The sequence below is a fragment of the Lentzea sp. NPDC003310 genome, assembly GCF_040610935.1.
Taxonomy (GTDB): domain Bacteria; phylum Actinomycetota; class Actinomycetes; order Mycobacteriales; family Pseudonocardiaceae; genus Lentzea.
The window spans coordinates 170,518-359,312 of record NZ_JBEXNC010000011.1; the positions used below are offsets into that span (position 1 = coordinate 170,518).

Genomic DNA, 188,795 nt, shown 5'->3' on the forward strand with positions numbered 1-188,795 from the left:
AGTCCGCGCGCGCTCTGGCCGAGGCCCTGGTGGCCATCGGCGTCGAGCACGGCGTGCGGATCTCGGCGCTGCTGACGGACATGTCGGTGCCGCTGGGCCGTGCGGTCGGCAACGCGGTCGAGGTGGCCGAGTCGGTCGACGTGCTGCGCGGCGGCGGCCCCGCCGACGTGGTCGAGCTGACCGTGGCGCTGGCCCGCGAGATGCTGTCGCTGGCCGGGATCTCGGTCGACCCGGCCGCTGTGCTGGCCTCGGGCGAGGCGTACGAGGTGTGGGCGCGGATGATCCGGGCCCAGGGCGGCGATCCCGATGCCGCCCTGCCCATCGCGTCGCACAAGCACGTGGTGGAGGCACCTTCGTCCGGCGTGCTGTCCACTTTGGACGCCTACGGCGTCGGCGTGGCGGCGTGGCGGCTCGGTGCCGGCCGGGCCCGCAAGGAGGACCCGGTGCAGTTCGGTGCCGGCGTGCTCTGCCTGGCCAAGCCCGGCGATGTCGTCGAGGCCGGGCAACCGTTGCTGGAGCTCCACACCGACACCCCGGACGCGGTCGACGGTGCGCTGCAGGCGCTGGAAGGCGCCTACAGCGTCGCGGACTCCGCGCCGGAGCGGTCGCCGCTGGTGATCGACACCATCAGGGGCTAGCCGACGAGCGAACCCGCCAGGGGCGACCTGTCCTGCTTCCACAGCACGCACAGGACCTCCTGGCGGCCCGGCGCCGAGGCGTCGTTGTACGCCTCCCACTCCTTCTGCGTGGGCACCAGTCCGGTGAACCCGAGCGGCTCCTTGATCTTCGGCTCGATCACCTTGAACTGCTCGGTGCAGTAGTTCTTGGTGAAGTCGGCGAGCCACTGCACGCCGGGGTAGGCCGTGTCCTTCGGCTTGTCCCACAACGGTGTCGCGGCCGAGAAGAGCTGGATGCCGTGCGGGCCGCTGCACGGCACGTCCTGCCGCACCGGCGAGCCCTGGGTGAGGAAGTCCTTGGCGCACTGGGTGCCGGAGAGGTTCCACTCGGGCACGTCACCGCCGCGGCCGAACGTGGCGATGCGGCGTGACGGCAGTGGAGCACCCACGGGCAGTTGCGCGCTCTCGCTCCACTCGGTGGAGTTCTGTTGCGGCGGCTGCTGCTGGCTGTTGCTGCTGGTGTTCGCGCCGGCGTTGTTCGTGGTCTCGTTGGGCTTGAAGGCCTGGTAGCCCGCGAACGCCACGCCCGCGAGCACCGCGGCGCCGAGCACGACCGCGCCGGCGACGACGAGCTTGTTCTTCTTGCCGCCGCCGTTCTCCAGCTGCCTGGTGCCGTGCACCGACGGGACCGCCGTGCCCTGCACGATCGCCGTGAGCATCTGGCGGGCCTGCGGCGCGGTGAGGCGGCGGGCCGGGTCGACGGTCAGGAAGCCGCGGATCACCTCGGCCAGCGCGGGCGAGGCCTGGCGCAGCACCGGCGCCTCGTTCATCACCGCGTGCAGCGTCGACGCCGTGGACGTGCGCTCGAACGGGCTGATGCCCTCGACGGCGTGCGCCATCGTGACGCCGAGCGCCCACAGGTCCGAGGCAGGCGAGGCCTCCCACCCGTGCAGCCGATCCGGCGACATGTACGCGGGCGAACCGACGATGCCGCCGTTGTGCGTGAGGCGCGGGTCGTCCACCGCCTGCGCGATGCCGAAGTCGGTGAGCTTCACCGCCCCGTCCGGCCGGACCATGATGTTGCTGGGCTTGACGTCGCGGTGCACGATGCCGGCCTGGTGCGCGGTCTCCAGCGCCCCCAGCACCTGCAGCGCCACGCCCGCCATCCACGTCGAGTCGCGCGGCCCGTGCTTCTGCACGATGGTGGCGAGGTCGAGCGCGTCGACCAGTTCCATCGCGAGGTAGGTGCGGCCGTCCTCGCGCACGACGTCGTAGACCGTCACCACCGCCGGGTGGTTCAGCCGGCCCGCCGTCCGCGCCTCGCGGAGCATGCGCTCCTCCAGCACGGCGAACTCCTCGGCGGCGATGCCCTGCGGCGGGTGCAGCTCCTTGAGCGCGACCGCGCGGCCCAGCAGCTGGTCCTGGGCACGCCACACGACGCCCATCGCACCTCTGCCGAGCTCCACGAGCAGGGTGTAGCGGTTGGCGACGACTCGCTGTTGCTGCTGCACGGACTATCCCTTCTGGACGCCCCCAGATCCGGCGAGCATAGCGACGGTCGTGTGAGCGCTCCCTCGGTAGTCACGTGCCGCGCGCGTCGTTGGTTCGACCGGAGTACCCGTCTCATTTGGCTTGTAGGGCAGCGAAAACACGGAACGGCCCCGGAGCGACGCTGCTCCGGGGCCGTTCCTCGTGGAGGGCTCAGGCGATCAGGCGCCTTCGGCCGCCAAGTCGTCGTCCACGTCCTTGCCGCCGTTCGCCGGCTTCGGGCCGCCGTTCTTGCGGGTGCGGCGCTGCGGGCGCGGCAGGGCGGTGGGCGGCGGGGGAGGAGTGGGCGAGCCGCCGCCGAGGATGAGCTCGGCGAACGTGGCCATGGCCTCGTCCAGCTGACCGCCGATGCGCAGCTCGGACTCCTGGTTCGACTTGCGGACCAGGGACTGCAGCGCGTCGGTGTCCGGGCGGGCGCCGACGGTCTCGGCGACCTTCGTGAGGTTCGCGTCGACCGTGCCGCCGAGCTCGGAGATCCGGGCGGCGAAGCCGTCCTCGACCTTGTCCAGGCGGTTGGTCATGTTGTCGAGCTGCGAGGTGACGAGCTCCAGGCGGCGGGCCAGGGACTCGAGGCGGTCGGCGGCGTCGACCTGGTCGCGCGACTGCTCGATCGCCGCGTACAGGGCGGTGCGCGCCTCGTCGAGCTTGCCGCCCACGACCTCGCGGGTGTCGGCGACGGACGCGGCGAGCTCGGTGCGGGTCTCGGCGAGCGAGGTCGCGAGCTCGGACCGGGTCTCGGCCAGCGTGCCGGCGAGCGAGTCGCGGGTCTCCGCCACGACGCTGGCCAGTTCGCCGCGGGTCTCCGCCACGGCGCCGGACAGCTCGGTGCGCGTCTCGGCGAGCGAGGCAGCCAGCTGGTCGTGCCTGCCGGTGACGGTGGACGTGAGCTGCTCGCGGCTGTCGGCGATCGCGCCGGCGAGCTCCCCGCGGCTCTCGGCGATGGCCTTGACCAGCTCGGCGCGGGCGGTGACGAGGGCGTCACGCTGCTCGTCGGCGCGGCCGTGCACGCTCGAGAACGACTCGGCGAGGATCTTCTGCAGCGCCTCGCGGGTGCCGTCGAGGTGCTCGTGCACACCCTCGTCGACCTCGTCGAGACGACCGCGCAGCGCGGCCTCGAGGGCCTCGATGCGCTCGCGCAGCGGGTTCGTGACGGCGCCCGGGATCGCGTCGACCTTGCCGTCCTGCTTGTCCAGGTGGCCGTCGAGGTCGTCGATGCGCTTGTGGATGGAGGCGAGCTTGTCCTCCAGGCCGTCCATGCGGCCCGCGACACCCTCGAAGCGACCGGCGACACCGTCGAGACGGCCGTCGAGCTGGGCGAAGGGCTTGGCGAGCTTGTCCACCAGGGAGTCGACCGCGCGACCGATGCCGGCGACGGCGTTGTCCTGGGCCTCCAGCTTGGCGAGGGCCTCGTCGAGGCGCTCAGCGAGAACGCTGACCTCGGTGCGGTCCGGCAGCTCCGACAGGCGCTTGCGGACCGAACCCAGCGACTCCAGAGGCGACATCCGGGCGTGGATCTCGTCCAGCGCGTCGAAGATCTGCTGCTGCTCGCTCTCACGGATCTCCGCGGCGCGCGTCAGCATGTTGCGCATCCGATCGAAGGACATCGTGGAGTTGTTGTTCTCTGTCACGGCTGAGTGCCTTCGTCCAGGGGAGGGGGAGACCACGGGAGCCTATCCGCGTCGCGGGACGTCGCTGTACCACCCCCGTCAGAAAATGGCCGGGTGCGGACGGGCAACTGACCCGATCAGGCTACCCGATTACTCTGAACGCCCAGTGACCGGCTGGGGGCAGGCTGTAGCCGCCGTTGATGTTCCTACCTTGGGGTGACTCAAGCCTTCGGTTGGTTGCAGAAAGTTGCTGATCACGGATCTGCAACGACGGGCAACCGACAAATGATCATATCGGTGGCAAGATCGTTTTCGCTGGCAATCGGGCGGCGTGTCGTGCCCGTTCGGTCGAATGGGGCGGGTCGGGTTGCGGCCGATCCGCGAGGGGTAGCACCTCGCACCCAAAGTCAAGCCCCGATCGCCGAAGCTGGGGCCTTACCGCCTCGCAGCGCGCAGAGGTTCAGACGGCTCGCTTCGCATCGCCACGCCAGGCTGCGTGAGTGGTTGGCCTTCGTCGTCGGCTGTCCGGTTGGCACCGCGCGCCGGGCTCGCGTCGTGGTTGCCGTGCGAGGGCGGCTGCGGCTGGTGCCGTGTGCCTCGGGTCGCTGGCCCCCTGGGGGTTGCGGCGGCTGGAGTAACGTGGGGCAATGTCCACGCCGCTTACCTTGGAGTCCATCCGCAGCGCGCCGAAGGTGCTGCTGCACGACCACCTCGACGGTGGCCTCCGCCCGCAGACGGTGATCGAACTCGCCGATGCCACCGGCTACCAGGGCCTGCCCACCACAGACGCGGGCGTCCTCGGCGGCTGGTTCCGCGACAACGCCAACTCCGGCTCGTTGGTGCGCTACCTCGAAGGCTTCGCGCACACGTGCGGTGTGATGCAGGACGAGCAGTCCCTTGTCCGCGTCGCCGCCGAGGCCGTGGAGGACCTGGCCGCGGACGGGGTCGTCTACGCGGAGATCCGTTACGCGCCCGAGTTGAACACGGAGAAGGGCCTCTCGCTGGAACAGGTCGTCGAGGCCGTCCAGGAGGGTTTCCGGGTCGGTGAGCAGCGGGTTGCCGCCACCGGGCGGAAGATCCGCATCGGAACGTTGCTGTGCGCGATGCGACAGAACGAGGGCTGGCTGCGCATCGCCGAGCTGGCCGTGCGGTACCGCGACCTCGGTGTCGTCGGGTTCGACATCGCCGGGCCCGAGGCCGGGTTCCCTCCCACCAGGGGGCTCGACACGTTCGAGTACCTGCGTCAGCAGAACGCGCACTTCACGATCCACGCCGGTGAGGCGTTCGGGTTGCCGTCCATCTGGGAGGCGATCCAGCACTGCGGTGCCGAACGGCTCGGGCACGGCGTGCGGATCGTCGACGACATCAAGGTCTCCGGGGACGGGACCGTCCAGTTGGGACGGTTGGCCGCGTACGTGCGCGACCGCCGCATCCCGCTGGAGATGTGCCCGACGTCGAACCTGCAGACCGGCGCGGCGCCCACGCTCGCCGAGCACCCCATCGGGCTGCTCGCGAAGCTTCGGTTCCGCGTCACCGTGAACACCGACAACCGCCTGATGAGCGACTGCTCGCTGTCGAGCGAGTTCGCCGCGCTGGCGGAGACGTTCGGGTACGGGTGGGCGGACCTGCAGTGGTTCACGATCAACGCCATGAAGTCGGCGTTCCTCGGGTTCGACGAGCGGCTCGCGATCATCAACGAGCTGGTCAAGCCGGGGTACGCGGCGCTCACCGCGCAGTCGTAGCCCAGGCGGTCTCGTCGATCGTGGTGCGCTGGAGCAGCGGCTCCCACCACGCGCGGTTGGCCGCGTACCAGCGGATGGTGTCCCGGACGCCGGTGTCGAAGCCGGTCTCCGGGCGCCACCCGAGCTCGCGGCCGATCCTGGTGGAGTCGAGCAGGTAGCGGCGGTCGTGGCCGGGGCGGTCCGCCACGACCGACTTGCGGGACGCGGGCAGGCCGAGCTCGTCCAGCACGAGGTCGGCGATCTGGTCGACGCTCGCCTCGACACCGGTGCCCACGTGGTAGGTCTCGCCCACGACGCCTTCCCGGAGCACGGCGTCGATGGCGCGGCAGTGGTCCAGGACGTGGATCCACTCGCGGCGGTTGTCGCTCGACGCGTAGAGCGGGAGTTGTTCGCCGTTCAACGCGCGCGTTGTGAACAGCGGCAGCACGTTCTCGGGGAACTGGCGCGGGCCGTAGTTGTTGGCGCAGTTGGTGATCGTCACCGGCAGGTCGAACGTCTCGAAGTACGAGCGCACGGCGTGGTCGGCGGCGGCCTTCGACGCGTTGTACGGCGTGCGCGGGCGGTAGGGCGACTCCTCGTGGAACGCCTCGGTGGCGTCCAGTGCGAGATCGCCGTACACCTCGCACGTCGACACGTGGTGGAACCGCCGGACGCCCGCTCGGCGGCACGACTCCAGCAACGCCTGCGTGCTCAGGACGTTGGTGCGGAAGAAGCGGGCGGGATCGAGGACGGCCAGCGAGTTGTGCGACTCGGCCGCGAAGTTCACCACCACGTCGACGCCCTCGACGTCGGCGTCGGCGATGTCCGCGTGCACGAACGGCACGTCGGCCGGCAGGTTCGCGCGGGTGCCGCGGTAGGTCAGCGCGTCCAGGGCGATCACCTCGTCCGCCGGGTGTTCGCGCAGCCAGTAGCGGGCGAAGTGCGAGCCGATGAACCCGGCCGCGCCGGTGACGAGCACGCGCATGGTCAGTCCTCCGTTGCGATCTCGGCGACGCCGGGAGGTTCCGCGCCGGGCCAGCCGCGGAACTCGACCTCCAGCTGGAACCGGTGGCCCAGGTAGTGGTGCTCGGACAGGGCGATCGGCCGCTCGGCGCCGTCGAACGCGGTGCGGCGCACCAGCAACACCGGGGTGGCGGCCGTGACGCCGAGCAGCGTGCCGATGTCGCCCGCCGCGACGGCCGCGATGCTCTGCCGCACGACGGCGATCTGGTTACCGTTGCGGCGCAACGTCTCCCACGTGCCGGGCGACTCGGCGTCGGCACGGCTGACCGGTGCGGCGAGCGCGAGCGGCACCCACTCCGTCACGACGTCCAGCGGTGTCTCCCCGGTGCGGCGCAACGACCGCACGCGCAGCATCTCGCCCTCGCCCAACGTCGAGGCGACCCCGGCGGGTGGCGGGCGGTAGCCGTACTCGAGCACCGTGCGCACCAGCGCGACACCGGCCTCGGCGACGGCGGACTGCGCGTGCTGGAACGTGCCTAGTGCCAACGGCTGTGCGAACGACACGACGTACCAGCCGGCACCTTTGCGGGACGCCAGAAGGCCTTCATCGCGCAGTTGTTCCAGAGCACGCCGCACGGTGACGCGGCTGACCTCGTAGCGACGGCCCAGTTCGGCCTCGCTCTCGATCGACCCCGCCGGTCCGTAGTCGCCGAGCGTGATGCGTTCCCGCAGTTCGGCGGCGAGGCGCTGCGACCGAGAACCTGTCATAAACCTGTATCATACAGGCGAGCGCAACCCGCGGAACGAAAAAGAGGACCACCCGCGGTGCGGGTGGCCCTCTCGACAAAGCGGACTCAGTTGCTGTTGAGCCTGTCCTCGAACTTCGCCTGCAGCTCGCGGAACGCGGCCACCTCGGCGTCGTACGGGGCGGACGGCGCGAGACGCGTCGGGTCCGGCGCCACGACGTACGACACGAGCCAGCCCAGCGACTCGGACGAGGCGAGCGCGTCCTTCACGGACTCGTCCTCGGCCCACTCCGCCGCGTCCTCGAACAGTTCGACGGCGAGGTCGAGCTGCTGCGGGTCGAGGGAGTCGGGGCCCTCCTCCATGTCCTCGGCGATGCCGGTGAGCACGTAGACGTTCTCGTCGTCGACGTCCACGTCGAGCTCGCCCGCGGTGGCCTTGACCTTGATGTCGTTCCAGGTCTCGACCTCGGCCAGGTCGTGCTCGTCGTTCTCGGCGACGAAGCGGCTCAGGGCGCGCGGCGAGGTGAAGACCTCGATCTTGCCGCGGCGGCCCAGGAGCACCGGGTCGTCACCGAGGTAGCAGCGCAGCGTGTAGAACTCGCCGGCCGACGTGATGATCTTGATGGGGTCGACGCCGACCTCGGCCCAGAAGCCGGTGGGCTCGTCCTTCTCCTCGTCGGAGTCCTCGTCCGGGGAGTCGACGGCAGCGGCGGCGGTCTCGGCCTCCAGTGCGGCGAGCTCCTCCTGCGCGACGGCGAGCTCCTTCTCGGGGACCTCCGGCGTGTTCACCACGCTGTCGATCGCGTCGAGGACCTCGTCCCACTTCTCGGAGACGACCTCGGACAGCTCGCCCCACAGCTTGCCGCCGTCGCGGCCGCTGAACGGCAGCGTGCCCTGCGGCAGCAGCGAGAAGCCCTCGGCGCTGTCGAGCACCTCGTGGACCTTCTCCAGGTCGCAGACGTCCGCGAGGGCGCGCACGATCGCGATGACGTCGGCGAGCTCGCCGATCGTCCAGGTGTCCGGGTCCTCCGCGACGAGCTCGGGCACGCCGACGAGGTCGAACTGGTGGTTGTCGTCCGGCGAGAGGTCCGCGACGCCCAGCGACGGCACGACCGGCCACGCGGGGTGATCGGTCAGGTCGTGCTCCTCGGCGGTGCGCACGAACGCGGCGAGGTGCGCGGCGTCGGGGAAGACGAACAGGTCATCCTCGTCGCCGAGGAACGCCTCCCACTCCTCGCCCTTCTCGCGCCAGCGAGGTGCCCACAGGGTGACGACGTCACCCTGAGTCAGCCCCAGCTCGATGGGGACGATGTCCTGCGCCATCCTGACCTCCCGGTCACGCCTGCCTGATGCCGTCGACGAGCCTAACGGTGCTGATCACCGAAGCCACGAGGGGTTGTCGAAGAAAGCGTCGTCGTCGGTGTCCTCGACGCGCGCGGGCCGCGGCCTGCGGTCCGGCACCGCCTCCGGAGCTGCGGGTTCAGGCGGCACGACCGGGTTCCACGTGGACCGGAAGGGTGAGTCTCCGGCGATCGATTCGACGTCGATCGCCATGCCGTCGCCCAGCGCGAGCGCCATCTTGTTGAAGCTGACCTGCACGGCCGCGTTCGTGGCGAGCCGCACGGTCTCCGTGACGACCTGCCCGACGGCCTGCGCGCCCTGCTGCAGCAGCGCCGGGTGCAGGTGCAGTGCCCTGATCTCGCCCTTTGGCGACGCCGTGACCATGCACATGCCGTTCGGGTGCTCGGCCGTCGCGGTCAACGCGCCCAGGTCGCGCTGGAGCTGCTCGGCCGCCTGCAGGCGTTCCTCGTTCACCGCCGCCACCCGAAGTCGTCCTCGTCCTGACCGCGTTCGATGCCGACGGCCTCCAGTTCGCGCGGGTCGACGACGCGTTCCAGTGTCTGGTGCAGGCGGGTGTTCGCGGCGCGCTGGGCCTTCTCGGCGATCCGCATGATCTCGGTGGCCAGGCCGTGCGGGCCCATCCGCAACGCCGCCGGGCTCACCGCGATCTGCTGCGGCGGGCCACCGGGCGTGGCGACCACCGTCACCGCACCGTCCGGAGAGGACGCACGTCCCGTGATGGGACCACTGCGCGTGACGTGCTCCGACACGGCCTGCTCGACATCGCGTGCCTTCCGCGCGGCGCGCTGGACGTCGTCGTCCACGTGATCACCCCCTGATGTGGACAGTGTGCCCCAAAGTCGGGTCAGCCGGTCGGCCGGTAGAAGCCGTAGAACGACATCCCGCTGTTCGTGGTCCGGATCGGCTGCACCTGGACCGGGTCACCGGCCTCGACCATCTGGCCGTTGCCGATCACCATCGCCACGTGCCCGTCCCACACCACCAGGTCGCCGGGCAGCAGCTGGTCCGGCGGCACCGAGGCGCCCATCGCCTGCGACGACGCCGGGCGCGGGATGTCGAAGCCCGCGCCGCCGTACGCCCACTGGGTGAGGCCGGAGCAGTCGGTGCCCTGCGGCGGGTTCGCGCCGCCCCAGACGTACGGGGTGCCCAGGGCCGACAGCGCGTTGCGCACGGCCTTGGCCGCGGTCTCGTTCGGGGCCTCGGCGCTGCTGCCGTCGGGCAGGTTCACGCCGACGCCCTCACCGGGCTGCGGCGGGATCGCGACGGGCAGGCGCGGGCCGGATCCACCACCGCCTCCTCCACCGCCGCCACCGCCACCGCCACCGCCACCGCCGCCCCCTCCGCCACCACCGCCGCCGCCGCCCGAACCCGAGCTGCCGGACTGGGTGCCGGGACCGGACTCCTGCGGCAACGTGTCGGTGGCGCCGGCCGCCGAGGTGGTGCCCTCGTCGCCGCCGAGGGGATCGCCGAGCCTGCCCAGCGCGCCGGTGTCCGGCTTCTGCAGGCCGTTCAGCTGCCCGACGAGCTGGGTGAGCTGGTCGCGCACCTTCTGCAGCTCGGCGGAGGTCTTGCCCTGGTAGCCGGACGCCATGCCGGCCAGGTCCGCGAGGGCCGCGAGCACGACGCCCGGCCCGGCCACGAGGGACAGGGCGAGCGCGGCGGCGAGCTTCGGGGTCGCCTTGGCGGTGAACTCGTCGATGAGGCCCTGGATCGCGGTGCGGCCGCCGGTCACGGCGGTCACCCCGGTCGAGGCCGCGGTCTTGATCGCCGAGGCGTTGGCGGACAGCAGGGCCGTGGCCGAGGCGAACGCGGAGACGCGGGCGGTGAAGGCGTTGGCCTTGTCACCGGACCACGTGTTCAGCACGGCGGCGGAGGCCGAGGCGTGCCGCGTGCCGAGGTCGGTCATCGCGGTCTGGGCGCGGCTGAACGCGTCGCCCGCCCTCGTCGCGCCGCCGGTGTCCCCGTCGAGCTTCGCGAGGTCCTCCTTCATGGGCGCGATGAACTGGCTCAGCAGTCCCTCGACGCTCATGCCTGAGCCGCCTTGTTCAGCGACGCCCTGTGCGCGTCCTCCATCGCGGTGTAGGCCTCGCGGGCCTTCCCGACCGCGGTGCCGAGCCCGGCGAGACCCGTCGACGCGGCTTTGAGGGCGTCGAGCTGCGTCTGCGCGGCTGCCTGGAACGCGGCGTTGAGCCCGACCTCGGCGCCGATCTTGCCGAAGCAGTCGCCGGGCAGGCTGGTCGTTCCGTTCAACGTGCCGGTGCCGACCGCGCCGACCTCGCTCGCGAGACCGCTCACGGCCGACGCGTACCCGGTCAAGGCGTCGAGGTCGACCTTCAGGCCTTGTTCCGCCATCTGAACGCTCTTCCCCCAGTAGTGACCTGTTCGCGTTGATCCTGCCCCGATGAGCGGTACCTCGCCCGACGTTCCGCCAAGATCATGGAGCGGTGGGTGTGATCGAGCACTGGAACCGGATCCTGGCATGGCTGGCGGAGCACGCTCCGGCCACCCGCGCCGTGTTGCGCCCGAGGTATGACGCGCTGCCGGATCTTCGGGTTCCGATCGATCTCCAGCTCTGGTGGAGCGTCTACGGCGGCACGGAGGAGAACCTCTTCGCCGAGATCCTGCCGCCCTTCTACACGCCGCTCGACGCCGACCGCGCGTTCGTGCTCAGGGACACCCTGGCGGGCGGGCCCGGCGACTCCTCCGAGGCGGGTGCGCCGACGAGCGGGTTCCACCCCGGCTGGCTCCCGATCGCGTTCGACGGCACCGGCGACGTGCTCGCGGTCGACCTGCGGCCCGGCGTGCTGCGCGGCTGCGTGGTCGAGTGGGACCAGGAGCGCAACGAGATGGTCAAGCCGGAGTGGACGTCGATCGTGGAGATGTTCGACCAGGTGGCGACGGCCCTGGAGACCCGCAGCACGGTCGGCCACTGCTTCCCGGAGGTCAACACCGCGGGCGAGCTGGGCTGGCGCACCAGCTAGCGCACGCCGGCGAGCTCGCGCTGCGGCACGGCCGCGGCGGTCACGCGGGTGTAGACCTTCACCGCGGCGAGCGCGCCGAGCCAGCCCAGCGCCGTGCCGGTCGTGTTGGTGATCAGGTCGTCCACGTCGAAGATCCGGTTGGCCCACAGCAGCTGCGAGCCCTCGATCAGCAGCGACACGCCGTAACCGATCAGCGCGGCCTGGCCGGCGGTGCGCCTGCCCCAGAACATCAGCATCACGCCGAGCGGCACGAACAGCAGCACGTTCAGCGTCATCTGGTCGAACGCGATCTGGCCGTCGCGGAACGTGTCGGCGATCCACTGGAACGGGACCAGCTGCACGGACTGGCGCGGTGCGACGGTCTGCAGCGGCAGGAACGTCGCGGAGAACAGCATGCTCGCGTAGACGGTGATCGTCGCGCTGCGGAAGCTGAGCTGACGGAAAAGCAGCTGCGGGAGCAGGAAGACGATCGAGAGGAAAACGCCCCATTGGATGCTCGCGAGCTGTGCATTCGTCATGAATCAAAGCTATGGAAATGGCCCTCCGCGCACATCGCGCTGAGGGCCATTCCGACCTCGTACTTCCGGCCGAGCGCTACTCCGCCGCGTAATCCCGGGGGCTGATGCCGCGTAGTACCGGACCGCACGCCAGGGCCGCCACCAGCGCGACCAGGACGCCGACCGCCACGGGAGCGGCCACCCACGGCGTGAGCGGCAAATCCTCACCGCCCATCATTCCGCGTGCCAGCGTGAGCAATCCGAGTCCCACGACAATTCCCGCCGCGCACGCCGCAATTGTGACGGCGAACACGGGAAGCACCACTTCTCGGCGCAATGCGTGAGCCAGCACGCGAACCGGTGTCCCCGCCGCGATCAGCGCGCCGAAAGTGCGCCTGCGGTCGATCACCGACCCCGCCGCCGCGACCGCCGCGCCGATGCCGCCGAGCACCGCCGCGATGGACAGGCCGATGACCGTGGCCCGCCGCAGGTCCTCCGTCAGGGTGTCGCCGCGCAGGCCGCGCGCCTCGTCCGACAGCGGCGCGCCCGGCAGCGTGCGGATCATCGCGGTGTGCACGGCCTCGCGGTTCTCCGGTGTCGTCGGCACACCGACCAGCGACACCTTGCCCTGCACGGCGGGCAGGAGCTCCGGGTCGATCACCGCGTCGACCCGGCCGGTCGGCGTGAACGGGCGCGTCTCGTACCGCGCCGGCAGCTGCGCCCGGATCTCGCCGTCGGTCGAACTGGCTCGGAAGTGGTCCCAGCGAGGCTTTTCCGGCGCGTACACCGCCGGGCCGTCCGCGCAGGTCAGCTCCATCACCTTCGCCACGTCCGCGCACCTGCCGACGACCACGTTGTAGCCGTAGTGGTCGGGGTCGCCGTTGCCGAGGCCGCCGTCGAGCATCGTGACGATCGGAGCCGAGGTCACCAGCCGCAACGGGGTGACGTCGACCCCCACCTGCTCCGCGACGATGGCGTCGGTCTTCCACGTCGTGTCGCGGCCCGGCACCGTGGACTCGAGGCCCGGCAACATGGTCAGCGCCATCGAGCCGGTGAAGACCGCGATCACCACGCCCGCCGAGCCGCGGAACGCCGCCACCGGGTCGCCGGAGAGCCTGCGGCCCGCGAGCAACGTCGACGGCCTGCGCCAGCGGCCCACGAAGAACCGGCCGACCCACGCGGTGACGACGGGACCGGCCAGCACCAACGCGAGCGCCACGCCGCCGAGGCCCAGCAGCACCACGGTGAACCGGTCACCGCCGCCGCCGTTCTGCGCGACCGTGATGCCGAGGAAGAACACGCCGATGGCGCCGGCGATCATCAGCAGCCGCCACGGCCGCACCCGGCGCTTCTCCTCCGCCGCAAGGGGTTGCCGCACGACGCGGCGCAGTCCGACGATCGCCGCCGCGACGACGAGCACCGGCGCCAGCACGGCCACGGCGGTCACGGTCAGGGGGTCGGGCACGAAGTCGCCGGGGTACCAGGTGCCGCCCTCCCACGGGATCTTCGCCGTGAGGTGGCTGAACGGCTGCGCCAGCAGCACGCCGAGCACGCTGCCGACCACCGCGCCGACCGCCGTCTCGATCGCGGTCATCACGACGACCTGCCGGGGTGACGCGCCCGCGAGCCGCAACGCCGCGAGCCGACGTTCCCGCTTCGCCGCCGTCAGCCGGGCCGCCGACGCGACCAGCACGAGGCACGGCACCACCAGCACCACCAGTCCGACGCGGGTGAGCAGGTAGAGCAGGCCCTTGTAGTCGTCCTCGTACGACGCGTAGGTGTTCGCGAGGCCCGACGTCGGGTCGCCGTTCGCCACGGCGTTCTGGCCGACGATCGCGACCAGTTCGTCCTCGTACTTCAACGCCTCCGGCCCGAGCTCGGCGATCACCTGGCCGGGGAACCGGTTGCCGAGGTTCTCCGCGGGCGCCTCGCGCACCAGGTCCGCGAGGGCGGGGGACAGCAGCACCTCGCCCGCCTCCGGGTAGCGCGCGATGCCCTTGGCCACCGGCACGGCACCGGGCTCGTTGCGGGCGACGTCCCACCGTTCGATGACCAGGCCCCGGTACGAGTCCCTGGTCATCGCGACGGAGATCGTGCCCTTGCCGTCGGCGTTGGTGTGCACGTCGCGCCACGCCGTGCGGTCGGCGCGCGCCTGCAGTCCGTTCGGAGCGGCGAGCAGCCACAGGACCAGTGACACCGCGATCATCACGCCGAGCGCGACCAGCGCGGTGGCGATCTGGCTGCGGCGGTCCCGGCGCAGCACCGCGAGGGCGATCCTCACGCGGACACCGCCCTGGTCGACTCGGCCGCGGCGATCTTCCCGTCCTGGATCTCGACGACGCGCAGCGCCCGGTCCGCGATCGCCTTGTCGTGCGTGACGATGACGACGGCTGCCCCGGTCTCCTCGGCGGCCTGCAGCAGCGCGGTCATCATCTCCTGGCCGGTGCGGGTGTCGAGGGCGCCGGTCGGTTCGTCGGCGAAGATCACCCGCGGCTTGTGGGCGAGCGCCCGCGCGATCGCCACGCGCTGCGCCTGCCCGCCGGAGAGCTGGCTCGGCAGCCGCTTCTCGAGGCCCTGCAGACCGAGCCGCGCGAGCCACAGCCTGGCCGCGCCGAGCGACTCGTCCCGCGCGCCGCCCGCGAGCAGCATCGGCAGCGCCGCGTTCTCCTCGGCGGTGAGCTCGGCGACGAGCATCCCCGACTGGAAGACGAACCCGAACGCCGTGCGCCGCAACGCGCTGCGCCCGGTCTCGTTCAGCTCGCCGATCGCGCGCCCGTCGAGGAACACCTCGCCGCCGTCGGCGCGCAGGATGCCGGACAGCACGTGCAGCAGCGTCGTCTTGCCGGAGCCGGACGGGCCGACGACCGCCAGCACGTCCCCGGCGGAGATGTCGATGTCCACCCCGGCGAGCGCGTGCACGTCGCCGTAGGTCTTGACCAGGCCACGAGCGGCCAGAACGGAATTCATGTTCTCAAGGTGCCGTGCGCGCGGCCGCGAAACCTCAGCCTTGACGACACACCGGATCAGCCGGATGACCGAGGCCGGAGAGGTCTGGTGGTCCTACCGTTGTCCCCCGTGGACAGTCATCGGGGCCAATGGCCGATCGCCGCCCTGCTCGCCCTGCTGATGCTGGGCGAGCTCGTCATCATGGGCGACCTCGGGACCGGTGGAGCGCTGGTGTGGCTGCTGACGGTCCCGGTGTGCGTCGTGGCCGTCACGTCGTTCAAGTCGCGGGCCTTCACCATCCCGGTCGCGGTCCTGTCGATCTTCCTGGTGTCGCTCGTCATGGGCGTCTTCAACGTGTACGTGCCCACGATCCTGAGCCCGCTGACCATCGCCGAGACCGGCGCGTGCCTGGTCATCACGGCCGTGGTCGTGCGGGAGGAACCCCGCCGCTCCGCCACCTGGTCGGTCGGCGCGCTGATGGCCGTGAGCTTCTTCGCCGCGATCGTCCGCGGCAACTGGCTCTCCGGCAGCAACTACAACGAGATGCTCGGCTCGCTCGTGCTCGGCTTCGCCGCCGTCGGCACCGGCCTGTACTTCCGCGCCCGCGACGCCGAGAGCGGTCGTCTCATCGCCGCCGCCGTCACCGACGCGCAGAAGGAGGAGCGGATCGCACTGGCCCGCGAGCTCCACGACGTCGTCGCCCACCACGTGACGGGCATGCTCGTGCAGGCCCAGGCGGCCCTGGAGGTCTCCGAGGACGACCCGCAGGCCGCCCACCGCCTGCTGCCCGGCATGGTCCGTTCGGGCACGGAGGCCCTCGGCGCCATGCGGCGGCTGGTCGGCACGCTGCGCCAGGGCGAGACCGAGGCGGCCACCACCGACCTCGCCGCCGACGTCATCGCGGCCGTCGAACGCACCCGCGAACTGGGCTTCGAGACCCGGCTGCGCATCGACCTGCCCGACGTGGTCGCCCCCGAGCTCGGCCGGTCGGTGCTGCGCCTGGTCCAGGAGTCGCTCACCAACGTGCACAAACACGCCGTCCGGCCCACCATGATCGACGTGGAGATCGCCAGGACGTCCGGCAGGGCGTTGCGCGTGGTCGTGGCCGACGACGGGCAGCAGCAGCACGAGCTGAACCAGGGTGGCTACGGTCTCGTGGGCATGCGTGAGAGGGTCGACCTGCTGGGCGGCCTGTTCTCCGCGGGTCCGCGCGAGAACGGCTGGCAGGTGCTCGCCGAGCTACCCCTGGAAGGGAACAAGTGATCTCGGTTCTCATCGCCGACGACCAGGAGATGGTCCGCGTCGGGTTTCGGATGATCCTGGAGAAGCAGCCGGACATCACGGTCGTCGCGGACGTCCCCGACGGCGTCTCGGCGGTCACGGCCGCCCGCGAGCACAACCCCGACGTGGCGCTGCTCGACATCCGCATGCCCGGACTCGACGGGCTGGAGGTCACCAAGAAGCTCTCGCCCACCACGAAGGTCGTCGTGGTGACGACGTTCGACCTGGACGAGTACGTGCACACCGCGCTGGAGAACGGCGCGTCCGGGTTCCTCACCAAGGACGCCGGCCCGGCGCTGCTGGTCGAGGCCGTGCGGGCCGCCGCCGCGGGCAACGCGCTGATCTCGCCCCAGGTGACCGTGCGGATGCTGGAGCACTTCGCGCGGCCGGCCGAGCGGCCCGACCTGTCGTTGCTGACGGCACGCGAGCAGGACGTGGTGCGCGAGGTCGCGCGCGGCCTGTCGAACCAGGAGATCGCGTCGTCGCTGTTCCTGTCGCTGTCGACGGTGAAGACGCACCTGGCGTCGGTGCAGACGAAGCTGAACGTGAAGAACCGCGTCGGGATCGCGTCGTGGGCGTGGCGGGCCGGGCTGGTGAACTCGTGAGCTCGGAGTTCCCGCACGCCATCGGCAAGGTGGCCACCCGTGAGCTCGCGGCCCACGGGTACACGACGTTCGACTCGCTGACGGAGGTGTCGGCGAAGGAACTGCTGAAGATCCACGGCGTCGGCCCGAAGGCCATCAGGATCCTGGGGGAGGAGTTGGCGGCGCAGGGCAAGGCCTACGCCGCCGACTAGCGGCGCAGGTCCTGCGCCGACCGACTACGACCCCTAGACACCCATCGGGTGCCAGACCGTCTTCGTCTCCAGGAACGCGCGCAGGCGGGACATGTCCGGCGTGGCCGTGAAGTCCTCGCTCGCCTTGTTGCGCAGCACGCGCTTCACCGTGCCTGCAGCCGACCGTTCCAGGTCCGCGCGGATCGACTCCGGCGCACCCGTCAGGTCCAGCGCGTTCACGTCACCGTGCGAGGCGAGCCACGGCGCGATCTCCGCCGTGCGGCCGGTGATGATGTTGACGACGCCACCGGGGACGTCGCTCGTCGCGAGCACCTCGGACAGCGTGATCGCCGGCAGCGGGCGGTCCTGCGAGGTGATGACCACGCAGGTGTTGCCCGACGCGATCACCGGGGCGATCACCGAGATCAGGCCCAGCAGCGACGACTGCTGCGGCGCCAGCACCGCGACCACGCCCGTCGGTTCCGGCGTGGAGAACGAGAAGTACGGGCCCGCCACCGGGTTCGAGGACCCCAGCACGGCCGCGATCTTGTCCGTCCAGCCCGCGTACCAGACCCAGCGGTCGATCGCGGCGTCCACCAGCGACTGCGCCTTCTTCACCGGCACGCCCTCGGACGACGCCACCTCGGCGATGAACTGCTCGCGGCGGCCCTCCAGCACCTCGGCCACCCGGTACAGCACCTGGCCGCGGTTGTAGGCCGTCGTGCCCGACCAGCCGCCGAAAGCCTTGCGGGCGGCCGAGACCGCGTCGCGCGCGTCCTTGCGGGAACCCTGGGCGGCGTTCGCGAGGAACGTGCCCTTCGAGTCCGTCACGGGATAGCTGCGGCCCGACTCCGAGCGCGGGAACTTGCCGCCGATGTAGAGCTTGTAGGTCTTCGCGACCGTGAGTCGATCAGACATCGAGGTAGGCCTCCAGACCGGTGCGGCCGCCCTCACGGCCGAAGCCCGACTCCTGGTACCCGCCGAACGGCGCGGTCGGGTCGAAGCGGTTGAACGTGTTGGACCACACCACGCCGGCGCGCATCCGTTGTGCCATCCAGAGGATGCGCGAGCCCTTCTCGGTCCAGACGCCGGCGGACAGGCCGTACGGCGTGTTGTTCGCCTTGGCCACGGCCTCCTCCGGCGTGCGGAACGTCAGCACCGACAGCACCGGGCCGAAGATCTCCTCACGGGCGATCCGCATCGCCTGCGAGACACCGGAGAACACCGTCGGGGCGAAGTAGAAACCCTTGTCCGGCAACGGGCACGAGGACGTCCAGCGGGTCGCGCCCTCGGCCTCGCCCGACTCGGTCAGCTCCTTGATCTTCGCGAGCTGCTCGCGGGAGTTGATCGCGCCGACGTCGGTGTTCTTGTCCAGCGGGTCGCCGACGCGCAACGTCGAGACGCGCGCGTGCAGCTTCTCGATCAGCTCCTCGGCGATCGACTCCTGCACGAGCAGGCGGGAGCCGGCGCAGCAGACGTGGCCCTGGTTGAAGAAGATGCCGTTGACGATGCCCTCGACGGCCTGGTCGAGCGGCGCGTCGTCGAACACGATGTTCGCGGCCTTGCCGCCCAGCTCCAGCGTCAGCTTCTTGGACGTGCCCGCGAGCTGGCCCTGGATGACCTTGCCGACGTCGGTCGAGCCGGTGAACGCGACCTTGTTCACGTCCGCGTGCCCGACGAGCGCGGCGCCGACGTCACCGGCGCCCGGGATGATGTTCACGACGCCCGGCGGCAGGTCGCACTGCTGGATGATGTCCGCCAGCACCAGCGCCGTCAGCGGCGTCGTCTCGGCAGGCTTGAGCACTACGGTGTTGCCGCACGCCAGCGCCGGCGCGATCTTCCACGCGGCCATCAGCAGCGGGAAGTTCCACGGGATGACCTGACCCGCGACGCCGAGCGGCTTCGGGTCCGGCCCGTAGCCCGCGTAGCCGAGCTTGTCCGCCCAGCCCGCGTGGTAGAAGAAGTGCGAGGCCGCCGTCGGGATGTCGACGTCGCGCGACTCCTTGATCGGCTTGCCGTTGTCGAGCGACTCCAGCACCGCGAGCTCACGGCCGCGCTCCTGGATCTGCCGCGCGATCCGGTAGATGTACTTGGCCCGCTCGGAGCCGGGCATCTTCGACCACACGCGGTCGTAGGCCTTGCGCGCGGCCTTGACGGCGGTGTCCACATCGGACTCCGATGCCGTCGACACCTCCGCGAGCACCTCCTCGGTGCCGGGGTTGATCGTCTTGAGCGGCTCGCCGGTGCCCTCGACGAACTTGCCGTCGACGAACATCTTGTAGCTGGGCTTGAGGTTCGCGATGTCCCGCGACTCGGGCGCGGGGGCGTATTCCCACATGTCTTCAGTCCACCGTCACGTAGTCCGGGCCGCTGTAGTGGCCGTCCAACTGGGTCCGACGCTGCATGAGCAGGTCGTTGAGCAACGTCGACGCGCCGAACCGGAACAGGTTCGGGTCGAGCCACTCGGGCCCGGCCACCTCGTGCACGGCCACCAGGTACTTGATCGCGTCCTTGGTCGTGCGGATGCCACCGGCGGGCTTCACCCCGCGCAGCTCACCCGTCTGCTGCTTCCAGTCCCGCACGGCCTGGAGCATCACGTGCGTCACCGGCAGCGTCGCGGCGGGCTGCACCTTGCCGGTCGACGTCTTGATGAAGTCACCACCGGCCAGCAGCGCGAGCCACGACGCGCGGCGCACGTTGTCGTACGTCACCAGCTCGCCGGTCTCGAGGATCACCTTGAGGTGCGCGTCGCCGCAGGCCTCCTTGACCTTGACGATCTCCTCGAACACCAGCCCGTAGCGGCCGGAGAGGAACGCACCGCGGTCGATCACCATGTCGACCTCGGACGCGCCCTGCTCGACGGCGAACCGCGTGTCGGCCAGCTTGATGTCGATCGTGCTGCGGCCGCTGGGGAACGCGGTCGCGACGGACGCGACGTTGATGCCCGTGCCCACCAGGTCGTCGGCCGCCGTCTTCACCATGTCCGGGTAGACGCAGACCGCCGCGACCTTCGGCACGTCGGGCCGTTCGGGGTCGGGGCGCTTCGCCTTCGCGGCGAGGCTGCGCACCTTGCCGGGAGTGTCCGCGCCCTCGAGCGTGGTGAGGTCCACCATGCTGATCGCCAGGTCGATGGCGTGCAGCTTGGCGGCCTTCTTGATGCTCCGCGTGCCGAGGCCCGCGGCTCGTTGCTCGACGCCGACCTGGTCGACGCCGGGGAGCCCGTGCAGGAAACGCCGCAGCGACGATTCGTCGCGCACGGCGTCAGCCAGGGCCGACGGCAGTGTCGTTGGAGCAGCCATGCCTGGGAGTCTAAGCGGAATGGGACGCCCGTCCTAAGTGAGGCGATTCGCGCAGGTCAACCCGGTTGAGCGGCACCGTCCGCTCGTCGATTTCCGGCGCGTCCCGGGCCGCGCTGCCGGTCCGCTTGAGCTTCTGCCACGGCAGCACGGCGCCGGCCAGCGCGGTGATCACGGACTGGATCACGACGAGGTACATGAGCTGCCGGTAGACGATCGGCTGCAACGCCACGGCCCACAGCGGCCGCAGCCGTTCGCCGTCGAGCCGGAACGCGATCACGGCCGGGACCAGCTGCAGCACCAGGAACCCGAGCCACGCGCCCACGCCCGCCACCGGGTCGGTCCACAGGCTCAGCAGCGCGAACACGTCGATCGCGGGCGCGAGCACCGGCAGCGCCACCTGGTAGAGGAAGAGGTACGGCAGCGCGCGGCGGCCGAGCTTGCCGCCCATGCCGCGTTCGAAGACCGCGCCGCGGTGCTTCCACATCGCCTGCAACGTGCCGTAGCACCAGCGGTAGCGCTGCCGCCACAGCTGACCGAGGCTCGCCGGCGCCTCCGTCCACGCCCGCGCGTGCTCGGTGTAGACCACGGACCACCCGGCGCGTTCCAGTGCCATCGTCAGGTCGGTGTCCTCGGCCAGCGTGTCCTCCGGCACCCCGCCCACCTCGCGCAGGGCGCTGACCCGGAACCCGCCGACCGCGCCCGGCACCGTCGGCATGCACTGCATGACGTCGTACATCCGCCGGTCGAGGTTGAAGCCGATCACGTACTCGATGTGCTGCCAGCGGCCGAGCAGGCCGGAGCGGTTGCCCACCTTGGCGTTGCCGGACACCGCCGCCACCTCGTGGTCGGCGAACGGCTGCACGAGGTTCGCGACGGTCTCCGGTTCCAGCACGGTGTCGCCGTCGACCATCACGACGAGGTCGGTGCGGGTGTGCCGCAGACCGGTGTTGAGCGCCGCCGCCTTGCCCGCGTTGCGCTGGCGCACGAGGGAGACGTTGGGCAGGCGCAGGCTCTGCACCACCTCGGACGTGCGGTCGGTCGAGCCGTCGTCGATCACGATCACGTGCACCGGCCAGGTGCTCGACAGGATCGTGCGCACGGTCGCCTCGATGCCCGCTTCCTCGTTGTAGGCGGGCACGAGCACCGTGACCATCTGCTTCGGCAGGCGGGGCGCGTGCTTGCCAGGCTTGCGCCGCGCGTGGATCGCGGTCGTCACGAGCAGCACCGCGGCCCTGGCGAGGGCCAGCACGCTGGAGACCACGACGAGCCAGGTGAGCAGTTCCGTGACGAACCGCGAGAACCGCACGGCCAGCGACACCGCGGTGCCCTGCGCGCGTTCCGCCGCCGTCGCCTCGGCACCGGCCTGCGGCACCGCGAACGCGTCGCGGGCGGTCTTGAACGCGAACCCGCGCTCCTTCAGGCTCGGGATCAGCTTCTCCAGCGCCGCAACGGTCTGCGACCGGTCGCCACCACCATCGTGCATCAGCACCACGGCACCCTTGTCGTCCTTGGGCGTGGCGTTCGCGGCCACGGCGTCCGCGCCCGGCCGCCGCCAGTCCTGGCTGTCGAGGTCGGAGAGCAGCACGAGGTTGCCGGCCGCGGTGATCCGCTCGATGCCGACGAGGTCCTCGTCGTCGACCGCGTCGGGCCGGTTCGAGTACGGCGGCCGCACGAGCCTGCTGGACTTGCCCGTCCCGCTCGCCACCACGAGCCCGGTCTGCCCGAGCTCGACACGGGCGCGGGTGTCGCCGACCTTGCCGAGGTCGACGTGCGTGAACGAGTGCAGCCCGACCTCGTGGCCCTCGGCGTCGACCCGCTCCAGCACGTCCTGGTGCTGCGCGGCGTTCGCGCCGGTGACGAAGAAGGTGGCCTTGACGTCGTTGCGCCGCAGCACGTCGAGGATCTTCGGCGTCCACTCGGGGTCGGGCCCGTCGTCGAACGTCAGCACGACCGTGCGGTCCGGCGTAGCGCGGGAGCTGAGCCCCGACCCGGTGCTCCCGACCAGCGGACCGCCCTGGTGCAGCGACTGCGGCACGGTGCCCGCCGGACCCGCCGTGGGCTCGGCGCCCTGCCCGACCCGTCCGACGACGAACGTGTCCAGCAGCAACGCCCCGAGCAGCACCACCACCCCCAGCGCCAGCAGCACCCAGTGGGCGCGCGGCTGGGGCCTCACGGCTTGCCCTGACCGGGGTTGCTCGGCCGGTTCGACGCACCGGGCGGATCGGTCCGCCGGTTGACGGACTCGGTGGTCGTGGTCGTCGTGGTGTTCGCCACGCTCGACGTGGTGGTCGTGGTCGGCGGCGTGGTCGTGGTTTCGTTGCGTGGCAACGATGTTGCTTCAGGTGACGAAGCCGGCGCCTCGGTCGTGGTGGTGACGGCGGGCTCGGCGGCCTCGGGGATCGGCAGCAGGGTGGTCGGGTTCACCGGGCCGCCGGAGAGTGCGACGACGAGAAGTACCAGGTAGCCGAGCACACCGGCGGCGACAGTGCCGATGGCGATGCGCATCACCTTGCGGCGGCGGCCACTCGGATCAACGAAGACGGGTCTGTCGGAGGGAGTCGTCATGACCTTCGCGGGGGACGGGTCTGCGGACGCCGGAGGTTAACCGGCTGGGCCGTCCGACGGAAGCCCCTCACCACCCAAGCTTCGCGAGCCCGTCCTCCACGCACTCATCGAGGCTCGCGTAGCCCTCGAACTTCCCCTTGGCCGCGAACAGCACCCACTTCGACGCGAGGCCGTACTGGACGATGAACAACTCGCCGGTCGCGCCGATCTCCTCGAACACGTCGGCGTAGGCGTCCGCGTCCTCGATCGGCTCGTCCAGCCACGACCAGTCGCCGGGCAGTTCGGGCAGCCGCTTGCGAACGCGCGTCAGCCCCTGTTCGAGGCGGGCGCAATCGCTGCGGGCCACCCAGTAGTCCTCGGGCTGCGGGGACTTGCTGACGTGCAGGGTCCACTTGTTGCTCGGGCGCGGGCCGTCCATCTTGATCATGAAGACGACGCCGGCCAGCGCGACCCGTTCGACGAACTCTCCCAGCAGCACTAGTCGAGCAGCTCGCGCAGGATGTTCTTCTTGGGCTTCTTCGGCCCCTTGACCTCGACCCCGCCCATGATCGCGAGCCCGGTGATCCGCACGGTCGGCGCACCGGGGATGTGCCGCCGCACGGGCACCTTCTCCTCGAACGCCCCCATGAACCCGAACCCGTCGACCTTGACGTTGATGTCGTCGGGCACCCGGATCTCGACGCCGCCCCAGAACGCGAAGCAGCTGATCGTCACCTCGGGCTCGGCGAAGTTCGCGTGGGTCAGGTCGATCTCGATGCCGCCCATGATCGCGACGGCGTTGTGCACGCGCGGGACGACCCAGCCGCCCTTGCGGTTCACGCCGGACCAGAAGGCCACCGACACGGCACTGCCCGGCTCGCCGCCGATGCGGTCGCTCACGGCCGGTTGGTACTGCGGCACGGCCGGGGTCTGCGGCAGGCCGCTCAGCACCAGGTCCGCGGTGATGGGGACGAGCTCGCCGTACGTCTTCGCGGCGTAGACCGCCACGAGCCGCTCGTCCAGTTCGTGGATGTCGAGGCGCCCCTCGGCGGTCGCCTGGTGCAGCACCTGCGCCACCCGTTCCCGGTCGGCGTCGGAGGCGCGCATGTGACTCTGGTCGGCGGGTACCAGCTCGTCGCTCACCCGATCGAGTCTAGAGGTGTCACCTGCGGTTCGGTGCGAACTTGATGGTGATCGCGAAGGCGACCACCAGGAGCGTGCCGAGCGCCGCCGCGAGTCCCGGGTGGTAGCCCCACACCAGCGGCAGCACGCTGATCACCACGGCCAGCGATCCCGAGATCCCCAGGATGACCAGCGGGGACTCGCACCACTGCTGGGCGGGCTTCTGTTCGATCGTCACCGTTCGCACCTCCGCGTCTCAACTGGTTACGAGACATTTCGGAGTCGCTTTGTCGATTCTTGACGCCCGGATCGTGTGCCCTGGCCCCCTGATCAGGTGGTCTCGGTCAGGTTCCGCGCGCACTCGGTGAGGGTGGCGACCAGAACGCGTTGCTGCTCCGCGCTCAGGCCCGCGCACATCCGCACCTGCACGGCGTGCACGGCCCGGCTGGCCTCCTGGAGCTGGGAGCGGCCCGCGTCGGTCAGTTCGGTGGGGAGCTGGCGGCCGTGCGGTGCCGAGGCGGGACGGCTGACGAGACCGCGTGCTTCGAGGCCCTGCAGCACCACGTTCATCGACTGGCGGGTGACGAACGCGCCGCGCGCCAGGTCCGCGTTGGACAGACCAGGACGTTGGCCCAGCAGTTCGAGGCACGAGTACTGCGGCACCGTGAGGTCCAGCGGTCGCAGGGCGGCGTCCATCGCGCCGCGCAGGGCCGACGCGGCCTGCTTGAGGACGTACCCGACGGCGGTGTCGAGCGGACCGACCTGATCACCCTGGCGCATGTAAGGATTTTGACATAGGCTGCTCGATGTCAGGACTTTGACATACGAAGGAGCAGGCATGACCGTCACCGGACCCGACTTCATCGCGTTGCAGGTGCGCGACCTCGACCGCGCCGCGGCGTTCTACGAGGACCGGCTTGGCCTGCGCAGGGCGCCGGTGAGCCCGCCGGGAGCCGTCGTGTTCGCGACCTCGCCGGTGCCGTTCGCGGTGCGGGAACCGTTGCCCGGCACCGATCTCGACGCGCTCGACCGGCCCGCCGGCGGAGTGGTGCTGTGGTTGCACGCCGAGGACGCGCAGGCTCTGCACGACTCACTGGACGGCGCGGGCGTGCCCATCGTCACGAGTCCGTTCGACAGCCCGTTCGGGCGCACGTTCACCTTCGCCGACCCCGACGGTTACGCCGTGACGGTGCACGACAAGCGTTAGGCGCTCGGCTGGCGCAGCGGGAGACCGGCGGCCCGGTAGATCGCGTCGATCACCGTCATGGTCCGCACCGCGTCGTCCGCGGTGGTCGGGAACGGCTTGCCGTGCAGCACGGCGTCGGTGAACGCGTCGAGCTGGTAGGCGTAGGTCGGGCGCTTGCCGAACCTCTCGGTGGACCTGCTGTCCCTGAGCCGCAACGACAAGCGGTGCGCCACCTGCGGGCCGAGCGGGTTGAACACCTTGAGCGTGCCGTTCTCGCCGATCGCCTTCATCGACAGCTTGAGCACCGTCGACGACCACAGCGACGCGTGCACGGAACCCGTGTGACCCGAGGGGAAGCGCAGCGAGGCGCGCATCGCGCGGTCGATGGAAGGCCCGCGCAGCAACGCTTTCGCCGAGCGCACCTCGGGTTCCTCGCCTCCGAGCAGTCGCGCCATGTGCACGGCGTAGCAGCCGGCGTCCATCGTCGCGCCGCCCGCGAGCGAGTAGTCGTAGCGGATGTCGGAGAACTTCGGGAGCGGGAACGCGACCGTCGCTTCGACGTGCCGCAACGGGCCGAGTACGCCGGAGCCGATGATCTCGGCGACGCGCAGCGCGAGCGGGTGGTAGCGGTAGTGGAACGCCTCCATCACCACGAGCCCGGACGCGTTGGCCGCGGCGGCGACGGCAGCGGCCTCGGCGGCGTTCGCGGTGAACGGCTTCTCGCACAGCACGTGCTTGCCGGCCTCCAGCGCGGCCAGCGTCCACTTGCCGTGCAGACCGTTCGGCAGCGGGTTGTAGACGGCGTCGACCGCCGGGTCCGCCAGCAGGTCCTCGTACGAGCCGTGCACGCGGGCGATCCCGTGCCTGTCGGCGAAGGCCTGGGCCTTGGCAGCGGAACGCGCAGCGACCGCGACCACTTCGGCGACCGTCGAGGAACGGGCCGGCCGGATGACCGCGGTCGGCGCGATGGTGGCCGCGCCGAGCACTCCGATGCGCACGTGGTCTGTCACGCGGCCGACCCTACACCCCTTCGGTAAACGGTGTTTACTCCACTAGAGCGGTCTCGCGCGCCGGGAAGAACGGGATCTTGTCGATCGGCGCGGGGTCCGACCAGGCCCACGACTCCATCTGCGCCCGCGAGCGCCGGCCGAAGAACGCGCGCCACAGCTCGTAGCCCTCGACCTCCAGCGTGATCGGGCCGTCGCCGAGGTCGCCGAACTCGGTCCTCACCGTCACGTCGGTCAGCCGGCGCGGCGCCATCCACACGAGCGTCGGCTGCCACACGGTGTCCGGCAGCCGTTCGCGGCCGAGGGTGGCGCGCAGGTCGGCCTCGTGCGTGATCGCGTCCAGGGCGAGCTGGTACGGCATCCGCGGCATCTCGGCGATCTTGTCGCCGAACGCGTTCCACTGCTCCAGCAGGTCCTCGACGGGCACGTCCGCGCGCTCCGCGACGTGCCGCGCCGTCCACTCGTCCGAGGGCGCGCCCTCCATGCGGCCGCTGACGAGATCGGACGCCTCGCCCGACAGGTGCGCGACCACCTGGTGCACGGTCCACTCAGGACACGCGGGCACCGTCCGGCCGAGCTCCTCGGCGCTCAGGCCCATGGTCAGACCGACGATGCGCTGACGTGCCTCGCGGTAGATCTCTTCGAACACCCCTAGCTCCTCCCAGCGGGTTACGGTGTCGAGCATGGACGTCCTGGTCGTCGATCATCCACTCGCCAAGGCGAGACTCACCACGATGCGTGACGCGCGCACGGACAACGCCGCGTTCCGCGCCGCTCTGCAAGAGCTGACCGTGATGCTGGTCTACGAAGCGATGCGCGAGGCGCCGCTGAAGGAGGACCGCACGCACACACCCGTTGCTCGTACCACCGGCTACAAGCTGGCAAACCCGCCGCTGCTCGTGCCCGTCCTGCGCGCCGGTCTCGGCATGGCCGACCAGGCGCACAAGCTGATCCCGGACGCCCAGATGGGGTTCGTCGGGCTCGCCCGGGACGAGGAGACGCTCCAGCCGACCCCGTACATGGAGTCGCTGCCGGAGAACCTCGCCGGACGCCCGGTGTTCGTGCTCGACCCGATGCTCGCCACCGGCGGCTCGATGGCGTACACGATCAAGCTGCTGACCCAGCGCGGCGCGACCGACGTCACGGCGATCTGCGTGCTCGCGGCGCCCGAGGGGATCAACCACCTGGAGGACTCGAAGCTGCCGTGCCGTCTCGTCACGGCGTCGGTCGACGAGCGGCTCAACGACTCCGGCTTCATCGTGCCCGGTCTGGGCGACGCCGGTGACCGTCTGTACGGGGCGGTTTAGGACATACCTCCGATCGGACGTAGCAGTGGTCTAGACCTCAGGCCTATCGTGCTGTGGACCACATCGCCGCTGCCGCGATTCGAATAGGAGTCACATGTCCAGACGGAGATGGGGTGCTGCCGCTCTCGCGGTCGGCGCCCTGTCCGCGTCGCTGGCTGTAGCGCCCGCGAACGCCGACGTCGAGACCCAAGGGCACCACGGTTTCTCGAAGACCCGCACCGTCGGGTACTTCATCCAGTGGGGCGTGTACGACCGGAACTTCCGGGTCAAGAACCTCGTGGACAGCGGGGCCGCCGCGCGGCTCACGCACCTGAACTACGCCTTCGGTTTCCTCGACGAGTCGGGCAAGTGCGTCAGCGCCGACCCGTGGGCCGACTGGCAGATGCCCCACACCGCGGAGCAGTCCGTGAGCGGCAAGGCCGACGAGCCCGGCCAGGTGCTCGCGGGCAACCTGAACCAGCTCAAGCAGCTCAAGGCCAAGTACCCCAAGCTGAGGATCAACATCTCGCTGGGCGGCTGGACGGGCTCGCGCTGGTTCTCCAATGCCGCGCTGACGCCCGAGTCGCGCGCCGCCCACGTCAAGTCGTGCACCGACATGTGGATCAAGGGCAACCTGCCGGGTCTGCCCGAGGGCGCCGCCAAGGGCGTCTTCGACGGCATCGACCTCGACTGGGAGTGGCCGGGCAGCAACGGCAACATGACGCCGCCCAACGTCGTTCGCCCCGAGGACAAGCAGAACTTCACCAAGCTGCTCGCGGAGTACCGCAGGCAGATGGGGTGGAACCGCGACCTGACCGCGTTCCTGCCGGCCGACCCGAAGCAGGTCGACGCGGGCTTCGAGGTCTCGAAGGTGTTCTGCTACCTCACCTTCGGCACGCTGCAGGGCTACGACTACCACGGTGCGTGGGACGCCCCGGCGAACCAGCAGTCCGCGCTGCGGGTGCCCAAGGGCGACCCGTCGGAGTTCGAGTTCAGCACCGAGGTGACGGTCAACGCGTGGCTCTCGCGCGGTGCCCCGCGCTCGAAGGCCGTGCTCGGCGTGCCGTTCTACGGCCGCGGCTGGGACGGCGTCGCTCCAGGGACGCGCAACGGCCTGTTCGGCACCGGTGTGCCGGCGCCCGCCAAGTACGAGGCCGGCTACGAGGACTTCCACCGCATCAAGGCGAAGCTCTCCGAGCCCGGCAACGCGTACAAGATCTACCGCGACGAGAAGGCCGGCTTCGCGTGGATCTACGACGGCAAGACCTGGTGGACCTACGACGACGCGACCGAGATGAAGCGCAAGGCGCGCTACATCAACGACCGCAGGCTCGGCGGCGCGATGATCTGGTCGCTCGACGGCGACACGCCGCAGGGCGAACTGATCAAGGCGCTCGACGGAGCCCTGAAGTGAGGCCGCACCACTGAGACGAACTGTCCTAACCGGACAGTTCAGCGGGTCCGGGGAGGTTTCGCGGCGGCCGCCTCCCCGGATTCCGTGGTGCTACAGCGTTTTGCCGGTCTCCGCCCGCCAGCCCCTGCCGTGCGCGCGCAACGCCAGTTCGTACGTGGCGGCCGCGTCGACGCCCGGCGGCAGGTTTCCGTTGAGCTCCAGGCTCACCAGTCCGTGCGCGAGGCCCCACATCGACATCGCGATCTGCTCGGGGTCGTGGTCGAGGTACACGCCCTGCTCGACCGCGCGCCGCACCGCGTTGATCACCGGAGCGAACGTCCGCCCGGCCGCCCGGCTCATCTCCTTCGTCGGCTCGACGACCTTCGAGTAGAGCACCGAGTAGAACTGCGGGTCCTCGAGCGCGCTGCGCCGGTACGCCAGGCCGATCCGCAGCAGGTCCTCGACGGGGTCGTCCGTGACGGGCACGGCCGCGAGACTCCGGCCGAACTGCGTGAAGGCCTCGTCGTAGAGCGCCTCGAGCAGCGCTGGTTTTCCGCCGAAGAGGGAATAGACCGCCGTGGTCGAGGTGTTGACGTCGGTGGCGATCTTGCGCAGGCTCACGGCGGCGGGGCCCTCGGTGCTGAGCAACTCGCCCGCTCGTTCGAGCAGACGCCGTCGCAGAGCGTCGTCGTGGGTCTTGGGCCTGGGCATCGCGCAATCCTAACGGCCTCTGGCCTGAGTGGTATCACGTTGATACCGTCTTCGGTCATGGCCATGACCTTGCGGTTGACCGAGGAGGAGAACTCGCGGCTCGCCGAACTGGCGCAGTCCGAGGGCCGCTCCAAGCAGGAGGTCGTGCGGCTGGCGATCGCGGATCGTTACCGGCGCATGCAGCAGGAGGAGAAGCTCGGCGAGGTTCTGGGGCGAGTCCTGCCCAAGTACCGAGGTCTTTTGGATAGGCTCGGTTCTTCCTGAAACTGTCAGACCTCTGTGATCAACTGGGTGCCGTGATCTCCTACCTCGACGCCGGGGACCTCTTAGTGCTGGCCACGGCCGTGACCGGTGGCGATCTCCTCGTCCGGGACATCGGCCTGCTGGACACGGCGGCCTACCGTCCCCGCGCCACCGTCCTCGGCGTGGAGGCGTACGACACGCTGTGGCTGAAGTCCTCCGCACTGCTCGACTCGATCGTCCGGACCCGCCCTCTCGTCGAGGGCAACTGGCGGCTCGCCTGGGTCGCCGCCGTCACGATGTGCGACATCAACGGCTACTGGATCGACGCCGACGAGGACGACGCGCTCGACCTCGTCCGCTCGCTCGGCCGCGACAAGATCGACGTGCCGGAGATGGCCGGTCACCTCGAAGCGTGGGGGATCTCGAAGGATTCCGCTTGACCTAGAGTGCACTCCAGGTCATAGCGTCGAGTCGTGAGTTACTCGATAGCCCAAGCCGCGCAGCGCAGTGGGTTGTCCATCGACACCTTGCGCTACTACGAACGAATCGGGCTCGTCGACCCGCCCGCGCGAGACTCGGGCGGCCGTCGCAGCTACTCGGAGGAGGACCTCGGCTGGCTGGCCTTCGTGACGCGCCTGCGCACGACCGGCATGCCGATTCGCATGATGCGCGAGTTCGCGCAGCTGCGGCACCGCGGCGACCTGACCGCAGGTCGTCGCAAGCAGATCCTCGTCGAACACCGCACCGACGTCCGCGCCCGCATCGCGGAGCTGCAGACCTGTCTCGAGGTGCTCGACTACAAGATCGACCACTACGCGGTGGTAGAGCAGGACTTGGAGGCGACGGCGTGAGCCGTGCACTGGGAGCGTTGGAGGTCGGGCCGCAGGGGCTCGGCTGCATGGGGATGTCGGAGTTCTACGGCGCCGGCGACGAGGCCGAGTCGATCGCGGTGATCCACCGGGCCCTGGAGCTCGGCGTCACGCTGCTCGACACGGCCGACATGTACGGCCCGCACGTCAACGAGGAGCTGGTCGGCCGTGCGCTGGCGGGCCGCTCGGGCTACGTGCTGGCCACGAAGTTCGGCATCGTGCGGGAGGAGGGCGGCGGCCGTTCGATCCGCGGCGACCGCGACTACGTGCGCGCCTCGGTCGAGGGCTCGCTGAAGCGCCTCGGTGTGGACGTGATCGACCTGTACTACCTGCACCGCGTGCCCGCGGACACCCCGATCGAGGAGACCGTCGGGGCGATGTCCGAGCTGGTCACCGAGGGCAAGGTCCGGTACCTGGGCCTGTCCGAGGCAGGTGCCGCGACGTTGCGCCGCGCCCACGCCGTCCACCCGATCACCGCGCTGCAGAGCGAGTGGTCGCTGTGGTCGCGCGACATCGAGGCGGAGATCGTGCCGACCGCCCGTGAGCTGGGCATCGGCATCGTGCCGTACTCGCCCCTCGGCCGTGGCGTGCTCACGGGCCGTTTCGCCTCCTCGGCGGACTTCGGCAAGGGCGACTTCCGGTCCGTGAACCCGCGGTTCTCCGGCTCGAACCTCGACACGAACCTGCAGATGGTCGCCAAGCTCCGCGCCCTGGCCGAGGAACGAGGCGTGACCGCGGGCCAGCTCGCGCTCGCGTGGGTGCAGCACCGCGGCCAGGACGTCGTGCCGATCCCGGGTACCAAGCGGATCAAGTACCTGGAGGAGAACGTCGCGGCGGCGTCGCTGGAGCTGTCCGGGGCCGACCTCGCCGCCATCGAGGCGGCCGTCCCGGCCTCCGAGGTGGCCGGTGACCGGTACCCCGACATGAGCTCCGTCGGCCGTTAGAACACACGTTCGAAAGCATCCCCAGGGTTGTCCACAGGTTGGGGACAACAGGCTGTGGACAACCCTGGGTTCATGTGGACAACTGGGCCGCGACGCTGGCCCCGAGCTCCCAGCACGCCTGCAGGTCGGCCTTCGTCGGCTCGCCCGTGACGACCACGTGCTGCGCCGCCTTCTCCCAGCCCAACCCGGTCGTGGCGGTCTCCACGCTGCGCACCGCGCCGGTCGTGTCGTTGTTGCCGTGCACGTAAAGCCCGAACGGGCGACCTCGCGTGGAATCGAGACACGGGTAGTAGACGGTGTCGAAGAAGTGCTTCAGCGCGCCGCTCATGTAGCCCAGGTTGGCGGGCGTGCCCAACAGGTAGCCGTCGGCCTCCAGGGTGTCCACAGCGGTTGTGGACAACGCGGCGCGGCGGACCACCTCGACGCCCTCGATCTCGGGGATGGTGGCGCCCGCGACGACCGCCTCGAACATCGCCTGGAGGGCGGGCGACGGGGTGTGGTGGACGATCAGCAGCCTGGACACGTCGAGCAACATAACGTCCGTGACCCGCGCCTCCTACGACCTCGTCGCCGCCAGTTACGCCCAGCTCATCCCGGACGCGCACGACGGCCGCCCGCTCGACGCCGCGATCATGCGGGCGTTCGCCGAGTTGGCGGACGGCCCGGTCTGCGACATCGGCTGCGGTACCGGCCGCATCACCGGGCACCTGCACGACCTGGGCCTCGACGCGTTCGGTGTCGACCTCTCCGACGGCATGCTCGACCAGGCGCGGAGGCGGTACCCCCACCTCGCGTTCCGCCAGGGCGACATGACCGCGCTGGACCTGGAGGACGAGAGCCTCGGCGGCGCCGTCGTCTGGTACTCCACGGTCCACATGGCCGCGCACGAGGTGCCGTGGCAGGAGTTCCACCGCGTGCTCAGGCCTGGCGGGCACCTGCTGCACGCCTTCAAACTGGGTAACCGGAAGGGACCGCTCACGCGCGCCTACGGCCACGACGTGGACCTCACGGTGTACTGGCACGACATCGACGAGACCGTGGCCAACGCGACCGCGGCGGGGTTCAACGAAGTGGCCCGCCTGCAACGTCGGAAGGGTGTGGACGAAGGCGGTCCGCAGGCGTTCTTGTTGATGGACAAACGGAACCCCGCAGCCGGAAGCGCGTCCTAAGGGGTGTACACAGGAGGGACCATGAAGACCACCGCCCTAATGCACACCAGTCCTCGTCAGCGCCGCATCACCTGGGGTTTCGGCCTTGCCGTCGGCATCGGCATGATCGGGTTCGGGCCCCTCTTCGCGTCCTTGTGGCCGGGGTTCGACCACAGCCCGTGGGACGTCAACACGATGTTGCTCGGACTCGGTGTGGGGCTCTGCACGATCGCGTACATCTTCGGGCGGATCGCCGTCGCGGCGGTCACCGAGGGGCGCCGCAACGCGGTGTCCCCGCCGACCAGAAGGGCGTACTTCGTGGCCGGCGGGGGTTTCGTCGTCGCCGCGCTGTGCCTCGCGATCGCTCTCGCCGGCTGAGCTAGCTGACGAGCTCCGTCACCCGTTCCCGCAGCTCGGCGAGCCGCGCCCGTCCTGACGCACGGGCGGACTCCAGTCCGTCCGTGACCGGCTCGACGACCTCCAGGTACGCCTTGAGCTTCGGCTCGGTGCCGGACGGGCGCACGATCACCCGCACGCCGTCGGCCGTCCAGCGCAGCACGTCCGCGCCGGGCAGCAGATCCTCCGAGGCGAAGTCGGCCGGCGGGTTCGCCCGCAGCCGCGCCATCGTCGCGCCGATCAGGCTCAGATCGGTGTACCGCAACGAGACCTGGTCGGTCAGGTGCAGGCCGTGGTCCACCGCGAGCTGGTCCAGCGCGTCCAGCAGCGTGCGGCCGGAGGCCTTCAGCCCGGCGGCCAGGTCCGCGGCGACGACGGCGGCCGAGATGCCGTCCTTGTCCGCCACGTGCTCGGGGTCGACGCAGTTGCCGAGCGCCTCCTCGTAGGCGAACACGAGACCGTCACCCGCGCGGGCCAGCCACTTGAAGCCCGTCAGCGTCTCCGCGTACCGGGCACCGTGCGCGGCCGCGATCGACTTCAGCAGCGACGACGACACGATCGTCGTCGCCACCAACGGGTCCGTGGACTCCGTGGTCGACAGCACGAGCGAACCGAGCAGCACGCCCGTCTCGTCACCGCGCAGCATCCGCCACGTGTCTCCGTCGCGCACGCCCAGCGCGCACCGGTCGGCGTCCGGGTCCAGCGCGATGGCCAGGTCCGCGTCCACCGACGCCGCAAGGGAAAGCAGCTCGTCGGACGCTCCCGGCTCCTCCGGGTTCGGGAACACCACGGTCGGGAAGTCCGGGTCCGGCACCGCCTGCGACCGCACCACGTGCACGTCGGTGAAACCCGCGCGCCGCAACGCTTCCACGGCGAACGCGCCACCCACGCCGTGCATCGGCGTCAACGCGATCTTGAGCGTCCGCGAGTTCCCGCGCGGCAGCGACGCCACCTGCTCCAGGTACGCGTCCACCTCGGCGTCCGAGACCGTGGTGAAGGTGGTTGCGCGCGGCACGGACACCGCAGCCGGCACCGCCTCGATCGCCTTCTCGATCTCGCCGTCCGACGGCGGCACGATCTGCGACCCGCCGGTCAGGTAGAGCTTGTACCCGTTGTCCGCGGGCGGGTTGTGCGACGCGGTGATCTGGATCCCCGCCACCGCACCGTGCGCGCGCACCAGGTACGCCAGCACCGGCGTGGGCAACGGCCCCGGCAGCACCCGCACGTCGAAGCCCGCCGCCGCCATCACCTCGGCGGCCGCGGTCGCGAACTCCTCCGAGCCGTGCCGCGCGTCGCGTCCGACGAACACCAGGCCGGGGGAGGCGAGCCACGCCGCGAGCCCGGCCGTCGCGCGGACGACCGTGGCCACGTTCATGCCGTTCGTGCCCGCGCGCACCGGCCCGCGCAGCCCGGCGGTGCCGAACGTGAGCGGACCGGCCATCCGGTCTTGGAGGTCTTCCAAGGCAGCGGGGTCGCCGCCCATGGCCCGCGCCAACACGCCCTGGAGCTCGGTCCGGGTCGCGTCGGACGGGTCGTCGGCGATCCACCGGAACGTCGCGTCCCGCAGTGCCGGCGTCAGGCTCATGCCCTGGCCACCAGCTCGCGCAGCAGCGTGCCCATGCGCTGGGCCGCGGCGGCACCGGCGTCCAGCACCTCCTGGTGGTTCAGCGGCTCACCGGTGATGCCCGCCGCGAGGTTCGTGACCAGCGACAACCCGAACACCTCGACGCCCTCGGCCCGTGCGGCGATGGCCTCGTGCACGGTCGACATGCCGACCAGGTCCGCGCCCATCGTGCGCAGCATCCGGATCTCGGCGGGCGTCTCGAAGTGCGGGCCGGGAAGACCGGCGTACACGCCTTCCTCCAGCGAGGAGTCGATCTCCTGCGCGACCTTGCGCAGCCGCGGCGAGTACAGGTCCGTGAGGTCGACGAACCGGGCGCCGACCAGCGGCGACACCGCGGTCAGGTTCAGGTGGTCGGAGATCAGCACCGGCTGCCCGACGGACATGCCCTGGCGCAGGCCGCCGGCCGCGTTCGTCAGCACGACCGTGGACACGCCCGCGGCGGCGACGGCGCGCACGCCGTGCACGACCTTCTGCACGCCCTTGCCCTCGTAGCCGTGGGTGCGGCCGAGGACGACGAGGACCTTCTTGCCATCGACGTCGACGGAACGGATGGTGCCGCCGTGGCCGAGCGCGGTCGGCGCCTCGAAGCCCGTCAGCTCGCCCACCGGGATCTCGGTGACCGGCTCACCGATCACGTCGGCGGCGGGTCGCCAGCCGGAGCCGAGCACGATGGCGATGTCGTGCTTCGCGTTGCCGGTGCGGCTCTGGATCTCTTCCGCGGCCTTGCCGGCCAGCTCTTCTGGAGTCACCGCGTGATGTTAAACCGGGCCGAACGTCGAGGCGATCGGGTCGAACAGGCGGGCGCGCGCCTCGTCCTCCTGCTCCGTCGGCGCCACCACCTCGACCACCCACAGGTCGTTGCCGTACGGCAGCACGCGCGAGAAGTGCGACCGCCGCAGCGCGTCGCGGCCCTCGCCCTCCACCGTCCGGTAGAAGAACTGGATGCTGTTCTCCGGCAGCGGTCCGGGCAGGTCCGGCGTCGGCACCTGCTCGCCGCCGAAGAACCGGCCGGGCCAGCGCGCCTGCACCCCGGCGACGTACGCCTTGATGTCGCGCTTCGGGTAGTAGTCGGGGAACCGCTGCACCGTGGCCTCGTACGCGCCGCTGCCGGACACGAAGTGCACCACCGCCGAGGCGGGCAGCCGCACGTCACCGGCCCGTTGCTCGGCGTAGACCGACCAGCTCTGCTCGACGTTCAGCGTGAACCTGCCGCCCTGGTCGCCGTTCAGCAGCACGGCCGACGCGGTGCGCGGCTGCAGCGTCGCCGCCGTGGGCAGGGTCGGCAGGGTGGGGGACCCCTGCTCGACCGGCGGCAGCAGCGACGCGCCCGCCGCGAGCCTCGTCAGCGCGAACCCGCCACCCGACCCCGCCGCGAACAGCAGCACGGCCAGCACCAGCACGAACGCCGAGGCGAGCGGCCCGCGCGTGCGCTGCGGGGCGACCGGCTTCGTCACCAGGAACGGCAACGGGCCGGGGTCGTCGGCGAGCGGCGCGTCCGGCTGGATCTTGGGCTTGGGCCGCACGACGATCGGCGGCCGCACCGGCTCGCGGACCTCGAACGCGTCCGTGCCGGGCTCCGGCAGCAGCGCGTAGACCTGCTTGCGCACGTCGACGAGCGACATCCGCTCAGCCGGGTCCTTGCGCATCAACCCGCTGATCACCGGGGCGAGCCGCCCGGCACCCGCGGGCACCGGCACGTCGCCGTGGATCACCGCGTTGATCGTCTGCATGACGTTCTTGCCGACGTACGGCGGCTCGCCGGACATCGCGGCCCACATCGTCGCGCCGAGCGACCACCGGTCCGCCGCCTCGGACACGTCCCCGCCCTGCGCCACCTCGGGCGCGATATAGGCGGGCGTGCCGAGCGTGATGCCGCGCGCCGTCATGGTGGCCTCGGCGACGTTGCGCGCGATGCCGAAGTCGGTGAGCTTGACCCGCCCGTCGTCCGCGACGAGCACGTTGCCGGGCTTCACGTCCCGGTGCGTGATGCCGGCCCGGTGCGCGGACGCCAGCGCCGCCGCGACCGCGTCCAGCACCGCCGCGCCCTGCTTCTCGGTGAGGCAGCCCTGCTCCTGCAGCACCTCGCCGAGGCTGCGCGACGGGATCAGCTCCATCACCACGTACGGGTCGCCGTCGTGCTGGACGACGTCGTAGAGCGTCACGAGGTTCGGGTGGGACAGCGCGGCGACGGCACGGGCCTCGCGCATCGTGCGTTCGCGCAGCTGGGCGGCCTCGACGTCGGGCATGCCGGGCGTGTGCAGGATGCCCTTCACGGCGACCTGCCGGCCGAGCACGTCGTCCTGCGCGGCCCAGACGGTGCCCATCGAGCCCTGGCCGAGCACGTGCAACAGCCGGTATCGATCCGCGATCAGGCGTTCGGGGTCACCGTTCTCCACGCACCGATTGTTCCTGACACACTGACTGCATCGTTAACGGCGGTGAACCTCACATAGCCGTGTCGGTACTGGTCGGTAACACTGCAACGCATGATGGAGTTGGCATTGACCGCCGAATTCCGCCCGAACGAGTTCCCCTCGGCGTCGAGGGAACAGTGGCGTGAGCTGGTCGACGCGGTGCTCCGCAAGACCGGCGCGAGCTTCGACTCCCTGGTCACGAAGACCTACGACGGCATCGAGCTGCAGCCGCTCTACACCCTCGACGACGCGCTGGAGCCGTACGCGCTCGCGCCCGTGAAGCAGGGCTGGGACATCCGCCAGCGCCACGCCGTGCCGGACCCGGTGTCGTTGATGAACGACCTGGAGGGCGGCGTCACCTCGCTGTGGCTCGCCGTGCCGGCGACCTCGCTGGAACGCCTGCTCGACGGCGTCTACCTCGACCTCGCACCGATCGTGCTCGACGGTTCCGTGGACGCCGCGCGGACGATGCTGCGGATCTACGACCAGGCTCCGGTGTTGCCCGCCGACGTGCGCGGCAACCTGGCCCTGACGCCGTCCGGCGAGGCGCTCGACGTCATCCGCCAGGCCCGCGCGGAGTTCCCGGGCCTGCGCACCGTCGTGGTGGACGCGCTGCCGTTCCACGACGCGGGAGGGTCCGACTCGGAGGAGTTGGGCGCGTCCCTGGCGCTCGCCGTGTCGTACCTGCGGGCGCTGACCGGCGCGGGGTTCTCGGCCGCGGACGCCTTCGCGCAGCTGGAGTTCCGCTTCGCCGCGACCGCCGACCAGTTCACGACGATCGCGAAGCTGCGCGCGGCCCGGAGGCTGTGGGCGCGGGTGGCCGAGGTGTCCGGTGTGTCCGACGCCGTGCAGGTGCAGCACGCGGTGACGTCGTCGGCGATGATGACCCGCCGCGACCCGTGGGTGAACATGCTGCGCACCACGGTGGCGTGCCTGGCCGCCGGTCTCGGTGGCGCGGACGCGGTGACGGTGCAGCCGTTCGACGCGGCGATCGGGCTGCCGGACGAGTTCGCCCGGCGGATCGCGCGCAACACGCAGAACCTGCTGCTGGAGGAGTCGCACCTCGGCGAGGTGATCGACCCCGCCGCCGGGTCCTGGTACGTGGAGCAGCTGACCGACCAGCTGGCCGCGGCGGCCTGGACGTGGTTCCGGGAGATCGAACGCGCCGGGGGGATCGGGGAGGCCCGCGCGCTGGTGGCCTCGCGGATCGCCGCGACGTGGGAGGCGCGGTCGGCCCGGCTGGCGGACCGCAGCGACCCGATCACGGGGGTGAGCGAGTTCCCGAACCTCGGCGAGAAGCCCGTCGTGCGGGACCCGGCACCTGCCGTCGAGGGCGAGCTGCCGCGGGTGCGTTATGCACAGGCCTTCGAGGAGCTGCGCGATCTCGCCGACGCCCAGCCCGAACGGCCGCAGGTCTTCCTGGCCACCCTCGGCCCGATCGCCGCCCACACCGCGCGCGCCACCTTCGCCGCCAACCTCTTCAACGCGGGCGGCTTCGCCACTCCGAACGCGGGCGCGACCAGGTCCGCCGAAGAGGTCGCGGAGAAGTTCCAGGAGTCCGGCGCCAGGGTCGCCGTCCTGTGCGGCAGCGACACGAGCTACGCCGACCAGGCCGTGCCCACCGTCGAAGCCCTGCGCAAGGCCGGTGCCGAACGCGTCCTGCTGGCCGGCAAGAAGACCGAAGCCGACGTCGACGGCTTCGTGTTCATGGGCTGCCCGGCGCTCGAGATCCTCACAAACACCTACGACTTCCTGGGAGTGGAGCGATGATCCCCAACTTCGCGGACATCGACCTCGGCCCCCTCCCGCAGGCCAAGTACGAGACCGACCTGCCGTCCTGGGAGACGCCGGAGGGCATCGCGGTCAAGCCCGTCTACGGGCCGCAGGACACCGACGGCCTCGACTTCCTGCGCACCTACCCCGGCGTCGCGCCGTTCCTGCGCGGCCCATACCCGACGATGTACGTCAACCAGCCGTGGACCGTCCGCCAGTACGCGGGCTTCTCCACGGCCGAGGAGTCGAACGCCTTCTACCGCCGCAACCTCGCGGCCGGCCAGAAGGGCCTTTCAGTCGCGTTCGACCTCGCCACGCACCGCGGCTACGACTCCGACCACCCGCGCGTCGCCGGTGACGTCGGCATGGCGGGCGTCGCGATCGACTCCATCTACGACATGCGGACGCTGTTCGACGGCATCCCGCTCGACAAGATGTCCGTGTCGATGACGATGAACGGCGCGGTGCTGCCGGTCCTCGCGCTGTTCGTGGTGGCTGCGGAGGAGCAGGGGGTGAAGCCGGAGCAGCTCATGGGGACGATCCAGAACGACATCCTCAAGGAGTTCATGGTCCGCAACACCTACATCTACCCGCCGCGGCCGTCGATGCGGATCATCTCCGACATCTTCAGCTACACCAGCCGGCACATGCCGAAGTTCAACTCCATCTCGATCTCCGGCTACCACATGCAGGAGGCCGGGGCGACGGCCGACCTGGAGCTCGCCTACACCCTCGCGGACGGTGTCGAGTACATCCGCGCGGGCCGCGAAGCGGGGCTGGACGTCGACAAGTTCGCGCCACGCCTGAGCTTCTTCTGGGCGATCGGCATGAACTACTTCATGGAGATCGCCAAGATGCGGGCCGCGCGCCTGCTCTGGGCCAAGCTGGTCAACGACTTCGAGCCGCAGAGCCCGAAGTCCCTGAGCCTGCGCACGCACTGCCAGACCTCCGGCTGGTCGCTCACCGCGCAGGACGTCTTCAACAACGTCGCGCGCACGTGCGTCGAGGCCATGGCGGCGACGCAGGGCCACACGCAGTCGTTGCACACCAACGCACTCGACGAGGCGCTTGCGCTGCCGACGGACTTCTCCGCGCGCATCGCCCGCAACACCCAGCTGCTCCTCCAGCAGGAGTCCGGCACCACGCGCGTCATCGACCCGTGGGGCGGCAGCGCCTACGTGGAGCGCCTCACGCACGAGCTCGCGGCCAAGGCCTGGGAGCACATCACCGAGGTCGAGAAGGCCGGCGGCATGGCCCGCGCGATCGACGAGGGCATCCCGAAGCTGCGCATCGAGGAGGCGGCGGCACGCACCCAGGCGCGCATCGACTCCGGCCGCCAGCCCGTCATCGGCGTGAACAAGTACCTCGTGGACGCCGACGAGCAGATCGAGGTGCTCAAGGTCGACAACGCGGGCGTGCGCGCCCAGCAGCTGGAGAAGCTGCGCCGGCTCAGGGAGGAGCGCGACCAGTCCGCAGTGGACAGTGCGCTCGCCGCCCTCACGAACGCGGCGAACGGCGAGGGCAACCTGCTGGAGCTCGCGATCGACGCGGCCCGCGCCAAGGCCACCGTCGGCGAGATCTCCGAGTCGCTCGGCAAGGTCTGGGGCCGGCACAGCGCGCAGATCCGCACCATTTCCGGGGTGTACCGGCAGGAGGTCGGCTCAGTGTCCAACGTGGACGCTTGCCGCGAGGTCGTCGAGGCGTTCGCGGAGGAGGAGGGCCGCCGTCCCCGCATCCTGGTCGCGAAGATGGGCCAGGACGGGCACGACCGCGGTCAGAAGGTCATCGCCACGGCGTTCGCGGACCTCGGCTTCGACGTCGACGTCGGCCCGCTGTTCCAGACGCCGGACGAGGTGGCGCGCCAGGCCGTCGAGGCCGACGTCCACATCGTCGGCGTGTCCTCGCTCGCCGCGGGCCACCTCACGCTCGTGCCGTCGCTCAAGGAGGAGCTCACCAAGCTCGGCCGCGAGGACATCATGATCGTCGTCGGTGGCGTGATCCCGCCGCAGGACTTCGACGAGCTGTACGCGGCGGGCGCGTCGGCGATCTTCCCGCCCGGCACCGTGATCGCGGACGCGGCGAAGGACCTGCTGGTGAAGCTCGCGAAGCAGCTCGGCCACGATGCCTAGGGTGATCGACGTCGCCGAGTACGCGAAGGGCGTGCTCGACGGCAACCGCGGCGTGCTCGCGCGGGCGATCACGCTCGTCGAGTCGACCCGCGCCGACCACCGGGCCAAGGCCCAGGAGCTGCTGGTCGAGCTGCTGCCCAAGTCCGGCGACGCGATCCGCGTCGGCATCACCGGCGTGCCCGGCGTCGGCAAGTCGACGTTCATCGACGCGCTCGGCACCATGCTGACCGAGCAGGGCCACCGGGTCGCGGTGCTCGCCGTCGACCCGTCCTCCACCCGCACCGGCGGCAGCATCCTGGGCGACAAGACGCGCATGCAGCGGCTGTCGGTCGACCAGAACGCGTTCATCCGGCCCTCGCCGACCTCGGGCACGCTCGGCGGCGTCGCGCAGGCCACCCGCGAGACGATCGTGCTGGTCGAGGCCGCTGGCTTCGACGTCGTGCTGGTCGAGACGGTCGGCGTCGGGCAGTCCGAGGTGGCCGTCGCCAACATGACGGACTGCTCGCTGTTCCTCACCCTCGCCCGCACCGGCGACCAGTTGCAGGGGATCAAGAAGGGCATCCTGGAGCTCGCGGACGTCATCGCGGTCAACAAGGCCGACGGCGAGCACGAGCTGGACGCCCGCAAGGCCGCGCGCGAACTGGCCGGGGCGCTCAAGCTGCTGCGCCCGCCGGACGCGCTGTGGCACCCGCCCGTGCTCACGTGCTCGGGCCTCACCGGAACCGGTCTCGAGGACCTGTGGTCCCGGGTCCTGGAACACCGCCGCACCCTCGAGGACGCCGGGGAGTTGGCCGAACGCCGCCGGCGCCAGCAGGTCGACTGGACCTGGATGATGGTCCGCGACGAACTGTGGCGGCAGGTCCGCGAGAGCGCCGCCGTGCGGTCGCTCGCCCCCTCCCTCGAGGAGAAGGTCCGGCTCGGAGAGCTCACCGCCACCCTTGCGGCGGAGCAGATTTTGCAGGCGTTCCAATCGGACTCACGGTGAGCGCTTAACTAGTTTGGGTGACCATCGATCGTGGTATTCGAGGTAGAGTTCAGGCCATGTCGAGGTTGCTGCTGGCCTGCGTGTTCTCGCTGATGAGCGTTCTCGGGATCGCCGGAGTGGCGTCCGCGCAAGAGACGGCGAACACGCCTGTGGCGGCCGCGCAGCAGACCACGGTCAACCCGGCTCCAGACGTGAACGCGCCGCAGGAGCCGTCGCCTGAAACGCGCGAGGAGACCAAGCGCAAGCTGTGGATCGGCGGCATCGCCGTGCTGCTGTTCGTGCTGGTCTACTACCGCAACAAGAAGCGGTGGGCGAAGTGGCGCAAGGAGCGCGCGGCCAAGAAGGGCTGACGCGCCGAGCGGTCGTCGAGGTGGGACGAACCGTTCCACCTGGTGGGACGTAATAGTCAAAATCGAACGTGCCTCTCGACCATTTGCGTCATCGTTGATCGGTCAGACCGAAACTCGCTCGCCGCTCGGCGCAGCGCTGCGACCGGCCGTCCGGTTGATCATCATCAGCGCACCGCGTCCGTCAAGTGGTGATGCAGGATGGTGGCAAATGGGTACCGACTTGAAGATCAGCACACGCTCGACCGTCGAGCGGTACTCCGACGCGCTGCTGGACCTGTCGCACTCGATCCACGCCGAGCCTGAACTGGCCTTCGAGGAGCACCGCAGCGTCGAGAAGATCACCTCTTTGCTGGTCGAGGAGGGTTTCGAGGTCGAGCACGCGGTGGCGAACCTCGACACCGCGTTCGTCGCCACGTTCGGCGACGGCGAGCTCGTGCTGGGGCTTTGTGCCGAGTACGACGCCCTGCCCGAGGTCGGGCACGCGTGCGGGCACAACGTCATCGCCGCTGCCTCGGTCGGAACGGGACTCGCTCTGCGTGACGTCGCCGACCGACTGGGTATCACCATCAAGGTGATCGGAACTCCGGCGGAGGAGGTCGGCGGCGGCAAGGTGCTCATGCTGGAACGGGGCGTGTTCGACGACGTCTCGCTCTCGATGATGGTGCACCCGGCGCCGTACGAGTCGTGCGCCGCGAAGTCGCTGGCCATCACCGACCTCGAGGTGCACTACAGCGGCAAGCCGTCCCACGCCGCCGCCGCTCCGCACCTGGGCGTCAACGCCGCGGACGCGGTCACGATCGCGCAGATGTCGATCAGCCTGCTGCGGCAGCACTTCGAGCCCGGCCAGATGGTGAGCGGCATCGTCACCAACGGCGGCACCGTGCCGAACGTAATACCCGCCCGCGCATCGGCGATGTTCGATGTGAGGGCGGAGAACCTGGAATCGTTGCAGCGCCTGGAGAACCGTATTCGGGACTGCTTCTCGGCCGGCGCGCTCGCGACCGGCTGCACCCATGAGGTGGTGCAGGTCTCACCGATCTACGCCGAGTTGACCCCCGACCCGTGGCTCGCGGACGCCTACCGGCGTGCGGCCACCGAGCTGGGCAGACGACCGCTCTCGCGTGAACAGGAACAGCGGGAGAAGATCGGGAGCACCGACATGGGCAACGTCACCAGAGTGTTGCCCGCCATCCACCCGACCATCGCCATCGACTGCGGAGACGCGGTGAACCACCAACAAGAGTTCGCGACCGCCTGTGCCTCGGCGTCGGCCGACCGTGCGCTCCTCGACGGAGCACTTGCCATGGCTTGGACGACGATCGCGACAGCCACCGATTCCCAGCAGCGCGCACGGCTGCTGGCCCGCGGAGGTGCGGCATGACGGTTCTGGACTCCCGGCCTTCGGGCTCCTCAACTGTGAAGACGTCCCCTGAGATGCTTGTCGACCCCACCGGGGTGAGCATGTCTCCTGTGGATGATCTCGGAGAAGGCCGTGGACCGGCCTGGCTCGACGACTGGCTGAAGGCGCACGCCTCCGACGTGGTCGCCTGGCGCCGGCACATCCACGCCAACCCGGAGCTCTCCCGGCGCGAGTACAACACCACCGAGCTCGTCGCGAAGCTGCTGCGCGAGGTCGGCCTCAAGCCGCGCATCCTCCCCGGCGGCACGGGCCTGATCTGCGACATCGGCCAGGGCCCCCGCTGCGTGGCTCTCCGCGCGGACATGGACGCCCTCCCGCTGCACGAGAACACGGGCCTGCCGTTCGGCTCCACTGTGGACGGTGTGTCGCACGCGTGCGGTCACGACGCCCACACCACGGTCCTGCTCGGCACCGCGCTGGCCCTCGCCTCGGCCACGGAGCTGCCGGGCCGCATCCGCCTGGTGTTCCAGCCGGCGGAGGAGGTCATGCCAGGCGGTGCGCTCGACGTGCTCGCCGCGGGCGGCCTCGACGGCGTGGAGCGGATCTTCGGCCTGCACTGCGACCCGCGCCTGCAGGTCGGCCGCATCGGCACCCGCATCGGCGCCATCACGTCGGCCTCCGACCTGCTGGAGCTGCGGCTGTCGTCGCCGGGCGGCCACACCTCGCGCCCGCACCTCACCGCGGACCTGGTGCACGCCCTCGGCACGGTCATCACCGGCCTGCCGACGATGCTGTCGCGCCGCGTCGACCCCCGCTCCGGCACCGTCCTCGTCTGGGGCGCCGTCCACGCGGGCGAGGCGCCGAACGCCGTCCCGCAGGACGGCCTGGTGCGAGGCACGCTGCGCACCGGCGACCGCGACATCTGGGCCGAGCTGGAGCCGCTGGTCAAGGACCTGGTGACGGGCCTGCTGGCCCCCACCGGCGTCGGTTTCGACCTGCACCACCGCCGCGGCGTGCCGCCGGTGGTCAACGAGCGCGAGTCGACCCAGATCCTGCGGGCCGGCATCGAGGCGGCCCTGGGCGACGACGCCCTCGCGGGCACCGAGCAGTCGTCCGGTGGCGAGGACTTCGGGTGGTACCTGGAGCACGTCCCCGGCTCGTTCGCACGCCTCGGCGTGTGGAACGGGGTGGAGAAGCAGCGCGACCTGCACCAGCCGACGTTCGACCTCGACGAGCGCGCGCTCCTCGTCGGTGTCCGGGTCATGGTGCACACGGCGTTGGCTGCTCTGGCCTAGAGCGGAACCCTCTCGGTCAGAGCGGTGTTGTGGCGCGTGCGGAACGAATGCGCACGCGCCACAGTGCTGTCCGGGTCCCGTTTGTCCGCCACGTAGTGCCAGTCCATCCGCACCTCGTCGGCCGTCACTCGCAGCGTCGAGACGCCGTGCGAGTCCAGTTCCACGAACTTCGCGTGCGGGTTCAGCGCCATGATCTGCGCCTCGAGCTGCAGTGACCCGGTGCGCGGAGGCATCTTTAGCAGCTCGTCGAAGTTGTCCGACGTCAGCGACGTGACGATGTACTCGGTGGCGACCGAAGCACCGTCCAGCGACACCTCGCAGGCCCACGAGCTGTGGATGTCGCCGGTCAGGAACACCGTGTTCTTCCGGCCGCCCAACGCCTTCAGCACCCGTTCGCGGTCGGCGGGGAAGCCGTCCCACTGGTCGGGGTTCGACGGCGGCAGGCCCGGCAGCGGCGGGATGCGGAACGGGCTGATCATCACCGAGTTGCCGACGAGCTGCCAGCGCGCGCCGTCGGTGGTGAGGGTGCTGATCAGCCAGTCGCGTTGCGCGGCACCGAGGATCGTCGTGCCGGTGCGGTAGGAGCGCAGGTCGAGCATGGTCAGCGAGGCCAGGTCGCCGAAGTGGAACGTGCGGTCGAGCTTGCCGTCGCGGACCGGCATCCACTCGTAGTAGGCCTGCGTCGCGGCGGCCAGGCGCGTGCCCCACGGGCCGTCGGTCGCGGGGTCGTGCACGGGGGAGCCGATGCTGGACGCGTTGTCCGCGCTCTCGTGGTCGTCCCAGGTCGCGATCATGGCGTGCGCCGCGTGGACCGCCTGCACGTGCCGGTCGGTCTTGTAGAGCGCGTGCCGGCGCCGGTAGTCCTCCAGCGTCACGCACTTGTGCGGCGGATCGGGCACGCGGACCTCGGTCGAGTAACCCTCGTAGACGTAGTCGCCCAGGTGGATCACGGCGTCCAGGTCCTGTTGGGCCAGGAAGCCGTAGCCCGCGAAGTGCCCGGCCGACCAGTTCGCGCAGGACACCACACCGAAGTTCAGCTCGGAACCGCAGCCCGCGGTCTTCGTGCGACCGACCGGCGACACGACGTTGCCGACGCGGAAGCGGTACCAGTAGCGGGAGTTCGGGCGCAGGCCGTGGACCTCCACCTTCACCGTGTGGTCCCGCGCCGCCGACGCGCGGGTCACGCCGCGCTTCACCACGTGCAGGAAGTGCGGGTCCGCGGACACCTCCCAGCGGACCGCCGCCGAGGTCACCACGCGCGTCCACAGCAGGACGCCGTCCGGCAGCGGATCACCGGACGCGACACCGTGCTCGAACACAGCGGAAGCGGCGTGGGCGGTACCGGTCGAAACGGCACCACCCACGGCCGCACCCAACAGAAAAGTCCTTCTACCGACCCCAGTCATGCCTCCAGCATGCCGAAGGTCAGCTCACGGGCTCCGTCAACTGCGGACGCGCTTCCGGGGCCGCGGCCCGCACCGCGTCGGCCGCCTGGTCGTCCGGCTTGGTCTGCGACGCGCGCTCGGCCTCGACCCGCGCGTTGTAGACCTCGACCTCGCGCTTGATCGCGTCGTCGTCCCAGCCGAGCACCGGCGCGATCAACCGCGCCACCGCCTCCGCCGAGTCGACGCCGCGGTGGGCGTACTCGATGGAGATGCGGGTGCGCCTGGTCAGCACGTCCTCCAGGTGCATCGCGCCCTCGTGCGAGGCCGCGTACACCGCCTCGACCTGGAGGTAGTCGGGGGAGGCCGGGATCGGCTTGAGCAGCTCCGGGTTGTCGGCCGCGAGCGACAGCACCTCGTGCACCAGCGAGCCGTAGCGGTCCAGCAGGTGCCGGACGCGGTACGGGTGCAGACCGTGTTTGGCCGCCAACTGGTCGGCCTGGTTGACCAGGGCGTGGTAGCCGTCGGCGCCGACGAGCGGCACCTTGTCCGTGATCGACGGCTGGATGCGGCCCGGCAGGTCGACGTGCGCCGCGTCCACGGCGTCCGCGCCCATCACCCGGTACGTCGTGTACTTGCCGCCCGCGATGGCGACCAGGCCGGGCGCGACCCGTGCCACGGCGTGTTCGCGGGAGAGCTTCGACGTCGAGTCGGACTCGCCCGCGAGCAGCGGCCGCAGGCCCGCGTAGACGCCCTCGATGTCGTCGTGCGTCAACGGCGTCGCGAGCACCGAGTTCACGTGCTCGAGGATGTAGTCGATGTCGTGCTTGGTGGCCGCGGGATGCGCCAGGTCGAGGTTCCAGTCCGTGTCGGTGGTGCCGACGATCCAGTGGTTGCGCCACGGGATGACGAACAGCACGGACTTCTCGGTGCGCAGGATCATCCCGGCCTCGGCGACGATCCGGTCGCGCGGCACCACGATGTGCACGCCCTTCGACGCCCGCACCCGGAACCGCCCGCGCGAGCCGGACAGCCGCTGCAGCTCGTCGGTCCAGACGCCGGTCGCGTTGATCACCGCGTGCGCCCGCACGTCGACCTCGCGGCCGTCCTCGACGTCACGCACCCGCACGCCGGACACCCGGTCCGCCTCGCGCAGGAAGCCGACGACCTGCGTGGACGTGCGCACGACGGCGCCGTAGTGGGCGGCGGTGCGGCCGACCATCATCGTGTGGCGGGCGTCGTCGGCCTGCGCGTCGTAGTAGCGGATGCCGCCGATCAACGCGTCGCGCTTCAACGCGGGCACGAGCCGCTGCGCACCGGCGCGGGTCAGGTGCTTCTGCCCCGGCACCGAGCGGGCGCCGCCCATCGTGTCGTAGAGGAACAGCCCGGCCGCCGTGTACGGGCGCTCCCAGACCCTGTTCGCGAGCGGGTAGAGGAACGCGACCGGCTTGACCAGGTGCGGGGCGATGCGCGTCAGCATCAGCTCGCGCTCGCGCAGTGCCTCGCGGACCAGGCCGAACTCGAGCTGCTCCAGGTAGCGCAGGCCACCGTGGAAGAGCTTGGAGGACCGGCTCGACGTGCCGGACGCGAGGTCGCGCGCCTCGACGAGGGCGACCCGCAGGCCGCGGGTGGCCGCGTCGAGCGCCGCGCCGACGCCGACCACACCACCACCGACCACCACGAGGTCGAACGTCTCGGACCCCAGCCGCTGCCAGGACTCCTCGCGTTCGGCCGGGCCCAGCCTGCCGGTGATCGGCGGAGCGCTGGGGATCTGCGGTGCTGCAGCTGAGTTCTTTCGCGTGGCCACGACAGGCGCCTCCCTGTGACGACTCGCGGATCACGTTACCTGCAGCAACGCGCCTTTGCCGATGGGCGCGCGACCCAGTACCCAACGGCCCGAAAACGGCCCGTTCCCGCACACCTGGCGTGGACAACTGATCAGCGCGGTAATAGCGTCCGAGCACGTTGAAGGCGGGCGGCGCGGCCCTGACCTCGGGTTTGCGCGTCCTGTCTGGCCGCAAACGAGTGGAGGTCGACGGTGAGCGCAGGATCGATCTTCGTCTGGGAGATGCTGGGGACAGCGGTCCTCATCCTCCTGGGCACCGGTGTCGTCGCGAACCAGGTGCTCAAGAACACGCTCGGCAACAGCACGGGCTTCCTGTTCGTCAACGTCGGCTGGGCCTTCGCGGTCTTCGCCGGCGCCAGCATCGCGAACCCCAGCGGGGCGCACCTCAACCCGGCCGTCACCTTCGGCCTCGCCATCGCGGACAAGACCCCGTGGGGCGACGTCCCGGTCTACGTCCTCGGGCAGATGGTCGGCGCGATCGTGGGCGCGATGCTCTGCTGGGCCACCTACAAGATGCAGTTCGACACCCACGACGAACCGCAGAACACGCTCGGCATCTTCTCCACCGGCCCGACCGTGCCGAGCGTGCCGTGGAACCTCGTCTCCGAGATCATCGGCACGTTCGTGCTCGTCCTGTGGATCCTGTTGTCGCCGGGAGCCAAGGAGTCGGTGGACGGTGTGCCGCAGTTCGGGAACTCGGCGCTCGGGTACGCGGGCGTCGCGTTCGTCGTGCTGGTGATCGGCACGTCGCTCGGTGGCCCCACGGGCTACGCCATCAACCCGGCGCGCGACCTCGGTCCGCGCATCGCCTACGCGTTCCTGATGCCGATCCGCAACAAGGGCAACGCGAACTGGGGCTACTCGTGGATCCCGGTCGCCGGCCCGCTCGTGGGTGGCGCGCTCGCCGCGCTGCTCTTCCTGGTTCTCCCGGTCTGAAAGGACTTCTCGCATGACGCAGTACGTGGCCGCGATCGACCAGGGCACGACGTCGACCCGGTGCATGATCTTCGACCACTCCGGACGGGTGGTGTCGGTCGACCAGAAGGAGCACGAACAGATCTTCCCGAAGGCGGGCTGGGTCGAGCACGACCCGAAGGAGGTCTGGCAGAACACCCGCCAGGTCGCCGCGGGCGCCCTCGCGAAGGCCGATCTGTCCACTTCGGACATCGCCGCCGTCGGCATCACCAACCAGCGCGAGACGGCGGTGGTGTGGGACAGGAACACCGGCGAACCCGTCTACAACGCCATCGTCTGGCAGGACACGCGCACCGACAAGATTGTCCAGGAGCTGGGCAACCTCGGCGGCGGACAGGAGCGCTACCGCGCCAAGGTCGGCCTGCCGCTGGCGACCTACTTCTCCGGCCCGAAGGTCCGCTGGATCCTCGACAACGTCGAGGGCGCCCGTGACCGTGCCGAAGCAGGCGACCTGCTGTTCGGCAACATGGACACGTGGGTGCTGTGGAACATGACGGGCGGCACGGACGGCGGCGTGCACGTCACCGACCCGACGAACGCCTCCCGCACCATGCTGATGGACCTCGACACGCTGCAGTGGGACTCCTCGATCGCCTCGGACATGGGCATCCCTATGTCGATGCTGCCGGAGATCCGCTCGTCGTCCGAGGTCTACGGCCAGGTGCGCGAACGCGGCGCGCTGGCGGGCGTGCCGATCGCCGGCATCCTCGGCGACCAGCAGGCGGCGACGTTCGGCCAGGCCTGCCTCTCGCCCGGCGAGGCCAAGAACACCTACGGCACCGGCAACTTCATGCTGCTCAACACCGGCACCGAGAAGGTGATGAGCGAGAACGGCCTGCTCACCACGATCTGCTACAAGATCGGTGAGGCGGCGCCGGTCTACGCCCTGGAGGGCTCGATCGCGGTCACCGGCTCGCTGGTGCAGTGGCTGCGCGACAACCTGGGCATGATCGGGTCGGCGGCGGAGATCGAGGAGCACGCCAGGTCCGTGGAGGACAACGGCGGCGCGTACTTCGTGCCGGCGTTCTCCGGCCTCTTCGCCCCGTACTGGCGATCCGACGCCCGCGGCGCGATCGTCGGCCTCACCCGGTTCGTCAACAAGGGCCACCTCGCCCGGGCGGTGCTGGAGGCGACGGCGTTCCAGACCCGCGAGGTGCTCGACGCGATGAACGCCGACTCGGGCGTCGACCTGACCGCGTTGAAGGTCGACGGCGGCATGGTCGTGAACGAGCTGCTGATGCAGTTCCAGGCGGACATCCTCGGCGTCCCGGTCATCCGGCCGGTTGTCGCGGAGACCACCGCCCTGGGTGCTGCTTATGCGGCCGGGCTCGCGGTCGGGTTCTGGAAGACCGAGGACGACATCCGCGAGAACTGGGCGCAGGACAAGCAGTGGGAGCCGCAGATGGACGACTCCCGCCGCGCATCGGAGTACGCGAACTGGAAGAAGGCGGTCAGCAAGACCTTCGACTGGGTCGAGGACTGAGTTATTGGTCGCTGCTGCGCAGACTCCGGCGAGTTCGCCGGGAAGTCGGTCGTCCGGCCGACTCGCTTCCGCCGAAATGGGCTTCGCCGATTTCGGCGGAAGCGGGTGACCGGACGACCGACGCGAACTCGCGGACCCGTGGGCACTGCCCTGCCACTCGGCTGGGTCAGGCGCTCGGGGCTGCGTGCACGATCACGTTGTCGCGGGTGCCACACGTGATCAGCCGCAGCCCCTTCTCGTCCTTGTCCCGGGCGACGGCCTCCGCGAAGAAGTCGTCCCGGATGATCCGCTCCGACCGCGTCACCGTGAACCGGGCGACCGTTCCGTCCTTCTTGGACACTTCCACCAGGTCGCCCTCGACCAGGTCGTTCAGCCGGAAGAACACGCCTCTGGCCTTGTTGCTCTCGATCCGGCCCACGATGATCCACTGCTGCGGCTGCGTCTGGTACCAGCCCGCCTGCATGCCCTCGTTCGCCGGCGGCATCTGCACGACGCCCAGGTGGTCGAGGCCGAGTGCGACGAGCGACGACCGCACGCCGATCCGCTCCACCCGCAGTTCCATCGGATCGGAGTCGCCGAGAGGTGACACCACCGGCGGCGGAGCGCTTTCGCTCGTCGCCGCCGACGGTTTCGGTGCCGGAGCCTGCGAACAGGCCGCCGTGGCCAGCGCCACGCACAGCACCGTGATCAAGACACGAGTCCCCACGAACCCATTGACGCACATCCGGTGGGTTAGTTGCGCGTCCAACCCAGACGGAGTCGAACCGTGATCATGATTACGGTGCCGTGCCGCCACCCGTCTGTGGTGCGCCCTTCGGCTTGACGACCGGTTTCGGTCCCGGTTTCGGCGGCGGGGTCGTGGTCGGTGGGGTGCCGAGGATCCGGAACGTCTTCACGCTGCGCTCCGGGCGGTTCGCGCACTGGAAGACGACCTCGTAGGTGCCGGGTGTGGTGATCGCCCTGGTGTCGCCGCTGAAGCGGCCGAAGTTGCCGCCGCGGGTGAACCTCAGCGGTTCCGCGAAGCCGGGCGAGGTGAGCGGACCCGCCGGGGTGCAGCCGGTGTTCATGTCGCCGCCCGCGGTGAGCGTGCCGCCCGGTTCGACCTCGGCGGGGAGGAGGTACCAGTTGATCACCAGCGGGAGCACGGTGGACTGCGGCGGTTCCGGTTGCCGGGCGGTGGCGAGCGGTGTGAACGCGGCGGTGGTCAGCAGTGCGATCGCGGTGGTCGCCAGGGTTCTGCTGCGTGGCATGGTGTTACCCCCTCAGATCAGCGTCGCGTAGACGATGAGGTTGTCCCGGTAGCCGCGGGTGGCCTGGTCGAACTCACCTCCGCAGGTGATCAGCCGCAGCTCGGGCTCGGCGGTGTCGCCGTAGACGGCCTCGGTGGGGAAGCTGCTCTTGGCGACCTGCTCGGTCGCGCGCACGCGGAACCGGGCCGTGGTGCCGTCCTTTCTGGACACCTCGACCTCGTCACCAGCGGTGAGTTCCTTGAGGCGGAGGAAGATTCCCGGCTGCCTGTTGCCGTCGACGTGGCCGAGCACGACGGCGGGTCCCGTCTCGCCCGGCGTGCGGGCGAGCGCGTACCAGCCGGCCTGCATCGGCTGCTCGACCGGGGGTACCTCGATCGTCTCGTCCGGGTTCAGGCCCAGCGGGACGAGCGAGGACCTCGCGCCGATCTTCGGGATGCGCACCTCGGTCGGTTCCGACGGCGGCATTCCCCTGTCCACAGTGGAGTGCGTGGTCGGCGCCGGCCCGGTGGGCAGCAGCGTGACGTCGGAAGGTTTGGCACAGCCGGTGATCAGCGGTGCCAGCGCGGCGAACATCCCCCAGAACGAACGCATGCCCCGGACACGTCGGTGTCCGGGGCACGGTTGCCGGGTGTTACCTAATCGAGATCGTCGTGCCGCATGAGCTGGCGGCCGGCTTCGGTGATGGAGCCCGAGAGCGACGGGTAGACCGAGAACGTCGTGGCCAGGTGCTCGACCGTCAGCTGGTTCTGCACGGCCAGCGCGATCGGCAGGATGAGCTCGCTCGCGTTCGGGGCGACGCAGACGCCGCCGATGACCACGCCGGTGGCCGGGCGGCAGAACAGCTTCACGAAGCCGCGGCGCAGACCCTCCATCTTGGCGCGGGGGTTCGTGGCGAGCGGCAGCATGATCGTGCGCGCGGGCACCTCACCCGAGTCGATCGCCTGCTGGCTGATGCCGACGGACGCGATCTCGGGGTTCGTGAAGACGTTCGCGGCGACGGTCTTGAGCTTGATCGGGCTGACGCCCTCGCCCAGCGCGTGCCACATCGCGATGCGCCCCTGCATGGCGGCGACGGACGCGAGCAGCAGCACACCGGTGCAGTCGCCGGCTGCGTAGACGCCGCTGACGTTCGTCCGGCTGACCCGGTCGACCGGGATGTAGCCGCCACGCCCGAGCTCGATGCCGATCTTCTCGAGACCGATGTCGTTCGTGTTCGGCACCGAACCGACCGTCATCAGGGCGTGCGATGCCTCGATCGTGCGACCGTCTTCCAGGTGGATCAGCACGCCGTCGCCGGTGTTCTCGACCCGGTCCGCACGGGCGTGCTTGACGACGGCCGTGCCGCGCTCGGCGAACACGTCCTCGAGCACCACGGCCGCGTCGGCGTCCTCGTGGGGCAGCACGCGGTCCCGGCTGGAGACCATCGTCACCTTCACGCCCATCTCGGTGTAGGCGCTGGCGAACTCGACACCGGTGACGCCGGACCCGATCACCGCGAGGTGTTCGGGCAGCTCGGGGAGGTCGTAGATCTGCCGCCAGGTGAGGATCCGCTTGCCGTCGGGCTCGGCGCCCTGCAACACGCGCGGGGTCGCACCGGTTGCGATGAGCACCACATCGGCGTTGAGGACCTCCTCGGTCCCGTCCGCGGCGGTCGCCACGACCTGGTGCTGGGCGAGCCCGCGCGAGTCGTCGACGAACTTCGCGAGCCCGTTGATGATCCGCACGCCCTCGCGCTGCAGCCGCGCCCGGACGTCCGCGGACTGCGCGAGCGCCAGCCCCTTCACCCGACCGTGTACGACCGGCAGATCGACGGCGGCTTGCTCATTGTGGGTCTGAATGCCCAGCTCACCGGCGTTGCGGAAGGCACTGCGGGCACCCGCGGAGGCGATGAACGTCTTGGACGGCACGCAGTCGTACAACACGCAGGCGCCACCGGCCCCGTCGTTCTCGACGACGGTCACATCAGCGCCGTGCTGTGCAGCGACCAGGGCTGCCTCGTAACCTGCGGGTCCGCCGCCCATGATGACGATGCGGGTCACGATCAGTCCCTTCTGCGTGCTTGTCGGCCGGGACAACCGTACGCGTTGACCGAATCGACCGTGTCGTCAGTACCGAAAGCTGATCGCCACGCCGCTACGCTGTCGGACGTGCCGCTCTATGCCGCGTACGGGTCGAACATGGATCCGAACCAGATGATGGAGCGAGCCCCGTACTCCCCGCTCGCGGGGACCGGCTGGCTCGTCGGTTGGCGTCTGACGTTCGGTGGCGAGGACCTGGGCTGGGAGGGGGCCCTCGCGACGATCGTCGAGGAACCAGACCAGCAGACGTTCTGCGTGCTCTACGACGTGTCACCACGGGACGAGTCGCGGCTCGACCGGTGGGAGGGCGCGCTCGGGCTCTACAAGAAGATCCGGTTGCGCGTGCAGACCCTCGAGGGGTCCGTGGTGGCCTGGCTCTACGTGTTGGACGCGTATGAGGGTGGGTTGCCGTCGGCCCGGTACATCGGGGTGGTCGCCGATGCCGCTGAGGCTGCTGGGGCGCCGGACGACTACGTCAACGACCTGCGGACTCGGCCTTGTCAGGGGATTGGGCCCTGATCCTTGGGGCGGCTTGCGTTTGAGCCTCGCGTTCCAGCGGGGTGGGCGAGTGCCGTGCGTCCTGTCACCTTGCGAGGGTGGTCGGCTTGGGCCGGGACGAGCCGGGTCATTTCATCGCCGCTGCGCGACGATAGCGATTGGGGCTTGACTTCGGGGCCCTTGCGAGACGCTGGTCGGCCGTTAAAAGCCGGGCTGAAAAGCGCCCGGCCGAGCTCGCGAGGGTAGCGTCTCGCACCCAAAGTCAAGCCCCAATTGCCATCGTGCGTGGTTGCCTTGACACCGGACGTCACCATTACCGCTGACCAGGGCGGTAGAGGTTCCTACGCCTCGCCTTCGGCATTGCGTTGGGGCGGAAGGTGGCTCGCCTTCGGCTTCGCCCTGCCCAACCAGGCCCTGCCCGCCCAGTCCGGCCATGACCCGCCCATCCCGGCCGGGAGCGCTCAGGCTCCCGTTGCCTCCGCCAGCAGTTCCACCAGGTGGTGGTGCATGCGGCGGTAGTCCACCGGCGTGATCGTCGACCACGGCGGCTGGCCTTCCGTCGCGCGGCGCATCTGCAGGTAGCGGCCCTTCGGGGTGTCGTAGAAGGCGACCACGCGGTCCGGGCGGACCCTCTTGCCCCACTTGTCGCGTGCTGCCGCGCCGAACTGGCCCCTGTTCGAGGCGTCTCGGACCATTTCGGCCAGGGTGTGGGCGTCGTCGCCGCGGAGTTTGTTCTGGAGGCCCTGTTCCAGTTCCTCGGGGGTGGTGGCCGAGGCTGCTGCGGCGTCGAGGTCTGCCGAGGGCAGGGTGATCGAGTGGCCTTCGCCTGCCGGGGCGGTCGGGAGTGCCGTGAGGGCCTCTCGGGGGAGGCCTCCGGCTTCGGCTGGGCGGAGGACCAGTTGGCCGCCGTCGAGGATGGCGAGGACGCCGGACAGGCCCTTGCCCGCTGCCAGGACTCGGACCGAGCGTTCGTCGAGCCACATGCGGGCGTCGATCTCCTGCTGCGGGCGGTTCAGGACGTGCAGCAGGTCCTCGAGGGTCGGGTCCAGGTTGCGGGGGCCGCCGAGGCCGCGGGCTCCGAGCTGGAGCCAGACGCGGTCCTCGATGGCCCTGCGTTCTTCCCTCGTCTTGCCCGGTGAGGGGACTTTCAGGACGAGCGGCATCGTCTCCAGGCCCAGGTGTTCCCAGAGGACGTCGAACTCCAGCGTGGAGATGACCACCGGGTCTCGCGTGTCGCTCGTTCCGGTGTCCAAGCCGAACAGAGTCATCAGTCGGTCGTGCTCTCCCCGATCACGGGCAGCGAGTAGCTGCCCACGCCGTAGATGTCGTCGCGCTCGCGGAGGTAGTCGGCGGCCTTGTGCTCCAAGTCCTCCTCTTCCTCGCCCTTGCGCGGGCCCATGCCGCCGAACGGGTCGAACGACTGCGGCATCGGCACGGCCCTGCGGTGGACCTGGTCGTTGTTCTGGCCACCGACCGTGCCCAGCGCGCCCATGGCGGAGCCCGCCGCGCCGTTCACGCCTGCCATGTGGCCCGCGTTCATGACCGTGCCCGCGGCGGCCGCGCTGGAGGCGGCGGTCGCGCCGTCCTCCATCTGCTTCACCTCGGTGCCGTTCGCGGACGAGCCCGAACGGCCGTTGGTGCGCTGGCCCGGCAGGCCGACGCCCGCGGCTCCCGTGTTGCCCGGGCCACCCGCGCCGGTGCCGGTGCCGTGACCGGTGAGCGAGTTGTGCGTGCCCCTGGTCGTGGTGCCGTTCGTGGTGCCCGCGTTCGACGTGCTGGTCGTGGTGCCCGGTGCGGACGTGCCGCCGCGCGGCGGGGGTGCGGTCGTGCCCCGCGTGCCGGACGAGGTGCGGCCGCGCGTCGAGGTGCCGGCGGTGCCGGTCGGGCCACCGGCCCAGACCGTGGGCGCGCCGATCTGGACGCCGCCGCCGTGCGCGACGCCGCTGCCGCTGATCTGCAGCTGCGGGGGCTGGCTGAACTGGCCGAGCGTCGAGGTGTTCGCCGTAGTGGACGACGCGTAGGTGGTCATGACCTCACGGGCGCGGCGCTCGGCGGCGTCCTGGGCCGCCTCCTGCTTCTCGTGGTCGGTCTGGCCGCCGAAGAGGTGCGTGATGCCGGTGACGAGCGCGCCCGGCTGCTCCGCGGTCACGGCGACCGGCTTCGGCATGTCCGCGCGGGCCTTCGAGACGTAGCCCGCCTGCAGTTCGGCGGAGTAGCGCATGACGTCGGCGCCGGTGCGCGCGCTGTCCGCCCAGGCCGCGATCGGGTTCAGGCCGGCCTTCGCCATCTCGGCGGCGTTGCCCTGCCACTTCGCGCCCGAGGACGCGATGCCGGAGTGCAGGTCGTCGTTGATCTCGCTCAACGCGGCCGACACGCCCTGCCAGCGCTCCATCGACGCGAAGGACGCCGAGGGGCCGGGACCGGCGTGGATGCGTTCGTACAGCTCCTTGTGGCTGTAGCCCTGCCAGCGGTGATCAGACATGGTCAGCACCCGCTCTTGTTCATCATGCCGGTGTTGTCGCCCTCGACCACGTTGTACTGGCGCTCGATCTGGTTGAGGTTGTCCATCGCGGTCTTGAGCTGCCGCTGGTAGTTCAGCAGCGCCTGCAACGCCGAGTCGCCGTCCGCGATCGAGCGGTCGTTGAACTTCTCGGCGGCCTCGGCGCTGACCGGGTCACCCGCCCACGGGCGCACGCGGAACTCGGTGATCGCCATCTCGATCTGCTTGTCCAGCTTGATCAGGGCGGCCGAGAACGTGCTGCGCAACGCGGGGATCGCCTCCGGCTCCACGCTCAGCTGGTGCGAGGTGGGTGGCGAGGAGTCTGCCCCGCTGCGTCCCCCTGGCGGCATGGTGAGACCTCCGGCGGTTGTGCCTACAAGCGCATCGACACTCTAACCACTGAAGGTAACGCCTGGGAGTGCGATCAGTGACATCCGCCCGTGTGGGTCAGCGCTTCTGGAGCAAACTGGCCATCGCCGCCTCTGCCACCCGCAGGGCGCCGAGGCAAAGATGATCTTGTTGCACCGCAGTGGAATTGCCGCCGTCGCGGAACATCACGTCGAGGAACTGACCGTCCGCCACGTCCACCTCGACGTTGCAGACGTCGTGCACGTCGGGTGTGCGGACAGTGATCGCCGTGAACCCCTCGATCGTGCCGACGGTGTAGTCGACCTGGGCGTTCTCCGAGAGCCACACGTCCGCGCCGGACACCACCACCAGCGCGAGCCGCGCCACGTTCCCGCTGGTCGTGCTGCGGATCGTGCACGCCCGCGCGCTGCCGAAGCTCGGCTCGACGTACGCGCTCGGCGGGTTGTCGAGGCTGAGCGAGACGCGTTGCTCCTCGGTCAGCACCGCGCACGGGTCAACGGTGTCGAGCGGCACCGCGCGCGGCCGGGGCGGGAAGTCGAGCAGGGAGGGCGCCGTCGTGGTCGTCGGCGGCGGGGGCGGCACGGTGGTCAGCGAGCTCTGCTTCGGCGGCGCGGTGCAGCCGGCCAGCACCAGCGCGACGATGAGGATCCCCGTGGTCCGCATGGCCGGTCACCGTAGCTGCTCGGGGAAGGGGTCCGACGCCAGTCGTGACCACAGCAACTGGTCTTCGCGCTGATCACCGACGATCGCCTCCTCGCGAAGACGACCCTCAAGAGTGAACCCGCACTTCTCCGCGACCCGCTGGGAGGCCGTGTTCGACACCGCGTGGCGGTAGGTGACCCGGTGGATCTCCATCGCGCCGTAGACCCAGCCGAGAACCGAGTTGAGCGCCCTGGGCAGCACGCCCTTGCCGCGGTGCCCGGGCTGGCTCCAGCACATCACCTCGGCCGACGCGAGGTGGCGGTCGACGTTGTGGATCACGATCCCGGCCTGCACCTGCGCGGTCACGGCCTCGCAGACCGCCCACGACCAGCGGTAGTCCTTCTCCCAGCCGTCGGACAGCAGCAGGACCAGCGTCTCCGCCGACGGCGCGTCGTCGCCGGTCAGCCGCGGCATGTACCGCCTGGTCTCCGGGTCGGCGAAGTTCTCGGCCAGCACCGGCACGTCGTCGATGCGGTCGTCGCTGCGGAAGGCGCGCAGGTAGTACTCACCCGCGTTGATCTCGACTGGCTCCACGCGCAGGAGGCTAACCCGCGTCCCCGGTGAACCCGTCGTGGCGCTCCGCCAGCTCGTCGAGCTCGGGGCGGTGGGCCGAGGCGGGCAGGCCGTCGGGCGCGGTGGTCAGCTCGACCACCCAGTCCACGTCCTCGGCGTCGTCCTCGCCCGCGAGCATGTCCCGGTGCACGAGGCACGGGCCCCAGCCGTCCTCCAGCAACTCCGCCGCGAGCTCCTCGGCCTCGTCGCGGTCGGGCAGGATCAGCAGGACGGTGGGCGGGACGAGGCCGCGCACCGCGAGTGCGGTCCGCAACGCCGCCACGTCCGGCACGTGCACGCCGTCCAGGCCCGCCGCCGTGGCGGCCTCCGCGTTGGCCGCGGTGTCGTCGCAGAAGACGGCCTCCGCGTACCCGAGCTCGGCGAGCACCCGCCGGAAGATCGCCGGGTCCGGCTTCGCGAGTCCGAGCCGTGCGGAGTTGAAGACCGCGTCGACCTCCGCGTCGAGCCCGAGGGTCGCCAGGTCCTCTTCCAGCCGTGTGGTCGCGTTGGTCAGCAACGCGACGAAGCACTGCCGTCGTGCCGTGCGCACCAACGCCAGCGCCTCGGGGATCACCTCGCCGGTCGAGACGGGGAAGTCCGCCTCCCGCCGCCACTGCTCGTCGGTGATCTCGCCGGTGACGGCGCGGTGCAGCAGCGACGGCTCGAACGCGCGCGCGGCGACCTCGGGCGCGATCGGCGGGAACGAGCGCAGCACGCCGTCGAGGTCCAGCAGCAGCAAGGGTTTCAGCGCCGGCGTCCGTTCCACGTGCCCCACAGGATCGCCACGGCGGGGACGAGCAGGAAGATCAGCGGGTTCTTCACCACGGCGAAGAACAGGATCACGGTCGCGATGCCCACGAGGGGGACGAGCGCGCCCTCCCAGCGGCGCGCGGGGGCCTTGGCGGGCTCGTTGAACATCGGCACCGGCGCGACGAACTGCGGCCGCGGGTCCGGCAGGTCGTGGAACAGCGCCATCACCTCGCCGCGGGTCTTCGCGGTGGTGATCTTCGCGGACCGCTCGCCGTACTCCTCGACGTCGATGCGGCCCGCGCTCATGTGCTCGCCGAGCACCTGCAACGCCTGCTGGCGTTCGGTGTCACCGATGCGGATGTCCCTGCTCGGGTCGCTCACGAACTCAATCGTAGGCGAGCGACCCGGCCGGTCAGTCCTTCAGCTCGCAGATCACGGTGCCCTGGGTGATCGGGTCGCCGGGCGCGGCCGCGAGACCCGTCACCGTGCCGGCCTTGTGCGCCGTCACCGGGTTCTCCATCTTCATGGCCTCCAGCACCACGATCAGGTCGCCCGCCTCGACGGTCTGCCCGTCCTCGACGGCCACCTTCACGATCGTGCCCTGCATCGGCGCGGCCACCGCGTCGCCCGAGACGTTCGCGGAACCGCCACCACCGCGCTTCGCCTTCGGCTTCTTCGAAGCAGCAGCGGCGGGCTTGCCGGACCCGATCGCGAGGTCACCCGGCAGCGAGACCTCCAGGCGGCGTCCGCCGACCTCGACCACCACGGTCTGGCGCGGCGTCTCGTCCTCGGCGGCCTCGCCCGCTCCCGTGAACGGCGCGATCTGGTTGTCGAACTCCGTCTCGATCCACCGCGTGTGGACGGTGAAGCCCTCGGGCTTCTCGGCGGTGAACGCCGCGTCCCGCACGATCACCCGGTGGAACGGCAGCACCGTCGCCATGCCCTCGACGACCATCTCGTCGAGCGCGCGCCGCGAGCGGGCCAGCGCCTCCTCGCGGGTCTCGCCGGTGACGATCAGCTTGGCCAGCAACGAGTCGAACTGCCCGCCGATCACCGAACCGCTCTCGACGCCCGCGTCCACGCGGACACCGGGACCGGACGGCGCGACGAACGACGTGACGGTGCCGGGCGCGGGCAGGAAGCCGCGACCGGCGTCCTCGCCGTTGATCCGGAACTCGATCGAGTGCGCGCGCGGCGTCGGGTCCTCGGTGTACCGGAGCTTCTCGCCGGCGGCGATGCGGAACTGCTCGCGCACCAGGTCGAGGCCCGTCGTCTCCTCCGACACCGGGTGTTCGACCTGCAGGCGCGTGTTGACCTCCAGGAACGAGATCGACCCGTCGAGACCGACGAGGTACTCGACCGTGCCGGCGCCGTGGTAGCCCGCCTCCAGGCAGATCGCCTTGGCGGAGCTGTGGATCGTGGCGCGCTGCTCGTCGGTCAGGAACGGCGCGGGCGCCTCCTCGACCAGCTTCTGGTGGCGGCGCTGCAGCGAGCAGTCGCGGGTGCCGACGACGATCACGTTGCCGTGGGTGTCGGCGAGGACCTGCGCCTCGACGTGGCGCGGCTTGTCCAGGTAGCGCTCGACGAAGCACTCGCCGCGGCCGAACGCCGTGACGGCCTCGCGGACCGCCGAGTCGAACAGCTCGGGGATCTCCTCGAGAGTGCGCGCGACCTTCAGGCCGCGGCCACCACCGCCGAACGCCGCCTTGATCGCGACCGGCAGGCCGTGCTCGGAGGCGAACGCGATGATCTCGTCCGGCCCGTTGACCGGGTCCTTGGTGCCGGGCACCAGCGGGGCGCCCGCGCGCATCGCGATGTGCCGCGCCGTCACCTTGTCGCCGAGGTCGCGGATCGCCTGCGGCGTCGGGCCGATCCACACAAGCCCGGCGTCGAGCACGGCCTGCGCGAAGTCGGCGTTCTCGGACAGGAAGCCGTAGCCGGGGTGCACGGAGTCGGCACCGGACTGCGCGGCGGCGGCCAGCACCTTCTCGAACGACAGGTAGCTCTCACCGGGGGTGTTGCCGCCCAGCGCGAACGCCTCGTCGGCGAGCCGCACGAACGGCGCGTCGCGGTCGGGATCGGCGTAGACGGCGACGCTCGTCAGTCCGGCGTCACGGCAGGCTCGGATGACCCGGACGGCGATCTCACCGCGGTTCGCGATGAGCACCTTGCGCAGCGACACGGCGTCGTACCTCCTGCTGGACCGGTTAATTACGGCTCTGGCTGGTGCCGCAGTCTACGGAAATCGAAGAACTCCGAGAGGGAGAGACGGCTCACTTCACATCCATCGTGAGCCCATCGAGCACAATCTGCGACGTGGGTGGAACCAGGTCCGTGCAGGTGATCGCCGTCGTCGCCGCCGTGGTCTTCGTCGCGGGGCTGGTGTTCGCGTATTTCCAGAGACCCGGCAACATCGATTCAGGTGATTCCGGGACCGACGCCGGAATGCGCTGCGGCACCACCGTCTGCCAGGTCGTCATCGGCAAGTCGGTCGGTCAGGACCTCGTCGAGCTGCTGTCCGGGACCGGGGGCGGGCGCATCCGGGTGACCGGTCCGTCCGGTCCGTTCGTCTTCGAGATGACCATCGCCGAGTCCGGTGCGACCGTGACCGACAAGTCGCTGGAGTGCCGGGAGGCGGCGGTCAGCGTGTGCCTGGTGCGCGGCGAGGGCGGCGGCAAGGTGCTCGGCGAGGTTCTGTTCCGCAAGGACGGCACGTGGTCGCGCGCGCAGGCGGCCTACCTGTCGAGCGCCGGGTACCTCGGGCTGCACGACGTCAACGAGGACGGCACCGCGGACGTCGTCTCGGCCCAGCGCGCGTGCGACGGCCAGTGCAACGACGCGTTCGTCCAGGTGTTCTCGGCGCTGGGCGCGAACGTCGGCTGCACGACGCCGGCACCGGCGCGGGAGCAGCTGCCAGGCTGGCCCACACCGGTGCCGAAGTTGTCGCAGTTGCGTCGCTGTGCCGATTCCTAGGCCTTGACGAGTTCCTTGTCGTCGGCGTCCGCGGGCGCGTCCTCGATCAGGTTCTCGCTGCGCGCCACCAGCACCGGCACGGTGATCTGGCCGGCCACGTTGGTCGCGGTGCGCATCATGTCGAGGATCGGGTCGATCGCGTAGACCACGGCCACACCGGTCGCGATCACCTGCGGCGGCAGGCCGACGACGCTCAGGGTCAGCGTGAGCATCGTGTACCAGCCGGTGGTGCCGGCCGTGGCGAGCGCGCCGAAGACGGCGACCAGCACGATCGCGACGTACTGCCACACCGAGAGCTGGATGCCGAACAGGTTCGCGATGAAGATCGTCGCGACGGCCGGGTAGACCGCGGCGCAGCCGTCCATCTTGGTCGTGGTGCCGAGCGGCACGGCGAAGTTCGCGTACTCGTTCGGCACGCCCAGGTCCGCGGCGGCCTTGCGGGACAACGGGAGCGTGGCGCCCGACGACCGCGAGACGAACGCGAACTGCAGCGCCGTGGCGGCCTTGCGGAAGAACTCGACCGGCGAGGTCTTGCCGACGAACTTCAGCAGCACCGGGTAGACGACGAACAGCACCAGCGCCGAACCGAGGTAGACGGCGAGGATCAACGAGAACAGCGGCTTCACGAACGAGTTGCCGTAGGACGCCACGGCGTTGCCGATGAGGCCGAAGATGCCGATCGGGGCCAGCAGGATGATCCAGCCGACGACCTTCTGCACGATGTCGAAGAACGAGCGGACGAGGTTCGTGAACGGCGCGGCCTTGTCCCCGAGCGCGTAGGCGGCGAAGCCGACCAGCACCGCGATGAACACGACCTGCAGCACCTCGCCCTCGGTGAAGGCGCTGAAGATGTTGGTGGGCACCAGGTTGTCGAGCAGCGCCTGCCACGAGCCGGACGCGCGCTTGGCGAGCTTGTCGATCGCACCGGCGGCCGGTTCGATCTGCAGACCCGCGCCGGGCTTGAGGATCGACGCGACCGCGATGCCGATCAGCACCGCGATGAACGAGGTGATGGCGAACCACAGGAACGTCTTGCCGCCCAGGCGTGCGGCGGTGCGGCCGCCGCCGAGGTTCCGCAGCGACGCGATGCCGACGACGATCGCCGTGAACACCAGCGGGATGACGGTGAGCTGCAGCAGGGCGGTGAAGGTGGAGCCGATCTTGGCGAGGACGGGCGCGAGCCACGTGCCCTTGCCGAGCCAGCCGGCGAGCGCGCCCAGAACGAGCGCGCCTAGAACGGTGAATCCGAAGACCTTGGGCTTGCGGTATGTCTGGACGAACGACATCGGAGCATCTCCTGGGCAGGGATGTGCTGAGTGAGGGGTGGCGGAGGCGTTAGCTCCGACAACCCGCGCTCGTCCTGCGTGCCAGGTCGATGTGCCTGCGACGCGTCAAGTACTCGTTCACCGCTAGCCCCCAACGCCGGCGTTGGGGTCGAGTCTTCCCCGATCGGGTGAACTGTGACCAGCGTCTACCAGAGTGTGGACACGGAAACACCCAGCTGGCCGAGGAGCCTCCGGGTGAGGGGCAGGCTGATGCCGATGACCGACGTGTGGTCGCCCTCGATGCCGTCGATGAACCAGCCGCCGAGCCCGTCGATCGTGAAGCCGCCGGCGACGTGCAACGGCTCACCCGTCGCGATGTAGGCCTCCAACTCCTCCTCCGACGGCGTGCCGAACCGCACGGTCGTCGACTCGGCCGCGGAGGCCCGGTCGACCACGACGCCACCGGAGACCTTCAGCACGGTGTGGCCGGTGATCAGCACCCCGCTCTTGCCGGCCACCCGCTGCCAGCGTTCGCGCGCCACCTCGGGCGTCCCGGGCTTGCCCACCAGTTCGCCCTCGAAGAGCAGCATCGAGTCGCAGCCGACGACCACGCACTCGTCGTCGTGCTCGATCGCCTCGGCCTTGGCCGCCGACAGCGCGACGACGGTCTCCTCCGGCGTCGGGTTGTCGAGCGACGCGACCAGCGCGTCCTCGTCGACGCCGGAGACCCGGACGACGGGCTCGACGCCCGCGGACCGCAGGACGCTAAGACGGGCGGGTGACTGGGAGGCCAGGATCAGACGCACGGGCCGAGTCTGTCACGGGCGGCGCGGCGACCCGGCGGAAGGCGAGCGCCGCCGCGATCCCGCCCGCGAGCACCACGAGCAGCAGGTAGAACGCCGCCCGCACGGCCGAGGTGAAGTCGCCCGTGGCCGCCAGCACGACCTGCAGCACCGCCGCCGTGGCCGCGCTGCCCAGCACGTTCCCGAACTGCCGCGACGTGTTGTAGATGCCCGACCCGGCACCGAGCAGCGACCGGTCGAGCGTGCGCGTGGAGATGTTCGTCAGCGGCGAGAACACGAGACCCATGCCGATGCCGAGCGCGATCATCGACGGCAGCAGCACCCACTGCGACCCGTCGCCCAGCAGGAACGTCATCGCCACGATCCCGGCCGCCATCAGCGCGAACCCGGTGATCGGCAGGTACTTGGCGTCCGCCCGGTTCGACAGCCGTCCCGCGAAGATCGCGACGACCCCGGACATCAGCGACGCCGGTGCCGTGACCAGGCCCGTCATCAGCGGCGACAGCTTCGGCACGGTCTGCAGGAACAGCGCGAGCGGCACGAACACGCCCGTCACGGTGATGCCGATGGCGATGTTCGCGAGGTTGCCGAGCGAGAAGTTGCGGTTGCGGAAGATCCGCAACGGCATCAGCGGCTCGGGGTTGCGCGCGGACGCCTGCCAGAACACGAACAGCGCGAGGAACACGACCCCCGCCGCGATGATCTCGGCGATCGTGAGCGGACCGGCCACCCGGCCCCACCCGTAGTGCTCGCCGTTCTGGATCCCGAACACCAGCAGCCCGAGCCCGACGCAGCACAGCACGACCCCGAGCACGTCGAACTTCGGCGCCCGGTTCGGCCGCAGGTCGGGAACCCAGACGAACAGCAGCGCGAGCGCGACCACGCCGATCGGCAGGTTGACGAAGAAGATCCACTCCCAGCCCAGGTGCGTGACCAGCACCCCGCCGAGCAACGGCCCGGACACCGTGGCCAGGCCCGCCACCGACCCCCACATGCCCAGCGCCGCACCCCGCTTGGCCGGCGGGAACAGGTGCGTGATGAACGCCATCGTCTGCGGCGTCATGGCCGCGGCACCCAGCCCCTGGAACACCCGCGCCGCGATCAGCGCCTCCGCGCTCGTGGACAGACCGCAGGCCAGCGAGGCCCCGAGGAACAGCACCAGCCCGATCCCGTAGAGCCGCTTCGGCCCGTACCGGTCACCCAGCCGCCCGGTCAGCAGCAACGGCACCGCGAACGCGAGCAGGTAGGCGCTCACGACCCAGATGACGTCGTTCAGGGACGCGCCCAGGTCGGTGATCATCGACGGCAGCGCGACGTTGACGATGGTCGTGTCCAGCAGCGTCATGAAGAAGCCGACGCACAGCGCGTACACGGTCCGCCAGTTCGCACGGTCCGATTGAGTAGTACTGCTGATGCGCGATCACCTCTTCGGTCGGCACTCTCGGCAGAGTGAAGCGCTGGGTGCTTGTCCTCACCGAACGCGGTTCCGATCGCGAAGGCAAGCGCAGACGGATCGCGGCACTGCTCGTCGTTCTCGGCGGCCTGATCGGATCATTCGGCGTTGGAAGCGTGCTCGCGAGTGACCCGATCGGCTACGGAGTTCCCATCTGGCCGTTCGCCGACACCGCCGATCGCGCGGAGAACGCACTGCTCTCGCAGGTCGTGCCCGCGGTGCGCGACAACCTGCCGCTCGACCACGCGGGAGTGCAGGTGCTGCGGCGGACGACGGCGTACGGCAGCGCGTTCTGGACGCTGAAGCTGCAGGTCGACGGCGAGACCCGCTGTCGCGAGGTCGCCGTCGGCCTGAACGTGAGCAGCCGAAGGGTCGACTGCTAGCCGGGGAACCCGGAGGCCTTCCAGGCCCCCGGCCCGTGCTGGAGCGGACGGCGCACCCGCCGAGCGTGGTTCGCCCACTCCGAACGCCGCTGGGGCTCCTCCTCGACCGGCGCACCGCCCGAGGCCAGCCCCGCGACGACCGCGGTCAACGCGGCCAACTGGTAGTCGTCCGGGTCGCCCTTGACGACCCGGAGCAGCGGCTTCTCCTCCGGCGCGGTCACAGCGGGATGTTCCCGTGCTTCTTGGGCGGCAGCGTCTCCCGCTTGTCCCTGAGCATCGCCAACGCGCGCGCGACGTACCCACGCGTGTAGGACGGCGGGATCACCGAGTCGACGTACCCGCGCTCAGCCGCGACGTACGGGTTGCACAGCGTGTCCTCGTACTCCTGCTGCAGCTGCGCGCGCAGGGCGTCGACGTCCTCACCGTTCTGGGAGGCCGCCGCGAGCGTCTTGCGGTGCACGATGTTCGCCGCGCCCGACGCGCCCATGACCGCGATCTGCGCCGTGGGCCACGCGAGGTTGATGTCCGCACCCAGGTGCTTCGAGCCCATGACGTCGTACGCGCCGCCGTACGCCTTGCGTGTGATGACGGTGACCAGCGGCACGGTGGCCTCGGCGTAGGCGTAGATCAGCTTGGCGCCGCGCCGGATGATGCCGTTCCACTCCTGGTCGGTGCCGGGGAGGAAGCCGGGCACGTCCACGAACGTCAGCACCGGGATGTTGAACGCGTCGCAGGTGCGCACGAACCGTGCGGCCTTCTCGGAGGCGTTGATGTCGAGGCAGCCCGCGAACTGCGTGGGCTGGTTCGCGACGACGCCGACGCTGTGGCCGTCCACGCGGCCGAATCCGACGAGGATGTTCGGCGCGAACAGCGGCTGGACCTCCAGGAAGTCGCCGTCGTCGAGCACGCGGTTGATGACCTCGTGCATGTCGTACGGCTGGTTCGCGGAGTCCGGGATGAGCGTGTCGAGCTCTTTGTCCTCGTCCGTGATGGAGTCCGAGATCGACCCCTCCGCCAGCGTGCCCTCGAACGTGGGCGAGTCGGAGAGGTTGTTCGACGGCAGGTACGACAGCAGTTCCTTGACGTACGCGATCGCGTCTTCCTCGTCGTTGCCGAGGTAGTGCGCGTTGCCCGACTTGGTGTTGTGGGTGCGGCCGCCGCCGAGCTCCTCGAACGTCACGTCCTCGCCGGTGACCGTCTTGATGACGTCCGGGCCGGTGATGAACATGTGCGAGGTCTGGTCGACCATCACCACGAAGTCGGTCAGCGCGGGGGAGTAGACGTGCCCGCCCGCGTTCGAGCCCATGATCAGCGAGATCTGCGGGATCACGCCGGAGGCCTTGACGTTGCGGGAGAAGATCTCGCCGTAGAGGCCGAGCGAGACGACGCCCTCCTGGATGCGCGCGCCGCCGCCCTCGTTGATGCCGATGATCGGCCGGCCCGTCTTGATGGCCAGGTCCATCACCTTGACGATCTTCTCGCCGTAGACCTCGCCGAGCGACCCGCCGAACACCGTGACGTCCTGGGAGAACACGCACACCGGACGGCCGTCGACGGTGCCGTAGCCCGTCACCACGCCGTCGCCGTACGGGCGGTTCTTCTCCTGGCCGAAGTTGGTGGAGCGGTGCCGCGCCAGCTCGTCCAGCTCGACGAACGAGCCGGGGTCGAGCAGGAGGTCGATGCGCTCGCGGGCTGTCTTCTTGCCCTTCGCGTGCTGCTTTTCGACCGCGCGCTCCGAGCCGGCGTGAACCGCCTCGTCGTTGCGCCGGTAGAGGTCAACGAGCTTGCCCGCGGTGGTGTGGACGTCCGGGACTTCTGCGGGGACGTTCCCGATCGGCTCGGTCGCACTGCTCATGAGCTGGCAGCCTAACGAGACCATTGCTGAACTGCTCCGTGCAGTTGTCCAGGTCACGGCGATCTGTTGGTCGTCTCCGATCGCACGTACTCTCTTCCGCTGCAATAGCCTGGCGCGATGACCACCGCACTCGACGCCGAAGAGCTGCGCTCACGGCTCGTCGCACCCAACGGCCCGTACGCCGCCCTCGACGTCGTGGAGAGCACGGCGTCCACCAACGCGGACCTGGCGTCCTCGAACGCCGCCGACCGCACGGTGCTGATCGCGCTGGAGCAGACTGCGGGCCAGGGCAGGCGCGGCCGCAGCTGGTCCTCGCCGCAGGGCGGCCTCTACGTCAGCGTGCTGTTCCGGCCGGACGTGGCCCCCGCGAAGCTGCCGTGGCTGAACCTGATCGCCGGGCTGGCCCTCGTGAGGGTCGCCCAATCGGCTGGTGTCGAGGCGACGCTGAAGTGGCCGAACGACCTGCTGCTCGGGTCGGAGCCGGGCAAGGGCGCCGGCATCCTGTCCGAGATCACCGCCGACGGCGCGGTCGTCGTGGGCATGGGCCTGAACGTGGCGAAGCTGCCGTCCGACGTCGAGCCCGCGCCCGGTGGCCTCGCGCCGACGTCGTTGGAGGACCAGGGCGCCGCCGAACTGGACCGCGGCGAGCTCGCGTTCCGGCTGCTGGTCGAGCTGGCCGGGCTGGAGGGCGTGTGGCGCAAGAACGGCGGCGACGCCGTGGAGTCCGGCGTGCTGGAGGAGTACGAGGAGCACTCCTCGACGCTCGGGCAGCGCGTCCGGGTCGAACTCTCCGGTGGCGTCGTGCTGGAGGGAACCGCCCAGCGGATCGAGTCCGACGGCACGCTGGTGGTGCGCGGCGAGGACGGCCAGGACAACGGCGTGTCCGCTGGTGACGTGGTGCATCTGCGCCCCGCGTAGCTAGGGTTGATCCATGGCCTACCCCGACGACCTGCTGAGCTCCGGCGAGCACGTCGTGATCCACAAGCGCCCCCACTGGAAGGTGTTGGTCTTCCCGGTGTTCTGGCTGCTGGTGGTGGTCGCGCTCGGCACCTACCTCGCCGGGCTCGTCGGGGACCAGTCGTGGGCCTCGATCGCGTGGATCGTGCTGGCGGCCATCGCGGTGGTGCTGGTCCTGTGGCTGACCGTCGCGCCGCTCGCGAGGTGGCGCACCACGCACTTCACCATCACGACGGAGCGCGTGATGTACCGCGAGGGCGTGTTCAAGCGCACAGGCCTCGACCTACCTTTGTCGCGTGTCAACAGCGTGATGTTCGAGCACTCTTTGCTGGACAGGGTGCTGGGGTGCGGCACCCTGACCATCGAGTCCGTGTCGGACGAACGGCTCGTTGTCGACGACGTGCCGTCCGTGGAGAAGGTGCGCATGATGTTGTACCGCGAGGTCAACGACAACCCTTCTGACGACTTCCACCCGCAGGGCGCCTGATGGGCGCGCGTGAGGTCGGTCTGCCGGACGTCGTCGGGTCCGGCTCGTTGCCCTCGCGGGTGACGATCTGGGAGGTCGGCGCGCGCGACGGCCTGCAGAACGAGTCGGCCGTCGTGCCGGTCGCGGTGAAGCTCGAGTTCCTGGACCGCCTGGCCGACGCCGGGCTGTGCGTCCTGGAGGCCACGTCGTTCGTGCACCCCAAGTGGGTGCCGCAGCTCGCGGACGCGGCCGAGTTGCTGGAGGGCCTGACCCAGCGCCCCGGCGTGACCTACCCCGTGCTCGTGCCGAACGAGCGTGGTCTCGACCGCGCCCTGGAGGCCGGGGTGAAGAACATCGCGATCTTCGCCTCCGCCACCGAGACGTTCGCCTCGCGCAACCTGAACCGCACGCTCGACTCGCAGTTCGAGATGTTCGAACCGACCGTGTCCCGTGCGCTGGCGGCAGGTCTGGACGTGCGCGGGTACGTGTCGATGTGCTTCGGCGACCCGTGGGAGGGTCCCGTCGCGCGCTCCCAGGTCGTCGCCGTCGGCGAGCGGCTGCTGGAGATAGGCTGCTCGCAGCTCTCGCTCGGCGACACGATCGGTGTCGCGACGCCCGGACAGGTCGAGTCGCTGCTCGAGGGCTTCCGCGACGTGTCCAAGCTGGCCGTGCACTTCCACGACACCTACGGCCAGGCGCTGTCGAACACGCTGGCCGCGTTGCGGTGCGGCGTCACGACCGTGGACTCGTCGGCCGGTGGGCTCGGCGGGTGCCCGTACGCCGAGTCGGCGACCGGCAACCTCGCCACCGAGGACCTGGTGTGGATGCTCGACGGTCTGGGCATCGAGACCGGCGTGGACCTCGACAAGCTCGTCGAGACCTCGGTGTGGATGGCCGAGCAGCTGGGCCGGCCCAGCCCGTCGCGCGTCGTGCGGGCGCTGGCGAAGTAGCTACTCGCCCCTCGCGGTGAACATCCCGGTGGCGACGAACCGGTAGACGAGCTCGTCGCCCCGCTTCGCCCTGCCCTCGAACTCCACCAGCCCGAGCTCCGGCCGCTTCTTCGACAGCCGCGCGGACAGCACCTCGGCCTCGAACGCGAGCGTGTCGCCGGGGTACACGGGCGCGAGCCAGGACAGCTCGCGCCCGCCCGGCGACCCCTGCGACGTCGAGTCGGCCAGGACCTCGTCCACCCAGCGGCGCATCCAGAGCGACGCCGTGTACCAGCCGGAGGCGGACAAACCGCCGAAAATCGAGTTCCGGCCGGCCTCCTCGTCGAGGTGGAACGGCTGCGGGTCGAACCTCCGCGCGAAGTTCAGCATGTCCTCCCGGTCGACGGTGAGCTCGCCGAGCGGAATGATGCGGCCTGCGGGCAGATCCTCGAAGGCGATCATCTCGTTGATCCTACGTAACTGAATCCGCTGGGAACCGATCTACGGTCGACGGCGTCCTAGAGCCCGAGCCCAGGGCTATGCGTGTGAGGGGGACTCGGTGGACGACCACCGTGCGCAGGTCGAGGAGCTGCTGGCCGACTACCGGCGCAGCCGCGAGCAGCTTGCTTCGGTTCAGCGCGAGCTGGCCTCGGTGACCGGGCGCGCCTCCAGTCCGGACGGGATGGTCGAGGCGACCGTCGGACCGGGCGGGAAGCTCGTCGGGCTCGAACTCTCGGAGCTGGCCTACCGCAGGCACCGGCCGGAGCAGCTGGCCGACGTGATCCTGCGGACCGTGGCCGCCGCGGCCGCGACCGCCGCCGAGGGCACCTACCAGGCGTTGAGCGCGGTGCTGCCGACCGCAACCGATCCCGCCGCGCTGGTCGCCGGGACCGCCGACCTGATGCCCTCCGAGTACGCGGCCGACGACACCGAGACCGTGGACCTGGGACATCAGCCCGTGCGTCGGCACCTGGACGACGACGAGGACAACGAGCAACGGGAGAGCTGGCTCGACTCCGAGCTCATCGACAGGAGGATCCGATGACCGGGTACTCGGCCGACCTCGAGCGGCTGGACGCCGGGGCGCGCGAGCTCAAGGGGGTCGCCGGGCAGGCGACCGAGATCGCGGGGGCGCTCGACCGGGCGCTGGCCTCGTTCGGCGCCTGCTGGGGCGACGACGCGGTGGGGCGCAGCTTCGCCGCCTCGCACGAGAAGCCCTCCGGTGACGCCACCGGAGCCGTCGCGGGGCTCGCGACGACGTTGGGGGACGTGAGCGACAAGCTCGCCTCGACCGCGGCCACGTACCGCCACGTCGAGGAGAGCAACGCCGCCGGGATGAGAAGGTTGGACGGCTGACATGGGCATCGAGCTCCCCGCCGAACTCGCCGCCGTCGCGGCCAAGGCCGGCGTCACGTGGCCCAAGGCCGACGAGGACGCCATGCGTTCCAGCGCCACCGCGTGGCGCGAGGCCGGCGACAAGATCAAGAGCCTCGGCACGACCTCCGACGGTGTCGCGAACCGCGCCCTGGAGGGCATGTCCGGCGGCACCGGTGACGCCGCGCGCGGCCGGTGGTCCAAGGTCGTGGGCCCGGACGGCGACTTCCACCGCGCGTCCAAGGGCTGCCACGCCGCCGCCGACCGGCTCGACCACGCCGCGCAGCAGGTCGGTGCCGCGAAGGTCGAGATCGTCCGCGAGCTGACCGCGCTCGCCAGGAACAACGACGCCGCCACGGCCTCCGCGAACGCCGGCAACCCCACCGCGCTGCTCGGCCTCGACACGCTGACCAAGGGCGCCGCGGCCAACGTCGCGAACCTGCAGAACACGCTGACCTCCGCGATCCGCCTCGACAGCGGCGTCGACATGAGCCAGGCGACGAACCCCGTCAACACCGCGCCGGGCTCGCACGGCCCCGGCGGTGGTGGCGGTGGCCTGCTGTCGCCCGTCACGGACGTCGTGAGCGGCGTCGTGGCCCCGGTTGCCCAGGCGGCCGCCCCCGTCGTCGCACCCGTGGCCGCCGTGGTCGCCCCGGTGACCGAGGCGGTGGCCCCGGTCGTGGGTGCCGTGACCGCTCCGGTCGCCCCCGTCGTCGGTGCCGTGACGGCTCCCGTCGCCGCCGTGGTCGCCCCGGTGACCGAGGCCGTGGCCCCGGTCGTCGACGCCGCCGCTCCCGTGACCGCTCCGGTCGCCGCCGCGGTGCAGCCCGTGGTCGACGCGGTGCCCGGTGCCAAGGAGGCCATCGGTCCCGTGCTCGGCGACGGTCCCGGACAGGGCCACGGACAGGGCCACGGCGACGGACACGGTCGCGGTGGCGACGGTCCCGGTCGCGGTGACGGACCCGGCCGGGGCGAGGGCAACGGCCCGCTGCCCGGCCTCGTGTCCCACGCGGGCCAGGCCGTCGGCCACGTCGTCGCGCCCGTGGCCGACGCGATCCCGAGCGTCGCGGGCACCCTCGGCCCCATCGCCGACGGCACGACCCAGGCGTCCGGTGCCGCTGTCCTCGACCAGCCGCTGATCCGCGGTGACGCGCACGCCGCGGCCCCGTCCGCTGCTCCGGCGGCACCCGCCGCGGCCCCCGCAGGCCAGGCGATGGGCTCTCCGGCGGGTGGCGCTCCGGCCGCCGGACCGGTGGGCGGTCCGATCGGTGGCGCTGTCGGCGGTGCCGTCGGTGGCGCCGCGGGCGGTGTGCCGGCGGCGGCCTCGCAGGTCGGTGCCGTGACCCAGCAGGCGCCCGGCCAGGCAGGTCAGGCCGGTCAGGCGGCACAGCAGGGCCAGCAGGCCCAGCAGGCCGCCAAGTCCGCGGACGCGAAGGCGTCGGACGCGAAGGCCGCGGAGGCGAAGGCCGGCGAGGTCAGGTCCGGCGACGCCAAGGCGGGACCGCAGGCCGTCGCGGGCAAGTCCGGCGTCCCCGGCACGGGTGGCGCGCTGCCCGCCGCCGGTCAGCTCCCCGGCACCCAGGCCACGACCCAGCTCGGCCAGTCCGGCGGCCAGGCGGGACCCGCGCAGGGTGCGGCCCAGGGCGGTGCGCAGACCTCCGCGCAGGCACAGGCTTCGGCGGCCACCAAGGACACCAAGGACCTGTCGAAGGACGGGCACCCCGGCTGGGAGTTCGGCGACGCCGACACCGAGGCGAACGCCGGCCCGCAGAAGCTCGGCGACACCATCGCGAGCCCGAACGCCCCCGGCGCCGATCTCGACCTGGGCGCACGCCCCGAGATCGCCACCGCGGCACCACTCGCGACGGTCGACACCGGCGGCCAGCCGGCGTCGCACGCCCTCAGCGACCGCCTCGCGGCCGCCACCCCCGTCGTGAGCGAGGTCCTCGGCCACACCTACACGGCCGCCGCGGCCGGCAGCTGGTTCATGGCCGTCTTCCTGAGCGCGGGCAGGGCCCCGCGCCTCGCCCCGAAGCCGGCCCGCCAGCTCCCGCCGCCGCAGCCGCAGGCGGACGAGCAGCCGGTGCCGCGGTTCGCCCCCGGCGACCACCCGCAGCCGCTCGACACCTCGTCCACCCGGCCGTCCGCGCCGAGCGGCGGCCTGGGCAAGGACCACCCGGTCGTGCAGGAGCTGCTGAAGGACCACGACCCGCTCGCGGGCATGCACGAACGCGACTGGGAGAGCCTGTTCCAGCACGAGGACGGCACCCCGCGCTGGCCGGTCGAGCGCGAGGGCGGCTACGAGGACAGCCAGGCGGAGATCCTCGCGGCGGGCGCCGAGATCGACAGGTTCGGCACCCCGGAGGGCCGTGTCCTGAGCATGGTCGGCACGCCGTTCGCCCAGCGCTCGCTGCCCCCGCAGGCCGCGGACGAGGGCTACCGGCGCTACCGGGTCGAGAAGGACCTGCCGGTGCACCGCACGATCAGCGCGCCCTGGTTCGGCCAGCCCGGCGGTGGCAGCCGGTACCGCACCACCCACCCCGTCGCGGACCTCGTCGCGCTCGGCTACCTCACGGAGATCACGGCATGAACGTCGAACAGCTGCCCGAGTGGCTGACCAGGATCGGCGTGCCGGACGACGTCGTCGCGCTCGGCGAGGAGACCGACCAGCGCTGGTGCCTCCTCGCCGACGACGACGGCAAGGGCTACGAGGTGTTCTGGCAGGAGCAGGGCAACCGCTACGACTGGGCCCGGTTCGACGACGAGAGCGTGGCGTGCCACTACCTCTTCGGCCGTCTCGCCTGGGCCCAGGTCGCGCGCGGAAGTCTCACCGTGCCAACAGCTTGAGGGCTTCCTCGTGCAGGTGGCCGTTCGACGTCAGCACGCTGCCGCCGTCGTAGCGCTCCTCACCGTCCAGTGAGGTGAAACGGCCACCCGCCTCGGTCACCAGCACCTGGAACGGGGCGATGTCCCACGGGTTCGCCACGCACTCCGGTGCGAGGTCGATCGCGCCTTCGGCGACCAGGCAGTGCTGGTAGAAGTCGCCGAACGCGCGGCTCTCCCACGTCGCGTCCACCAACCGCAGATAAGCCTCGCGAGAGTGGTACTCGACCCACGACTTGATGTCCGTCGTGGACACGTACGCGTCTTCGAGAGAGCGCACACCGGAAACGGAGATGGCGCGCTCTCCGGAGGCGTCGGACGCGAACGCGCCCCCGCCCGCCGCGGCCCACCAGCGGCGGCCCAGCGCGGGCGACGACACGACGCCCACGACCGGTACGCCGTCCACGACCAGGGCGATCAGCGTCGCCCAGATCGGCACGCCGCGCAGGAAGTTCTTCGTGCCGTCGATCGGGTCGAGCACCCAGACGCGTTGCGCGTCCAGCGTGCCGCCGCGTTCCTCGCCCATGATGACGTCGTCCGGGCGTTCGGCGGAGAGCACCGAGCGGATCGCGTCCTCCACCGCGACGTCGGCATCGGTGACGGGCGTGCGGTCCGGCTTGCGCTCCACGGCGAGGTCGTGGGCGCGGAACCGGGTCGCGGTGATGGCGTCGGCGGCGTCGGCGAGGCGGAGGGCGAGTTCGAGATCAGCATCGTGGCGTGACACGCGGCGATCGTTCCACGAATACGCTGGGGTCCGTGAGCGTGGTGTTGCTGGCCGAGGACGACCCGGCCATCGCGGAACCCCTCTCCCGCGCGTTGACGCGGGAGGGGTATTCGGTTCAGGTCGTCGGCGACGGGCCGAGCGCCTTCGAGGCCGCCATCGCCGGGGGAGTCGACCTCCTGGTGCTGGACCTCGGCCTGCCCGGCATGGACGGCCTGGAGGTGTGCCGCCGGCTGCGGCAGAGCGGCAGGAGCGTGCCCGTGCTGATGCTCACCGCGAGGGCCGACGAGGTCGACTTCGTGGTCGGGCTCGACGCGGGCGCGGACGACTACGTCGCCAAGCCGTTCCGGCTGGCCGAGCTGATGGCGCGCATCCGGGCACTGCTGCGCCGCCGCGCGCCGGGCACGCTGGAGGTCAACGGCGTGCGCGTCGACCTGGCCGCCCGCCGCGTCACGGTCGACGGCGGCGAGATCCAGCTGGCGAACAAGGAGTTCGAGCTCCTCAAGGTGCTGATCCAGCGCGCGGGCCAGGTCGTGAGCCGCGACGAGATCCTGTCCGAGGTCTGGAACGACCCGGACCTCAAGGGCAGCAAGACGCTCGACATGCACATGTCGTGGCTGCGCCGGAAGCTCAGCGACGGCACCCCGAACTCCTCCGAGAAGCGCATCGCGACCGTGCGCGGCCGCGGTTTCCGCTTCAACGCCGACTAGTGCGCCGCCGCATCCTGCGGGCGATCCTGCTCGCCGTCGCCGTCACGGGGTTCGTGCTGGGCCTGCCGCTCGGCTACTCGGCGCTGACCCTCGTCGAGGACACCGCCCGCGGCAGCCTCACCGAGCAGGCCCAGCGGATCGCCACGAGGCTCGACGACCAGCTCGCCAAGCAGCAGGTCATCGACATCGAGGAGGTCCGCGTCGCCATCCCGGCGGAGGGCCGCCTGACGGTCGTCTCGGGAGGCTCCACCAAGGTCACCGGCCCCTCGCCGGGCGACAACCCGCTGACCGTCGAACTGCCGATAGCCCAGGAGGGCTCCGTCCGGCTGGAGATCCCGTCCGGCCCGATGCACACCCAGCAGGCCCAGGTCGCGGGCTTGGTGCTGCTGCTCCTCGCGGTCTCCGTCGGCACCGGCACGATCGTCGCCCTGGTGACGGCGCAAACGCTTGCCAAACCGCTGGGCCACGTGGCCGCCCGCGCGTCCCGGCTCGGCGCCGGCGACTTCCGCGCCGACGAGCAGCGCTACAACATCCAGGAGCTCGACGCGGTCTCCGACGCCCTCGACACCTCCGCGACGGCGCTGGCCCGCTTGGTGCAGCGCGAACGCGAGCTCGTCGGCGACGTCTCCCACCAGCTGCGCAGCCGCCTCACGGCCCTGCAACTGCGGCTGGAGGCGCTGGCCGAGCACCCGGAACCCGACACCGCCGCCGAGGCCCGCGCCGCGTTGGAGCAGGCCGAACGCCTCGCCGCCGTGCTGGACGAACTGCTCGCCGCCGCCCGTGCGGCCCGTGCCGTCGGCGCCGAACCGCTGGAGCTGCGGCCCGCGCTGACCGTGATCGCCGACGAGTGGCGCGAGCAGGTCCGCAGCCAGGGCAGGTCGTTGCGCGTCCGCGTTCCCGAGGGCTTGCTGGCCCGCGCGACTCCGGCTCGTCTGCGTGAGGCCATCGGTGTGCTGCTGGACAACGCACTGCGCCATGGCGAGGGACCGGTCGTGGTCACCGCACGCAGCGAGGAAGGCACCGTCGTCGTAGAGGTCAGCGACGGGGGAGCGGGTGTGCCGGACGAACTGGCCGCGCACATCTTCGAGCGCGGCGTCTCCGGCGGCGGCTCCACGGGTGTGGGGCTCGCGCTCGCCAGGGCGCTGGTGGACGCGGACGGCGGCAGGCTGGAGCTCTCGACCGCGCGTCCGGCGACGTTCGCGGTGTTCCTGCCGAAGCCGAAGGCCCAGGACGTGGTGGGCGTGTCCTGGAAGACGCCGAGCACCCCTCGTTAGGAGTGCCCCAACTCCTTCTCGTCCTCGATCGTCCGGCCGGCGCCGCGGACGTTCTCCTCCGGGAAGACCCAGTTCTTGTAGCCGTACCAGCGGAACGCCATCGCGATGAGCGTGCCGACGATCTGCGCGCTCAGGAAGTCCGAGATCTCCTCGGTGAGCCGCGACACGTGCGGCTCCTGCAGGTGGAACGCGTACCGCGACACCCACAGCGGTGCGGAGTTCAGCACGATGCCGATGCCGTTGACCAGGAAGAACAGCAGTGCCTCGTGGTGCCGCTCGCGGCCGCCGCGGGTGCGGAACGACCACTCCCGGTTCAGGATGTACGACACGATCGTGGCGACCAGGGTCGCGATGATCTTCGCCGTCACCGGGTTGTTCGGCAGGACCACGGTCTTGATCCCGAAGAACAGGACCGTGTCGATCACGAAGCAGGTGCCCCCGACCAGGGCGAACTTGACTAGTTCACGATGCTTCAGCGCGATCGACCGGATCGGCTCCGGAAACCGCGAGATCACTGTTTCGCCTAGGGACACGGGGCGAGTCTACGGAGATCGGGTGAACGCGGCGGTCCGGGCGCGCGCCCGCGTCCGGGAAGACCCAGCGGCGCATCGCCCAGAACTTGAAGCCCGTGGCGAGCAGCATGCCGATGATCGAGCCCGACACGAAGTCCGCGATCTCCTCGGTGAGCACGGAGACGAACGGGGCCTGCAGGCCGAACAGGTGCCGCGACAGCCACAGCGGGACGATGTTGATCGCCACGCCCAGGCCGCTGACCAGGAAGAACAGCGCGGCCTCGTGGTGGCGTTCGCGGCCGCCGCGGGTGTGGAACGACCACTCGCGCGACAGGACGTACGAGGCGATGATCGCCACCAGCACGCCGATGACCTTCGCCGTGACGACCTTGTCGGTCAGGACGGTGAGCTTCAGCGCGTACCAGACGCCGTTGTCGATGAGGAACGTCGTGCCGCCGACCAGCGCGAACCTGATCAGCTCGCGGTGCTTGTGCAACAGGAACTGGACTGGTTCCGGCAACCGGCTCATGGCACGGCGAACGACTGGCAGCACCGCGCCAGCTTACGGATCTAGATAACGGTGCCCGCCTCCGGGTGTTACATACCGCGACACAGAGCGTTCTGACCTGCACGTTCCGTGACGATCGAAGATCAACTTTTGATCAACTCCGCGGCGGTTCGCAGTCCGGCCAGCCCAGGATCGGGCCGAGCAGCCCCGGCACGAGGCCGGTCGGCGGTTCGCACGGCTCCTCGTTGCGCGGCGGCGTGGTCGACGGAGGCGGCGACGGCGGGGTGGTCGACGGCGGGATCTCCGGTGTCGAGGGCTCCGTCGGTCCCGTCGGCTCGGTCGGCCCCGTGGGCTGCGTCGGTCCGGTCGGCTCGGTCGGTCCGGTCGGCTTCGTGGGGTCCGTCGGCCGCGTCGGCTTCGTGGGCTCGGTGGGCTTCGTCGTCGTGGTCGTCGGCGGGACCGTGGTGGTCGTCGTCGGCGGGTTCGGCGGTTCCTCGCCCGGCGGGTGCTCCGGCCAGCCCTTCATCGGCACGGTCACGGACTTGGTCGCGTTGCCGAGCGCGGCCGTCACCGTGACGTCGCCGCCGTGGCGCCCGAACGCCCAGAAGGACATCCGGAACCGGTCGCCCTTGTCCAGGTCGGAGACGCAGCGGATCGACCGCTTGTCCACCTGCCGGCACTGGCGGTACGGCGCGAAGACGACGAGGTCCCTGGTCGAGGTGATGTCGAGCTTGAGAGTGCCCGCGCGCGGACCGGTGTTGCGCACCGAGACATCGGCGCGCGGGTTGTGCCACCACACGTCGTGCCACGTCTTCACGGACAGCTCGAGGTCGTCGTTCACCGGCGGGACGTTGACCTCGACGCTGATGTTCACCGAGACCGACGTGCCCGCGCTGATGACACCGGTGATCGTGCCGGGCACGGCGGAGTCGGTGGCGCGCAGCCGGAAGTGGAACGTCGCCTGCCCGCCCGGCGCGATGCCCTGCGGCGTCACGCAGGTGATCGTGCCGGTGCCGGCGGGGCAGTTCACCGTCTGGTCGGCCGAGCCGTCCGGCTGCAGCAGCCGCGCACCGGCGAAGCCCGCGGGACCGCCGGTCGACACGACGCCCGGCGGCAGGTTCAGCACCATGCTCGCGGGCGGCGCGGTGGTGCCGCCGGTGTTGCGCACGGTGATCGGGAAGTCCTTGGGCTCCTCGCCCGGCGTCAGCGTGTACCCGCTCGGCGTGGTCGGCGTGAGCGACGGCGGCGCGGGGGCGGGCGGTTCCGGAGCCGGGGGTTCCTCGGCCGGGGGAGCGGGCGGTGCCGGCGGTTCCGAGGGAGGCGGCTCCGTCGTCGTGGCCGGCGGCGGCTCGGTCGTGGGCGAGGGAGCGGGCGGGACCGGGGCGGGCGGGACCGGCCGGGGCGGCGGCTGGACCTGCGTCTGGCTGGGCGGGGCCTCGGCCTGCACGACCGGGGTCTGCTGCTCGCCGCCGCTCGCCGCCAGCGCGATCACCACGGCCGCGGCCACGGCGGCCGCCGAACCACCGACCGTGACGAGCTGGCGGGGGATCGCGGCACCGACGGCGCCCGCGCCACCCGCGGCCGCTCCCGCGCCGACGACGGCCGTGGTCGTGCCGACCGCCACCAGGTAGGTCGCGGCGCCGACGCCGAGCACCAGCGGGGCGACGAAGATCCGCAGCGAGCCGTTGACGTCCGCGAGCTCGGCGGCGAGCGCCCGGCACCGGCCGCACTCGTCGAGGTGCGTCTCGACCTGGGTGGCCTCGCGCTTGGACAGGCCGCCGCGGGTCCACGCGCCGAGCCGGTCGACGGTCGCGCGGCAGCGTTCCGCGTCGGTGTCGGCCAGGTGCATCTGCAGGTACTGCTGCTTGAGGCCTTCGCGCGCGCGGTAGGCGAGCGCGGACACGCCGTTGGCCGTCAGCCCGAGCAGCGGGGCGACCTCGGCGGGCGACTGGCCCTCGATCTCGGTGTGCCAGAGCACCATCTGCCAGCGCTCGGGCAGGGCGGCGAACGCGCGGGCCGCCATGGACTTCTCCAGCCCCGCCACGGCCGTGTCGCTGAACGCCACCGGCGGCGCGACGTCGGTCATGTCCTCGGTGAGGTCGACCTTCTTGTCGCGGCGGGTCTTGTCGTACGCGGTGTGGCGCAGGGCCGTGAGCAGGTACGCGCGGAACGCCGAGTCGGGGCCGCGGCCGGCGCGGAGCGTGTCCAGCACCTTCGCGAACGCCTCGGACACGAGGTCGTCGGCCTCGGCCTGCGAGCGCGCCAACTGGCGGGCGAGGTTGTAGGCCGCCGAGACGTGGCGTTCGTACAACTGGCCGTAGGCGTCGATGGTCCCGCCGCGCACGGACTCGATGAGTTCCGCGTCGCTGGGCCCCTGGACGTCTGCAGGAACGATCGCCACAGTCTTTGTTTCCCTCCCACGCGGCGCTCAGTGTGACTTACGGCGGCTGGCGCAGTCATCTGAATCCCCCGCGCGGGTTGCGTCACGAATCGGCGACGGGCGCGTCTCCCACCTGGAATCGGGCGAACTGAAGGGAGACCGGGTGGGTGTCGCACAAGCGGAACGCCTGCTGAAGTCGAGGTGGCGGACCGCCACCATGGCTGCCGGCTGGGCGTTCCCCGCAGACTGGCCGCTCGCCGAGGTCGACGAGGTGTGCGCGGCGATGCTGGAGGACGCCGACCCCGGCGACGCGCTGGTCCGGCTGGGCCGCGCCCGCGCCGAGGCCGGAGCGGGCCTGAGCGAGACGCTGATGGACCTCGCCGCGCTGCACGCCGTGCTGACCGACCAGTCGCACGCCGTGGCGCCGGACGTCGACGCGCTCCCTTCGCAGATGCTGCGCATGACAGCGCTGGGATGGGCGGACGTGGTGACGAAGCAGGCCGGCGACTGCGCGGCCGAAGATCCTCTGACCGGGCTGGCGACGGCCGCGTACCTGCGCACACGGCTGGGTGAGGTGTACCGGGAGACACCGGTCGCCTCTCTCGACTACGCCCTCGTGCTCTTGCGACTCGATGTGCACCGTGCGTCCGGGTGGTCCCGTGTCGTCGCGATGACGCTCGCGTCCGATGCGTTGCGCACGGTTTTCGACGGTGGGGAGACGTTGGCGACCCTCGGCCCGTGCGTGGCCGCGGTGCTCGTACGTCGCGACGAACTCCTTGCCCGAAGAGTCTCGAACCTGCGGGTCCTGGCGGCCGACCGGCTCGCCGACGACCCCCACGTCCGGCCGGTCGGCCCCGCGAAGGTCTGGGTCGAGCAGCTGCCGGACACGCACGCCGAGGCGCGTGCGCTCCTCACCTCGCTCGGGCGCTGAACCCCCTGTCCCGCGCCCAGCGGCCTCCCCGTGTCCCCACCGGGGTCGCTTCCCAACACACTCAGAAGTGTTCTATTGTCCTAGTTCACTAGAACAATCTGGGGAGCGTGCGTGGTCGAGTTCCACGTTGACCGCGGTAGTGGCTATCCCGCGTACCTGCAGCTCGGACAGCAGGTCAGGGAGGCTTTGCGGCTCGGCTGGTTGCAGCCGGGCGATCGCCTGCCGACGGTCCGCGACGTCGTCGCCACGAGCGGCGTGAACGCGAACACCGTGCTCAAGGCCTACCGCGAGCTCGAGCTCGCCGGCCTCGTCGAAGCCCGTCAGGGCTCCGGCACCTTCGTCAAGGCCTCCTTGGGGTCCGCCGCCCCCGAGGACCTGGACCCGTTGCGCGCCAAGCTCGCCGCGTGGGTCGCGGAGGCACGCTCCGCCGGGTTGGAGGACGAGGACGTCAACGCGCTGATGCGCGAGGTGCTGAGTGGGGGAACGCAATGAGCGTTATTGCGGCCGGAGTGTCGAAATGGGCGTTGCGCGACGTCTCCTTCGAGCTGCCGCCGGGCAGCGTCACGGCGATGGTCGGGGCCAACGGCTCTGGCAAGTCGACGCTGCTCAACGTGCTGGCCGGGCACCTGCTCCCGGCGTCGGGTCACTCGTCGATCGCGGGTCGCGTGGCGTACGTGCCGCAGCACAAGCCGATGTACAAGTCGTTCAAGGTCAAGGACGTGCTGGAGTTCGGCCGTCGCATGAACGCCGTCTGGGACGCGCAGCGCGCCGAGCAGTGGCTCAACCGGTTCCGGATCCCGCGCAAGCTCCAGATCGAGGACCTGTCGGGCGGCCAGCGCACGCACGTGACGCTCGCGCTGGCGCTGGGATCACGCCCGGACGTGCTGATGCTGGACGAACCGCTGGCCGAGCTCGACCCGCTCGCCCGCCGCAAGGTGATGAGCGAGCTGCTGACCGAGGTCAGCGACAACGGCATGACGCTGGTCTTCTCCACGCACGTCGTGGCCGAGATCAGCGGCGTGGCCGACCGCCTGCTGCTGCTGGCCGACGGGCGGCTGATCATGGACGGTGACACGGACGAGCTGCTGGAGCAGCACGTCCTCTACACCGGTCCGCACTCGTCGAGCTCGCCCGTGGAAGGGCGCGTGGTGCTGGCGAAGCACGGCCGGTCGCAGTCGTCGTACCTGGTGCGGTCGGGCGGTGCGCGGATCGACGAACCGTGGTCCGCGCGGTACGTGACGCTGGAGGAGCTCGTCGTGGCACACCTGGAGCGTGCGCTGTGAAGCTGGAATCACTCGTCTGGCTGACCTGGCGCCAGCACCGCTGGGCGATCGTCAGCGTCTCGGTCGTCGCCCTGCTCGCCGTCTACGGTCTCGCGACCACGGAGGCGGGCGACGCGGTCAAGAGCATGATGCCGATCGCCGGGTTCTACGCGCTCATGGTGCAGCTCGCGTTCGGCGCGCTGATCGGCATGACCCTGGGCGCGCCGCTGATCGCCCGCGAGCTTGAGGAGCGCACGTACTTCGTGGCCTGGGGCCAGGACGTCACGCCCGCGGAGTGGTTGCGCGGCAAGCTGATCGTCCTCGGCGGCGTGGCCGTCGTGCTGGCCGCGCTGGTCGGCAACGGCGACGGCTTCACCGGGTCTCAGGACACGTGGGCCGGGTTCGAGGCCAACTCTCTCGTGCAGGTCGGGTACGCGTTGTTGGGCCTCTCTCTGGGCACGCTTCTCGGTCTGTTGACCCGCCACGTGCTGACGGCCATCGCCGGGACACTTGTGTTCTTCACGCTCACGCGGATGTTCCTGTCCATGGCGCTGCGCGACCACTACCTCCCGCCGGAGCGCTCGATCGCGCGCTGGGAGGCCACCGCGCAGGTGCCGTACCGGAGTCTGGAGCTCGGGCGCGGCTTCGTCGGCGAGGACCTGGAGCCGGTGGACGTGCTGGCCCGGTGCCAGACGGGCATCAACGAGAACACCTGCATGCGCAACGCGAGGGCGGCCATCGGTACGTACGTCGAGTACCAGCCGGTCGAGCGCATGACGGCGTTCCAGATCATCGAGTTCGTGCTGTGCGCGCTGATCGCGGCGGGCGTGTTCGCGTTGGTGTTCCGCCTCATGCGCAACGGCGGCGGGTGGAAGCCCTCGCGTTCACACCGCCGGCTCGGCTCGCCGGTGCCGGACGACACGTCGGACCCGGGGCAGGAGCCCGACGTGGACGCCGCGCGGCAGGGCGAGGTCGTGATCGTCTCCGAGTCCGGGCCCGAGGTGGTGGTCGACCAGCCCGACTCCTCACCCGACTCCTCACCCGGCGCCGAGCCCGCGGATTCCCCGGCGGAGCCCGCTCCCGGTGAGCAGAGCCCGCCCGCGACCACCGCCTCCCGTACCGAGGGGTAGCGCGCAGCCCGGCCGGACGGCCCCGCTGGGGGTGGGGCCGCTCCGCCGGTGCTGGTGGTGAGCACCGGTGAAGCCGCAGGTAGAATGCCTGAACCGTGGACTCTCGTACCCGTCTCCCCGTCGTCGGAATGATCGGCGGCGGGCAGCTCGCCCGCATGACGCACCAGGCCGCGATCCCCCTCGGGCAGTCGCTGCGCGTGCTCGCAGTCTCCGAGAACGACCCCGCCGCCCTCGTCGCGCGCGACGTCGTGCTCGGCACGCACACCGACCTGGACGCGCTGCGCGCGTTCGCCAAGGGCTGCGAGGTGGTCACGTTTGACCACGAGCACGTGCCGGGCGACCACCTGCGCGCGCTGGTCGCCGAGGGCGTGAAGGTGCACCCCGGCCCGGACGCGCTGCAGTACGCGCAGGACAAGCTGAAGATGCGCGTGCGGCTGGCCGAGCTGGGGCTGCCGGTGCCGCCGTTCGCCGAGGTGCACGACGTCCGCGACGTGCTGAAGTTCGGCGCGGAGAACGGCTGGCCGTGCGTGCTGAAGGCGATCCGCGGCGGCTACGACGGCCGCGGCGTGTGGATGCTGAACACCCCGCAGAGCGCCGAGCGGGTCGTGCCCGAGCTGCTGGAGGCCGGGACGCCGTTGATGGTCGAGCAGTGCGTGCCGATGCGCCGCGAGCTGGCCGCCGTCGTGGCGCGCTCGCCGTTCGGGCAGGGCGCGGCGTGGCCGGTCGTCGAGACCGTGCAGTCCGACGGCATCTGCGTCGAGGTGCTCGCGCCCGCCCCGTCGCTCGACGGCGCGGAGGCCCAGGAGCTGGCCCTGAAGGTCGCCGACGCGCTGGGAGTCGTCGGCGTGCTGGCCGTCGAGCTGTTCGAGACCGCCGACGGCGTGGTCGTGAACGAGCTCGCGATGCGTCCGCACAACTCGGGCCACTGGTCGATCGAGGGCGCCCGCACCTCGCAGTTCGAGCAGCACCTGCGCGCCGTCCTGGACTACCCGCTCGGCCGCACGGACCTGATGGCGCCGGCCGTCGTGATGGCGAACGTCCTCGGCGCCACCGAACCGCCCGCGATGGGCCCCGACGAGCGCGTGCACCACCTGTTCGCCCGGTTCCCGGACGCGCACGTGCACCTCTACGGCAAGGAGGAACGGCCGGGCCGCAAGGTCGGGCACGTGACGTTCCTCGGCAACGACATGTCCGAGGTCCGCCAGCGCGCGCGGCTCGCCGCCGACTGGCTGTCCACGGGCGTTTGGTCAGACGGATTCGACATTCACGGGAGCGCGGAGTGACTCAGGTTGGCGTGATCATGGGCAGCGACTCGGACTGGCCGGTGATGAAGGCGGCCGCCGAAGCCCTCGCCGAGTTCGGTGTCGAGTACGAGGTCAGCGTCGTCTCCGCGCACCGCACCGTGCAACGCATGATCGACTACGCGAACACCGCAGCGTCCCGAGGCCTGCGCGCGATCATCGCCGGCGCCGGCGGCGCCGCCCACCTGCCCGGCATGGTCGCCTCCGCCACCGTGCTCCCGGTGATCGGCGTCCCCGTGCCGCTGAAGTACCTCGACGGCATGGACTCCCTGCTCTCGATCGTGCAGATGCCCGCGGGCATCCCGGTCGCGACCATGGCCATCGGCGGCGCCCGCAACGCCGGCCTGATGGCCGTCCGCATCCTGGCCGCCTCCGACCCGGCCCTGCAGGAACGCATCGCCCGCTTCCAGGCAGAACTCGAGCAGCTCGTACTAGACAAGGACGCGACGCTGCAGAAGTCCCTCTGAGTGCTCAACAGCACAGCAGCGCCCGACGTGAACGGGCGCTAACATCGTGCCGAGTACTCGCTACTGGGAGGTAACAAGGTGAACCCGAGCTTCGGCACCTATCAGCTCGCCGAGGAGCACGAGGCGCTGCGAGAGGCCGTCCGCTCGCTCGCCGAGAAGGAGATCAAGCCGTACGCGGCCGAGGTCGACGAGAACGAGCGCTTCCCGGTAGAGGCCCACAACGCCCTGGTCAAGGCGGGCTTCGCAGCCGTCCACGTGCCCGAGGACTACGACGGCCAGGGCGCGGACTCGGTCGCGACCTGCATCGTCATCGAGGAGGTGGCGCGCGTCTGCGCGTCCTCCTCGCTGATCCCGGCCGTGAACAAGCTCGGCACGATGCCGATCCTCCTCTCGGCCTCCGACGAGCTGAAGCAGCTCGTCATGCCGTCCATCGCCTCGGGCGAGGCCATGGCCTCCTACGCCCTGTCCGAGCGCGAGGCGGGCTCCGACACCGCGTCGATGCGCACCCGCGCCGTCCAGGACGGCTCGAACTGGGTGCTCAACGGCACCAAGTGCTGGATCACCAACGCCGGCGAGTCCACCTGGTACACCGTCATGGCCGTGACGGACCCCCAGGCGGCCAAGAAGTCCGCGGGCATCTCGGCGTTCGTCGTGCACAAGGACGACCCGGGCTTCTCGGTGGGCCCGAAGGAGCGCAAGCTCGGCATCAAGGGCTCGCCGACCCGCGAGATCTACTTCGAGAACTGCACGATCCCGGAGAACCGGATCATCGGCGAACCGGGCGCGGGCCTGAAGACGGCTCTTCGCACGTTGGACCACACGCGTCCGACGATCGGCGCCCAGGCCGTGGGCATCGCGCAGGGTGCCCTCGAAGCCGCGGTCGCGTACGTCAAGGACCGCAAGCAGTTCGGCAAGTCCATTTCGGACTTCCAGGGCGTCCAGTTCATGCTGGCCGACATGGCGATGAAGATCGAGGCGGCCCGCCACATGGTCTACGTCGCCGCCGCGAAGGCGGAGCGCGGGGAGCCGAACATCGGCTTCATCACCGCCGCCGCCAAGTGCTTCGCCTCCGACGTGGCCATGGAGGTGACCACCGACGCGGTGCAGCTGTTCGGTGGCGCCGGGTACACGCGGGACTTCCCGGTCGAGCGGATGATGCGGGACGCGAAGATCACGCAGATCTACGAGGGCACGAACCAGATCCAGCGCGTCGTGATGTCGCGCGCCGTGCTCAACGGCTGACGCTGTCGGTGGGGGGAGCCAGGTCTAGCCCTGGCTCCCCATCCTGGCCTTCTCCTCAACGAGCGTGTCCCATCCGGTGAACGTGGAGTCGAAGAACTCTCTGGTCACCGGATGCAGGACCAGGCAGATGTCCGTGAGGAAGAGGTACACAGTGGTGAACCACGGGTCATCGATTTGTGCGACCTCTTTCATGACGATCAAAGCCTTGCGGACGGTCGCGACCTCATCCGGGAGCAGGCGGTCGAACTCTTCGATCGTCACGGCACCCAGGTGACCGGCGAGCAGAATCAGGTTGCTGCGGGAGGACTCGGAGCTGTCCATGCTCACTTCGACGCCTGATGCAGCTGCTGCGTGCACGATCAATGCCACCCTGGGGCTGTTGCGGATGTACGCGTCGATTGAGTCAGCGTCGATCCGGATCTCCAGGTCTCCCCGCTTCACGTTGTCCGTGTACTCATGCGACAACTGTCGAGTCGAGTTCCTGATCGCGGAGAATTGCTCGTCCGCCATCTCGAACAACGCGCTGAGCCTGAACAGCTGGCGCTTCAGCGATGCTGGGACCTCTTCGATCCGCTTGTAGCTCAGCTTGTGGTCGACCGACGCCCAGGCGTGCTGGAGCGTTGTCCGCACTTGAATCTCGACCGCGACATCCGAGTACAACTCCCACTCCGGCAAGCCGCGTCGGCTTTCGCCCAGGCGGATCACGAGGTGGTTCGAGGCATACCCGAACTGGTCGGGGGCGAGTGCGTCCTGCTTGTTGGCCGAGTGCTCCTCCAGCACGTCGAACTGCGCGCGCAGCAGCTCGACGATCTGGTCCACGTCCTCGACGTAGTACGCGATCACCCGGATGCCGACCAGGTCGGTCATCTCCTTCAACGGATCGGCGTACTTGCCCGCCTTGCGGCCGATCTTCTCGGCGAAGCTCTCCACCGTCTTGGCCCGACGGTCGACCTGGACGACGTCGACCTTCTTCCGGATGATCGTCTCCACGAGGCCGCGCAGGCTGTTCGCGTACTCCACGTACCGCGGACGAACCTTCTCGTACTCGGCCTTCCAGTCGGGCGAGGTCACTGCGGCTCCAGATCTCGGTGGCGGTGCACGCCCTTGATCGGAGCCGACCGACCGGGCATTACAAGCCAAGTCGCGTGGCATTCTCCGGGCTGTGGACCACGACGGTCGCGTCCAGTGCCCCGAGCTTCTCCACGATCAACGGCTCGACGTCGCTCCACGAGAGCCTGCCCAACCCGGCCCCGAGCGGCGGCACCGCCACCGACCGCAACCCGAGCTCCCCGATCACCCGAGCGAGGTCGTCCAACCCCGCCGCCACATCGGACAGCCGGGACCGCGACCGGAAGTGCCCCTTGGTCGGAAAGCTGATGAAGCACCGCTCCAGCGAGACCACGTGCACCCGCCCGAGCCGCACCTCGCCGGCCGCACAGGCAGCCGCGTACGCCTCGAAGTAAGCCGGATAGCGCTGCTTGAACTGCAGCGCCAACCCCTTGCCCATCACCCCGACGCAGTTCACCGCGTTGACGAGCGCCTCGACGTCGGCGTCCAACAGGTCGCCGGAACCCTGCACGATCACAAGCCGCATCATGCAGGGCACCACCGACAAAAACGGGCGACTAAGCAGCCGTACAAGTGCCGAGAGCCTCGCCCACCGCACCTTGCGCGCCCCAGCGCGCACGGCGACTCGGCCGTGAGCGACTTGTCTGCGAGCTGCTGCGAGCAGGCGACCGAACGTAACCAGACAACGAGAACCCGTTGGCACACGAGGTGACTACGCACCGAGAACGGCCACTGTGGACCGTCCGCCCCAGCCTCAGAGCGAAGCGATGACCTCGCCCAGGCGCTCGTACGAACGCCCCGCCCCGTCCGCCATTCCGGTGGCCAGCACGGCGTCACGCGCCTCCTGCGACACCAGCGTCATGGTCGAGGTCATGACGGTCCGCCCGCCCTCCTCGACGAACGTCACGGTCGTCACCGCCGGCGGGTTGTCCTCGAAGTGCTCGGTGTTCACGATCCGCGAGTGCGGCGTGACCTCGGTGTACTCGCCGTACATCTCGAACGCGCCGGAGCCGTCCGGCTGCGCCCAGCCGTAGCGCCACTTGCCGCCCACACGGAGGTCGACCTCGCAGATCGGCATCTCCCAGCCGTCGGGGCCGAGCAGCCAGCGGCGCAGCAGCGCGGGATCCGTGAAAGCCTTCCACACCAACGAAGCGGGCGCGTCGAACGTGCGCGACATCGCGATCTCGGTGTCGGACGGCAGGGTGACGGTGGTGCCGAACTTGACGGTGGTCATGACTCGTTCTCCTTCATCTCGGTCAAGAGCTCGTCCAGGCGTGCGTAGCTCGCATCCCAGAAGCGGCGGTAGTTCTCAGCCCACACAGCAACCTCCTTGAGAGGTGTCGCATCGAGCTGGCAAGGACGCCACTGGGCCTCCCTGCCGCGAGTGATCAGGCCTGCCTTCTCCAGCACGCGCAGGTGTTTGGAGATCGCCGGGCCGCTGATGTCGAACGGCTCGGAGAGCTCCTTCACCGTTGCCGGGCCCTCGGTGAGCCGCGCGAGGATCGCCCGGCGGGTCGGGTCCGCCAGTGCGGCGAAGGTGGCGCTCAGCTGGTCCATCTCGTACCTAACCACTTGGTTATCTAACCTCTGGGTTAAGTAGAGCTCCGGAGGCGCCGCGTGTCAAGCCCCAGGTGCGGATCATGGCCGGACGCGCAGATGGCAGCCTGGCCAGGACCTCCGAAGACAGGGTCCAGACGGTTGCCGCAGTCGAGGAGCGCTGGACCTCGGAACGCATGGTCGGCGCAGGCTCCTGCCACCGTTCAGGCCAGGTCCGCACGCCGGCCTTCGGGTCGTGCGGGCAGCATCGAGGGCGTCGCACCCTCGGCGGCACGCCGTGACGTCGAATCTTCCGCGGACCGGTCGCGGCGAACCCGCTCCGGGCAACCATAACCACGCGACGCTCCGTCCTACGCGCATGAGCATCCGAACCGCCCTCGCCGCACTGCTGCTGGTGACCGCCACCGCGGCCTGCGGCGGTCCGTCCGCGGGCCAGGGGGTGACCCTGCGGGGCAAGGTCTACGTCTCGTCTTCCGTCACCGACCAGGGCAAGCCGCGCGCCGTGGTCGAGGGCACGAGGGTGGAGCTCAGGTTCACCGACGACGGCCGGCTCATCGCCAACGCCGGCTGCAACCAGATGCAGGGCCCGGTGAGCCTCGACGACGGCAGGATCTCCGTCGCGGAACTCGGCGTCACCGCGATGGGCTGCCCCAAGCCCGAACTGCACGAGCAGGACGACTGGCTGGCCGGGGTGATCGAGGCGAAGCCGACCTGGAAGCTCGACGGCACCACCCTCGTCGTCACCGGCGCGAACGCGGAGATCGTCCTCGCGCCGGAACAGCCCGCCACCCTGGAGGGCACCTGGACCGTCGACGGCCTGGTCACCAACGACGCGGTCTCGTCCGTGCCGGAGGGCGCGCGGGCCACCGTCGTCTTCGCGAACGGCACCATCGCCATCGACACCGGCTGCAACATGAACGGCGCCGCGGTGCCGTACCAGCTGGAGGGCAAGACGATGAAGGTGACGCTCGGACCCACCACGCGGAAGTCCTGCGGGCCGGGCGACGAGGTGGAGACGGCGGTCGTGCAGACCTTCGAGGGCGGTGCGACAGGCTTTGCGATCGACCGCTCCACGTTGAGCCTCACCAACGCGTCGGGCACGGGGCTGAAGCTCCGGAAGTGAACCGGGCCGGGCGTCGTCGCCCGGCCCCGTTCGGCCTCACTCGCCGTCGCGTTCTCGGACGGCCTGGACCCGGCGGGCCTGGGTCGTCTCGAAGCGCTCGGCGTCCTCTTCGCCGATCTCCACGACCTCGTAGTCGTCCCTGCCCCACCTGATGCGGTTCATCACGTCGGTGCGGGCCCACTCGAGGCTGGTGGTGAACGTCTCCTCGGTGCGCCCGTCCACCCGTACGACGGCGTGAGGGTTCTCGAGCGTGTCGGGGACGCCGACCAGCGCGTAGTACCTGTACCTGGGGGCCATCTTCGAATGATCACCTGTGCCCAGCGCGCGACCGCCTGCTCGGTGGGCGTCCCGCTCGCGGGCGTCTGCGGTCCGACGAGCCTGGCTCGCTTCGAAGCGGTTCGCGTCCTCCTCGCCGATCTCCACCACCTCGAAGTCGTCGCGCCCCGTTCGGATCCGGTCCATCAGATCGGTGCGCGACCACCGGAGATCCGTCTTGAAGCTCTCCGCGAACTGGCCGCCCACGCGCACCACCGCGAACGGGTCCGCCAGGGTGTCGCGGAGGCCGAGCAACGCGTAGTACCTGTACCTGAGGGGCATAGCTCGATGATCGCCCAATCGAGACCCGCCCACCTGCGAACCTAAGGACTCGCTGTTGGTTTCCTGTCGAACCCGTGAGGTCGTTCAAATCTGCACTAGTTTTGGTTCGAGGTTGAACGACCTACAGCGGAACGACAGGATCGGGGAGCAAACATCATGGTCAAGGACATCGCCGCACTCATCGGCCGGATCGCCGTCGGCATCGTGTTCGTCGCGCACGGCTGGCAGAAGTTCACCGAGTTCGGCATGGCCGGCACCGCCGGGTCGTTCGACAAGATGGGGGTGCCGTTGCCGACGCTGTCCGCGTGGTTCGCCGCGTCGGTGGAGCTCGCCGGTGGCCTCGCGCTGATCGCCGGCGTGGCGCTGCCCGTGGTCGGGGTGCTGCTCGCGGTCGACATGCTCGGCGCGTGGGTGCTCGTGCACCTGCCCAACGGGCTGCTCGGCGAGGGCGGGGCGGAGCTGGTGATCGTGCTCGGTGCCGCTGCCCTCGCGCTCGGCTTCAACGGTGGCGCCTACGCGCTGGACCGCGTGCTGTTCAAGAACAACAAGGTGCTCAACCCAGCTGCCGCGTGACCTTCTCGTTGTCCCGGCGCGCGGCCAGCAGGCCCGCGTCGGGATTGCTCACGTGGACGAGCGAGCCGCCGGCGGCCAGGACGGACAGGAAGCCTTCCAGGACACCGGAAGGCACGTTCCACTCCAGAGTGGACAGAACTCGGTCGTCGGGGGCGAACTCCGCTCCGAGCTCCCGTGCCGCCGCGACCACCTCGTCCACCGTCAGGTCGCCGAGGGCCGGCGTGGCGCCCGGAGTTGGTTGCCACGGCGTGAAGTCGTCGCCGTGGGCGCGCGAGTCGTCCAGGTAGTCGATCGGGGCGCCGGCGCCCCGGCCCCACACGTCCAGTGAGGCGATGGCCACGACCTCCGCGTCCGCGGTGCCGCCGGGGGGCACGACCGCGACCTTGGCCTCCTGGCCCGCGCCGACGACGTGGGCGCCGCACCACCAGGCGCCGAGCAGCAGGCCCGCCGTCTGCCAGTGTGCGGGCAGCAGCACGGCGACCGGGTCACCCGGTTCGACGTCGTGCTCGTCGCGCAGCCAGTTCGCGGTCTTCGCCGCCCAGTTCGCGGTGGTGGCGCGGGACAGCTCCATGCGGGTGCCGGCCGCGTCGTCGAAGTGCGTGATCAGCGGACGGCCCGGGTCGGCCTTCAGCAGGGGCGTGAAGAGGATCTCGGTCACGCTCACGCGGTACTCCTAGTCGACGCAGGGCACATCCTGTTGGGCCGCGACAGCGGGGAAGCCGTCCAGCGAGAGCAGCTTTTCAGGGCCGAACCGCGACGGCTCGGCCGGGGTGGTCGTCGACGGCGCGGGCTTCGGGGTCTCGCCGATCAGCTGGGCGACCCACGCCTTCACGGCCTCGCGGTCCACCGTCACGACGCTCTGCCCGCGCTCGTTGCGGGCGTCGATGTTCGTGACCGGGATCGTGGCGAACTCCACGTTGCCCGACGCGAGGCCCTGCGCCTGCGCCGCCAGCGTCGCGAGGTCGAGTTTCTGGTCCACCACAACGGACTTCGACACCGCGTCGAGCAGGCCGCTCATCTTGCCGGGGTCGGTGAACGTGCCGGCGGACAGCAGCTGCTTCATCGCCTGCGACATGAACACCTGCTGCCGCGCGATGCGACCCAGGTCACCGCCCGGCATGTTCCGCTGCCGCACGAACGACAGCGCGTCGCCGCCCGAGATCGTCTGCGGGCCCGCGCGGAAGTTCGCGCCCGAGTTCGGGTCCGACGTGCCCGCCTTCAGGCACACCTGCACGCCGCCGATCACCTCGGTCAGCAGGTAGAAGCCGTAGAGGTTGATCTCCGCGTAGTGGTCGACCCGCATGCCCGTGAGGTCCTGCACGGCCTGCACCAGCGCCTTGCGCCCGGCCTCGTCCGACCGGCGCTCGCGCTCGGCCTGGTCGCTCACGCCCTCGGCCTGCAGCCGTTCCGCGGTCAGGAACTTCACCGCGCCGTACGCGGAGTTGATCTTGTCTTCGCGGTAGCCGGCGATCGGCAGGTACGTGTCGCGCGGGATCGAGATGGCGCTCGCCTTGCCGCCGTTGCGGGGCACGCGCATCACGATGATCGTGTCCGTGTTCACCGTGTCGGTGCCCTCGGTGCGCAGCTTGCGCAACACGTCCGCGGGCAGCGGCCTGCCCTGTGCGTCCGTCCGGCTGTCGCTGCCCACCAGCAGGATGTCGATCGCGCCGTCCTCGACGGGCGGCGAGTTCGGGATGTCCTCCAGCACCTGGAGGATCTGCGTGGTGTTGGTGTTCTGCTTCACCAGCCGCAGCGCGGTCCAGAAGTAGCCGGAGAACACCAGCGTCGTCACGGCCACCAACGCGACCACCACACGGCCCAGTACCCGTGCGGTTTTCTTGGCGCGTGCGGCAGTGCTCAACGTCTGACCCTTCGTGGACTGATTTGCCTTCTCAGCGTAACTATCGGAAGCCCGTTACACCGGGATTTCAGTTCACGCAGACCAGTCCGCCCGCCGTGATCGGCGGGGTGCTGCTGGTGCTCACGGCCGACGACGTACCGGTGCCGGGAGCGCCCTGGGGGTCGATGTCCTCCGAGTCGTCGGGCGCCTGGTAGTCGCCGCCGACGAAGACCTGGATCTGTCCCTTTCGGACGGACGCCGACTCCTCGACCTGAACGCCCGAGCCGAGTTCCGCGGCCACCTTGCGTGCCGCGCCCTCCTCGCCGGCGGCGTACCGGACGACGGTCGTGTCGCTGTTCTGCGGCGCCGAGTCGACGGGACCGCGCTGGAAACCCTTGGCGGTCAACGAGTTCATCACCTGCGACGCGAGACCCTGGATGCCCGCCGCGTTGTAGACCGCCACGGTGATCGCGGAGTTCGGCGGCGCGGGCAGCGTGGTGGTGGTCGTCGGCACGGCGCTGCTGCTCTTCGAGCCCTTGTCCGAGGCGAGGTCGGTGATGAACTTGCGCACCTGAGCGGGGTTCACCGGCAGGACGTTGCCGTCGCTGTAGGTGTCCGTCGGGTCGCCCACCGGAATCGTCTTGAACTCGAAGTTGCCGCCGACGAGGCCCTGCATCTGCTCGGCGAACGTGGTGACGTCCCAGCCGGAGCTGAGGATCACGGACTTCTGCACGGCCTCGACGAGCCCGTTGAGCTTGGTCGGGTCGGTCAGCGTGCCGGTCGAGAGCACCTTCTTCGCGAGCGCGCCGATGAACACCTGCTGGCGCACGATGCGGTCGAGGTCCCCGCCGGGCAGGTTCTGGCGCTGCCGCACGAACGACAACGCCGAGCGGCCCTCGATCGTCTGCTGGCCCGCCTGGAAGTTCGCGCCGGAGTCGCGGTCCGAGGTCGGCGCCTTTAGGCACACCTCGACGCCGCCGATGGCCTGCGTGACCTCGTAGAAGCTCGCGAGGTTCACCTCGGCGTAGCGGTCGACGCGCACCGCGCCACCGGACATGTTCTCGATGGTCTTGATCAGCGTCTTGCGGCCGGCGGCCATCGACTCGGTGCGGATGCGTGCCTCGTCGGTCACGCCCTGTGCCCGCAGCTCCTGGTCGACCGTGTTGCGCTGCCGCGCGAACGCCGAGTTGAGCTTGTGCTTGCCGAAGCCGTCGGCGATCTCGACGTAGGAGTCGCGGGGGAACGAGATCGCCACCGCGCGCGTGCCGTCCACCGGGATGTGCACGAGGATCATCGTGTCGGTGTTCTGCTCGCCGTCGGGGATGCCGCCGTTCAGCAGGGCCAGCACCTCGTCCGACAGCGGGTTGCCCTGCGCGTCGGTGCGGCTGTCCATGCCGACCAGCAGGATGTCGACCGCGCCGTCGAGCGGCTTGGGGCCCTGGACGGTGACGTCGGCGCCGATGACGTCGGTCTTCACGATGCCTTCGTTCGTCGTGCGCAGCTTGTTCCAGCCATACGACGTGACGAGGAGCACAGCGACCGACACGAGCGTGACGAAGGTCTTCCCGGCCGCGAGGAAAGCGCGGAATGCCGCGGACGGCCGGGTGTGCGCCACCCTGACCGGCAGAGTCCTGCCTTCCACAGCCGTTTCCTCCCCCACCACACCGAGTTTAGACGTTTATAGGTCACACGACGTGACGTTGCTGTGGGTTGCAGCGATGACGAAGGTGACAGACTGCTGTCGGGGTACACCACGGGAGGAAATGGCATGCGCGTACTGGTGACAGGTGGGGCCGGGTTCATCGGCTCGCACTACGTGCGGGAGTTGGTGAGCGGGTCCTACCCGGCGTTCGCCGGTGCCGAAGTGGTGGTGCTCGACAAGCTCACCTACGCGGGCAGCGAGACCAACCTCGCGCCGGTCGCGGGCAAGTTCGAGTTCGTCCAGGGCGACATCTGCGACGCCGAGGTGGTCACCGAGCAGATGCGCGGCGTGGACGTGGTCGTGCACTTCGCGGCCGAGTCCCACGTCGACCGGTCGATCACCGGATCGGCGGATTTCGTGCTCACGAACGTCCTGGGCACCCAGACGCTGCTCCAGGGCGCTCTCGACGCGGGCGTGGGCAAGTTCGTGCACGTCTCGACGGACGAGGTCTACGGCTCGATCGAGCACGGCTCGTGGAGCGAGACGCACATCCTCGAACCGAACTCGCCGTACTCGGCCTCCAAGGCCTCCTCGGACCTCCTGGCGCGCGCGTTCCACCGCACGCACGGACTGCCGGTGAGCATCACCCGGTGTTCGAACAACTACGGCCCGTACCAGTTCCCGGAGAAGGTGATCCCGCTCTTCGTCACCAACCTGATCGACGGGAGGAACGTGCCGCTCTACGGCGACGGCCTGAACGTGCGCGACTGGCTGCACGTGGCCGACCACTGCCGGGGCATCCAGCTCGTCGCCGAGGGCGGCCGGCCGGGCGAGATCTACAACATCGGCGGCGGCACCGAGCTCACCAACCGCGAGCTGACCGAGAAGCTGCTCGCCGCGACGGGCCGCGACTGGTCCGCCGTCGAGCCCGTCCAGGACCGCAAGGGTCACGACCGCCGCTACTCGGTCGACATCTCCAAGATCGCCTCCGAGCTCGGCTACGCGCCGCAGGTCGACTTCACCGCCGGTCTCGCCGACACGGTCGAGTGGTACCGCGAGAACCGCGCCTGGTGGGAGCCGCTCAAGGAGCGCGCCGTGCTGGTGAAGGGCTGACCGGTGATCCTCGTTCCCGGTGGTCGCGGCCAGCTCGGCCACGACCTGGCGGCCCTGTCCGCCGACGTCCGCGCCCTGTCCTCGGCCGACCTCGACGTGACGAAGGTGACGGCGGACGACCTGGCCGGCGCGACCGCGGTGATCAACTGCGCCGCGTACACCGCCGTCGACGCCGCCGAGACCGACGAGGAACGCGCGTACGCGGTCAACGGCATCGGTCCCGGGCTGCTCGCGCAGGCCTGCGCGTCGGCCGGCATCCCGCTGATCCACGTCTCGACGGACTACGTGTTCTCCGGCGAGGGCGTGCGGCCGTACGAGACGACGGACCCGGTCGGCCCGAAGTCCGCGTACGGACGCACGAAGCTCGAGGGCGAACGCCGCGTGCTCGAAGCGGGCGGGTACGTCGTGCGCACCTCGTGGGTGTACGGCGTCAACGGCTCGAACTTCGTGAAGACCATGGCGGCGCTGGAGTCCTCGCGCGAGACCCTGTCCGTTGTGGACGACCAGGCCGGTGCGCCCACGTGGTCGCACGACCTCGCCGCCGGGCTGCTGGAGCTCGCCGCGGTGCTGCCGGAGACCCGGCTGCTGCACGCGACCGGCGGCGGCGAGACGACGTGGTTCCGTTTCGCACAGGCCATTTTCGAGGAGCTCGGCGCCGACCCGTCGCGCGTGCGGCCGTGCACCACGGCGGACTTCCCGCGCCCGGCCCCGCGACCTGCCTACTCGGTGCTGTCGGGGGCGGCGTGGGCAGCGGCGGGACTGCGCCCGTTGCCGCAGTGGCGCAGCGCCCTTTCGGCGGCGTTCGCGGCGGGAGTGGTAGCTCCCCGTGCCGGGGCTGCGCCATTGGAGTGACCGGTCTGGCACGGGCGTTCCGAGTGCGGCACGCTTTTCCGCATGTTCGATTCCGGGCGCACGCCTGCGCGTCCCGTGACCGAGGATTCCGATCGGCAGCGATTCCTGAAGTGCGTTGCCGTCGTCACGGGCTCGCGGCAGGTGTCGATGAGCCAGCTCGACAAGCGTTCGCCGAGGCCGCACTCTCGGTGAAGTCGTTGGGGCGTCAGGTCTTCCTGACGCCCGCCGACGCAGTTCTCAGGCCCTGCTCCGCCGGTACGCCTCGACCGTCTTCTCCGCGCACCTCCGCCAGGTGAACCCTGCCGCGTAGGCCCGTCGTTCGCTCTGGGCCTCCGGGGTCTCCGGCGCCGCCACGGCCTGGGCCAGCCCGTCCGCCAGCGCCTCGACGTCACCGACCGGCACGTGCACCGCGTGCCCGCCGGCGACCTCGCGCAGCGCGGGCACGTCCGAGCACACCACGGGCACGTTGCAGGCCAACGCCTCCAGCACCGGCAGGCCGAAGCCCTCGTCCCGCGACGGCAGCACCAGCGCCGTGGCACCCGCCACGACCGATCGCAGGTGCACGTCCGACAGGTACCCGGTCCGCAGCACCCGACCGTCCACACCGGACCGGCCGGGTCCGACGATCACGAGCGGCGGCAGCGACGGGTCCGACGCGTGCGCCTTGACCAGGTACTCCAGGCCCTTGCGCGGCCCGTCGGCACCCACGAACAGCAGGTACTCCGACGGCAGCCCGAGCCGGCCGCGCAACGTCGGCGACGGCGCGCGCGAGGCGAACCACGCCGGGTCGACGCCCAGTGGCGTCACGACGATCTTGTCCAGCGGCACGGAGAACCGGTCCGCCACGACGTTCGCGACGGCCGCGGTCGGCGTGCAGATCACGTCCGCGCGCTGGGCCGAAAGCCGGACGAGCTCCGGCAGCCTGCGGTCGGACGGCGGCAGGTCGCCGGGCGCGTCCAGGAACGCGAGGTCGTGGATCGTGACGACCTTGCCCGCCCGCACGGTCGGCGGCAGCACGAAGTTCGTCGCGTGCATGACGTCGGAGAACCCGGCCAGCATCTCGACGGGCGGGAACGGCGCGCGCAGCCAGAGCTGGCGCAACGCCCGTGCCGCGACGGGCAGGCCGCGCGCAGTCACGTCGTGCGGCAGCACCGTCCGCAACGCGCGCCAGCCGCGCAGCGTGAACGCCACGGCCCGCACGTCGACGTCGTCCGACATCGACGCCAGTTCCTCGGCCAGCGCCGCCGTGTAGCGGCCGATGCCGGTCCGGTGTCCGAGCAGGGGGGTGCCGTCGAGCAGCACCTTGAGGGGTTTCGGGGATCTCGCCATCTACCTACCGCCACGCGCGATCTTGCGCAGACGCCCCGTCGCCCGCTTGGCCAACTCGGTCGGTCCACCCGCGTCCAGGTACTCGCGCACCAGCAGCAGGTCCCGCTTCACCTTGTCCGTCGTGCTCAGCCCCGGTGTGCGCACCAGGGGGGCCGAGCCCGGCAGACGGTCCGCTGCGGGCCTGGGGTTGCGGCAGAACTCGGCCAGCGGCGCGAGTGCCGTCTCCCAGGTGAACCGCTCACGGACGACGGCGATGCGCTCGCGGCACCCGGCCGCGAACTCCTCGTCGTAGAGCACCTTCTCCAACGCGTCGGCGAGCGCCTCCGGGTCCTCCGGGGGCACGACGACGCCCAAACCCTCCCGCAGCACCAGGTCCGCGAACGAGTCGCCGGACGTGGTGACGATCGGCAGTCCCGCCCACAGGTAGTCGAGCACCCGCGTGCGGAACGCGAACGTGGTCTCCACGTGCTCGTAGTGCGTGGTGACACCGCAGTTCGCGTCGAGCAGCCAGTTCTGCCGCTCGGTGTAGGGCACCCACCCGTCGTTGAAGAACACGGTCTCGCCGGTCAGCCCCAACTGTGCGGACAGCGCCCGCGTCTGGCCGGCGATGTCCATGTCCGGGACCTCGGGGTTCGGGTGCTTCATGCCGAGGAAGTACAGCTTCGCGGACGGCTGCCGCGTGCGCAGGTGGCTCATCGCCTCGATCAGCGACAGCGGGTCGAACCAGCTGTAGACGCCACCGGCCCAGATCACCACCTTGTCCGCGTCCGTCACGCCCGGCACGACGCCCTTGATCGCCGGGCCGGTGCGCTGCGGCGGCTTGCCCGACAGTCCGAAGGGGACGATCCCCAGCAGCGACTGCGTGGTGGGGTCGTTGTCGTACAACGTCGGCGTGAGCCGGCCGAGCGCGGCTAGGTGGCCGAGCCAGAAGTGCCGCTGGCGTTCGGACGCGCACAGGAAGAAGTCGCCGCGTTCGAGCTGGGTGTTGAGCACCTTGGTGACGGCGGCGAGGTCCAGGGCGCGCTTGTCGTCGGCCTTGTCCTTGCCCTGCTCCAGCAGCTCCAGGTGCATCGGGTCGTACATGTCGCAGACCACGATCTTGGTCGACGACTCCTTCTTCAGCTCGCCGACCATCTCCAGCGCGTGGCCCTGCAGCACCACCACGTCCGCCCACGCGACGTGCGGCGGCAGTTCCTTCGGCCGGGCCCGCTCGACGGCGAACGGGGCGTCGGGCGGCGCGCACAGCGGGTTCGTCGTGACGAGGCGGACCTGGTGCTCGCCGGACAGCACGTCCGCCATGTGCCAGGCGCGGATCGCGGGACCGGCCATCCGGTCGGAGATCGCGTCGCCGGTGATCACCAGGATCTTGCGCGGCCTGCCGAACACGTCCTCGAGGCCCAGCACGTCGACGAGGATGTCGTGCGCGGCCAGGTAGCGCGGCAGGGGATAGGCGGGCTCCAACGCCTTGCGCATCAACGGCACCAGGTCGGTGTCCGACATGCGGCGCGCGGCCTGCTCCTTCTCGCGGGACTTGGCGAGGGACGGCATCGCCTCGACGAACTGGTCGATCGCGAGGAACCCGGCGAGCGCCTGGCGCGACATCCCGACCGGCTCGCGGTCGGCCACGGGGTCGGCCGGGCGGCGGGTGATCTCCAACTGCTTCGGGTCGATCTCACCGCGGGCCGTCGCGCGGCGCACGCACAGCGCCAGGGCGGCCGGCAGGACCTTCGCGAGCGTCTCGTCGGAGAAGTTCTTGTACAGCGACATGAGCGCGTTGCGCTCCAGCAGGTACAGCTCGCGGCTGTGGTCGATCGAGCTCATCGACGCGTGGTGCTTGTGGAACGTGAGCGACGCCGGCTCGTAGCGGACCCGCCAGCCGCGCAGGTTGAGCCGCCAGCCGAGGTCGACGTCCTCGTAGAACATGAAGAACCGCTCGTCGAACCCGCCGAGCTGCTTGTAGACCTCGGTGCGCACGAACATCGCGCTGCCGGTGCCGAACAGCACGTCCTTCGGGCCGTCGTGGCTGCCGTCGTCGGCCTGGCCCGCGTGCCGCTTGTAGCCCATGCCGAACCAGGTCAGGCCGCCGTCGACGAAGTCGATCTTCTCGCCGTCCCAGTCGAGGACCTTGCTCGCGACCGACGCGACGGCCGGTTCGCTGTGGAAGACCCTGATCGCGGCCTTGATCCAGTTCCGGTCGGCGCGCGCGTCGTTGTTGAGGAACGCGAGGATGCCGCCCGTGGCGTGCTCGACGCCGAGGTTGCAGCCGCCCGCGAAACCGAGGTTCTCCGGCGAGGTGACGATCTGCGCGCCCGGCAGCTCGGCCTTCAGCCGTGCGGTGTCGTGCGCCTCGTTGTCGACGACGACCACCTGGAGCAGCTCGGCCGGGTAGTCGACCTCGGCCAGCCCGCGCACGCAGGTGATGGTGTCCTCCGCGCCTCGGTAGTTCACGACGACGACGGACACGACGGGCAGCGAGGCTCGATCCACGGGCTAAGCCTGCCTCATCACTCTGCGCGCCCGCAGTGTGGTTGCACAGATCAGGAGCAAAGCGACAGCGACGGGCACCCCGAAGACCCACTCGCCGGACCAGTCGTTGCGGTCGGCGAGCAGCGGGCGCATCAGCGGGTGCCGCAGCACGGTGGCCGGGCCGGGCTGCACCTTCTTGTCCTGCTCACCGCGCACGACGATGCGCAGCTCGGCGCCGTCGGGGCAGGTGACGTGGTGCGCGAACATCGGGTTGTCCGGCCCCGGCACGTCCTCGACGGCGGTGATCACGCACGTCTGGGGCGTGGCGAGGACGTCCATCAACGCGCGGTGGCCGTCGCCGACGAGGACCGCTGTGCCGGGGATCACGACCATGAACGCGGGTAGCACGAGCCACGCCGGTCCGAGCTTGCCGAGGCCCCAGGCGAACGCGAGGGACAGCAGGCAGCACGGCACCAGGACCGCCAGCTCGTACTGCTCGGGCACGACGGCGCCCAGCACGACGGCGGCGGCGACGGCGGCGAGCCCGATCACGATGAGTGGTGCCGGTCGGCTCACGGCTGCTTCCGGAGCAGCCGGGCGACGGGGATCGCGGTAGTCATCGCTACGAGGACGCCCACCACCAGGGGGAGGTTCCAGAGATCGGGAGCGGCGAGGACCGGCCGCAGCGGGGGACCGATCCGGACGTCGCCCTCGGGGGCGCGGAGCCGCTCGCTCCAGTCCTCGGTGATCTCGACGTCGCCGCTGGGACAGCCCAGCACGTACTCGACGACCGGGCGCTTCGCCGACCGGTGTTCCTCGGCCTCCCGCACCACGCAGCGCTCGACGTGGCCGATGCGGTCCATCAGCACGCTGTGCCCGCCGAACGTCAGCACGAACGGCGCGCCGAGCCCCAGCAGGAACGCGGGCAGCGCCGCCTGCTTGCTCCCGGCGAGCCCGCACAGGCCCAGCGCGAACGCGAGGCCGCCCGCGAGGGCGAGCAGCAGGAACCCGACCTGGACCGTCATGCCGAGCGCGGACCCGGCGAGAATCGCTGTCGGACCCGCGACGAGCAGCAGCCGGGTGACCTTCCGCTCGGCCGCGTCGAGCGCGCGTTTGTTCTCGGGCGAGTTCGGGTCGTAGATCAGGCGGGGCTTGCGGCTGCGCGACATCAGCGGCCCGCCCAGTCCCGCCAGACGCGCCCGCGCGGCACGCCGGTGGTGATCCGGAGCCGCTGGACGAGCGTCACCGGGAGCCGCAGCAGCACCTCGCCGAGCACCCGCGCGCGGAGGCCGACGCGGAAGTTCGCGGCCTCCGGGACGTCCTTGCGGAACGGCAGCACGACGGTGATCGCGAGGAACCGGGCGAGCTGGGTCAGCGCCACCGCGAACGGGGCGCACCGCAGCAGCATCAGCAGGCGGTTGCGCTCGTTCCAGCGGTGGAAGAGGGCCGAGCCGGGACGGGTGCTGGCGCCGTGCCGGTGCCGCACGCGCGCCGGTCCCACCGAGATCACCCGGTGGCCCGCCAGCCGCAGCCGCCAGGCCGTGTCGGTGTCCTCGTAGTAGCAGAAGAAGCTCGCCGGGACGCCGCCGACGGCCTTGAGCACGTCGGTCCGCAGCAGTGCCGCGCCACCGCAGAAGCCGAACACCTCGCGGCCGGCGAGCACGACGTCCCTGCCGTGGCCGTCCGCCGTCAGCGCCACGCCGACGGACTGCGTCGAACCGTCGGTGAGCAGGATCGACGAGGTCGCGGCCGCGGCGTCCGGCTCGCCGTTGAGAGCGCTCTCCAACTCGTGCAGCCACGACGGGTCCGGAGCCGCGTCGTCGTTGAGCCACGCGACGTACGGGGTGTCGACCCGGTCGAGGACGGCGGCGAGCCCGCCCGCATAACCCCGGTTGCGCGGCAGTCGCACGACCTCGTGCTCGCCGGGGTGTGCGCTGATCAGCGCGGCCGTGCCGTCGTCGGACGCGTTGTCCACGATGATCGTCCTATGTGGACTCTTCTGGGCGCGGAGGGCGTCCAGGCACGCCGTGATGTGGTCACGGCCGCGCCACGTCACGACCACCACGGTGCTGACTGCCGACACGGCGTGAGACGGTACGCGACGTGCCCGAGCTAGTACTGCTGACCGAGCAACTCAACGCCCCGGTCCCCGGCGGCACCGGCCGCTACACCGCGGAGCTGCTGAGGGTGCTGGGGGAGACCGCGCCGCCCGACTGGTCCGTGACGACCGCGGCGACGGCCCGCGCCGACCGCGTGATCAGGGTGCCGCGCCGTGCGCTGGTGGCGTTGTGGGAACGCGGTCTGCCGCCGAAGCTCGGCCCGCACGTGCACGCCCCGACGCCGCTCGCGCCGTTGCCGGGCGCTGTCGTGACCGTGCACGACGTGGTGCCGTGGACGCACCCGGAGACGCTCACTCCGCGCGGGGTCGCCTGGCACCGCAAGGTGATCGCGCGGGCGGCGCGCGAGGCACGTGCCCTCGTGGTGCCGACTTCCGCTGTGGCGTCTCAACTGGCGGAGTGCGTGCGGGTGTCCGTGCCGGTGCACGTCGTGCCGAACGGCGTGACGCGGCTGGTCGGTCCGCCCGCCGAGGACCTCCCACCGGCGTACGTGCTCGCCGTCGGCACCGTGGAGCCCCGCAAGGGTTTCGGGTTGCTGGTGCGCGCGACCGAACGGCTGCGCGTGCCGCTGGTCGTGGTCGGGCCGCAGGGCTGGGGAGACGTCGACCTGCGCGCGCCGCACGTGACGTTGCTCGGCCGGGTGTCCGACGAGCGCCTGGCCTCGGTGCTCGCCGGCGCCACCGTGCTCGCGGCACCCAGCCTGGCCGAGGGTTTCGGCTTGCCGGTGCTGGAGGCGATGGCCGCGGGCGTGCCCGTCGTGCACTCCGACGACCCGGCCCTGGTGGAGGTCGCGGGCGGCGCGGGAACCGTCGTGCGGCGCGGCGATCTGGCGTCGTTGACGGAAGGTCTGCGTGCTGTGATCGCGGATCCTCATCACACGGTCGAGGCCGGAATCACTCGCGCGAGTGAGTTCACCTGGGAAAAGACGGCGCAGGGTGTCTGGCGCGCCCACGCTGGACAACCGGATTAGTACGTTCCCGCTAAACGCATTCGCAACTGACATTACGCTAGCTGATCGTGCCGACCGCCGAACCCAGCGTGTTGATCGACGCCACCGCGATCCCCGCGGATCGAGGTGGCGTCGGCCGTTACGTGGATTCGCTCGTCGCGGCGCTGGACGCGGACGGCGCCAAGCTCTCCGTCGTCTGCCAGCCGCGCGACCTCGACCTGTTCACCAAGCTGGCGCCCAACGCCCGCGTGATCCGCGCCGCCGACGCCGTCGCCACCAGGACAGCCCGCCTGGCCTGGGAGCAGACGACCCTGCCGCGCCTGATCCGCACCCTCGGCGTGGACGTGGTGCACTCCCCGCACTACACGCTGCCGCTGGCGGGCAAGGCCGCGTCGGTCGTCACGCTGCACGACGCCACGTTCTTCACCGACCCGGTGCTGCACTCGTCGGTCAAGGCCCGCTTCTTCCGCGCCTGGACCAGGGCCTCGCTGAGACGCGCGGACCTCTGCGTGGTCCCGTCCCAGGCCACCGCCGACGAGCTGGTCCGCGTGGCCGCGGCCGACCGCCGCGTCCTGCACATCGCCCAGCACGGCGTGGACACCGAACGCTTCCACCCGCCGTCGCCGGACGAGATCCTCTCCGTGCGCCGCACGTTGTCGCTCGGCGACACCCCGTACGTCGCCTTCCTGGGCGCCCTGGAGCCCCGCAAGAACGTCCCGGCCCTGATCCGCGGCTTCGCCCAGGCGATGGTGGGCCGCTCGGACCCGCCCGCCCTGGTGCTCGCGGGTCAGCCGGGCTGGGACAGCCAGGTCGAACGAGCCCTGGACGCCGTCCCGCACCGCATCCGCGTGATCCGCGCGGGCTACCTCCCGTTCGAGCAGCTGGCAGGCTTCCTCGGCGGCGCCGAGCTGGTGACCTACCCGTCCCTCGGCGAGGGCTTCGGCCTGCCCGTGCTGGAGGCCATGGCCTGCGGCGCGTGCGTGCTCACGACCCGCCGCCTGTCGCTGCCCGAGGTGGGCGGCGAGGCCGTCGCGTACTGCGGCGTCGGCGCCGGCGACATCTCGGCCGCCATCGCCGACCTCCTGGACGACCCGGCCCGCCGGGCGTCGCTCGCGGCGTCCGGCCAGCAGCGTGCCAAGGACTTCTCGTGGTCCGTCAGCGCCGACCGCCACCGCCTGGCCTACGAGCGCGCTCTGATGGTGCGTCGGCGGCGCTGAGCGCGGGCGGCGCTAGGGTGACGCGCGTGAACTACGGCGACGGACTTGGTGTCGTGACGGTCACGTACTCGCCGGGCGAGACGCTGGCTCCCTTTGTGGACACCCTCGAGAAGGCCACCACCCGTCCGGTGCAGGTGATCCTCGCCGACAACGGGTCGACCGACGGCGTGCCGGAGGAAGTCGCCGGGTCGCGTCCGCACGTGACGTTCGTGCCCACCGGCGGGAACCTCGGGTACGGCGGTGGCGCCAACCGCGGCGTTGCGGCTCTGGGACCTGAGGTCGGGTGGGTGCTGATCTCCAACCCCGACATCGAGTTCTCGCCCGGCAGTGTGGACGCGTTGATCGCGGCGGCCGAGCGGTGGCCGCGGGGTGGGATGTTCGGGCCGTTGATCCGGGAGCCTTCCGGGGAGGTCTACCCCTCTGCCCGGTTGTTGCCCTCGTTGGGGCGTGGGGTCGGGCACGCCCTGTTCGGGTCTGTGTGGAAGTCGAATCCCTGGACTCGGGCGTATCGGCAGGAGAAGTCGCCGGTCGAGCGGACTGCCGGGTGGTTGTCCGGGTCCTGTTTCTTGATGCGGCGTGAGGCTTTTGACGCTGTTGGTGGGTTTGACGAGCGGTACTTCATGTACTTCGAGGACGTTGATCTCGGGGAGCGTGTGGGGGCTGCTGGGTGGGTGAACGTTTACGTGCCTGAGGCTGAGGTTGTGCACATTGGGGGGCACTCGACGGCTCGGGCTTCTGAGCGGATGTTGCGGGAGCATCATCGGAGTGCTTATCGGTACATGGCTGATCGGCATGCCGGGGTGTTGTGGGCGCCGTTCCGGGTGGCGTTGAAGGCTGGGCTGGCTTTGCGGGTGAAGCTGCTCACTCGTTGAGTCGCGGCTTTGCTTCGTGGTCGCCTTGCTTGCGGCGGGTTTCTGTTGCGTGCTTCCCCTGGGGGCTCTGCCCCCAGACCCCCGGCAATCTGATCAGGGGGCCCGCGCTGCCTGTGGGTAGATGGCACGCCTGTTGCGTAGAGCGGCTGCCTGTTGCTTAGTTTGGGCGCCTCGGCGGTGGGGTCCCATCACGAGCCGCACCAAGAGCGGGCCACATGCCTGGAGGGGTGTCAAGCGGGCGAAAAGCGTGCCCGCTTGACACCCCTCCAGGCATGCAGCAAGTGCTATGGCGCGACTCGTGATGGGACCCCACCGCCCTTAGGTCTTGGCAAGAGACTGCTCGCCTTCGGCATCGCTGTGGGGCGGGAGTGCCGAACCCTCTCGGAGTGTCAGACCCTCTCGCTAGGTTGGGTCGCGGGGGACTCCAAAACCGAGGGGACCCCTGCGCCAGCGTGCCTACAGGTGCTCCTTGCTCAGCTTGTGCCACAAGCCCGGGAGCGCCGCCTCCGTCTTGTGTGCCAGCTCCACCTCCTGGCCGTACAGCAGGCCGAACGTGAAGCCGTTCTCGTCCCCGCGGCCCAACTCCAGCAGGACCGGTCGTGCCACCACCGAGTCCTGGTGGTCGCCCAGCAGGGTCTGGACGTCCTTCGCCTTCTTGCGCAACGACTTCGCGTGCTTGCCCAGGGCTGGTTCGGCGACCTCGGCCGAGTAGCGGAGGCGTTTGGCCGCCTTGCGGGCCTCATGGAGTGGTTCGTCGTTGTTCTTGGTTGCCAGTGCGGTCTCCACTCGCGTGTCCAGGCGGTGGCGGGCCTTCTCCACCAGGCGTGGCAGGACGTCCTTGGCCTTGCCCTCGGCCAGCGGGGTGAAGGGTGGGGTGGCGAGCAGGGTGTCGATCGTGTTGAGGAGTGCGAAGTAGCGCTCGCTGTCCAGGGCCGCCACGGAGTCCTTGTGCGCCTTGGCTTCCAGTGGGGCGAAGTAGCGGGTCATGCGGGCGGCCACGTCGCCCAGGACCACCTCTGGCGGTAGGGCGTGCAAGGCGTCGGTGAAGCGGGTGCGGAGCACTTCCAGGTCACGTGCTGTGCCGAGGACCGTGGCGAGCCACTTGAGTTCGTCGGTCAGGGCTCGGGTCTGGTCGCGGTCCACGATCTTGCCGTAGGCCTGCAGGGCCGAGCGCATGCGGCGGGTGGCCACTCGCATCTGGTGGACGGCGTCGTGTTCGTCCCTGCGGACTCGCGGGTCCTGGTTCTGGAGCGCGGCGCGTTGTTCGTAGAGGTACGCGAGGACGACGTCGCCTGCCGTCGGCTTCTTGCCGAGGGTGGGGCCGGAGTCGCGTTTGACGCCGATCACCTGGGAGAGCTTGGACTTCGACGACGACGGGACGATGCCCGCGTCGCCCAGGTGGCGTTCGACGGTGTCGAGGAGCTTGTGGTCGCCGCTCTCGCCCAGTTCCACCTCGATCTCGCGCCAGCTCGTGGTCGTGGTGGAGGAGCCCATGGTCTGGGCGGTCACGACGTCGTCGACGACCTCGGCGAGCATCTCGCCGTCGCCGTTCGTCAGTTGCCAGCGGCGGCGGTTCGTGCGGATCTCGGCGACCGGGGTCAGGCCCTGGCCCCTCGTGTGGGCGCGCACCAGGGAGGAGAGGTCCTTCGGCGGCTTCTTCACGGCCTTGCCCAGGGGGACGCGCAGTTCCTGCCTCGAGTCGCCGCCCGCCGGGAGTTTGAGGTGCCAGCCCTCGTCCGAGCCGCCCACGCGCCTGCGCAGCGTCACGCCGGCGCGGGCGAGGCGGTAGTCGTCGGTGTCGAAGTAGGTGGCTTCGAGGTCGAACTCCTCCGGGCCCGTGGCCACGCCGGTGATCCCGGTGAGGTCCGGCAGGCTCGCGTCCGATGGTGCCTCGTACTTGCGTTCGGTCTCAGTAACGGAGGTCGCCATTTCCTATTAATACCTCGTTTTGTCCGGGTTCACCCATGTCGTGACGGTGCGTGAGGGCGGGTGCCACGGCCGGGCGGAACCGCACCTCTATTGCGTGTAATCGCCGGGTACCCGCTTTTGCGCGTCCTCGCTGTCCGGTTCGCTGGCCGCGTGCCCACGGAGAAGGAACGGCTCGACGTGGTCGAGCCGCAGGTCGCCACGTTGATCAGCCACGTCGGTCAGCTCACGGCGGAACTGGAGCGCGTCACGGCCCGGCTCACCGTGCTGGAGCGGCGCCTCTCCGGTGCCGGCGACGGGCCGCTCGCCGACCTCGACGCGGTCGACGGCGACGTCGAGCCTCTGGTCGAGGCGTTGCGCAAGGCGTGGGACGCCGAGCAGGAGATCCTCGCCGACCCGGCTCGGGTCGCGCTGAGGCAGGAGGTCCTCGAGTTCGACGGGCTCAAGGCCCGGCGCGACGACGCCAAGTCCAAACTGGACGGTGGGCGGGTGCCGCGGTTCGAACGGGACGCGCTCTCGCACGAGGTCCGCCAGATGGAGTGGCTGATCAACGCGAACGAGGCCGGTGCGAAGCGGGCGGCCGACCGGCTCGCGGCCGACGAGGACGCGTCGGGCGAGGAGTGGCGCACCGAGGCCGTGCTCGCGGGCGACAAGGCCCGCGGTGAGATCAGGGACGCGGCGGCGCGGCGCATCTCCGCGGCGCTCGGCCAGTACGCGCGGATGCCCGTGTGGTTCCGGGTCGGGCTGGGCGAGATCCCCACGCCGGACCCGTCGTTCTGGCTCGAGTCGGCGATCGCGGTGCTCGCGTACCGGCTGGAGTACGGCGTCACGGACGCGGTCGCGCCGCTCGGGTCGCCGCCGTCCGCGTCGTCCGGCAGCGAGAACTGGGTCCGCCGCACGAACGTCCACGCCGACGTCGCCGACCGCCTGACGACGTTGGCCGCGACCTTCCACCTGCAGTAGCCTGTTCTGCAACCGTCGGGTTGCAGAAGGGGTGGGTGCGGGTGAGTCAGGTCGATGACGTCTTGGCCGCGCTCGCCGACCCCACGCGCCGGCGGATCCTCGACCTGGTCGCCGTGCGGGGAGCCGTCTCGGCCTCCGCGCTCGCCGCCGAGCTGCCGGTCAGCCGGCAGGCGATCGTGAAGCACCTGGCCGTGCTGGAGAAGGCGGAGCTGGTGGCGTCCGAGCGGGCCGGCCGGGAGAACAACTTCTCCGTCCGGTCCGGCGCGCTCGACGCCACCGCCACGTGGATGGCCTCGCTCGCCTCGCAGTGGGACCGGCGGCTGGCGGCGATCAAGAAGATCGCTGAGTCGTGAGCGTGCCGCCGACCACCGTGGCCAGCACCGGGATGTCCGCGATCGCGTCGCTCGTGCGCGGGTCGTCGCCGAGCACGACGAGGTCCGCGAGCTTGCCCGTCGTGAGGCTGCCCAGCACGTGCTCCTTGCGGCACGCGTAGGCGCCGCCGAGCGTGTACGCGTGGATCGCCTCCTCGACGGTGATCGCCTCGTCCGGACCGATCGCGCGGCCGCTGGAGGACTCCCGCCGCACCATGAACTCGATGGCGCGCAACGGGGCTCCGTCCGCGACGGGCCGGTCCGAGCTGCCCGCGACGGTGATGCCGTGGTCGAGGAACGACCGGCCGCGGTACATCCACGGCGTCCGGCGCGCGCCCATGATCCCGCTGTAGTCGTCGCCGTACGCGTGCAGGAACGCCGGCTGGACCACGGGAATCATGTCCAGGGCCGCGAGACGGGCGAGCTGGTCGGGCCGGACGAGGCCGCAGTGCTCGACCCGGTGCCGGGCGTCGGTGCGCGGGCGGATCCGCTGGGCTTCTTGGACCGCGTCCAAGGCGCAGTCGATCGCGCGGTCGCCGATCGCGTGGATCGCGAGCTGCCAGCCGGCGCGGTGGCCGTCGATGATCGCGGCCCGCAGGAACCCCTCGGAGTCGGCGAGCTGACCCGCGTTGTCGGTGCCCTCGTACGGCTCGGACAACGCGGCCGTGCGTGCCATCATGCCGCCGTCGGTCCACAGCTTCATGGCGCCCAACGACAGCATGTCGTCGCCGAACCCCGTGTGCAGGCCGAGATCGATGGCGCGCGGGATGCCGTCGGACGGGTCGGCGGCCACGTCGTGCAGGACGTGCGCGGAGACCATGAGCTGCACGCGGATCGGCAGCCGCGCGCGTTGGTAGGCGGCGGCTTCGAGCGGACTGCTGGCGATGAGGCCCGCGCCGATGCCCGCCTCCGCGCACATCGTCACGCCCTCGGACAGCACCTGCCGCGCGCTCTCGTGCAGCTCGGCGACGATCTCGTCGAGCGAGTAGGGCAGTCGCAACGTGCGGGCGGCCAGCTGCTCGTTCTCGGTGAGCCAGCCGTCGCTGGTGATCTGCGGGAGCTGCCGGAGCACCGCGGAGTTCACGACGCACGCGTGCCCGGACAGGTCGGCGACGTAGACGGGCCTGCCGTCGCTGATGCGGTCGAGGTCGGACGCGGTGAGCGGGCGGTCCATGATCCGGCGGTCGTAGCCGGACGCCTCGATCCAGCCGGTGCCGGGAGCGCCGGCGAGGCGGTCGAGGACCTGGCCGACCGTCGTCAGCCCGGTGACGTCGATCGTCTTGCGGCCGTTCCACGCCAGGTGCGTGTGGGCGTCGATGAAGCCGGGCAACACCACCGCGCCGCCCAGGTCGACGGTCTCGGCGGCGGGCAGGTCCGCGACGTCGTCGTCCAGACCGGCGATGCGGCCCTGCCAGATGCCGATCGTGTGCGCGGCGGGGTGTGCCGGGTCCATCGTGACGGCCCGGCACCCTGTCAGCTTGAGATCGAGTTCCACCCCGTGATTGTCACGCGGTCACGAGCAACGCGAGACCCGGCAAGGACACGCGGATCACGGACCGGGTGATCGGTCCGTGATCCGCATGGTCGATCATTGCCGCATGAATCGCGCGGCGGTGACGTCACTGGTGGTCTTCGTGCTGCTGGTGGTTCTGGGGTGGTACCTCACGAATCTCCAGTCATCGCAGGAGAATTCGCCCAACACGCCCGCGACCACCGGCCCCGCTCCCGCCGGCTCGACGGACCTGGCGGCGTTGAAGATCGCGCCCGAGGGCAAGATGGCGGGCTACAGCCGGGACCGCTTCCCGCACTGGGCCTCGCAGGGGAACTCCTGCGACACCAGGGAGATCGTGCTGCAGAAGCAGGGCGTCGACGTGAAGTCGGACAAGGACTGCAAGGCCGTCTCCGGCACCTGGAACAGCCCGTACGACGGCGTGGTGATCAAGGACGGCGGCGAGGTCGACATCGACCACACCGTTCCGCTGGCCGAGGCCTGGCGCTCCGGCGCCGACAAGTGGACCGACGACGAGCGCAAGGCGTTCGCCAACGACCTCGGCGGCATCCAGTTGCTGGCCGTGACCGCGAAGTCCAACCGCTCCAAGGGCGACCAGGACCCGGCGAAGTGGAAGCCGCCGGTCGCCGCGTACGGCTGCACGTACGCCCAGCACTGGATCGCGGTGAAGATCACCTACAAGCTGACCGTCGACCAGGCGGAGCACGACGCCCTCGCCGCCCTGCTCAAGACCTGCTAGTCGGGCCAGAAACCGGGGCTGCGGCCGGGCGTGAACTCGATCAGCTTGCTCCGGATCTCGCCGGTGAGCAGGTCGAACAGGAACGCGGTTGCGGTCCCGTCGTAGGACTCCCACTCGGTGGATTCCGAGTCGCACCAGGTGATCGTCCACTGGTCCGGGTCGCCTTCGGTGCGCCAGAAGAGCGTGCACTGACCGGCCTTGCCCCACCTGACCCGGCCGGCGAACTCGCGGTACTCGTAGAGGTCGCTGAAGAAGAAGTCGAGCGACTCCTCGTCCTCGACGGGCGAGACCACCTCGACGACGTGGTCGAAGACGCCGGTGCCGAACGTCGACACCAGGTCTTTGAAGTCGGCGGGGAACACGAACCCGACGTGCTCCTCGGCCTCGTCCCACGACAGCTCGGACCGGCTCGCCGGCCGGTGACCGAACAGCGCGACGAGGTCCGCGTTCCGGTTCCGCGACAACGACATCCCTCCAGCGTCGGCCTGTGCCGACGACACGGCCCGACCCCCCGGACGGGCCGCGTCGTCCTCTTCCTCCGAGGTGGGCCGGCCACCGATGTCCGACCCGGCGGGACGGGTCACGACGGCGCTTCCCCCCGGCCCGTCCCCCGACAGGCCACGCCACCGCTGCCCCACCCGCCCGCGACGGGTCACCTACCCCCTGACCTGCCCACCGGCTCGCCCCCGACGAGCCGGCTCCCCCTACCCGACCTGAACGGACTCGAACAGGCCGGACAGCTTCCAGTGCGTCACGTACCCCATCGCCTCCGCGGCGATGAGCACGTCGAGCTTCCCCAGGTTCGTCCTGGCCGGCATCTGGTAGGCCTTCCCGCGCCGCACGTCCAGCACCATCGGCACCGCGCCCGGCAGCGTCTGGTCCACCGTGTGCTGCAGGATCCGCAGCCCGACGTTGGCCGCCTCCCTGGTCAGCGGCACCTCCTTGGTGTGCACGAGCACCGCGTACGTCGTGCCGTCCTTCTTGCGCAGCCCCAGGTGCGGCCGCACCTTCAGCGTCAGCTCGCCGGCGCGGTAGGTGGCGCCCTCCACCGGCACCCCCGTCGCCTTGAACGACGCCAGCCAGGGCAGGAAGCCGTCGGCGATCTCCTCGAACGCCCGCGGTTGCCCCGTGCGGTTGGCGTTCATGACCGCCTTCTTGAGCTCGATCTCGGGCTCGGTCGAGTTGACCGCTCGTCGCATGGCGTCGCGGATCGGGTTGTAGAACCCGCACACCCGCGTATCGGCCGCCAGGTACATCCCCCGCTGTTCCGACACGATGTTGATGCGTCCACGCTGGCCGCTCATGACGTACTCGGTGAACGACAGTGCGGTGACGCTGACGTTGTTGTCCGGCAACGCTTTCTCCCCTCGTACCGCGAGCTTCACCTGACGTTATCGAAGGGGTCTGACAAAAACCGCGCTGCTCCGAACGGTCTAACGACTACCGTGCGTGGAACGGTCACCCGAGTGGGTTACACGAAGAGTTGCGACCTGGATCGCAATCGGTAAACGGACGGTGACGGACCGGCAACCGATCACGTGTATGACCGTTCGTCTGCCGTTCGCCGACGCTCACCGAACGCTCACCGCAAGACCAGCGGAAGTAACACTCCGTAGAAGATCAACTCAGCAGAATGGGTTCGTCAGGAGGAATCACGGCGAGGGAGCACGATGGCGGTCAAGGCGGAGCGTTCACCCGATAGAGCGGGTGACGTGGAGGTTCCGCAGCCGGGACGGGAGCGGTGGCAGATCCACCCGAGCCACTGGCCGCACGCGGTGCAGGTGACGGTCATCCTCGTGCTGATCGCGCTGCTGCTGTGGGCCATCGCCGTGACGCTCGGCCCCGACCAGGCCTTCATCGTCGGCTCCGCGGGCATCGCGGCCAAGCTGATCTGCATGTACCTCGAAACCCGCGTGCGCCACTAACGTCCGTAACGTTCCGCCGCACGGGCTTTCGCCTTCGCCGCCTCGACCTCGCGGTCCTTCGGCGGCGCCGTCGTCACCAGCGAGTCGAGCAGCTCCCGCGTCGCCGCCGCCACGGCCTCGACGGCCTTGTCGAACGCGGCCTGGTTCGCCGCGGACGGTTTCGTCGTCCCGCCCACCTTGCGCACGTACTGCAGCGCCGCTGCCTGCACCTCGTCGGACGTGGCGGGCGGTTCGAAGTTGTGGAGCACGCGGATGTTTCGGCACATGACCCCACTATGACCTGTTCGGCGGCGCAGCGCGGGTGTGGATGCGCTCGCCCTGCTTCCCGAACAGGCTGATGATCTCCGCCGGCTTGCCGTCCGCGCTGCCGAAGCTGTGCGGCTGGCGGCAGTCGAACTCGGCCACCTCGCCGGCGCGCAGCACGACCTCCTTGTCGCCCAGCCGCAGCCGGACGCGCCCGCTCAGCACGTAGAACCACTCGTAGCCCTCGTGCACGCGCGACTCGTGCAGCTCCGGGTCGCTGATGATCATCTTCCACGCCTGCAGCGGCCCGAGCGAGCGGGTCAGCGGGATGCCGACGCGGCCGTGCGCGAGCTGACGCGGCTTCATCGACACGCGCGGATCGCCCACCTCCGGCGCGCCGACCAGGTCGTCCAGCGACACCTGGTAGGTCCGCGACAACGGCAGCAGCAGCTCCAGCGTCGGCTTGCGCTGGTCGGTCTCCAGCCGGGACAGCGTCGACTTCGAGATGCCCGTCAGCTCGGACAACGTCGCCAGCGTCAGATCGTGCTCGGCCCGCAGCGCGGCGAGCCGTTGCCCCACGGTTGTTGCCATAACAGCAACTTACTTTGCCAAAACTGGACTGTCGACCGCACTCTCGGACCATGACGTACGAAGTGGTGATCATTGGTGGGGGAGCGGCCGGACTGAGTGCCGCCCTGATGCTGACCAGGGCGCGCCGCAGCGTGCTCGTGGTCGATGGTGCCGAGCCGCGCAACGCCCCGGCCGCGCACATGCACAACTACCTCTCTCGCGACGGCCTCTCGCCGTTGGAGCTCCTCAAGCACGGACGGGCCGAGGTGGAGGGATACGGCGGTGAGATCGTCACCGCCGAGGTGCGCGGCGTGACCAGGCTCGAGGACGGGTTCGCGGTCGACCTCGGCGACCGGGTGGTGCGCGCCCAGCGCCTGCTGTTCGCCACCGGCCTGGTCGACGAGGTGCCCGACCTCCTGCGCGAACGCTGGGGCCGCGACGTCTTCGGCTGCCCGTACTGCCACGGCTACGAGGTCCGCGACCAGAAGCTCGTGGTGTTCGGCGAGGAGATGAAGGTCGCGCTGGTCCGGCAGTGGTCCGACGACGTCACGCACGTGCCGTCGGTCGACGCGATCGAGGTCGAGGACGACCGGTTGGTCGCGGTGATCTCCGGCTCACGGCGCGTGCCGGCCGATGCGCTCGTGTACTCCGCACCGGTCAAACCGCGTGACGAGTTCCTGCTGGCCCTGGGTGCGGAAACCGCAGAAACGATCGCAGGCCCGTTCGTGCGCACGGACGACAAGGGACGCACGAGCGTTCCCGGCGTCTACGCGGCGGGCAACGTCACGGACCCCACGGCCATCGTGATCGTCGCCGCCGCGCAGGGTGCGCAGGCCGCCGGGATGATCAACGTGGACCTGCTGGGCCTCATGCCCGCGGCAGGCTGATCCGGAACGTCGACCCCTCGCCGAGAACGCTCGTCACCGACACCTCGCCGCCGTGCGCCTCCACCAGGTGCCGCGTGATCGCGAGCCCGAGCCCGCTGCCCCCGGTCCGGCGGCTGCGGGACTTGTCGGCCCGCCAGAACCGGTCGAACACGTGCGGCAGGTCCTCCGGTGCGATGCCCGTGCCGGTGTCCGCGACCTCCAGGACGGCCCTGTCCTGCCACAGGAACAGCTTCACGACGACCTCGCCACCGGGCGGGGTGTAGCGCACGGCGTTCGCGACCAGGTTGCCGAGCGCCTGCCGCAGCCGCACCGGGTCCGCGGTGGTGTGCACGGGCGAGGTCTCGGCGCGCAACAGGATCTCGCGGTTCTGCTGCGCGTTGACGACCTGGTCCACGACGTCGTCGAGCGCGATCGGCTCGGGGTGCAGCCGCAGCGTGCCCGCGTCGGCCTGGGCCAGGTCGTGCAGGTCGTCCACGAGCCGTTGCAGGAGGAGCGACTCCTCCAGCAGCATGCCGACCAGGTGCGGGTCCGGCTCCGCCAGCCCGTCCTGCGTCGCCTCCAGCCAGCCGGTGATGTTGCCCAGCGGTGTGCGCAGCTCGTGCGCGACGTCGCTGACCATCGCCTGGCGCTGGCGTTCGGTCTCGGCGAGCTTCTCCGACATGGCGTTGAACGACTTCGCGAGCTCGCCGATCTCGCCCGCGCCGCCGTCGACCCGTGCCGTGCGGTCGCCCTCCGCCGTGCGCCTGGTCGCGGCGGTTAGGGCGCGGATCGGCCGCACGAGCTGGGTCGCGGTGATCCAGGAGGCGAAGCCGGCGATCGCGAGGATGCCCAACGCCACCAACGTGATCCGGGTGGCACCTGTGGTCGACAGGTCGATCGGCAGGGGCTCGTCGCCGGTCACCTGCGTGAGGAACAGCTGCACCGGCTCGGCGACGTACGGCTTCAGCTGTTCGCGGCGCGCGCTGTCCATGCACGCCACCGCTTCCGGCGACGAGTCGCGCACCATCAGGACGTCCCAGTCGAGCGTCACCCTGCTCGGCGGTTTGTCGGCGATGGACGGATCGCCCGCCTGCCTGGCGATGCACTTGATGAACAGGTTCTGCAGCTGCTCGTAGGCGGCGGTCTCCGTGGCCGTCATGGTGTACAGCCGGTCGCCGACCGTGCAGTCCTCCCACTTCGAGAGGTTGCCGGGCTGGTCGTTGGAGAGCCGCGGCCGCCCGTTGGGCGCGTCGACTATGGTGATGTAGCGGTTGCATTCGCTGAGCTGCGCCGCGTAGGCGTGCAGGAGCCGGTACTCCTCGTCGGTCAGCTTGAACGGCCCGACGGCCCGCGAGTCGATCCTGCCGTTGACGTTCAACGGGTCGACCACGGCTCTCGGGGTGATGGGCAGCGGCGGCGCACTCTCGTTGCCCGTGTCGACGAGCTTCTTGCCGTTGTGATCGGTCAGCGCGATGCGCCGGCCGTACTTGCTCGCGATCTCCTGAGCCTTCGGTGTCGCGTCCGACCAGTTCTTGTGCGTGGCCGCGTACCCCACCAGCTCGTCGACGATCGCGGCGTCCGTCTCGAGCGCCTCGCCCTGCTCCTGCCGGATCGCACCGGTCGTCGCCTGCGACGCGAGCCACGCCGTGACGGCGATCGAGCAGGCCGCGATCACCAGTGAGAACAGGAAGAACCGGACGAGGAGGCTTTTCATGCGAGCTTGTACCCGATGCCGTAGACGGTGAGCAGGCGTTCCGGCCGACGCGAGTCCTGCTCGATCTTGCGGCGCAGCTTCATCATGTGCACGTCGACCGTGCGTGCGGTGATGAACCCGTCCTCCAGCAGCTGTTCGCGCGTGAACACCCGTTGCGGCTGCGCGGCCATCTTGGCCAGCAGGCGGAACTCCGCGGGTGTGAGGCTCACCAGTTCGTCCTTGATGCGCACCTCGTGCCTGATCGGATCCACGGTCAGATCGCCGACCTTGAGCACCGTGGCGTTCGTCTCGCGCGCACGGCCCGTGCGTCGCAGGATCGTCCGGACGCGCGCAACCATCTGCCGTGGCCGGAACGGCTTGGTGATGTAGTCGTCGGCGCCCAGGTCGAAACCGAGCAGCACGTCGTCCTCAGTGGACCGCGCGGTGAGCAGCACGATCGGCACGTCGGACTCGGTCCGGACGGCGCGCATCACGTCGATGCCGTCGACGAGCGGCATCATCACGTCGAGCACCAGCAGGTCGGGGTTGCGGCGCCGGGTCTCGTCGATCGCCGCCCGTCCGTCGTGGACGACGACCACGGAATGCCCGTCGTGCTCCAGGTACCGGCGGACGAGTTCAGCCTGGTGAACGTTGTCCTCGGCGACGAGAATGTGGGCGCACACAGGTGCGAGTATGCAGGCCTTCACGACAGTCAAGCGGGACGTAAACAGGTTCTTCATCAGTTCCGGCGAGCGTTGCCGTCATGAAGGTGCACCTGGCTCTGGCGGCGGTCGCTCTGACCGCGCTCCTGCTGACGACGACCCAGCTGGCAGGGGAGACGTCTCCTGCGGCCGCTCCCACCGCGCCATCGGTCTCGTCGCAGGTCAGCTCCGCCGAGGCCCCGTCCTCGCCTGCGGCCGCGCCGTCGTCCGCCCGCGTCTACGCGTCGAGCTCCGACCTGCCCGACGGCCCGGAGTTCCCGGTCGCGGGCGCCGGCACGTTCCACGTCGTCCCGGGAGAAGGACCGGTCGTCGGCACGGGACCCGTGCGCACCTACGCCGTCGAGGTCGAGGACGGCATCGTCGCGGACGAGCAGGGCTTCGCAGCGTTCGTGGACGCGACCTTGGCGGACCCGAGGGGCTGGACGGCCCGTGGCCAACGTTCGGTGAAACGCGTCTCTGGTGCCGCATCGGTGCGTGTGCGCCTCACGTCCCAGCAGACCGCACGGGCCGTGTGCGGGTTCGAGATCCCGGTCGACGTCTCGTGCCGTGACGGCAACTTCGTCTACCTCAGCGCCGCACGATGGGTGCGTGGCGCCGTCGCGTTCCTGCCGGACCTCAACGCGTACCGGACGTACATGGTGAACCACGAGGTGGGGCACGCGTTCGGGCAAGGCCATCAGCCGTGCTCGGTGGCGGGCGGACCGGCGCCGGTGATGATGCAGCAGACGTTCAGCGTGGCCAACGACGAGATCGTGCGCATCACGAACGGCGTGCCTCAGGGCGCGGTGATCCCGCAGAACGGCAAGGTCTGCACGCCCAACGGCTGGCCGTACCCGTGACCTTCCCTCACTTGTGGTTGATGTCGGGCTCCATAGCCTGACGGCATGGACGTGGACACGAGGCTGCTGAGATATTTCGCCGCCATCGCCGAGGAGGGGAACCTCACGCGCGCAGCGCACCGGCTGTTCGTGTCACAACCATCGCTGACAAAACAACTCAAGCACCTGGAGTCGCAACTGGGCGTGCGGCTGTTCACGAGGTCCAGCACCGGAATGCGGCTCACGGAGGCAGGACATGTTCTCGCCGCCCGCGTACCTCCCGTGCTCGCGGGCTGGGACGCCGCCGTGAGCGAGACCCGCAGCGCCGCTCGGGTGCTGCGCGTCGGGTTCCTCGCCAGTGCGGCGAACGACGCGACGCGGTCGATCGTCGCGGCGTTCGGCAGGATCAGGCCGGGCTGGCGGGTGGACCTGCGGCAGGCGCCGTGGTCGGACCCGACGGCCGGTCTCGCCGGAGCCGAGGTGCCCGTCGCGTTGCTGCGCCTGCCCTTCCCGGGCGAGGAGGCGTTCGGCGTGCGGACGCTGTTCAGCGAATCCCGTTGCGTGGCACTGGCGTCCGACCACCCGCTGGCCAGCCGCACGTCGATCGAGTTCCGCGAGCTGTGGGACGACCCGGTGATCGTCGCGCCCGCGTTGAAGGGCGCCTGGCGGGAGCACTGGCTCGCGTTGTCCGAACGGGACGGTCGCGAAGTGCGCATCGGCGCCGTGACAGAGCAACCGGACGAGTTCTTAGGCGCCATCGCGAGTGGTTGCGGCATTTCGCTCGTGCCTGCCTCCACGGCCCGTTTCCACTCACGGCCAGACGTCGTCTACATACCGGTGAAGGGCGTAAGCCCCAGCGACGTCGCTGTGGCGTGGCTGCCGGACGCCGGTGAGACCGCCGCGGACTTCGTCCGGTGCTGCGTCGACGTCACGCGCTCGCGGCGCACCGGGTGCGGCACTCGCTCGGGCTGAACCCGTGCACACGCTTGAACGCGGCGCTGAACCCGAACGCGTCTGCGTACCCGACCCTGCGCGCCACCGAGGCGACCGTCGCCGACGACTCGGCCAGCAGGTCCGCCGCCACCGCCATCCGCCACTCCGTGAGGTAGGTCAGCGGCGGCACCCCGACGAGCTTCGCGAACCGGCTCGCGAGCGTCGTCCGCGCCACCCCGGCCTCCCTGGCCAGCAACGGGAGCGTCCAGGCCCGTTCGGGGTGGGCGTGCATGGCCCTGAGGACCGGCCCGACCACCGCGTCCGCCTGGGCACCGAGCCACCCGTCCGCGTGCTCGCGGTCGAACCACTCCTTGAGCGCGCACACCATCAACCAGTCCAGCAACCGATCCGCCACGACGCCGGGCCCGTCCGTGCCGATGGTCGCGTAGAACTCGGCGCACCCGTCCTCGCCGGGCGCCACCAGCGCGTCCGGCAACACGGCCGTGAGCCGCCGCGCCACCGCGGTGTTGACCTCGTACGTCCCGCTGACGACCGAGGCACGTCCCTGCGCGGCAACGGACTCCTGCACCACCAGGATGTCCCCGGCCCGCGCCGTCTCCCCGCGCACGCTGATCTCCCCGGCCGCGACCGCGTACAACGTGAGCCCCGGCAACACCCGCGTCCCGTCGATCTCGGTCCGGCGCACCCCGGCACCATCGGCGCGCACCCCGCGCAGCAGTACGTCGAACGGCTCCATGCACCCCACGATACGGCCCGAACGATCGAACATCGTCGATGAACTCTCACCCATGTCCCCGCCCGCCCCGGCCCGGTTGGCTGAGGACATGAGCGAAGAGATCCTGGTCCTGGGCGCCACCGGCAAGACGGGCCGCCGAGTGGTCGAAGCCCTGCGGGCAGCCGGCGCGGTGCCGCGCAAAGCCTCCCGCGCCACCGGCTTCGACTGGACCGACCCCACCACCTGGAAGAAGTTCCTCGACGGCGCGAGCGCGGCCTACCTGATCGCCCCGGAGGACCCGGCCGTCATCGCCCCGTTCACCGAACTGGCCGCGACGTCAGGCCTCCGCCGCATGGTTCTGCTCTCCGGCCGAGGCCTCGACCAGACCCCGCCCGAGGTCTTCCAGGGCATGCACGCTGCGGAGAAGGCGGTCCGCTCGAGCGGCCTCCCGTGGACCGTCCTGCGGGCCAACAACTTCAACCAGAACTTCTCCGAGGAGATCTGGCAGCCGGAGATCGAAGCGGGCCGCCTCTCCCTCCCGGTCGACGACACCCCGGAACCGTTCGTGGACGTCAGCGACATCGCCGAGGTAGCCACCCTCGCCCTCACCACCGACGAGCACGAGGGCCAGACCTACGACCTGACCGGCCCGGAAGGCGTCACGTTCGCAGCAGCGGTGGCCAAGATCGCCCAAGCCACCAACCGCCGAATCGAACTCGTCGAACTCACTCCGGCCCAGTACCGCGATGTGCTGATCGGCGCAAGCGTCCCGGAGGAGGTAGTCGCAGACCTGAACGGCATGTTCGACGGCATGCGAGCAGGCAAGCTGGCCACCCCGACGGACGACATCCCCCGCCTCCTCGGCCGACCGGCGAAGAGCTTCGACGCCTACGTCTCGGAAACCTGGCGCTGACGAGGCAACAACAGGTGCACGGCGAACCCGGAAGCCGTGGCCAGCACCGCCTGGTAGACGACCGACGGCTGGTACCCGCCTCCGATCAGGAACGCGGCGTCCAGCCCGGTCGTCCACCAGCCGGCCAGTTCCCCGAGCCCCAGCACGTGCCACCCGAAGAACCCGGCGCACCAGGCCCCGACCACCCAGGCCGCCGTGCCGCCACGCCGGACGAAGAGGAACGTCGACACCGCGGCCACGGCGTTGAAGGCGAGGGCGATCCCGGTCAACGTCGCGTCGGCACCCCACAGCAGGGTCGCCAGCGTCTGCACCACGAGCACGCCGACAACCAGCCAAGTGCCCAACCGCGTCTTGTCCACGAGCCCGATTATCCCGCAGCGCCATCAGCGTCCTGCCGTGCTTCGATGTCGGGGTGATCCCGAGCGAAGCGGACCTCGCGGACGCGCTGACCGCAGCAGTGCGCGCGGCCGTCACGGACCTGTTCGCGAGCAACCCCGGCCACACGTTCTACTTCGTCACGCTGACCACACCGGGCGAGGCGTTCGGCCCGGCGCTGTCGGCGTGGTCGCACGAGGCACTGGCAGGACGAACGGACGCCGACGACGTCCGCTACTCCTACGCCGACTCGCCGTTCTCGATCGTGGGCGAGGAGCACCTGGCACCGGTCCGCGCCCTGTTCGCCGCCCGGCCGCAGGTGTTCGACCTTGAGGACGACGAGGCCGAGGCGGAGTACGACCTCCGGCTGCGCGCGATGGAGACGGCGCTGCGCAGGCTGTCCGATGAAGGGCTGTTCGGCGTCGGTGAGGCTCGTGCGCGCGTGTTGGTCCTGGTCGAGGTCGTCCCCGGCGACGAGGAGAACGTTCCCTGTGCTCGGCGGCTGAACCCGCCCGGGCCTGCGTTGGACGCGTGGCTGGCTTGTTTCGCCTAGGTCTGGAAACGCATCGGGCCGATCTCCTGGGGAGATCGGCCCATCTGCTTGCTACCTGTGGTGTAGCGCCCCTGGCAGGATTCGAACCTGCGACCTCGGGATTAGAAGTCCCTCGCTCTCTCCACTGAGCTACAGAGGCTGGAGGGGTGCGAAAGTGGCCACGAAGTGTGGCCACCGGTGCCCCCACCGGACACATCGTCCGGAGTCGATCGACCGTTTCCGCCCTACGTCCAAACGGGTGATGAAAAAGGTCTAAACGTGACGCGGATCACGTTCGCGGGGCCGTTGAGGCTCTCTCCACGAGGGAAACTTCGAGTCTCGTCGGCCGTGGCGGTCTGCCGCCGGCCAGTAATTTCAGCGCCAGCTCGCCGGCGCGGCGGCCCTTGTCGGCCAGGGGTTGACGCACAGTAGTCAACGGTGGGTCGCTGTAGGCCGCTTCGGGGACGTCGTCGAAGCCGACGACCGAGAGGTCTCCTGGGACGGTCAGCGTGAGGTCGCGGGCTGCCTGGAGGGCGCCGAAGGCCAGTTGGTCCGACGCGCACAGCAGAGCGCTCGGGCGCGGCGTGCGGGTGAGTAGCCACCGCGCGCCGAGACGTCCGAGTTCGCGATCACTGCCGCGGGCCTCCCACACCGGTACATTGTCCGGTTTCACCCCGGCTTTTTCCAAAGTGTCGAGGTAGCCGCCCAGTCGGTCGCGGCTCACGCGGAACGGCACGGCCGAACGGCGCTCCGGCGAGACCGGTCCGGATACTCCGTCCGGGTGCAGTGCGAACATCAGGACGCCGAACCTGCGGTGTCCCAGGGACAGCAGGTGTTCGGCGGCCGACGCGGTGCCGGCGTAGTCCTCCACCTCGACTCGCGCCGAGTTCGGCAGGACCGGCTGGTCGATCACGACGAGCGGGAGGCCGCGGGCGGCCACGGCGTCCAGGGCCGGGGCCGAGTCGGGGAGTGAGTAGGCGACCATCACGTCTGCCTGTGCGCGCGTCACGATCGATGGACGCGGACCGCCCGTGGAGTCTCCTGGCATCAGGACGAGGCTGTGGTCGTGACCGTCCACGGTCTGTGCGAGGCCATCGAGCACGATGGAGTGCGCGGGATCTGAGAACGCTCCGGACAGGCCCTGCGGCAGCATGAAGCCCACGGCGGCGGACGAGCGGGTCGCGAGCGAGCGGGCCACGGGGTCCGGGCCCGCGTAGCCGAGGGAGCGCGCCGTTTCGAGGATGCGTTCGCGCAGGGACGACGACAGCTGGTCCGGCCGGTTGTACGCGTTCGAGACCGTCGCCCTCGAGACCCCGACGGCGGCGGCGACGGTGTCCAGCGTCGGCCTGCGTCGGCGGTCGGAGTCCACGCACGCATCGTATTCGAGAGATCGCGTCACTACTGCTGGTGCCGCTGAAGCGCTTCAGTCATGCTGGAACGCATGTCCCCACGCCTGGCCACCTTCGTCGTCTTCCTCTTGAACGGCGCTGTCTTCGGCACTTGGGCCTCTCGCGTGCCCGCGCTGGCCGAGCAGGTCGGTGCCGAGGTGGGCAGTCTCGGCCTGGCCCTGCTCGGGGCGAGTGCGGGTCTCGCGTTCACGGCGCCTTGGGCGGCACGGATCTGCGCTGTCCATGGGTCGCGTGGGGTGCTGATAGCGAGCAGTCTTCTTAGTCCGCTGCTTCTGCCCGTGCTCGCGTTGTCGCAGTCGACGCCGCAACTCGGACTGACGCTCATCGCGCTGGGAGCGAGCATCGCCGCGATGGACGTGTCCATGAACATCGCCGCGGTCGTCGTCGTGCGTGACTTGCGGCGGTCGTTGATGCCGCAGTTCCACGCGGGCTTCAGCGTGGGCGGGCTCATCGGGTCGTTGGGCAGCGCCGCCGCGGCGCAGGCTCAGTGGACGCCCATGAGGCACTTCCTGCTGGCGGCCGTCGTGGGCGTACTTGTGACCGCTCTCATCGCGAAGGCGATCCCCGGAGGAGTAGGCGAACGTCACAGGAAAGAGGTCGCCGAACGCGCGAACGTGCTCAAGAGCCCGGTCCTCTGGCTGTTGGCGAGCGTCGCGCTGTGCAGCGCTATCGCGGAGGGGGCGGCGGCGGACTGGTCCGCGCTGTTCATGGTGCGTGAGCGCGGTATGGGTGACGCGGCCGGCGCATACGCCTATGCGGTCTTCTCGGTCACGATGGCGCTCGCACGGTGGTTCGGCGAGCCCTTCCAGCGCCGCCTGGGGCCGCACCGCCTGCTCGCTACGGGCGGAGGACTGGCCGCGACGGGGCTGGCGCTCGCCGTCGTGGTGCCGTTCCCCGCTGCGGGCTACGTCGGGTTCGGGCTGGCCGGGCTGGGGCTCGCGTTCTCGTTCCCCGTGGTCATGGACCTCGCGAGCGAGACCGGCAAACGGGCGGACGGCAGCGGTGGCGAGCGCGAGCTCGGGCTGGTGACGACGATCGCCTACACGGGGTTCCTCGCGGGACCGCCGATCGTGGGCGGGCTCGCGCACGTCAGCTCTCTCGTGCTCTCACTCGGGTTCGTGGCGATCGTCACGGCGCTGATCATTCCGACGACGCTGCTGGCCCGGCGTGCGGCTAGGCAGGCGGCATCCGTTTGAGCGCTTCCACGCTGAGGGGTTCGAGCGCCTTCGTGACCTGGCTCTCGGTGGCGTTGCCGCTCATGCCGACGGCCACCATCAACGACTCGTTGCGCGTCACGGCGATGGTGGCGGTGCAGATCGTGTCCTTGTCCGCGGACGGCTTGGAGCAGTGGAGCCACGTTGCGTGCTTGGACGTCTCGACCTCGCGGCCCGTCTGCTGTGACTTCTTCGAGTCGTCGAACGACCGGTAAGGCACCGCTACCAGCGCATACGTTCCCTCGTTGAGCGTGTAGAGGCACGAGTTCGCCAGTTCGGTGCGCGGCACGGGCTTGAACTTCAGCGTGCCGAGCGGCTTGAGGTCCTTCTCCGTCACCAGGGCGCACGGGTCGACGCCGGCGGTCTTGCGGGGCGTCGCGATGGCGAGCGGCGGGAGCGGGGCGGCGACGGGTTCGCCCTGGATGGAGTACGTGCAGCCGGTCAGGGAGAGCAGCACGAGCAGGAGGAGGGAAGAACGGCTCACACGGCGCAACACTAGAGGGTCGTAGGCTCCGGGGCGTGCCAATCGAACGCTCCACCAGAACGGGTTTGGTGCCCCTCGTCGTCATCGGCTTCGCAGTGGCGGCTCTCGCGGCCGTCGCGCTGAGCTCGTTCGAGAGCAACCCGCCAGTCGGGGTGCAGATCGTGCGAGTGCTGACTGAGACGGGTGCGGTGGTGACCATCGGCTCGTTGTTGTTGGCGGCGTTCCTCGTGCCACCGCAGAAGACCGGCCTTCTCGCAGCGGACGGCTACGCGGCCATGCGCACCGCTGGGTGGTTCGCGCTCGTGTGGCTCGTGGGTGCGCTTCTGTCGGTGCCGTTCACCACAGCCGCCGCGATCGACCGTCCGGTGAGCTCGTTCACCTTCAGCCAGATGGTGGCGACGGCGATGCTGCTGGAGCAGTCGAAGGCATGGCTCCTGACGGCGATCATCGTGGCGTTGCTCGCCCTTGGCTGCCGTCTGGTGCTCTCGTGGGGATGGACGACCGTCCTGCTGTTCGGCGCCATCTTCGCGTTGATCCCAGTCGCGGTCACGGGCCACTCGTCGTCGGGTGGCTCGCACGACATGGCGACCAACAGCCTGTTGTTCCACCTCGTCGCCGCCGTGCTCTGGGTGGGCGGCTTGATCGCGTTGCTCGCGCACGGCAGGCGTGGCGGCGCGCACCTCCCGCTCGCCGCGACCAGGTTCTCGAAGATCGCACTGGTCTGCTGGATCGTGATGGCGGTGTCGGGCGTGGTGAACGCGCTGGTGCGCATCACTCCGGCCGACCTCGTGACGTCCACGTACGGCTGGCTGACGCTAGGCAAGCTCGCGTGCCTGCTGCTGCTCGGCGTGTTCGGCTACTTCCAGCGCGAACGCGGCGTCAAGGGCGTGGTCGACGGCAGGCCGCACGCGCTGCTCAAGCTCGCCGGCCTCGAGGTCCTGCTGATGATGTTCACCATCGGCCTGGCCGTGGCGCTGGCCCGCACACCTCCTCCCGGTGGCAGCACCGAGCTGCCGAGCCGCACCGAGATCGCGATCGGCTACGACCTCGACGGGCCGCCGACGCTGTCCGCCATCCTGTTCGACTGGCGCTTCGACCTGATCTTCGGCACGGCGGCGCTGGCCCTCGCCGTGCTGTACGTGCTGGGTGTGCGCAGGCTGGCGCAGCGCGGCGACAAGTGGCCGGTGGGCCGCACCGTCGCGTGGCTGTGCGGCTGCTTCTCGCTGCTGTTCGCGACGTCGTCGGGCATGGGCCGGTACTCGCCGGCGATGTTCAGCATCCACATGGAAGCGCACATGGTGCTGTCCATGCTGACGCCGATTCTGTTCGTCCTGGGTGGACCGGTCACGCTGGCCTTGCGCGCGTTGCCGGTGAACAAGGAGGTGCCGGGGCCTCGGGAGTGGGTGCTGGCGTTCGTGCACTCACCGGTCGCACGGCTGCTGACGAACCCCTTCGTGGCACTGGGGCTGTTCGTCGGTTCCTTCTACGCCTTGTACTTCTCGGGGCTCTTCGAGTCCGCGCTGCCGTTCCACTGGGCGCACCTCGCGATGAACGCGCACTTCATCCTCGCGGGCTATGTCTTCTACTGGCCCGTGATCGGCGTGGACCCGTCACCGAACAAGCTGCCACCACTCGGGCGGTTGGGGCTCTTGTTCGCGTCGATCCCGTTCCACGCGTTCTTCGGCGTCATCCTGATGAGCTCCACGACCGTCATCGGCGAGCAGTTCTACCGCGGCCTGGCGTTGCCGTGGGTGCAGAACCTGCTGGAGGACCAGCGGCTCGGCGGCGGCATCGCGTGGGCGGCGGGGGAGATCCCGCTGCTCGTGGTCATGGTCGCCCTGCTCACGCAGTGGGCGCGGCAGGACGGCCGGGACGCGAAGCGGTTGGACCGCAAGGCCGACGCCGATGGCGACGCCGACCTCGAGGCCTACAACGCGATGCTGCGGAAGATGGCGGGCAAGGACTAGTTCGTGATCGGCCTGCGGAACCCGCGGACCGCGAAGAACGCGCCGACCGCCGCGATCACGCCGCTCGTGAGCAGCGCGCCGGCCACTCCCGTGACGGGGTGGGCGAGTGCGAGGCTGCGGGCGGCGTCGACCGCGTAGGTCAGCGGGTTGACCTTGGCGATCGCCTGCAGCCAGCCCGGCAGGCCGTTGATCGGCACGAACGCGCTGGACGCGAACATCAGCGGGAACATCGCCAGGAAGCCGACGGTCTGCATGAGCTCCGCCTTGCGGACCCAGGCGGCGATCGCGATGAACACCCAGCTCAGCGCCCATCCGACGACCAGTGCCAGGCCGAGCGCGGCGAGGGTGCCGAGCATGCCGCCGTCGGGGCGGAAGCCGAACACCAGGACGCCGAACCCGATCATCAGCACCAGCTGCGCCGCGGTGCGGACCGCGTCGGAGAGGTTGCGCGCCAACAGGACCGTGCTCGGGCGGATGGGCAGCGAACGGAACCGTGCGAGCACACCGTTCGACATGTCCTGCACGAGCCCGATGCCGGACGCGAGAGAGGACTGCATCGCGGTGTTCACGAGGATCGCGGGCAGCAGGTAGTTGATGTAGCTCATGCCCGGCGGGAAGTTCGCGGTCGACGTGATGCTGCCGAAGATCTGGCTGAACAGCGTCAGCATGATCAACGGCTGCAGGATGCTGAAGAACACGAGTGCGGGCGTGCGCAGCAGTGCGCGCAGAGAACGGCCGGTCAGCACGAGGACTTGCGTCGGGTAGCTGCTGCCGTGCCAGGTCAAGGTTGCCATGATGTCCCCCTAGTTCGCGGCGAGAGTGAGGTAGACGTCGTCCAAAGTGGGCTCCTTGAGGCCGATCTCGTGCGCCTCCAAGCCGTTGTCGTCCAACGCGCGCACGACCGTCGCAAGGTCGCGTGACGCGCTGACGGGCGTCGTGAGCGTGAGGCCTTCCGCGACGGGGTGGAGTCCCACGGAGTTGATGGCCTTCAACGCGGTGTCCACTTCGGACGCCGAGTCGAGCGTGACGGTCACCGTGCGCTGGCCGACCTGGGCCTTCAGCTCGGCGGACGTGCCCGAGGCGACGACCTTGCCGTGGGACAGCACGGTGATCGAGTCGGCCAGGCGGTCGGCCTCGTCCAGGTACTGGGTCGTGAGCAGCACGGTCGTGCCGTCCGCGACGAGCTTCTCGACGATCTCCCACATCGCGAGGCGGCTGGCGGGGTCGAGGCCGGTGGTCGGCTCGTCCAGGAACAGCACCTCGGGGTTGCCGACCAGCGACGCGGCCAGGTCGAGCCGCCGCCGCATGCCACCGGAGTAGGTCTTGGCGTTGCGCTTGGCGGCGTCGGTGAGGTCGAACTGCTCCAGCAGGTCGTCCGCGCGGGCGTGGGCCTGCCTGCTGCTCGCGCCGAGCAGGCGGGCGATGAGCACGAGGTTGTCGTGGCCGCTGAGCTGCTCGTCCACGGCGGCGAACTGGCCGGTCAGGCCGATGCGGCTGCGGACCTCGTGGCTCTGCTTCACGACGTCGAACCCCGCGACCCGCGCGGTGCCGGACGTCGGCGGCAGCATCGTCGTGAGGACGTTGACCAGCGTGGTCTTGCCGGCGCCGTTGTGGCCGAGCAGGCCGAGGACGGAGCCCTTCTTCGCGGTGACGCTCACGCCGTCGAGCGCGTTCACGTCACCGAACCTCTTGCTCACCTCGTGGGCTTCGATCATGAGCTCACTCATTTGCTTCCCCCTTTGAGCGCGCCGTGCAGGAAGAGTTCGACGATGTCGGCCGGTTCGGCGGCGGTCTGGCCGAAACCCGAGCCCATGCGGTTCGTGAAGACGGCGCCGAGCAGCATCCGCGCGGCGAGGTCGTGGTCGACGCGCAGGTCGGCGTCACCGAACAGCTGCGCGACCGCGCCGGTCAGCTGTTGCATGCCGATCGGCGGTCCCTGGTGCTTCTTGTGGTCCTCGCCGTTCGGGTGGTAGCCGGACTCGCGCAGGGTGCCGATCAGGCCCCACATGCGGTCCAGGTATCCGCTGAACGCCGCGACCCCCGTGGTCAGCCGCTCTTCCAGGGGCACGTCCGAGGGGATCTCTTCGAGACGAGAGACCTCCTCGTCGGAGCGCAGCGCGCGTTGGACGCACGCGTCGAGCAGCTCTGCCTTGTCCTTGAAGACGCGGAACACCGTGCCCTCCGCGATTCCCGCCGCGGCGGCGATCTGGCTGGTGGTGACGTTCGCGCCGGCCTTCACGACGAGCGGCAGCGTCGCCTGGACGATCGCCTCGCGGCGGTCCTCCGGGCTCATCGCGGGGGCGCGGCGGCGGCGTGGTTCCTCTGACACGTCCGCCACTGTATGAGTGAGCACTCACTCATGTCAATGAGTGGGCACTCACTCACTCGTGCGCCGCCGGTGCGCCACTACCACGGACCCCCGACGATTCCGCGCTCCGAGACCGTTCAAGATCTCGACCTGTCCACATCCCGCGAGTTGTCCACAGATCCGCCGCCACCCCGTCCCCGCCACCCGCCTCCGGAGCAACCTGGACTCCGAACCCGCGACCTGGAGGCGAATCCGATGTCCTGGAATTCCACCGTTATCACCGTTGTTGGCACCGTCGTCAGCGAGATCACGTACAAGCACGGCGAGGACGGCAAGTCGAACGCGTTCTTCCGCATCAGCTCGACCGAGCGCCGGTACAACACGGCGATCGGCGACTGGGAGGACGGCGAGACCCTGTGGCTCGGCGTCTGGTGCTGGCGCAAGCTGGCCGACAGCGTGAAGACCACGTTGTCCAAGGGCGATCCGGTGATCGTCCAAGGCAAGTTGCGGATCCGCAACTACGAGAAGGACGACGTGAAGCGCCAGGCGTTCAACCTCGACGCGTTGCACATCGGGTTGGACTTGAGCAGGGTGCAGTCACTCGGCTCCGTTCCGGTCGTTGAACCGCGGGCTGCCGAAGATCTCTCCGAGGAGACCGTTCCTTTCTGAGCCGTTCGGGGCAACCAGGTTCCGGACTTCGGGAACTCACCCGATCGGGCAGCACGCGCCGGACAAGATGTACGTACTGAGAACCACGAAGAAGGAGGGAAGCTCGTAGGTCGGGGCCGCCGGGGACCGATCGCCGAGAGTCGTTCACGTTCGAACGGAACGAGCAGGTCACCGAGTCGCGTGGCCCTCGATCCAGGCGTGGGCGGTGGCTTGTCGGCGACCGAGGTCAGGAGTCTCTGGGCACCGCTCTACGATCGCCGCCATGGCCGAGTTCATCTACACCATGAAAAAGGTGCGCAAGGCGCACGGTGACAAGGTCATCCTCGATGACGTCACGATCATGTTCTACCCCGGCGCGAAGATCGGTGTGGTCGGTCCCAACGGCGCCGGCAAGTCGAGCGTGCTCAAGATCATGGCGGGGTTGGACACGCCGAACAACGGCGAGGCGTACCTGTCTCCGGGTTACACCGTGGGCATCTTGCAGCAGGAACCGCCGCTCAACGAGGAGAAGACCGTCCTCGGCAACGTCCAGGAGGGCCTGGGCGAGATCAAGGTGAAGCTGGACCGCTTCAACGAGATCGCCGAGCTGATGGCGACCGACTACTCCGACGAGCTGATGGAGGAGATGGGCAAGCTCCAGGAGGAGCTCGACCACGCCGACGCGTGGGACCTCGACTCCCAGCTGGAGCAGGCGATGGACGCCCTGCGCTGCCCGCCGCCGGACGCCGACGTCACCAAGCTCTCCGGTGGTGAGCGCCGCCGTGTCGCGCTGTGCAAGCTGCTGCTGAGCAAGCCCGACCTGCTGCTGCTCGACGAGCCCACCAACCACCTGGACGCGGAGAGCGTCCTGTGGCTGGAGCAGCACCTCGCGCAGTACACCGGCGCCGTGCTCGCCGTGACCCACGACCGGTACTTCCTCGACAACCTGGCCGAGTGGATCCTCGAGATCGACCGCGGCCGGACCCACCCGTACGAGGGCAACTACTCCACCTACCTGGAGAAGAAGGCCGAGCGTCTCGCGGTCCAGGGCAAGAAGGACCAGAAGCTGCAGAAGCGCCTCAAGGACGAGCTGGAGTGGGTGCGCTCCGGCGCCAAGGCCCGCCAGGCCAAGTCCAAGGCGCGTCTCGACCGCTACGAGGAGATGGCGGCCGAGGCGGAGAAGACCCGCAAGCTCGACTTCGAGGAGATCCAGATCCCGCCGGGCCCGCGTCTGGGCAACGTCGTGGTCGAGGTCGACAAGCTCAAGAAGGGCTTCGGCGACAGGGTCCTGATCGACGACCTGTCGTTCACGTTGCCGCGCAACGGTATCGTCGGCGTCATCGGCCCGAACGGTGTCGGCAAGACGACGCTGTTCAAGACCATCGTCGGCCTGGAGAAGCCGGACGAGGGCGACGTCAAGGTCGGCGAGACCGTCCTGCTGTCCTACGTCGACCAGAACCGCGGCGGCATCGACCCGAAGAAGAACGTGTGGGAGGTCGTGTCCGGCGGACTCGACTACATCCACGTCGGCAACGTCGAGATGCCCTCGCGCGCGTACGTCAGCGCGTTCGGCTTCAAAGGTCCGGACCAGCAGAAGCCCGCGGGCGTGCTGTCGGGTGGTGAGCGCAACCGCCTCAACCTCGCGCTCACGCTCAAGCTCGGCGGCAACCTGATCCTGCTGGACGAGCCGACGAACGACCTGGACGTCGAGACCCTCGGTTCGCTGGAGAACGCCCTCGAGCAGTTCCCCGGCTGCGCCGTGGTCATCTCCCACGACCGGTGGTTCCTCGACCGCGTCGCCACGCACATCCTCGCGTGGGAGGGCACCGACGAGGACCCGTCGAAGTGGTACTGGTTCGAGGGCAACTTCGAGGGCTACGAGAAGAACAAGCTCGAGCGCCTGGGTGCCGACGCCGCGAGGCCGCACCGTGTCACGTACCGCAAGTTGACACGGGACTGAGAGGGCAACGGCGACGTCGTGGCGGCGAGGGGCGAGACGCAGGCGAACGTCGAGGTGAGCACGCTGGTCGTGCCCGCCTGGATGCTGCGTTGGCGCGCACCGGAGCTCGCTCTGGTGCTGGGCGAGCGAGCGGTGGCGCTCGCCTCGACCCGCCGCGACGAGGCCGACCGCCTGAGGGCGGAGTCGCTCGTGGTCTTCGCGGGCAACCGCGTGGGCCGCGAGGTCCGCTTCGCCGACCGGGCGCTCGACGCCCTGAAGGCGGCGGAGGCCGCCAACGAGTACGAGACCGCGTGGCTGTTGCGGGTCGAGCTCGCGGCGTGCGCGCGGTCCGTGGGAGCCCCGCTGACGGGGTTCGCCGCGATCACCCCCGTGCTCGAGGCGCCGGACGTGCCCGCGGAGCTGCGGGCCGCCGCGCTGGTCCAGGCCAGCGAGTGCCTCGTCACGGTCGGCCGCGGCGACGAGCCCACGCGGGCCCTGGCCGAGGCCGACCAGCTCTACGTCGCCGACACGACGCTCGACGAGGACACGCGTCTGCTGCTGCGTGGCCTGATCCGCGCGGTGCAGGCCGCACAGCACCGGCGGTGGGGTGATCTGGCCGCCGCCATCGGTGCCGCGCGGGAAGGGCTCGACCTGCTCGGCAGGTTCTCCGATCCGTGCGCGGACAGCGGCCAGGCCGCCGGCAGGCTCACGCTGGAGCTGGCGCTCTCGCTGATGGACGCGAACCGGCTGCTCGACGCGAGCGACGTCGGCGCACCGCTGCTCGACCGCCCGGTGCGGGCGCCGTCGGCGTCCTCGGTGGGGTGGTTGCGCTTGGCGCTGGCCACGCGCGTGCACCTGCCCGCCGGTCGGGTCGAGCTGGCTCGCGAGATGCTGCGCGAGGCCGTGGCGAGCGCCGAACGCCACCAGCTCGACACGCTGCTGGCCGAGAGCCTGCTCGCGCTGGCGCACGTGCACGAGGTGTCCGGCGAGCTGGCCGAAGCGCTGACGAACCTGCGCTCCGCGCACGCCGCCGAACGCCGCCGTGCCCGTGCGGTCTACGCGGTGCGCGCCCGGCTCGCGGCCGAGTTCTCCGGTGTCCACCGCCAGCCCGCCGACCTGCACCAGCAGCTCGCGAGCGTGCTCCGTCCCGTCGAGGGCATGCAGGTGGTCACCGACGGCGTGCTGTCCGCCGCACTGAAGCAACAACTCCGGCAGTGGCGTCCGGTCCAGGTCCGCAAGGGCGACGGGCTGAACAGCAAGCGCGTCCGGCGCGCTGCCGAGGACATGACCGTGGAAGGGTTGTCCGCGGCCCGACAACACGCCGCCGACCGGTGGCGCATGGTCCAGCCGTTCGGCGAACCCGATGACATGACTCCGGAAGCCGTGGAAACGCCACCCGCACCCCTGCCGTCCTCCTCTTCTTCGACTTCCTCCTCCGACCGCACCGTCCCCGCCTCGGGCCTGATCGCCTCCGCGGGCGCGATGGTCAGCGGCCGCCGCCGAGCGGCCCGCGTGGCCGCCGGCGAGATCGACGACGACCGGCCGACCACCATCGCCGAAATCCCCATCACACCGCCTCTTCCCGATCCCGGGCCGCCGCAGGACGAGCCGAAGCTCTCCGTCGAGCAGGAACGCAAGCGCAAGGTCGAGCAGCAGCTGATGGAGCTGCAACGCGAGGCCCGCCGCCAGATCGAGGAAGAGCGCCAGGCCCGCGCCGAGCAACGCGCCCAAGCCGAACGCGAGGCCCAGGCCGCCGAAGAGGCCGCCCGCCAGGAGGCAGCGCGCCAGGAAGCCGCTCGCCAGGAGGCGGCGCGCCTGGAAGAGGCCGCGCGTCTCGAAGCGGCCCGCCAGGAGGAAGCCCGCCGCGAGGCGGCTCGCCAGGAAGAGGCGCGCCAGGAGGCCGTCCGCCAGGAGCAGGCGCGTCTGGAAGCCGCCCGGCAGGAGGCGGCACGTCTGGAGGCCGCGCGTCAGGAGCAGGCGAGACAGGAAGCGGCCAGACTGGACGCCGCGCGGCAGGAGGAGGCCCGCCGCGAGGCCGCCCGCCAGGAGGCGGTCCGCCGCGACGTGGCCCGGCAGGAGGCGGCGCACCAGGAGGTCGCCCGCCAGGCCCAGGAACGCGAGGAGGCGGCCAGGGAGGCCGCCGCGCGGGCCGAGTCCGGGGCGCAGTCCGAGAGCGTGCTCGACATGCTGAAGGCCCAGGGTCTGCGAGCAGGCGGTCGCCGCCGCCGCGAGGCCGAGCCGGAGGCCAAGACCCCGTCGTGGCGCGTCGAACCGCCGTCGAGCCTCCGCCAGGACAGCGCCGCCGCCGAACCGTCGCGCAACTACTTCGAGGACTCCGGCACCCGCCCCGACCACGCGGTGGACCCGGACGGCCTCGCCCGGCCGGGCCTGTCCGCGGCGTTCTCCCGCGCCCCCGCGACCACGGACTTCGGCCCGCACCTCGACGAACCGGCCTACCCGCTGCACACCCCGGCCGCGGGCTTCCCGGCCGCCGCCGAGGACCCGGACGAGCGCAAGCTCCCCGACCTGGACTTCAGCGGCCTCGACTTCAGCGGCCTCGACTTCAGCACCGCGAAGTCGAAGCCCACCCTCTCCGTGCCCACCCCGCCCGAACCGGCGGAGGAGCCTGAGCAGAACCCGTTGCCGCCCGTCCCGGACCCGGTCCCGGCCACGCCGACCCCGTCCGAGGTCCCGCCGGCCCCGGAACCGGACCTGATGACGACCACGTTCCTGAGTTCGGCGGACGTGGACGACGACCCGGCGGACCTCCCCACGACTCCGGTCCGGGCGCAGCCCGAGCAGTCACAGCCGACGTTCGGCACGCAGACCACCTTCGGCACCCAGACCTTCGGCACGCAACCGACGTTCGGCACCCAGGTCTTCGACTCCGCGGAAGCCCCCGGCCCCAGCCAGGAGACCACGGTCGCGCCCGACCCGGACGCGCCGACGGAGAAGAGCTTCCGCGCGGTCGGCACCCCCGACCCCGCCAAGGCGGCCGACACCTCCGAGGACCGGGCCGGCCGCCCGAGCAGCCGTCGCAGGCCGAGCGAGCTGAGCCTCGCCGACCTGCTGGCCGAAGCGCTCGTCGCCTACGAGACGGGCCGCCGTTCCGACGAGGACCAGGTCGACGCCGCGGACCTGGCGGCCTCGACCACGGACTGGTCGGCGACCGCACCGGACGCCACGAAGGACCAGCCGGCCGACACCGACCCGGCCACGCGCCCGGCAGACGTGCGGGACGGTGCCGCGGAGTCCGCTCCGGGCTTCGGCACGGGCGAGCCGTTCGGCCCGGGCTTCCGGATCGGCGCGGAACCGGCGGAAGTCGAGGCGGGTGCGGGCCTCGGACCGGGGGAGACCTCCGGACTTCGGGCGGGTGCGGACGCGCCGACGGGGGTGGCACCTGGCCTGGGCTTCGGCGCGGGTTCGGTGGGGACGACGTCCGGTGCGGAGAGCACGGCGGGTGGCGATGCGGCCTTCGGGGCCGGTGCGACGTTTGGTGCAGAGAGTTCAGCGGGGGCCGGTGCGGCCTTCGGGTCCGGCACGACGTTCGGTGCGACGGGTGCCGACGCGGTCTTCGGAGCTGGCACGACGTTCGGTGTGGAGAGTGCGGCGGGCACCACCGACGCTGCGTTCGGTGCGGGTGCGGGTGCGGATTCCGGGGCGGGAGCCGTGCCCGGTTCGTCCGCAGCGGCCGCGGCGTTCGGCACGAGTGCCGACTCGGCGGCGGAACCCACTACCGGCGCGGCCTTCGGGGCGGGCGGAGCGTTCGGATCGGACTCCTCGACGGGGATCGGCTCCGGTTCGCCTTTCGGATCGGACTCCGCGACCGGGACAGACTCCGGTTCGCTCTTCGGGGCGGCGGCCGGTTTCCCGGCGGCCCCGGCCGCCTCGAACGAACCCGACTTCCTGCGTGACTCCGAGCAGCGCTTCTCCGGGTCGAAGGACCCGGCGGCGGGGACGGCGTTCAGCTTGGAGTCGTTGTTCCAGACCGGGTCGTCCTCGGGTGCGCGGGGCGGGTCGGACGGCGACGCGAACTCGGCGGAGGCCCTGTTCGGCTCGGGTGCGTCGTACATCATCCAGATGAACCCGCCTGCCGACACCACGCCCACACCGCCGGTGCAGCCGTCCTTCGGGCAGCAGGAGTTCCGGGCGGAACCTGGTGTCGGAGGGACCTACGGGACCGGGTTCGCCGCGCTGCCGACGGAGTCGGCTCAGGAGAAGACCGGGCCGATCGCTCCGGTACCGGGGGCGTCGGACAGCGAGACCACCGGTCCGATTCGTCCCGTCCGGGGTGATGGACCTCCTGGTTGGACCCTGCCCGGGGTGTGAGGGTGGCCAGCGCCACACCTCAAGCCTTGCCCAACCGCGCCGGGTCGCCGCAGTGCTTCCGGGCGCGGGGCCGGGCGGTGGCGGGTGGCGCTGGGCTGCGCCGGGAGGTTTCGCGGTTCGCCGGTGGTCACGCCACCGGTGGGCCCATGATCGGATGAAAGCTGTGGCGCGACCGGGTGTCGGGGCCGGCGGTGTTTGCCGGTGCCGGGTGGCGTGGAAGAAGAGAAAAGCCTTGTCGCCACTGATGAAGTGACTCGATTCAGCCCACGATTCAGTGGTCCGTCAGTGCCCCTCCCGTTGCCGGTGATTCGCGCCACCCCATCTAGGGTGGGGTCGGACCCGGCACACAGAGGTGCCGGATAGCGTGGAGTCGCCTGAAGATGACCTCGACTGGAGCCCCGACCCGTACCGACGACGTCCCCGCGGCCCCCGCCGCGAGTGACGGCAGTCCGACGGCCAGTCCTGAGCAGGTCCGTGACGAGCTGATCGAACGGGCCGCCGCCAATGCCCCCGAACTCGCTGACCTGATCCGCCTCTTCTACCGTCACGTGCCCGCCGAGGAAGTCAACGACGACGACCCGGTGGACCTGGTCGGAGCGGTGCGATCGAACTACCAGCTCGCCGAGAGCCGCGTTCCCGGACGCGCCGCGGTGCGCATCCTCAACCCGACCCGCGGTGCCGACGGGTGGCAGTGTCCCGTCACCGTGGTGCAGGTCGTCACGGACGACATGCCCTACCTCGTCGACTCGGTCGCGTCCGAGCTCACGCGAGGTGGCGTGCAGGTGCAGCGCATCGTGCACCCGATCGTCGTCGTGCGGCGTGATCCCGTCACCGGCGAGCGCACCGAGGTGCTGCCGACCGCCGACCCGGCCGATCCGCCCGCTGACGCGCTGGCCGAGTCGTGGATGAACATCGAGGTCGACCTCATCACCGACCCCGATCGTGCCCGCGAGCTCGAGACGCGGCTGCTGACGGTGCTGACCGACGTCCGCGAGGTCGTCGAGGACACCGACCGCATGGTCACCACGGCCCTGCAGCTGGCCGAGGAGCTCGAGAAGGACTCGTCCGAGGACACCACCGACGGCTCGAAGCTGCTCAAGTGGCTCGCGGACGGGCACTTCACGTTCATGGGCTACCGCCAGTACGAGCTGGTCACCGAGGACGGCGAGCCGGCGCTGCGAGCCGTGCTCGCGAGCGGCCTCGGCGTGCTGCGCCAGGACAGCCTCGCCGCGCGCAGCCTCACCGCCGGGCCGGACAACGGCGCGCAGGCGCTCAGCCCCGACCTGCTGGTGCTCACGCAGGCGAGCGCGCAGAGCAGCGTGCACCGCAGCGTCTACCCCTACTACGTCGGCGTGAAGACGTTCGACGGCGAGGGCAACGTCACCGGCGAGCACCGCTTCCTGGGCATCTTCAGCACCACGGCGCTGCACGAGAACGTCCTCGACATCCCCGTGGTCGAACGCCGCGTGCGCGACGTGATCCACCGCGCGGGCTTCCCGCTGCAGTCGTACTCCGGCCAGCGGATGCTCGAGGTCATCCAGAACTACCCGCGCACCGAGCTGTTCTCGGTCGACGCGGAGACGCTCTACCAGACGACGACGGGTGTCATCGCGCTCGCGGAACGCCGCCGGCTGCGGCTCTTCCTGCGCCGCGACCCGTTCGGCCGGTTCTTCAGCTGCCTCGTCTACCTGCCGCGCGACCGCTACACGACGACGAGCCGCCTCGCGATGCAGGAGGTGCTGCTCGCCCAGCTCGGCGGCCTGAACCTCGAGTACAGCGCGCGCATCGGCGAGTCGGCGCTGGCCCGCGTGCACTTCATGGTGCACACGGACCCGGCGCGGTCGCTGGAGCCGGACGTCCAGGCGATCCAGGCCCAGCTCGCCGAGGCCGTCCGCAGCTGGGACGACCGCATGGTCGAGGCCGTCGTCGGCGACGAGGGCGACCTCGGCGCCGAGTCGGCCACCGAGCAGGGTCAGCGGTTCTCCACGGTCTTCCCGGAGGCCTACAAGGAGGACTTCTCCGCCGCCACGGGCCTCGAGGACTACCGGCGCATCGAGGCGCTCGTCGAGGGCGACCTCGACATGGTGTTCTACGTGCCCGAGGACGCCGAGCCCGGCGAACGGCGCTTCAAGCTCTTCGTCACCGGCGAGGGCATCACGCTCTCGGACGTGCTGCCGATGCTGCAGCGCATGGGCGTCATCGTGGTCGACGAACGGCCGTACGAGATCGCCCGCGAAGACGGCGTGCAGTGCTGGATCTACGACTTCGGCCTGCGCATCGACAAGGCCGCGCTCGCGCAGCTGTCCGAGGCCGACCTCGAGAACGTGCGCGTGCGGTTCCAGGACGCGTTCGCCGCCGTCTGGCGCGGTGAGGCCGAGGTCGACCGGTTCAACTCGCTGGTGCTGCAGGGCGGGCTCACCTGGCAGCAGGCCGCGATGCTGCGCGCGTACGCGAAGTACCTGCGGCAGGCGGGCACGCCGTACTCGCAGGACTACATCGAGGACGCCGTGCTCGGCCACACGTCCGTGGCGATCGCGCTGGTCGCGCTGTTCGAGGCCCGGTTCAACCCGGCGCTGAGCGACGCCACCCGCGCCGCGCACACCGAGACCATGGTCACCGAGATCGGCAAGCTGATCGACGACGTGACGAGCCTCGACGCGGACCGGATCCTGCGCAGCCTGCTGAGCCTGATCAACGCCACGCTGCGGACGAACTACTTCTTCCGCGACGCCGACGGCAACGCCCGGCCGTACCTGTCGGTCAAGCTCGACCCGCAGGCCATCCCGGACCTGCCGCAGCCGCGGCCGAAGTTCGAGATCTTCGTGTACTCGCCGCGGGTCGAGGGCGTGCACCTGCGCTTCGGCAGCGTCGCGCGCGGTGGCCTGCGCTGGTCCGACCGCCGCGAGGACTTCCGCACGGAGATCCTCGGCCTGGTCAAGGCGCAGGCCGTGAAGAACGCGGTCATCGTGCCGGTCGGCGCCAAGGGCGGCTTCGTGGTCAAGCGCCCGATCGCCCCCACCGGCGACCCCGGCATCGACCGCGAGAACTTCATGTCCGAGGGCATCGCCTGCTACAAGATGTTCATCTCGGGCCTGCTCGACCTCACCGACAACCTGATCAACAACGAGGTCGTGCCCGCCCCGCAGGTCGTGCGCTACGACGCCGACGACACGTACCTCGTCGTCGCCGCCGACAAGGGCACCGCGACGTTCTCCGACATCGCCAACGGCGTGAGCCAGAGCTACGGCTTCTGGCTGGGCGACGCGTTCGCCTCCGGTGGCTCGATCGGCTACGACCACAAGGCCATGGGCATCACGGCCAAGGGCGCGTGGGAGAGCGTGAAGCGCTCGTTCCGCGAGCTCGGCGTGGACACGCAGACCGAGGAGTTCACCGTCGTCGGCATCGGCGACATGTCCGGTGACGTGTTCGGCAACGGCATGATGCTGTCCGAGCACATCCGGCTCGTGGCCGCGTTCGACCACCGGCACATCTTCATCGACCCGAACCCGGTCGCGGAGACGTCGTTCGCCGAACGCGTGCGGCTGTTCAACGTCCCGCGCTCGTCGTGGGACGACTACGACCGCTCGCTGATCAGCGAGGGCGGCGGCATCTTCCCGCTCACGGCCAAGTCGATCCCGGTCTCCGAGCAGGCCCGCGTCGCGCTGGGGCTGCCCGAGGGCGTCGTGAAGCTGTCCCCGCCGGAACTCAAGAAGGCGATCCTCCTCGCGCCGGTCGACCTGCTGTGGAACGGCGGCATCGGCACGTACGTCAAGGCGTCCACCGAGTCGCACGCCGACGTCGGCGACAAGGCGAACGACTCGATCCGCGTCGACGGCAACGAGCTGCGCGTCAAGGTCATCGGCGAGGGCGGCAACCTGGGCCTGACCCAGCGCGGCCGCATCGAGTTCGCGCGCATCGGCGGCAAGGTCAACACCGACGCGCTCGACAACTCCGCGGGCGTCGACTGCTCCGACCACGAGGTCAACATCAAGATCCTCCTGGACCACCTGGTCCGCGAGGGCTCGGTGGAGCAGCAGCAGCGCAACGAGGTCCTCGCCGAGATGACCGACGAGGTCGGCGAACTCGTGCTGGCCGACAACTACTCGCAGAACAACGTCCTCGGCGTCAGCCGGGCGCACGCGGCCCCGATGCTGTCGGTGCACGCGCGTCTCACGGCCGACCTGGAGGCGCGCGGCGCGCTCAACCGCAAGCTGGAGGCGCTGCCGAGCCCGGCGGAGTTCAAGGCGCTGGAGAAGGCCGGCCAGGGCCTCACCTCGCCGGAGCTCGCCACGCTGCTCGCGTTCACCAAGCTCACGCTGAAGGAAGAGCTGCTCGCGAGCGACATCCCGACGATCGACACGTTCACCCGCAAGCTCCCGGACTACTTCCCGAGCCTGCTGCGCGAACGCTTCGGTGCCGCGATCCCGAACCACCCGCTGGCCCGTCAGATCATCACCACGGTCGTCGTGAACGAGGTCGTGGACGGCGGCGGCATCTCGTACGCCTTCCGCCTGGCCGAGGAGATGAGCGCGTCGGCGACGGACGCGGTGCGCGCGTACGCCGTCGTCACCCAGGTCTTCGACCTGCCGCAGATCTGGCGCGAGATCGAGGCGCTCGACAACGTGGTGGCCACGGAGGTCCAGGACAGCATGGTCCTGGAGACCCGCCGCCTGCTGGACCGCGCGTCCCGCTGGCTGCTGTCGAACCGCCCGCAGCCGCTCGCGGTCGGCTCCACGATCAACCGCTTCCGCGGCGTGGTCGAGGAGCTCAGCCCGTTCGCCTTCGAACTGCTGCAGGGCAAGGAGCTCGACGTCGTCGCGGGCAAGGCCGACCGGTACGTCGAACAGGGCGTCCCGGCCGAGCTCGCCCGCAAGGTCGCCGCGCTGCTCTACATGTACGGCCTGCTCGACGTCACCGAGATCGCCGAACTGGCCGAGCGCGAGCTGGGCCCGGCCGGCGGCGCGGGTCCGGAGCGCACGCACCGCGAGACGGCCGAGCTGTACTTCGCGCTGTCCGACCACCTCGACATCGACCACATGCTGGACTCGGTGACGAGCCTGGAGCGCGGCAACCGCTGGCACGCCCTGGCCCGGCTGGCACTGCGCGACGACTTCTACTCGTCGCTGCGGGCCATCTCGGTCGACGTGCTGCGGGCGAGCGACGAGGACGACACGGCAGCCGAGAAGATCGCCAAGTGGGAGCAGGCCAACGCCTCCCGCCTGGCCCGCTCGCGCGGTGCGCTGGAGGAGATCAACCGGGTCCACCAGCTCGACCTCGCGACGCTGTCCGTCGCCGCACGCCAGGTGCGGAGCATGGTCAGGTAGAGGCGGACGGACGAACGCCGGGGCGCCGCGGAATCCCCTCCGCGGCGCCCCGGCTCTGTTCCAGGCCGCCGGAGAATCCCTCCACGGCGGCCTAGGGTGTTCCCGCGTCAGACGACCTGGTCGAGTTCGGCGCGCTGGGCGATCGCCTGCCGCAGCCACTTGCGGCCGATGACGACCAGCAGCGCCACCCCGACCGCTGCCACCGTGCCGGCGCCGGACCCCATCCACAGCCCCAGCGTCTCCATGCCGTCGGCGGGCGAGGGGATGTCGGCGAACGTCACGTAGACGAACAGCCAGGCGAGCACCAGGGCACCGCCGGCGATGGCGCCGATCGCGATGTTCGTCCACGTCACCGACCCCGCCGAGAACACGGTGCCCTCGGCGGCGCGGTGCAGCATCCCGCCCAGCGCCACCGCGAGCAGCTGCAGGCACGCGACGAAGACGATCGCGGAGATCACGAACGGCAGTCGCACCGACTCGTACGGCGGGAAGAGCTCGACCTCGTCCGCCGCGAGCGTCGGGATGACCACGACCTGCGCGAACAGACCGGCCAGGAACGCGATCGCGAGCAGGGCCTGCAGGAAGAACACCAGTGCGCGAGACATGAATCGAGTATCGAGAGCTGCCTATCGATTTTCAATCGGCTGGTGTGGAGGTCTCGTGAAGGTTCGTGAACGGTAGGGTCCCTGCATGGGTGTCTTCGTCACGGGTGTGCGGCCGCGGTGGTCGGACATGGATGCGTTCGGTCACGTCAACCACGCGAACACGGTGACGTTGCTCGAGGACGCCCGGATCGAGCTGCTGTTCACCGAGGCCGCCCGGCACGGTGTCAAGGAACTGGCGCAGGGCATGGTCGTCGCGAAGCTCGTGGTCGAGTACCTGGCGCCGATCGTGTTCACCGGCGAGCAGGTCCGCGTGGAGATGTCGGTGCGCGAGCTCAAGGCCGCGTCGCTGACACTGGACTACGTGGTGCGCATCGGCCGCGACGAGAACAGCCCGGTGGCGGTCAGGGCGGAGACGCTGCTGGCGCCCTACAACGTGACGACGGAGCGACCGCGCAGGCTGACCGAGGCCGAGCGCGACTTCCTCGCCGGCTGGCGAGCAGGGGGAAACGGTGCCTGAGCTGGTGTTGGCCGACGCGGCCGAGAGAGACGACCTGGGCGCGTTCGCGGCGAGGGCGGTGCGGCTCGAAGCGCAGTCAGTCGTGCGGCTGCGCAACCGCAACGACGAGCTGCTCGACGCGTGGGTGGCCACGCCGTTCGACGCGCTCGCGACGCGGACCGTTGCGGGACAGGCGAACCCGGCGGACGTCACGGTGTCCGGATCGGAGCTGCTGACGGGCCTCGCGGTGATGCGCGACGAACGCATCGACCCCGGCCCCGCCAAGGACCTGATGTGGCGCTCGGCCCTGCCGCCCGCCGAGGGCTGGCTCGTGGTCGACCGGTTGCCGGTCGAGGTCGTCGCGAAGATCGCGGACGAGGGCGTCGAGGTGGCGCGGGAGAACACCGGCCCGCAGGGCACGCCGCCGGCCTCGTTGCTGGACCAGACGGTGCTGACCGTCAGCGGGTCCGGACTGGACGTCAAGATCCCGCTGAGGGTCCTGTTCGCTCTGTCGGGCATGGGTTTCCTCGGCGAGGACGGCGACGTGCGGGTGACCGCGACCGACTCGTGGCTGCGCATCGACGCCCGGTTCGGGGCAGTTGTCCGGCGTCGGCACTCGATGCTGCCGCTGCTCGTCTGACCTGGAGTTAGGTCCAGGTTCGCGGGTGCGGAAAACGGTGCGCCGCAAGCGGATGCGCGTGGCACGATGTCGCGCGTGTCCGCCGAAACGCAAGTGGAGAGCGAGTACCGCGTCTCCACCCTGGAGCTCTTCTTCGACCTGGTCTTCGTCTTCACCATCACGCAGCTGACCCGAAGGCTCGCCGACGACACGTCGCCGCTGGGCTTCGGGCAGGCCGTGATCATGCTGTTCGTGATCCTGTGGATGTACTTCGGGTACGTCTGGCTCACGAACGCGGTCGCGACGGACACCACCGTGCGCCGGTTGCTGCTCATGGTCGGCATGGGCGGGTTCCTGGTGATCGCCCTCGCGATCCCGAACGCGTTCGAGGTGGCCGGTCCGGCGTTCGGCATCGGGTACCTGATCGTGAACCTGGTGCACTCCGGGCTGTTCATCGCGGCGGGCAGTCCCGGCTCGGCCGCCGCGATGGCGCGCCTGGCACCGTTCAACCTCGGGTCGGCGCTGCTGGTGTTCGTCGGCGGTTTCCTGCCCGGCGCGTGGCGCGCGGTGGCCTGGACGGCCGCGGTGGTGCTGATGATCGTCTCGCCGTACGTGAACCGCCGGCACGGCGAGTTCCGCATCCGCCCGGCGCACTTCGTCGAACGGCACGGGCTCGTCGTGATCATCGCGCTCGGCGAGTCGATCATCGCGATGGGCATCGGCGCGGCAGGGTTGCCGCTCACGGTCCCGCTGGTGGTCGCCGCGTTGCTCGGACTGGCGCTGCTCTACCAGCTCTGGTGGTGCTACTTCGGCCGCGAGCAGGACGTGCGCGCCGAACACCGCCTCGCCGCCCTGCCGCCGGCACAGCGGGCCAGGAAGGCGTTGACGGCGTTCGGTTTCGCGCACGCGCCGATGCTGCTCGGTGTCGTCGTGGTGGCCGTGGGCGTGAAGAAGACCATCGGGCACGCCACGGACCACCTCTACCTGAGCGGTGCGCTCGCACTCGGCGGTGGAGCGGCGCTCTTCCTGATCGGGCAGGTGTTGTTCCGGGCGTTGCTCGGCATCGGCACCGTGAAGTGGCGCGTGACGGCCACCGTCGCCTCGCTCGCCACCGTCCCGGTCGGGTTGTGGCTCGCGATCGCGCAGGTGGCCGCGCTCGTGCTGGTGTTCGGTGCCCTGCTGGCCGTCGAGGACCGGCTGAAGGCCTAGACGAGCCAGACGGCCGTGTCGGGCGGCAGCTGGTCGCCGTCCATCGGGCCGGACGACAGCAGCACCTGACCGGGCGGCAACGGCACGGACGCGCCGGACGTGTTCAGCGCGCAGATCAGCCCGCCGCCCTTGCGCCGGAACGCGAAGCAGCCGGCGGGCGCGCCGTACCACTCGAGCTCCTCACCGGCGAACGAGGAGTTGGACTTCCGGTGCTCCAGCGCCTCGCGGTAGAGCGAGAGCATCGAGCCCGGGTCCTCCAGCTGCGCCTCGGCGGTGAGGTGGTCCCACTCGTTCGGCTGCGGCAGCCAGGTGTTCACGGCCGTCGAGAACCCGAACGGCGGCGTGGTGCCCTCCCACGGGATCGGCACGCGGCAGCCGTCCCGACCGCGCTCGGTGTGGCCGGAACGCTCCCAGGTCGGGTCCTGCAGAGCCCAGTCCGGCAGCTCCACGTTCGGCAGGCCGAGCTCTTCGCCGTTGTAGAGGTAGATGACGCCCGGCAGCGCCAGCTCGACCAGCGTCATCGCGCGGGCCCGCTGCTCGCCGAGTGCGCCGCCGCCGTACCGCGTCACGTGGCGGACCACGTCGTGGTTGGACAGCGTCCACGTCGCGGGCGTGCCGGACGGGGCCACGGCGGCCAGCGAGTGCTCGATGGCCGAACGGACCGCGTCGGCGTCGAAGCCCGCCTCGACGAGGCGGAAGTTGAAGCCCAGGTGCAGCTCGTCGGGACGGACGTACGCGGCGAAGCGCTCGTCGTCCTTCACCCAGATCTCGCCGACGGCCATGGTGCCGGGGTAGCTGTCCATGACCTTGCGGATCATGCGGTGGATCTCGTGCACGCCGTCGTTGTCGAACCGCGGGTCGTGCGCGTCGTCGCTCAGCACGCCGGGGGCCTGCGGCCGGATGTCCATGTCCGGCAGGCCTTCGGGCTTGGCCATGCCGTGCGCCACGTCGATGCGGAAGCCGTCGACGCCGCGGTCGAGCCAGAACCGCAGCGTGTGCTCCAGGTCGGCGCGGACCTCCGGGTGCTCCCAGTTGAGGTCGGGCTGCTCCGGCGCGAACAGGTGCAGGTACCACTGGCCGTCCGGCACGCGGGTCCAGGCGGGGCCGCCGAAGACCGACGTCCAGTTGTTCGGCGGCTGCGAGCCGTCGAAGCCGCGGCCGTCGCGGAAGATGTAGCGGGCGCGCTCCATGCTGCCGGGGCCGGCGTGCAGGGCCTCCTGGAACCACTCGTGCAGGTCGCTCGTGTGGTTCGGGACCAGGTCGACCGTCACGCGGATGTTGTGCTCGTGCGCGTCCGCCACCAGCCGGTCGAACGCGGCCAGGTCGCCGAACAGCGGGTCGACGTCACGCGGGTCGGCCACGTCGTAACCGTGGTCGGCCATGGGGGAGCGGTAGAACGGGGTGAGCCACAGGGCGTCGACGCCGAGCAGCTCCAGGTACCCGAGCCGGGACCGGATGCCGTCGAGGTCGCCGACGCCGTCGCCGTTGGAGTCGGCGAAGGAGCGCACGTAGACCTGGTAGAAGACGCTGTCGCGCCACCAGGCGGACTCTTCGGCGATCTCGGGGCTGAGGTCGGAGGATCGTCGCACGGGGGGTCATCCTGCCATTCGTCGCGCTGCCAAAGGACCCGAACGGGTGATGGTCGGTCAGGACCAGCTGTTCACGAGGCTGTTCGCGGCCATCTCCATGTAGTCCCAGAGCTGCTTGCGGTGAGCCTCGTCCAGGCCGGCTTCGTCGACGGCGATCCTCATGCAGCGCAGCCACGCGTCCCGCTCGATCGGACCGATCTTGAACGGCACGTGGCGCATCCGCAGCCTCGGGTGGCCCCGGTTGTCCGAGTAGGTGTGGGGACCGCCCCAGTACTGCATCAGGAACAGCCGCAGGCGCTCCTCCGCAGGTCCGAGGTCCTCTTCGGGGTACAGGGGGAGGAGGACCTCGTCGGACTTCACCTCTTTGTAGAAGCGCGCGACGATGCGGTGGAACGTCTCCTCGCCACCGACCTGTTCGAAGAAGCTCACGGGGTTTCCCACACCCCCATCCTGACTCACGCGGGCGCGCGCGTGCAGGCCGCCCCGGGTGTAGTTCGTGCCATAGGCGTGTGAACTGGCAGGACGCCGGGTGATCATCGTCTCGAATGGGTGTTCTAACTCACCCGGCGTCTGCGTTTGAACTACTTGGCGGTGAAGCCGGCTTCTTCCAGTGCGGGCATCAGCTGCGCGCGCAGGTTGCGCTGGACCGCCCACTGGCGGCCGGGACGCGTCTTGACGGTCACGCGCAGGGTGATGCCCTCCGGCGTGAACTTCTCGACGCCCAGCACCTCGGGCTTGGCCGTGAGGTCGGCCTTCAGCGGGTCCTTGTCGGCCACCTCGGACGCCTTGCGCTCCAGCACCTGGGTGGCCTCGGCGAGGTTCGCGCCGTAGCTCAGCGGCAGGTCGACGACGGCGACCGCGAAGCCCTGCGACGAGTTGCCGACGCGCAGGATCTCGCCGTTGCGGACGTACCAGACCGTGCCGCCGGTGTCCCGGATCGTGGTGGTGCGCAGCGCGACGGCCTCGACGGTGCCGGTCGCGGGGCCGAGGTCGACGACGTCGCCCACGCCGTACTGGTCCTCGAGGAGCATGAACATGCCGGCGAGGAAGTCCTTCACCAGGTTCTGGGCGCCGAAGCCGATGGCGACGCCCAGGATGCCCGCCGAGGTCAGGACCGGGGTGATGTCGAGCTTCACCACGATCAGGATCTCGAGGAACGCGATTCCGAAGATCATGATCGTGACGATCGACTTCAGCACCGAGCCGATGGTGCGGGCGCGCTGCTCGCGGCGCTCGGAGATGAGGTTCCCGAGCGCCTGCGGAGCGCGTTCCCGCAACGGCTTGAGCAGGCCCGGCTTCTTGCCTTCCTTGCCGGGCGTCGTGATCCGGTCGATGACCTTGCGCAGCATGGCCCTGATCACGAAGGCGGCGATCAGGATCAGCACGATCTTGATGCTGCCCGCGATGATGTCGGGGCCGTACCTCTCGAAGAAGCCGACCGCCTGCGCGGTCTTGTCCGAGATGTCATCCACGGGACTGGTCACGTGGTCGAGCCCTCCTACAACTCCATGCCTGTGGCATTCGCGAGAAACGTCAGCTGGTCCACGGCGAGAGACACCGTCCGGCTGACCGACCTGCCCGCGTGACCGACCTCGGTCTCGCGGCGGATCAGCACGGGGTGCTTGGCCGGATCACTTGACGAAGCGTGCTGCAGCGCGGCGCACATCTTCCTGGCGTGGTTGGGGTCCACACGAGAATCCGACTCGAACACCGTGAACAAGACCGAAGGATACTCAACGTCCGTTACCACTTGGTGATATGGCGAGTAGGAGAGCAGCCAGCCCAGTTCCTCGGAAACGCTTGCGCTGCCGTACTCGTCGGCCCACAGCCGTCCGAGCAGGAACTTCTCGTACCGCACCATGTCGAGCAGTGGCGCTGAGCACACCACCGCGGCGTACAGCTCGGGGCGCTGGGTCAGCGCGGCGCCCACCAGCAGACCGCCGTTGGAGCCTCCCATGATCGCCAGCTGCTCGGGCGTGGTCCACCCGCCGCGGACCAGGTGCTCGGCGGCGGCGTGGAAGTCGTCGAACACGTTCTGCTTCTTGGCGCGCATGCCGTCGAGGTGCCAGTCCTCGCCCTCCTCGTCGCCGCCGCGCAACGACGCGTGCACCCACACTCCGCCCGCCTCGACCCACGCGAGGGTGGTCGCGCTGTAGCCGGGGCCGCGGCCGATCGCGAAGCCGCCGTAGCCGGTGAGCAGCGCGGGGCGGGGCAGGTCGGGCTTCTGCTCGCCGCTCACGACGAACATGCGGACCGTCGTGCCGTCCTTGGACGTGTACGCGATCTGCTGCGTCGTCACGGTCGGCAGCTCGACGCGGCCGGGCGCGGCCTCGTGCAGCGCGATCTCGCCGGTGGCCTTGGAGTACCGGAACACCGACTGCGGCGTCACGAAGTCCGTCCACCCGAACCACAGGGTGTCCTGGTCGTGCGGGGTCCGGTCGTCCACGACGGACAGCCCGTGCACGGAACCGGTGCCGGGCAGCGGGATCTCCCGCAGGTGCGCACCGGTGGCGGCGTCGTGCAGGTGCAGTTCGGACACCGCGTGCCGGGTGCGCAGGACGACCAGGTCGCCGTTCATCCAGCGCACGCCGTCGAGCACCGAGTCCGGCTCCTCGGCGATGAGCTCGGTCCACTCGGTGGGACGCTCCGGGTCGGCCACGCAGAGCCGCTGCCGGGGCGCGCCGTGGTTGGTGTGCAGGTAGAGGCGGCCGTCGCGGGCGACGGACGCCGAGCACTGCACACCCTCCTCGGTGAGGATCACGGGCGTGAGCGCGGCGTCGCCGTGCAGGTCGGCGATCCACACGGAGTCGTGCTTCATGGTGCTGGGCGCGCCGCTCACGACCAGCCAGCGGCCGTCGTGCGACACGGTGACCGAGTAGTAGAAGGTGGGCGCCTCGCCGTCGCCGTGGACGTTGAGGTCGGTCTCCGGGTCCGCGCCGACGCGGTGCCGCCACACGCGGCGGTGGAAGAGCTTCTCGTCCTCGGGCAGCAGCGCCGGGTCGAGCTGGCGCACGTAGTAGAACTCCTCGCCGCCGGGCAGCCAGCCGACGGACGAGTAGCGGCACCGGTCGATCGGACCTTCGAGGTGCTCGCCGGTGGTGACGTCCAGGACGTGCAGCAGCGAGTGCTCGTTGCCGCCGACGGACACCTGGTAGGCGAGCCGCTCGCCTTCGAGGCTGGGGGACCAGGTGTCGAGCGTCGTCGCGCCGGACGGGTCGAGCTCGCTCACGTCGAGGAGCACGCGCTCGGTGCCGTCGCTCTCGCGCACCACGACGACGGGGTGGTCCTGCTCGGGACCGCGGCGGGTGAAGAACGCCCGGCCGGCGCGCCAGACCGGGGTGGACACCGACCCCGTGCGCATCAGCTCCCGCAGCCTCGCGTCGAGGCGGGCCCGGCCGGGCATCGCGTCCAGCCAGGAGCGCGCGAGCACGTCCTGCGCCTGCGACCACGCCGCGGTGCGGGGGTCTGCCGTGTCCTCGAGCCAGCGGTACGGATCGGCGACTTCGCGCCCGTGGATCTGCTCGGCGAGGTTTAGCCGCTCGGCGATCGGGTAGGTGATCGTCGCAGGCAGTGGAGTGGAGGGAGCCTCAGTCACCTTGTCAAGGGTAGCGGGCTCTTGAAAACCATCTCCGATAGGGAGTTGGTTCACCCCGGGTTCGATCACGCATCCGTGACACGTCACTTATCACACGTGATTTTTTCCTGGTAAGTGTGGTCTCCTATGGCTGAACCGGTGGAGGTGGTCGCGTGCCAGACCGACAACCGACCCCTATCGGCGGCTCGCTTTCCGGCGAGGCTGCGCCGACGGTCCCCCCATGCCGAAATCAGCCCGAGCTCCGGGCCGTGCCGGATGGGGATCGAGACGGGGGAGGTTCCGGTCCGACGCCGGCGGTTTTCCCCTGGGGAAGACGCAAGGTCCTGCTGCTGAACGCCACGTTCGAGCCGCTCACGGCGTTGTCGCTGCGCCGCGCGGTCGTGCTCGTGGTCTGCGGGAAGGCCGAAGTCGTGCACGGGGACGCCTCCGGGCTGGTGCTGCACTCGTCGAAGTCCGAGGTGCTCGTGCCGTCCGTGATCCGGCTGAGCTCCTACGTGCGCGTTCCTTATCGCGGCCGCGTGCCGATGACCCGTGCCGGGCTCATGCACCGCGACCGTTACCGCTGCGCCTACTGCGGCGGGCGGGCCGAGACGATCGACCACGTCGTGCCGCGTTCGCGTGGCGGACCTCACACCTGGACGAACTGCGTCGCCTGCTGTGCGAAGTGCAACCACCGCAAGGCGGACAAGCTGCTGTCCGAGCTGGGCTGGCGGCTGCGCGTCGTTCCGGCGGCGCCGCGGGGCCCGCACTGGCGGTTGCTCGCCGGGGTGGCCGAGGCGGATCCGCAGTGGTTGCCGTACCTGGGTGAGCCGGCGGCCTGATCAGGCCGCGAGGGAGAAGTCGTCCCGGCGCGCGGTGATGCGCACGCTGTCGTCGTGCGCCGTGATGCGGACGCTGTCGTCGTGTGCGGTGATCCGCACGGAGTCGTCGAGCGCCGTGATCCGGACCGAGTCGTCGAGCGCGGTGATCCGCACGCTGTCGTCGTGGGCCGTGATGCGGACGGAGTCCTGCTGCGCCGTGATGCGGACGCTGTCGTCGTGCGCGGTGATGCGCACGGAGTCGTCGAGCGCGGTGATGCGGACCGAGTCGTCGTGAGCCGTGATCCGGACCGAATCGTCCATCGTGATCCGGACCGAGTCCTCACGCGCAGTGATCCTGACGGAATCCTGCCGCGCGGTGATCCGAACGGAGTCCTCACGGGCGGTGATGCGGACGGAATCGGCACACGTGATCCTGACCGAATCGCTCGCCGTGATGCGGACCGAGTCCGCCATGGTGATGCGCACCGAGTCGCGGGCCGTGATGCGCACGGAATCGGTCGCGGTGATCCGAACGGAGTCGTCCATCGTGATCCGGACGGAGTCACTAGCGGTGATACGCACCGAATCGTCCTTGTAGCTCGGAAGAGTGAAGGTCACGGCCTGGGGGCGGGTCATCGTGAACATTTTGTGTCCTCCAGCTCGTCTAGGGTGGGTGCGCAAGACCCGTATAGGTGAAAAGCTAAGAGGTGGGTGATCCGGGAACAAGACCCCAAACCGGCACCCGTTCGCCTCCGACCGGGTGAGGCCTGACCGGGTGTAACCGCTGCGCCGCACGAGAGCACTCGTTGGCCTTACTGGCCGGTATGGACACGCTCTGTAGTGTCCAATCTGATGGAACGTGATGTGCGTCATACGGCAAAAGGCGTGCACGGACAGGGTTTCCGAGCGCTCACCGGCGCCTGGGCGGTCTCGCTCGTGGGCGACGGCGTGCGCGTCGTCGCGCTGCCCTTGTTCACCGCCGCGAGCACCCGCAGCCCGCTCGCCGTGTCCGCCGTGGCCGTCGCGCTCACGTTGCCCTGGCTGCTCGTCGCACTGCCCGCCGGCGCCCTCGTGGACCGCTGGAGACCGCGAACGGTGGTCGTCGCGGCCCACTGGCTGCGCGCCGGGGTGACCGGACTGCTCGCGCTGGCGGTCCACACCGGACACGCGACGGTCGTCGTCTTGTGCGCCACGGCTTTTGTGCTGACCTCCGCGGAGACGTTCGCGGACTCGGCGTCGCAGGTGCTGCTCGTCGAACTCGCGGGGCCGGGTGAGCTGGAGGCGGCGAACGGCCGGTTCGTCACGGTCGAGACCATCGGCATGGACCTCGCCGGTCCACTGGCCGCCGCGGCGCTCTTCTGGTGGGCTCCGGCGGCCTGCTTCGCGCTTGACGCGCTCTCGTTCGTCGCCGCCGCGGTGCTCGTGTCCCGCGTGCCGGACGTCGCCCCCGAACGTTCCCGGAGCGATCTTCGCGGGCAGCTGGTCGAGGGGGCGCGGTTCCTGATCAGGACTCCCGGCCTGCGGTCACTGGTAGTTGCCGTTGCAATCACCGCCGTCTGCGCGGCCGCGGTCAACGCCATGCTGGCGCTCTACTCCATCCAGGTGCTCGGCCTTCGCGAACCGGTGGTTCCGTTCCTCGTCGTGTGCATGGCGGCCGGTGCTCTGCTAGGCGCCCGGCTGTCCCCGAGGCTCGCGGCGCGCTGGGGTGCCGGCCGCGTCATGGTCGGGTTCCTCGCGTTGCTCGGCGCCGCGTTCGCGCTGTTCGGCCTCACGTCGTGGCTGGTCGTGGCGGTGCTGGCGTGCGTGTTGTTCGGCACGGCGTCCGCAGGGTGGAACGTGCTGTCCGCGACCCGGCGGCAACGGCTCACGCCCGGACCGATGATGGGCCGCGTGACCAGCGCTTACCGGGTGCTCGCGTGGGGGCTGTCGCCGCTGGGCGCGGGCCTCGCCGGACCGCTCGCCGAGGCGACGTCGCTCGGCGCCGTCTACGTCGTCGCGGGCTCGATAGTGGGATTGACCGCGATCTTGCTGGCCCGGCCGCTCGTGCGCGGCTGAGTTCGGCTACCGTACCCGCCGTGACCATCGTGGAGACCGTTCTCGTCTTCGCGCTGATCCCGCTGGCGATCTACGGCGTGATCACGCTGCTGACGGTGAGGCCAAAGGCCACCCGGATTCCCCGGTACCGGCCCGGCCAGGAGTGGGGCTACGCCCCGGTGTGGTGGAGCGCGAACCCGGCCGGGTTGAGCGCCGAGCACCACAGCGCAGCCGAGTCCGGTGCCTCGGGCTCGACCGCCAAGGGAGGCGCACGTGGCAACTGGTAAGGCGATCGAGCCCGTCGACCCGTCGACGCTGCCGCTCGGCGCCGTCGTGACGAACAGCGGCCGGGTGTCCGCGGCGAAGATGTACGAGCCGCACGCCCCGGAGCTGCCGTTCACGCCGGCCCAGCTCGCGCAGCTGGACGAGGCGCTGACGCTCTCCAGCCGGTCCACGGGCCTCGACTTCAGCGTGTACCTGGGCGAGCTGGGCGCGAACGCCCACGAGCGTGCGCAGGAGCTGCACGCCTCCACGGAGCGCCCGACGCACCACGTCCTCGTGGCCGTGTCGCCGGGCGAGCGCGTCGTCGAGGTCGTCACGGGCGAGGAGTCCCACCGCCGTCTCGCCGACCGCGGTGCCAAGCTCGCCGTGATGAGCATGGTCGCGTCCTTCAAGGAGGGCGACCTCGCGGGCGGCCTCGTGTCGGGCCTGCGCATGCTGACCGACCAGGCCGGCAAGCGGTCCTGATCCAGCTTCGGAACGCCCCCGGCACCGCGCCGGGGGCGTTTTTCACGCGCTGACGCGGTTGTGCGCGACCACGAGGTCGGAGATCCGCTCCCAGCCGAGGCTGCGGTACAGGTGCACGCCCGTGGTCGACGAGAACAGCAGCCCGGTGCGCGCCCCGTCCTCGACCGCCGCCCGGACCAGCGCGCCCATGACGACGCTGCCCAGCCCGCGCCGCCGATGTGCCTCGGCGGTCTCGATGCGGTGCGCCACCGCGTCCTCGCCCACGACGGCCATTAGCCCGCTCGCGGCCAGGTCGCCGTCGGCCGTCAGCACGCGGACCTCGATCACCGGGTTCCTGGTGACCTCCACCGCGTAGCCCTCGGGCGGGTGCGGTGCCGGGTGGCCTTCGAGCGGCCGGCGCATGAACGTCTCGTCCGGCCGTGCGACGACGAGTCCGGCCGCCTCGATCTCCGCCACGACCTCCTGCGGCGACTGCGTGGGCACGCTCAGCCAGCTCGGTTCCGGTGCCGCGGCGACGGTCGCCGCCAGCGCGTCAACCTTCTCGTCGTCGGTGGCGATCCACTCGTGCACGCGGTGCGGCCGGTTCACGTGGACCACCAGCTGACCGTCGCGCCACTCGGACGTCAGCCCTTCGGCCGCGATCCAGCCGCGGTGCCAGCGTTCCACCAGTTCGCCGATCATGTCTCCCCCTTGTGTGCCAACGGGAAGGCCCCGTGCCGCCAGCACAGCGGCACGGGGCCTTCCCCCATCAAGCGAACTCAGGAGCGGTCGAACTCCTGCGCGGCCAGCGCGCGCACGATGCCCGCGCGGCCCTCGGACACCAGCCGGCGCAGGGCGGGCGGGTGCTCGTCGGCGAGCCACGCGTCCGCTGCCTCCACAGTGGACTTCGCGATCGACCAGGCCGGGAACATGCCCACGACCATGGACTGCGCGCGTTCCGAGGAACGGCGGTCCCACACGCCCTTGACGTCGGCGAAGTAGCGCTCGACGTACGGCGCGAGCAGCTCCTTCTGGCTCGGGTGCGAGATGCCCGCGATGATCGCCTCGCTGACCGCGTTGGGCAGCTCGTCGTCGTTCACGGCGCGGTCCCACGCCTCGTCCTTGGCCTCGGTCGTCGGGCGCAGCGCGCGGGCGGACTGGGCGCGGCGGTGACCGGTGGAGGTCGGGTCGCGCTCCTCCTCGGCGTTGATCTCGTCGAGTCCTGCCCTGCCGTGCGCGACGAGGGCCTGCAGCAGGCGCCAGCGCAGGTCGGTGTCGACGTCCAGGCCCTCCAGCACGGCGCTGCCGTCGTACCAGCCGCGCAGGACGTCCACAGTGGAGTCGTCGAGCACGGACGAGGCGAGCGCGTTCACGAACGCCAGCTGGTGGTCGGAACCCGGCTCGGCCGCCTGCGCCAGTTCCAGCGCCTTCGCGACGAACCGGCGCCAGCCCTCGGCACGCCACGAGTCGTCCGCGTAGGACGACAGCGAGGTTTGCGCCTGCAGCAGAAGTCGTTGCACGACACCGACCTCGGACTCGGAGTGCAGTCCGCCGAGCACCAGGTTCACGAAGTCGCGGGCCTTGAGCTCGGCCTCGCGGGTCATCTCCCACGCGGCCGACCAGCACAGCGTGCGCGGCAGCGGCTCGGCGATGTCGGAGATGTGGTCGATCAGCGCGGCCAGCGAGTCGGGGTCGAGGCGCATCGTGCAGTACGTGAGGTCGTCGTCGTTGACCAGCACGATCTTGCCCCGGTGGACACCGACGAGCTCGGGGACCTCGGTGCGGTCGCCCGTGACGTCCAACTCGTGGCGGTGCGTGCGGACGAGCTTGCCGCTGCCGTCGTCGTCGTAGACGCCGATCGCGATGCGGTGCGTGCGCAGCTCACCGGCGCCCGGACGCGCGCCGCCCTGCAGCACGGCGAACTCGGTGAACTTGCCCGAAGCGTCCACGGTGAACTTGGGGCGCAACAGGTTCAGGCCCGTGGTCTCCAGCCACTGCGCGCTCCACCACGACAGGTCGCGGCCCGACGCCTCCTCCAGCGCGCCCAGCAGGTCGGCCAGCGTGGCGTTGCCCCAGGCGTGCTTGGCGAAGTAGACCCGCAGGCCCGCCAGGAAGTTCTCCAGCCCGACGTACGCGACCAGTTGCTTGAGGACGGACGCGCCCTTGGCGTAGGTGATGCCGTCGAAGTTGACCTCGACCGCCTGCACGTCGGAGATGTCCGCGGCGACCGGGTGCGTGGACGGCAGCTGGTCCTGCCGGTACGCCCAGGACTTCTCGATCTTCGCGAACGTCGTCCAGGCCTGGCGGTACTCGGTGGCCTCGGCCTGCGCGAGCACGGACGCCCAGGTGGCGAACGACTCGTTCAGCCACAGGTCGTCCCACCAGCGCATGGTGACCAGGTCGCCGAACCACATGTGCGCCATCTCGTGCAGCACGGTCTCGGCGCGGCGCTCGTAGAGGTAGCGGGTGACGCGGCTGCGGAAGACGTAGTCCTCGAGGAACGTGACGCAGCCGGCGTTCTCCATCGCGCCCGCGTTGAACTCGGGCACGAAGCACTGGTCGTACTTGCCGAACGGGTACTGCACCCCGAACGCCTTGTGGAAGAACCCGAAGCCCTGCTTGGTCTCGGTGAACAGCCGCTCGGCGTCCATGTGCGGGGCGAGCGAGGCGCGGCAGTAGATGCCCAGCGGGATCGTGAAGTCGCCCTCGACGAACTCGTCGCGCCACTCGGCGTACGGACCGGCGACCAGCGCGACGATGTAGGTGGACATCGGCTTGGTGGTGGCGAACGTGTGCACGTCCGCGCCGCCCTCGCCGTCCTCCGTGGCGATGATCTCGCCGTTCGAGACCACCTTCCAGTCGTGCGGCGCCGTCACCTTCATCGAGTAGACGGACTTGAGGTCGGGCTGGTCGAAGCACGCGAACATGCGCTTGGCGTCCGCGGTCTCGAACTGCGAGTAGAGGTACACCCCGCCGTCGACCGGGTCGACGAACCGGTGCAGGCCCTCGCCGGTGTTCATGTACCGGCAGTCGGCCTCGATGGTGAGCTCGTTCGTCTCCGCGAGGTCCGACAGCCTGATGCCGTCCTCCTCGCGGTAGTCGGAGACGTCGATCTCGCTCCCGTTCAGCACAGCGCGGTGCACGGTCGCCGCCACGATGTCGATCCACGAGGAAGCACCCGGAGTCCGGCTGCGGAACACCACGGTGGTGGTGGAGCGGAACGTGTCCGAACCCGGCTTTCCGCCGCCGTCGGTCAGGTCCAGCTCGATCCGGTAGGACTCCACTTCCAGCAGCTCAGCACGGTCCTGAGCCTGGTCGCGGGTGAGGTTGGGCGCGGCCACTGGTCACCTCGTCTGCCACGCGTTTGGTTACGCGCTGACGTCGTCGGGAATGGTTATGACTCCCGCATCCAATCACGGAACCGGCGTACGGGAAGAGATGACAGGGTGATCTGGTTGGGCTGATGGGGCGATAACGCCACCGACCGTCACTGAAGGGGCACGCATGACCGACAAGGCGAAGGTCGACTTCTACTTCGACCCTCTTTGCCCGTTCGCCTGGATCTCCTCCCGGTGGATCCTCGAGGTGGAGAAGGTCCGCGACATCGACCTGAGCTTCCACGTGATGAGCCTCGCCGTGCTGAACGAGGGCCGCGACCTGCCCGAGCAGTACCGGGAGCTCATGACCAAGGGCTGGGGTCCGGTTCGCGTGGCCATCGCCGCAGAGCAGAAGTTCGGCAACGAGGTGCTGCCGAAGCTGTACACCGCGATGGGCACGCGCATCCACAACGAGGGCAACCAGGACTTCGACGAGGTCATCAAGCTCGCGCTGGCCGACGCCGAGCTGCCGGCCGAACTCGCCGAGGCCGCGCACTCGACCGAGTACGACGAGGCGCTGCGGGCGTCGCACCACCGCGGCATGGACCCGGTCGGCATGGACGTCGGCACGCCGACCATCCACATCGACGGCGTCGCGTTCTTCGGCCCGGTGCTCACGAAGATCCCGCGGGGCGAGGAGGCGGGCAAGATCTACGACGGCGCCCAGCTGCTCGCGAGCTACCCGTACTTCTTCGAGCTCAAGCGCACCCGGACGGGTGACCTCGACTTCAGCTGATTTTCTGTCAGGGGTGCTCGCTAGCGTCCTGTGACATGGCAGACCACCGCGTCGAAGTCGAGGTCCGGGGCCCCTGGTCGCTCCAGACGTCCCGGGCCTTCTGGGAGGGCTTCACGCCGTCCGCGTTGCCTCCGCGCCCCGGTGCGGCGCTGGAGGCGACGTTCCTGGTCGAGGGTGAGTGGCGCCGTGCTTCGGTCTCCGTGACCCAGCACGGCGCCACTGCCGTGTTGTCCCTGTCCGGTGATGGCGATCTGGACCGGGCCGCCGCCCAGGTGTGCCGTTTCCTGTCCTTGGACGTGGACGGCCGGGGCTGGCCTTCGGTGGCGTCGCGCGATCCCGTCATCGCGTCCGCCCAGGCCGCCTTACCCGGCTTGCGGCCGTGCGGCTTCTACTCGGCGTACGAGGCGGCCGCGTGGTCGGTGCTGGCGCAGCGCGTCCGCATGTTGCAGGCGGCGGCTTTGAAGGCTTCGCTGCTGGAGGACGGTGTGTTTCCGTCTCCTGCCTCGCTGGTGTCTCGGCCGCTGGACCTGCCGGGGCGCAAGGCCGAGTACCTGCGGGCCGTCGCGGAGGCGGCGCTCGACGGGCTGCTGGACGCGGTGTCGTTGCGCGCGATGAAGCCGGCCGCGGCCGTGCTGGCGGTGCAGCAGGTCAAGGGGCTGGGGCCGTTCGCGGCCGAGCTGGTGGTGCTGCGCGGTGCGAACGAGCCGGATGCGGTGCCGCACAACGAGTCCCGGCTCACCGATGAGGTGGCGGAGCGGTACGGGCGGCCGTTGGGCGAGGTGTCGGAGGCTTGGCGGCCTTATCGGACTTGGGCGGCGGTGCACCTGCGGGTGTTGCGGGAGCGGCGGCTGGGAGGGGTGGTGACGCCTGCCTGAGGTGCCGCGCGGACGGTGGCGGCGCGGACGGTGGCGGCGCGGACGGTGGCGGCGCGAACGGTGGCGGGGAGGCGGGATGGCGCCGGGGTAGTGGTGGCGCCGCCGAAATTTCGCCGCTGCGCTTTGCTCGTGTCGCCCCGCCCGTGTCGCCCCGCCCGTGTCGCCCCGCCCGTGCCGCCCCGCCCGTGCCGCCCCGCCGCGCTCTGCCCACCTCGCCCGGTACCCGTCCCGCTCCTGCCGCCACCGCCCGTCCCCCTGCCCCCATGCCCACCTCGACGTGACCCCCACCCCGAGATGTGACAGGCTGGCCCGAAGTCAGCGAAGTGGTGTCACATCCCAGGAGGGCTCTCGTGATCGAGGTCGTCAACCCCGCCACCGAGGAAGTGATCGGCACGCTCACCGAGGCCACCCCGGCCGACGTGGACACCGTCGTGGCCGCGGCCAAGACAGCCTTCCCGGCCTGGTCGGAGACCTCGCCGGCCGAGCGGGTCAAGGCCGTCCGCGCGATCATCGACGGTCTGCGGGACCGCGCCACCGAGCTGGCCGCCGCGATGACCCGCGAGATGGGCACCCCGCTCACCTTCAGCCAGAAGGTCCAGGTCGCGAACCCGATCGCCATCGCCGAGGGCATCGCGGACGTCGTCGAGCAGGGCTACTTCGAGCCCGAGGAGATCGGCAACTCGCTGGTCTTCCGCGAGCCCGTCGGGGTGGTCGCGGCGATCACGCCGTGGAATTTCCCGCTGCAGCAGATGGTCGCGAAGGTCGTGCCGGCCCTCGCCGCGGGCAACACAGTGGTGCTGAAGCCGAGCGAGCTCGCGCCGACGACCGCGGACCTGCTGGCCGAGATCGTCCGGAGCGCGACGCCGGCTGACGTGTTCCAGGTCGTGCACGGCACCGGTCCCGTGGTCGGTGAGGCGCTGGCCGGTCACCTTGACGTGGACATGGTGTCGTTCACCGGCTCCACCAAGGCCGGGCGGCGGGTGTCCGCGGTGGCGGCCGAGACGGTGAAGCGGGTCGCGCTGGAGTTGGGCGGCAAGTCAGCGTGCATCGTGCTCGACGACGCCGACCTCGGGCGGGCCGTGAAGATCGCCGTCGCTAACTCGTTCATGAACAACGGGCAGGCGTGCAGCGCGTGGACCCGGTTGCTGGTGCCCGCCGACCGCCACGACGAGGCCGTCGAACTGGCCGCGCAGGCGGTGAAGAAGTACGCGTCGGCCGATCCGGGCGAGCCGACGACCCGCATCGGGCCGGCGGTGTCCGCGGCGCAGCGCGACCGGGTGGTCGGGTACATCCGCACGGGGATCGAGGAGGGCGCGACGCTCGCCGCCGGTGGGCCGGAGGCGCCGCTCGACAAGGGGTTCTACGTGACGCCGACGGTGTTCGGAAACGTCACGACCGAGATGACGATCGCGCAGGAGGAGATCTTCGGGCCGGTGCTGTCGGTCATGCCCTACGCCGACGAGGACGACGCGGTCCGGATCGCGAACTCCACCATCTACGGGCTGGCGGGTGGCGTGTTCTCCGCCGACACCGACCGGGCGCTGAGGATCGCCCGCAGGCTCCGGACCGGGCAGGTCGACATCAACGCGGGCGCGTTCAACACGAGCGCGCCGTTCGGCGGGTACCGGCAGTCGGGCAACGGGCGCGAGTTCGGGCGGTTCGGGCTCGACGAGTTCTGCGAGGTCAAGTCGGTCCAGCGGTAATTGGGCTGCGGGAACGGCCGCACCCGCGTATCACTGCGGGCATGGCTGATCCGGCGCTGAGCATCAGGACCATCACCGAGTCCGACCTCCCCGCGTTCCACCAGGTGTTCGCGTGGTCGTTCCTCGACGAACCCGTCGGGGACCACCGCTGGCTGAAGGTGCTGGAGCTCGACCGCGCGCACGCCGTGTTCGACGGCGACGAGATGGTCGGCACCGGCGGCATCCTCACCCGTCAGCTGACCGTCCCGGGCGGCCTGCAGGCCGACGTCGGCGCGGTGACCGTCGTGGGCGTCAAACCGGGCCATCGCCGGCGGGGCATGGCCTCGTTGCTGATGAAGACGCAGCTGCACGCCATGCACGACGCCGGTGAGTCGATCGGCATCCTCTGGGCGTCGGAGGGCGGGATCTACCGGCGGTTCGGCTACGGCGAGTACGCGTCGAGCCTGTCGATGCTGACCATGCCGACGCGGATGCCGTTCCACGCCGGCGTGTCCGTCAGCCCGGCGCGGATCCGGCAGGTCACCCGCGACGAGGCGATGCCGTTCATGCGCGAGGTCCACGACCGGGTGCGCCGCACCCGGACCGGCTGGCTGAGCCGCGTGGAGAACACGTGGGACGTGCACCTCGCCGACGCCGAACGCGACCGCGGCGGCCTCACGTCCTACCGCTACTGCCTGCACCCCGAGGGCTACGTGGTGTTCCGGGTGAAGCACGAGGGCGACAACGGCGGGCCGAAGCACGAGCTGCACGTGCGCGAGCTGGTCTGCGAGACCGAGCAGGCCTACGCCGACCTCTACCGGTTCCTGCTGGACCTCGACCTGGCCGGCAGCATCTCGTTCTACACGGCCGCGGACGACCCGATCCTGCACATGGTCGACAACCCGCGGAAGGTGCGGCGCGAGTTCACCGACGCGTTGTGGCTGCGGGTCGTGGACGTGGAGAAGGCGCTGCCGCTGCGCCGCTACTCGTCCGATGTGGACAGTGTGCTGGCGGTCGAGGACGACCTGTGCCCGTGGAACTCCGGCCACTGGCGGCTGACCGTGAAGGGCGGTGAGGCGGTGGTCACGCGCACGGAGGACCCGGCGGACGTGACGCTCGACGTCGCCGCGCTGGGCAGCGCCTACCTCGGCGGGGCAAGGCTTTCCGTGCTCAGGCGCGCACACCGCGTGGTCGAACACACGGCCGGACACGTCGACGCGCTCACGTTGGCGTTCCTCGGTGCACATGAGCCCCATTGCCCCGAGGTGTTCTGACGGAACTACGACCGGCGTTCACTCGTTGACGGTTTACCTGCCGTGGGAGGTAAAGCCGTGGGCACCGTCGTGTGGATCGTCGTACTCGTCCTGCTGGTCGCGGGCGTGTTCTACCTGGTCAGTCAGAGCAACGCGCGCAAGGCGCGGGAGCTCGACGACGCCAAGGCCGAGGCACGCCGCTGGGTCGAACGGCTGGGCGGGCAGGTGATGAGCCTCACCGGCAGCAACGCCGCGGCGACGCAGGCGCTGGCCGACGCGTCCGAGCGCTTCACCGCCGCCGGGTCCCAGATGGAACAGGCCCGCACGATCCCGCAGGCCAGGCTCGTCACCGAGACCGCGATGGAAGGCCTGCACTACGTCCGCGCCGCACGTCAGGCGATGGACATGGACCCCGGTCCCGCGCTGCCCGAGAGCGCCGGCCAGAAGCAGGCGGGTGCCGTCAGCGAGGACCGCCAGGTCAGCGTCGAGGGCCACCAGTACGCCGCGTCGCCGCACTCCGGTTCGGGCACGCCGTACTACTACCCCGGCGGCATGGTCGCCGGACGTCCGGTGCCGCGTGGCTGGTACTCCGAGCCGTGGTGGAAGCCCGCGCTCGTGGCCGGCGCGTGGGGCGTGGGCACGTTCCTGCTGATGGACGCCATGTTCTCCGGCATGCACGGAGTCGGCGACTACGGCATGGCCGACGCGGGCATGGGCGACATGGGAGACATGGGCGGTGCCTCCGACGTCGCCGACATGGGCGACACCGGAGGCTTCGACTTCGGTGACATGGGCGGCGGCTTCGACTTCTAGCCGCGCGTCAGGGCTGGCAGACCGGGCACCAGAAGAGGTTGCGGGCGGCCAGTTCGGTGGTCAGCACCTCGGTGCCGCAGACGAAGCACGGCTCCCCGGCACGGCGGTAGACGTACACCTCACCGCCGTGCCGATCCATGCGGGGCGCGCGGCCCATCGCACGGGGCATGTGCTCGGGGCGGACCGTGTTGATCCGGCCCACCTTGACGCCGTCCTTCATCAGCACGACCAGGTCCGCCCAGATGGCGTCCCACAGCTCGCGGCTGACCTTGTTGCCGACCAGCAGCGGGTTCACGTTGTGCCGGAACAGCACCTCGGCGCGGTAGACGTTGCCGACGCCCGCGAGGACCTTCTGGTCCATCAGCAGCACGGCGAGCGACTGCTTCGACCGGGTGATCCGCTCGAAGGCGAGGTCGGAGTCGGCGTCGCGGCGCAACGGGTCGGGCCCGAGCCGGTCGCGGATCGCCTTCACCTCGGCCTTGTTCAGCACCTCGCACGCCGTGGGACCGCGCAGGTCGGTCCAGTGCGTCTCGCCGACCATCCGCATCCGGACCTGGCCGACGGGCAGCAGGACCGGCAGCGGCGACTCGGTGAACGTGCCGTACAGCCCGAGGTGGACGTGCACGATCGCGTCCGGGCCGTACACGTGGAAGAGGTGCTTCCCGTGCGCCTCGGCCCGGACGAGCCTGCGACCGTCCACAAGGGACGCCGCGAAGCGCCCCTGCGGACTCGTGACGGACACGGGCTTTGCCGCATACCGACGCTGGTGCAGCCGCGCGAGGCGGTGCAGCGTGTGGCCTTCGGGCATCAGGCCTTGTTCTCGTAGGCGCTGACCTGGTCGATGCGGCGCTGGTGGCGCGGCTCGCCCGAGAACGGGGTCTTGAGGAACGCCGAGACGATCTCGGTCGCCTCCTCGGTCGTGTGCTGGCGGGCACCGATGCCGACCAGGAGGGCGTCGTTGTGCTGGCGGGCGAGCTGCGCGGTGTCGACGTTCCACGCCAGCGCGGCGCGGGCGCCCTTCACCTTGTTCGCGGCGATCTGCTCGCCGTTGCCCGAACCGCCGATGACGACGCCGAGGCTGCCGGGGTCACCGACGACCTTCTCGGCGGCGTCGACGCAGAACGACACGTAGTCGTCCAGGGCGTCGTACTCGTGGGCGCCGACGTCGACGACCTCGTAACCCTGCTCCGTGAGAGCCGTGGACAGGTGGGACTTCAGCTCGAAGCCAGCGTGGTCTGCTGCCAGATAAACGCGCACGTCACGGAGTCTGACACGCTGGGGGATGTGTTCAGCCAAGAGGGGTACCAGCTGAGGCTGGAGTGGGGGCCCGAGGGCGTCGGCGCGCTGCGGGACTGCGACGTGCTGGTCGTCGTGGACGTCCTGTCGTTCACGACCTCCGTCGACCTGGTGGTCGGCAACGGCGGCCAGGTCCGCCCCTCGCGCTGGCGGCCCGAATCAGGGCGGACGCTGCGACCGGCGTCACTCGCTGGGGCGACCGGGCTGGTCGAGCTGCCGTCGCCGAACGGGTCGAACCTGTGCTCGCTCGCCGCGGAGACCGGCGCGCACGTGCTCGCGGCCTGCCTGCGCAACGCGACGGCCGTGGCGAGGAGGGCGCAGGAGCTGGGGAAGACCATCGGCGTGGTTCCCGGCGGCGAGCGCTGGGGCCTCGACGTGCTCGGGACCGGCCCGCGCGAGTTCGGGCCGTTGCGCCCGTGCGTCGAGGACTACCTGGGCGCGGGCGCGGTGATCGCGGCGCTGGCCGGGACGGCGTCGCCGGAGGCGCGGATGGCGGCCACCGCGTTCCGGACCACCGACGTCCCCGCCGCGGTGCGGGGCTGCGGTTCCGGCCGGGAGCTGATCGACAACGGCCACGCCGCCGACGTCGACCTCGCGGTGCGGATCAACGTCAGCAACGCGGCTCCCGTGCTGGTGGACGGGGTGCTGCGGTGATCGAGATCGCGCCCGGCGTGTTCGTCCGCCGGCACACCGAGCTGGACCTGACGCTGGGGCTCGTCGTCGGGGCGGGCGAGTCGCTGCTCGTCGACTCCGGCATGGACCCGGCCCTCGCGCACGAGGTGCGGCCGTCGCGGATCGTGTTGACGCACAACCACTTCGACCACGTGCTGGCGACCGAGGCGTTCCTGCCGTGCGAGGTGTGGGCGCACGAGGACTGCGTGGTCGACTCCGGCCTGCTCGCCGACCGCGCGGAGTACTACGACGAGCCGTTCGAGGGCAGGCTCGTCGCGCCCACGCACACGTTCCGCGAGATGGTCACCCTGGACGTCGGCGGTCGCCGCGTCGACCTGCACCACTTCGGCCCCGCGCACACCTCGCACGACGTGGTGGTGCACGTGCCGGACGCCGGCGTCGTGTTCGCCGGAGACCTGGTGGAGCAGGGCGCGCCCGCGCAGGCCGGTCCGGACGCGACGCCGTCGAACTGGCGGCACGTCCTCGACCGGCTGCTGGAACTGGAACCGCGGATCGTCGTGCCGGGTCACGGGGACCCGGTCGACGCCCGGTTCGTGCGGGAGATGGTTATCCCGGGGGCCAGCTGAGGCCGCGCCCGCCGAGGACGTGGCAGTGCACGTGGAAGACGGTCTGGCCACCGTCGCGGCCGGTGTTGAAGACGAGGCGGTAGCCGGACTCGTCGATCCCCTCGGACTTCGCGACCTGGTGCGCGGTGGCGAGGATCTGCCCCGCGAGCACCGGGTCGACGTCGCCGATCGCCACGTGGTGCTCCTTGGGGATCACCAGCACGTGCGTGGGCGCCTTGGGGTCGATGTCGCGGAACGCGAGCGTCGTGTCGGTCTCCGTCACCACGGTCGCCGGGATCTCGCCCGCGACGATGCGGCAGAACAGGCAGTCGGTCACACCGGCATCGTATTGGGCCCGATGGACTCTGTTGTTCTTCCCCCGCAGCGATAAATCATGGCGGCGTGAAGGGCGCCAAGCTGCTGGTCGTCGTCCGGTGCCTCATCAGCTTCGCGATCGGCCTGCTGCTCCTGATCCTCGCGATCCGCTTCGGTGAGGCGCTCTGGCGCGCCTTCCACTAGCGCACGAAGCAGAACTCGTTGCCCTCCGGGTCGCGCATGACCTGGAAGCTGCCCTTCTCGTCGGTGTGCACGACCCCGTCGCGGGTGGCGCCGAGGCTCACCGCCTTCACGACCGCCGCCTCGATGTCCTCGACCTCGAAGTCGAGGTGGAACCGGTTCTTCACGTCCTTGCGCTCCGGCACCGGCTGGAACGACATCCGCACCCCGCCGGGCGGTTCGACGTGCGCCCACCCGTGCTCGCGCTCCACCGGCTCGCCGCCGAGCAACTCGGCCCAGAACCGCACGAGCGTCGCGGGGTCGTTGCTGTCGAGCACGATCTGTTCGAGTCTCACGTCTCCACCAGGTTCTCTCGGGCCCAGTCACAACACAGGTCGAGCAGTCCGAGCACCTTGCGCCCCTGCGCGGTCAGCTCGTACTCGACCCGCGGCGGGTTTTCCTCGAAGGCCTCGCGCGAAACCGTCCCGTCGCGCTCCATGGCCCGCAACGTCTCGGCGAGCACCTTGGCCGTCACCCAGGGCATCTCACCCCGCACCTCACCGAACCGCCGCCGCCCGCCCTGCAGCGCGCGCAACACGTGCGCGGTCCACCTGCCACCGATCCGGTACGGCAGCTCGTGCGTGCATTTCACCTGCTCACCCCCGATACCGTTGCGGAAACCGGCCGCCCGCAGCCTACCTTCGCGCTCATGGCGAAGATCGTTGTTTTCGGCGCGTCCGGTCAGGCGGGACGGCGCATCGCGGCCGCGGCGGAGTCCCGCGGCCACGAGGTCACGAGGGTCGGCCGGGACCCCGGCGTGCGGGCCGACGTGGCGGCGGGCCACGACGTGGCGGTGAGCGCGGTGGTCGACCTGTCCCGCGACCCTTCCGAGTTCTACACGTCGACGGCCCGCGCACTGGTGGCGTCCGGTGTGGGGCGCGTCATCCTGGTCGGCATCTACACGCTGCTGGAGGACTCTGCCGGCGTGCGCGTGGTGGACGGGCCGGACTTCCCGGCGGAGTACCGGCCGTTCTGCCTCGGGCACGCGGCGGGGGTGGAGGTGCTGGCGGCGTCCGACGCGGACTGGCTGGTGATGAGTCCGGTGGGGAACTTCGGCGGCGTTGCGACCGGGCGGTACGCCGTGGGTGAGGTGGACCCGGCGGACGAGCTGTCGTACGAGGACTTCGCGGTGGCGGTGGTGGACGAGATCGAGACGCCGGCGCACCGGCTCGTGCAGATCGGCATCGCCTCGGCGTGACCCAGTTCACGAAAAAGGCCCGAGTGCGGTGAGCGCTCGGGCCTTCGTCAGAGCGGGCGACGGGAATCGAACCCGCGTAGCTAGTTTGGAAGACTAGGGCTCTACCATTGAGCTACGCCCGCAGTGCCGCCCTTGTGGGGCTGCGATCACTACCTTAGCGGGTGGCGGTAAGCTGTGTGCAACCGGGGCGTGGCGCAGTTTGGTAGCGCACCCGCTTTGGGAGCGGGGGGTCGCAGGTTCAAATCCTGTCGCCCCGATCGGTTGACGAAAGCCCTCGACAGAGCACGTGGTCGGGGGCTTTCGGTTCACTTCAGGTAGCGGCTCGCCCACGCCGCCAGCACCTCCGCCACGTACGCCGCGTCCGCCCGGTCGGTCAGCAGGTGGTCGGCTCCGTCCAGGGACACGAACGACTTGGGGTGGCGCGCCGAGTCGAAGACGAGCCGGGCGTTGTCGATGCCCACCGTGTCGTCCTGCGGCGAGTGCATGACGAGCAGCGCGCGGCCGAGATCGGCGATGCACGCCGTCTGGTTCTGCTCCTTGATGTCGCGCAGGAAGCCGGTGCTGATCCGGAACGGACGTCCGGCCAGCAGCACCTCGGCGACGCCCGCGGCCTCGATCTCCGTGCGGGACGGGCCGAGCAGGTGCTCCACGTGCGCGGTGTCGAAGGGGGCGCCGATGGTCACCACCGCCTTGACCGACGGGATGCGGCGTGCGGCGGCGAGGACGGCGGCGCCGCCCAAGGAGTGTCCGATGAGGACGCTCGGGGCGCCGGTGGTGTCCTTCAGGTGATCGGCCGCGCAGACGAGGTCGTCGACGTTCGAGGTGAAGGTGGTGTTCGCGAAGTCGCCGCCGGACTGGCCGAGGCCGGTGAAGTCGAACCGCAGGACGGCCACGCCGCGTTCGGCCAGGCGGCGGGAGATGCGGGAGGCGGCTACCGAGTCCTTGCCGCAGGTGAAGCAGTGCGCGAAGACCGCGGTGGCGACGATCTCGCCCTCGGGCAGTTCCAGGCGGCCTGCCAGGGCGTGGCCGTCGGTGCCCGCGAAGACCGCTTTCCGGTTGTCCATGCCCTCTATGGTGCGTCACGTGCGCTATCAGTACCTCGACGACCGGCTGCGGCAGGCGTTCGACCACGCCGGGCTCGACCGGGGGCAACGGGCGTTGCTGCAGGGCGTGCTGCGGGCGCTCGACCCCGACGCGCACCTCGGTGAGCACGTCGCGGGGCTCAACAGCGCCGTGCTCGCGGTCACCAGGGCCAAGACGGCGCTGGAAAGTCATGCCGCGGAGGACCAGCCGCGGTGGAACCTGTTGCGGCGCATCATCACCACGTCGCTGGCGTGCATGGACGCGGCGAAGCCCGCCTACGAGCACGGTGGCGGGATGGTGCTGGCCAAGGCGCGCAGGGTGCTCGTCAAGGTCGACGCGGCCATCGCGGCGGACGGGCAGAAGCTCGACCCCGCGGTCACGGCCGCCGCGGCGGCGAAGCTCGATCCCAGGGCGCTGGGCAAGGCCGTCCGGAAGTGGATCACTCCACTGTGGAACGGGGTCGAGCTCCCGTTGCGCGCCAGGATGATCGCCGAGGTGGCGGTCGTCGTGGCGGTGCACGGGCAGGACGGCCGGCAGTTGCGCGCGGACCTGCTGCGCTGGCTCAAGAAGCCCGGCGACCTCGGTGAGGTGCTGTGGCCGCGGGAGCAGAAGCACGTCGTGGCGTTCGTGGTGCGGGGTGCGCGCGTGCTGCGGCACCTGGACGGGCTGCTGCCCGGAGCGCGGCAGGAACCGTTGCACCGCAACAGGTTGCCGAAGGACGACTTCCTCAAGGACGCTGTCACCGGGTCGTCGGTGCTGGTGCGGGTGCCGGTCGAGGCGGCGGACGTGCACACGGCCGCGCTGCGGGGCCGCCGGGTGCTGAGCGAGGTGCTCGACCAGTACGCGGCGGGGGAGCGGCTGACCGAGCTGCACATCGCGCCGGTCTGGCAGGTCAGCGGGCCGGGCGGGCGCGTCACCCGCGGCACCGAGCACCAGCGCACGGTCGGCAACGCCTATCCGCTCACCGCCTACTGGCCGGTCGAGCTGCGCAGCGCCATGCGGGTGGCGAACCTGGCGCGGCAGGTCGACGCGCCGATGGCGAGCGCCGGGCTCGCGTGGAGCGCGCTGGAGGCGACCGGGCTCGACCCGAGCAAGATCGCGTGGCTCGCCAAGGCCTGTGCGCTGCAGGTGCTGCGGCAGCACCTGGTCAGCCTGCACGTGGTCGTCACCAACCACGACACCGACCTGCGCCGGCCGCTCGACGCGCAGGTGCCGACGACCGGGGTGAAGCACCACCTGAAGTCGGTGGACGCCTGGCTGGAGGCGCTCATCCCGCACAACCGCCCGAACGCGCAGCTCGGCGCTGCCCAGGAGGCCATCACGGCGCTCGCCGAGAGCGAGGGCGGTCTGGTGCACGACCTCGTGGAACTGTGGAGGGCGCGGCTCGCCGACTCGGAGGTCCTCGCGGGGTGGTTGCGCGAGCAGGAGGACACCGCCGCCGCACTGCTCGAGTGGCTCTACGTCACGCGCAACCTCGCGTTCCACGCCGGACGGTTCGCGTCCCCCGCCGACACGCTGACCGCGCACGCCGGTCAGGCCGTCGCCGACCTCACCCTGGAGTTCCTCGGCAACTGGCGCACCGTCGAACGGCGGCAGGGCCGGCAGGAGACCTCCGCCGTGGAGATCTACCGCCGGCTCGCGCAACGGCAGGACCAGCTCGTCGCCCGGCTCAAGCGCGCCGGGTCGGTCCGCAGGCTGAGCGTCGAGGACATCTCCGGCCCCGACGAGAAGTGGTGGTCTCGCGGCCGGAACTAGTCCACGAGACGTGGACTTTAGTTACGGCTTGGCCTTCGTGAGCCAGTCGTCGACGCGGTCCGGGTTCGCCTCGACCCACCGCTTCGCCGCCTCGTCGGGCGACATCTTGTACTTCGCGATGAACGACGCGACCGTGTCCTGCTCGTCGTTGCTCCACTGGAAGTTCTGGACCAGCCGTGCGGCGGGGCCGCCCTTGTCCACGAACTTCTTGGAGGCGATCTTGTCGAGCTCGTAGCGCGGGTAGTCGCAGGCGACCTTGGCCGCGTCCGCGTCACAGCCCGCCGTGTACTCGGGGAGGTCCACCTTGACCAGTTCGATGTCGAGGTGCAGCCACTGCGGCTCGAAGAAGTAGCCGATGAGCGGCGTCTTCTTCTCCTGCGCCTGGCGGAACGCCTTGATCAGCGAGTCCTCGCTGCCCGCGTAGACGACCTTGTAGTTCAGGTTCAGGTTCTTGACCAGGGCCTCGTCGTTGGTGACGAACGACGGGTCGCCGTCGAGCACCTGGCCCTTGCCGTCGGACTGCGCGGTGCGGAACTTCTCGGCGTACTTGTTGAGGTTCTGCCAGTTCGTGATGTCCGGGAACTCCTTCTTCATCCACGGCGGCACGTACCAGCCGATCACGCCCTTGTTGCCGGACGGGCCGACGCGCACGGCGGTGCGCTTCTCCTCGATGTACTTCTGCTTCAGGTCCTCGTGACCCCAGTTCTCCAGGATCACGTCGATCTCGCCCGAATCGAGGCCCTGCCAGGCGGTCTGCTCGTCGACCTCCTTCTTCGTCACCTTGCACCCGAGCCGCTTCTCGGCGAGGTACGCGACCACGGCCGCATTCGCCGCGTATCCGACCCACGGGTTGACGGCGATGGTGATGGAGTCGCAGGGCTCGGTCGGTGCTGCCGAACTGGACCGCGGTGACGCCGTTGATCCGCTGCCACAACCGGCAATTGTCAAGACGAACGTCATTGCGAGAGCGATTCTGGGGGCTTGCACGAACAGCTCCTCGTCGGGGGGAAGAGCGATGTAGGAGACCGCTCAGTTCAGCTTTTCCCCATCGATCAGATCGCGTCAAGTCATGGGATGACTGGATGTCCACAAAGGATCGAATTTGTATCAGCCCTTGACCGCACTCGTGCGAAGGTCAATGCTGTCGCGCATCGAGAAACGGTGTGCGTAGTCCGCAACAGCAGTCCGCAACAGGTCGGAGTGGTTTGGCGTGGATCCCGTGATTTCGGTCAGGGACCTGTGGAAGGTGTTTGGCCCCAACGCGGCTCGGCTGGTGGCCTCGGACGAGCTCAAAGCCTTGTCGCGGCAGGAGTTGATGGACCGCACCGGTGCCGTCGCCGCCGTGCGCGGAGTGGACTTCGACGTCGCTCCCGGCGAGATGTTCGTGGTCATGGGACTGTCCGGATCGGGCAAGTCCACTCTGGTCCGGTGCCTGACGAGGCTCGTGGAACCGACTGCTGGAACGATTATGTTCGAGGGCGAGAACATTCTCGACGCGGACGCGAAACGTCTGCGTGACCTGCGCAGGCACAAGTTCTCCATGGTGTTCCAGCACTTCGGCCTGCTTCCCCATCGAACGGTCGCCGACAACGTCGGTTACGGGCTGGAAATCCGCGGGGTACCGCGCGCGAAACGCGGGGAGCGCTCCCAGGAAGTGATCGACCTGGTCGGTCTGACCGGCTACGAGAAGTCCTTTCCGGATCAACTTTCCGGCGGTATGCAGCAACGCGTCGGTCTCGCGCGCGCTCTCGCGGGAGATCCCGACGTCCTGTTCTTCGACGAGCCTTTCTCCGCGCTCGACCCGTTGATCCGGCGCGACATGCAGTCCGAGGTCATCAGGCTGCACCGCGAGGTCGGCAAGACGATGGTCTTCATCACCCACGACCTGAGCGAGGCGCTCAAGCTGGGCGACCGCATCCTGATCATGCGCGACGGCAAGGTCGTGCAGGTCGGCACCGGTGACGAGCTGGTCGGCGCGCCCGCGGACGACTACGTGCGCGACTTCGTGCGGGACGTGCCGCGCTCGCAGGTGCTGACGCTGAAGTGGATCATGCGGCCGCCGACGCCGGAGGACGAGCTCGACGGACCGGAGCTGCCGCCCGACACCGTGGTGCGGGAGGCCGTGCGCAGCGTGCTGAGCGCGCACAAGCCGGTCAAGGTCGTGCGGGACGGCGAGCTGCTCGGGGTCGTCGCCGACGAGGAGATCCTCGGGGTAGTGGCCGGGGAGGCGTGAGCATGGTCGCCGTCGCCGCGCCCCCGTCGCCGCCGCACCACCAGCCGCAGCAACGACAACCCGGTGTGCTCCGGTACCGGAAGTCGCTGATCGTCGCCGGGATCGTGGTCGCCTGGCTGGTCCTGTGGCTCGTCCTGCGCAACGTCTGGACGCTCTCGCTCGGCGCCGCCGACCTGACGCCGTTGCACCGCTGGATCAACAGCGTCAACGACGCCGTCGGCGCGTCCAGGAACTCGAACCCCGTCTTCCTGTACTTCTTCAACGAGATCCGGCTCGTCATCGACGAGTTCGTGACCTTCATCCAGGCCCTGATCGCGCAACCGTCGTTCGACCGGCCGGTGCCGGTGATCGGCTGGCTCGGCGTGGTCGCGATCGCGGGCTTCGTGAGCCTCGCGGTCGCCGGCTGGCGGATCGCGCTGCTCGCGGTCGCCGGTTTCGTGTTCCTCGGTCTGCAGGGCCTGTGGCAGGAGAGCATGGACACGCTCTCGCTGACGCTGGCCGCGGTCGTGATCTCGCTGCTGTTCGGCATCCCGCTGGGCATCTGGGCGGGACTGTCCGATCGGGCCAACCGGGTCCTGACGCCGGTGCTCGACTTCATGCAGACGATGCCGACGTTCGTCTACCTCGCGCCGCTCACGCTGTTCTTCCTGATCGGCCCGGCGTCGGCGACCATCGCGACCCTGATCTACGCGGCGCCGCCCGCGATCCGGATCACCGCGCACGCCATCCGCTCGGTCCCGCGCAACACCGTCGAGGCGAGCGAATCCCTTGGTGCGACGCGGAACCAGACGCTCGTGAAGGTGCTGCTGCCGTCCGCGCGCAAGACCATCGTCCTCGGTGTCAACCAGACGATCATGGCCGCGCTGTCGATGGTCACGATCGCCGCGCTGATCGACGCGCCGGGGCTCGGCAAGACCGTCGTGAAGGCGTTGCAGACGCTCGACGTCGGCACGGCGTTCAACGCGGGCCTCGCGATCGTGGTGCTCGCGATCGTGCTGGACCGCGTGACGACGGCCGCCGCGAGCGAACGGCGGAAGCTGCCCCGGTGGGCGTTGTTCGGCGGCCTCGGCGTCACGGGCGTCTGCGTCTACCTCTCCTACACCTACCTGTGGGCGGCGGAGTTCCAGTCGGACGTGGAGATCGGCAGTTCGATCAACAAGGGCGCGACCGCGGTGACGGAGTGGGCGCAGGACTCGCTTCCTGTGCTCACCAACGGGTTCAAGGACTTCGTCACGTTCGCGTTGATCAACCCGCTGCAGGCGCTGCTGGCCGAGTCGCCGTGGTTCCTGGTGGCACTGGTGATCGTCGCGGTGTCGTTCCTCATCGCCGGCGTGCGCTGCGCGATCGTATCCGCGGTGTGCGTCGCCCTGCTGATCGCGACCGGCCTGTGGCAGGACTCGATGATCACGCTGGCGTCCACGCTGGTCGCCACGGTCCTGGTGATGGTGCTCGGGATCGTCGTCGGCGTCTGGATGGGACGGAGCAGGCGGGCCGACCGGGTCATCCGGCCGGTGCTCGACGCGGCGCAGGTCATGCCCGCGTTCGTCTACCTCGTGCCGTTCCTCGCGTTGTTCTCGGCGTCGCGCTTCACCGCGATCATCGCGGCCGTCGTGTTCGCGGCACCGGTCGCGATCAAGATCATCGCGGACGGCGTCCGGGCGGTGTCGCCCGCGACCGTCGAGGCGTCGACGGCGCTCGGGTCGAGCTCGTGGCAGACGATCGTGAAGGTGCAGCTGCCCATGGCGCGCGGGGCGCTCACCCTCGCCGCCAACCAGGGCCTGATCTACGTGCTCTCGATGGTCGTCGTCGGCGGTCTCGTCGGCGCCGGCGCGCTCGGTTACGACGTCGTGGCCGGGTTCTCGCAGGGCCAGTTGTACGGCAAGGGGCTCGCGGCCGGTCTCGCGATCGTCGTGCTGGGCGTCATGCTCGACCGCCTCACCCAGGCGGCCGCCAAGCGGTGGACCAACTAGGAGGTCTGGAAAGTGGCTAGGCACAGCGTGCTGGGAACCGTGAGCGCAGGGCTCGTGGCGCTCGTGGTTTTGGCTGGTTGCGGTGGCGCCAAGGTCGGTGACACCTCCTCGGGCGCGACCGGCGACTGCGGCACGTTCAACCTCGCGATCAACCCGTGGGTCGGTTACGAGGCGAACGCGGCCGTGCTCGCGTACGTGGCCGAGAAGGAGCTCAAGTGCAAGGTCACCAAGAAGGAGCTCAAGGAAGAGGTGGCCTGGCAGGGCTTCGGTACCGGTGAGGTCGACGCCGTCGTCGAGAACTGGGGTCACGACGACCTGCGCAAGAAGTACATCGACGAGCAGAAGACCGCCGTCAGCGCGGGGTCCACGGGAGTGAAGGGCCAGATCGGCTGGTACGTGCCGCCGTGGCTCGCCAAGGAGCACCCCGACATCCTGGACTGGAACAACCTCAACAAGTACGCGGACAAGTTCAAGACCTCGGAGTCCGGCGACAAGGGCCAGCTGCTCGACGGCGACCCGTCGTTCGTGACGAATGACGAGGCTCTGGTGAAGAACCTGAACCTCAACTACAAGGTCGTCTACGGCGGCAGCGAGACCGCGTTGATCCAGGCCTTCCGCCAGGCGGAGAAGGACAAGAAGTGGGTCATCGGCTACTTCTACTCGCCGCAGTGGCTGCTCAACGAGATCAAGCTCGAGAAGGTGAAGCTGCCCGCGTACACGCCGGGATGTGACGCCGACGCCGAGAAGATCGCCTGCGACTACCCGGACTACGACCTCGACAAGCTCGTGTCGAAGAAGTTCGCGGACGCCAACGGTCCCGCCTTCCAGCTGGTCAAGAACTTCAAGTGGACCAACGAGGACCAGAACACCGTGGCGAAGTACATCGCCGAGGACAAGATGAAGCCCGAGGACGCCGCCAAGAAGTGGGTGGACGCCAACGGCGACAAGGTGAAGGCCTGGCTGCCCAAGGCCTGATTCGCGCGCACGACCGCAAGGGGTGTGGTTCCCGGACGAGAGGAACCACACCCCTTGCGGTCTTCCAGCGCATCACGCGGCCTGCGGCCCGGCGGGTACCTCAGGCTCGTGGCGGTGCGTCATGCGGTGCCACCACGACCGCGGCTGCCCGCCGTTGCGGTAGAACTCGCGGACCCGGCGGGCGTCCTCGCGCAGGGCCTCCTGCCGGTAGTCCATCTCCGCCTTGATCGCCTCGGGCGTCCATTCCATCCGACTCACTCCTCAGGTCGTTCCCTGGTGACGATGAGATTGCTCCTGAGGGGTGGCCTCCTACATCGGACGATCACCTAAGGTCGCGCCGCAGGACCCCTTACGTCGCACTCAGGTAGCCGGATCAGCGGATCCCCGAGGCCGGGGTAAGGGGCCACGATCGGAGGCATGACTGTCGCCCACTTACCCGCGCGACCTGCGAAGTTCTTCGATCCCACCACCGAGGTGCACTTCGACGAGCAGCTCGGCACCTGGCACGTGTTCGGCCTCGCCGACGTGCAGCGGGTGCTGACCGACGAGGAGACCTTCTCCGCGGGCTACGGCCTGACCGACGAGACGCGCCCGCTCGCCAACGCCATGCTCAGCGGCATGTGGGCCGCGGACGGGCAACGCCACCGCGACCTGAGGGCCGCCGTCGCCGACCCGTTCAGCCCGCGCGTCCTGACCCGGCTCGAGGAGCGGATCCGCGCGATCGCGACCGAGCTGGTCGACGACCTCGACCCGGCCGGGTTCGACGTCGTCGCGCGCATCGGCCGGCCGTTGCCGACGAGGGTGATCTGCCACCTGCTCGGCCTGGACCTCAGCGCCGAGGCGCTCATGACCGCGTGGCTGGAGGAGTGGTACAAGGCGTCGGTCACGACGAACACGCTGCCGTCGCAGTCCGAGATGGCCCAGTTCTTCGCCGACGAGCTCGACCGCCAGCGGACCGAACCGAAGGGCGGCCTGATCGCCGAGCTGCTCGCCGCCCAGGACCGCGGCTACCTCGTGGACGGGCGGCCCCTGTCGGACTGGGACCTGGTCGGGTACTGCGCGATGCTGCTCGGCGCCGGCGTCGACACGGTCTACGCGAGCATCCCGAACGCGGTGCTGTTCCTGACGGAGTTCGGCTGCTGGGACGAGCTGCGCGCCGACCCGTCGCTCATCCCGGGTGCCGTCGAGGAGACCATGCGCTGGTACCCGGTGTTCCCCGGGCCGCGCCGGCTGGTGCTGCGCGACGTGGAGATCGGCGGGCAGTCGATCGCGGCGGGCCAGTGGGTCACCGGGTGGCTCAGCGCGGCCAACCGGGACCCGTCGCGCTACGCCGACCCGGACACGTTCGACATCCGCCGCAAGACGCGGATCATGACGTTCGGGCACGGCCCGCACCACTGCCTCGGCGCGGGCCTCGCCCGGCTGGAGCAGCGCGTGCTGCTGGAGGAGATGGTGCGCCGGCTCCCGTTGCTGCGCAGGGAGACCGGCGCACCGCTCGTGCGGAGGGAGTGGATGCTCGACAACCTCGAGACAGCCACCTTCCGCTTCGACTAGGTCCTGTCCTGCAAGTTCGTCCGGTGGCAGGCGCGGGCGAGAGACCCGGAGGCGGTGCCGCCGCGGCGCCCTCATACCGGGCGTATCCGGGCGTCGCGGCGGTGCCGTCTCCGGGGCCCTCACCCGCCACTGCCGCCCGACGGGACTTGCCGGACAGGGCCTAGTTGGTCAGGGCGTTCGTCCCGGCCGCCTTGCGCACGCTGGTCGTCGTCGCGCGCGCCTGGTTGTCCTCGGGCCTCGCGTCCGAGCCCCAGCCGCGGTCGGGCATCGTCGCCTCCACCCGGAACTCCACCGAGCCCTTCGCCGCGTCCTCGGCCGAGTACGTGTAGGCGAACGGGAAGTCGGTGCGGCCCGACGCGGACGCCGGCACCCACTGCGTGCCGCGGCCGATCTCCAGGTCGTACCCGCCGGGGGCGCCGCCGACCTTGTAGAGCGTCACGCGGACGTTCTCGTCGTGCCGGGTGTTGGCGACGGTGGCCTTGAACGACTTGGTCTGGCCCGCCCGTGCCGACGCCGGCACGGAGAACCCGGTCACCGACACGTCGTGCGTGTCGACCTTCAGCGTGTCCGAACCGGTGCCGGTACGGCCGTCCTTGGTCGCGCCGGTCACCGTGATCGTGTAGTCGCCGTCGGCCGCGTACCGGTGCCTGATCGTCTCGCCGGGCACGATCTGCGCGGAGCCGCCGTCACCGAACTGCACCGTGCCGCTGACGAACGGCCGCTGGTCGCCGGTGTAGGGCGCGATCGTCACGTCGGTGAAGACCGTGGGGTTGTTGGGGTACGCGTTGACGAACGGGCGCAGCGGCTCGGCCTCGCCGAGCTCCACGAAGAACGGCCCCGCGCTCCCCACCGAGTCCGCCACCCGGATCAGGTACGACTCACCGGGCGTCGCCGAGAACACGTTGTGCTGGTAGTTGCCCTCGCCGGACCACTCGCAGTCCACTTCGGACAGATCGGAGGCGCGGTACACGCTCACCGCCGTCCGGTCGGACAGCACCCGCACGAACTTCGCCTCGGTCGGCGTGTACCGGTACCAGACCGACTGCGTCGCAACGGGATCGCAGCTCGCCACCGGCTCGCCCGGCTCCGCCGACGCACGCCGCAGATCACCCTCGTACCGCTCGGTGAGCTCCACCGGCTCCGCGGCCGCGCGGTCGTCGTTCGGTGCGGGGGCGACGGGCGTGAGGGACACGGTGACCGGCCCGGCGTACCACGAGTAGTACTCGACGACCATGACGTGGTAGGTCACGCCCGCCTGGACGCGGAACGTGTCGTCGTGCGGGCTGTTGGAGTCGCAGGCACCCGGTACCGGCGCGAGCGCGCCGCGGTCGCCCGTGAACACGCCGAAGAACGGCCCGAAGCGCGTGGACTCCGTCTTCAGCCGCACGATGCCGTCGGCGGGGGCGGTGTAGCGCAGCCACACCGAGCTCTCGCCCCAGTGGTTGCAGGCGTTGGGGTCGTCGGTCGCCTTGGTGGCGCCCGTGGTGTCGATCGTCTGCTGGAACGGCACCGCGGACACCTCGACCGCGGTGTCGAAGTCGTCGCCCGCCGCGGCGGCCAGCGCCACCGCCGGCGCACACGTGGCGAGCACAGCCGCGGCGAACGCGGACGCGAGAACTCTCTTGGACAGTCTCATGATCTCCCCCGGATCAGTTCGCGACGGCGGCGGCGGTCGTCAGCGCCGGCTTGACGGTCGTGGCGATCGTGATGACCTCGTTGTCGGAGGGGATCGCGTCGCGCACCGGGTAGTCGAGCTGCGGCTCGACGACCGCGCGGAACGAGACCTTGCCGGTCACCGCGTCCTGCGGGGTGAACGTGTAGGCGAAGGGGAACTTCACCTTGCGGGTCGGGTGCGCGGGCACGTCGATCGTGAGCGTCCCGACCTCCTGCCAGCCCTGGCCGTTGCCGTTGTCGCGGTAGACGGTGGTCTTCACCTTCTCCAGGTAGCGGGTGTTCGACACCTGGACGGCGAGCTGCTTCTGCTCACCGGCCCGCGCGCTCGTCGGCACGGTGAACTTGGAGATGCCGACGTCGTGCGTCTTCACCGTGACCGTCGTCGTGCTTGTCGCCGTGCGACCGTCACCGGCCTTCGAGCGCACGGTCACCGTGTAGACGCCGTCCGCGGCGTAGCGGTGCGACTGGTGGTCGTCGGTGCTCGGCGGAGCGGTCGTGCCGTCCCCGAAGTCCCACTCGGTCGTGACGGGGTCGTTGTAGTCGTTCGTGTGGTCGAGGGAGAACCCGATGGTCTCGAACATCGACCGCTCGTGTGAGTAGCCGGTGTAGACGCTCGTCCGGAACGGCTCGCTCTCGCTCAGTTCCAATGTGGACGGGTAGCTGTAGTAACCGCCGCCGGACCACTGGAAGTAGTAGGTCTTGCCGGCCGTGACCGCGACCGACTTGCCGCTGTAGTGCTGCGGGCCCTCGCAGCCGACGAACGTCAGGTCGCTGATCGAGGTGCCCTCGTAGACGGACGCGGTCGGACCGGAGCCCCACCCCTCGACGTGCAGGAGCACCGAGTGGTCCCGCGTCGGCGTGTAGGCGTACCAGACGGACGGCGCACTAGAACCGGAGCACACGTTCGTGCTCGGCTCACCCGCCTCGCGGGAGGCACGGGTGTAGTCCGGCTGCGCCGCGCTGAACGGCAGCGCCGAGACCTGCTCCGCGTTCGCGAGGTCGTCGTTGGGCAGGTGGGAGATCCGGTCCAGCGCGAGCTTCGCCTGACCGCCGCTCACCATGAAGTGGTAGGTCGTGCCGGCCTTCGCGGGGAACGTGAGCGGCGTGGCCCGGTCGGTCGTGCAGCCGTCGTAGTACGCGTTCCAGACCTGCTTCAGGTCGCCGCGCTCACCCGTGAACGTCGACACGTTCAGGTCGCGGTCGCTGCCCTCGGTCTTGAGCCGCAGCAGTCCGTCCTCGGTCGCGGTGTAGCGGAACCAGGCAGAACCCTGGATCGAGTAGCCGCGGCAGCCGTACGGGTCGTCGCTCGCCTTGGTCGACTCCGTCGTGTCCTGCGCGACGGAGTACGGCAACGCGGCGACGACCGTGGCGGCGTCGAAGTCGTCGTTGGACGGTGGTGCCGCCTGTGCCACCCCGGGCACCAGCACCCCCAGCAGCACGGCGGCCGCGACCGCCAGCGATCTTGCGGAAGGCATGCGAAAGTTCCCCCTAGAACCCCAGAACCCCGAGCCTCCGATGGCCGGGGCTTCCCCGGCCCTTTAATCGCGCCGGGCGGGGTCTTTGTTGCCCCGCCCGGCGCGAATTGCTCTGTTCGGCCTACTTCTGCCAGGCCGTGACCTCGCCCGCCCACCGCCACGGCTCCGCGGTGCCACCGGACAGCGAGTTGAAGTACTCCCAGCCCGCCACGCCGCCGAAGTTCGCGTACTTGGTCTTCAGGCTGGTCACGGTGTTCTTCAGGGTCGTCATGCTCACGTAGCCCGACCCGCCGTTGGCCGTGCTGGTGAGGGTGCCGAGCACGACCTTGTTCGCCGGGATCACCCGGCGGTTGATGATCTGGTCGTAGTTCGAGGTGCTGCCCGCGTTGCCCCAGCCGTTGTAGAACTGGCCGTTGAACCACGCGATCTTCGAACCGTGGCTGCGGTACAGGTCCTCGTAGTTGAAGCCGGACAGGTTGCCGCCGCCCCACAACGCGCTCGCGACCGGCGACAGCGTGACGATGAAGTTCGCGCCGAAGTCCGTCTTGAGCCGGTCGATCACCCGCCGGATGCCCGCGATCGACATCCGCTCCTCGACGTCGAGATCGACGCCGTTGAGCTTGTAGGTCCGGATCGTGTCGCGCAGCAACGGGTAGTAGGTGTCGAACTGCGTGTCCAGCCTCGCGAACGAGCCCTGGGCCGCACCGCCGACCATGCCGATCACGTTGACGCCGCGGGCCTGCATCGCGGCGAGGTCCTGCCACATCTGCGTGTACCGGGAGTGCGACGGCGGGTGGTCGTTGAGGTGGACGATCCTGTTGTCGTTGAGGTGGATGGCCGCGACGAGGACGTCGGTGACGCCGGTGCCGCGGTCGAGCAGGGGCTTGGGCGAGACGTACGTTCCGGTCGCGCCGTTGCTGTACTGGGTCTGGTAGTAGACGACTGTTCGCTTCTGGGTGGCCGCCTGGGCCGGTGGCGCGGCGAGCGCCACCAGCAGCAGGGCCAGGAACAGCTTCTTCATGCGCTACCTCGTAATCCGCAGGGTGATCACTTGGAACGGGCGCAGCACCACCTCGGCCGTCGCGTCGGCCAGGGGCCGTTCGAGCAGGTCGGTCTCCTGGATCGCCGTGTGGGCGAAGGAGGTGCTGATCGAGGCGCGGGCACGGCCGCCGTGCGCCTCGTAGAGCCGGACGATCACGTCGCCCGACCGGTCGTCGGCCAGCTTCACGGCCTCGACCCTCACCGCCGGGTTGTCCGTGCGCACCAGTGGTTCCGGCGCGTGCGAACCCCGGACGTGCTGCGGCGGCAGGTTGATGCGGTAGCCGGCGTCGATGGCCGCCGGCAGGTCCCCGACCACGAGGGCGTAGCGGAAGCGGTGCTCGCCCTGGTCGGTCTCGGGGTCGGGGAAGCGGGGTGCGCGTAGCAGGGACAGGCGCACGGTCGTGGTGGTGCCGCCGTCCTCACGGGTGGTGCGGGTGACCTCGTGGCCATAGGTCGAGTCGTTGACCACCGCGACGCCGTAGCCGGGCTCGCCGACGTGCAGGAAGCGGTGGGCGCAGATCTCGAACTTCGCGGCCTCCCACGAGGTGTTCGTGTGGATCGGGCGGTGCAGGTGGCCGAACTGGGTCTCGGCGGTGGAGACCTCGGCGCGCAGGTCGAGCGGGAACGCGATCTTGAGCAGCTTCTCCCGTTCCTGCCAGTCGACCTCGGTGTCGAAGTCGACCTGCTTGGCGCCCTCGCGCAGGCGGATGGTCTGGGTGAGGATGGACTTGCCGAACTTCGCCCGCACGACCACGCCGTCGGTGCCGTCGATCCGTTCGGACGGGGTCAGGTCGGCCTTCCAGTTGCGGTAGAACGGGTCGATGTCCCAGGCGTCCCACTGGTTCGGGTTGTCGCGGTGCAGCTGCGGCATGCCCGCGAACCCGTGCGGCGGCAGCACCTCGCGGTCCTCCTCGAGGTCGAGGATCGAGAGCACGATGCCGTCGGCGTCGATCGTGACGCGCAGCCTGCCGTTGTCCAGCACGCCGTCCGCCGGTGCCACGAACGGCCTGGGCGCGTCGCCGCCGAGCACGTCGAACGTGAGCTCGTCGTCGCCGTCGCCCTTCAGCGCGTCGATCGCGGACGCGCTCAGGGCCTTCAGTTCGGACGCCACGCGCGCATAGGTCGCCTCGGCCTCGCGGTGCACCCAGGCGATCGAGCTGCCCGGCAGGATGTCGTGGAACTGGTGCAGCAGCACGGTCTTCCACAGCCGGTCGAGCTCGTCGTACGGGTAGTCGTGGCCTTGGAGCGCCGCGGCCGTCGCCCAGTGCTCGGCCTCGCGCAGCAGGTGTTCGCTGCGGCGGTTGCCCTGCTTGGTCTTGGCCTGCGTGGTGTAGGTGGCGCGGTGCTTCTCCAGGTACAGCTCGCCCGCCCACACCGGTGCGTCCGGGTACTCGTCCTGCGCGGCCTGGAAGAACTCGCGCGGCGGTTCGACCTTGACCGTCGGCGAGCCCTCGAGGTTCGCGACGCGGTGCGCGGTCTCCATCATCTCGCGGGTGGGGCCGCCACCGCCGTCGCCGTAGCCGAACGGGACCAGCGACCGCGAGGCCTTGGCGTGCTCGGCGAACTGCCTCGACGCCCGCGCCAGCTCCTCGCCGGACAGCGACGAGTTGTAGGTGTCGACCGGCGGGAAGTGTGTGAAGACCCGCGTGCCGTCGATGCCCTCCCACCAGAACGTGTGGTGCGGGAACTTGTTGATCTGGTTCCAGGACAGCTTCTGGGTGAGGAACCAGCGCGAGCCGGACAGCTTGATCAGCTGGGGGAGTGCCGCGCTGTAGCCGAACGAGTCCGGCAGCCACACCTCCTCGGTCTCGACGCCGAAGTGCTCGAGGAAGAAGCGCTTGCCGTGCACGAGCTGGCGGGCCATCGCCTCGCCGCCGGGCATGTTGGTGTCCGACTCGACCCACATGCCGCCGACCGGCACGAACTGTCCACTCCGGACCTTATCGCGGACCCGGTCCCAGACGTGCGGGTGGTGCTCGCGCATCCACTCGTACTGCTGGGCCTGCGAGCACGCGAAGTAGAAGTCCGGGTACTCGTCCATCAGCTTGGTGACGTTGGAGAACGTGCGCGCGCACTTGCGGACCGTCTCGCGCAGCGGCCACAGCCAGGCGGAGTCGATGTGCGCGTGGCCGATCGCGGACACCTTGTGCGCGGAGGCGTTGGCGGGCAGGACGAGCACGCCCGCCAGTTCCTCGCGGGCCAGGTCGGCGGTGGCCGCGACCTCGTTGAGGTCCAGCGCGTCCATGGCCCGGTCGAGCGCGTGCAGGATCTTGTGCCGGCGCGGGTCGTAGTCCTGCAGCTCCTTCATCAGCGACTGCAGCACCTCGATGTCGAGCATCAGGTGCCAGACCTGGGGCTGGAACACCGCGAGCTCGGCCTTGAGGATCTTGTACAACGGGTCGGTGCCCGCCGTCTCCTTGTCGCCCAGCGCGGTCGGCAGGAACGGGTGGAAGTCGAGGATGGTCGGGTTGCCCGCGGCCTCGAGGTAGAACAGGACCTCGGAGCCGTCGACCGGCAGGTAGGTGTTGCGCGGCTCGATGCCCTTGATGGGCACGCCGGACGCCGTGTACGCGAGGCCTTCGGACTGGAAACCGGGGCCGGGGTGGGTGAAGCCGAGGTCCAGCACGACCTCGACCTGCCTGCCCTCCCAGGCCTTCGGGACGGTGCCGGTCAGGCGGAACCAGCTCGTGCTCCACGGCGCGCCCCAGGCGTCGCCGACGCTCGCCGGCGCGTAGGTGGCGGCGAGGGCCTCGGCGACCGGGACGGGCTCGTCCGGCACGGTCCAGACGGCGAGCTCCAGCGGCGCCGTCTCGCCGTAGACGGCCGGGCGGATGCGTTCCTTCAGCGTGCGGTCGAGTCGTTCTTCCAGCAGCGCGCGTTCGTCGTGCACGTGATCACCCCAGCTCGATCGAAGCCCGCACGCCGTCCCGCGCGAGGCCCATCCACTCTTCGAAGAAAGCACCGCCCGGCCCCCACGAGGGCCGGTCGCCGTGCAGCGTGATCGGCGTGCGCGCGACCGGCTCGTGCACTGCGTCGCGCACGATCCGGGCGATCGCCTCGCCGAGCGGCTTGACCTCGCGTTCCGTCGTCAACAACCCCAACTCGTACTCGCGTTCGGGGAAGTCCACCAACGCACGGTCGACGTCGTGCGAGCACCACCACGTGACGCCCCACAGGTTCGAGCAGGTCAGCACGTTCGCAAGCGTTTGCTCGGCGAACCGCGGCGCCTGCTCGGCGCTGATCTCCGGCTGGGCGGCGCCGACCTCCTGCAGCCACACGGGCCGGTCCGGGTCCTTCGCGTGGGCCTTGGAGAGCTCCACGAGGTACTCGGCGTGGTGGACGCTCTCGGGGGAGAGCGGGCCGTAGCGCTGCGCGGTGCCGTTGAAGACCCACGAGTGCACGGTCGTCATCGCGCCCTTGGTGGCCGCGTGCTCCGGCAGGAACGCGTGTTCGCTCTCGTACCAGACGGCGTCGTACTCGGAGTGCACGTGCGGCAGGCCCGGTGCGGCCTTCTCGCACTCGTCGAGCAGCGCGTCGATCCACTCGCCCGCCTGCACCGGGGAGCACGGGTTCGACTCGGTGAGCAGGTTGACCTCGTTGCCCAGGGTGAAGCCGAGGAAGTTCGGCTTGTCCTTGAGCGCCTCGGCCAGCGTGCGGACGTAGAAGCGCTGCCCGTCGATGACGTCGGGGTCGGTGAAGATGTTGCGGCGGTGCCAGGTCTGCACCCACGACGGGTAGAAGTCGAAGCTCGACAGGTGCCCCTGCAGCACGTCGACCTGCACGTCGAGGCCGGTGTCGCGGGCGGCGTCGAGCACCTGACCGAGCTGCTCGACGGCTCTCGGGCGGACGAGCCCTCTGTTGGGCTGGAAGACCGGCCACAACGGGAACACCCGCACGTGGTCGAGGCCGAGACCCGCGATGGACTCGAGGTCGCGCTTGACGTCGTCGAGGGAGAAGTCGAGCCAGTGGTGGAACCAGCCGTGGGAAGGGGTGTAGTTCACGCCGAAACGCAAGGTTGAGCTCCTCGGGGTGTCATCCCTTGATCGCGCCTTCTCCCACTCCGCGGAAGAAGTGCTTCTGCAGCAACAGGAACAGCAGGATCAGCGGTACGACGGCGATGATCGTGCCCGCCGCGACCAACCGCTGGTTCTGCACGAACGTGCCCTGGAGGTACGCGAGACCGATGGTGAGCGTGTACTTCTCCTGGTCGCTCAGCACGATGAGCGGCCAGAGGAAGTCGTCCCAGCTGAACATGAACGAGAACAGCGCCACCACGACCAGCGTGCCTTTCACCGACGGCAGCGCGAGGCGGGTGAAGCGCTGCCACGCGTTGGCGCCGTCGATGACCGCGGCTTCCTCGACCTCGGCGGGGAGTGCGAGGAAGGCGTTGCGCAGCAACAGGACGTTGAGCGCGGCGATCGCGCCGGGCAGCACGACCGCGGTGAGCGTGTTGGTGAGCCCGAGCCCGCGCATCACCAGGAACAGCGAGATCATGATCGCCTCGAACGGCACCAGGATGCTGCTCGCGAAGATCACCGCGGCGAACCGGCGGCCGCGGAACTCCAACCGTGCCAACGCGTAGCCGGCCATGGCCGCGCCCAGGCAGTTCGTGACGACGTTGACGCTCGCGACCCCGAGGGAGTTGAGCGCGAACGACCAGACCGGCACCACGTCGGCGACGGCCGCGTAGTTGGCGAACGTCGGGTCGTCCGGGATGAAGTCGGGGACGAAGACGTCCTCGCCCGGCCCCTTGATGCTCGTCGCGAACTGCCAGAGGAACGGCCCGATGCTGATCGCGAGGATGGCGAGCAGCCCGAGGTAGCGCAGGCCGAGGTAGAGGTGCGCGCGGGTCACAGCTGGTCCTCCCGGCGGTTGAGCTTGAGGGTGACCAGCAGCAGGCCCAGCAGGATGACGAAGAGGACCACGCTGAGCGCCGACGCGTACCCGACCTCACCGGTGAGGCCGCGGCCAACGGACTGGATGAGCATCACCAGCGTGGTGCTCGCCCCGCCAGGCCCGCCCGTGCCGCCGGAGAGCAGGTAGATCTCGGAGAACACGCGGAACCCGTTGACCGCACTCAACGCCGCGACCAGCACCATCGTCGGCCGCAGGCTCGGCACGGTGACCGACCAGAACCTCCTGACCGGTCCCGCGCCGTCGACCATCGCGGCCTCGTGCAGGTCCTTCGGCACGTTGGCGAGCGCGGCCAGGTAGATCACCATGTAGTAGCCCAGGCCGCGCCAGACCGTCACCACCATCGAGCTGACCAGCAGGAGCGTCGAGTCGGTCAGGAACCCGATCCTGGTGCCGCCCAACGCCTCCACCACGTTGTTCACCAGGCCGCGGCTGTCGAGCAGCCACGTCCAGATGAGCCCGACCACGACCGTGGACGCGATCACCGGCGTGAAGAACGCCGTCCGGAAGATCCCGATGCCCGGCACGATCTTCTGCGCGAGCATCGCGATCAGCAGCGGCAACAGCACCAGCGGCGGGACGACGCCCACCATGTAGAGCAGGCTGTTGCGCGCGGCGGCCCAGAACTTGGGGTCCTGGACCATCCGCACGAAGTTGTCCGCACCGGTGAACTGCCCGCCGCCGAGCGCGCTCGCGTCCGTGAACGCGAGCACGATCATGTTCAGGAACGGGAAGATGACGAACAGGCCGCAGACGGCCAGCCCCGGCGCCAGGAACAGCCACGGTGTGTACGGGCGATGAGTCATCCTCGGCCTACTTGAGGAGCCGGTTGCACTCGTTGACCGCGTCGTCCAGTGCCTGCTTCGGCGACTTCTTGCCGAGCATGGCGTCCGCCAGTTGCTGCAGGAGGGCCTCCCGCATCTGGTCGCTGAACTGCACGGGCGTGTAGTTCACCGCCGTCTTGAGCTGCTTGGCCGCCGCGACCCGCACGCGTGCCTCGTCGCTCCCGTCCTCCGTCGTGAAGTACGGGTCGTCGCCGCCCTTGCTGGTGCTCGGGAAGATCGACGCGAGCTTGGCGAACTTCACCTGGTTCTCGGCGTTGGTGAGGAACCGGCCGAACGCGAGCGCGGTCGCCTGGTTCTTGCTGCTCTTCGGCACGCTCACGCCGTGCAGGAACATGTTGGCGCTGCCCGTGTTCGTGATGGGCGTGCTGATGCCGACGTTCGCGTAGAGACTGGGCGCGTCGGTCTTGAACTTGCCGAGGTCGTAGGCGCTGCCGGGGTTCATGGCGGTCTGTTGCGCCATGAACTTCGCGCCGGCGCCGGTGTAGTTCTGCGTGAGCGCCTCGGGGATGAGCGCGCCCGCGTCGTACATCCGCTTGTAGGTCTCGACGAACTCGACGCCCTTGGGCTCGTTGAACGTGAACTTGTCGTCCTTGAAGAGGGTCACCCCGTACAGGCCGAAGTCGGCGATGCTGGGCGTCTGGCCGAGGATCGCGATCTTCTTCTCGGCGAGCTTGAGGGCCGTGGCCTCGAGTTCCTCGAAGTCCTTCGGTGGCTTGTTCGGATCGAGGCCGGCCTGCGTGAACAGGGCCTTGTTGTAGAAGAGCGGGCCGGTGTTGAGGTACCAGGGGAAGCCGTAGCAGCCGCCCTTGCCGGGGATCTCGAACGCCTGCCAGGCGTTCTCGAGGTACTCGGGCCTGGCGTCCTTCAGGCTCTCGTCGAGGTCGACGAGCTGGCCCGCCTTGGCGAGCGGGAAGCTCAGGTCCGGCGGGACGTTGATGACGTCGGGCAGGCTCCCGGCGCTCGCGTCCGCCATGACCTTGGCCAGGTACCCGTCCGCGGGCTGGTCGACCCACTTCACCGCGGTGCCCGAGTGCTGCTTCTGAAAAGCGTCGACGACACCGTTGACGTAGTCGGTGTACTTGGGCTTGAGGGACCAGGTCTGGAACGTGATCTCGCCCGTGACCTGCCCCGATGCTGATGAACCGGTGTTGGACGTGCCGGACAGTCCGCATCCCGCCACGGGCACCGCCGCCAGGCCCGCGAGGAACGTGCGCCTCTTCATTGACACCCACCTCCTTGCTCGCGGACCCTAGCTAAACCGGTTTATCTCCGGCTAGCCTCCGAACGTCTTGTTGTCTCGTTCCGGACAGGGTGCGTGCGTGTGAAGAGGCCGACGATCAAGGACATCGCGGCGGCGGCCGGCGTGTCCAAGGGAGCCGTGTCGCTGGCGTTGAACGGCCGGTCCGGCGTGTCGGAGTCGACTCGTGCCCGCGTGCTGGAGGTTGCTTCGGGCTTGGGGTACCGGCCGTCGGTCACCGCTCGGGCGCTGTCCTCCGCCTCTGCTGACGCGGTCGGGCTGGTGCTGGTGCGGCCGCCGCGGGCGCTGGGGGACGAGGCGTTCTTCTTCCAGTTGATCGCCGGGATGCAGTCCGAGATGTCGTGCGCCTTGTTGTTGCAGGTGGTGGGGTCTCGGGAGGAGGAGATCGCGCTCTACCAGCGGTGGTGGGCCGAGCACCGGGTCGACGGGGTCTTCCTCGTCGACCTGCTGGTGTCGGATCCTCGGGTTGCCCTCATGTCGTCGCTCGGGTTGCCGGCCGTCGTCGTCGGCGGGGCCGGGCATCACGGGTCGCTGGCCTCGGTGTGGGCTGATGACTACGCGGCGATGACTTCCGTGGTGGAGTACCTGAAGTCGTTGGGGCATCGGCGGATTGCCCGGGTCGCCGGGTTGTCCTCTCTGTTGCACACGGTTCGGCGGGATGCCGCTTTTGCTTCGTCCGTTGTGGACGGGGTGGTGGTGCCTGGGGACTACACGGCTGAGGCTGGGGCGTTGGCCACTCGTGCTTTGCTTGCGTCGGAGTCTCCGCCTACGGCCATCGTTTACGACAACGATGTGATGGCGGTGGCTGGGGCTGAGGTTGCTGCCTCGTTGGGGGTGGGGGTGCCTGCCGAGTTGTCGATTGTTGCTTGGGACGACTCGGTTTTGTGCCAGCACGGGAGGTTGACTGCCCTGTCTCGGGACACGTTCGCGTTCGGGGCTCGGGCGGCTCGGGCGTTGGTGGCGGTGATCGGTGGGGCGTTGCCTTCGGATGTGGAGGACGTGTTGCCGGAGTTGGTGGTTCGGGGGAGTTCTGGGGTTGCGCCTGGGGTTTGAGTTGGCGCGGCACTTGTTCCGTTCCCCTGCTGCGTGCGGCGACCTTGCGTTGCGTGCTTCCCCTGGGGCTCTGCCCCAGACCCCGGCAATCTGATCAGGGGGCCAGCGCTGCCCGTGGGTAGATGGCACGCCTGTTGCGTAGAGCGGCTGCCTGTTTCGTAGTTTGGGCGCCTCGGCGGTGGGGTCCCATCACGAGCCGCACCAAGAGCGG

General features: G+C 70.2%; 189 protein-coding genes and 3 tRNA genes (1 of these 192 running past the window's edge). 86 read left to right on the forward strand and 106 right to left on the reverse strand.

Features of this window, described 5'->3' with window-relative positions; genetic code table 11:
• Positions 1 to 638: the 3' portion of a thymidine phosphorylase gene (locus ABZX02_RS23860; RefSeq protein WP_355300762.1), read on the forward strand. Its footprint begins 637 nt before the window's first position; only the last 638 of its 1,275 coding nucleotides appear in the window; the start codon falls outside the window, past its left edge; its stop codon occupies positions 636 to 638.
• Here the strand turns inward: ABZX02_RS23860 and ABZX02_RS23865 are convergent.
• On the reverse strand, positions 635 to 2,128 hold the full coding sequence (locus ABZX02_RS23865; protein WP_355300763.1) for a serine/threonine-protein kinase: 1,494 nt from the start codon (positions 2,126 to 2,128) through the stop codon (positions 635 to 637). The two genes, ABZX02_RS23860 and ABZX02_RS23865, sit on opposite strands and share 4 nt — an antisense overlap.
• Before the next feature lie 198 nt (positions 2,129 to 2,326).
• Positions 2,327 to 3,769 carry a hypothetical protein gene (locus tag ABZX02_RS23870; protein ID WP_355300764.1) on the reverse strand — a complete coding sequence of 481 codons (1,443 nt, stop codon included), beginning with the start codon at positions 3,767 to 3,769 and terminating at the stop codon, positions 2,327 to 2,329.
• A 650-nt stretch (positions 3,770 to 4,419) separates the two neighbouring features.
• Here ABZX02_RS23870 and ABZX02_RS23875 point away from each other — a divergent pair.
• Positions 4,420 to 5,514 (forward strand): adenosine deaminase, encoded by a 1,095-nt coding sequence (locus ABZX02_RS23875; protein WP_355300765.1) that lies wholly within the window; start codon positions 4,420 to 4,422, stop codon positions 5,512 to 5,514.
• Here the strand turns inward: ABZX02_RS23875 and ABZX02_RS23880 are convergent.
• The 7 genes from ABZX02_RS23880 to ABZX02_RS23910 form a co-directional block, all read right to left on the reverse strand.
• Complete coding sequence (locus tag ABZX02_RS23880; protein WP_355300766.1) at positions 5,498 to 6,478, reverse strand: dTDP-glucose 4,6-dehydratase; 981 nt, start codon at positions 6,476 to 6,478, stop codon at positions 5,498 to 5,500. The genes ABZX02_RS23875 and ABZX02_RS23880 overlap by 17 nt on opposite strands.
• Positions 6,479 to 6,480: 2 nt before the next feature.
• Positions 6,481 to 7,224: a GntR family transcriptional regulator gene (locus ABZX02_RS23885; RefSeq protein WP_355300767.1), complete on the reverse strand. Its 744-nt coding sequence runs from the start codon at positions 7,222 to 7,224 to the stop codon at positions 6,481 to 6,483.
• An 86-nt stretch (positions 7,225 to 7,310) separates the two neighbouring features.
• The gene (locus tag ABZX02_RS23890) at positions 7,311 to 8,525 is read right to left on the reverse strand and encodes a primosomal protein (RefSeq protein WP_355300768.1); all 1,215 of its coding nucleotides are present in this window, start codon (positions 8,523 to 8,525) and stop codon (positions 7,311 to 7,313) included.
• 54 nt (positions 8,526 to 8,579) lie between these two features.
• Complete coding sequence (locus ABZX02_RS23895; RefSeq protein ID WP_355300769.1) at positions 8,580 to 9,017, reverse strand: YbaB/EbfC family nucleoid-associated protein; 438 nt, start codon at positions 9,015 to 9,017, stop codon at positions 8,580 to 8,582.
• The gene (locus ABZX02_RS23900) at positions 9,014 to 9,367 is read right to left on the reverse strand and encodes a hypothetical protein (RefSeq protein WP_355300770.1); all 354 of its coding nucleotides are present in this window, start codon (positions 9,365 to 9,367) and stop codon (positions 9,014 to 9,016) included. Before ABZX02_RS23900 ends, ABZX02_RS23895 begins: the two co-directional genes overlap by 4 nt.
• A gap of 41 nt (positions 9,368 to 9,408) precedes the next feature.
• Positions 9,409 to 10,593 (reverse strand): C40 family peptidase, encoded by a 1,185-nt coding sequence (locus ABZX02_RS23905; protein WP_355300771.1) that lies wholly within the window; start codon positions 10,591 to 10,593, stop codon positions 9,409 to 9,411.
• Positions 10,590 to 10,916 carry a hypothetical protein gene (locus ABZX02_RS23910; RefSeq protein WP_355300772.1) on the reverse strand — a complete coding sequence of 109 codons (327 nt, stop codon included), beginning with the start codon at positions 10,914 to 10,916 and terminating at the stop codon, positions 10,590 to 10,592. Before ABZX02_RS23910 ends, ABZX02_RS23905 begins: the two co-directional genes overlap by 4 nt.
• Positions 10,917 to 11,008: 92 nt before the next feature.
• Between ABZX02_RS23910 and ABZX02_RS23915 the strand changes: the two genes are divergently transcribed.
• Entirely contained in the window at positions 11,009 to 11,545 is a 537-nt protein-coding gene (locus tag ABZX02_RS23915; protein ID WP_355300773.1) for an SMI1/KNR4 family protein, read from the forward strand.
• Here the strand turns inward: ABZX02_RS23915 and ABZX02_RS23920 are convergent.
• From ABZX02_RS23920 to ABZX02_RS23930, 3 genes are all read right to left on the reverse strand, one after another.
• Positions 11,542 to 12,063, reverse strand: coding sequence for a VanZ family protein (locus ABZX02_RS23920; protein ID WP_355300774.1), 522 nt, complete (start codon positions 12,061 to 12,063; stop codon positions 11,542 to 11,544). The two genes, ABZX02_RS23915 and ABZX02_RS23920, sit on opposite strands and share 4 nt — an antisense overlap.
• A gap of 76 nt (positions 12,064 to 12,139) precedes the next feature.
• The gene (locus tag ABZX02_RS23925) at positions 12,140 to 14,323 is read right to left on the reverse strand and encodes an ABC transporter permease (RefSeq protein ID WP_355300775.1); all 2,184 of its coding nucleotides are present in this window, start codon (positions 14,321 to 14,323) and stop codon (positions 12,140 to 12,142) included.
• The gene (locus ABZX02_RS23930; protein WP_355300776.1) at positions 14,320 to 15,009 is read right to left on the reverse strand and encodes an ABC transporter ATP-binding protein; all 690 of its coding nucleotides are present in this window, start codon (positions 15,007 to 15,009) and stop codon (positions 14,320 to 14,322) included. The genes ABZX02_RS23925 and ABZX02_RS23930 overlap by 4 nt, the downstream gene beginning before the upstream one ends.
• 108 nt (positions 15,010 to 15,117) lie before the next feature.
• On the opposite strand from ABZX02_RS23930, the gene ABZX02_RS23935 reads away from it, so the two are divergent.
• Genes ABZX02_RS23935 through ABZX02_RS23945 form a run of 3 tightly spaced genes read left to right on the forward strand, consistent with a single transcriptional unit; the run spans position 15,118 to position 17,065 of the window.
• Positions 15,118 to 16,251, forward strand: a complete 1,134-nt coding sequence (locus ABZX02_RS23935) for a histidine kinase (protein WP_355300777.1) — start codon at positions 15,118 to 15,120, stop codon at positions 16,249 to 16,251.
• Positions 16,248 to 16,874: a response regulator transcription factor gene (locus tag ABZX02_RS23940; RefSeq protein ID WP_355300778.1), complete on the forward strand. Its 627-nt coding sequence runs from the start codon at positions 16,248 to 16,250 to the stop codon at positions 16,872 to 16,874. Before ABZX02_RS23935 ends, ABZX02_RS23940 begins: the two co-directional genes overlap by 4 nt.
• Positions 16,871 to 17,065, forward strand: coding sequence for a helix-hairpin-helix domain-containing protein (locus tag ABZX02_RS23945; RefSeq protein WP_355300779.1), 195 nt, complete (start codon positions 16,871 to 16,873; stop codon positions 17,063 to 17,065). The genes ABZX02_RS23940 and ABZX02_RS23945 overlap by 4 nt, the downstream gene beginning before the upstream one ends.
• 33 nt (positions 17,066 to 17,098) lie before the next feature.
• Here ABZX02_RS23945 and ABZX02_RS23950 read toward each other — a convergent pair whose 3' ends face one another.
• The 9 genes from ABZX02_RS23950 to ABZX02_RS23990 all read right to left on the reverse strand — a co-directional run bounded on the left by ABZX02_RS23950 (position 17,099) and on the right by ABZX02_RS23990 (position 24,789).
• The gene (locus ABZX02_RS23950; protein ID WP_355300780.1) at positions 17,099 to 17,962 is read right to left on the reverse strand and encodes an aldehyde dehydrogenase family protein; all 864 of its coding nucleotides are present in this window, start codon (positions 17,960 to 17,962) and stop codon (positions 17,099 to 17,101) included.
• Entirely contained in the window at positions 17,955 to 19,382 is a 1,428-nt protein-coding gene (locus ABZX02_RS23955) for an aldehyde dehydrogenase family protein (RefSeq protein ID WP_355300781.1), read from the reverse strand. Before ABZX02_RS23955 ends, ABZX02_RS23950 begins: the two co-directional genes overlap by 8 nt.
• A gap of 4 nt (positions 19,383 to 19,386) precedes the next feature.
• On the reverse strand, positions 19,387 to 20,343 hold the full coding sequence (gene deoC, locus ABZX02_RS23960; protein WP_355300782.1) for a deoxyribose-phosphate aldolase: 957 nt from the start codon (positions 20,341 to 20,343) through the stop codon (positions 19,387 to 19,389).
• Positions 20,344 to 20,353: 10 nt separating this feature from the next.
• Complete coding sequence (locus ABZX02_RS23965; RefSeq protein ID WP_355300783.1) at positions 20,354 to 22,516, reverse strand: bifunctional polysaccharide deacetylase/glycosyltransferase family 2 protein; 2,163 nt, start codon at positions 22,514 to 22,516, stop codon at positions 20,354 to 20,356.
• The gene (locus ABZX02_RS23970; protein WP_355300784.1) at positions 22,513 to 22,848 is read right to left on the reverse strand and encodes a hypothetical protein; all 336 of its coding nucleotides are present in this window, start codon (positions 22,846 to 22,848) and stop codon (positions 22,513 to 22,515) included. The genes ABZX02_RS23965 and ABZX02_RS23970 overlap by 4 nt, the downstream gene beginning before the upstream one ends.
• 127 nt (positions 22,849 to 22,975) lie before the next feature.
• Positions 22,976 to 23,386 carry a hypothetical protein gene (locus ABZX02_RS23975; protein ID WP_355300785.1) on the reverse strand — a complete coding sequence of 137 codons (411 nt, stop codon included), beginning with the start codon at positions 23,384 to 23,386 and terminating at the stop codon, positions 22,976 to 22,978.
• On the reverse strand, positions 23,386 to 24,030 hold the full coding sequence (locus ABZX02_RS23980; RefSeq protein ID WP_355300786.1) for a DUF1707 domain-containing protein: 645 nt from the start codon (positions 24,028 to 24,030) through the stop codon (positions 23,386 to 23,388). Before ABZX02_RS23980 ends, ABZX02_RS23975 begins: the two co-directional genes overlap by 1 nt.
• Before the next feature lie 19 nt (positions 24,031 to 24,049).
• A complete protein-coding gene (locus ABZX02_RS23985; RefSeq protein WP_355300787.1) occupies positions 24,050 to 24,247 on the reverse strand; it encodes a hypothetical protein in 198 nt (65 codons plus the stop codon).
• A 92-nt stretch (positions 24,248 to 24,339) separates the two neighbouring features.
• Positions 24,340 to 24,789 (reverse strand): MarR family transcriptional regulator, encoded by a 450-nt coding sequence (locus tag ABZX02_RS23990; protein ID WP_355300788.1) that lies wholly within the window; start codon positions 24,787 to 24,789, stop codon positions 24,340 to 24,342.
• A gap of 58 nt (positions 24,790 to 24,847) precedes the next feature.
• Between ABZX02_RS23990 and ABZX02_RS23995 the strand changes: the two genes are divergently transcribed.
• The gene (locus ABZX02_RS23995) at positions 24,848 to 25,216 is read left to right on the forward strand and encodes a VOC family protein (protein WP_355300789.1); all 369 of its coding nucleotides are present in this window, start codon (positions 24,848 to 24,850) and stop codon (positions 25,214 to 25,216) included.
• Here ABZX02_RS23995 and ABZX02_RS24000 read toward each other — a convergent pair.
• Positions 25,213 to 26,205 carry a Gfo/Idh/MocA family oxidoreductase gene (locus tag ABZX02_RS24000; RefSeq protein ID WP_355300790.1) on the reverse strand — a complete coding sequence of 331 codons (993 nt, stop codon included), beginning with the start codon at positions 26,203 to 26,205 and terminating at the stop codon, positions 25,213 to 25,215. The two genes, ABZX02_RS23995 and ABZX02_RS24000, sit on opposite strands and share 4 nt — an antisense overlap.
• A 34-nt stretch (positions 26,206 to 26,239) precedes the next feature.
• Positions 26,240 to 26,887 carry a maleylpyruvate isomerase N-terminal domain-containing protein gene (locus ABZX02_RS24005; RefSeq protein ID WP_355300791.1) on the reverse strand — a complete coding sequence of 216 codons (648 nt, stop codon included), beginning with the start codon at positions 26,885 to 26,887 and terminating at the stop codon, positions 26,240 to 26,242.
• Here ABZX02_RS24005 and upp point away from each other — a divergent pair.
• Both upp and ABZX02_RS24015 read left to right on the forward strand, forming a co-directional pair.
• Complete coding sequence (gene upp, locus ABZX02_RS24010; RefSeq protein WP_355300792.1) at positions 26,886 to 27,509, forward strand: uracil phosphoribosyltransferase; 624 nt, start codon at positions 26,886 to 26,888, stop codon at positions 27,507 to 27,509. The two genes, ABZX02_RS24005 and upp, sit on opposite strands and share 2 nt — an antisense overlap.
• Before the next feature lie 94 nt (positions 27,510 to 27,603).
• Positions 27,604 to 28,902 (forward strand): glycoside hydrolase family 18 protein, encoded by a 1,299-nt coding sequence (locus tag ABZX02_RS24015; protein WP_355300793.1) that lies wholly within the window; start codon positions 27,604 to 27,606, stop codon positions 28,900 to 28,902.
• Positions 28,903 to 28,992: 90 nt separating this feature from the next.
• Here the strand turns inward: ABZX02_RS24015 and ABZX02_RS24020 are convergent, their stop codons facing one another.
• Positions 28,993 to 29,592, reverse strand: coding sequence for a TetR/AcrR family transcriptional regulator (locus ABZX02_RS24020; protein ID WP_355300794.1), 600 nt, complete (start codon positions 29,590 to 29,592; stop codon positions 28,993 to 28,995).
• A gap of 57 nt (positions 29,593 to 29,649) precedes the next feature.
• Between ABZX02_RS24020 and ABZX02_RS24025 the strand changes: the two genes are divergently transcribed.
• The 4 genes from ABZX02_RS24025 to ABZX02_RS24040 are packed head-to-tail and all read left to right on the forward strand — an operon-like array spanning position 29,650 to position 31,648.
• The gene (locus tag ABZX02_RS24025; protein ID WP_355300795.1) at positions 29,650 to 29,856 is read left to right on the forward strand and encodes a ribbon-helix-helix protein, CopG family; all 207 of its coding nucleotides are present in this window, start codon (positions 29,650 to 29,652) and stop codon (positions 29,854 to 29,856) included.
• 32 nt (positions 29,857 to 29,888) lie between these two features.
• Positions 29,889 to 30,275: a Fic family protein gene (locus ABZX02_RS24030; protein WP_266039215.1), complete on the forward strand. Its 387-nt coding sequence runs from the start codon at positions 29,889 to 29,891 to the stop codon at positions 30,273 to 30,275.
• A 33-nt stretch (positions 30,276 to 30,308) separates the two neighbouring features.
• Positions 30,309 to 30,686, forward strand: a complete 378-nt coding sequence (locus tag ABZX02_RS24035) for a MerR family transcriptional regulator (protein WP_355300796.1) — start codon at positions 30,309 to 30,311, stop codon at positions 30,684 to 30,686.
• 47 nt (positions 30,687 to 30,733) lie between these two features.
• Positions 30,734 to 31,648 (forward strand): aldo/keto reductase, encoded by a 915-nt coding sequence (locus ABZX02_RS24040; protein ID WP_355301064.1) that lies wholly within the window; start codon positions 30,734 to 30,736, stop codon positions 31,646 to 31,648.
• A 70-nt stretch (positions 31,649 to 31,718) separates the two neighbouring features.
• On the opposite strand, the gene ABZX02_RS24045 is transcribed toward ABZX02_RS24040, so the two are convergent.
• Positions 31,719 to 32,171, reverse strand: a complete 453-nt coding sequence (locus ABZX02_RS24045) for a flavodoxin family protein (RefSeq protein WP_355300797.1) — start codon at positions 32,169 to 32,171, stop codon at positions 31,719 to 31,721.
• A gap of 19 nt (positions 32,172 to 32,190) precedes the next feature.
• Here ABZX02_RS24045 and ABZX02_RS24050 point away from each other — a divergent pair, with 19 nt between their 5' ends.
• Complete coding sequence (locus ABZX02_RS24050; protein WP_355300798.1) at positions 32,191 to 32,817, forward strand: class I SAM-dependent methyltransferase; 627 nt, start codon at positions 32,191 to 32,193, stop codon at positions 32,815 to 32,817.
• A 21-nt stretch (positions 32,818 to 32,838) separates the two neighbouring features.
• The gene (locus ABZX02_RS24055; RefSeq protein WP_355300799.1) at positions 32,839 to 33,174 is read left to right on the forward strand and encodes a hypothetical protein; all 336 of its coding nucleotides are present in this window, start codon (positions 32,839 to 32,841) and stop codon (positions 33,172 to 33,174) included.
• 1 nt (position 33,175) lies between these two features.
• Here the strand turns inward: ABZX02_RS24055 and ABZX02_RS24060 are convergent, their stop codons facing one another.
• Genes ABZX02_RS24060 through ABZX02_RS24070 form a run of 3 tightly spaced genes read right to left on the reverse strand, consistent with a single transcriptional unit; the run spans position 33,176 to position 37,212 of the window.
• Positions 33,176 to 34,777, reverse strand: coding sequence for a phospho-sugar mutase (locus ABZX02_RS24060; RefSeq protein ID WP_355300800.1), 1,602 nt, complete (start codon positions 34,775 to 34,777; stop codon positions 33,176 to 33,178).
• On the reverse strand, positions 34,774 to 35,565 hold the full coding sequence (locus ABZX02_RS24065; RefSeq protein ID WP_355300801.1) for a purine-nucleoside phosphorylase: 792 nt from the start codon (positions 35,563 to 35,565) through the stop codon (positions 34,774 to 34,776). The genes ABZX02_RS24060 and ABZX02_RS24065 overlap by 4 nt, the downstream gene beginning before the upstream one ends.
• Positions 35,566 to 35,574: 9 nt before the next feature.
• The gene (locus ABZX02_RS24070) at positions 35,575 to 37,212 is read right to left on the reverse strand and encodes a serine/threonine-protein kinase (protein WP_355300802.1); all 1,638 of its coding nucleotides are present in this window, start codon (positions 37,210 to 37,212) and stop codon (positions 35,575 to 35,577) included.
• A gap of 90 nt (positions 37,213 to 37,302) precedes the next feature.
• Here ABZX02_RS24070 and ABZX02_RS24075 point away from each other — a divergent pair, with 90 nt between their 5' ends.
• The 6 genes from ABZX02_RS24075 to ABZX02_RS24100 all read left to right on the forward strand — a co-directional run bounded on the left by ABZX02_RS24075 (position 37,303) and on the right by ABZX02_RS24100 (position 45,122).
• On the forward strand, positions 37,303 to 39,000 hold the full coding sequence (locus ABZX02_RS24075; protein WP_355300803.1) for a methylmalonyl-CoA mutase family protein: 1,698 nt from the start codon (positions 37,303 to 37,305) through the stop codon (positions 38,998 to 39,000).
• Positions 38,997 to 41,132, forward strand: coding sequence for a methylmalonyl-CoA mutase (gene scpA / locus ABZX02_RS24080; RefSeq protein ID WP_355300804.1), 2,136 nt, complete (start codon positions 38,997 to 38,999; stop codon positions 41,130 to 41,132). Before ABZX02_RS24075 ends, scpA begins: the two co-directional genes overlap by 4 nt.
• Positions 41,125 to 42,117: a methylmalonyl Co-A mutase-associated GTPase MeaB gene (gene meaB / locus ABZX02_RS24085; RefSeq protein WP_355300805.1), complete on the forward strand. Its 993-nt coding sequence runs from the start codon at positions 41,125 to 41,127 to the stop codon at positions 42,115 to 42,117. The genes scpA and meaB overlap by 8 nt, the downstream gene beginning before the upstream one ends.
• 56 nt (positions 42,118 to 42,173) lie before the next feature.
• Positions 42,174 to 42,467: a hypothetical protein gene (locus tag ABZX02_RS24090; protein ID WP_355300806.1), complete on the forward strand. Its 294-nt coding sequence runs from the start codon at positions 42,174 to 42,176 to the stop codon at positions 42,465 to 42,467.
• 208 nt (positions 42,468 to 42,675) lie between these two features.
• The gene (locus tag ABZX02_RS24095) at positions 42,676 to 43,848 is read left to right on the forward strand and encodes a M20 family metallopeptidase (protein ID WP_355300807.1); all 1,173 of its coding nucleotides are present in this window, start codon (positions 42,676 to 42,678) and stop codon (positions 43,846 to 43,848) included.
• Complete coding sequence (locus ABZX02_RS24100; RefSeq protein ID WP_355300808.1) at positions 43,845 to 45,122, forward strand: M20 family metallopeptidase; 1,278 nt, start codon at positions 43,845 to 43,847, stop codon at positions 45,120 to 45,122. Before ABZX02_RS24095 ends, ABZX02_RS24100 begins: the two co-directional genes overlap by 4 nt.
• On the opposite strand, the gene ABZX02_RS24105 is transcribed toward ABZX02_RS24100, so the two are convergent.
• Together ABZX02_RS24105 and ABZX02_RS24110 are read right to left on the reverse strand one after the other, a co-directional pair.
• Complete coding sequence (locus tag ABZX02_RS24105; RefSeq protein WP_355300809.1) at positions 45,119 to 46,486, reverse strand: alkaline phosphatase D family protein; 1,368 nt, start codon at positions 46,484 to 46,486, stop codon at positions 45,119 to 45,121. The two genes, ABZX02_RS24100 and ABZX02_RS24105, sit on opposite strands and share 4 nt — an antisense overlap.
• Positions 46,487 to 46,547: 61 nt before the next feature.
• Positions 46,548 to 48,275 carry a glycerol-3-phosphate dehydrogenase/oxidase gene (locus ABZX02_RS24110; RefSeq protein WP_355301066.1) on the reverse strand — a complete coding sequence of 576 codons (1,728 nt, stop codon included), beginning with the start codon at positions 48,273 to 48,275 and terminating at the stop codon, positions 46,548 to 46,550.
• A 267-nt stretch (positions 48,276 to 48,542) separates the two neighbouring features.
• Between ABZX02_RS24110 and ABZX02_RS24115 the strand changes: the two genes are divergently transcribed.
• Both ABZX02_RS24115 and glpK read left to right on the forward strand, forming a co-directional pair.
• Positions 48,543 to 49,286, forward strand: a complete 744-nt coding sequence (locus tag ABZX02_RS24115) for an MIP/aquaporin family protein (RefSeq protein WP_355300810.1) — start codon at positions 48,543 to 48,545, stop codon at positions 49,284 to 49,286.
• 13 nt (positions 49,287 to 49,299) lie between these two features.
• Complete coding sequence (gene glpK / locus ABZX02_RS24120; RefSeq protein ID WP_355300811.1) at positions 49,300 to 50,808, forward strand: glycerol kinase GlpK; 1,509 nt, start codon at positions 49,300 to 49,302, stop codon at positions 50,806 to 50,808.
• A gap of 166 nt (positions 50,809 to 50,974) precedes the next feature.
• Here glpK and ABZX02_RS24125 read toward each other — a convergent pair whose 3' ends face one another.
• From ABZX02_RS24125 to ABZX02_RS24140, 4 genes are all read right to left on the reverse strand, one after another.
• Complete coding sequence (locus ABZX02_RS24125; RefSeq protein WP_355300812.1) at positions 50,975 to 51,514, reverse strand: sortase; 540 nt, start codon at positions 51,512 to 51,514, stop codon at positions 50,975 to 50,977.
• Between the two features lie 70 nt (positions 51,515 to 51,584).
• Positions 51,585 to 52,058: a hypothetical protein gene (locus ABZX02_RS24130; protein ID WP_355300813.1), complete on the reverse strand. Its 474-nt coding sequence runs from the start codon at positions 52,056 to 52,058 to the stop codon at positions 51,585 to 51,587.
• A gap of 12 nt (positions 52,059 to 52,070) precedes the next feature.
• Entirely contained in the window at positions 52,071 to 52,649 is a 579-nt protein-coding gene (locus tag ABZX02_RS24135) for a class F sortase (RefSeq protein ID WP_355300814.1), read from the reverse strand.
• 44 nt (positions 52,650 to 52,693) lie between these two features.
• The gene (locus ABZX02_RS24140; RefSeq protein WP_355300815.1) at positions 52,694 to 54,097 is read right to left on the reverse strand and encodes an NAD(P)H-quinone dehydrogenase; all 1,404 of its coding nucleotides are present in this window, start codon (positions 54,095 to 54,097) and stop codon (positions 52,694 to 52,696) included.
• Positions 54,098 to 54,205: 108 nt separating this feature from the next.
• Here ABZX02_RS24140 and ABZX02_RS24145 point away from each other — a divergent pair, with 108 nt between their 5' ends.
• Complete coding sequence (locus tag ABZX02_RS24145) at positions 54,206 to 54,655, forward strand: gamma-glutamylcyclotransferase family protein (RefSeq protein WP_045317832.1); 450 nt, start codon at positions 54,206 to 54,208, stop codon at positions 54,653 to 54,655.
• Positions 54,656 to 55,095: 440 nt separating this feature from the next.
• Here the strand turns inward: ABZX02_RS24145 and ABZX02_RS24150 are convergent, their stop codons facing one another.
• From ABZX02_RS24150 to ABZX02_RS24185, 8 genes are all read right to left on the reverse strand, one after another.
• On the reverse strand, positions 55,096 to 55,902 hold the full coding sequence (locus ABZX02_RS24150) for an ESX secretion-associated protein EspG (RefSeq protein ID WP_355300816.1): 807 nt from the start codon (positions 55,900 to 55,902) through the stop codon (positions 55,096 to 55,098).
• Entirely contained in the window at positions 55,902 to 57,116 is a 1,215-nt protein-coding gene (locus ABZX02_RS24155) for a PPE domain-containing protein (protein ID WP_355300817.1), read from the reverse strand. Before ABZX02_RS24155 ends, ABZX02_RS24150 begins: the two co-directional genes overlap by 1 nt.
• A gap of 2 nt (positions 57,117 to 57,118) precedes the next feature.
• On the reverse strand, positions 57,119 to 57,484 hold the full coding sequence (locus tag ABZX02_RS24160; protein WP_355300818.1) for a transcriptional regulator: 366 nt from the start codon (positions 57,482 to 57,484) through the stop codon (positions 57,119 to 57,121).
• Positions 57,485 to 57,581: 97 nt separating this feature from the next.
• Positions 57,582 to 58,166, reverse strand: a complete 585-nt coding sequence (locus tag ABZX02_RS24165; RefSeq protein WP_355300819.1) for a DUF3558 domain-containing protein — start codon at positions 58,164 to 58,166, stop codon at positions 57,582 to 57,584.
• Positions 58,167 to 58,172: 6 nt separating this feature from the next.
• Positions 58,173 to 58,739: a GNAT family protein gene (locus tag ABZX02_RS24170; RefSeq protein ID WP_355300820.1), complete on the reverse strand. Its 567-nt coding sequence runs from the start codon at positions 58,737 to 58,739 to the stop codon at positions 58,173 to 58,175.
• Positions 58,740 to 58,749: 10 nt separating this feature from the next.
• Complete coding sequence (locus ABZX02_RS24175) at positions 58,750 to 59,523, reverse strand: HAD-IA family hydrolase (RefSeq protein ID WP_355300821.1); 774 nt, start codon at positions 59,521 to 59,523, stop codon at positions 58,750 to 58,752.
• Complete coding sequence (locus tag ABZX02_RS24180; RefSeq protein ID WP_355300822.1) at positions 59,502 to 59,888, reverse strand: DUF1707 domain-containing protein; 387 nt, start codon at positions 59,886 to 59,888, stop codon at positions 59,502 to 59,504. The genes ABZX02_RS24175 and ABZX02_RS24180 overlap by 22 nt, the downstream gene beginning before the upstream one ends.
• A 31-nt stretch (positions 59,889 to 59,919) precedes the next feature.
• Positions 59,920 to 61,689, reverse strand: coding sequence for an acetyl/propionyl/methylcrotonyl-CoA carboxylase subunit alpha (locus ABZX02_RS24185; protein ID WP_355300823.1), 1,770 nt, complete (start codon positions 61,687 to 61,689; stop codon positions 59,920 to 59,922).
• 134 nt (positions 61,690 to 61,823) lie between these two features.
• On the opposite strand from ABZX02_RS24185, the gene ABZX02_RS24190 reads away from it, so the two are divergent.
• Positions 61,824 to 62,480 carry a hypothetical protein gene (locus tag ABZX02_RS24190; protein WP_355300825.1) on the forward strand — a complete coding sequence of 219 codons (657 nt, stop codon included), beginning with the start codon at positions 61,824 to 61,826 and terminating at the stop codon, positions 62,478 to 62,480.
• Here ABZX02_RS24190 and ABZX02_RS24195 read toward each other — a convergent pair.
• The 3 genes from ABZX02_RS24195 to ABZX02_RS24205 form a co-directional block, all read right to left on the reverse strand.
• The gene (locus ABZX02_RS24195; protein WP_355300827.1) at positions 62,477 to 63,766 is read right to left on the reverse strand and encodes a dicarboxylate/amino acid:cation symporter; all 1,290 of its coding nucleotides are present in this window, start codon (positions 63,764 to 63,766) and stop codon (positions 62,477 to 62,479) included. The two genes, ABZX02_RS24190 and ABZX02_RS24195, sit on opposite strands and share 4 nt — an antisense overlap.
• A 185-nt stretch (positions 63,767 to 63,951) precedes the next feature.
• A complete protein-coding gene (locus ABZX02_RS24200; RefSeq protein ID WP_355300829.1) occupies positions 63,952 to 64,551 on the reverse strand; it encodes a nucleoside triphosphate pyrophosphatase in 600 nt (199 codons plus the stop codon).
• Positions 64,511 to 65,920, reverse strand: a complete 1,410-nt coding sequence (locus ABZX02_RS24205; RefSeq protein ID WP_355300831.1) for a DHA2 family efflux MFS transporter permease subunit — start codon at positions 65,918 to 65,920, stop codon at positions 64,511 to 64,513. Before ABZX02_RS24205 ends, ABZX02_RS24200 begins: the two co-directional genes overlap by 41 nt.
• Positions 65,921 to 65,997: 77 nt before the next feature.
• Here ABZX02_RS24205 and ABZX02_RS24210 point away from each other — a divergent pair, with 77 nt between their 5' ends.
• Complete coding sequence (locus ABZX02_RS24210; RefSeq protein ID WP_355300833.1) at positions 65,998 to 66,384, forward strand: hypothetical protein; 387 nt, start codon at positions 65,998 to 66,000, stop codon at positions 66,382 to 66,384.
• On the opposite strand, the gene ABZX02_RS24215 is transcribed toward ABZX02_RS24210, so the two are convergent.
• Both ABZX02_RS24215 and ABZX02_RS24220 read right to left on the reverse strand, forming a co-directional pair.
• A complete protein-coding gene (locus ABZX02_RS24215; protein ID WP_355300835.1) occupies positions 66,381 to 66,605 on the reverse strand; it encodes an acyl-CoA carboxylase subunit epsilon in 225 nt (74 codons plus the stop codon). The genes ABZX02_RS24210 and ABZX02_RS24215 overlap by 4 nt on opposite strands.
• The gene (locus ABZX02_RS24220) at positions 66,602 to 68,239 is read right to left on the reverse strand and encodes an acyl-CoA carboxylase subunit beta (RefSeq protein ID WP_355300837.1); all 1,638 of its coding nucleotides are present in this window, start codon (positions 68,237 to 68,239) and stop codon (positions 66,602 to 66,604) included. The genes ABZX02_RS24215 and ABZX02_RS24220 overlap by 4 nt, the downstream gene beginning before the upstream one ends.
• A gap of 117 nt (positions 68,240 to 68,356) precedes the next feature.
• Between ABZX02_RS24220 and ABZX02_RS24225 the strand changes: the two genes are divergently transcribed.
• From ABZX02_RS24225 to ABZX02_RS24235, 3 genes are read left to right on the forward strand one after another with little or no spacing between them, the layout of a single operon-like run.
• The gene (locus ABZX02_RS24225; protein WP_355300838.1) at positions 68,357 to 69,157 is read left to right on the forward strand and encodes a biotin--[acetyl-CoA-carboxylase] ligase; all 801 of its coding nucleotides are present in this window, start codon (positions 68,357 to 68,359) and stop codon (positions 69,155 to 69,157) included.
• 13 nt (positions 69,158 to 69,170) lie between these two features.
• Positions 69,171 to 69,683 (forward strand): PH domain-containing protein, encoded by a 513-nt coding sequence (locus ABZX02_RS24230; protein ID WP_355300840.1) that lies wholly within the window; start codon positions 69,171 to 69,173, stop codon positions 69,681 to 69,683.
• Positions 69,683 to 70,612 (forward strand): hydroxymethylglutaryl-CoA lyase, encoded by a 930-nt coding sequence (locus tag ABZX02_RS24235; RefSeq protein ID WP_355300842.1) that lies wholly within the window; start codon positions 69,683 to 69,685, stop codon positions 70,610 to 70,612. The genes ABZX02_RS24230 and ABZX02_RS24235 overlap by 1 nt, the downstream gene beginning before the upstream one ends.
• On the opposite strand, the gene ABZX02_RS24240 is transcribed toward ABZX02_RS24235, so the two are convergent.
• Entirely contained in the window at positions 70,613 to 71,053 is a 441-nt protein-coding gene (locus ABZX02_RS24240; protein WP_355300844.1) for a MaoC family dehydratase, read from the reverse strand.
• 97 nt (positions 71,054 to 71,150) lie between these two features.
• Here ABZX02_RS24240 and ABZX02_RS24245 point away from each other — a divergent pair, with 97 nt between their 5' ends.
• From ABZX02_RS24245 to ABZX02_RS24260, 4 genes are read left to right on the forward strand one after another with little or no spacing between them, the layout of a single operon-like run.
• Positions 71,151 to 71,636 (forward strand): YbaB/EbfC family nucleoid-associated protein, encoded by a 486-nt coding sequence (locus tag ABZX02_RS24245; RefSeq protein WP_355300846.1) that lies wholly within the window; start codon positions 71,151 to 71,153, stop codon positions 71,634 to 71,636.
• A complete protein-coding gene (locus ABZX02_RS24250) occupies positions 71,633 to 71,947 on the forward strand; it encodes a hypothetical protein (RefSeq protein WP_355300848.1) in 315 nt (104 codons plus the stop codon). Before ABZX02_RS24245 ends, ABZX02_RS24250 begins: the two co-directional genes overlap by 4 nt.
• Position 71,948: 1 nt before the next feature.
• Positions 71,949 to 74,555 carry a TNT domain-containing protein gene (locus tag ABZX02_RS24255; protein WP_355300850.1) on the forward strand — a complete coding sequence of 869 codons (2,607 nt, stop codon included), beginning with the start codon at positions 71,949 to 71,951 and terminating at the stop codon, positions 74,553 to 74,555.
• Positions 74,552 to 74,812: a hypothetical protein gene (locus tag ABZX02_RS24260; protein WP_355300852.1), complete on the forward strand. Its 261-nt coding sequence runs from the start codon at positions 74,552 to 74,554 to the stop codon at positions 74,810 to 74,812. The genes ABZX02_RS24255 and ABZX02_RS24260 overlap by 4 nt, the downstream gene beginning before the upstream one ends.
• Here the strand turns inward: ABZX02_RS24260 and hisN are convergent.
• A complete protein-coding gene (gene hisN, locus ABZX02_RS24265; protein ID WP_355300854.1) occupies positions 74,793 to 75,572 on the reverse strand; it encodes a histidinol-phosphatase in 780 nt (259 codons plus the stop codon). The genes ABZX02_RS24260 and hisN overlap by 20 nt on opposite strands.
• Before the next feature lie 32 nt (positions 75,573 to 75,604).
• Here hisN and ABZX02_RS24270 point away from each other — a divergent pair, with 32 nt between their 5' ends.
• Positions 75,605 to 76,279, forward strand: a complete 675-nt coding sequence (locus ABZX02_RS24270; RefSeq protein WP_355300856.1) for a response regulator transcription factor — start codon at positions 75,605 to 75,607, stop codon at positions 76,277 to 76,279.
• Entirely contained in the window at positions 76,279 to 77,553 is a 1,275-nt protein-coding gene (locus ABZX02_RS24275) for an ATP-binding protein (protein WP_355300858.1), read from the forward strand. Before ABZX02_RS24270 ends, ABZX02_RS24275 begins: the two co-directional genes overlap by 1 nt.
• Here ABZX02_RS24275 and ABZX02_RS24280 read toward each other — a convergent pair.
• The 3 genes from ABZX02_RS24280 to ABZX02_RS24290 all read right to left on the reverse strand — a co-directional run bounded on the left by ABZX02_RS24280 (position 77,550) and on the right by ABZX02_RS24290 (position 80,974).
• On the reverse strand, positions 77,550 to 78,086 hold the full coding sequence (locus tag ABZX02_RS24280; RefSeq protein ID WP_355300860.1) for a GtrA family protein: 537 nt from the start codon (positions 78,084 to 78,086) through the stop codon (positions 77,550 to 77,552). The two genes, ABZX02_RS24275 and ABZX02_RS24280, sit on opposite strands and share 4 nt — an antisense overlap.
• Positions 78,016 to 78,594 (reverse strand): GtrA family protein, encoded by a 579-nt coding sequence (locus tag ABZX02_RS24285; RefSeq protein ID WP_355301068.1) that lies wholly within the window; start codon positions 78,592 to 78,594, stop codon positions 78,016 to 78,018. The genes ABZX02_RS24280 and ABZX02_RS24285 overlap by 71 nt, the downstream gene beginning before the upstream one ends.
• 133 nt (positions 78,595 to 78,727) lie before the next feature.
• On the reverse strand, positions 78,728 to 80,974 hold the full coding sequence (locus tag ABZX02_RS24290; protein ID WP_355300861.1) for a sigma-70 family RNA polymerase sigma factor: 2,247 nt from the start codon (positions 80,972 to 80,974) through the stop codon (positions 78,728 to 78,730).
• A 142-nt stretch (positions 80,975 to 81,116) separates the two neighbouring features.
• Here ABZX02_RS24290 and ABZX02_RS24295 point away from each other — a divergent pair, with 142 nt between their 5' ends.
• From ABZX02_RS24295 to ABZX02_RS24325, 7 genes are all read left to right on the forward strand, one after another.
• Complete coding sequence (locus ABZX02_RS24295; protein ID WP_355300863.1) at positions 81,117 to 81,884, forward strand: GGDEF domain-containing protein; 768 nt, start codon at positions 81,117 to 81,119, stop codon at positions 81,882 to 81,884.
• A 111-nt stretch (positions 81,885 to 81,995) separates the two neighbouring features.
• On the forward strand, positions 81,996 to 82,376 hold the full coding sequence (locus ABZX02_RS24300) for a GntR family transcriptional regulator (protein WP_355300865.1): 381 nt from the start codon (positions 81,996 to 81,998) through the stop codon (positions 82,374 to 82,376).
• A gap of 17 nt (positions 82,377 to 82,393) precedes the next feature.
• Complete coding sequence (locus ABZX02_RS24305; protein WP_355300867.1) at positions 82,394 to 83,167, forward strand: ABC transporter ATP-binding protein; 774 nt, start codon at positions 82,394 to 82,396, stop codon at positions 83,165 to 83,167.
• On the forward strand, positions 83,164 to 84,276 hold the full coding sequence (locus ABZX02_RS24310; protein WP_355300869.1) for a hypothetical protein: 1,113 nt from the start codon (positions 83,164 to 83,166) through the stop codon (positions 84,274 to 84,276). Before ABZX02_RS24305 ends, ABZX02_RS24310 begins: the two co-directional genes overlap by 4 nt.
• A 95-nt stretch (positions 84,277 to 84,371) precedes the next feature.
• Positions 84,372 to 85,559, forward strand: coding sequence for a 5-(carboxyamino)imidazole ribonucleotide synthase (locus ABZX02_RS24315; RefSeq protein WP_355300871.1), 1,188 nt, complete (start codon positions 84,372 to 84,374; stop codon positions 85,557 to 85,559).
• Entirely contained in the window at positions 85,556 to 86,044 is a 489-nt protein-coding gene (gene purE, locus ABZX02_RS24320; RefSeq protein ID WP_355300873.1) for a 5-(carboxyamino)imidazole ribonucleotide mutase, read from the forward strand. The genes ABZX02_RS24315 and purE overlap by 4 nt, the downstream gene beginning before the upstream one ends.
• A 78-nt stretch (positions 86,045 to 86,122) precedes the next feature.
• Positions 86,123 to 87,286, forward strand: a complete 1,164-nt coding sequence (locus tag ABZX02_RS24325; RefSeq protein ID WP_355300875.1) for an acyl-CoA dehydrogenase family protein — start codon at positions 86,123 to 86,125, stop codon at positions 87,284 to 87,286.
• Between the two features lie 24 nt (positions 87,287 to 87,310).
• Here the strand turns inward: ABZX02_RS24325 and ABZX02_RS24330 are convergent, their stop codons facing one another.
• The 4 genes from ABZX02_RS24330 to ABZX02_RS24345 form a co-directional block, all read right to left on the reverse strand.
• Positions 87,311 to 88,357, reverse strand: coding sequence for a hypothetical protein (locus ABZX02_RS24330; protein ID WP_355300877.1), 1,047 nt, complete (start codon positions 88,355 to 88,357; stop codon positions 87,311 to 87,313).
• A 58-nt stretch (positions 88,358 to 88,415) separates the two neighbouring features.
• Positions 88,416 to 88,883 carry a macro domain-containing protein gene (locus ABZX02_RS24335; protein ID WP_355300879.1) on the reverse strand — a complete coding sequence of 156 codons (468 nt, stop codon included), beginning with the start codon at positions 88,881 to 88,883 and terminating at the stop codon, positions 88,416 to 88,418.
• A gap of 225 nt (positions 88,884 to 89,108) precedes the next feature.
• The gene (locus tag ABZX02_RS24340; protein ID WP_355300881.1) at positions 89,109 to 89,588 is read right to left on the reverse strand and encodes an SRPBCC family protein; all 480 of its coding nucleotides are present in this window, start codon (positions 89,586 to 89,588) and stop codon (positions 89,109 to 89,111) included.
• Positions 89,585 to 89,911 carry a metalloregulator ArsR/SmtB family transcription factor gene (locus tag ABZX02_RS24345; RefSeq protein WP_355300883.1) on the reverse strand — a complete coding sequence of 109 codons (327 nt, stop codon included), beginning with the start codon at positions 89,909 to 89,911 and terminating at the stop codon, positions 89,585 to 89,587. Before ABZX02_RS24345 ends, ABZX02_RS24340 begins: the two co-directional genes overlap by 4 nt.
• A gap of 358 nt (positions 89,912 to 90,269) precedes the next feature.
• On the opposite strand from ABZX02_RS24345, the gene ABZX02_RS24350 reads away from it, so the two are divergent.
• Entirely contained in the window at positions 90,270 to 91,034 is a 765-nt protein-coding gene (locus ABZX02_RS24350) for an META domain-containing protein (RefSeq protein WP_355300885.1), read from the forward strand.
• A 36-nt stretch (positions 91,035 to 91,070) separates the two neighbouring features.
• On the opposite strand, the gene ABZX02_RS24355 is transcribed toward ABZX02_RS24350, so the two are convergent.
• Complete coding sequence (locus tag ABZX02_RS24355; protein WP_355300887.1) at positions 91,071 to 91,631, reverse strand: hypothetical protein; 561 nt, start codon at positions 91,629 to 91,631, stop codon at positions 91,071 to 91,073.
• A gap of 156 nt (positions 91,632 to 91,787) precedes the next feature.
• On the opposite strand from ABZX02_RS24355, the gene ABZX02_RS24360 reads away from it, so the two are divergent.
• Positions 91,788 to 92,204: a DoxX family protein gene (locus ABZX02_RS24360; protein ID WP_355300889.1), complete on the forward strand. Its 417-nt coding sequence runs from the start codon at positions 91,788 to 91,790 to the stop codon at positions 92,202 to 92,204.
• Here ABZX02_RS24360 and ABZX02_RS24365 read toward each other — a convergent pair.
• The 3 genes from ABZX02_RS24365 to ABZX02_RS24375 form a co-directional block, all read right to left on the reverse strand.
• Positions 92,185 to 92,868 carry a TIGR03089 family protein gene (locus tag ABZX02_RS24365; protein WP_355300890.1) on the reverse strand — a complete coding sequence of 228 codons (684 nt, stop codon included), beginning with the start codon at positions 92,866 to 92,868 and terminating at the stop codon, positions 92,185 to 92,187. The two genes, ABZX02_RS24360 and ABZX02_RS24365, sit on opposite strands and share 20 nt — an antisense overlap.
• A 9-nt stretch (positions 92,869 to 92,877) precedes the next feature.
• Positions 92,878 to 94,065: an LCP family protein gene (locus tag ABZX02_RS24370; protein ID WP_355300892.1), complete on the reverse strand. Its 1,188-nt coding sequence runs from the start codon at positions 94,063 to 94,065 to the stop codon at positions 92,878 to 92,880.
• 67 nt (positions 94,066 to 94,132) lie between these two features.
• Positions 94,133 to 95,686 carry an LCP family protein gene (locus ABZX02_RS24375; protein ID WP_355300894.1) on the reverse strand — a complete coding sequence of 518 codons (1,554 nt, stop codon included), beginning with the start codon at positions 95,684 to 95,686 and terminating at the stop codon, positions 94,133 to 94,135.
• A gap of 126 nt (positions 95,687 to 95,812) precedes the next feature.
• On the opposite strand from ABZX02_RS24375, the gene rfbB reads away from it, so the two are divergent.
• Both rfbB and rfbD read left to right on the forward strand, forming a co-directional pair.
• The gene (gene rfbB / locus ABZX02_RS24380) at positions 95,813 to 96,799 is read left to right on the forward strand and encodes a dTDP-glucose 4,6-dehydratase (RefSeq protein ID WP_355300895.1); all 987 of its coding nucleotides are present in this window, start codon (positions 95,813 to 95,815) and stop codon (positions 96,797 to 96,799) included.
• A 3-nt stretch (positions 96,800 to 96,802) separates the two neighbouring features.
• A complete protein-coding gene (rfbD, locus tag ABZX02_RS24385) occupies positions 96,803 to 97,651 on the forward strand; it encodes a dTDP-4-dehydrorhamnose reductase (protein ID WP_355300897.1) in 849 nt (282 codons plus the stop codon).
• Positions 97,652 to 97,888: 237 nt separating this feature from the next.
• Here rfbD and ABZX02_RS24390 read toward each other — a convergent pair whose 3' ends face one another.
• Genes ABZX02_RS24390 through ABZX02_RS24410 form a run of 5 tightly spaced genes read right to left on the reverse strand, consistent with a single transcriptional unit; the run spans position 97,889 to position 103,529 of the window.
• Positions 97,889 to 98,980 carry a glycosyltransferase family 1 protein gene (locus ABZX02_RS24390; protein WP_355300899.1) on the reverse strand — a complete coding sequence of 364 codons (1,092 nt, stop codon included), beginning with the start codon at positions 98,978 to 98,980 and terminating at the stop codon, positions 97,889 to 97,891.
• Complete coding sequence (locus ABZX02_RS24395; RefSeq protein WP_355300901.1) at positions 98,981 to 101,467, reverse strand: glycosyltransferase; 2,487 nt, start codon at positions 101,465 to 101,467, stop codon at positions 98,981 to 98,983.
• A gap of 3 nt (positions 101,468 to 101,470) precedes the next feature.
• Positions 101,471 to 102,022 carry a hypothetical protein gene (locus ABZX02_RS24400; protein WP_355300902.1) on the reverse strand — a complete coding sequence of 184 codons (552 nt, stop codon included), beginning with the start codon at positions 102,020 to 102,022 and terminating at the stop codon, positions 101,471 to 101,473.
• Positions 102,019 to 102,615 (reverse strand): hypothetical protein, encoded by a 597-nt coding sequence (locus ABZX02_RS24405; protein ID WP_355300904.1) that lies wholly within the window; start codon positions 102,613 to 102,615, stop codon positions 102,019 to 102,021. The genes ABZX02_RS24400 and ABZX02_RS24405 overlap by 4 nt, the downstream gene beginning before the upstream one ends.
• The gene (locus ABZX02_RS24410) at positions 102,615 to 103,529 is read right to left on the reverse strand and encodes a glycosyltransferase family 2 protein (RefSeq protein ID WP_355300906.1); all 915 of its coding nucleotides are present in this window, start codon (positions 103,527 to 103,529) and stop codon (positions 102,615 to 102,617) included. Before ABZX02_RS24410 ends, ABZX02_RS24405 begins: the two co-directional genes overlap by 1 nt.
• Positions 103,530 to 103,549: 20 nt before the next feature.
• Between ABZX02_RS24410 and ABZX02_RS24415 the strand changes: the two genes are divergently transcribed.
• The 3 genes from ABZX02_RS24415 to ABZX02_RS24425 all read left to right on the forward strand — a co-directional run bounded on the left by ABZX02_RS24415 (position 103,550) and on the right by ABZX02_RS24425 (position 106,601).
• Positions 103,550 to 104,533, forward strand: a complete 984-nt coding sequence (locus ABZX02_RS24415; RefSeq protein WP_355300908.1) for a glycosyltransferase family 1 protein — start codon at positions 103,550 to 103,552, stop codon at positions 104,531 to 104,533.
• 68 nt (positions 104,534 to 104,601) lie between these two features.
• Positions 104,602 to 105,729 carry a glycosyltransferase family 1 protein gene (locus ABZX02_RS24420; protein ID WP_355301070.1) on the forward strand — a complete coding sequence of 376 codons (1,128 nt, stop codon included), beginning with the start codon at positions 104,602 to 104,604 and terminating at the stop codon, positions 105,727 to 105,729.
• Positions 105,730 to 105,755: 26 nt separating this feature from the next.
• Positions 105,756 to 106,601: a glycosyltransferase family 2 protein gene (locus ABZX02_RS24425; protein WP_355300910.1), complete on the forward strand. Its 846-nt coding sequence runs from the start codon at positions 105,756 to 105,758 to the stop codon at positions 106,599 to 106,601.
• 456 nt (positions 106,602 to 107,057) lie between these two features.
• On the opposite strand, the gene ABZX02_RS24430 is transcribed toward ABZX02_RS24425, so the two are convergent.
• Entirely contained in the window at positions 107,058 to 108,530 is a 1,473-nt protein-coding gene (locus ABZX02_RS24430; protein ID WP_355300911.1) for a CYTH and CHAD domain-containing protein, read from the reverse strand.
• 150 nt (positions 108,531 to 108,680) lie between these two features.
• Here ABZX02_RS24430 and ABZX02_RS24435 point away from each other — a divergent pair, with 150 nt between their 5' ends.
• Together ABZX02_RS24435 and ABZX02_RS24440 are read left to right on the forward strand one after the other, a co-directional pair.
• Positions 108,681 to 109,490, forward strand: a complete 810-nt coding sequence (locus tag ABZX02_RS24435) for a hypothetical protein (protein WP_355300913.1) — start codon at positions 108,681 to 108,683, stop codon at positions 109,488 to 109,490.
• 41 nt (positions 109,491 to 109,531) lie between these two features.
• The gene (locus tag ABZX02_RS24440) at positions 109,532 to 109,843 is read left to right on the forward strand and encodes a metalloregulator ArsR/SmtB family transcription factor (RefSeq protein WP_355300915.1); all 312 of its coding nucleotides are present in this window, start codon (positions 109,532 to 109,534) and stop codon (positions 109,841 to 109,843) included.
• On the opposite strand, the gene ABZX02_RS24445 is transcribed toward ABZX02_RS24440, so the two are convergent.
• Positions 109,821 to 111,356: an amidohydrolase gene (locus ABZX02_RS24445; protein WP_355300917.1), complete on the reverse strand. Its 1,536-nt coding sequence runs from the start codon at positions 111,354 to 111,356 to the stop codon at positions 109,821 to 109,823. The two genes, ABZX02_RS24440 and ABZX02_RS24445, sit on opposite strands and share 23 nt — an antisense overlap.
• A 103-nt stretch (positions 111,357 to 111,459) precedes the next feature.
• Between ABZX02_RS24445 and ABZX02_RS24450 the strand changes: the two genes are divergently transcribed.
• Positions 111,460 to 112,110, forward strand: a complete 651-nt coding sequence (locus ABZX02_RS24450; protein ID WP_355300919.1) for an HNH endonuclease family protein — start codon at positions 111,460 to 111,462, stop codon at positions 112,108 to 112,110.
• Here ABZX02_RS24450 and ABZX02_RS24455 read toward each other — a convergent pair.
• Both ABZX02_RS24455 and ABZX02_RS24460 read right to left on the reverse strand, forming a co-directional pair.
• Entirely contained in the window at positions 112,107 to 112,694 is a 588-nt protein-coding gene (locus ABZX02_RS24455) for a hypothetical protein (RefSeq protein WP_355300921.1), read from the reverse strand. The two genes, ABZX02_RS24450 and ABZX02_RS24455, sit on opposite strands and share 4 nt — an antisense overlap.
• Before the next feature lie 120 nt (positions 112,695 to 112,814).
• Entirely contained in the window at positions 112,815 to 113,495 is a 681-nt protein-coding gene (locus tag ABZX02_RS24460; protein ID WP_355300923.1) for a hypothetical protein, read from the reverse strand.
• A gap of 327 nt (positions 113,496 to 113,822) precedes the next feature.
• Between ABZX02_RS24460 and ABZX02_RS24465 the strand changes: the two genes are divergently transcribed.
• Positions 113,823 to 114,035, forward strand: a complete 213-nt coding sequence (locus ABZX02_RS24465) for a hypothetical protein (RefSeq protein ID WP_355300924.1) — start codon at positions 113,823 to 113,825, stop codon at positions 114,033 to 114,035.
• Here ABZX02_RS24465 and ABZX02_RS24470 read toward each other — a convergent pair.
• Entirely contained in the window at positions 114,032 to 114,301 is a 270-nt protein-coding gene (locus ABZX02_RS24470) for a DUF2277 domain-containing protein (protein WP_355300926.1), read from the reverse strand. The genes ABZX02_RS24465 and ABZX02_RS24470 overlap by 4 nt on opposite strands.
• A gap of 7 nt (positions 114,302 to 114,308) precedes the next feature.
• Positions 114,309 to 114,869: a cupin domain-containing protein gene (locus tag ABZX02_RS24475; RefSeq protein ID WP_355300928.1), complete on the reverse strand. Its 561-nt coding sequence runs from the start codon at positions 114,867 to 114,869 to the stop codon at positions 114,309 to 114,311.
• A gap of 50 nt (positions 114,870 to 114,919) precedes the next feature.
• On the opposite strand from ABZX02_RS24475, the gene ABZX02_RS24480 reads away from it, so the two are divergent.
• Positions 114,920 to 115,735, forward strand: coding sequence for an NAD(P)/FAD-dependent oxidoreductase (locus ABZX02_RS24480; protein WP_355300930.1), 816 nt, complete (start codon positions 114,920 to 114,922; stop codon positions 115,733 to 115,735).
• On the opposite strand, the gene ABZX02_RS24485 is transcribed toward ABZX02_RS24480, so the two are convergent.
• Together ABZX02_RS24485 and ABZX02_RS24490 are read right to left on the reverse strand one after the other, a co-directional pair.
• A complete protein-coding gene (locus tag ABZX02_RS24485; protein WP_355300932.1) occupies positions 115,716 to 117,428 on the reverse strand; it encodes a HAMP domain-containing sensor histidine kinase in 1,713 nt (570 codons plus the stop codon). The genes ABZX02_RS24480 and ABZX02_RS24485 overlap by 20 nt on opposite strands.
• Positions 117,425 to 118,090, reverse strand: a complete 666-nt coding sequence (locus ABZX02_RS24490) for a response regulator transcription factor (protein WP_355300934.1) — start codon at positions 118,088 to 118,090, stop codon at positions 117,425 to 117,427. Before ABZX02_RS24490 ends, ABZX02_RS24485 begins: the two co-directional genes overlap by 4 nt.
• An 80-nt stretch (positions 118,091 to 118,170) precedes the next feature.
• Between ABZX02_RS24490 and ABZX02_RS24495 the strand changes: the two genes are divergently transcribed.
• Positions 118,171 to 118,968 (forward strand): DUF3152 domain-containing protein, encoded by a 798-nt coding sequence (locus ABZX02_RS24495; RefSeq protein WP_355300936.1) that lies wholly within the window; start codon positions 118,171 to 118,173, stop codon positions 118,966 to 118,968.
• Between the two features lie 45 nt (positions 118,969 to 119,013).
• Positions 119,014 to 119,919: a LysR substrate-binding domain-containing protein gene (locus ABZX02_RS24500; RefSeq protein WP_355300938.1), complete on the forward strand. Its 906-nt coding sequence runs from the start codon at positions 119,014 to 119,016 to the stop codon at positions 119,917 to 119,919.
• Here the strand turns inward: ABZX02_RS24500 and ABZX02_RS24505 are convergent.
• On the reverse strand, positions 119,876 to 120,637 hold the full coding sequence (locus ABZX02_RS24505) for an AraC family transcriptional regulator (RefSeq protein WP_355300940.1): 762 nt from the start codon (positions 120,635 to 120,637) through the stop codon (positions 119,876 to 119,878). The genes ABZX02_RS24500 and ABZX02_RS24505 overlap by 44 nt on opposite strands.
• Before the next feature lie 88 nt (positions 120,638 to 120,725).
• On the opposite strand from ABZX02_RS24505, the gene ABZX02_RS24510 reads away from it, so the two are divergent.
• Positions 120,726 to 121,529: an NAD(P)H-binding protein gene (locus ABZX02_RS24510; RefSeq protein ID WP_355300942.1), complete on the forward strand. Its 804-nt coding sequence runs from the start codon at positions 120,726 to 120,728 to the stop codon at positions 121,527 to 121,529.
• On the opposite strand, the gene ABZX02_RS24515 is transcribed toward ABZX02_RS24510, so the two are convergent.
• Positions 121,505 to 121,888 carry a hypothetical protein gene (locus tag ABZX02_RS24515; RefSeq protein WP_355300944.1) on the reverse strand — a complete coding sequence of 128 codons (384 nt, stop codon included), beginning with the start codon at positions 121,886 to 121,888 and terminating at the stop codon, positions 121,505 to 121,507. The two genes, ABZX02_RS24510 and ABZX02_RS24515, sit on opposite strands and share 25 nt — an antisense overlap.
• A gap of 53 nt (positions 121,889 to 121,941) precedes the next feature.
• On the opposite strand from ABZX02_RS24515, the gene ABZX02_RS24520 reads away from it, so the two are divergent.
• Positions 121,942 to 122,457, forward strand: coding sequence for a DUF4303 domain-containing protein (locus ABZX02_RS24520; RefSeq protein WP_355300946.1), 516 nt, complete (start codon positions 121,942 to 121,944; stop codon positions 122,455 to 122,457).
• A 66-nt stretch (positions 122,458 to 122,523) separates the two neighbouring features.
• Here the strand turns inward: ABZX02_RS24520 and ABZX02_RS24525 are convergent.
• Positions 122,524 to 122,596 (reverse strand) — tRNA-Arg (locus ABZX02_RS24525).
• 129 nt (positions 122,597 to 122,725) lie between these two features.
• Complete coding sequence (locus ABZX02_RS24530) at positions 122,726 to 123,805, reverse strand: LacI family DNA-binding transcriptional regulator (protein ID WP_355300948.1); 1,080 nt, start codon at positions 123,803 to 123,805, stop codon at positions 122,726 to 122,728.
• A gap of 72 nt (positions 123,806 to 123,877) precedes the next feature.
• Between ABZX02_RS24530 and ABZX02_RS24535 the strand changes: the two genes are divergently transcribed.
• Entirely contained in the window at positions 123,878 to 125,041 is a 1,164-nt protein-coding gene (locus tag ABZX02_RS24535) for an MFS transporter (protein WP_355300950.1), read from the forward strand.
• Here ABZX02_RS24535 and ABZX02_RS24540 read toward each other — a convergent pair.
• Complete coding sequence (locus ABZX02_RS24540; RefSeq protein ID WP_355300952.1) at positions 125,019 to 125,543, reverse strand: hypothetical protein; 525 nt, start codon at positions 125,541 to 125,543, stop codon at positions 125,019 to 125,021. The two genes, ABZX02_RS24535 and ABZX02_RS24540, sit on opposite strands and share 23 nt — an antisense overlap.
• A gap of 35 nt (positions 125,544 to 125,578) precedes the next feature.
• Between ABZX02_RS24540 and ABZX02_RS24545 the strand changes: the two genes are divergently transcribed.
• Complete coding sequence (locus tag ABZX02_RS24545) at positions 125,579 to 127,510, forward strand: cytochrome c oxidase assembly protein (RefSeq protein WP_355300954.1); 1,932 nt, start codon at positions 125,579 to 125,581, stop codon at positions 127,508 to 127,510.
• Here ABZX02_RS24545 and ABZX02_RS24550 read toward each other — a convergent pair.
• Genes ABZX02_RS24550 through ABZX02_RS24560 form a run of 3 tightly spaced genes read right to left on the reverse strand, consistent with a single transcriptional unit; the run spans position 127,507 to position 129,839 of the window.
• Entirely contained in the window at positions 127,507 to 128,304 is a 798-nt protein-coding gene (locus tag ABZX02_RS24550; RefSeq protein ID WP_355300956.1) for an ABC transporter permease, read from the reverse strand. The genes ABZX02_RS24545 and ABZX02_RS24550 overlap by 4 nt on opposite strands.
• 9 nt (positions 128,305 to 128,313) lie before the next feature.
• Complete coding sequence (locus tag ABZX02_RS24555; protein ID WP_355300958.1) at positions 128,314 to 129,237, reverse strand: ATP-binding cassette domain-containing protein; 924 nt, start codon at positions 129,235 to 129,237, stop codon at positions 128,314 to 128,316.
• On the reverse strand, positions 129,234 to 129,839 hold the full coding sequence (locus ABZX02_RS24560) for a TetR family transcriptional regulator (RefSeq protein ID WP_355300960.1): 606 nt from the start codon (positions 129,837 to 129,839) through the stop codon (positions 129,234 to 129,236). Before ABZX02_RS24560 ends, ABZX02_RS24555 begins: the two co-directional genes overlap by 4 nt.
• A gap of 234 nt (positions 129,840 to 130,073) precedes the next feature.
• On the opposite strand from ABZX02_RS24560, the gene ABZX02_RS24565 reads away from it, so the two are divergent.
• The 4 genes from ABZX02_RS24565 to ABZX02_RS24580 all read left to right on the forward strand — a co-directional run bounded on the left by ABZX02_RS24565 (position 130,074) and on the right by ABZX02_RS24580 (position 142,058).
• Positions 130,074 to 130,487 (forward strand): single-stranded DNA-binding protein, encoded by a 414-nt coding sequence (locus ABZX02_RS24565; RefSeq protein ID WP_355300962.1) that lies wholly within the window; start codon positions 130,074 to 130,076, stop codon positions 130,485 to 130,487.
• Between the two features lie 262 nt (positions 130,488 to 130,749).
• Entirely contained in the window at positions 130,750 to 132,426 is a 1,677-nt protein-coding gene (gene ettA, locus ABZX02_RS24570; protein ID WP_355300964.1) for an energy-dependent translational throttle protein EttA, read from the forward strand.
• An 18-nt stretch (positions 132,427 to 132,444) separates the two neighbouring features.
• Positions 132,445 to 136,734 carry a hypothetical protein gene (locus ABZX02_RS24575; protein ID WP_355300966.1) on the forward strand — a complete coding sequence of 1,430 codons (4,290 nt, stop codon included), beginning with the start codon at positions 132,445 to 132,447 and terminating at the stop codon, positions 136,732 to 136,734.
• Between the two features lie 380 nt (positions 136,735 to 137,114).
• The gene (locus ABZX02_RS24580) at positions 137,115 to 142,058 is read left to right on the forward strand and encodes an NAD-glutamate dehydrogenase (protein ID WP_355300968.1); all 4,944 of its coding nucleotides are present in this window, start codon (positions 137,115 to 137,117) and stop codon (positions 142,056 to 142,058) included.
• A 107-nt stretch (positions 142,059 to 142,165) separates the two neighbouring features.
• Here the strand turns inward: ABZX02_RS24580 and ABZX02_RS24585 are convergent, their stop codons facing one another.
• Positions 142,166 to 142,663: a DUF2975 domain-containing protein gene (locus ABZX02_RS24585; protein ID WP_355300969.1), complete on the reverse strand. Its 498-nt coding sequence runs from the start codon at positions 142,661 to 142,663 to the stop codon at positions 142,166 to 142,168.
• A gap of 85 nt (positions 142,664 to 142,748) precedes the next feature.
• Here ABZX02_RS24585 and ABZX02_RS24590 point away from each other — a divergent pair, with 85 nt between their 5' ends.
• The 3 genes from ABZX02_RS24590 to ABZX02_RS24600 all read left to right on the forward strand — a co-directional run bounded on the left by ABZX02_RS24590 (position 142,749) and on the right by ABZX02_RS24600 (position 144,987).
• Complete coding sequence (locus ABZX02_RS24590) at positions 142,749 to 143,180, forward strand: thioesterase family protein (RefSeq protein WP_355300971.1); 432 nt, start codon at positions 142,749 to 142,751, stop codon at positions 143,178 to 143,180.
• Positions 143,173 to 143,799, forward strand: coding sequence for a hypothetical protein (locus ABZX02_RS24595; RefSeq protein ID WP_355300972.1), 627 nt, complete (start codon positions 143,173 to 143,175; stop codon positions 143,797 to 143,799). The genes ABZX02_RS24590 and ABZX02_RS24595 overlap by 8 nt, the downstream gene beginning before the upstream one ends.
• 75 nt (positions 143,800 to 143,874) lie before the next feature.
• A complete protein-coding gene (locus ABZX02_RS24600) occupies positions 143,875 to 144,987 on the forward strand; it encodes a low temperature requirement protein A (RefSeq protein WP_355300974.1) in 1,113 nt (370 codons plus the stop codon).
• On the opposite strand, the gene ABZX02_RS24605 is transcribed toward ABZX02_RS24600, so the two are convergent.
• The 4 genes from ABZX02_RS24605 to ABZX02_RS24620 form a co-directional block, all read right to left on the reverse strand.
• Positions 144,984 to 146,576, reverse strand: coding sequence for an alpha-amylase family glycosyl hydrolase (locus tag ABZX02_RS24605; RefSeq protein WP_355300975.1), 1,593 nt, complete (start codon positions 146,574 to 146,576; stop codon positions 144,984 to 144,986). The genes ABZX02_RS24600 and ABZX02_RS24605 overlap by 4 nt on opposite strands.
• Positions 146,577 to 146,633: 57 nt before the next feature.
• On the reverse strand, positions 146,634 to 147,017 hold the full coding sequence (locus ABZX02_RS24610) for a globin (RefSeq protein ID WP_355300977.1): 384 nt from the start codon (positions 147,015 to 147,017) through the stop codon (positions 146,634 to 146,636).
• Between the two features lie 140 nt (positions 147,018 to 147,157).
• The gene (locus tag ABZX02_RS24615) at positions 147,158 to 148,060 is read right to left on the reverse strand and encodes a mechanosensitive ion channel family protein (protein WP_355300979.1); all 903 of its coding nucleotides are present in this window, start codon (positions 148,058 to 148,060) and stop codon (positions 147,158 to 147,160) included.
• Between the two features lie 14 nt (positions 148,061 to 148,074).
• Entirely contained in the window at positions 148,075 to 150,171 is a 2,097-nt protein-coding gene (locus tag ABZX02_RS24620; protein ID WP_355300981.1) for a prolyl oligopeptidase family serine peptidase, read from the reverse strand.
• Between the two features lie 248 nt (positions 150,172 to 150,419).
• Here ABZX02_RS24620 and ABZX02_RS24625 point away from each other — a divergent pair, with 248 nt between their 5' ends.
• Entirely contained in the window at positions 150,420 to 150,992 is a 573-nt protein-coding gene (locus tag ABZX02_RS24625; RefSeq protein WP_355300983.1) for an HNH endonuclease, read from the forward strand.
• On the opposite strand, the gene ABZX02_RS24630 is transcribed toward ABZX02_RS24625, so the two are convergent.
• The gene (locus tag ABZX02_RS24630) at positions 150,993 to 151,553 is read right to left on the reverse strand and encodes a DUF2345 domain-containing protein (RefSeq protein WP_355300984.1); all 561 of its coding nucleotides are present in this window, start codon (positions 151,551 to 151,553) and stop codon (positions 150,993 to 150,995) included.
• Between the two features lie 303 nt (positions 151,554 to 151,856).
• Between ABZX02_RS24630 and ABZX02_RS24635 the strand changes: the two genes are divergently transcribed.
• Genes ABZX02_RS24635 through ABZX02_RS24645 form a run of 3 tightly spaced genes read left to right on the forward strand, consistent with a single transcriptional unit; the run spans position 151,857 to position 153,752 of the window.
• Complete coding sequence (locus ABZX02_RS24635; protein ID WP_355300986.1) at positions 151,857 to 153,026, forward strand: MFS transporter; 1,170 nt, start codon at positions 151,857 to 151,859, stop codon at positions 153,024 to 153,026.
• Between the two features lie 20 nt (positions 153,027 to 153,046).
• Complete coding sequence (locus ABZX02_RS24640) at positions 153,047 to 153,292, forward strand: hypothetical protein (RefSeq protein WP_355300988.1); 246 nt, start codon at positions 153,047 to 153,049, stop codon at positions 153,290 to 153,292.
• Complete coding sequence (locus tag ABZX02_RS24645) at positions 153,279 to 153,752, forward strand: DUF5130 family protein (RefSeq protein ID WP_355300990.1); 474 nt, start codon at positions 153,279 to 153,281, stop codon at positions 153,750 to 153,752. Before ABZX02_RS24640 ends, ABZX02_RS24645 begins: the two co-directional genes overlap by 14 nt.
• Before the next feature lie 42 nt (positions 153,753 to 153,794).
• Here the strand turns inward: ABZX02_RS24645 and ABZX02_RS24650 are convergent, their stop codons facing one another.
• Positions 153,795 to 154,433 carry a GNAT family N-acetyltransferase gene (locus ABZX02_RS24650; RefSeq protein ID WP_355300992.1) on the reverse strand — a complete coding sequence of 213 codons (639 nt, stop codon included), beginning with the start codon at positions 154,431 to 154,433 and terminating at the stop codon, positions 153,795 to 153,797.
• Positions 154,434 to 154,510: 77 nt separating this feature from the next.
• The gene (gene pepN / locus ABZX02_RS24655) at positions 154,511 to 157,072 is read right to left on the reverse strand and encodes an aminopeptidase N (protein ID WP_355300994.1); all 2,562 of its coding nucleotides are present in this window, start codon (positions 157,070 to 157,072) and stop codon (positions 154,511 to 154,513) included.
• A 163-nt stretch (positions 157,073 to 157,235) separates the two neighbouring features.
• Between pepN and ABZX02_RS24660 the strand changes: the two genes are divergently transcribed.
• From ABZX02_RS24660 to ABZX02_RS24680, 5 genes are all read left to right on the forward strand, one after another.
• The gene (locus ABZX02_RS24660; RefSeq protein ID WP_355300996.1) at positions 157,236 to 157,844 is read left to right on the forward strand and encodes a DsbA family protein; all 609 of its coding nucleotides are present in this window, start codon (positions 157,236 to 157,238) and stop codon (positions 157,842 to 157,844) included.
• Between the two features lie 35 nt (positions 157,845 to 157,879).
• On the forward strand, positions 157,880 to 158,719 hold the full coding sequence (locus ABZX02_RS24665; RefSeq protein WP_355300998.1) for a DNA-3-methyladenine glycosylase 2 family protein: 840 nt from the start codon (positions 157,880 to 157,882) through the stop codon (positions 158,717 to 158,719).
• A gap of 350 nt (positions 158,720 to 159,069) precedes the next feature.
• Positions 159,070 to 160,422, forward strand: a complete 1,353-nt coding sequence (locus ABZX02_RS24670; RefSeq protein ID WP_355301000.1) for an aldehyde dehydrogenase family protein — start codon at positions 159,070 to 159,072, stop codon at positions 160,420 to 160,422.
• A gap of 41 nt (positions 160,423 to 160,463) precedes the next feature.
• Complete coding sequence (locus ABZX02_RS24675) at positions 160,464 to 161,675, forward strand: GNAT family N-acetyltransferase (RefSeq protein WP_355301002.1); 1,212 nt, start codon at positions 160,464 to 160,466, stop codon at positions 161,673 to 161,675.
• Between the two features lie 57 nt (positions 161,676 to 161,732).
• Positions 161,733 to 162,467: a hypothetical protein gene (locus ABZX02_RS24680; RefSeq protein ID WP_355301003.1), complete on the forward strand. Its 735-nt coding sequence runs from the start codon at positions 161,733 to 161,735 to the stop codon at positions 162,465 to 162,467.
• A gap of 7 nt (positions 162,468 to 162,474) precedes the next feature.
• Here ABZX02_RS24680 and ABZX02_RS24685 read toward each other — a convergent pair whose 3' ends face one another.
• Together ABZX02_RS24685 and ABZX02_RS24690 are read right to left on the reverse strand one after the other, a co-directional pair.
• Positions 162,475 to 163,275: a zinc finger domain-containing protein gene (locus ABZX02_RS24685; protein ID WP_355301005.1), complete on the reverse strand. Its 801-nt coding sequence runs from the start codon at positions 163,273 to 163,275 to the stop codon at positions 162,475 to 162,477.
• Positions 163,275 to 163,724 (reverse strand): ribose-5-phosphate isomerase, encoded by a 450-nt coding sequence (locus tag ABZX02_RS24690; protein ID WP_355301007.1) that lies wholly within the window; start codon positions 163,722 to 163,724, stop codon positions 163,275 to 163,277. Before ABZX02_RS24690 ends, ABZX02_RS24685 begins: the two co-directional genes overlap by 1 nt.
• A 27-nt stretch (positions 163,725 to 163,751) precedes the next feature.
• On the opposite strand from ABZX02_RS24690, the gene ABZX02_RS24695 reads away from it, so the two are divergent.
• Positions 163,752 to 164,417, forward strand: a complete 666-nt coding sequence (locus ABZX02_RS24695; RefSeq protein WP_355301008.1) for a 2-phosphosulfolactate phosphatase — start codon at positions 163,752 to 163,754, stop codon at positions 164,415 to 164,417.
• Positions 164,414 to 165,022: an MBL fold metallo-hydrolase gene (locus ABZX02_RS24700; RefSeq protein WP_355301010.1), complete on the forward strand. Its 609-nt coding sequence runs from the start codon at positions 164,414 to 164,416 to the stop codon at positions 165,020 to 165,022. Before ABZX02_RS24695 ends, ABZX02_RS24700 begins: the two co-directional genes overlap by 4 nt.
• Here ABZX02_RS24700 and ABZX02_RS24705 read toward each other — a convergent pair.
• From ABZX02_RS24705 to ABZX02_RS24715, 3 genes are all read right to left on the reverse strand, one after another.
• The gene (locus ABZX02_RS24705) at positions 165,003 to 165,338 is read right to left on the reverse strand and encodes a histidine triad nucleotide-binding protein (RefSeq protein WP_355301012.1); all 336 of its coding nucleotides are present in this window, start codon (positions 165,336 to 165,338) and stop codon (positions 165,003 to 165,005) included. The two genes, ABZX02_RS24700 and ABZX02_RS24705, sit on opposite strands and share 20 nt — an antisense overlap.
• 178 nt (positions 165,339 to 165,516) lie before the next feature.
• Positions 165,517 to 165,852: a VOC family protein gene (locus ABZX02_RS24710; RefSeq protein WP_355301014.1), complete on the reverse strand. Its 336-nt coding sequence runs from the start codon at positions 165,850 to 165,852 to the stop codon at positions 165,517 to 165,519.
• On the reverse strand, positions 165,849 to 166,148 hold the full coding sequence (locus ABZX02_RS24715) for a helix-turn-helix domain-containing protein (RefSeq protein WP_355301016.1): 300 nt from the start codon (positions 166,146 to 166,148) through the stop codon (positions 165,849 to 165,851). Before ABZX02_RS24715 ends, ABZX02_RS24710 begins: the two co-directional genes overlap by 4 nt.
• A gap of 57 nt (positions 166,149 to 166,205) precedes the next feature.
• Here ABZX02_RS24715 and ABZX02_RS24720 point away from each other — a divergent pair, with 57 nt between their 5' ends.
• The gene (locus ABZX02_RS24720; protein ID WP_355301017.1) at positions 166,206 to 166,754 is read left to right on the forward strand and encodes an NAD-binding protein; all 549 of its coding nucleotides are present in this window, start codon (positions 166,206 to 166,208) and stop codon (positions 166,752 to 166,754) included.
• A 51-nt stretch (positions 166,755 to 166,805) separates the two neighbouring features.
• On the opposite strand, the gene ABZX02_RS24725 is transcribed toward ABZX02_RS24720, so the two are convergent.
• A tRNA-Gly gene (locus ABZX02_RS24725) sits at positions 166,806 to 166,876 on the reverse strand.
• A gap of 61 nt (positions 166,877 to 166,937) precedes the next feature.
• On the opposite strand from ABZX02_RS24725, the gene ABZX02_RS24730 reads away from it, so the two are divergent.
• Positions 166,938 to 167,011, forward strand: a tRNA-Pro gene (locus tag ABZX02_RS24730).
• 48 nt (positions 167,012 to 167,059) lie between these two features.
• On the opposite strand, the gene ABZX02_RS24735 is transcribed toward ABZX02_RS24730, so the two are convergent.
• Positions 167,060 to 167,818: an alpha/beta hydrolase gene (locus tag ABZX02_RS24735; protein ID WP_355301019.1), complete on the reverse strand. Its 759-nt coding sequence runs from the start codon at positions 167,816 to 167,818 to the stop codon at positions 167,060 to 167,062.
• 19 nt (positions 167,819 to 167,837) lie between these two features.
• Between ABZX02_RS24735 and ABZX02_RS24740 the strand changes: the two genes are divergently transcribed.
• Positions 167,838 to 169,592: a hypothetical protein gene (locus tag ABZX02_RS24740; RefSeq protein WP_355301021.1), complete on the forward strand. Its 1,755-nt coding sequence runs from the start codon at positions 167,838 to 167,840 to the stop codon at positions 169,590 to 169,592.
• Positions 169,593 to 169,613: 21 nt separating this feature from the next.
• Here the strand turns inward: ABZX02_RS24740 and ABZX02_RS24745 are convergent, their stop codons facing one another.
• The gene (locus tag ABZX02_RS24745; protein WP_355301023.1) at positions 169,614 to 170,552 is read right to left on the reverse strand and encodes an ABC transporter substrate-binding protein; all 939 of its coding nucleotides are present in this window, start codon (positions 170,550 to 170,552) and stop codon (positions 169,614 to 169,616) included.
• A gap of 250 nt (positions 170,553 to 170,802) precedes the next feature.
• Between ABZX02_RS24745 and ABZX02_RS24750 the strand changes: the two genes are divergently transcribed.
• From ABZX02_RS24750 to ABZX02_RS24760, 3 genes are read left to right on the forward strand one after another with little or no spacing between them, the layout of a single operon-like run.
• Entirely contained in the window at positions 170,803 to 171,825 is a 1,023-nt protein-coding gene (locus ABZX02_RS24750; RefSeq protein ID WP_355301025.1) for a glycine betaine/L-proline ABC transporter ATP-binding protein, read from the forward strand.
• A gap of 2 nt (positions 171,826 to 171,827) precedes the next feature.
• Positions 171,828 to 173,795 carry an ABC transporter permease subunit gene (locus ABZX02_RS24755; RefSeq protein WP_355301072.1) on the forward strand — a complete coding sequence of 656 codons (1,968 nt, stop codon included), beginning with the start codon at positions 171,828 to 171,830 and terminating at the stop codon, positions 173,793 to 173,795.
• Positions 173,796 to 173,834: 39 nt separating this feature from the next.
• On the forward strand, positions 173,835 to 174,770 hold the full coding sequence (locus ABZX02_RS24760) for an ABC transporter substrate-binding protein (protein WP_355301027.1): 936 nt from the start codon (positions 173,835 to 173,837) through the stop codon (positions 174,768 to 174,770).
• Between the two features lie 72 nt (positions 174,771 to 174,842).
• On the opposite strand, the gene ABZX02_RS24765 is transcribed toward ABZX02_RS24760, so the two are convergent.
• Positions 174,843 to 175,019, reverse strand: coding sequence for a hypothetical protein (locus ABZX02_RS24765; protein WP_355301029.1), 177 nt, complete (start codon positions 175,017 to 175,019; stop codon positions 174,843 to 174,845).
• Positions 175,020 to 175,187: 168 nt separating this feature from the next.
• Here ABZX02_RS24765 and ABZX02_RS24770 point away from each other — a divergent pair, with 168 nt between their 5' ends.
• Positions 175,188 to 176,324: a cytochrome P450 gene (locus tag ABZX02_RS24770; RefSeq protein WP_355301031.1), complete on the forward strand. Its 1,137-nt coding sequence runs from the start codon at positions 175,188 to 175,190 to the stop codon at positions 176,322 to 176,324.
• A 160-nt stretch (positions 176,325 to 176,484) separates the two neighbouring features.
• Here ABZX02_RS24770 and ABZX02_RS24775 read toward each other — a convergent pair whose 3' ends face one another.
• The 8 genes from ABZX02_RS24775 to ABZX02_RS24810 all read right to left on the reverse strand — a co-directional run bounded on the left by ABZX02_RS24775 (position 176,485) and on the right by ABZX02_RS24810 (position 187,495).
• Positions 176,485 to 177,960 (reverse strand): hypothetical protein, encoded by a 1,476-nt coding sequence (locus ABZX02_RS24775; RefSeq protein WP_355301033.1) that lies wholly within the window; start codon positions 177,958 to 177,960, stop codon positions 176,485 to 176,487.
• A gap of 13 nt (positions 177,961 to 177,973) precedes the next feature.
• Complete coding sequence (locus tag ABZX02_RS24780; RefSeq protein ID WP_355301034.1) at positions 177,974 to 179,473, reverse strand: PKD domain-containing protein; 1,500 nt, start codon at positions 179,471 to 179,473, stop codon at positions 177,974 to 177,976.
• Between the two features lie 121 nt (positions 179,474 to 179,594).
• Positions 179,595 to 180,494 (reverse strand): glycosyl hydrolase family 18 protein, encoded by a 900-nt coding sequence (locus ABZX02_RS24785; protein WP_355301036.1) that lies wholly within the window; start codon positions 180,492 to 180,494, stop codon positions 179,595 to 179,597.
• Positions 180,495 to 180,497: 3 nt separating this feature from the next.
• Positions 180,498 to 183,404, reverse strand: a complete 2,907-nt coding sequence (locus ABZX02_RS24790; RefSeq protein ID WP_355301038.1) for a glycoside hydrolase family 38 C-terminal domain-containing protein — start codon at positions 183,402 to 183,404, stop codon at positions 180,498 to 180,500.
• 4 nt (positions 183,405 to 183,408) lie between these two features.
• Positions 183,409 to 184,515 (reverse strand): glycosyl hydrolase, encoded by a 1,107-nt coding sequence (locus tag ABZX02_RS24795; protein ID WP_355301040.1) that lies wholly within the window; start codon positions 184,513 to 184,515, stop codon positions 183,409 to 183,411.
• A gap of 31 nt (positions 184,516 to 184,546) precedes the next feature.
• Positions 184,547 to 185,368 carry a carbohydrate ABC transporter permease gene (locus ABZX02_RS24800; protein WP_355301042.1) on the reverse strand — a complete coding sequence of 274 codons (822 nt, stop codon included), beginning with the start codon at positions 185,366 to 185,368 and terminating at the stop codon, positions 184,547 to 184,549.
• The gene (locus ABZX02_RS24805) at positions 185,365 to 186,234 is read right to left on the reverse strand and encodes a sugar ABC transporter permease (RefSeq protein WP_355301044.1); all 870 of its coding nucleotides are present in this window, start codon (positions 186,232 to 186,234) and stop codon (positions 185,365 to 185,367) included. The genes ABZX02_RS24800 and ABZX02_RS24805 overlap by 4 nt, the downstream gene beginning before the upstream one ends.
• A gap of 7 nt (positions 186,235 to 186,241) precedes the next feature.
• A complete protein-coding gene (locus ABZX02_RS24810; protein ID WP_355301046.1) occupies positions 186,242 to 187,495 on the reverse strand; it encodes a sugar ABC transporter substrate-binding protein in 1,254 nt (417 codons plus the stop codon).
• 99 nt (positions 187,496 to 187,594) lie between these two features.
• On the opposite strand from ABZX02_RS24810, the gene ABZX02_RS24815 reads away from it, so the two are divergent.
• Positions 187,595 to 188,584: a LacI family DNA-binding transcriptional regulator gene (locus tag ABZX02_RS24815; protein ID WP_355301048.1), complete on the forward strand. Its 990-nt coding sequence runs from the start codon at positions 187,595 to 187,597 to the stop codon at positions 188,582 to 188,584.
• Positions 188,585 to 188,795: the final 211 nt, after the last annotated feature.

Coding starts and splice junctions, on each gene's coding strand:
- ABZX02_RS23870 (WP_355300764.1), bottom strand. CDS start 3,769: ATGTCCTTCGATCGGATGCGCAACATGCTGACGCGCGCCGCGGAGATC.
- ABZX02_RS23875 (WP_355300765.1), top strand. CDS start 4,420: ATGTCCACGCCGCTTACCTTGGAGTCCATCCGCAGCGCGCCGAAGGTG.
- ABZX02_RS23880 (WP_355300766.1), bottom strand. CDS start 6,478: ATGCGCGTGCTCGTCACCGGCGCGGCCGGGTTCATCGGCTCGCACTTC.
- ABZX02_RS23885 (WP_355300767.1), bottom strand. CDS start 7,224: ATGACAGGTTCTCGGTCGCAGCGCCTCGCCGCCGAACTGCGGGAACGC.
- ABZX02_RS23890 (WP_355300768.1), bottom strand. CDS start 8,525: ATGGCGCAGGACATCGTCCCCATCGAGCTGGGGCTGACTCAGGGTGAC.
- ABZX02_RS23905 (WP_355300771.1), bottom strand. CDS start 10,593: ATGAGCGTCGAGGGACTGCTGAGCCAGTTCATCGCGCCCATGAAGGAG.
- ABZX02_RS23910 (WP_355300772.1), bottom strand. CDS start 10,916: ATGGCGGAACAAGGCCTGAAGGTCGACCTCGACGCCTTGACCGGGTAC.
- ABZX02_RS23920 (WP_355300774.1), bottom strand. CDS start 12,063: ATGACGAATGCACAGCTCGCGAGCATCCAATGGGGCGTTTTCCTCTCG.
- ABZX02_RS23930 (WP_355300776.1), bottom strand. CDS start 15,009: ATGAATTCCGTTCTGGCCGCTCGTGGCCTGGTCAAGACCTACGGCGAC.
- ABZX02_RS23950 (WP_355300780.1), bottom strand. CDS start 17,962: ATGTCTGATCGACTCACGGTCGCGAAGACCTACAAGCTCTACATCGGC.
- ABZX02_RS23955 (WP_355300781.1), bottom strand. CDS start 19,382: ATGTGGGAATACGCCCCCGCGCCCGAGTCGCGGGACATCGCGAACCTC.
- deoC (WP_355300782.1), bottom strand. CDS start 20,343: ATGGCTGCTCCAACGACACTGCCGTCGGCCCTGGCTGACGCCGTGCGC.
- ABZX02_RS23970 (WP_355300784.1), bottom strand. CDS start 22,848: ATGCGCATCGCCATCGGCACTGTCGCCGCCGGTGTGCTCGGCTACCTG.
- ABZX02_RS23990 (WP_355300788.1), bottom strand. CDS start 24,789: ATGCGCCAGGGTGATCAGGTCGGTCCGCTCGACACCGCCGTCGGGTAC.
- ABZX02_RS23995 (WP_355300789.1), top strand. CDS start 24,848: ATGACCGTCACCGGACCCGACTTCATCGCGTTGCAGGTGCGCGACCTC.
- upp (WP_355300792.1), top strand. CDS start 26,886: ATGGACGTCCTGGTCGTCGATCATCCACTCGCCAAGGCGAGACTCACC.
- ABZX02_RS24005 (WP_355300791.1), bottom strand. CDS start 26,887: ATGCTCGACACCGTAACCCGCTGGGAGGAGCTAGGGGTGTTCGAAGAG.
- ABZX02_RS24015 (WP_355300793.1), top strand. CDS start 27,604: ATGTCCAGACGGAGATGGGGTGCTGCCGCTCTCGCGGTCGGCGCCCTG.
- ABZX02_RS24020 (WP_355300794.1), bottom strand. CDS start 29,592: ATGCCCAGGCCCAAGACCCACGACGACGCTCTGCGACGGCGTCTGCTC.
- ABZX02_RS24025 (WP_355300795.1), top strand. CDS start 29,650: ATGGCCATGACCTTGCGGTTGACCGAGGAGGAGAACTCGCGGCTCGCC.
- ABZX02_RS24040 (WP_355301064.1), top strand. CDS start 30,734: ATGGGGATGTCGGAGTTCTACGGCGCCGGCGACGAGGCCGAGTCGATC.
- ABZX02_RS24055 (WP_355300799.1), top strand. CDS start 32,839: ATGAAGACCACCGCCCTAATGCACACCAGTCCTCGTCAGCGCCGCATC.
- ABZX02_RS24060 (WP_355300800.1), bottom strand. CDS start 34,777: ATGAGCCTGACGCCGGCACTGCGGGACGCGACGTTCCGGTGGATCGCC.
- ABZX02_RS24075 (WP_355300803.1), top strand. CDS start 37,303: ATGATGGAGTTGGCATTGACCGCCGAATTCCGCCCGAACGAGTTCCCC.
- scpA (WP_355300804.1), top strand. CDS start 38,997: ATGATCCCCAACTTCGCGGACATCGACCTCGGCCCCCTCCCGCAGGCC.
- meaB (WP_355300805.1), top strand. CDS start 41,125: ATGCCTAGGGTGATCGACGTCGCCGAGTACGCGAAGGGCGTGCTCGAC.
- ABZX02_RS24090 (WP_355300806.1), top strand. CDS start 42,174: ATGTCGAGGTTGCTGCTGGCCTGCGTGTTCTCGCTGATGAGCGTTCTC.
- ABZX02_RS24095 (WP_355300807.1), top strand. CDS start 42,676: ATGGGTACCGACTTGAAGATCAGCACACGCTCGACCGTCGAGCGGTAC.
- ABZX02_RS24100 (WP_355300808.1), top strand. CDS start 43,845: ATGACGGTTCTGGACTCCCGGCCTTCGGGCTCCTCAACTGTGAAGACG.
- glpK (WP_355300811.1), top strand. CDS start 49,300: ATGACGCAGTACGTGGCCGCGATCGACCAGGGCACGACGTCGACCCGG.
- ABZX02_RS24130 (WP_355300813.1), bottom strand. CDS start 52,058: ATGCCACGCAGCAGAACCCTGGCGACCACCGCGATCGCACTGCTGACC.
- ABZX02_RS24135 (WP_355300814.1), bottom strand. CDS start 52,649: ATGCGTTCGTTCTGGGGGATGTTCGCCGCGCTGGCACCGCTGATCACC.
- ABZX02_RS24150 (WP_355300816.1), bottom strand. CDS start 55,902: ATGACTCTGTTCGGCTTGGACACCGGAACGAGCGACACGCGAGACCCG.
- ABZX02_RS24155 (WP_355300817.1), bottom strand. CDS start 57,116: ATGTCTGATCACCGCTGGCAGGGCTACAGCCACAAGGAGCTGTACGAA.
- ABZX02_RS24160 (WP_355300818.1), bottom strand. CDS start 57,484: ATGCCGCCAGGGGGACGCAGCGGGGCAGACTCCTCGCCACCCACCTCG.
- ABZX02_RS24165 (WP_355300819.1), bottom strand. CDS start 58,166: ATGCGGACCACGGGGATCCTCATCGTCGCGCTGGTGCTGGCCGGCTGC.
- ABZX02_RS24195 (WP_355300827.1), bottom strand. CDS start 63,766: ATGTCGTTCGTCCAGACATACCGCAAGCCCAAGGTCTTCGGATTCACC.
- ABZX02_RS24220 (WP_355300837.1), bottom strand. CDS start 68,239: ATGAGCAGTGCGACCGAGCCGATCGGGAACGTCCCCGCAGAAGTCCCG.
- ABZX02_RS24225 (WP_355300838.1), top strand. CDS start 68,357: ATGACCACCGCACTCGACGCCGAAGAGCTGCGCTCACGGCTCGTCGCA.
- ABZX02_RS24230 (WP_355300840.1), top strand. CDS start 69,171: ATGGCCTACCCCGACGACCTGCTGAGCTCCGGCGAGCACGTCGTGATC.
- ABZX02_RS24235 (WP_355300842.1), top strand. CDS start 69,683: ATGGGCGCGCGTGAGGTCGGTCTGCCGGACGTCGTCGGGTCCGGCTCG.
- ABZX02_RS24240 (WP_355300844.1), bottom strand. CDS start 71,053: ATGATCGCCTTCGAGGATCTGCCCGCAGGCCGCATCATTCCGCTCGGC.
- ABZX02_RS24250 (WP_355300848.1), top strand. CDS start 71,633: ATGACCGGGTACTCGGCCGACCTCGAGCGGCTGGACGCCGGGGCGCGC.
- ABZX02_RS24255 (WP_355300850.1), top strand. CDS start 71,949: ATGGGCATCGAGCTCCCCGCCGAACTCGCCGCCGTCGCGGCCAAGGCC.
- ABZX02_RS24260 (WP_355300852.1), top strand. CDS start 74,552: ATGAACGTCGAACAGCTGCCCGAGTGGCTGACCAGGATCGGCGTGCCG.
- ABZX02_RS24285 (WP_355301068.1), bottom strand. CDS start 78,594: ATGAGCCGGTTGCCGGAACCAGTCCAGTTCCTGTTGCACAAGCACCGC.
- ABZX02_RS24335 (WP_355300879.1), bottom strand. CDS start 88,883: ATGATGCGGCTTGTGATCGTGCAGGGTTCCGGCGACCTGTTGGACGCC.
- ABZX02_RS24340 (WP_355300881.1), bottom strand. CDS start 89,588: ATGACCACCGTCAAGTTCGGCACCACCGTCACCCTGCCGTCCGACACC.
- ABZX02_RS24345 (WP_355300883.1), bottom strand. CDS start 89,911: ATGGACCAGCTGAGCGCCACCTTCGCCGCACTGGCGGACCCGACCCGC.
- ABZX02_RS24350 (WP_355300885.1), top strand. CDS start 90,270: ATGAGCATCCGAACCGCCCTCGCCGCACTGCTGCTGGTGACCGCCACC.
- ABZX02_RS24355 (WP_355300887.1), bottom strand. CDS start 91,631: ATGCCCCTCAGGTACAGGTACTACGCGTTGCTCGGCCTCCGCGACACC.
- ABZX02_RS24360 (WP_355300889.1), top strand. CDS start 91,788: ATGGTCAAGGACATCGCCGCACTCATCGGCCGGATCGCCGTCGGCATC.
- rfbB (WP_355300895.1), top strand. CDS start 95,813: ATGCGCGTACTGGTGACAGGTGGGGCCGGGTTCATCGGCTCGCACTAC.
- ABZX02_RS24390 (WP_355300899.1), bottom strand. CDS start 98,980: ATGGCGAGATCCCCGAAACCCCTCAAGGTGCTGCTCGACGGCACCCCC.
- ABZX02_RS24405 (WP_355300904.1), bottom strand. CDS start 102,615: ATGTCGCGCAGCCGCAAGCCCCGCCTGATCTACGACCCGAACTCGCCC.
- ABZX02_RS24430 (WP_355300911.1), bottom strand. CDS start 108,530: ATGGCGACCTCCGTTACTGAGACCGAACGCAAGTACGAGGCACCATCG.
- ABZX02_RS24450 (WP_355300919.1), top strand. CDS start 111,460: ATGAATCGCGCGGCGGTGACGTCACTGGTGGTCTTCGTGCTGCTGGTG.
- ABZX02_RS24470 (WP_355300926.1), bottom strand. CDS start 114,301: ATGTGCCGAAACATCCGCGTGCTCCACAACTTCGAACCGCCCGCCACG.
- ABZX02_RS24475 (WP_355300928.1), bottom strand. CDS start 114,869: ATGGCAACAACCGTGGGGCAACGGCTCGCCGCGCTGCGGGCCGAGCAC.
- ABZX02_RS24480 (WP_355300930.1), top strand. CDS start 114,920: ATGACGTACGAAGTGGTGATCATTGGTGGGGGAGCGGCCGGACTGAGT.
- ABZX02_RS24485 (WP_355300932.1), bottom strand. CDS start 117,428: ATGAAAAGCCTCCTCGTCCGGTTCTTCCTGTTCTCACTGGTGATCGCG.
- ABZX02_RS24495 (WP_355300936.1), top strand. CDS start 118,171: ATGAAGGTGCACCTGGCTCTGGCGGCGGTCGCTCTGACCGCGCTCCTG.
- ABZX02_RS24500 (WP_355300938.1), top strand. CDS start 119,014: ATGGACGTGGACACGAGGCTGCTGAGATATTTCGCCGCCATCGCCGAG.
- ABZX02_RS24505 (WP_355300940.1), bottom strand. CDS start 120,637: ATGGAGCCGTTCGACGTACTGCTGCGCGGGGTGCGCGCCGATGGTGCC.
- ABZX02_RS24510 (WP_355300942.1), top strand. CDS start 120,726: ATGAGCGAAGAGATCCTGGTCCTGGGCGCCACCGGCAAGACGGGCCGC.
- ABZX02_RS24535 (WP_355300950.1), top strand. CDS start 123,878: ATGTCCCCACGCCTGGCCACCTTCGTCGTCTTCCTCTTGAACGGCGCT.
- ABZX02_RS24550 (WP_355300956.1), bottom strand. CDS start 128,304: ATGGCAACCTTGACCTGGCACGGCAGCAGCTACCCGACGCAAGTCCTC.
- ABZX02_RS24555 (WP_355300958.1), bottom strand. CDS start 129,237: ATGAGTGAGCTCATGATCGAAGCCCACGAGGTGAGCAAGAGGTTCGGT.
- ABZX02_RS24565 (WP_355300962.1), top strand. CDS start 130,074: ATGTCCTGGAATTCCACCGTTATCACCGTTGTTGGCACCGTCGTCAGC.
- ettA (WP_355300964.1), top strand. CDS start 130,750: ATGGCCGAGTTCATCTACACCATGAAAAAGGTGCGCAAGGCGCACGGT.
- ABZX02_RS24580 (WP_355300968.1), top strand. CDS start 137,115: ATGACCTCGACTGGAGCCCCGACCCGTACCGACGACGTCCCCGCGGCC.
- ABZX02_RS24585 (WP_355300969.1), bottom strand. CDS start 142,663: ATGTCTCGCGCACTGGTGTTCTTCCTGCAGGCCCTGCTCGCGATCGCG.
- ABZX02_RS24590 (WP_355300971.1), top strand. CDS start 142,749: ATGGGTGTCTTCGTCACGGGTGTGCGGCCGCGGTGGTCGGACATGGAT.
- ABZX02_RS24650 (WP_355300992.1), bottom strand. CDS start 154,433: ATGATCGGCGAACTGGTGGAACGCTGGCACCGCGGCTGGATCGCGGCC.
- ABZX02_RS24660 (WP_355300996.1), top strand. CDS start 157,236: ATGACCGACAAGGCGAAGGTCGACTTCTACTTCGACCCTCTTTGCCCG.
- ABZX02_RS24665 (WP_355300998.1), top strand. CDS start 157,880: ATGGCAGACCACCGCGTCGAAGTCGAGGTCCGGGGCCCCTGGTCGCTC.
- ABZX02_RS24675 (WP_355301002.1), top strand. CDS start 160,464: ATGGCTGATCCGGCGCTGAGCATCAGGACCATCACCGAGTCCGACCTC.
- ABZX02_RS24685 (WP_355301005.1), bottom strand. CDS start 163,275: ATGCCCGAAGGCCACACGCTGCACCGCCTCGCGCGGCTGCACCAGCGT.
- ABZX02_RS24720 (WP_355301017.1), top strand. CDS start 166,206: ATGGCGAAGATCGTTGTTTTCGGCGCGTCCGGTCAGGCGGGACGGCGC.
- ABZX02_RS24735 (WP_355301019.1), bottom strand. CDS start 167,818: ATGGACAACCGGAAAGCGGTCTTCGCGGGCACCGACGGCCACGCCCTG.
- ABZX02_RS24745 (WP_355301023.1), bottom strand. CDS start 170,552: ATGACGTTCGTCTTGACAATTGCCGGTTGTGGCAGCGGATCAACGGCG.
- ABZX02_RS24755 (WP_355301072.1), top strand. CDS start 171,828: ATGGTCGCCGTCGCCGCGCCCCCGTCGCCGCCGCACCACCAGCCGCAG.
- ABZX02_RS24765 (WP_355301029.1), bottom strand. CDS start 175,019: ATGGAATGGACGCCCGAGGCGATCAAGGCGGAGATGGACTACCGGCAG.
- ABZX02_RS24770 (WP_355301031.1), top strand. CDS start 175,188: ATGACTGTCGCCCACTTACCCGCGCGACCTGCGAAGTTCTTCGATCCC.
- ABZX02_RS24775 (WP_355301033.1), bottom strand. CDS start 177,960: ATGAGACTGTCCAAGAGAGTTCTCGCGTCCGCGTTCGCCGCGGCTGTG.
- ABZX02_RS24780 (WP_355301034.1), bottom strand. CDS start 179,473: ATGCCTTCCGCAAGATCGCTGGCGGTCGCGGCCGCCGTGCTGCTGGGG.
- ABZX02_RS24785 (WP_355301036.1), bottom strand. CDS start 180,494: ATGAAGAAGCTGTTCCTGGCCCTGCTGCTGGTGGCGCTCGCCGCGCCA.
- ABZX02_RS24805 (WP_355301044.1), bottom strand. CDS start 186,234: ATGACTCATCGCCCGTACACACCGTGGCTGTTCCTGGCGCCGGGGCTG.
- ABZX02_RS24810 (WP_355301046.1), bottom strand. CDS start 187,495: ATGAAGAGGCGCACGTTCCTCGCGGGCCTGGCGGCGGTGCCCGTGGCG.